The organism is Achromobacter sp. GW823-FHT04E03 (assembly GCF_058796095.1).
The window spans coordinates 391664-616264 of sequence record NZ_JBXAIJ010000001.1; the positions used below are offsets into that span (position 1 = coordinate 391664).

The following is a 224601-nucleotide window of genomic DNA, read 5'->3' on the forward strand; positions in this document are numbered from 1 at the left end:
ATTCGCGCAGCCATTCCACGCCTACCGTCGCGACCTGCTCGAAGCCGAGCTTGAACGGGACGTTGACCTCGCCTGCCGCGCGCAGGTTCTTCAAGCGCGAGGTGGACCAGCCCAGGTCCATCGGGCTGCCTTCGCCGCTGCCGGCCAGGCCTTCGTTCTGGCGCGCGTTGCGGGTGTAGTCATAGCCCATCGAGGCGCGCGAGGTACCCCAGTCCCAGGTGCCGCGATGCGTCAGGCTCAGGCTCTCGCGGTAGAGCACGTTGGTTTCTTTGCCGTACAGGCTGTCGGTGAACTTGGTGGTGGAGTTCAGCATCGTGTCGCCGGCATAGAGGTTGCCCTGGCGGCTGAAGGCGGCTTCCAGGTCCAGCGTGTTGCGGTTGTCGGGACGCCAGGAGAAGACCGTGTTCAGGTCCTGGTTGATCACGCCTTCGCGGCCGGCCGATTCCGCCTGGCCGTCGCCGTTGAGCAGCGAGCGGCCGGCGTTGATATTGCGGGCGTCGGGGTTGGTCTTGTTGTAGTTGCCATAGAGCCGGAAGCTGAGGGTGTCGCTGATGGGGCCGCTCAGGCGAATGCCGACCCGGTTGGTATTGCCTTCGTCGCTGTTCTCGGGCTGGTTCAGATAGTAGGTCAGCGAACCGCTGAGCTTGTCCGTGGGCCGCTTGGTGATGATGTTCACCACCCCGCCCATCGCGCCCGAGCCATAGCGCGCGGCGGCGGGGCCGCGCAATACTTCGATGCGCTCGACTTCCTCGGCGGGCACCCAGTTGGTGTCGCCGCGGGTGTCGCGGTCTCCGCTCCAGCCATAGCGGATGGCGTTGCGGGAGGTGGCGGGCTTGCCGTCGATCAAGATCAAGGTGTTTTCCGGCCCCATGCCGCGGATGTCGACCTGCCGGCTATTGCCGCGTGAGCCGCTGGCGCTGTTGCCGGTCAGGTTGACCCCAGGTTCGCGCCGGATGATGTCGGACAGGTCGTTGGTGGGAGGACGGCGGGCGATTTCCTCGGCCGTGATCACCGAGACGCCCAGCGCTTCCTTCACTTCCTCTTCGGCGGTGCCGAGCACCTGAACGGTGGGGAACTGCTGGATGTGATCATCCTGCGTCGAGGTCGTCTGCGCGGCGGCGCCGGCGGTATGAAGCGCGCAGAACAGCGCCGCTGCGGCGTAGTTCAGGCGTTGGTTGGACAGGGACAGCACGAAGTTCTACTCCACAGGCAACGCAGCATGCGGACCGGGCGGGCAGGGTGGGGTTTTCACAACGCCCGCCGCAGATGCTCAACCCAAAGCCGGATGTGCATGATTTAATTGAGAACGATTTCTATTTGAAGTGTTCAGAATTATGTCAGCGGGAGTGCACGCCGGGTTTTGCGCCGGCACCACAATGCTTTGCGGCATCGCCAATCCTCCGGAATCCGGCATGGACGAGCTTCGGCCCGTAGCCGTTGCGGAATCAGCACATCGGGTCGTCCATTACGGGATGGCGCCTGTGGTCCCTGCGCGCGCGCAGACCGTCATGGAAGGCTGGTCTGACCTGGCCGAACTGGACCCGGGCATGGTGTTGTGGCGGCTGGACGCGCGCGATCTGCAAGGTGCGCGCATGCGTGCGGCGGTGCGGCCAGGCCTGCACCTGGCCCTGGTGGTCGGCGGCCGCGTGAACGTGACGCTGGGGGAACACAGGCTCACCCTGGGGCCCGGCGCCGATGGTAGCGTTCAAGGGGTGATGCTTTCCGCGCTGCGGCCGGACGCCTTCCTGCGCGAGTCATGCCGTGGCCATATCGAGCGCACGGTGATGCTGACCTTGCAGCCGCAATGGCTGGATCGGCATCTTCCCGGCGAAGAGGGACTGGCGCTGCGCGCGTTCGCGCAGCGCCATCTGGCGTTGCAGACCTGGAAGGCATCGGACCAGGCCGTGGCCGCCGCGCAGCAGATGTTGCGTCCGCCCGTGCTGCCGCCGCCTTTGTGGCGCCTGTACCAGAAGTCGCGCGCGCTCGACATCGTGGTCGAGGCGCTGGCGCATGCGCACGGCACGGCCGCCGAGGAGGCCGCGCCGCTCAGCCCGCGCGACCGCCGCCGCATGGCCGCGTTGCGGGAATGGATAGACCAGGGCGGCGCCGATGCCTTGCCGCTGGCGGAAATTGCCGCGCGGGCGTGCGTCAGCGTGAACACGCTGCAGCGGCACTTTCGCGCCATGTGGGGCACCACGGTGGCGCAATACCTGCGCGAGGGCAGGCTGTCGCGCGCGCGGTTGGCGCTGGAGCGCGATGGCATCAGCGTCGCGCAAGCGGCTTGCATCGCCGGCTACGGCAGCGCAGCTAACTTCGCCACCGCATTCCGGCGCCGCTTCGGCGTGCCGCCGGGGCAGGTCCGCGCGCGGCGCTAAGGCGCGGCCGAGGCCGGGGTTTCAGGTCAGCCGTGCTTGCCGAAGCCGCCGCTGGCCCACTCCGAGGCGCGCTGCACGCTCAGCTTGTAGGTCGGCGCGACATGGGTCTGGGCCAGTTGTTCGCCGGATTCGTCGTAGGCGCTCAACACGGCATACGGCTCGTCTTCGTCGGGAACGATATCCAGCTTGACGGTCAGGCGGCCGGCGGCGGCGTCGATCTTCACGCTTTTGTGTAGCGTCGCGTGCAGTTGCTGCTCGTGGCGGCGCAGGACTTCCCGGGCGGTCTTGACCAGGGTGATGAAGGCCGGGGAGTCGAGCGGCTTGGGGTTTTTCTTGTCGCGGCCCATGGTCCATGGACCGACCAGGGCCGGCTCGGCCTCGCCGTCCATGGTCATTTCCACGGCCCAGCCGTCGTCTTCCTCGTTCTTGATGATCCGGGCGGTCCAGCCATCGTCGCGCCACAGCGTGGGCAGCTGTTCTTTGCGGTCTTCGGGGGTTTCCGTTTCCGGTATGTGGGTATCGTTCACTGCTGTACTTCTCCTGGACTCGTTTGCCGGCAGGCCCGCGATTGGCGGGCATCGCAGCTTCCGGCTGTTGCCGGAAACCGTTGCCGCAGCGCGAACGCCATCGCGATGGCGGCAATTCCGCCTGCCGACAATTGGGTGCCGGCAACGCCGGTCTTGGCCAGCATGATACCGCCCAGCGTCGCGCCGCGGCCGATGGCGCAGGATGCAGCATTGCTTTTCCGTTTTCGTCATTCACGCAAAGCGCCGGAACCTGGACACGCCCGCATCGGACAAGCCGATACCCCGATCGGACATTCCTGCTGGCGCCCGGCACTTCGTAGCGCCACCATCGCCTGCTCCAAACACGTGTTTCAAGGAAATGAGCATGGACAATGGTCTTGCAGGACAACGAGTGGTGGTGGTCGGCGGTAGCTCGGGCATGGGGTTGGCCGTCAGCGAGCGATTGCTGGGCATGCACTGCGAGGTACTGATCGTGGGCAGGTCCCGCGACAAGCTCGACGCGGCGCGCGAGCAGTTGCGCGCGTTTGGCGCGCCTCGCCTGCACCAGGCGGATGTGACGAGTGAAGCGCAAGTGCAGCGGCTGTTTGAAGAATCAGGCCCGGTGGATCATCTGGTCTGCACGGCTGCCGACATACGCGGCGCCTACGAGCTACTGCCGCAACTCTCGCTGGACGCGCTGGACCGAGCCATCCGCTCCAAGGTCGTCGCGCCCATCCTGCTGGCCAAACATGGCGCCCCGCGCATGCCGGCGCACGGTTCCATCACCCTGACGTCGGGCATTGCCGCCTACCGGCCCCGGCCGAAGGGCATCGCCGTGGCGGCGATCAATGCCGCGTTGGAGGGTGTCGTGCGCGCCATGGCGGTCGAGCTTGCGCCGCTGCGGATCAATGCCGTATCGCCGGGCTGGGTGGATACGCCCATCTGGAATGACGTAGCCGGCGCCGACAGCGGACCGCTTTTGGCATCGATGGCCGAGCGGCTACCGGTGGGCCGGGTCGGCGCCGGCAGCGATATCGCCGATGCCATCGGCTTCCTGATCGGCAATGGCTACACCACCGGCACCGTGCTTCATGTCGATGGCGGCCATCGGCTGGTCTGAGCCAGTCGCCGCGAGGCGGATCATCTCGATGAAGGCGGCCACCTGGCGCGTAGGCGTCCGGTGCAAGGTGAGCAGGCAGATGGGAAGACCTGCTCCCGCGGTCGACAACGGCCGCCACCGGACGCAAGCCGTTGTCGCTGCGGGATCCATGGCCATCCGCGGCAGGATCGATACCCCGAGGCCCGCGGACACCATCTGTATCAAGGCCGGTACGCTGTCGGCGACACCGCGGATACGCGGCTGCACCGGGGCTTCCTGCAACACGGCCTCCAGGTATTCCCGGTATCGGCAGCCGTCCATCGTGACGACCAGCGGGAATGCGGCAAGCGCGTCGGCCTTGATGTCTACAGCCTCGGATAGCGGATGCCCAGGGGGCATTACGACCACCGGCATGTCCCGCGCAATGGCTTGCGCCCGGAGCTTGGCGTCGCTTGCCGGCCATCCGTGCACCAGACCGAGGTCGGCCGTCCCATCGAGCACCGCCTGAGCCGTCGCCATGGAGTTTCTTTCTTGAACTGCAACCTGCGTTCCGGGGTGCATGCCGGCAAAGCGCAACAGTTGCGGAACCAGCACACTGGTGCACAAGGTCTGCGGCGCGGCGACCCGGATCGTGCCTCCTGAATCGTCGACGTTGTCGCGAACTTCCCGGAAGGCGTCATCGGCCCGGGCAAGCAATTCGCGTGCTCGAATGGCCAGTCTCTCTGCGGCCGGGGTGGGTTGCAGGCGATTGTTCTGGCGGATGAAGAGCGCCTGGCCGACGCTCTCTTCCAGCGCCCGTATCTGTTCCGTAACGCTGGGTTGCGACAGATGCACCTGTTTGGCGGCTTTCGTGAAGCTCAACGTTTCCATCGCCGCGACGAAGATCTTCAGCTGTCGTAGTTGGAACATGTGGGTACGCGGTTGTGCTGGGTGGGCCTGTGTGCAGGTGGCTGTCTGCTGCCGAGTGTACTTCCGGTCCAAGACGGGCGGTTCAGGCATAGCGGGCGCCCTTGGCCAGTTCAGGCCGCGGGCAGGCTGACACCCCGAAGGCATCGAACCGCATGCGCTGGTGCTGGGCTCGGCTGGCGCAGCAAGCAACGCAAATTGATGCCGACCGTCGTGGAACGGTTGATCTGGGGCTATGGCGACGGCTCCACCATGCCCGTGTTCGATACACCCCGCGGAAAACTGGGTGCCGTGATCTGCTGGGAAAACTACATGCCGCTACTGCGCATGGCGATGTACGGGACAGGCATGAGCCGCCGTGGCCGAACTGATACGGTCGCGGATACGTAGCAGTTTCCGGTGCAGCAAATTGCATGAAGTTCGACGGTAAACTCCGATTGTTTGCAGGGCGTATGGCGCTCGCTCTGCCCATTTCCAACCTCTTTTTGCGTTGCCATTTTTAAGCAAGCGTCAGAGGAAGGCATGGGGAAAAATCTCCGGTTCCTATTTGCGGTACCTGCTGATAGCGCTCGGCGGCGCTGAGGTCGTTTGTCGTTGCCTGGCCCGCGAGTCGTAAATGAAGCTGCTGAAGCAGCGTTTTGAGGAAATGATGAATTTTTGGGTCCCTGTAGTCTTCGGTACGTTCAAGCTTCTGGTGTTGGGCACGGGCATGTTTCTCGCCATCAAGTCCCATTACGATGGAGAAAAAAAGGAGAAAGCGGAGAAGAAGGAGATAAAGGCTCCGTAAGCGAGCCTTCGTTGCTACGCAAGGGTTTAGAGCGCGGCCGACTTTATTCAGCGCGGCCGGCTCCATTTATCGTCTTCAGTTCACCAGCACAGGCTTGTCCCGATACTGCTGCGGAAACGTCTTGGCCAGGTTTTCGACCTTGGGCACGTCGTTGACCATGATGTACATGCTGTACGGATGGCGCACGAGATAGTCCTGGTGGTAGTCCTCGGCAGGATAGAAGGCTTTCAGCGGTTCTATCGTCGTGGCAAGCGCCTTGGGGTACACACCTGTCTTGTTCAGCTGCGCGATGTAGGCTTCGGCGACCTTGCGCTGGCCGTCGTCCGCAGGAAAGACCGTTGAACGGTACTGGGTGCCGCTGTCCGGACCCTGGCGGTTGAGCTGGGTGGGATCGTGGGCCACCGAGAAATAGATCTGCAGCAGCTGGCCGTAGCTGACCTGGGCGGGGTCGTAGGTGATCTCGACCGCTTCGGCGTGGCCGCTGCGCCCGCCGCTGACGGTGTCGTAATTGGCGGTGGACGCCTGGCCGCCGGCGTAGCCGGAGACGGCGGAGCTGACCCCCTTGACGTGCTGGAACACGGCTTGCACGCCCCAGAAGCAGCCGCCGGCGATGACGGCTTTTTGCGGTGCGGCGGCCGCGGGCTGGTCCATGGCCGGGGGCGGAATGATGAAGGCGGTTTCCGCGGCGCTGGCCGAGGCGGCGCCCAGCAGGCCGCAGGCGACGGCCAGCGCGGCGCAAAGTTTGCGGGGCAGGTGGATGGCGGACATGGTGTCTCCTGATGGATGGGGCGGCCGGAGTTCAGGCCTGCGGGGTGAACGCCAGGGCCACGCCATTCATGCAGTAGCGTAGCCCGGTCGGACGCGGGCCGTCGTCGAAGACGTGGCCCAGATGGCCGCCGCAATTGGCGCAATGCACGGCGACGCGCGTCATGCCGAAGCTGCGGTCCTTGGTTTCGCCCACGGCGCCGTCCAGCGGCTGCCAGAAGCTGGGCCAGCCGGTGCCGCTGTCGAACTTGGTGGAAGAAGAGAACAGCGGATGGGCGCAGCCGGCGCAGGCGTAGGCGCCCTTGCGATACTCCTTGTCCAGCGGGCTGGAGTAGGGACGCTCGGTGCCTTCGCGGCGCAGCACTTCGTATTGTTCGCGCGTGAGCCGTTCGCGCCATTGCGCGTCGCTTAGCGTGTAGGGGAAGGCCTGGGCGGCGGCGGCCGGGCCGCCGCGCGCCGCCAGGACCGGGGCCAGGCCGGCGGCGATGGCCGCCGCGCTGCCCAGGCCCAGGAAATGCCTGCGGTCTAGTTTCATGACATGCTCCGGATCAGGGGCGGGCCGGGTGGGCGCTATTGCTTCATGCCATCCTTGGACATGCCGCCTTTCGACATGCCGTCCTTGGACATCGAATCCTTGGACATGCCATCCTTTGACATGCCATCCTTGGACATCGAGTCCTTCGACATGCTGTTCTTGGACATCGAATCCTTCGACATGCCTTCCTTCGACATGCCGTCCTTGGACATGGAATCCTTGGACATCCCGCTCTTGGCCATTCCGTCCTTGGCCATCGAGCCGCCGCCCATGGCGTCCTTGCTCATGCTGTCCGCGGCATGGACCGCCGCGGCGCCGAAAGCCAGGCACAGGGACAGCGCGGCGGTGGTAGCGATTTTCTTCATGATGCGTTCCTTTATGGAGAGTGAAAGCGTGAAAGATTCCACCTAGCTGCCGCCGAACCAGTTGTAGCCCTGGTCCTCCCAGTAACCGCCCGGGTAGGTGTTGGTGACGAAAATTGCCTGTATGTGCTTGGGGTTCTTGTAGCCAAGCTTGGTAGGCATGCGCAGCTTCATGGGGAAGCCGTACTCTGGTGGCAGCGTCTGGCCGTCATAGGTCAGCGCCAGGATGGTCTGGGGGTGCAATGCGGTGGGCATGTCGATGCTGGTGTAGTAGTCGTCGGCGCACTTGAAGCCCACGTACCTGGCGCTCAGGTCCGCGCCTACGCGCTTGAGGAAGGCGGAGAACGGCACGCCGCCCCATTTGCCGATGGCGCTCCAGCCTTCGACGCAGATGTGCCGCGTCACCTGGTCGATCTGCGCCATGGCGCGCAGTTCCTCCAGCCGCCAGCGGCGCTTGTCTGCGACCAGTCCGCTGACTTCCAGGCGGAACGATTCCTCGTCCACATGCCGCACCTCGTCAATGCCGTAGTAGGCATTGAAGGGGAAGGGCCGCGTGATCATCGATTCGGGATAGGTCGGCGCCAACTGGTCGGGGTCGAAGATCCAGCCCTGCACCCGGTCGTTGAAGCGCGAAACCGCGGTCAGCGCTTTCTCTACGCTTTCGTCGTCCGACAGCGAGCAGCCCGACAGCATGGCCAGTCCGCCCAGGGTCAGGCTGCTGCGCAGGAAGGCGCGGCGCGAGGGCTGTTCGACCCGCTTTTCCAGGATCCTGCCGGCTTCCTTGAGGATGGCCGGGCCGTCCAGGCCGGGCAGGGAGGGGCGCTTGTGCTTGTTCACGGATGGCTCCTTATTTGCCGCGGATCATGGCGATCAGGCTGCGCGGCACCAATGCAACCATCACCAGGTGGACCGCCACGAACGCCGTCAGCAAGGCCATGGCAATGAAGTGCACGCGGCGCGCGGTCTCGTAACCGCCCATCAGTTCGCGCAGCAGTTCGAACTGCACCGACTTCCACAGCACCAGTCCGGAAAGCACCAGCACCGCGATGTCGAGCATCACGAACAGATAAGCCAGCCGCTGCACCTGGTTGTAGCGGCGCGGATCGGCGTGGGCGAGCTTGCCGCGCAGCGCCGCGCCCAGGTCGGCGGCAATGCCGCGGATGCTCAAGGGGAAGAACTTGCGCCAGAGGCGGCCGGTGGCCAGATTCATGGCCAGGTACAGGATGCCGTTGAAGAACAGCAGCCACATGCCGGCGAAATGCCATTGCAGGGCGCCGCCCAGCCAGCCGCCCAGCGTGATCTCCCGTGGAAACACGAAGTCGAACAAGGGCGAGGCGTTGTAGATGCGCCAGCCGCTCATTACCATGACCACCACGGCCAGGGCGTTGAGCCAGTGCATGGCGCGCAGCCAGCCGGGATGGATGGGTACATTGGCCGGCGGGGCCGGAACGTCGTGGCTTGCGGGAGGGGCCAGCATGGCGGGACTCCGGGGGGGCTTGTTGTCGTTGGAGCCATTCTTCCCCGGGGCCGATACCGAAGTCCTCACGCAAACTTAAATTAATTGTGATAACTCGGCGGCGCGGATTGGCGACAATAGGCGCATAACCCCTTTAGAGTTTCCTGCCCATGGACACGCCCCGACGCGTACTCATCGTCGAAGACGACGCCCACATCGCCGAACTGCTGCGCCTGCATCTGCGGGACGAAGGCTACGCGGTCGAGCATGCCGCCGACGGCAACGAAGGCATGCGCAGGCTGGAGGAAGGCGGCTGGGACGCCCTGGTGCTGGACTTGATGTTGCCCGGCATCGATGGCCTTGAAATCTGCAAGCGCGCCCGTGCCATGGCGCGCTATACGCCCATCATCATCACCAGCGCGCGCTCCAGCGAAGTGCACCGCATCCTGGGCCTGGAACTGGGCGCGGACGACTACCTGGCCAAGCCGTTCTCGATGCTGGAACTGGTGGCGCGGGTGCGGGCGCTCCTGCGCCGCAGCGACGCGCTTGAGCGCAACGCGCGCATCGACGCCGGCAGCCTGGCCCTGCACGGCGTGGCCATCGACCCGGTGGCGCGCACGGCCGAGGTCGACGGCCGCCGGCTGGACCTGACCCCGCGCGAGTTCGATCTGCTGCATTTCTTCGCGCGGCACCCGGACAAGGTTTTTTCGCGGATGGATCTGCTGAACCAGGTATGGGGCTACCAGCACGAAGGCTATGAACACACGGTCAATACCCACATCAACCGGCTGCGGGTGAAGATCGAAGCGGACCCGTCGGATCCGCAGCGCATTCTGACGGTCTGGGGCAAGGGCTATAAATTCGCCGCGGGGCCGGGCGGCGCGGGAGGCGCATCATGAAGCGGTTCACGCTTACCCAACGGCTGTCCGCCGTGTTTGCGTTGCTGTTGCTCGCCAGTTGCGGCGCCTCGGCCTGGCTGCAGATCGCGGCCAATTCCCGCTACGAGCAGGAGGTGGTCCAGCGCCTGTCCAGCGGACTGGCGCAGCATATCGCCGGCGCCAACGAATTGATGGACACCAACGGCTGGAAGCCCGCTGCGGTGCGCTCGCTGTTCGACATGCTGATGGCGGTGAATCCGGCGGTCGAGGTCTACTTGCTGTCCAACGACGGCCACATCGTGGGCGATGCCGCGCCCGCCGGCCAGATCAAGCGCGAGCGTGTCGACCTGGGGCCGGTCAAGCGCCTGTTGGCCGGCGAGATGCTGCCCATCACCGGCGACGACCCGCGCAGCCTGGACGCGCAGAAAGTCTTCAGCGCCGCGCCGGTGCGCGTGGGCGGGCAGGACAAGGGCTACGTCTACGTGGTGTTGCAGGGGCAGGCGCACGACGCGCTGGCGATGGCCGTGTCGCGCAGCTCCGTGCTGCGCACGACCTTGTGGTCGATCGCGCTGGTCGCGCTGCTGGGCCTGGTGGCTGGCCTGGCGGCGTTCGCCTTGATCACGCGGCCGCTGCGCGGGCTGACGCGCGCGGTGCGCGCCTTCGACGGCGACGACGGGCAGGCCCTGGCCGCGCTGGAGCGTCCGGGCGACGCCTCGGAGCGCAATGGCGACGAGATCGCGGTGCTGCGGCGCAGCTTCGTGCAGATGGGCAAGCGCATATCCGACCAATGGCGCGAACTGACCCGGCAGGACCAGCAGCGGCGCGACCTGGTCGCCAACATCTCGCACGATCTGCGCACGCCGCTGACCTCGCTGCACGGCTATCTGGAAACCCTGAGGTTGAAGGACCAGACGCTGGACCCGGACGAGCGCCGCCGCTACCTGGACATTGCGCTGGCCCAGAGCCGCAAGGTCGGCCGCCTGGCGCAGGAACTCTTCGAACTGGCGCGGCTGGAGTCCGGGCTGGTGCGGCTGGAACCCGAGACCTTTTCGTTGCCGGAATTGGTGCAGGACGTGATCCAGAAGTTCGAGCTGGCGGCCGAGGCGCGCCAGCAACGCCTGACCACCGACATCCCGCGCGAACTGCCGCCGGTGCGCGCGGACCTTGGGCTGATCGAACGCGTGCTGACCAACCTGCTGGACAACGCCATCCGCCACAGCCCGCCCGGCGGCCTGATCGAACTGCGGCTGGGCAGCGCGCATGACCTGGTGCAGGTGCAGGTCAGCGACACGGGCGAGGGCATTCCGCAGGCGCTGCGCGCGGGACTATTCACGCGGGCCAGCGCCTTGAATCGAGGCCCTGGCGACGGCGGCGGGCTGGGGCTGGTGATCGTGCAGCGCATCCTGCAGCTGCACCACAGCGAGATCAGGCTTGTGGACCGCGCCGGATCGGGCACGGTGTTCCAGTTCGACCTGGCCGCGGTGCGCTAGCGGGCTTCTACGAGTCGGATGCGCCCAGGCTGGAAGCGGCTGCCAGCCGCCGCACCGTGCCGCGCGACGCGTCCACTTCCAGGACGTCGCCGGTTGCGACCTGCCGCATGATGCCTTGCACATTGACGATAGCCGGTATGCCGAACTCGCGCGCCACGATGGCGCCGTGCGACAGGTAGCCACCCGCCTCCATGACCAGGGCCCCGGCCCGCAGGAACAGCGGCGTCCAGGCCGGGTCGGTGGACGCGGCGACCAGGATGCCGCCGGCCGGCATGGCCAGTCCTTCGGAGGGCGAGCGGGCGACGAAAGCGACGGCCCGCGCATGGCCGCCCGCGGCAGGCGTGCCGCGCCAGGATCCGGCGGCGCCGGCATCGGCAGGCGCGGGGGGCGGCATGTCCGTGGCGGCGCCTGCGGCATCTTCGGCGATGACGTCCTGATCGGGGGTCGCGGTCCAGGACTCCAATTGAGCGCGGCGCAGGGCGGCGCGGCGGCCCGCGGCGGCGGGCGTCAGCCTGGCGTCGGCCAGAGCGAAGAGTTCGGCCGCATTCAGGTGGAAGATGTCGTCCGCGGCGGCCAGGCCGTCGGCGTGGACGTAGCGGCGCCCCAGCGCCAAGGCGTTCTGGCGCGCGGCGGCAAGATAGGCCACCAGTACGCTGCGCGCGGCCTCGCGCTGCCTGCCCTCGATGCGGGCAGCGGCCAGCAGACGGGCGATCAGCGGGCGCTGCCAGAAAGGTAGCGCCGCGCGCAGGCGCAACCGGGCCTGGCTTGCGGCGCTGTCCTGCCGGGCGCGCAGCGCCGCAGGGTCGGCGTCGGTCAACTGCCGCACGCTGTCCAGCAGATAGCCGGGGTCCTCGCGCCAGCGCGGGTTGCGCAGATAGGTTTCATAAACGGCGCGATGGCCGTATTGGCGCAGGAAGTCCGCGAAGGCTTGCTTGAAGGGAGCTCCATCCGGCAAGGCGCGCTGCCAGCCGGCGCTGTCGCGCAGGGGATCGCGCAGCCACTCCATCACGCTTGCGTCGCCGGCGGCCAGCTTGGCCAATGCCATGAGGGCATAGCTTTGCGCCGCGGTCACGCTGGGTTCGCCGCCGGCCATCAACGCGGCCGTGAGCGCATGGCCTTCGCCCGGGCAGGCTTTCTCCACCAGTTCCAGCAGCTTGTGCAGCGCGCCGCCGCCCGAGCCCTGCAGGAAGAACAATTGATCCGCCGCCAGCACCGTGTGGAACTGTTCCCGCAGGCGCGCGCCCAGCGCGGCGTTGGACGCGGGCGCGGGCTCGTCCAGCCAGGCCTGGGCGCGGGCGAACAGGCGCGGCAGGTCCTGTTCCGCCTGCTTGCGCAAGGGGGCTGCGCGGCGCAGGTAGCGCAGGATGCGCGCGCCATGCCGCAGGCGTTGCGCCAGCGTCAGGGGCGTCACTGCGATTTCGGGCTGGGGACCGCCCAGCAGCGCGTTCATGGCTTTCGGCGGCACGCCCAGCGCGTCGTAGCCCAGCCATTGGATGACCGAGGCGTCCAGATAGACCCGGCCCTGGAACAGCGCCGCCAGCCGCACGCCCGGCAGGGTGGAATAGCCGCTCAGTTCAAAGCCCGTGGTCAGCATGCGCTGCGCCATGACGCGCCCCGTATCCCATTCCAGCGCCGACATGGCCAGCGGCAGCACTTCGCGGGTGTTGCCGCGCGACCAATAGGCTGGCTGCGCGCGCAGCGCCGGATAGGTGTGGCGCGCCGCCGCGGTGATGGGACGGGCCTGCACGATACAGAAGCGCCGCCCATCCCAGACCCATTCGATGTCGTAGCCGCCGCCGGCATAGTCCAGCGCGCGCGCCGCGTCGCGCACGATATCGCCCAGGGTTTCGGCCTGCGCGTCGCTCAGCACGGCCTGGGCAGCGCGCGCGGCCGGCGTCGGAGCAAGCAAGGTGCCGGCGCCTTCCGCGGCCTGGCTGGCGTGGCGCTTGGCGCCGATGCGCCGGCCGGCCAGCGGCCAAGCCTGGCGCAGATAGTCTTCGCGCAGGCGGTACTCGTCGCCTTGCGCCGCGCCGTCGACCAGCGACTCGCCCAAGCCCCAGTTGGCGTGGATGACCATCTCGTCATGCCGCCCCGACACGGGATCGAGGGTGAAAGCGATGCCCGAGGCGACCGCGTCGATCAGCGGCATGACGACCACGGCCATTCCGGCCGGGTTCAAGCCGAGCTTCTGCCGGTAGGCGCAGGCCTGCGGCGTCCATTGCGAATCCCAGACCTGCCGGACCGCGTCGATCGCCGCATCCGCGCCGCGCACGTTCAGGCAGGAAAGATGGATCCCCGCGAACGAGGCGCCCGCGGAATCTTCCTGTGGCGCGGACGAGCGCAAGGCCAGCGGCCGTTCGAGCCAGCCGCGCGCGGCCAGTTCATCGCGCAGCGCCTGGGCGACAGCGGGCGGCAATGCCTGGCCCGGTTCGCGAGCCAGGCTCAACGCTGCCGGCAGCACGAAGCCGTCGGGCACCGGCACGCCCAGTTGCGACATGCGGCCCAGCTGCCAGCCCTTGCCGCCGGCCGCTTGCGGGCCGGCCAGGGCGGCGGCGGCCCAGTCCAGCGCGGCGGCGCTCATGCCGCCGCCTCGGGCGTCACGCCGCGCACGAAGAGGCTGATGGCGGCATCGAACTCTGCCTTCAGGCTGCTGCGGGGCTGGTCCAGCCAGCGCAGCATCGCGCCCAGGTACAGGAATTGCAGCTGATGGGCCAGTTGTCCGGCGTCCAGATCGGTCCGCGCCTGGCCTGCCGCCTGCGCCTCTTCGATCAGCGCGGTGTACAGCGCCTGCATGCCGCTGCGCGGGTAGCGGCCGTCGTCGCGCGCGCCGGGCTGCAGCGTGGATAGCCGGTAGCGCAAGTACGGCCCCAGATAGGTCCGATGCGATTCGGACCAATGTGCCGAAGCATGCAGTATCCGCGTCAGGCGCTGTGCGAGGGTGGGCAGGGCGCGCAGCGCGGGCTGCAGTTCCCGCAGGCTCGCCGCCAGTTCGCCATGGAAGCGGTGCGCAAGCAGGGCTTCCTTGACCGGAAAATGGTTGTACAGCGTGCCCTTGGAAACATCCGCCTGCGCGGCGATCTGTTCCATGGTGACCACGTCATAGCCCAGGGTCTCGAACAGGCGCCAGGCGGTTTGCGCCAAGTGGTCCAGGGTCTGCAAGCGCTTGCGTTCGCGGCGCCCGGCTTCGGGTGCGGCGGATTCGGATGGGGATAGGGCGGAGGTATCCATGGGCGGAAATAATTGAACGACGAATAATATTGTACGTCGTTCAATTATTTTAGGAAGCCCCCGCGTTTGGGCCGACCTGTCTCAGGCGGAGGCGGGCATCTCGCCGTGCAGCAGGTAGTCCATCAATTCACGCACCGAGCGCATGGCGCTGCCGAACGGCAGCTTGGACGCGCCGCGGAAGAACAGGCCGCGGCTGACCTCGCCGCGCATGGCGGCCGCCAGCTTCAGGTCGATGCAGAATTGTCCGAAGCGCGCCAGGCCGTCGCGCAATCCGCATTGCGTCAGGCAGTCCATGCGCTGGCTGCAGCGGCGCGCATCGCAGCGGGTGTTGGCTTGCAGGGTCTTTTCCTGCCGCAGATAGCGCGTCAGCCAGGGCGTTTCCACGGCGCGGGCGGGCAGGCCGGCCACGCTGGTGAATTCGGCCAGCTTGTCCGGATCGGCGTCAATCAGCACCCGCTTGAAGTTCTCATGCGCGTCGCCTTCGCTGGTGACGGCAAAGGCCGTGCCGACCTGCACGCCGTCGGCGCCGTTGGCCAGCCAATGGCGCACCTGCTCGTGGCTGCCCACGCCGCCCGCCACGATCAGGCGGGGCGCATCCGAACCCAGCGCCAGTTCCTGGAACAGCTTGTGGCAATCGGCCAGCACATGCTGGAAGTCGAAGCGCTCGCTGTGCACGTCATCCAGCCGGGCCGCGCCCAGATGGCCGCCGGCGTAGCCAGGGTGTTCGATCACCACGGCATCGGCCATGCGGCCCTTTTTCATCCATTTCTTCAGCACCACCGCCACGCCGCGCGCCTCGGACAGAATGGGCACCAGCGCTACCTTCGGGTAGTCGGCCGTCATCTCGGGCAGGTCCAGCGGCAGGCCCGCGCCCATCACGATGGCGTGGGCGCCGCTTTCGCAGGCCTGGCGCACCAGGGCGGGATGGTCGCGCACCGCCTTCATGACGTTCACGGCCACCAGGCCGCGGCCTTGCGCGGTGTCCAGCGCGGCGCGCACCTCGCGGTCCAGCGCGACCTGGTTGGCGCTGTCGATGACGTCGCGATCATGGCAGCGTTCGGTTTTTTCCAGCAGGTCGGGATGGTGGTGGCGCAAATCCACACTGGCGATGGTGCCCATGGCGTTCTGGCTGGCGACCGCGCCGGCCAGGCGATGGGCGGATACGCCGACGCCCATGCCGCCCTGGACAATGGGCAGCAATTCGCGTCCGGCGAGGGTGAGTGATTTGAACCACGTCATGATGAGTCTTTCCTCTTTTCAAGTGGAAAGAGGCTAGAGCAAGGGAGTTCGCGTCGCCTTGCGCAGGATCAAGCGGCGAACAATGGAGGGCCCGGCTTAGGCGCAGGCCCACCGCCGGGCCCCAAGGTGGGCCAGCCCCTTCGGGGGGCAGCTAGCCCCGCAGGGGCGCGGCGTGGGGGCCATTAGCCTAGCAGCTTGACGATTGCCGGCACCGACAGCACGGCGGTGTAATAGCCCATGAACTGCACGCCCGTATTGAAGCCGAACAGGCGCGACAGCAGGCCGCCGATCAAGCCCATGGTCAGGATCACCAGCAGGCCGAGGAACTGGCCTTCCCAGATGCTGATGACGATGATCAGGCCGACGAAGGTGGCGATGATGGCTTCATGGCTGACCTTGCGCGACACGAAGAGCGCGGCGCGGCGTGCGAAATTCATCGCGAACGGATAGGACACGACCGCGGCCAGCAGCACCGCCAGCATGCCGTAACCCAGGAATTCCCAGTGGTTGAGCAGATTGTGCAGGTTGTGGGTCTGGCCCGATGCGGCATCCACCGTGAAGCGCGGCGGCGCGTTGAAGAGCGGCGCGGCCGGGCCGGCGGCAACCGGGCTTAGCGGCAGGCCGAAGGCGATCAGCGGGATCAGCGCCTCGGCGATGTAGGTGGCCTCGGTCACGCCGTTGCGCGCGCTCAGCACCGTCGTCAGGCGGTGGTAGGCATGCTTGATGCGCGAGCCGACCAGTTCCCCCAGCACCACGGTCATGGCCACGGGGCTGAACACGAAAGTGGCGCTGGAGATCGCGGCCGTGGCCAGGGTCCAGCGCGTCTGCGTGCGGTCCATGACCTTCAGCGGGTTGGGAAAATAGCCCGACCAGCCCTTGACGTCGGGCGCCAGCGAGAACGTGCGCACCTTGTCGCGCATCATGCGCGAGCGGCCCTGGGGCGAGATCACCGTGAACAGATCCGCGATCAACGGGCCGATGGCGATGCCCAGGAAGTAACTGATGCTCAGCTTGACGCCGTACTTGGCCGTGAGGCTTTGCAGCGCGATGATGACCACCACGAAGGGCACCAGCAGCGCCACGGCGGCCCAGCGTCCGGCCGAGAAATAGGCGATCAGCACCGCGGCGGCCAGGAAGATCCAGGGCGCGGACTTGGTGATGGCGGCGCCGAACGGAGCCAGCAGCACCGCGAACAGCACGGCCAGGGGCACGGCCACGAAGGCCGCGACGATGGCGCCGGACACCATCTTGCGCAGAGCGATGTGCGGCACGCCCAGCTTGCGCAGCATGTTCGCGTCCTGCAGCAGCGGCGTGGCCAGCGTATCGCCCGGGATGCCGAGCAGGGCCGTGGGCACTGCGTGCGTCATGTGTTTGGCGACCGCGCCGGCCAGGAAGAAAGTGAATACGCCAGCGGGCGGCACGCCCAGCAGTACCACCAGCAGGGTCAGCGGCGCCAGCGTGGTGGTTTCGTCGGTGCCGGACACCAGGCCGATGGCCGCGAACACCACCGCGCCCAAAAGCCCCATCGCGGCGGCCACCATGATTTGTTCAAGCAGGATGGGGTCGCTCATGCCAGCGCCTCCTTGCTTGGGCCGGCCTGCGCTGCCGCGGCGGGTTGCGGTTGCGCGGGTTGGGCGGCGGCTTCGGCGAACAGTTCGTACAGACCCAGTTCCTTCAGTTCGCGCTTGGTGGGTTCAGGCAGGTCCGCCAGGGAGCCCAGGCCGCCCGGTTGCTCGGCCAGTTCAGCCAGGACTTCGGCGCGCCAGGCAGGATCATGGGCGGCGCTGTGTTCGATGACTTCGCGCTTGGGCGGAAACAGCCGGGCGCAGATCACGCCCGCCAGCACGCAGCCGGCCAGGCCGGCCAGCATGGCGTAGGCGTGAGCAAGTTCGGGTGATGCCACGATGCCGCGCAGCCAGCGGCTGGCGGCGTAGAAGCCCGCCACGCTGATGACGATGCCGAGGCCGATGGCCCAGGCCAACTGGCGCAGGTCCACCGTGTCGCTCCAGACTTCCGCCAGGCGCCAGGAGGGCGCCGGGGTGCTTGGTTTCATGTCTCTCTCCTCTGTGGTCGGGCGGCATCCGGGGAGTCCGTGCGCCGCCTCTGTCGTTGTCCAGGGCCCGCGAGGGGCGCCTGTCGCTGCATGCAAAGCCGCCTGACCTTGCGGGACAAACTCATCGCGGGTTGCGCAGTTCCTCCAGCAAGGCCAGCGCGCGGTCGGTGCGGACGTCTTTTTCCGCAGCCATGCGCTTGGCGACCGCATCGATCTCCGCGCCCGTCGCGCCGGCCACCAGCGCGATGTTGCGGGCGTGCAAGGCCATATGGCCGCGCTGTATGCCTTCGGTGGCCAGTGCGCGCAGCGCGCCCAGGTTCTGCGCCAGGCCCACAGCCACGGCGATTTCGCCCAATTCCTGGGCGGAGCGCAGGTCCATGATCTTCAGCGCCACCTGCGCCAGCGGATGCGTCTTGGTCGCGCCGCCCACCAGGCCCACCGGCATCGGCATTTCTATCGTGCCGACCAGCGCGCCCGAATTGTCTTTCTCCCATTGCGTCAGCGAGGTGTAGCGTCCCGAGCGGCTGGCATAGGCGTGGGCGCCGGCTTCGACCGCGCGCCAATCGTTGCCGGTGGCAACGATGACGGGGTCGATGCCGTTCATGATGCCCTTGTTGTGCGTGGCGGCGCGGTAGGGATCGACGGCGGCGAAGGTGTAGGCGTCCAGCACGCCCTCGATGATCTCGGCGCCGCTGCGCTCTTTGGTGTCCAGGACTTGCGGCGTGAGACGCACGCGGGCGCGGGCCAGGCGCAGGTCCGCCAGGTTGGACAGGATGCGCAGCCGCACCGAGCCGCCGGTGATTTGTTCGACCAGCGGCGCCACGGCCTCGGCCATGGTATTGACCGTATTGGCGCCCATGGCGTCGCGCACATCCACGATCAGATGCATCACGATCATGGGACCGCGCGGCGTGTCGGGGAATACATGGACCTCGATGTCCTGGCAGCCGCCGCCCAGCTCGATCAGCACCTTGTCGCGGCTGTTGGCCAGCGTGACGATGCGTTCGCGCTCGCGCAGCAACGCCAGGCGCGCCCCTTGCGGGTCGCCCAGTCCCAGCACCTGCACCTGCGCGCGCATCAGCGGGCGGGTACTGGAGGTTTCGAAGCCGCCGCATTCGCGCGCCAGCTTGGCCATGTAGGATGCGGCCGCCACCACCGAGGGCTCTTCGACCGCCATGGGCACCAGCACGTCGCGGCCATTGACCTGGAAATTGCCGGCTACGCCCAGCGGCAGCTCGAACGAACCGATGACGTTCTCGATCATGCCGTCGGCGCGGTCCAGACCAAGCGCGCCCGGTTGGGCAAGCAGCGCGCGCTCCGCGGGCGTGAGCGCGGCGGCGTCGGCGATGGCTGTCAGGCGTTGCGCGGGGGTCAGGGCGCGGAAGTTGGGCAGGCGTGAATCGGCCACGATGAGGTGTCTCCGTATAAGAATCAAGTGGCCTGATTCTAGGTAAACTGTACCGCTATTGAGAGGTACAGTTTTGGCAAACAGTACCATTGCACTGCACCAATTCTGATAGTCCAGCCAACAGGAATACGCGCGTGGAAGCAGCACACACCGGCGGCAGGCCCCAGCGCGCCGCGCCCATCGCCGAAAGCCTGGCCAAGTTGATCGGCCAGCAGATTGCCGATGGCCTCTACCGGCCGGGCGACAAGCTGCCGTCCCTGCGCGAACTGGCGCAGTTGCATCGCTATGCGAAGAACACGGTGGTGGTGGCGTTTGAAATGCTGGTGGCGCAAGGCTTGGTGGAACCGCGGCGGGGCTCGGGCTTTTTCGTGCTGGAGACGAAGTTCGCGCGCCAGGCTGCGGAAGAAGAGCCAGGGCAGTTGAGCCGCGCCATGGACATCGTGTGGCTGATGCGCGAACAGCTCAAGACCCAGCCCGACGCCGTGGCCGTGGGGGACGGCTTTCCGCCCGTGGAATGGCTGGCGGACATGCGCATGGACCGCTATCACCAGAAGGTGGTGCGCACCGGGTTGGGCGCCTTGTTCCGATACGGCAGCCGCTTCGGCTATGCGCCGCTACGCGAGAGCCTGGTGCGCAAACTGGGCGACGTGGGCATCAACGCGGCGCCGCCGCAATTGGTGCTGACACATGGGGCGAACGAAGCCATGGATCTGGTGATCCGCTATTTCGTGCCGCCGGGCGCCGCCGTGCTGGTGGACAACCCCGGCTACTACCCTCTGTTCGGCAAACTGAAGCTGGCCGGCGCGCGCATGCTGGGCGTGCCGCGCCTGGCGGACGGCCCCGACGTGGCTGCACTGGAAGCGCTGCTGCAACGCGAAAAGCCGCGCCTGTTCTTCACCCAGTCGCTGGCGCACAACCCCACTGGCTCGGACATCTCGCTCGCCAAGGCCTACAGGGTCCTGCAACTATCCGAACGCTACAACCTGACGGTGGTAGAGAACGATCCGCTGGCCGATTTCAAGCCCACCTCGGCCGTGCGCCTGTCGGCGCTGGATCAGCTGGAACGCACGATCTACATAGGCAGTTTTTCAAAGTCCTTTTCGGCTGCGCTGCGGGTGGGCTTTATCGCATGCAACGCGGCCCTGGCCAGCGATCTGGCCGACCTGAAGGCGCTGGTGCATGTCAGCAGCTCAGAGTATTGCGAACGCATGGTGGACGTGATGCTGCGCGAAGGGCACTACGAACGGCATCTGGTCAGGCTGCGCCAGCGGCTGGAGGCGGCGACCGGCCATGCCTTGCAGGTGCTGGACGCGCTCGGCGCCGGGGTATACACCCGGCCGACCAGTTCGCTGTACCTGTGGTCGACCTTTCCGGGTGTAGAGGACTCCCTCAAGCTGGCGGCCGATTTGATACCCGAGAAGGTCACCATGGCGCCGGGGCGCGTGTTCAGCGTGGATCCCACGGCGGTGTCGCCGTGGTCCCGCTGCAACGTGGGCGCGGTGGGATCGCCTCGTTTTCTGGCCACCATGCGGCAGCACCTGGCTCAGCGATAGGCGAACTCCTCGAACCATTGCATCAGCAGCGCCAGGGCCGGCGAGCTTAGCGCGCGTACCGGCGGCGCATCGGGCGAGCGGCGCGCGCCTTGCACGGCAAAGCGGCGCACGCCGCGACGCGCCAGCTCGCGGGCCAGGGTCAGCAGCCGGGTCTCGTCCAGCCAGTCCGGGTGCCAGGTGATGCGGCACTCGAAGTCGATGTCGGCCGCCAGCAGTTGCGTCAGGCAGGCCAGCGCGGGGCGCTGTGAATCGCGGCGGCCGGTGATGTCGTCATAGCCCTGGGCATCGGCCTTGATGTCCAGGCCGATCCAGTCCAGATGGCGCAGCACGTCGGCCAGGCGTAGCGGATAGATGCCGGCGGTATGCATGCCGACGCGGTAGCCCATGCGCCTGACGTCGCGGATCATCTGCGGCAGGCGCGGTTCGCTCAAGGGCTCGCCGCCGGAGAAAACAATGGCGTCGAGCAGGCCCTTGCGCGTCTCCAGGAAGGCGCGGACCTCGCGCCAGTCGTAGCGGGCGGCGCGGGTCTGGAGCTCGACGTTATGGCAATAGTGGCAGCGCCAGGGGCAGCCCGAAATGAATACGACCGCCGCCAGTTGCCCGGGCCAGTCCACGGTGGAAAACGGCACCAGCCCGCCGACGGCATGCGAATGCCGGGGCAAGGGCTGGGCCACCGGTTGCGGCGCGGCCGGGTAGGCCGGGCGCGCCGTCAGCCGCCGCGTGCCCGGGCCGCAGCCCGTGGCTGACGCGGCGGCTCGCGTGGCGCCCTCAGGCGCGGCGTTCGACGAAGAAGCGGCGTTCATTGAATTCGCCCTGTTTGCCGGTGTTGAAGGAAGTGACGGGGCGGTGGTAGCCCATGACGCGGGTCCAGATCTCGCAGCGCACGCGCTGGCTGTCGTCCAATTGCGCGGCGGGAGCGGTGGTGACTTCGGGAGCGATCAAGGTTTGCATGGCGGTTCCTTATGGAGTGGATGCCGGGCGGTTGCCCGGCGGTCCGGTCCGGGGCCTGTCGTTTACAGGTCCTAGGCCGGGGTGCAGCATGCCGCTTGCTTGGCCAGCAGTTCGGCATCGCATTTCGGGCAGAACTCATGGTGCCCCGCCAGATAGCCATGGTTGGGGCAGATGGAGAAGGTCGGCGTGACCGTGATGTAGGGCAGCCGGAAGTTCGACAGTGCGCGGCGCACCAGCTGCTTGCACGCGGCGGAAGAAGAAACCGCTTCGTTCATGTACAGATGCAGCACGGTGCCGCCGGTGTACTTGCCCTGCAGCGTTTCTTGCAGTTCCAGCGCATGGAAAGGATCGTCGGTGTGGCCGACCGGCAGCTGGCTGGAATTGGTGTAGTAGGGCTGCGTCTCGCTGCCCGCCTGCAGGATGGCGGGATAGCGCTTCCTGTCTTCGCGGGCGAAGCGGTAGGTGGTGCCTTCGGCGGGCGTGGCTTCCAGGTTGTACAGGTGGCCGGTCTCTTCCTGGAACGCGGTCATGCGGTCGCGCACGCGGTCCAGCAAGCGCACGGCCAGGGCATGGCCCGCGGCGGTGGTGATGTCCTCGGCGTCGGCCGTGAAGTTGCGGACCATCTCGTTGATGCCGTTCACGCCCAGCGTGCTGAAGTGATTGCGCAAGGTGCCCAGGTAGCGGCGGGTATAGGGGTAGAGGCCTTGATCGATATAGCGCTGCACCACCTTGCGCTTGGTTTCCAACACGTCGCGGCCCAGTTCCAGCAGGTGGTCCAGCCGCTGCATCAGCCGTGCTTCGTCGCCGCGGCAGATGTAGCCCAGGCGCGCGCAATTGACCGTCACCACGCCGACCGACCCCGTCTGCTCGGCCGATCCGAACAGGCCGTTGCCGCGCTTGAGCAGTTCGCGCAGGTCCAGCTGGAGGCGGCAGCACATCGAGCGCACCATGTGCGGCTCCAGGTCCGAGTTCAGGAAGTTCTGGAAATAGGGCAGGCCGTAGCGCGCTGTCATCTCGAATAGGCGCTCGGTGTTGGGGTGGTCCCAGTCGAAGTCGGGCGTGATGTTGTAGGTCGGGATGGGGAAAGTGAACACGCGGCCCTTGGCGTCGCCAGCCATCATGACTTCGATGTAGGCGCGGTTGATCATGTCCATCTCGGTCTGCAGGTCGCCGTAGGAGAAGGGCATTTCCTCGCCGCCGATATACGGGATCTGGTCCTTCAGGTCCGGCGGGCAGGTCCAGTCGAACGTGAGGTTGGTGAAGGGCGTCTGCGTGCCCCAGCGGCTGGGCACGTTCAGGTTGTAGATGAGTTCCTGCATGGACTGCTTCACGTCCGCGTACGTCATGGCGTCGCGGCGGATGAAGGGCGCCATGTAGGTGTCGAAGGAGCTGAAGGCCTGCGCGCCGGCCCATTCGTTTTGCAACGTACCCAGGAAGTTGACGATCTGGCCGATGGCCGCGGACATGTGGCGTGGCGGCGTGGCTTCGACCTTGCCGGGGATGCCGTTGAAGCCTTCCGTCAGCAATTGGCGTAGCGACCAGCCGGCGCAATAGCCGCTCAGCATGTCCAGGTCATGGATGTGGATGTCGCCTTCGCGATGGGCGCGGCCCGCCTCGGGCGCGAATACGTTGGACAGCCAGTAGTTGGCGGTGACCTTGCCGGCCACGTTCAGGATCAGGCCGCCCAGGCTGTAGCCCTGGTTGGCGTTGGCGTTGACGCGCCAGTCGCGCTGGTCCAGGTATTCCTCCATCGCGCTTTCCACGTCCACCAGCGTGTGGCGCAGCGCGCGCAGCCGGGCGTGCTGTTCGCGGTGCACGATGTAGGCGCGCGCAGTGCGCCAATGGCCGGCCTGCACCAGGGCTTCTTCCACGCGGTTCTGGATGGTCTCGACGCCCGGGCAGGGGTTGCCTTCCAGTGCGGCGATGACGGTGTCGGTCAAGGCCTGCGCGCCCGCCAGGTCCAGTTCTCCCGTGCTGTTGCCGGCCGCCGCCATGGCTTGGGCGATCTTGTCGCGGTCGAACTCCGCGACCCGGCCGTCGCGCTTGAGGATGTGCTGGATATGCATGACTGACACCATATGTAGTAGGGTGTGAAAACTCTACCACCACATATGGTGCGGACGCCGCCCGGCACCGCCTGGATATCAGGCTTGCTTGATGCGCGTCAAACCTGCGCTTCAGAAGCCGATGCCGACCCCGGCCAGGGATATCGCCACGGCCAGCGCCGCGGTGCGGGCTGCCGGACGCGGCGCCCACGACAGCATGCCGACCCAGAGCAGCGCGCCGGCCGACAGCCAGCCCAGCCAGGCCACTACGCCTACGGTGTTGCCCCAGAGTCCCACGCAGGGCAGTAGCGCCAGCGCCAGCAGCAGCACGCCGGCGCCGCGCAGCACGCGGGTATGGCCGGCGGAGGGATCGCGTCCCCAGACCTGGTCGTAATGGCGCGGCATGGCCAGGCTCAGGCAGGCCATGCCTGAATAGGTCAGCAGCAGCGCCATGGAAATCGCGTACAGGTCGTTGGTGTTCATGCGGCCGCCTCTGCGTCACTGCGGGGATTGCGCCGGATGGGCGCGGATGCGGGCCGTCGCCACAACAGCAGGGCCGCCCAGCCCGATAGTACGCCGAATGCGGCGGACGTCAGTTCGACGCCCGCGCTCTCCCAATCGCCGCGCGCGATCTGCGCTGCCGGATGGTCGCCCAATGTGACGAACGATAGCGCCGGCAGCAGCAGGCACAGCGCGGACAGCAGGACCAGTTGCGAGATCCAGGCGCGGCGCGGGCTGCACAGCCAGGCATGCGCCAGGGTCAGCGCCCACACCAGGAAGAAGCAGCGCAACTCCCATAGCGCGCGGTTTTCCAGCGCCACGGGCAGCAGGCGGTTGGCCCAGAGGTAGCCGATGCAGGCGATCGCCAGCCCGGCCAGCGCGGCCACGTTCAGGCCTTCTATCAGCCGGTACATGCGCGCCGTCGCGCTGCCGAATTCTCCGCCATGCTTGGCGCGGCGCTTGACCATGAATAGCAGCGCGCCGGTACCCATCATGGCCGCGCCCGCCAGGCCGCAGATGAAGTACAGCCAGCTGACGGCCAGTCCGCCGAACTTGGACATGTGCAGGTCGCTCATGACCTGGAACGCCAGGGCCGGCGCGCCGCCATGCACGCCGCCCGCGGGCCGCAGGCGCAGCAGTTCGCCGCTGGCGGAGAACTCCGCCATGCCCGTGGTGGCGCTGATATTGCGGAAGGTGTCGGCGTCTTCGTTCCAGCCGTAGACGCCGATGCGCATGGAGCTATCTTCGGGATTGTTGATGACGATGGCGCGCGCCGTCTGCCCGATCAGTTGTTCGCCGCGGGCCACGATGGGTTCGAGCGCCGGCATGGCCAGCGCCACACCCGTGCGCGAGGGACGCTCCTCGCCGGACAGTTCGGCCAGATAAAGGCGGCTGGCCTGGGGACCCGGGCCGTAGGTGGCCGTGACGGGGGCGGGCATCAGTATCGCGCTCGAAATCACGATGCCCGTGTAGGCGATCATGAATTGGAAAGGCAGGGTCAGCACCGCCACGGCGTTGTGCGCATCCAGCCAGGACCGTTGGCCCTTCCTGGCGCGGAAGGTGAAGAAGTCCTTGAAGATGCGCTTGTGCGTGACCACGCCGGAAATCAGCGCGACCAGCATCGCCATGCTGGCGAAGGCAACGATCCACAGCCCCAGGCCGGCGTTGTGCAGCGTGTAGTGGAAGTTCACGAAATGCGTGCCGCCCATCGTCGCGCGGCCTTCGGCGTCGTGGTGGTCCGCCAGTTCGGCGCCCGTGTCGGGGTCGAGTTCGGCATCCGCGTACTGGCCGTTCTGGTCGAACCAATAGGCCGTCAGGCCGTTGTCGTGAAAGCGGTCCACCGGCCAGATTTCCCACATGCCGGCGCCCGCATGGTTGCGCGCCATATAGTCCACCGCCAGTTCCAGCCGGCGCGCGCGGTCCACCGGAACGCTTTCCTTTTGCGCAGCCTGCGCTTCCGCCTCCTGGTGCTCGGGTGTCATCCAGTGCGTGATGGGTTCGGAGAAGACGGCCAGCGATCCCGTCAGGAAGATGGCGAACAGCAGCCAGGAAAACCACAGGCCGACCCAGGTATGGAGCCAGGCCATGGATAGGCGGAAACCGGATTTCAGGACGAGCCTCTTTCTTGTTGGCGCCGCCGCGAGCCGGGCGGTCTGATTTTATTGAGAATGGTTCCAATTCTAGTCTAAATGGGGACGAGGTTGTCCCTGCCGTCGGCCTTGTATTTTTTGCCGCGCAAGCGGCATCCGCTCCGAGCTGCCGCAGGCAATCGCCATCGCGCGGGCCGGGCACGGCGATTGCTGGGTAGGCGCTCCATCCGCATATCCGCCGCGGGCATGCGCGGATGCCCGCAAGACATGAAAGAGGAGCGCCACATGAAACGCAAAGCTGCAAACGCCTCGCAGATCGAGGAATTGCTGTACCAGGCCCTGGAAACCGAAATAGGCGGCCTGGCCGTGTATGAAACCGCCGTGTCCTGCGCGGTGAACGAGGACCTGAAAAAGGAATGGCTCGGCTACCTGGAAGAAACCCGCACGCATCGCCGGGTGCTATTGACCGTATTCGAGCAACTGCGGCTGGATCCGCAGGCGCAGCCGCCGGGCCGCCAGGTCGTGCGCCATATCGGCGAGGCATTGGTCAAGGCCATGAAGATGGCGATCAGCGCGGGCGATCCGGACGCGGCCCAACTGGTCGCCACCGAATGCGTGGTGCTGGCCGAGACCAAGGACCACGCGAACTGGTCCCTGATCGGCGTGATTGCCGAGCAGCACAGCGGCGACGAGGCCAAGGTATTGAAGCAGGCGTATGACGCCGTGGCCACCGACGAGGACCACCACCTTTATCACACGCAGGGCTGGTCGCGCGAATTGTGGATCCAGTCGCTGGGCTTGCCGGCGGTGCTGCCGCCGCCCGAAGAGGTCAAGCAGGTGGAGACCGCCATCGGCGCATCGCGGGCCGAGCAGGCGCGCGGCAAGATGTTGAGCCACTAGGAGATTGCGATGCCAGCCAAGAAAGCAGCAGGCAAGGGCGGCGCAGGCGCGGCCGTGGACACGGCCTACCTGAATACGGACAGCGGCCCCGCGTCCGGACCCGCGGGCAAGCCCAGCCATCCGGCGCTCAAGCGCGCCGCGGCCGTGGGTGATACGGCCGCCGCGATTCCCCACAATGCCGGCAAGGCGGCGGAGTACGGTGAAGCAGGGGCGCGGTGCCCCTATGCCGGCGCGCACGTCGCGGCAGCGGATCCTTCCGCGACGGCCAGTTCGCTGTCCGAAGCCGAGACCTCGGCCAAGACCGGGGGCGCGGCCGCGGCCGGCATCAACGCGGCCGACGGCCGGCTGGAACGCGTGCGCGCGGATTCAAGCGGACAGATGCTGACCACCAACCAGGGCGTGCGCGTCAGCGACAACCAGCACTCGCTGAAGGCGGGTTTGCGCGGGCCGGCGCTGCTCAAGGACTTCATCCTGCGCGAGAAGATCACGCATTTCGACCACGAGCGGATTCCCGAGCGCATCGTGCATGCGCGCGGTTCGGCGGCCCACGGCTACTTCGAATGCTACAAGCCGCTGACCGACCTGACCGCGGCCTCTTTGTTCGCCGAAGCCGGCAAGCGCACGCCGGTGTTCGTGCGTTTTTCGACGGTGGCAGGCGAGCGCGGCTCCAAGGACACGGCGCGGGACGTGCGCGGTTTCGCCGTGAAGTTCTATACCGACGAGGGCAACTGGGATCTGGTCGGCAACAACATGCCGGTCTTCTTCATCCAGGACGCGATGAAGTTCCCGGACCTGGTGCACGCCGTCAAGCCCGAGCCGCATCATGGCATGCCCCAGGCCGCGTCCGCGCACGACACCTTCTGGGACTTCGTGTCGCTGATGCCGGAGTCCACCCACATGCTGATGTGGCTGATGTCGGACCGCGCCATCCCGCGCAGCTACCGGATGATGCAGGGCTTTGGCGTGCACACCTTCCGCTTCGTCAACGCCGCGGGCGAGTCGCGGTTGGTGAAATTCCATTGGAATCCGCTACTTGGCACGCATTCGCAGGTCTGGAATGAAGCCGTGAAGGTATCCGGCGCGGACCCTGACTTCCACCGCCGCGATCTTTGGGAGGCGATCGACGCCGGCAATGGCCCGCAGTGGGAGCTGGGCGTGCAGGTATTCACCGAGGAGCAGGCCGAAGGCTTCAGCTTCGACGTGCTGGACGCCACCAAGATCGTGCCGGAGGAACTGGTGCCCGTCGTGCCGGTGGGGCGGATGGTGCTGGACCGCAATCCCGACAACTTCTTCGCCGAGACCGAGCAGGTCGCCTTTTGCGCTGCCCACATCGTGCCGGGCCTGGACTTCACCAATGACCCGCTATTGGCCGGGCGCATCCATTCCTACGTGGACACGCAGATTTCGCGGCTGGGCGGCCCCAACTTCCATGAAATCCCGATCAATGCGCCGCTTGCGCCCGTGCACAACAACCAGCGCGACGGCATGCATCGCCAGGCCATCCATCGCGGCCGCGTGGCCTACGAGCCCAACTCGCTTGCCGGCGGCTGTCCGTTCCAGGCCGGCATGGATGGCTTCGTGTCGTTTCCGGAGCCGGAGACGGGCGACGAACTGCGAGGGCATCCTGAAAAATTCGCCGAGCATTACAACCAGGCGACGCTGTTCTACGACAGTCAGGCAGACTGGGAAAAACGCCACATCGCCGACGCCTATGCCTTTGAATTGAGCAAGGTCACGGTGCCGGCGGTGCGCCAGCGCATGGTCGCGTCGCTGCGCAACGTGTCCGAAGAACTGGCGCAGGGCGTGGCCGACCAGTTGGGCATGGCCTTGCCCGCGCCCTTGCCGCGGGCGATCGAGCGTCCGCCCAAGCCGGAAGTCGAGGTGTCGCCGGCATTGTCATTGGCCGCGCGCCCTGGGGATGGCGGCATCGCCACGCGCAAGGTCGCAATCCTGGTGGCGGAGGGCGCGGATGGCAAGAGCGTGTCCGCCGTAGCCCAGGGGCTGATCGCGGCGGGCGCCATCGTGCGGCTCGTCGGGCAGCGCATCGGGCCCGTCCCGGCTGCCGGGGGCGGCACGCTGGATGCCGATGCTTCCCTGGACAACCATCCTTCGGCGCTGTTCGATGGCGTGGTTGCGGCGGGCGGCGAGGCTGCGGTGGCCCGCCTGGAATCGGACGGACGCGCGCTGGAGTTCCTGCGCGACGCCTATCGCCACGGGAAGACTTTGATGGGCATGGGCGAGGGCGTGCAGCTGCTTGCCGCGGCGGGCCTGTCCGCCGATACGGCGGATGGCGGACTGCTAAGGATGGACGCGGCGGCCGCCGCCAAGAGCGTGACCGCCTTCATCGAAGCCCTGGGCCGGCATCGCCACCCGGAAAGGGAAACCACGCCGCCCAGGGTTTGATGCCGCCGCTGCGGCCAGGTGCATGTGTATCTTGACAAGGCATCGGCGCCTGCCAATACTGATCCGGCAAGTCGGGGCGAGCGCGTCGGGCGCTTGCCGTCCTTTTCCTTTCGAGATCAGGGGGCTGTATGCGTCGCGCGTCCGTTTTGCCTATGAGTATCCGCGGCTGGCTTTGGGCCAGCCTTTTTTTGTGGGTCGCCTGTATCTGCCTGGCGCCGCAGGCCAGGGCGGAGTCCGCGGCCGAGCTCAGCCGTGAAGCGCAGAGTGCGCTGGATCGCCTGTACCAGCAGGAACCCAAGACGCGTGTACTGGGCAACAAGGCGGTGGGCGTGCTGGTGTTTCCCCGCATTCTGAAGGGCGGCCTGCTGGTCGGCGCGGAAACTGGCGACGGCGCGCTCATCCGTCGCGGCAAGGTCCAGGCCTACTACAACATATCGGCCGTATCGTTCGGTCTTCAGGCCGGCGCGCAGGAGTTCAGCTATGCGCTGTTCTTCATGAACGAGCCGGCGATGCGGTACCTGGACCAGAGCGACGGCTGGTCGCTTGGCGCCGGCCCCAGCCTGGTCGTGGTGGATGACAGCTATGCCGCCAGCATTACCACCACCACCCTGAGCCAGGATGTCTATGCCGTGCCATTCGGCGGACAGGGGCTGATGGCGGGCATGGGCCTGGAAGGGTCCAAGATCACCCGCACCCAACCGGACTGAGGCCAGGCGTCAAGCTGCCGCGGTTAGTCCAGCGTGATGCCGGCGCGGGCCGCTACTTCGGAAAAGGTGTGCAGTTCCTTCGTGATCTGCGCCTTGAATGCCGGCCCGGGCAGATAGACCGGATCCAGCGCCAGGTCCGCCACCGATTTGCGGACCTGCGGATCCTCCATGATTTCCGCCACGGCGCGGCTCAGGGTATCCACCACAGGGGCCGGCGTGCGCGCCGGCGCCACCAGCGCGTACCAACCCACGAAAGAAACGTCCGCCATGCCGGCTTCCGCGAAGGTCGGCACGTCGGGCAGTTGCGGCATGCGGCGTTCGCCCGTCACGGCCAGCGCGCGGATCTTGCCGGCGCGGACCTGCGGCGCGGCGGAAGACACGGTGTCCACGCCCAGGTCGACCTCGCCGCCTATCATGGCCGTGACCAGCTGCGCGCTGCCCTTGTAGGGCACCGGCAACATCTTGGCGCCCGCGGCCTCGGCGTACATCTCGCCCGCCAGGTGTGGCGCGGATCCGGGACCGAAGGTGCCGTACATCAGGCCGCCCTTGGCGCTTTGCTGCCGGGCCAGCGCCGCCGCTTCCTGCGCAGTGCTGGCCGCAAGGCCGTTCTTGGCCAGCAGCACCACGGGCGCCATGGCGACGATGGCGATGTGTTCATAGCTCTTTTGCGGGTCGTAGGGCAGCCCGGGCTTGAGCGCCGGCAGCACGGTATAGGTGGTGCTGCCCGACAGCATCAGGGTGTAGCCGTCAGGCTGCGCGCGCGCCGCCGCTTCCGCGCCGATCACGGTGGATGCGCCGGGGCGGTTCTCCACGATGACCGGCTGGCCGAACTTGCCGGACAGCTTGTTGGCCAGCAGACGCGCCACGGCGTCGGTCGCTCCGCCCGGCGTGAAGGGTACGACGATCTTGATTGCCTGTTCAGGATAGGCGGCTTGGACGCCGCCCGCATGCGCGGCGGCGGCAAGGCTTGCGGCGGCCAGGGCGGCGCGGAGTTTGACGTTCATGTCGGAGATTCCGGTCAGTTGGCGTTGGAAGACGGGCGCGCAGCCGCCTGGCGCAGGGCGCTGCCCTGATCGCCCAGGTCCCAGTACAGGCCAGCCATGATGGCCAGCCCCTCGCGGGCGACGCTGCCCAGCAGGTGTTCGTTGGGCGCGTGCTGGGCGCAAGCGGGATAGGAATGCGGCACCCACAATGTGGGCAGTCCCAATTGGTCGGCGAAGATGTCGTTGGGCAGCGAGCCGCCCAGGTTGGGCAGCAGCGCCGGCCGCTTGCCGGTGCTGCGTTCCAGCGAGGCCGCGGCCCAGCGCACCCAGGGATTGTCGGGCGACAGACGGGTGGCGCCGGCCTGCATGCCGATGCGCACCTGCACGTCCTCGAAGCCCGCCGCGCTCAGGTGTTCCCGCACGTGCGTTTCCAGCGCGCGCCAGTCCGTGCCGACCACGAAACGCAGCTGGCACCAGGCCACGGCCTCGGGCGGTATGGCGTTGACCGGCTTGGCCGGATCGCCGGCGCCAAAGGTCAGGACGTCCAGGCTGTTCCAGCCGAACACTTTTTCGGGCGCGCTCAGCCCGGGTTCGCCCCACCACGCGTTGATGTCGGGGTCGTCTTCGCCGCCGCCGACTTCCAGGTCGGCCAGCGCCCCGGCCACCGCCTCCGGGATGGGGGGCGGGCGCAGGCCGGGCACCGTGATTCGGCCGCACGCATCGACCAGCGTGGCGATGGCGTGCGCCAGCACGATGGCGGGGTTGGCCAGCAGGCCGCCCCAGTTGCCCGAGTGGTAGCCGCGTTCGCGCGCGCGCAGTTTCAGTTCGAAGTTCACCGCGCCGCGTGAGCCCATGAACAGGGTGGGACGCTGCGCGCTCAGCCGCGGGCCGTCGCTGGCAATGAAGACATCCGCCGCCAGCGCCTCGCGCTGTGCCTCGCAGAAGGCGGCCAGTCCGGGGGAGCCCGCTTCCTCGCCGGTCTCGATCAGCCAGGTCGTGTTGAAACCGAGCCTGCCGCCGCGCGCGGCGATGACCTGGCGCAAGGCTTCCAGATTGATGCTGTGCTGGCCCTTGTTGTCGGCGGTGCCGCGTCCGTACCAGCGGTCGCCTTCGACCTGCAGGAGCCAGGGATCGCGGCCGGCTTCCCACTTGGCGGCGTCGCCGCGCACCACGTCGCCGTGGCCGTACATCAGCACCGTGGGCAGACCGGCCTGCTCGATGCGGCGCGCCACCAGGATGGGCAGGTCGGCGCCCGAGGGGTTGGGGTGCACCTCACAGGCGAAGCCCAGTTGCTGGAGCAGCGGAACCAGTTCTTCGTTCAGGTAGGCATGCTGGGCCGGCGCCTGGTCGGGCACTTCGCTTTCCGTCGCGTAGGCGACGCGGCGGGCCAGCGCGGCATGCAGGTCGCCGTTGTCGTAGGCTTGAACGGCTTGGAGCAGGGCTTGTTCGCGTGTCACTTCGGTGCCTGGGATGGGATGCAGAGGGAGGCACAAAGTTATTACGCTTCACTACATGCCACAATTAGATAATTAGCATTCTTTCATTGCCATAAAGGCATGGATAAGAGGGGCCGCCATGATTTCGCTGGGCTTGAGGTATTTTCTGGAGGTCGCGCGCTGCGGTTCCATCGCGGGCGCCGCGGCGGCACAGCACGTGGCGGCTTCTGCCGTCAGCCGGCAGATCGCCAAGCTGGAGGACGGGCTGGGCATCGCGCTGTTCGAGCGGCAGGCGCGCGGCATGGAGCTGAGCGAAGCCGGCCGCCAATTGGCGGCCTACGCCAATGCCGCCGCCCTGGAAGCCGAGCGCGTCACCACCGAGATCCGCCAGCGCGGCCACCTGGGCGACGTGACCATACGCCTGGCCTGCACCGAGGGTTTCGCCCACCGCTTCCTGCCCATGTGCATGGCCGAGTTCAAGCGGGTCAGGCCCGAGGCCCGTTTCCATTTGCACGTGGAGCGCCCCGAGGAGGTCAGCCGCCAGATCCTGGAGGGCCTGTCGCAGTTGGCGCTGCGCTACACCACCGCGCAGGACGACCGGCTCAAGACCGAACTGCTGGTGCGCGCGCCGGTCTATGCGGTCATGTGCCGCAACCATCCGCTGGCCAGCCGCCGCAGCCTTGGCGTGCGCGACCTGACCAAGGTGCCGCTGTCGCTGGGCGACCATGGCACTACGGTGCGGCAGCTGTTTGACGCGGCCTGCGCCAACGCCGGACTGCACATCGAGCCGGCCTACGTGTCCAATCATTCCGCGGCCTTCCTGCCCATGCTGCCGGGCAGCGACATCGTGGCGCTGTCGGGCTACCTGACGGTGCTGGGACAACGCGACGGCGAAGGCCTGGTCGCGGTGCCGTTCAGCAATCCGGAAATGCGGCAGCGGAGCATCCAGGTCCTGACCTTGCAGGGGAGGACCTTGCCGGCCCTGGCGCGCGAGTTCCTGGAGTTCATGGCGCAGCGGCTGACGGCCACGCCCAAGGCGCCGGAAGGGTAGCGGGGCCGCCGCGGGCGGCCCCGGGACTGCGCTTCAGTCCAGCGAGATATTGGCCTCTTTGACCACGGCCGCGAAGCGCGCCGAATCCGCGTCGCGGGCCTGGGCCAGCGCGGCGGCATCCTGCGGCCAGGCGTCGAAGCCATAGGTCTCGAAGCGCTTGCGCACCGCGGGCGTGACCACGGCCTGGGCAATGGCGGCGTTGATGCGCTTGACCACGGCATCCGGCGTGCCTTTGGGCGCGAAGGCCGCGACCCAGGTCTTCAACTCGAAGTCCTTGGGGCCGCCGGCCTCGCTGACCGTGGGCACGTCGGCGTAGGAACCGAGGCGGGACGGCGCCGCCAGCGCCAGCAGCTTGACCCGCTTGGCCTGGTACAGGTTCTGCACGGTGGCGGCCGTGCCGAAAGCCCAGTCGACCTCGCCATTGGCCACCGCCGTGTAGAGCTGGGCCAGGTCCTTGAAAGGCACGTGCGTCATGCTGGTCTGCGTGGCGGTCTGGAACATGGAGGTGCCCACATGCGCCACGCTGCCCATGCCCCAGGTGCCGTAGGTCAGCTTGCCGGGCTGGGCCTTGGCCGCGGCGATCAGGTCGGTGACGTTGTTCCAGGGGGACGAGGCCGACACCACCATGAAGAAATGCGTGGTGTAGATCGGCGCCACAGGGACGAAATCCTTGACCGGATCGAAGGGCAGATTGCGGTAGAGCTGCGGCTGCAGCGTCATGTGGGTGTTGTCCACCACGGCTAGCGAGTAGCCGTCGGGCGTGGCGCGCTTGACCTCGCCGATCGCCAGCCAGCCGTTGGCGCCGGGCTTGTTCTCCACGATAAGCGGCTGCTTCCAGGCCGCCGTGAGCTGTTCGCCCAGCATGCGGGCGACGGCGTCGGGGCCGCTGCCCACCGAATACGGCAGCACGATGCGCACCGGCCGTTCGGGGTACTTGTCGGATTGGGCCTGTGCCGAGGCGCAGGCCAGGGCGCCGGTCAGCGCCATGCACCAGAGAGTATTTTTCATGTCTCCTCCACTTTCCATGGATGGTTTTTGCGGCGCTTCCCCGCGCCGCTTATCGTCGGGGCCGCATGCGCGGATGCGCCGCGGCCGGGTACTTACAGCAAAAGGGTGCGTGGCTCAGGACACCGCTGCCGCCTCCGGGTGCAGCGCCTCGTAGGCGGCGGCGAAGCCGGGGTCGCGCTGGCGCAGGTCGTCGTGGCTGACCTGGCCCGTGCGGCGCATGTAGTCGTAGGCGAAGGACACGGGGTCCAGGTGCATCTTGTCGGCCACGTTCTCGTACCAGTCCAGGCTGCGCGCGGCGGCAGTCTGGAAATTGGCCGATGCCGGACGGCGCTGCGCCTCGAAATGCGCGAAGGCGGCCTGCGTGTCTTCCGGATGCTGGGTGAGGCCCTGGTGCAGCGCGATCGCGTCCTGCATCGCCATGCGGGTGCCGGAGCCGAGCGAGAAATGCACGGTGCGCAGCGCATCGCCCAGCAGGACGATGTTGCGATGCGACCAGCGTTCGTTGCGCACGATGTTGGCCTCGAACCAGAGGGAACGGTTGCCCAGCAGTTCGTTGGCGCCCAGGTCGGCGCGGAACACCTCGGCGCAATATTGGCGGCTTGCGTCCTCGCTGGCCGTGTCCAGGCCGGCGCGCTGCCAGGTGTCCGGGTCCACTTCCACCAGGAAGGTGCTGAGGTCCTTGCTGTACTGGTAGCTGTGCGCGATGAAGATACCGTGGTCCGTTTCGCGGAAGATCAGCGATACCGGATGAAAGCGCTGGCGTGTGCCGTACCAGGCGAACTTGTTGCGGCGGCGTTCGAAGCTGGGCCGGAAGTGTTCGGCGTACTGCTTGCGCACGGCGCTGTTGCTGCCGTCCGCGGCCACGACCATGTCCACTTCCGCGGCCAGCCGCTCCACGTCGTCGATCTGCTGTTCGTGCAGGATCTGGACGCCGGCCTCCACGCAGGCTTTTTCCAGGACTTCCAGCATGTCGATGCGGGCCGTGCGCGAGAAATGGTTGCCCTGGACCTGGACGCGGGCGCCTTGGTGGATGATCTCCATGTAGTCGCAGCGTTCGTGGTGCGCGACGAAGGCCTTGAAGAATTCGGGGTCGGCTTCGCGCAGGAAGGCCAGGCCGATGTCCGAGAACACCACGCCCCAGCCGTAGGTGGCGCCGCGCGGGTTCCGTTCGTAAACGGTGATTTCATGCTGCGGCGCATGCTTCTTGGCAAGTAGCGAAAAGTACAGGCCGGCGGGGCCCGCTCCGATGACAGCGATCTTCATTTGGCTTCACTCCTGTTTGCTTCGGCCTGCGCGCAGGCTTGCCGATATGACTGCAGCGCGCCGCGCAGCGCGGCGGGTACTTCGATGGCGCGCCGTTCGCCGCGCGCCACGCAGATCGGGGTCAGCCTGGCGTCGAACGCGGGCTGGCCCCGCACGCTGCCGGCGACGTGCAGGGTGTAGGTGCGGGTGCGGATTTCCTCGACCCTGACGCACATGTCGAATTCCTCGTCCGGCCACAGCGAGGCCTGGAAGTCGAACGACAGCGCGCGCGTCGGCGTGCCGAAGCCGTGCTCATCCTTGATGCGCTGCGGCGTGCCATTGAACAGGTGGCCGTAGAACAGTTCGGCGGCCGATAGCACGTATTCGCCGAACGTGACGGTGTAGACCACGCCCGCGGGATCGCAGTCGCCCCATTTGACGCGGCGGCGCACGATGAAAGGCGTTTCGCTCAGGACGTATTCAGTGCTGGTCATTGCCGTTCTCCCGGGCCTTGGCGGCTTCCTGGTTGAGCATTTCCGCGACGCTATGGCGCAGGGCCGCCTTGTCGAGCTTGCCGACCTTGGTGACGGGGAAGGCTTCGATCTGCTCGATGCGTTCCGGACACTTGTATTTGGCGAGCCCCTGGCCGGTGAGGAAGTCCGCCAGCTCCGTCAGGCCGGGCGCCGTGTGGCCGGGCCGGACGATGATGAAGATGCAGCCTTTTTCGCCATAGAAGGGGTCGGGCATGGCCACCAGGCGCGCTTCGGAAATGGCCGGATGCGCGCCCACCAGCGCCTCGACTTCCTCGCAGCCGATCTTCTCGCCGCCGCGGTTGATGTTGTCGCGCAGGCGGCCTTCGAAGGCGTAGCAGGTTGCGCCATCGACCACGCGCGCCGTCATCATGTCTCCGGTGCGGTAATAGCCGTCCGAGGTGTACGCGGAGGCGTTGGCCGCGGGAGCGTCGAAGAACCCGGGCAGCGTGGCGGGGCCGCGGAAGCAGAGTTCGCCCATCTGGCCTTCGGCCACTGGTTCCTCGGTGCCGGGCGCGAGCAGGCGGATGTCGTCCTCGGGACAGCCCGAGCGGCCTTGCGTATGGTGCCGTTCGTACTCGGACGCGTCGGCGGGCGAGCCCAGCAGCAATCCTTCCGTGATGCCGAACAGGTTGGAGCAGGGCACGTTCAGGTGCGCTTCAAGCCGGTCCGCGGCGCTCATGGTGATGAACAGGCGCAGGGACGACAGGTCGTAGTTCGCCAGGTCGGCGAAGGCCATGATCTGCGGCGCTATCGGCCCGATGGACATGGCGCGGGTGACGCGGTGGCGCTCGATCAGTTCCAGCATGCGTGGCACGTCGACCCGCGGCATCAGCACCGCGGACACGCCCATGGCGATGACGGGAATCAGCACATAGACCTGGGCCGCGTTGTGCAGCAAGGGCAGGGCCCAGATGATGCGGTCGTCGTCCTGCATCTTGTAGCGCCGGGCGCAGGCCAGTGAATGGCCCAGGTACTCGGCATGGAAGCGCGGGATGATCTTGGGCATGCCGGTCGTGCCGCCCGACAGCTGGAAGCTCAGCACGTCCTCGCAGCCGGGTCCTTGCTCGGCGAGGATGAGGCGGGCCTCGGCCAGCGGCATCGCATCCAGCAGCGCGTGCAGGGACACGCCATGCGGCGAGTCGCCGCGCGCCACGACCAGGTGCTCCAGCGTGTCGCTTGCGGCCAGCATGCCCGCGGCGAAGGCGGGCAGATCGAACTTGCCGAAGTCGGCCTGCACGAAATAGCCGCGGGCGCGGGTCTGGCGCGACAACTGGCCGATCTCCAGTTCGCGGTGCTGCGGCAGGGAACAGACGGGGACGATCCCCGCCTTGTAGCAGGCAAGCAGGGCCAACGCCGTTTCCAGCGTGGTGCCCATCTGGAAGATGGCGCGGTCCGCGGGCGCGAGGCCCAGCTTCAGCAGCGCGGCGGCCAGCCGGTCGGTCTGTTCGTCCAGCTCGCGAAAGCTCAGGCTGCCTTCGTCGATGATCAGCGCGGTGCGCTCGGGGCAGCGCTGGGCGGTGGCGTGCAGCGCCGCGCCGACGGTTGAAGGTTCCCAGGCGCCGCTGGCGAAGTACTGGCGCGCCCGCTCGGGGTGGTGGTAGATCACGCCCTCTATGGGGTGGCGTATATCTCGCATGATGGTCTCCTCCAGGCCCGTGTCTCAGTGCCGCGCGGCCGAGATCCGCACGCGGTCCCGGTCCAGTACGTCGATCGTGCCGCTGACGCCGCCGGTGAACAAGCCATACCAGACGGCGGGCTTGAGTCCCAGGGCCTTGCGCTGGAATTCCACCGGGCCGTCGGAGACGATGCAGTCGAAATGCTCGCCCGGCACCACGGTGCAGTTTTCGCGACCCGAGGCGTCCTCGACCAGGGATGAAAACTCTTCGACGCGCGGCACGAAGATCCGCACGGACGGTTCGACGCGGCCATCCGCCAGCTCCAGCCGGTCTTCCAGCAGCGCCGCCTTGCGCGCCCAGACGTCGTCGATGTGCTGGATGCGCCCGCCGGCTGATTCCGCATCGGCTTCGGCCTGCATGGCCGCCTGCAGCGTCAGGGCGGCGTCGATCGAGTCGACTTCGCCCAGCGGCCGCAGCTTGCGCGTGAATTCGATGAAATAGCCGTTCGGATCGCGTACGTAGATGGATTCGATCACTTCATGGCGGGTTTCGACCGAGACTTCCAGCCCGGCATCCTGCAACTTCTGCTTCCAGGCCTTGAGCTCGTCCTCGCTTTCCACCAGCCAGGCCGTGTGGGTGGCGTCGAACACGTGGTCTTCCGGCAGCGGCCGCATGCGGCTGCGTCCGCGCAGCGCCTCGGGTTCGTCGGAGCCCAGGTAGTAGAAGAAGGCGATGGTGCTGCCCTGGCCGCTGTCGAAGAAGAAATGCAGGAAGTCCGGGTGCGTGGCGGGACCCCAGCCGCGCGCCGAGATCACATGCACCAGCGGCAGGCCGAGGATGTCGCGATAGAAGGCGACGGTTTCGCGCAGGCGCCAGGTGGGCCGCGCCGTATGGTCCACGCCGTGCAGGCGCAGGGGGGCGGGGGTCTTGGGAGTTGCAGTCATGACTTGCTCCGTCGGCATTCGGATTACAGGAAACGTTGGCGCAGCCAGGCGGCCAGTTCGCGGCCGGCCGCGTAGCGCCCGGGTTCTTCGCCTTCAACCAGCGCGCGGCCGTGGTGATCGCCGCGGATGCGCAGGTGGGTCTTGTCCGGCGCGGGGATGGCGTCGTGGATGGCGCGCACGTCGGAAGGGAAACAGGCCTGGTCGCCCGTGTATTCGACGATCAGGGTGGGCTGACTGATGCCGCCGGCGGTGCGCGCCATGCTGGCGTGGGAAGACAGGCCGGACCAGGTCGACAGCCAGCTCTCGGGCGTGCAGAAGCGGGCGAAGCCGACGGCGCCGTAGTTCGACGCGTACGGATCCTTGCCCCAGAGCGAGCCCGGGTGGCGGTCCGAAGGATCCAGGCTGAGGTCCAGGCAACGCAGGTCGGCGTCGGTGCGCCAGACCACCAGCACCGGCGTGTGCGCGGCCTGGCGCCGGCGTTCGGCCGAGGCGTCGGCGCCGCTCTTGACGTCGGCGCGGGCCGCGAGGCGGTCGGCGATCATCTGCCGCGCCTGCGCGTCCAGCCGCGCCACGCGGTCTCGCTGCGCCTGGCGGTAGCGGGCGACGAACTCCGGCGCATAGCGCGCCTGGCCCTTGGGCCGATAACCGTTCTCGGGCGCCAGCGGATCCAGGTCCGGCGTTACCGACAGCGCGTCGTTCTCGTCGGCGACGGACGGATCGATGCAGTTCAGCAGCAGCGAGCCCTGGCCCGGGTGCGGGCCCACCAGCACCAGGCCGTGCACTTCGGGCATGTCCAGTTCATCCAGCCCGCTGGACTTGCCGCCCGGTGTGCGGGCGACGCGCTCGCCAGCGGGCAGGCCGGCCTGCTGCGCATAGAACGCGTACAGGCCGGCGCCGCCGGAATTGCCCAGCAGCACGATTTTCTTGAAGCCCTGTTCGCGCAGGAAGCGCAGGCCGGCGGCCACGTCCTGCAGCGCCTGTTCGTGTTCCAGCCTGAGATCGTTGCCGACCGAGCGCGCCCCTTGCGACCACGCCGCAAGACCGGCGCCGACGATGTCGGGGATCAGGTAATGGCAGGCCATGAACTCGCGTGGATGCATCACGCAGACCACGGTGTCGGGACGGGGGCCGGCCGGCTGGTACAGCGATCCGGAAGTGGCGGCGCCGTCGGCGGTGCGCAGCACGACGTTGCGGGTCGAGGCGCCGGCGGGCAGGTCGCGCGGATTCCAATCGGTGTTGAGAAAGCCTGCGGTGATCTGGCTGGAGGGGGCGGCGGTAGTCACATTCGTCTCCTGTGGCGATGGTCCTGGGACCTCGGTTTGACGTATTAGACGAATATTTGACTTTAGTGTCAATTAAATTTAAAAAACTGACAGTAGCGTCAAAAATTGGGGACTCAGTCGCGGGAAAACGCCGGCCGGCGCGGCTTGGAGACGTAAACGCGCATGCCATAATTTCGGGACGGGGCCGTCCCGGACGGTCCATTCGAGGAACATCGCAACGTGAACGACGCAAGCACCAAGGGAGCGCTGAAGGGCGAAGCGCTGCGCACCGCCATACTCGACGCCGCGGCGACGCTATTCATCAAGCGCGGCAGCGGCGGCACCAGCATCCAGGACATCGCCGAATCCCTGGGACTGAGCCGCACCGCCGTCTACTACTACTTCAAGAGCAAGGACGAGATCCTGCGTTCGCTGACCGAGGACGTGCTGAGCGCGGCCAAGAAAATGGCCGGCGAGACCGCCACCCGCGAGGACCTGGATCCGGTCGAGGCGCTGCGCGCGCTGGTCACGCGGCATGCCGACCTGATCCTGTCGCGCACCGCCGAGTTCCGCGTGGCCGATCGTACCGAGGCCGACATGACGCCCAAGCAGCGCGCCGCCGTGCAGGCGTCGCGCCGCAACGTGCTGGAGAACTTCAGCCGCGTCATCGAAAACGGCATCCGCGACGGCCAGTTCCGCATGGTCGATCCGCACGTCGCCGCCTTCAGTCTCATCGGCATGTGCAACTGGTCTGCGTGGTGGTACAAGCCGGATGGCCGGCTGAGCCGCGCCGAAGTCGCGGCCATCATGGCCGATATGGCGGTGCAATCATTGCTGCGCGACGCGTCGCGGCGCCCCAGGTCGCCGGACGTGAGCGAGTCCTTGCGGCTGGTGCGCGAGGACCTGGACTACCTGGAAAAGCTGGTGCTGCCTGGCGGGCCGCAGTCTTGATCGCCGTGGCCGCTGCGGGCTGGGAGTTGCCTAATGCGTTGGTTTCAGCCCCCGTTCATAGGCAGATGCCGTGAGCCGGTGGCCGGGCGGAGGGATCCGAAGCGCAGCCCCACCGGGGTGAGCATCGGAATCCCGCAGTCCGGACTCCGGCGACTCAAGAACCCCGCCTCACTAAATCGAAGCGACCGGGCTTCGAGCTTGCGGATGTCGGGGTTCTTAAGCCGCCGAGGCAGCCCTGCGCCATTCCGATTCTCGCCCCAATGGGGCTGCGCTTCGGATGGCTCCGGGCCACCTCGGCTGGTAGTCGCCTAATGCGGTGGTTTCGAACCCCGTTCATGGGCAGATACTGTGAGCCGGTGGCCGGGCGGAGGGATCCGAAGCGCAGCCCCACCGGGGTGAGCATCGGAATCCCGCAGCCCGGACGCCGGTGGCTCAAGAACCCAGCCTCACAAAGTCGAAGCGACAGGGCTTCGAGCTTGCGGGTGTCAGGGTTCTTTCGCCGCCGAGGCAGCCCTGCGCCATTCCGATGCTCGCCCCGGTGGGGCTGCGCTTCGGATGGCTCCGGGCCAGCTCGGCTCGTAGTCGTCTAATGCGGTGGTTTCGAACCCCGTTCATGGGCAGATACTGTGAGCCGGTGTCCGGGCGGAGGGATCCGAAGCGCAGCCCCACCGGGGCGAGCATCGGAATCCCGCAGTCCGGACGCCGGCGACTCAAGAACCCTTCCTCAGTGGGGCCCCGGCTCCGGGTCCGCTAACCGACTTTCCCCGTCAGGCGCCGCGCCGCCTCCTGTACCGCTGCCAGATGGGCGGCAACGTAACGATGGACGGGCGCGGTCAGCGTCACTGCCGCCGCGATTTCGCCATTGAGCAGAAAGACGGGCGCGGAAATACCCGCCACTTCCGCCAGGCGATCGCCCATGGCTGCGAAATAACCGTCGGCGCGGATGCGCGCATGCAGTTCCTGGTCCGGTCCCGGCGCCCGCCCCAGCAGGGGATCGTAGGCCGTCAGGACGCGTCCGCCGCTGCCGCGGTCCAGCGGCAGCAGATCGCCCGCGCGGATGTGGTCTCTTACCGGATGCGGCGAATCCACGCGGTAAAGGCACAGGCGCGCATCGCCCTGGCGGACGTGATAGGCCGCGCTTTCGCCGGTTGCCGCGACCAGGTCGCGCAATACCGGCATGACCACCTCTTCCAATGAAAACGAGGCTGCGTAGATGCCGTGCAGACGGGCGATTTCTCCGCCCAGGGCATAGCGGCCATCGTCCAGGCGCTGGATCCATCCGGCATGCTCCAGCGACGCCAGCAGTCGCAGGACCGTGCTCTTGTACAGACGCGTGCGCTCGGCCAGTTCGCCCAGTGACAGAGCTTTGTCGCCGGCCGCATAAACCGACATCAGGCTGAGCGCGCGGTCTACCGCAGCCACGCCGCCTTGGGCGGCATCGGTATCGGCCAGTGATTCCGTGGCGGCTTTACGCGGCATGCGCGGCTCCGTGGGGTTGATTCCGGGGCGGGACCATATTCCATCCTTTAGAACGAATGACGGCATTGTAGGCGCTGCCTAATGCCCCGCTCGTGGTTTTCCTGTACGCCCCGGCGCTTGACAGCTACGGTCGGTGAATTCAATAATTCTATCTAAAGAAACATCGTTCTATTAGATAGAATTATTGGAGATTTCAAACATGGCCCAGCCCAACGACCGCAAACCCGACGTCCTGATCAGCGAGGTCGGTCCGCGCGATGGCTTGCAGTCCGTCAAGGCGACCATGCCCACCGCCGACAAGCTGCGCTGGATCGACGCGCTGGTCGCGGCTGGCGTGCGCGAAATCGAAGTGGCTTCCTTCGTGCCAGCGCGCCTGCTGCCGCAGATGGCGGACGCTGCCGAGGTGGTGCGCCATGCGGCGCGTCATCCGGCGCTTACCGTCATGGCGCTGGTGCCCAACCTGCGCGGCGCCGAGGCGGCGCTGCGGGCAGGCGTTCACAAATTGACGATGCCGGTCTCCGCCAGCCGCGAGCATTCGCTGGCCAATGTGCGCAAGACGCCCAAGGAAATGGTGGAGGAGGTCCGGGCGATCGCAAGGCTGCGTGATGAACTGGCTCCCGCGGTCAAGCTGGAGGCCGGCATTTCAACGGCCTTCGGCTGCACCTTGCAGGGCGTGGTGCCCGAAGACGAGGTCATCCGCCTGGCGGCGCTATGCGTGGCTGCGGGCGCCGACGAATCGGGGCTGTCGGACACCGTCGGCTATGCCAATCCCGCGCAAGTGCGGCGGCTGTTCCGCCGTCTGCGCGCGGAAATCGGCGAGAAGGCGGGCGCCGCCCACATGCACAACACGCGTGGCCTGGGCCTGGCCAACTGCCTGGCTGCCTGGGAGGAAGGCGTGCGCACCTTCGACAGTTCGCTGGGCGGCCTGGGCGGATGCCCCTATGCGCCGGGTGCGTCCGGCAACGTCGTCACCGAAGACCTGGTCTTCATGTTCGAGGCCATGGGCGTGCGCACCGGCATCGACCTGGATGGAATCGTTGCCGCGCGCGAGCCGCTCGCCGCCGGACTTCCGGGCGAGCCGCTGTACGGCATGACGCCGGACGCCGGATTGCCCAAGGGATTCGGCCAGGCCTGAGCGCCGGGGATCCCCACATCAGAAACATGCGGCCGCGCCGGTGCTGCGGCAGCCCCCCACACTTGCAGAAGATTCACGCACATGTCCAGTCCGCACCTGCCTTACGAACACATCCGCGTCGTCGAATTCACCCACATGGTCATGGGTCCTACCTGCGGCATGCTGCTGGCGGACCTTGGTGCCGAAGTCATCAAGGTCGAACCGGTAGGCGGCGACAGCACGCGCCGGCTGTTGGGTTCGGGCGCGGGCTTCTTCCCCATGTTCAACCGCAACAAGAAGAGCATCGCCCTGGACCTGAAGCAGCCCGAGGGCATAGAGGCCGCGTTGCGCCTGATCGACTCGGCCGACATCGTGAGCGAGAACTTCAAGGCCGGCGTCATGCAGAAGCTGGGCCTGGACTATGCCACGCTCAAGCAACGCAATCCCCGCCTGATCTACGTGAGCCACAAGGGCTTCCTGCCCGGACCCTACGAACACCGGACGGCGCTGGATGAAGTCGTGCAGATGATGGGCGGTCTGGCCTATATGACGGGGCGTCCCGGCGATCCGCTGCGTGCGGGCGCCAGCGTCAACGACATCATGGGCGGCATGTTCGGCGCCATCGGCGCCATGGCGGCCCTGGCGCAGCGCGAGCAGACGGGAGAGGGCACGGAAGTGCAGGCCTCGCTGTTCGAGAACAACGTCTTCCTGGTGGGGCAGCACATGATGCAGTACGCCGTCACCGGACGCGCTGCCGCGCCCATGCCCGGCCGCATCTCGGCCTGGGCCATCTATGACGTGTTCACCGTCAAGGGCGGCGAACAGATCTTCCTGGCCGTGGTCAGCGACAAGCAATGGGGCATCTTCTGTCGCGCCTTCGGCTTGGCCGAGCTGCTGGCCGATCCGCGCCTGGCCAGCAACAACGACCGCGTGCAGGCGCGCGACTGGCTGATGCCGCAGCTGCGCTCGCACTTGGCGGACCGCAGCGCGGCCGAGTTGGCGGCGGTGTTCGAGCATGAAGGGTTGCCCTTCGCGCCGATCACGCGGCCTGAGCAACTGTTCGACGATCCGCATCTGGCGGCTACCGGCGGCCTCGCGCCCATCACCCTGGAGGACGGGCGCGAGTCCCTGGCGCCGCTCGCGCCTTTCACGCTGGGCGGCGCCCAGCCCGGAATACGCCTGCAGCCGCCAGCGGTGGGCGAACACACCGACGCCCTGCTGCGCGGCGTCGGCTATCGCGACGACGAAATCGCAGCCTTGAAAGCAAGGCAAATCACACAAGGAGACTAACCATGATCACGCTATCCCGCCGCGCTTTCCTGGGCGCGGCGATGTGCGCTGCGGCCTTGCCGCTGCGCGCCCAGACCGCAGCCGCCTATCCGAACGGGCGGCCTGTGCGCCTTATCGTTCCCTATACGCCGGGCGGCGGCACGGATTCAGTGGCGCGCGCCATCGCGGCCAAGGTCACTGCGCTGGCCGGCTGGTCGGTGGTGGTGGAGAACCGTCCCGGGGCGGGCGGCAACATCGGCATGGATTTCGTCGCCAAGGCCAAGCCGGACGGCTACATGCTGGGCCTGGGCCAGACCGCCAACCTGGCCATCAATCCCGCCCTGATGCCGCAGATTCCCTTCGACGCGGAAAAGGACTTCGCGGCGGTCTCCCTGATCGCATCGCTGCCGGTCGTGCTGGTGGTCAAGGCCAACGCACGTTGGCAAACCTTGGCCGACTTGATCAAGGACGCGCGGGCCGAGCCTGGCGCCATCAAGCAGGCGCTGGCGGGTTCCGGCACGGTGGGCCATCTGGCGGGCGAACTGCTCGCCTATCAGGGCAAGTTCCAAGTGCTTAACGTGCCTTATCGCGGCGCGGCGCCTGCGCTCAACGACTTGTTGGGCGGCAATACCGACTACATGTTCGCCACGCCGCAGGCCGCGCAGGAAATGCTCAAGGGCAAGGTGCTGCGGCCGTTGGCCGTCAGCTCGCGCGCGCGGCTGGAGATCCTGCCCGATGTGCCCACCGTGGCCGAGTCCGGCTACGAGGGCTTCGAGGCGCTGGACTGGAAGGCGCTGGTCGCGCCGGCCGGCACCCCGCCCGAGGTGGTCCGGGCCGTCAATGCGGTAGTGGAGAAGGTGCTGGCGGATCCGGCCACAGTTGCCATGTTCACCGCTGAGGGCAGTACGGCCATGGGCGGATCTCCGGAGGCCGCGCAGCGCTACATCCAGGAAGAACAGAAGAAGTGGGCGCGCCTGATACGCGAAGCCGGCATCCAGACCGCCGCCTGACGCGCGCCGCAGACCATACCAGGAGACAAATCCGTGAAGCATCTTTTAGGAATTGCCGCGCTTGCCTGCGCTGTCGTGGCACAGCCCGCGCTGGGCAGTAGCGGGTCGCAATGGCCCGAACGTTCCATCCGTCTGGTCGTACCGTTTCCCGCAGGCGGTCCGACCGATATCGCCGCGCGCGTGGTCGGCAAGGCGCTCTCCGACCGCTTGGGCACGCCTTTCGTCATCGAGAACAAGGCCGGCGCGCATGGCTTCATCGGCGCAGGCGACGTCGCCCGCAGCAAGCCGGACGGATACACGCTGATGATGGCCAGCATCGGCACCATGGCGATCAATCCGGGGCTCTATCCCGACATTCCCTACGATGCGAACAAGGACTTCACGCCCCTGGCGCTGGTCCTTACGGTGCCCATCGCAGTCGTGATCAACCCGCAACAGATGCCGGCGCAGACCGTGGGCGAGCTCGTGGACTACCTGAAAGCCCACCCAGATCGCGTGAACTACGGCTCGGCGGGGAATGGCGGCTCTTCCCATCTGGTGCCGGAGTATTTCAAGTACAAGACCGGCACCTCCATGACCCACATTCCCTACAAGGGCTCAAGCCCGGCAGTGACCGATCTGGTGGCGGGTCAGGTCCAGGTCATGTTCGATACGCTGCTGACCAGCACGCCTTTCGTGAAGGCCGGCAAACTGCGCATGCTGGCTGTCACGACAGCGCAGCGGCTGCCGGACTATCCAGAAGTGCCAACCATGGCCGAGGCCTTGGGCGCGCCGGATTTCGAAGCCTCGTCCTGGTTTGCGATGTATGCGCCGGCAGGCACGCCGCAGGCGGTGCAGCAAAAGTTGTCCCTGGCCATCAACCAGGCCCTGGGCGACGCGGCGGTGAAGCAGCGCCTGGCTGAACTGGGCGCGATTCCGGCAGGCGGCACGCCGGGCGAACTGGCGGACTTCCAGCGGGCTGAGCAGCGCAAATGGGCGCAGGTCATCAAGGCGGCGGGAATACTCCCGGACTGACCCTGCAGGCTGGCCCCTGCTTCAGGCCTCGGGGCCAGGACGCAGCCGGCCAGCCTTCCACTTCAACCGCAGCCTCTCCAGCGCCAGATACACGATCGGCGTGGTGTACAGCGTCAAGAACTGGCTGATCATCAGCCCGCCGACGATGGCGATGCCCAGCGGGCGGCGCAGCTCGGAGCCTTCGCCCATACCCAGCACCAGGGGCAGGGCGCCCAGCAGCCCCGCCAGGTTGGTCATGACGATGGGCCGCAGCCGCAGCATGGCGGCGCGGTGGATGGCTTGTTCCGGCGTCAGCCCTTCGCGCCGTTCCAGGCTGAGCGCGAAGTCGATCATCAGGATGGCGTTCTTCATGACGATGCCCACCAGCAGGAACAGTCCCAAGAGCGCGATCAGCGTGAATTCGATGCCGGCCAGGCGCAGCGCCAGCAGCGCGCCCACGCCGGCGGACGGCAAGGTCGACAGGATGGTGAGCGGATGCAGCGGGCTTTCGTACAGGATGCCCAGCACCAGGTAGATCGCGACCAGCACCGCCAGGATCAGCCAGGGCTGGTCCTGAAGGCTTTGCTGGAAGTTGCGCGCATCGCCGCCCAGGCGGGTCTGGATGTACGAGGGCACCATCAGCTCGGCCATGGTCTTGTCGATGGCGGCCAGGGCCTGTTGCAGCGATACGCCCTCGGCCAGTGAAAAGCCCACGCCCACGGCGGCGAACAGGCCATCATGGAACACGCGGTCGTTCACCAGGCCGTAGTCATAGGTGGCGAAGGCCGTCAGCGGCACGCGCGTGCCGTCGGCGGCGACCACCTGCACCTGCTCCAGCACCTCGGGGTCCTCGGTGTAGCGCGGGTCCAGCTCCAGCACCACGCGGTACTGGTTCATGGCGTCGTACAGCGTGGCGACCTGGCGCTGGCTGAACGAGTTGCTGAGCACGCTGCTGATGGTGCCCAGGTCCACGCCCAGGCGCTGCGCGGCGGCGCGGTCTATGTCGATCACGACCTGCTGGGTGGCGCCGTCGCCTTCCGCGTCGACGTCGCGCAGTTCGGGGATCTCCTGCATGGCCTTGGAGATCTTGCGCGACCATTGCCGCAGCGCCGGCACGTCGCTGGCCATGATGGCCAGTTCATGGTCGCCCGAATTACCGAACCCGCCGGGCATGCGCAGGTCCTGGTCCACGTTCAGGAAGAACATGCCGCCCGGCACTGCCGGCGCATTGGTGCGCAGCCAGTTGATGACCTCGGTCGACGATTCCTGGCGTTCGGCGGCGGGCTTCAGGCGGATCAGGAACAGGGAATTGCTGATGCCCAGGCTGCCGCCGTTGTAGCCGATGACGTCCTGCACCGCCGGATGCTTGAGCACCAGTTGGCGGTACTGGTCGATCTTGGGCTGCATGACCTGGAACGAGAAGCCGTCGTCGCCGCGCACGAAGCCCACCAACTGGCCGGTGTCCTGCACCGGCAGGAAGCCCTTGGGCGCCTGCACGTACAGGTAGACATTCAGCCCCACCACGCCGGCCAGCAGCAATAGCGTCAGGCGGGCATGGCCCAGCACCCGCCACAGGGTGTTGCCGTACCAGGCATGCAGGCGTTCGAAGATCGCCTGCATGCGCGATGGACGCGCGTTCGCCATGTGCGCGGCGGGAACGGCGGGCCTGAGCCAGCGGGCGCACAGGCTGGGGATGATGGCGACCGAGACCACCAGCGAGATGACGGTGGCGGCGACCAGGGTGATGGAGAACTCGCGGAACAGCCGCTCGACCAGGCCGCCCATGAACAGGATGGAGACGAAAACCACGCTCAGCGCCACGGTCATGGCCACCAGCGTGAAGCCTACTTCGCGCACGCCGCGCAGCGCGGCCTTGCGCGGCGAGAGGCCGCGCTCGATATGGCGCGAGATGTTCTCCAGCACCACGATGGCATCGTCCACCACCAGGCCGGCCGCGACGATCAGCGCCATCAGCGACAGATTGTTCAGCGAAAAGCCCCACAGGTACATGACGGCGAAGGTGGCGATCAGGCACACCGGAATCGCCACGCTGGGGATGGCCGCCGCGCGTGCATTGCCCAGGAACGCCCACACCACCAGGATCACCAGCGCGGTGGCCAGCCCCAGCGTGATGTGCGCTTCGCGCAAGGTGGCGTTGATGCCAGGCGAGCGGTCCAGCGCCACGGTCAGGTCCACGTCGGCCGGCATCAGCGCGCGCAGGCCGGGCAGGGCCTGGTTGATGGCGCCTATGGTTTCGATGATGTTCGAACCGGGCTGGCGGCTGATTGTCAGGACCACGGCCGGGTTGCGGTTGTGAAAGCCGCTGCTGTAGCGGTTTTCGACGGAATCGCTGACGCGTGCGATCTGCGACAGCCGGATCACGGCGCCGTCCTGGTGGCGCACGATCAGGCTTTCGTAGTCCCCCGCGGCGCGGGGTTGTTCGGGCGTACCGACTTCCCAGCGCCGGCTGGCGGAATCCAGCTGGCCTTGCGGCCGCATGGGCGCGGCGTCGGCGATGGCCTGGCGCACTTCATCCAGCGCCACGCCATAGTGGGCCAGGGCGTTGGAATTGACCTGTACGCGCACCGCGGGCAGGGAGCTGCCGCCCATGGTCACTTCGCCCACGCCGTTGATCTGCGATATCTTCTGCGCCAGCACGGTCGAGCCCAGGTCGTAGAGTTCGCCCGCGGGACGGGTGGGCGAACTGAGCGCCAGCGCCATGATGGGCGCCTGGGACGGGTTGACCTTGCGATAGCTGGGATTGCCCGGCATGCCGGCGGGCAGCTCGGCGCGGGCCGCGTTGATGGCCGCCTGCACGTCGCGCGCGGCCTCGTTGATGTCGCGATCCAGGTCGAACTGCAGCTGTACGCGGGTCGCGCCCTGGTTGCTGGAGGACGTCATGGCGCTGACGCCCGCGATGCTGCCCAGCGCGCGCTCCAGCGGCGCGGCCACGGTGCTGGCCATGCTTTCTGGACTGGCGCCCGGCAGTTCGGCGCGCACCTCGATGGTGGGAAAGTCGACCTGGGGCAGGGGCGCAACCGGCAGCAGCCGCCACGCGACCGCGCCCAGCAGGGTCAGCGCGATCGCCAGGAAGATGCAGGCGGTCGGGCGGTGCAGCAAGGCGCGGATCATGGCGCGGGGCCTTCAACCCCGGGTTTGGCGGCTGCGGCGCCGCGGCGCAGGCCCAGGCGGTGGAAGAACAAGTACACGGCGGGCGTGGTGAACAGGGTCAGCACCTGGCTGACCAGCAGTCCGCCCACCATGACCCAGCCCAGCGGTTGGCGCAGTTCCGCGCCCGAGCCCGTGGCCAGCATCAGCGGCAGCGCGCCGAAAAGCGCGGCCAGCGTCGTCATCAGGATGGGACGCAGGCGCAGCAGCGCGGCTTCGCGGATGGCGGCCTGCGGCGCCAGGCCGCGCGAGCGTTCTGCCTCCAGGGCAAAGTCCACCATCATGATGCCGTTCTTCTTCACCAGCCCGATCAGCAGGATGATGCCGATGACGGCGATCAGGTCCAGCGGACGCCCGGTAAGCAGCAGCGCCAGGAAGGCGCCCACCGCGGCCGAGGGCAGGGTGGACAGGATGGTCACCGGGTGGATGGCGCTTTCATACAGCATGCCCAGCACCAGGTACATGGTGACCACCGCGGCCAGCATCAGCCACAGCGTGTTCGACAGCGAGGCCTGGAAGGCCGCGGCAGCCCCCTGCAAGCGCAGCTCCACGCTGACCGGCATGCCGATCTCCTGCCGCGCCGATTCGATGGCGGCGATGGCCTCTCCCAGGGAGCCGCCGGCGGGCAGGTTGAAGGACAGATTGACCGCGGGGAACTGCGACAGGTGGTTCACGGCCAGCGGCGCCGCGCGTTCGCTGACGGTGGCCAGCGCCGACAGCGGGATCGCCTGGCCGTCCTCGGTCTGCAGATGGATGCGTTCCAGCGCGTCCGCGTTCAGCGCCAGCTTGCGGTCCACTTCCAGCACGACCCGGTACTGGTTGGACTGCGTGAACAGGGTGGCCACCTGGCGCTGCCCAAAGGCGTTGTAGAGGGTCTGCGCCACGTCGTCCATCGTCACGCCCAGGCGGGCGGCGGCGTCGCGAGAGACCTGCAGGTAGGCCTGGCGGCCGTCGCCTTGCAGGTCGGTGGAAACGTCGGCCAGCGCGGGCGACTGCGCCAGGCGTTCGGCCAGGGCATGGGTCCAGCGCGCCAACAGCGCGCTGTCGGGGGAGGTCAGCGTGAACTGGTACTGGCCGCGGCTCACGCGGTCCTCGATATTGAGTTCCTGCACCGGCTGCAGATAGAGCGAGATGCCCTGGACCTCGCGGGCGAGCGCATCCAGCCGCGCCATGATGTCCGCCAGCGGCGCGCTGCGGTCCGACCAGGGTTTCAGGTTGATCAGCAAGCGGCCGGTATTCAAGGTGGTGTTCATGCCGTCGATGCCGATGAAGGACGACAGGCTGGCCACGTCGGGGTCGGCCAGCAGTGTCTCGGCCACCGCCTGCTGGCGCCGCGACATGGCGTCGAACGAGGTGCTCTGGGACGATTGCGTGACCCCTTGCAGCGTGCCGCCGTCCTGGGTCGGGAAGAAGCCCTTCGGCACGGCCAGGTACAGCAGCCCGGTCAGCGCCACCGTCGCCAGCATCACGGCCAGCGTCAGCCGTTGATGGCGCAAGGTCAGGTCCAGCCAACGGGCGTAGCCGGCCTGGATGCGGTCCAGCAGCCCCGGGCGCGTCGCTTCGTGCGCGGGCAGCAGCCGCGCGCACATCATCGGCGTCAGCGTCAGCGACACCGCCAGCGATATCAGGATGGCGACCGCCAGCGTCACCGCGAACTCGCGGAACAGACGGCCCACCACGTCTTCCATGAACAGCAGCGGAATCAGCACGGCGATCAGCGACAGCGTCAGGGACACCAGCGTGAAGCCGATCTGGCCGGCGCCCTTGAGCGCGGCCGACATGGGGCTGTGGCCTTGCTCGCGGTAGCGCGCAATGTTTTCCAGCATCACGATGGCGTCGTCCACCACGAAGCCCGCGCCTATCGTCAGGGCCATCAGCGTCAGGTTGTTGGTGGAGAAGCCCGCCAGATGCATGAAGCCGAAGGTGCCGATCAGCGACAAGGGGACCGCCAGGCTGGGGATCAGCGTGGCGGGCAGGTTGCGCAGGAACAGGAACGTCACCAGCACCACCAGGCCCACGGCGAAGGCCAGTTCCCATTGCACGCCGCGCACCGATGCGCGGATGCTCTCGGTGCGGTCCGTCAGCACGCGGACCTGCGCGGCGGCGGGCAGGCTGGCCGTCAGTTGCGGCAGCAGCGCCTTGACCTGGTCGGCCACGGCGATGACGTTGGCGCCCGGCTGGCGCTGGATATTGACCAGCACGGCCGGCTGCTTGTCGACCCAGGCGGCCAGATAGCGGTCTTCCGCCCCGTCCTCGACCGTGGCAATCTGGCCCAGCCGCACCGGCGCGCCGTTGCGCCAGGCCACGATCAGTTCGCGGTATTCCTCGGCGCTTTGCAGCTGGTCGTTGGCGTCCATGATGACCGAGCGCACCGGCCCGTCGAAGCTGCCCTTGGGCTGGTTCGAATTGGCCTTGCTGATGGCTTCCTGCACGTCGGCCAGCTGCAGGCCGCGCGCGGCCAGCGCCATGGGATTGACCTGCACCCGCACCGCCGGCCGCTGGCCGCCCGCCAGGCTGACCATGCCCACGCCGGACAACTGCGACAGGCGCTGCGTCATGCGGGTGTCGACCAGGTCGTAGACCTGGGGCAAGGGCAGGGAATCCGACGTGACCGCCAGCGTCAGGATAGGCACGTCGGCGGGGTTGACCTTGCGGTACACGGGCGGCGTCGGCAGGTCATTGGGCAGCAGCGCGCCGCTGGCGCTGATGGCCGCCTGGACTTCCTGCTCGGCCACGCCCAGCGACACGTCCAACGCGAATTGCAGCGTGATCACCGAGATGCCGCTGCCGCTGGTGGAGGACATCTGCTTCAGGCCCGGTATCTGCCCGAAGCGCCGTTCCAGCGGCGCGGTGACGGTGCGCGCCGTCACGTTCGGACTGGCGCCGGGGTACTGCGTGGTCACCTGGATGATGGGGTAATCCACCTGCGGCAGCGCCGCCACGGGCAACATGCGCCACGCCAGGATGCCCGACAGCAGCAGGGCGATCATCAGGAAGGACGTGGCGACGGGGCGCAGGATGAAGGGGCGCGACAGGCTCATGATTTCTGCGATTCGACAATTTGCACGTCGCGGCCGTCGTGCAGGCGGTCCACGCCTTCGACCACCACGCGTTCGCCTTCGGCCAGGCCGGCCTGCACCACGATGCGGCCAGCGTTGGCCGGGCCCAGCTCCAGCACGCGGCGCGTGGCGCGCGTGTCCTCGCCGATCACGAACACGAAGGCGCCCTCGGAGCCGTACTGCACCGCGGCCGTGGGAATGGAAATGACGTTGTCCTGCTGTACCACCGCCAGCCGGATGTTCACGAACTGGTTCGGAAACAGCGATTCGTCGGCGTTGGCGAAGCGCGCGCGTAGCCGGACGGTGCCGCTGGCGGCCTGGATGCGGTTGTCCAGCGCCTCCAAAGTGCCTTCGGCCAGCAGACGGCGGTCGTCCGCGTCCCAGGCCTGGACCCGCAGCGCGGCGTCGCGCGCCTGGGCCTGGCGCAGGATGTCCAGGCGCGTTTCGGAAATGCTGAAGAGCGCCGAGATCGGCCGGGTCTGGACCAGCGTGGTCAGGCCGTCGGCGTCGGCCGCGCGCACGTGATTGCCGGCGTCGATGCGGCGCAGCCCGATGCGGCCGTCGTGGGGCGCAACGATACGGGTGTGGTCCAGCAGGCGCTGCGCGTCGGCCACCTGGGCCTGGTTGCGTAGCCGCTGGGCCGCATAGGCGCGCACCTGGGCTTCGGCGGTATCCAATTGCTGACCCGACACCGCTTCCTGGCGCGCCAGCTTGCGGTAGCGCTGCAGATCGGCCTCGGCGTTCTCGAGCAGCGCCTGGGTGCGCGCCAGTTCGCCTTCGGCCGAGGCCAGCGCCGCAATGTAGGGGCGCGCATCGATCTCCGCCAGCAACTGGCCGCGCGTCACGGCCTGGCCTTCGGTGAAATGCAGTTTCAGCAATTCGCCGTCGACCTGGCTGCGCAGGGTCACCTGCGCCAGGGGCGTGATGGTGCCAAGCGCGTGCAGGTCGCGCTGCAGCGGACCGGCGCTGGCGGCCTCGACCGCGACGGCGACAGGGATCTGGCCATACTCGGGCGGACGCGCGGCGGGCGTGCCCTTGGACCCGACGTACCAGAGCGCCAGGGCAGCCAATATGACCAGCGCGGCGGCGATCAGGACCAGGCGTTTGCGTGGGAAATGAGGGCCCGTGGAAAGGGGCAGGGACATCGGGACTGCCAGGCTATGGGGTTACGGACAGTCCGGATTCTATATGAATAAAAACTATTCGCGTTTTTAAGTCAGTGAAATGTCAGCTTCGAGCGGCTTCGCGATCAGGGCCCGCAGCAGTTCCCCGGATAATCGGCTCGCGGCGCGCCGGCATAGGCGGCAAACACAAGCGGGTTCCGTTGCGCTACCGCAGTATGGGACAACACCAGATTCTCCAGCTTGGACCAGGGAAAGTTGATTCCGGGATCCGACCGGCGATTCGGGTCCAGCTTGGCATGCGAAATGACATGCTTCAGGTTCGGATACTTGCTCCAGGCATAGGTAATGATCCGGGCCGTCGCTTCGATTTGCCAAGCCGAATAGGGGTCCTTGTAATTCTGGACATCCTGGGTGTTGACGATCTCGATCCCCAGGCTGCGGTTGTTGACGTTCGGACCCTGGCCCAGATGCGGCGCGTAGTTGACGTCCCCGACATGGAATGCCGCCTTGGCTTCGGCGACCACGGACCAGACGAAGTGGCCATGCTGCGGCTCGTCTTCATCCGGGACGATCCAGTGGGCGCTCGCCTTTCTGACTTTCCAGTTGTCAATGGCGTGCTGCGTGGCATAACCCGCCGTGGCGTGGATCACGATCGTGTCGATGACCGCGAAGACGTCCGCTCCGCGCGAGCGAGCGCGATTCGCGGTCAGCCAGGGGAAGTCGGGGTGTACCTCCTCGTTCAGCGGGCTGAATGACGGGCGCTTGTCCGCTGGAAGCAGGAAATGAAAACTCTTGGGGTCCATGGCGACACCTCCTGATTCCTCGTGCTCACAAGTACTTGGGGGAGGGGCCTGCGGCATCATGATCGACGTCGCGGTGGCCCGGGAACCGCTGTCAGCGACTTTTGCAGTTCTGGCGTGGCCGGGCAATACTCCAAATCGAGTATCCGCGATCGTCGGGTCTGGACTAGGGCATGGGAGCAAAAGACGTGCTTCACGCCTCGTTGGACGGCCTGCGCTCGGGCTCAAGAACGGCTGGAGAGTGTCCGCGCAGCCGGTTCGCAGGAATCGCGATAGGCAACCGCATACATCGTTGCCACCACAAACACGAGCGGGACGCAGAGCAGTGCGCTCATCGCTGCCCGCGCCAGTCCAACGTCCGGGTAGCCGTACGCGAGCATGCCCAGGATGTAGCCGGCATGGCCGGCCGCCGCGATCAACATGAGCAGCGCCAGCATCAGCGGCCAGGGCTTGTACGGCATGGCGGCGCGCGCGGCGTGGAAACGGTACTCGCCGGCTACCGCCGCGCGCGGCAGGCTCAGTCCATACATTGCCAGCGCGTACAGCGTGGGCACCCAGATCAGCGCCAGCGCGGCGCACAAGACGCTCCAGAACACGGCGTCATTCGATCCCGCCAGCACCATGTAGATCACATAGGGCAGGTCCCCGGTGGCGCGGGCCATCGCAGTGCCTGCAATGACGAGCGCGCAGAGCAACGCCAGATGACGGGCCTGCGCCGCGCTGCCGCGGGTGGCGCCGACGTCCGTCAAGTCCGCCGGCTGGACGACGCGATGCCAGGCGCAGGTCATGCGCGCCAACGCAATCAGGTTGATCAGCGCCAGCGCCATGAACAGCCCATTCCCGTACGGAAACAGGTTGGTGATCAGCAAGGCGAAAGGCAGCGACAGGATGAATAGCGCCAGCGACAAGGGGGCCGCGGCCAGCATGGCGCGGCCCTGCTGGCGCATGGCGTCAGCCGTCGCCGCGAGGAAATGGCGGGCTCCGAGTTTGTTCGACAAGAGGGGGCGCTGCCTTAATTGCTGCGGTAGTTGTTGGCTTCACGCTCGCCCGCCCACTTGCGCAGCGCGGCGATGAATTCGGGGCAGACATTGCCGTCCACCTGGCTGTCGATGATGACGCTGTTCTGCATGCGCATCACCACGGTGCATTCGTAGACCTTGGTGCGGTTGTTGTAATAGCCGTGGTTGGTGTTCTGGAAGACGGGGGTCGCGGCGCTGGTCGAGGTGGCCGGAATCATGCCCACCACCTGCTGGGAGGTGCCGGTCGAGACCCATTCCGTATAGGGCGCGGTCTGGTAGTCCGACCAGATGAGCTCCATCGTGTTGCCCACGCCGCGCTTCTTCGACGGTTCGCCCAGCGCCGTGATGGCGTCGCCGACCGGACGGCCCTTCATGTTCTTGGCCACGTTCACGCTGGGGGAGAACGACAGCCCGGACGAAAAAATGTTGGTCAGCGAGGGCAGCGTGGAACTGCCGCCCGTGGGCATCGGCGCGCAGCCGGCCAAGGCGGCAAGGACCAGGGCCGCCGGCAGGGCGCGGCCCAGCAACCAGGTCGAACGGAGTCGCGATTTATTCATGCTGAGCCCTAGCTCCCTCAAAGATCCGGCGTGCCGGAACATAATTCAGCGGCCGCAAGATTTTGTCTTGTTTTAGTTTCGTTTCGTGACTAGTCGTATCGCGGCGCCCGAGCACTGGCAGTGCGGCGTACACCTGCAGGCGGTCGTCTGACGCTGCGCTGCGAGGGCAGAATGTTAACGAAAAAATAGTGGCGCATCGGCTTTCTCCCGCTGAAAAATTGGTTACGTAATACCTGGAAACGTGAGAAAGCGGGGAGAGGAAGACAAACTGTAACGTGCTACGATCCGCGCGTTCTGCGCCCCGGGGGCGCCTTGGCGATGGCAGATCGCGAGGCGCACGGCGCCACAACCACTGGATATTGCACACCCATGATGCTCGCGCGATTGCTCGTTCAGTTCCGTTCCACCATGGCCGCATTGGCCGGCGCAGGCGCGCTGGCGCTGGGCTTGGCTGCCCCAGCGGCGCACGCCGACACGCTGTACGGCGCCGTGGCCACCGACGAAGCGCACGCCAAGCTGTATTGGGTCATGCCCGAAACCTCCACCAAGGAAGCGCAGGACGCCGCGCTGGCCAAGTGCAACAAGGCCGGGGGCAAGGGCTGCAAGAGCGTCACCTCATTCTCCGACAGCTGCGTGGCGTTCTCGCGCAATTCGCGCGGCGACCTGTTCTGGGGCGCCAGCGTGTCGTCGGAGGTCGCCGCGAAGAAGGCCATCCGCACCTGCACCAACGACAGCGCCGACGGCAAGTGCAAGCTTGCTGTCATGCCCCTGTGCGTCGGCCCGGGCTACAGCGAAGCCGACCTGAAGGCGCCCGACACCGCCACGCCCGCCCAGCTCGAAGCCCTGTCGGCCAAGCTGGATTCGCGCGGCTACTGGGGCTCCGTGGCTGAAAAGGACTCGGGCCAGCTGACCTATGCCGATGGCTATCCGAGCGAGAAGGAAGCGGTCGACGCCTTGCTCAAGTGGGAAGACTGCGTGGGCTGCCGCACGGTGCTCACCTATACCGACACCTGCGTCGGCATGGCCTGGGGCAAGGGCAGCAAGGGCCGCGGCACCAGCTTTACCGCGAAGAATCCCGATCCGGTGGCCGCGCGCAACGAAGCGCGCGCCACCTGCGACGCCAAGAGCGGCGGCCTGACCTGCGTGGCCTTCGTGCGCTGCTCAGGGCGGGCTTATATCAGCGGTTACAAGGGCGAGGACGAGAAGGCGAATTAAGCCCCGGGGCCTGGAGGCCGTGGGGCGTCCAGGCATGTCATGCGGCGGCGCGTGGCGTCACTCTGCAAGACCGGCGAGCCGGTTGAACTCGGTGATGTGCGTGGTGCGCTCTTTGTCGGCCCGGTCTGCGGTGTGTTGCTTCAGGGCCTGCCCCAGCGGCATCAGCAATTTGTCGAGCGCATCCAGAGTCAGGCTCTCATCGCGGATCCGCTCCACGCGATCAAGATAGAGTTGATATCCCTCGGACGTGCTTGCGCCGCTGGCCGAGGCTTTCCATTTTCCATCCCTAGTGGCCAGGAGGCTGCGGCATAGTCCGATCTGGCCATGGGTCATGCCGCTGTCGATGGCCCAGAGCGCGCGCAGGGCGTGCTGGTCGTAGATGGGCCGGGATGAATTCGCAAGATGCTTTGCGAACGCGTAGAAAACAACGTCGGTGGTCTTTGGCGCGCTGTTGGCATCGGCGACATATCCGACGAACGATCTATAGACTTCCCACTTGCCCATTTTCCACAGCAGGGCCTCAGCCAGGGATTGCGGAGCGTCCTGCAAATCGGTGGGCCAGGCGTGGTTGGAAGGAAGCGCGGGAAACCGGGCCACGTCGTATTCGTATCCGGCAGCGGCAAGCATGCCAGTCATCGAAGTGACGATGCCGGCGCCGAGCCTGCCGGTGGTCAGCCGTTCGCGTAGCGAATGAATAATCTCTCGTAGATTGTTGCTTGTCACGGTCCGTGGGTGCCTGGAAATGGATGGCCAAAAGGAGCGGCGAAGCTGCGCTTGATCTATTGCTCACACTACTGAAGTGCTTACGTGCAGCAAGGCTGCCTGCTTCAATATTCCAATCCGCTCCAGGTCGCGCCCCGCATTGTTCCAGCTTGCCGGAATGCCAAATCCGTTCATCAATCAAGCGGTTTCAGCGTTAATCAGGCATTTGGCATAGGATTTCGCTGCGCAGTTCCTGGGCTGGCTTCGATGTGCGGCGCTAAACTCGAAGGTGGTGGGTTTCTTGTCTTCAATGGAGTTTTTCATGAAAAAGTCCATACACCCCTGTACCGCAACGCTTCTTTCCTTGTTCTGCCTGTGCGCCACCGCACAGACGGTAACGCCGCTCAAAGGGCAGTCGCCCCAAACCACCCAGCAGGACATCAGCGCATGCCAGGCTCTGGCAGGCAGCGGCGCCAGCGCCAGCACCAGCACGAACGATCCTAAATCCGGCGGACGGGTCCGTGGCGCCGCTGCGGGCGCGGCTGCGGGTGCGGCGGCAGCCAGCGTGCGCGGCAATCAGCACGAGGAGGTCTACGACCGGATGAGCGACGACGCCAAACAGCAGTACCGGCAGAACCAGGCGAAAGACGCGGCGGCGGCGGGGATGGTCGTGGGCGGTTCGCGGCAACGCCAGGACCGCCGCCAGGATCGCGCCGAAGCGTCGCAACAGAATGCGGCAGCGGCCTCTACATATAGCAATTGCATGCAGCAGCGCGGGTATCAAGTGGCGCCGTGAGGCGCGAGGGTTGACGGGTGAACGGGCTGGGGGTGCGCTGCATTGCGACTGAGAATAAATCTCAGTACAATCCGGCCACTTTCAACCGACCCGCGCCGCATGAGCCGCAACCCTTTGCTGGCGTCCGACACGACGCCCGCATCCGCCGACGACCAGAACGGAAATTCCAGCGCGATCGCCAAAGCCTATGCGCGCTGGCGCTTGCCGCTCATGCGCGGCCTGGCCCGCTTCAAGGGCAGCATCGGCAGCGCCGAGGACGCGCTGCACGATGGCGTCGTCAAATGGGTGGCGGCCAATCCCGCGCTGGATTCTTCCGATGAGCAGGGCGCATACCTGCGCAGGACGGTATTGAACGGCGTGGCGGACGAATTCCGCGAGCGCAAGGCGGGGCGGCGCCTGCAGACCGTGTCGCTCGATGAAGCAGAAGAGGGCGTGCGGGCCCTGGCGGCGGGCGATGCTTCATGTCCCATGCGCGCTGCCGCGCATCAGCAACGGTTGGCGCGCCTGGGCGAGGCCTTGCAGGAACTCCCCGAACGCCAGCGCGAAGCCTTTGTGCTGAGCCGTTTCGATGGATTGACACAGGACGAAGTCGCCGCCCGCATGCAGATATCGCGGCGCATGGTGGTCAAGCATCTGGCGCGGGCAATCGCTTACTGCGAGGTCCGCGTGCACTATGCTACGGTTGCCCAGATGCAGCAATTGCATCGGCCCGCTGGCGATGACGCCGGCCTGGACAAGAACAACAATAGCGACTCCGCCTCGTCATGACCGAACCGTCTTCCTCTGCCTCGCCGGACACGCTCGCCTTGCACGAAACGGCGGCTGAATGGCTGGTGCGTCGCCAGGACGCCAGCTGGTCGGACGCTGATGAGCAGGAATTGCATGCCTGGCTGGCCGCCCAGCCCGCGCATCGGCAGGCCTATTCGCGGGTATCGCGGACCTGGGATGACCTGTCGCAGGCGCCTCGCCCCGTCTTGGCCCGCGACGCGCAGGCGGCCAGCCGTCCATCCCCGCGCTTGCCGCGACGCGCCTCGCGGAAGGCCTCCACCCAGCCGCGTTTCTGGGGCGCGCTGCTGGGGCAACCCGTCTTTTCGAAGACCTTCGCCGCCGCCTGTGCGGCGCTGGTCGTGGGCGGCGGCTACGGTTGGTATCGCTGGGACAACACGCCCGGTTATGTGTTGAGCGTGAGCACGGCGGCGGGAGAGGTGCGTCAGCTGGACCTGCCCGACGGCTCCCATGTCGCGCTGAATTTCGGCAGTACGCTGGAGGTCCGGTACTACCCGCGGCGCCGCGAGCTGGTGTTGAACCAGGGCGAAGGGTTCTTCGACGTGGCGCCGGATACCAGCCGTCCGTTCACCGTCGATGCACGGCAAAGCCGGATCACCGTGGTGGGCACGGCCTTCAATGTGCGCAACACCCCGGATCAGGTCGTCGTCAAGGTGTCGCACGGCCGTGTGCGTGTGCAGCCCGATCGCGACAAGGCCACGCCGGAATTGTCGCTGAACGCCGAGCAAGGCGTGACCGTGGATGCGCGAAACGCCACCTATCAGGCAGTGGCAGCGGTGCCGGACGGCGTGGGCGGGTGGCGCAATGGCCGTCTGGTGTACCGGCGCACGCCGCTGGGCGAAGTGGTCCAGGAAGTCGCGCAGTACCTGGGCAAGCCGGTGGCGCTGGCCAGCCCGGGCCTGAAGTCCCTGCCGGTCTCGGGCTTTGCCGCGACCAATGCGCCCGCCGCATTCCTGGAAGCCTTGCCGGATCTGCTCCCGGTGCAGGTCAAGCGCGCGCCCGACGGCGGCTACCTGATCCTGGATCGCTGAGCGTCCAGGCGCCTGCCTGAAAATTATTTTTATTCGCATGTGGTGTGCGGGTTCCCAATCCCGCCCCGGAATCCGTTTACTCCCGCAAGGCCGGTAGCGGCCAACAACGATGGAGCGGGAATGGGACGGGGATTGTTGAAGGGCGCGCTTGTTGGCGGCGCGTTGACGACGGGCATGCAGCTCAGGGCGATGCCGGCAATGGTGGCGGGCGCGCTGGCTGCGCTGGCATGGCCCGCTGCGGTGCATGCGCAGCCGCAAGCGTCGCAGGTGGATTTCAGCATTCCGGCTCAGCCGCTGGAGCATGCCTTGAGGATGTTTTCGGAGCAGTCCCGGCATCAGGTGCTGTTCGACGAGGCCGTGGTGGCGGGCAAACGCTCGCCAGCGGTCAACGGCCGTTACACGCCGCGGGAAGCGCTGGACCAGTTGCTGTCCGGTAGCAACGTGCGTGTGAACAGCGCCAGGCCGAATGTGTACACCTTGACGGTGGTCGGGCAAGCCTCGGGCGACGCTGTCACGCTGCAGTCGGTGACAGTCACCGGCAGCGGCGTGGGCAATCCCACCACCGAAGGAACCGGCTCATACACGAGCGACGCCATCACGATCAGCAAGATGACACAGTCGGTCAAGGAGACGCCGCAATCGGTCAGCGTGCTCACGCGCCAGCTGCTGGACGACAAGAACCTGACCACGCTGGACGAGGCGCTGGCGCAGACCACCGGCGTGACCAAGACGGCAAGAAACTTCGGCAACCACAAGTTCTCGATCCGCGGCTTCACGGTGGACGACAGCAATTACCTGGTCGACGGCGTGGCCGGCGTGGTCTATGCCCCGGTGGGCTGGCTGCCCATCGACACCGCTGTCTTCGATCGTGTGGAAGTGCTGCGCGGCGCGGCCGGCTTGATGCTGGGCTCGGCGGATCCCAGCGGCGCGATCAACATGGTGCGCAAGCGTCCGCGCGGCGAAGGCCATTTCGAGGGCTCCACCACGGTGGGATCCTGGGACAACTACCGCATGGAACTCGATGGCGGCGGCCCGCTCAACGAGTCCGGCACGGTGCGCGGCCGCCTGGTGACTGCCTATCAGGATCGCCATTACTTCTACGATGGCACGAAGTCGAAATCGCCCCTGGTCTACGGCGTGATCGACGCCGATCTCGGGCGCGACACGACGCTGACGTTCGGGGCGCGCCACCAGGCCACCGATACGGACGGCTATTGGTTGTTCGGCCTGCCGCGCTATACCGACGGCGGCGCGCTGGACGTTTCGCGCTCGACCTCGCTGATCCAGGATTGGAACCGGCAGAAGGGCCAGGTGAACGAAGTGTTCGCCGAAGCCGAGCACCGGCTCGACAAGGACTGGAAAGTGCGCCTGTCGCTCAATCACACCGAGGTCGACCTGGACCAGCGCGTGGCCATTCCGGTCGGCGGCGTGGATCGGGCGACCGGCGTGGGTTCCAGCTTCTATACCATCTATTTCAACAATGCGAGCGTGAAAAGCGATGGCATCGATCTGAACACCACGGGCAGTTTCCAGGCGCTGGGCGGCACGCACCAGATTCTGCTTGGCACCAGCTGGTCGCGCCAGCGCGTCAACCAGAAGTCGGCGAATCTGGACAGCGACTCGCCCATCAACGTGTACGACCCGGACCATTCCTCCATTCCTGAGCCCACGCGTCCAGCGTGGGGCAGCAAGGAAACGTCGCGTTTGGAGCAGACCAGCCTGTACGGCAGCATGCGCCTGCAATTGGCGGACCCGTTGCATTTGCTGCTGGGAGGCAAGTTCAGCTGGCTGAAGTACCGGTCCGACGATGGTCTGACGGGCGCGAGAACCCGGGACTATGAGCAGAAGCACGAATTCACGCCCTATGCCGGCCTGGTCTACGACCTGGACCAGCAATGGTCGGTCTACACCAGTTATGCGGACACCTACCAGCCGCAGAGCACCTACGTAACGTCTTCGGGCAAGCCGCTGGACCCGTCCATCGGCGCCAACTACGAGGCGGGGGTGAAGGGCGAACTCTACGACGGACGCCTGAACGTATCCGCAGCGGTATTCACCGTGAAGAAGTCCGGCATCGCAGTGGAGGACTTGTCTGCCCCCGGAAACTGCCCGGGCTCGCTGGCCTCGCCCAATTGCTATCGCAACGGCGGGACGCTGCGCAGCAAGGGCTTTGAACTGGAAGCCAGCGGGGAACTGTCGCCGGGTTGGCAAGTGATGGCCGGCTACACCTACGTCACCAGCCGCGACGACGAAGGCGAGACGATCAGCGCGGAAACCCCGCGCCATCTGTTCCGCCTGTCCACCACGTACCAGCTGCCGGGGCGCTGGAACGCCTTCAGCGTCGGCGGCGGCGTGTCGGCGCAAAGCGGCTACTCGTACAAGGCCTATGACGACATGTCGGTGCGGATGGGCGCGCCCGGCCGCGCGGTGTGGGACCTGCGCGCGGGCTATCGCATCAACAAGCACTGGTCCGCCAGCCTGAACGTGGCGAACGTGTTCGACAAGGACTACTACGGCATGGTCAGCCAGATCCGGCGCGGCAACCACTACGGCGAGCCTCGCAACGTGATGCTGACCTTGCGGGGTACGCTGTGACCGGCCGCGTGTCGGCCGATGATCACGGCGGCCTGCGGACCCGGTTGTGAAAGGGGGATTTCGCCAAAGCATGTCATGGCTGCACACCTGGTGCGGCCTGACCTGCGGCTGGCTACTGTGCGCGATCTTCCTGACCGGCACGCTCAGCGTGTTCCGGGAACCCATCACGCGCTGGATGGAAGCAGGGCCGCCCGCCGATCCCGCTGCCGCGGCCGTGGACGCCCGGCAGTGGCTGCCGCGCGCCACGCAGGAGCTGTCGTCCCGCGCGGCGGCGGCTTCCGCCTGGGAGATCTCCCTGCCGGTCCGGCCCGGCTGGCCGGCGCAACTTTCCTGGCGCACCGACGACGGCGCCCGCCAAGAGATCTGGCTGGACTCGCGCACGGGCGCGGTGCAGCCGCCGCCCCAGATCCGCGAGACCGAGGGCGGCCGGCATTTCATGTCCTTCCACTACACCTTGCACGGCGGCTTGCCGGGCTACTGGCTGGTGGGCTGGATATCCATGTGCATGCTGGTTGCGCTGGTCTCCGGCGTGGTGGTGCACAAGCGCATCTTCAAGGACTTTTTCACTTTTCGTCCGGGCAAGGGACTGCGCAGCTGGCTGGACGCGCACAACGCCACGGCAGTGCTGACGCTGCCGTTCCTCTTCATGATCGGCTACACGGGCCTGGCGTTCTTCTACACCAGTTACATGCCCTGGCCGCTGCATGCGGCGTATGGCGGAGACGCCGGCGCCTATCGCCGCTACCAGGCCGAGCTTGCGCCAGCGCAGCCTGTGCCGCGCATCGCGGGGCCGGGTTTGGACGGGGTTCCGGATCTATACCCGTTGCTGTCGCGCGCGCGCGAACTGACCGGGCAGGAAGCGGCGCGCCTCACGATAGAGCGTCCCGGCGATGCGCGCGGCATCGTCCTGGTGTCCGGGCGCAAGCCCCTGGCCGGCGCCGCCCCGCGCCTGCTCACAGATGCCAGCCGCGTCGTGTTCGATGGCGCGAGCGGAGCGGTCTTGCAGGTCGTGCCCGCTCATCACGAGGGGTTTGAAGCAAAGCAGGTCCATGAGACGATCGAAACCCTGCACAAGGCAGACTTTGGCGGATGGACCATCAAGTGGCTGTATTTCTTCAGCGGCCTGATGGGAACCGCCATGATCGCCATCGGCACGCTGCTGTACTCCATCAAGCGGCGCAAGAAGAGCGAGCATGAATTCGGGAGGGGCACGGCGCGGGTCTACCGTTGCGTGGAGGCATTGAACGTGGCGGCGCTGGCGGGCGTCGCCGTGGCAAGCATCGCCTACTTTTACGGGAACCGCCTGATCCCCGCCGCCTGGCCGGAACGCAGCGCCTGGGAGATCCGCATTTTCTTCGCCGTGTGGGCCGCGACCCTGGTCCATGCGCTGTTGCGCGCGCCGCGCAGCGCATGGATCGAGCAACTGGCTGCGGCTGCCGTGCTCTGCCTGGGGCTGCCGCTATTGAACTGGGTGACGACGGGCCGGCATGCATGGACCTATGCAGCCCGGGGAGAATGGCCGCAGGCGGCAGTGGAGATCACTGCGCTCGGGTTTGGCCTGCTGCTGGCCTGCATGGCTCATGCGCTGGGGCGGCGCTGGAAGGCCGTGCCAGCGGTCGCCGCGCCGCCGTCGCGCAAAGCGCCTCCTGCCAGCCACGATGATGCAGTTTATCGCTGGGGAATCGCGAGCCGCGTGATGGCTGCGGCAGCGGGCGGCTACCTGTTATCCGCCCTGGCGATGTCGGTCCTGGCGCTGGCGTGGCCTGCCAGGGCCGGCGTCTCGCCGGCTGCCGGCGTGCTCGGCGGAACGCTTTTGAGCTTTGTCGTATACACGGCGATCGGCGTAGGCGTGTTCGGCGCCCGCAGCGCGCAACGTGCTTGGGCGCTGATCGCGGTGGCCAGCCTGGCGTCTGGCGCGTTGGTACTCGGTCTGCGCCCATAAGGGCGGGTTGCGCTATCCGTTGGCTACCGATGGGAAACGTCAGGAACGGCGGCCCATCGCACCCAGCCGCGCCTGCATCAATTCCAGCAGCGCCCGAACCCGCGCCGTGATCATCGGCGCCGATGGCCGCATGGATTCGGTGGCGCGCCGATTCGTCGCGGGAGACAACGCGCCGGTTTATCAGGGCTTCGTGAATTGGATAGGCGTGGCGCAGGCGGACGGTGTGCTGGTCGACGAAATCGCCATCCAGGACTATTGGGGCGCGGGCGAGCGCTTTGGCGCCGTGGCGGTGCGGCCGGGCCTGGTCTACTGGGCGGGCGCGCAGGCGCGGCCCTTGTCCGCGGCCGGGCCTGCGGCGGACCTGCGCCAGGAGGTCGAGGCGTTGTTCGGGATATGGCCCGACCCTGTCGCCCGCATCATCCGCGCGACGCCGGCGCACGCCATCCGCCTGATCGCCGTGCACGACCTCGATCCCCTGACAAGCTGGAGCCGGGGCAACGTGCTGTTGGTGGGCGACGCCGCGCACGCGCCCCTGCCGACCTCGGGGCAGGGCGCGTGCCAGGCGCTGGAGGATGCCTGGCACCTGGCCCGATGCCTGAACGGCCCGGACGCGGGCCTGGCGGCGGCTCTGAGTGAATTTGCGCAGATACGCATTCCCAAGACCACGCAGTTGATCGAACAGGCGCGGGTATCTGCGCGCGGCCTGTTCGCCATGGACCCGCAGACCTGCCGCATCCGCAACGAGCACGCCAGGACGGCAGATCCCGTGCATGTCGCGCAAGCCCTGGCGGCGGGTTGGGCCCAAGAATTGCCTATGCCCGGACTCGGGAGCGGCGCGCCTGTTCACGGCGCCGGATTCGGCCGCCTGGCCCGCATCTGAACGCCTGAGCCGGGTCAGAACGCTACAAGCCCAGTCCCAGCAGCATGAGGAAGGTGCCAAACAGGATGAAATGGGTCATGCCCTCGATCGCGTTGGTCTGGCCGTCATTGAGGTTGATTGCCGCCACCAGCAGGGTGACGAGCATCATCAATGTCTGCGCCGGCGTCATGGCCATGACGATGCGCTGACCTGTGATCAAGGCCAGGGCCTCCATCGCCGGCACGGTCAGTATCACCGTGGACAACGAAGCGCCAAGCGCGATATTGACCACCGATTGCATCCGGTTCGCGAGCGCCGCGCGCAATGCGGTCAGCATTTCCGGCGCGGCGGAAATGCCGGCCACGATCAGTGCCACCAAGCCAGGAGGCACTTCGATGCCTTCCAGGCTGCGATCGAGGGAATGGGACATCAGTTCGGCAAGCGCGCCCACGGCAATGATGCCGATCGCCATGACCGCCGCCGATTGGCCTCGGGTTGGGTAGCCTGAGGTTGGCAGGGGCCTGCGGGTTTTCTTGTCCGGATAGCTGTAGCTGAAGAAGTAGCTGTGCGGGCCAGTCTGCATGCGCAGGAACACGCCGTACAGGAGCAGCATGGCCGCAATCGTGAAACTGCTATACGCGCGCCAGCGCGACTGCGGAATGAACTCGGGAATGATCATCGAGACCGTAACCGCGGTCAGGATCATCACGCTGTAAGTTCGGGCGGAATCGTCGTTGTATGCCTGCTCGCCGTGCTTGAAACCGCCGATCAGGGCGGCTACGCCCAGGATGCCGTTGATGTCCAGCATGACGGCCGAATAGATACTGTCGCGCACCAGGGTGGGTGAGTGGGCCTTGGTGGACACGATTGCCAGCACGATGACTTCGACCAGCACGGCGGATAGCGTCAGGATCATGCTGCCGTAAGGGTCGCCAAGCTTCTGCGCGACACGCTCGGCGTGGCGGGCGACGCTCAGCGAAGCGGCCAGGATGGCGGTGATCAAAACGGCAGTCTCGACCAGGCTGGCAAGGCGGCCGTAACCGCTTGCGCCGGAATCGGCCAGGTAGCCGGCGGCGGCCAGCGCGCAGGCCAGCAACAGGAGCTTTTCGGACTGCAGAATGGATTTCATCTGGGCTCCGCCGGCCGCAATCCTGTCAGCCTAGCACGCCGCATGTCTTCTTTCCCTGGCCGGGGGCGGGCACGGAACTTGCTGAACAGGATGTCCCGTGGAGCAAGGGGGCCAGCATGCACAACACTCGCGTACCCAGGCGGCGTGCGGCGCCGAAGCGTTCGGCTGCACCCGACGCGGGCGGTGCTGACCATCCGGTAGCGCGCTTCTTTGATCATTTTGCCGCGCATGTGACCAAGTGGGTGGGGTCGCCCATCGCCTTCGGATTGGCGGTCATCACTGTTGTGCTGTGGGGGGCCTCCGGTCCTGCGTTCGGCTATTCCGAAGTGTGGCAATTGGTGATCAATACCGGCACGACCATAGTCACATTCCTGATGGTGTTCCTGATTCAACAAAGCCAGAACAAGGACAGCGAGGCGTTGCACCTCAAACTCGATGAATTGCTTATTGCGCTGGAGGGCGCGGACGAAGGGCTGGTCGACGCGGAGCGCCTGGACGAAGACAAGCTGCTCGCGCTGGCCGCGGCCTGTACCGCTCGCGCTAGGCAGGAACGCCGCCGCCGGGCCCGCAAAAGGAGGCAGCCATGATAGGAATCAAGCCCACGGTCCGCAAGGGCCAGTACGACGGCCCGCTAGCGCGGGAAGAATTCCGCCTGCGCTTCATGCGGCGCTTTTACGATCCAGCGTTCGAGGCCGAGCGCGACGCGCTGGAGCGCCTGGAAGCGATTGCCTGGGAAGGCTACGAAGCAGGGCGCAAGGCGCCTGTCACGGTGAAAGCCGGCCAGGGCTACGCCGATCCCGATTACGATCTTTCCCAGGAGTGGAAGGAAACGCGCGACCGCCTGGAGCGCGCGGAGGCAGTTCAGCGCGATCCGGACACCCCGTCTCGCGTCCTGGTGATCGTCGGCGCCGCGCGCAATGACGGCACCTGTCCCGGGGAGGTCTCCAAGAGCTGGCGGCTGGCGCGCCTCGTCCTGGATGAGCTGCAGACGGCCGGCGTGCAGACGGACCTGTTGGATCTCAGCCGCCTGGTTTCCGAATATGAGTACCGCATCCATCCCTGCAAGGGCTGCGTGTCGACCGCGATGCCCCTGTGCCATTGGCCATGCAGCTGCTATCCGAACCACTCGCTGGGGCAGTCCAACGACGCCATGGCCGGCATCTACGAGCAATGGGTCGCGGCCCATGGCGTGATCCTGGTGGCGCCCACGTACTGGTACCAATCGCCCAGCCCCTTGAAGCTGATGATAGACAGGCTGGTGTGCGCCGACGGCGGCAATCCCGATCCCACGCTGACTGGCGGCAAGGATCCGCTCAAAGCCAAACAGGTCGAGCTTGCCGGTTGGCCATACCCCAAGCATCTGGCCGGCCGCGCCTACGGCCTGGTGGTGCATGGAGACGTGGCCGGCGTCGAGGCGCAGCGGCGGGGGCTGGCCGATTGGCTGGACTGGATGGGGCTGATGGACGCGGGCGCGGCGTCGCGGCTGGACCGCTACATCAGCTATTACCGCCCGTATGCCACCAGCCACGACGACCTGGACCAGGACCAGGCGGTGCAGCAGGAAGTGCGCAACGTGGCGCAGGCCATGGCCAATTTCCTGCCGCGCCTGCGGCGCGGCGAATTCGAGGGACTGGATCAGGGCATCCGCGATCCCAGGCCGAAGTAAACCGCAGTAGCATGAAGGCAGGATTCGACAGGAGGCCCCTATGGAACACGCCAGTTGGGATTTCGAGCTCGAGCGTCCGGTTGAGCATCAGGGCAGCTGGAGCATCGCTTATGTGCTGGTGCCGCCGGCGGCGGGAGCGCCGCAGGAGCGGATAGCCGTCGAGGAGCGCTTCGCCTCGGCCCAGGTTGCGATAGACGAGGCGACGCGGCTGGCCCAGATCCACGTCGCGGACTTGAACGGGGATACCGCGTCGTTCGAGAAGCCGACAGACACGGAAGTGCCGTTCGGCAAGAATCCACGGTTCTGACGCCTCTTGCGCGGGCGTTGTGGCATGGCGCTTGCTGATACCGGGCTGCGGCGGATTTCGCCGCACTTCCTGATAGGTGCTGCGATGCCCCAGATCCAATTCGAGTTGGCTTTGCATCCGATAACGATGGCGTCCGTGCCGCCGCCCGGGACCCCAGCCCATCGGCCGCCGGCGCAGAATCCGGATGACGCCAACGACAGCGCTCAAGGCGATGAGGTGCCCGACGAGGACATCGAGCCCGCCGACACGACGTCCAAGGACAACGCCGCCGAGGGTTCGGCGGACAGGTAACCTAAAATGGCGCTCCGATCATTTCAAGGCGCCTATGGCGCCGCCTGCCCAGGTTCCCTCCATGCAAGAAAACACGTCCGCCGCGCAGCCGGCATCCGGAACGCCGCAACGTCAGAGATTCGAGTCGTTCGTGCGCACGCTCGAAGCGCAGCGCGCCCGCCTGCGCGGCTGGCAGGCCGTGCTGCCGGAATACCAGAAGAAATACGAAGACGTGCTGGCGCCGCTGGAGACGGTCGAGGTCGAACTGAAGGCCAAGCTGGTGGCCTGCTTCGACCATGCCTGCAAGCAGAAGGAACTGACCAAGGCGGAACGCGCCCTGGCGTCGGAGATCGCTGCGCAGCTGGCACAGGAAACGCTGGACGCCATCGTGCTGGATGGCACGCCGGCCGAGTGCGACACGGACAGGCTGAAGGCCTTGTATCTCAAGCATGCCGGCTCGGACTACGACGCCGGCGTGGAAGACGGACAGGACGAGGACGATGCCGCAGCGCTGCTGACCCAGGCGGCGGGCGATAGTCCCGCACCCGCGCCCGAAACGCTGGCGGAAATCGAAGCCTTGGCCGCTGCCGGTCCTGATCGTCTGGCTGGCGTCGATGAGGAACGCTACGCGCAGTACATCCAGGCGCTGGACGCGCAGCTCGCCAAGCTGGCCGGCGAAATCGCAGCCGCGGAAGACGGCTTCAAGGCCAAGTACCATTTCGATCCCGCGCAATCCATAGACCCTTCCGAACTGATGGAAGACCTGGACGCGGAGATCGCCGATGCCGAGGAATACATAGGCGAACTCGAATTCGAGCTGTCGCAGTTCGTCGACATGCAGCAGGTCAAGGCCTGGCTCAAGGCCATGAAGCAGCAGCTGGCGGCCACACGCCGGCGCGAGGGGCGCGGCTGAGGCTCAGGCGGCCGGACGCCGAGCGACCGGCACCACCTTCATCACCGGCGCGGCCGTCTTGCCCGCATCGGCCCGCGGCCGGATCATCATCGGGAAGAAGCGCCAAAGGTATAGCGCGAAGGCCAGCGCCCAGGCGGTCGCCGAGGCATGCAGGAAGCCGATGGTGGCGGCGGTCGGGAGCAGGGCGGCCAGGCGCAGCAGGGCCGCCAGAATCATCAGCGCATAGCTCAACACCATGCTGCGGTCGGTCTGCAGCGGCCGGCCCAGGTGGCCGAGCGCGGTGCGCGTGACCATGCCCAGGATCAGCACCGAGAATCCGGCCACGCCGATCACGTGGGCGGGCCAGGCGGGCCGCAGCACATAGCCGGCCAATTGCGCCGCGCCTGCCAGCAGGCCGATGCCCAGGCCGCAATACCCCGCATACAGGATCCACAACAGCGGCACCTTGCGCACCGCCCAGGGCTTCCAGGATATCCATTGCGCCAGGGCGATCAAGCCGGTCGCGGCCAGCGCCAGCGCCGCAGCTTGCGGCTGGCCGGCAAGCAGGCAGGCGATGGCGACGATGCCCGTACCCAGCTGCCAGTGGCCGCTGCGGGTGTGCGGCGGGATGTCCAGTCCCGCCACGGCGCGCTTGGCGAAGAAGGGGATGACCCGGCGCGCGATCAGCAGCGTCAGCACCGCCATGCACAGCAATCCGGCATTGAAGTAGCGCATCAGCGCAAAGTAGTCGCCCTGGACCGAGGCCCAGAGGTAGAGCGCGTTGGTGGCGGCCAGGCCCAGCAGCAGGAAGGGTATGCCGTAGTTGCGCTGGTTGCGCGTGACGGCGACGGCGCGGCCCAGCGCGCCCGCGGCCCACAGGAAGAACAGCAGGTCCGCCGCCGCAGCCACCACGAAGGCCGGACGTCCGGGTACGAGATAGCCCGCGCGCGCCACGATCCACACCGCGCACAAAATGGCCAGGGGCGTGCCGCGCAAGGGGTTCTTGCCGGTCCAATTGGCGCCCGCCGTCAGCAGGAAGCCCACCGCGATGGTGGCGACGAAGCCCCACAGCATCTCGTGCGCGTGCCAGAACATGCCGTTCAACACGCCCGTGAGGCGTGCCGGCGCATGCACCCATAGCAGCACGGACGCCAGCGCCCAGAAGCAGCCGGCCAGGTAGAGCGGCCGGAAGCCCATTTCCGTGAAGGCGCGCCATTGGGGACGCGGACGGGGAGGGGCAGCGGCGGGTTCTTCGATGCTAAGCAGCGTGCTCATGAGGGCAGTCGCGGCGCCGTTTCGGCTTCGCGTTTAAAGGTGTATTTGAAATGCATATTAATGCCTCCCGCGCGTTGCCGCCAGCGCGGCCGCTTGATCCAGCGCAAGCCGGGCCGCCAGGAAAGGGGTGACTAGTCACATCGGCAAGGGGCTTCTGGTCGGCTGGCGAATGGTCCGCAAGGCCCGCCATGCCTAGGCTAGCCACATGTCTTCGTGAGTAAAGCGAGAGTAACCATGGCAGCAAGTCAACCTTCCGCCGGCGCGCCGATGCGGGTCCTGATTTCAAGCACATTCGCCTTCACCATCTGTTTCGCGGTGTGGATGATCTTTGCGGTGCTGGGCATTCCCATCAAGCAGCAACTGGGCCTGTCCGAAACCGAGTTCGGCCTGCTGGCCGCCATGCCGGTGCTGACCGGTTCGCTGGTGCGGGTGCCGCTGGGCATCTGGACGGACCGCTACGGCGGCCGGCCGGTGTTCTTCATCCTGATGCTGCTGGCGGTGGTGCCGATCTGGCTGCTGTCCTATGCCACCGAGTACTGGCAGTTCCTGGTGCTGGCGCTGTTCGTCGGCCTGACTGGCGGCTCGTTCTCGGTCGGCACGCCCTACGTGGCGCGCTGGTTCCCGCGCAATAAGCAGGGCCTGGCGATGGGCGTGTTCGGCGCCGGCAACTCGGGCTCGGCCATCACCAAGTTCGTGGCCCCCGCCCTGATCGCGGCGGCGGGCGGCGCCTGGGTCATCGTGCCCCAGGTCTATGCCGTGGCGCTCCTGGTGACGGCCATCCTGTTCTGGCTGTTCTCTTCTTCCGACCCCGCGCACCGCGTCAAGAGCGGCGCCAGCCTGTCGGCCCAGATGGCCATGCTGAAGGACCCGCGCGTCTGGCGCTATTGCCAGTACTACTCGGTGGTGTTCGGCGGCTACGTGGCGCTGGCGCTGTGGATGACCAAGTACTACATCGGCGAATACGGCTTCGACATGAAGCTGGCGGCGCTGCTGGCAGCCTGCTTCTCCCTGCCCGGGGGCGTGCTGCGCGCCGTCGGCGGCTGGATCTCGGACCGCTACGGCGCCTACAAGACCACCTGGTGGGTGATGTGGGTGTGCTGGGTGGCGTTCTTCCTGCTGAGCTATCCGCAGACGGAATTCACCATCGTGACGGCCAACGGTCCGCGCAGCTTCGGCATCGCGCTGGGGCCGGTCACCTTCACCGTGCTGCTGTTCGTGGTCGGCATCGCCATGGCCATCGGCAAGGCCTCGGTCTTCAAGTTCATCTCGGACGAGTTCGGCGAAAACATCGGCGCCGTCTCCGGCATCGTCGGCCTGGCCGGCGGGCTGGGCGGCTTTGTGCTGCCGATCATGTTCGGGATCCTGCTCGACCTGACGGGCGTCCGCTCCAGCGCCTTCATGCTGCTGTACGGCACCGTTTGCGTCTCCCTCATCTTCATGCACTTCAGTTTCCGGCCGGAAAGCGCGGCCATTGCCCGGCAACACGCCGCCTCTCCCTCCACCACCTCCTGAGAGTATCCCTATGTCTTCCACTCAAGTCCTTGCGCGCTGGGAGCCGGATAATCCCGGTTTCTGGAAGCAGACCGGCGCCCGCGTCGCCAACCGCAATCTCTGGATCTCCATTCCGGCGCTGATGCTGGCGTTCAGCATCTGGATGCTGTGGAGCGTGGTGGTGGTCAATCTGGACCGCGCCGGCTTCATGCTGTCCAAGAACCAGATGTTCTGGCTGACGGCGCTGCCCGCGCTGTCGGGCGCGACCCTGCGCATCTTCTATTCCTTCCTGGTGCCTGTCTTCGGCGGGCGCAAGTGGACGGCCATTTCCACGGCTTCGCTGCTGATTCCCGCGCTGGGCATGGGCTTCGCCCTGCGCGACCCGACGACTTCGTTCCCGACGCTGCTGATCCTGGCGCTGCTGTGCGGCCTGGGCGGCGGCAACTTCAGTTCCAGCATGGCCAACATCAGCTTCTTCTTTCCGAAGGAGAAGAAGGGCCTGGCCACCGGGCTGAATGCCGGTATCGGCAACCTGGGCGTGTCCCTGGTGCAGTTCGTGGTGCCGGTGGTGATCTCCATCGGCGTGTTCGGCGTGGCGGGCGGCGAGCCCCAGGTCATCAACGCCAATGGCGCGCAGCAGAATCTGTGGCTGCAGAACGCCGGCTTCATCTGGGTGATTCCCATTGCGCTGGCCTCGATCGCCGCGTGGTTCGGCATGAACGACATCGCGGACGCCCGCGCCTCGTTCGCGGACCAGGCCGTCATCTTCAAGCGCAAGCACAACTGGCTGATGTGCTGGCTGTACGTGGGCACCTTCGGTTCCTTCATCGGCTTTTCGGCCGGCTTCGCCATGCTGACCAAGACGCTGTTCCCGCAGGTCGACCCCATGGCCTATGCCTTCCTCGGCCCGCTGGTGGGTTCGCTGACGCGGCCGTTCGGCGGCTGGGTGTCGGACAAGCTGGGCGGCGCGCGGGTCACGCTGTTCACCTTCGCGGCGATGATCGTCGCGGTGCTGGGCGTGGTGATGTTCCTGCCGGTCGCCGGACAGCCCGGCAACTTCAACGGCTTCCTGGCCATGTTCATCGTGCTGTTCGCGCTGACCGGCGTGGGCAACGGGTCGACCTTCCGCATGATTCCCGTGATCTTCCTGCGTGAACGCACGCAGGCGGCCGAAGGCAAGGGCGCCGCGGCGCAGAAGCAGGCCCAGGCGGACGCCGCCAAGGAGTCGGCCGCGGTGCTGGGCTTCTCGGGCGCGATCGGCGCATACGGCGGCTTCTTCATCCCGCGCAGCTTCGGCACCTCGCTCGAGATGACCGGCAGCGTGCAGGCGGCCCTGTATTGCTTCATCGGCTTCTACGCCACCTGCATGGTCATCACCTGGTGGTACTACGCCCGCCGCAATGCGCCGGTGCCTTGCTAGAGCGAAACGGACGCGGCCGGAGTGACTAGTCATTCTGCCGCGCCCGGCCTGTGCCACCGGCGAATGGTCCGGCAGGCGGGCCGCGCCCACAATGGATTCAACAGCATTGATCGCAGTACGCGCCGGCCGGACCGGCGCTCTTGGAGAATAGAGAATGAGCCATTTTCTGGACCGCTTGAAGTTCATGTCGCGGGTGAAGTCCACCTTCGCGGACGGTCACGGCGAAACGGTCAACGAGGACCGCAAGTGGGAAAACGCCTACCGCGCGCGCTGGCAGCATGACAAGGTGGTGCGTTCGACGCACGGCGTGAACTGCACGGGCTCCTGCTCCTGGAAGGTCTACGTCAAGAACGGCCTGATCACCTGGGAAACCCAGCAGACCGACTACCCGCGCACGCGGCCGGACCTGCCCAACCATGAGCCCCGCGGCTGTCCGCGAGGCGCTTCGTACAGCTGGTACGTGTATTCGGCGCAGCGCGTGAAGTACCCGATGATCCGCGGCCGCCTCATGGAAATGTGGCGCGAGGCCCGCAAGACCATGGACCCGATCGCGGCCTGGGAGTGGATCAGCCAGGATCCCAAGCGCGCCAAGCGCTACAAGGCCGTGCGCGGACTGGGCGGCTTTGTGCGCGCCGACTGGGATACGGCGATGGAAATCGTGGCCGCCGCCAACGCGCTGACGATCAAGAAGTTCGGCCCTGACCGCGTGATCGGCTTTTCGCCGATCCCGGCCATGTCCATGGTCAGCTACGCCGCTGGCGCGCGTTACCTCAGCCTGCTGGGCGGCGCCTGCCTGAGCTTTTACGACTGGTACTGCGACCTGCCGCCCGCCAGCCCGCAGATCTGGGGCGAACAGACCGACGTGCCGGAATCGGCCGATTGGTACAACTCGACCTACCTGATGGTGTGGGGTTCCAACGTGCCCCAGACCCGCACGCCGGACGCGCACTTCTACACCGAAGTCCGCTACAAGGGCACCAAGACGGTGGCCGTGTCCAGCGACTTCGGTGAAATGGTCAAATTCGGCGATATCTGGCTGGCGCCCAAGCAGGGCACCGACGCCGCGCTGGCGATGGCCATGGGCCATGTGATCCTGAAGGAATTCCACCTCTCCGGCGCGTCGGACTACTTCCGCGACTACGTGCGCCGCTACACCGACATGCCCATGCTGGTGCAGCTGAAGGAGCGCGACGGCTTCTACGCGCCGGACCACTTCCTGCGCGCCTCGCACCTGGACGGCGCGCTGGGCGAACAGAACAACCCCGATTGGAAGACGCTGGTGCTGGACGCCAAGAGCGGCGACCTGGTCGCGCCCAACGGCAGCATCGGCTTTCGCTGGGGCGAGGGCGCGGTCAACGGCGGCGAAAAGGTCGGCCGCTGGAACCTGGAGTCCAAGGACGGCGGCAGCGGCCGCGAGATCGAACCCACGCTGAGCCTGCTGGACCAATCCGACGCCGTGGTCGGCGTGGGCTTCCCGTATTTCGGCAGCGAGCATGGCGAGCTGCAGGTGCGCAATGTGCCGGCGCGCCGCATCCGCCTGGCCGACGGCAGCGAAGCCCTGGTGGCCACGGTGTACGACCTGCAGATGGCCAACTACGGCCTGGACCGCGGCCTGGGCGGCGGCAACGTCGCCAGTTCCTATGACGATGACGTGCCTTACACGCCCGCCTGGCAGGAAAAGCATACCGGCGTGCCGCGCGCGCAGGTCATCCAGGTGGCGCGCGAATTCGCGCAGAATGCCCACGACACCGAAGGCAAGTCCATGGTGATCGTCGGCGCCGGCCTGAACCACTGGTACCACATGGACATGATCTACCGCGGCATCATCAACATGCTGATGATGTGCGGCTGCGTGGGCAAGAGTGGCGGCGGCTGGGCGCACTACGTGGGCCAGGAAAAGCTGCGTCCGCAGTTCGGCTGGGCCCCGCTGGCCTTCGCCGCGGACTGGGTCCGTCCGCCGCGCCAGATGAACGGCACCTCGTTCTTCTATGCGCATACCAGCCAGTGGCGCCATGAAAAGCTGAACGTCCAGGAGATCCTGGGTCCGACGGCAGACCGGGGCCGCTACGGCGACCTCAGCATGATCGACCTGAACGCCCGCGCCGAGCGCATGGGCTGGCTGCCGTCGGCGCCGCAATTGCGCACCAATCCGCTGGACGTGGTGGCGCAGGCCGAAAGCCAGGGCAAGGATCCGGTGGCATTCGTCGCAGAGCAGCTCAAGTCGGGCGAACTGCGCATGTCCTGCGAGAACCCCGACGACCCGGCCAACTTCCCGCGCAACATGTTCGTGTGGCGCTCCAACATCCTGGGCTCCAGCGGCAAGGGCCATGAGTATTTCCTGAAGTACCTGCTGGGCACGCAGAACGCGGTGTTCGGCGACGAAGCCGAGGCGATCAAGCCCACCGAGGTGACCTACCAGGAAGACGCGGCCGAAGGCAAGCTGGACCTGCTGACGGTGCTGGACTTCCGCATGAGCACCACCTGCCTGTACGGCGACATCGTGCTGCCCACGGCCACCTGGTACGAAAAGGACGACCTCAATACCTCGGACATGCACCCGTTCATCCATCCGCTGAGCGAAGCCGTGCAGCCCTTGTGGGAAAGCAAGACCGACTGGGAGATCTACAAGCTGCTGGCCAAGAAGTTCAGCGAAATCGGCGGCCCCTACCTGGGCAAGCGCCGCGACGTAGTGCTGACTCCTCTGATGCACGACACCCCGGGAGAACTGGGCCAGGCCTTCGAACCCAAGGACTGGAAGCTGGGCGAATGCGACCTGGTTCCCGGCAAGACCGCGCCCAACATGACCGTGGTCGAGCGCGACTACAACGACATCTACCGCAAGTTCACGTCGGTGGGGCCGTTGCTGGACAAGCTGGGCAACGGCGGCAAGGGCATCAACTGGAACACCGAGCACGAGGTGCATGAGCTGGCCGGCATCAACGAGGCCGTGACCGAGCCGGGCGTGAGCCAGGGCCGGCCCAAGCTCGACACCGCCATCGATGCGGCCGAGATGATCCTGACCTTCGCGCCCGAGACCAACGGCCACGTGTCGGTCAAGGCCTGGGAAGCCCTGGGCAAGATCACCGGGCGTGACCACGCACACCTGGCCATCGGCCGCGAGCACGACAAGATCCGCTTCCGCGACATCCAGGCGCAACCGCGCAAGATCATCTCCGCACCCACCTGGTCGGGCCTGGAAAGCGAAGAGGTCAGCTACAACGCCGGCTATACCAACGTGCACGAGCTGATCCCGTGGCGCACGCTGACCGGCCGCCAGCAGTTCTACCAGGACCATCGCTGGATGCTGGACTTTGGCGAAGGCTCCTGCGTGTACAAGCCGGCCATCGACACCAAGACGGTCGCGCCCATGCTGGGCCGCTACCCGAATGGCGAGAAGGAACTGGTCCTGAACTGGCTGACGCCGCACCAGAAGTGGGGCATCCACAGCACGTACTCGGACAACCTGCGCATGCTGACGCTGAGCCGCGGCGGTCCTCACGTGTGGATTTCGGAAGCCGAGGCCAAGCAGGCCGGACTGGTCGACAACGACTGGGTCGAAGTCTTCAACGTGAACGGCACCCTGACGGCGCGGGTGGTGGTGAGCCAGCGCGTGCCGGTGGGCATGTGCCTGATGTACCACGCACAGGAAAAGATCGTGAACGTGCCGGGCGCCGAAACCAGCGGCAAGCGCGGCGGCATCCATAACTCGGTCACGCGCACGGTGCTCAAGCCCACGCACATGATCGGCGGCTATGCCCAGCAGGCCTACGGCTTCAACTACTACGGCACGGTGGGCGCCAACCGCGACGAATTCGTGGTGCTGCGCAAGATGAAGAAGGTGGACTGGCTGGAAGGTCCGCTGGTTGAAACGCAACAAGAAGAGAAGCAATCATGAGGATACGCGCCCAAATCGGCATGGTGCTGAACCTGGACAAGTGCATCGGCTGCCACACTTGCTCGGTCACCTGCAAGAACGTCTGGACCAGCCGCGACGGCGTCGAGTACGCCTGGTTCAACAACGTGGAAACCAAGCCCGGCATCGGCTATCCCAAGGAATGGGAGAACCAGGAAAAGTGGAAGGGCGGCTGGAAGCGCACCGCCGCCGGCAAGCTGGAACCGCGCCAGGGCGGCAAGCTGCGCATCCTGGCCAATCTCTTCGCCAACCCGAACCTGCCGCAGATCGACGACTACTACGAGCCGTTCACCTTCGACTACGAGCACCTGCAGAAGGCGCCGCTGTCGCAGACGCCGCCCACCGCGCGTCCGGTGTCGGTGCTGACGGGCAAGATGATGGACAAGATCCATTGGGGCCCGAACTGGGAAGACGACCTGGGCGGCGAATTCAGCGCGCGCAGCCGCGACGCGCTGTTCGAGGGCGTGCAGAAGGAGATGTACTCGACCTTCGAGAACACCTTCATGATGTACCTGCCGCGCCTGTGCGAACACTGCCTGAACCCGGCCTGTGTCGCCAGCTGCCCGTCCGGTTCCATCTACAAGCGTGAAGACGACGGCATCGTGCTGGTCGACCAGGACAAGTGCCGCGGCTGGCGCATGTGCATCTCCGGCTGCCCGTACAAGAAAATCTATTACAACTGGAGCAGCGGCAAGGCCGAGAAGTGCACCTTCTGCTATCCGCGCATCGAGGCCGGCCAGCCCACGGTGTGCTCGGAAACCTGCGTGGGCCGCATCCGCTACCTGGGCGTGATGCTGTACGACGCCGACCAGATCGAGCACGCCGCGTCCACCGCCAGCGAGCAAGACCTGTACCAGTCGCAACTGGACCTGTTCCTGGACCCGCATTCGCCCGAGGTGATTGCCGCCGCGCGCGAACAGGGCATCCCGGAATCGTGGCTCGAAGCCGCCCGCAAGTCGCCGGTCTACAAGATGGCGGTGGAGTGGCGCGTCGCCTTCCCGCTGCATCCGGAATACCGCACCTTGCCCATGGTCTGGTACATCCCGCCGCTGTCGCCCATCCAGACGGCTGCCGAGTCCGGCCAGATGCCGCGCCGCACGGTGGGCAAGAGCGGCATGATCCCCGACGTCTCCAGCCTGCGCATCCCGGTGCGCTACCTGGCCAATCTGCTGACCGCGGGCAAGGAAGCGCCGGTGGTGCAGGCGCTGGAACGCATGCTGGCCATGCGCGCCTACAAGCGCTCCGAGACCGTGCACGGCGAACGCGACACGGCCTTGCTGGACCAGGTCGGGTTGACGGAGGCCACCGTGCAGGACATGTACAAGATCATGGCCATCGCCGACTACGAAGACCGCTTCGTGGTGCCCAGCAGCCACAAGGAAGTGGTCGAGGACAGCTTCAACGAGAAGGGCAGCTGCGGCTTCACCTTTGGCAACGGCTGCTCGGGCGGGGTGTCGGAAGGCACCTTGTTCGGACGCAAGCCCCAGGGCAGCGAGATCTTCATCGAGATGCCGAAATCCCGCAAGAAGGCCGCCTCGGTCTAGGAAAGGAGAAAAACATGAGTCTGTACCGTCTGCTTTCCGCCTTGCTGTGCTACCCGGAACCCGAGCTGCTGGACGCGCTGGGCGAAGTCGAGACCGCCTTGGCCGACTATCCCGACGCGGAGGAAACCCTGCAGCCGCTGGTCGGCTACCTGGCCACCAACGACCTGATCGCGCTGCAGGAGAACTACGTCGCCACGTTCGACCGCAACCGCTCGCATTCGCTGCATCTGTTCGAGCATGTGCACGGCGAAAGCCGCGACCGCGGCCAGGCCATGGTGGACCTGCTGGATACCTACCGCGAGCACGGTTTCGAGCCGGTGGTGTCCGAATTGCCGGACCATGTGCCGCTGTTCCTGGAGTTCCTGGGCGTCATCGACCCGGCCCAGGCGCAGGATCTGCTGGACGACGCCATCCACGTGCTGGCCGCCATCGGTGCGCGCCTGGCCAAGGGCGAAAGCCCCTACGCCTGCATTTTCGCGGTGTTGCGCGCGCAATCCCGCGTGATTCCGCGCGAGCAGACCGAGGCGCCCGTGCGCGACATGGACGAGGCGATGGAAACGTTCGGCATAGGCGCGGACGGCGTGGAACCGCTACTGCGGCCGTTCTCGGGCGATGGCGCGCAGACCGTGCGCTTCTATCCCCGCGCGCCCGCGGCTCATTAAATCTTCAGGACGACGCATCATGAACTCCCTGAATCAGTTCTTCTTCGGCATCTATCCCTACATCGCGCTGACGATCTTCCTCTTGGGCAGCCTCGTGCGCTTCGAGCGCGAGCAATACACCTGGAAGACGGACAGTTCGCAGTTGCTGCATCGTGGGCAATTGCGGTTGGGCAACATCCTGTTCCACATCGGTATCCTGGGTCTGTTCTTCGGCCACTTGGCTGGCTTGCTGACGCCGGTGGTGGTGTGGGACACGCTGGGCGTATCGCACACGCTCAAGCAGACCGTGGCCATGGTGGCCGGCGGCGTCATGGGCGGCCTGTGCCTGATCGGCCTTCTGATCCTGATCCATCGCCGCCTGAGCGACCCGCGCATCCGCGCCACCACGCGGCCCGGCGACAAGCTGTTGCTGCTGTGGATCCTGGTCACGCTGTTGCTGGGCCTGTCCACCATCGCGCTGTCTGCAGGCCACATGGACGGCGAAATGATGGTGCGCCTGATGACCTGGGCGCAGCACATCGTCACCTTCCAGGGCGACGCGGCCAGCCATGTTGCCGACGTGCCGCTGCTGTTCAAGGCGCACCTCTTCATGGGCCTCACGCTGTTCGTGATCTTTCCGTTCACGCGCCTGGTCCACGTCTGGAGCGGCTTCGCGTCGGTGGGCTACCTGGGCCGCGCCTGGCAGCTGGTCCGCCCGCGCTGATTCCCTGTCCCAGGAGCCGAACATGCCTGTCATCGTCAATGGCGTCGAACTGAACGACGCGGATCTGGAACGCGAACTGCCGCTGCATGCAGAGGCCGGCAACCCCATGCGCGAGGCGATCACTGCCCTGGTGTTGCGCCGCGTGCTGCTGGACGAGGCTGGCCGCCTGGGCCTGGACGCCGCGGACGAGGAGGGCGCCATCGGCGCCTTGCTGGCCCGCGAGGCGCCCGCGCCCGTAGCCGACGAGGCCGCCTGCCGCCGCTTCTATCAGATGCATCCGCAGCGCTTCATGGTGGGCGAGCTGATCGAGGCGGATCACATCCTGTTCCAGGTCACGCCGGGCGTGAATCTGGACATGCTGCGGGCCCACGCCAACGTGGTGTTGGCCGAGCTGCTGGAAGATCCCTCGCGCTTTGCGGAGGTAGCGCGCGAGCAATCGAACTGTCCGTCCGCCGCGCTGGGCGGCAGCCTGGGACAACTGGGCCGGGGCGACACGGTGCCGGAGTTCGAGCGGGCGGTATTCGCGCTGCCCGCCGGCGGCCTGCTGCCGCAGCTGCTGGAAACCCGCCACGGCCTGCATATCGTGCGGGTGACGCGCCGTATCGAGGGCCGCATGCAACCCTACGAGCATGTGGACAAGCAGATCGCTGCCGCGCTGTCGTCCATGAGCCGAGATACTGCCTGGCGCCAGTATGCCAAGCTGCTGGTGGAGCGCGCCGATATCCAGGGCATAGATTTGCAGGGCGAGGAGCCCGAGCGCGTCTACGGCGGGAGCGCCGCATGATGGACGAGCCGGCAGCGGGACCTCTAACGGATGGCTACGGACGCCGCATCGACTATCTGCGCGTCTCTGTCACGGACCGCTGCGACCTGCGTTGCAGCTACTGCCTGCCCAAGGATTTCAAAGGTTTTGAAACTCCCGCGAACTGGCTGCGCCACGAGGAAATGGCGCGGCTGGTGGGGCTGTTTGTCGGGCTGGGCGTGCAGAAGGTCCGGCTGACCGGCGGCGAGCCCCTGCTGCGCCGGGGCGTGGCCGGACTGGCCGGCGTCATCGCCGCCATGCCAGGATTGCAGGACTTGTCCGTGTCCACCAACGGCACCCAATTGGTCCGCCATGCCCAGGAACTGCGCGCCGCCGGCGTGGACCGGCTGAACATCAGCCTGGACACGCTGGATGCTGCCGCCTTCAGCCAGATCACGGGCCGGGATTGCCTGGAATCGGTGCTGGCGGGGCTCGCTGCAGCCAAGGACGCGGGCTTTGCGCCGATCAAGCTCAACAGCGTGGTGCACGCAGCCACGCCGGAGGCCGAAGTGCGCAGGCTGCTGGACTACGCGATGGCACAGGGCTTCGTGCTGCGCCTGATCGAGCCCATGCCCATGGGCAGCTGCGGCCAGGGCTACGCCCACACCGACCTGAACGCCATGGGCGCGCGGCTGGCCGCCGAAACCGGCCTGGTTCCCGCGCTGAACGGGGCGGGCGCGGGACCGGCGCGCTACTGGAGCACGGGCCATGGCACGCCGGTGCTGGGTGTGATCACCCCCATGTCGCGCCACTTCTGCGCAAGCTGCAACCGCGTCCGGCTGGGCGTGGACGGCACCCTGTACCTCTGCCTGGGCCAGGAAGACCAGGTGCCGCTGGGTCGCCTGCTGCGCGCGGGCGCCAGCGACGCCGAACTGGTAGCGGCGATCCGGGCCGGTATCGCCGCCAAGCCGGAGCGCCATGATTTCGTGGCCCGTCCGGAACGTATCGTGCGCTTCATGGCGCAGACAGGAGGCTGACATGCGCGACATCGAACGGCTGGTCGACGGCTTCCAGCGCTTTCAGCAGCAGTACTACGAGGACGCGCCATCGCTTTACCGCAATCTGCGCGAAGGCCAGCACCCCAGCACCTTGCTGGTTGGCTGCTGCGATTCGCGGGTGGATCCGGCCATGCTGCTGGGCTGCGACCCCGGCGACATCTTCACCGTGCGCAACGTCGCCAATCTGGTGCCCCCGGCCAGCACCGACCGCGGCCTGCAAGGCGTGCTGGCCGCGATACAGTTCGCGGTGGAGCAGTTGCAGGTCAGCCGCATCATCGTGCTGGGCCACGCCCACTGCGGCGGCATACGGGCGCTGATGGACCGACGCACCCGGGGCGACGGCGAGACCGACTACCTGGAACGCTGGATGGACATCGCCGAACCGGCCCGCAGGCAGGTGCTGCAACAGATGCCGCAGGCAACCGCGGCCGAGCGCCGGCGCGCCTGCGAACAGGCCTCCATCCTGATTTCGCTGCGCAACCTGGAGGACCTGCCCTTTGTGCGGCGTGCGGTGGAGGCGGGCAGCCTGACGCTGCACGGCTGGTATTTCGACCTGGTGGCAGGCGCTTTGCTGGCATACTCGGCGCGGGCGGACGCATTCCTGCCCATCGTATGCCCATTGTTCACGGAGCTTGCATGACCCCAGTTTTCGGCATCGCCGGCCGTTCCGGCAGCGGCAAGACCACCCTGATCGAGGCGATGCTGCCGCTGCTGGCCGCGCGCGGCCTGCGGGTCAGCGTCATCAAGCACAGCCACCACGATTTCCAGATGGAGCCGCCTGGCAAGGACAGCGCGCGCTTCCGCCAGGCGGGGGCCCTGGAGGTGATGGTAGCCTCTCCGTTCCGCTACGCCATCGTCCACGAGCTGCGCGACGCGCCCGAACCCACGCTGGACGAGCAACTGGCGCGCCTGTCGCCGGCCGACCTGGTGCTGGTCGAAGGCTTCAAGCAGGCCGCGATCCCGCGCATCGAGGTGTACCGGCCCGCCGTGGGCAAGCCGCCGCTGCATGCGGAAGACAGCAGTTTCGTGGCGGTGGCCACCGACGCGCCGCTGGATACCGGTTTGCCCTGCCTGCCGATCAACGAGCCGGCGCAAGTCGCGGATTTCATTTGCCGTACCCTGGGGCTCGCTTGAGGGCCTGGCTCGGGAACGGGAGGCGCAGCGGCTACACTGGAAGCCGCAGCATTCCTACAGCAAGACCGCGTTGAAAGCCATGAAGCCCACCGATACCGCCGCCCCAGCCGACGGCCTGCCTTCGCCCTGGCATCGCCTGTCCACGCGCATCGTCATCAGCTCCCTGGTGGCGCTCGTGGTGGTGCTGTCCATGGTCAGCTGGACGCTGTGGCTGTCCTGGCAGCTGGAAGGCGCGGGCGCGGCCATCAACGATACGGGCAGCCTGCGCATGCGGGCCAACCGGGTGGCGGTGGAGCTGATGCGGCCGCAGGCCGGGCGCGAGTTCCGCACCAGCGAGCAGGTGCAGCTCATGGATGACACCATCGCCCGCCTGGCGCGCGGCAATCCTGCGCGCCCGCTGTTCATTCCCAACGACGAAGCCATCCGCAAGCAATGGCATGACGTGGCCGCCTACTGGTACGACGTCATGAAGCCGGCCGCCACGCGCGCCCTGGCGCAGCCGGATGCCGCCACCTATCTGGAGACCCTGCCGGAATTCGTGGCCCGGGCCGACACGCTGGTGCGCATGATCGAACAGGACAACGCCGGCAAGACCACCTCGCTGCGCCTGTCGCAGGGCGTGCTGGCGGCCATTGCCAGCGCCGGCACGCTGGCGATGATCTATCTGTTGTATCTCTGGATCATCTCGCCGGTGCTGCGCCTGCGCGACGGCCTGCAGCGCATGGCGGCCAGGGAATTCAGCACCCGGCTGCCGGTGGAAAGCCAGGACGAGTTCGGCGTGCTGGCGCGCGGCTACAACCGCATGGCCGATGAATTGCAGGACCTGTACACCGGCCTGGAGCGGCGCGTCGAAGAAAAGACCGCGCAACTGGCCGCGCAGAACCGCGACATCGGCGCGCTTTACGACATGGCTGCCTTCCTGAACCAGCCCAACGAGATCGAAGCGCTGTGCGACGGCTTCCTGCGGCGCGTGATGCTGCAGTTCGACGCCGAGGGCGGCAGCATCCGGGCGCTGGATCCCAACAACGAAAAACTCAACCTGATGGTGTCGGTGGGCTTGTCCGACGAACTGGTCGAGTCCGAGCATTGCATGCGCGTGAACGACTGCTATTGCGGCGTCGCCACGCGCCAGGCCGGGGTCATCGTCATCCAGGATTTCCGCGAGTCGCCGCCAGCCATGGAACTGAACTGCCAGCGCGACGGCTTTGCCAGCGTGGCCGTGTTCCGCATCGTCACGCGCGACGAGGTGCTGGGCTCGTATTCCTTGCATTTCCGCCAGCAACGCCGCCTGTCGCCCGCAGAATCGCAGCTGCTGGAAACGCTGGGCCAGCATCTGGGCGTGGCCCTGGACAACCGCCGCCTGAGCGCGCAGGCGCGCCAACTGGCGGTGGTGCGCGAACGCGGGCTGGTGGCGCAGGGGCTGCACGACAGCCTGGCGCAGGGCCTGAACTTCCTGAACCTGCAATTGCAGATGCTGGACGCTGCCGTCAAGCGCGGCGACCAGGCGGAGATCGACGAGATCCTGCCGCTCTTGCGTACTGGCGTCGACGAAAGCTACCAGGACGTGCGCGAACTGCTGACCAACTTCCGCACCAAGCTGTCACAGGGCGACCTGCAGGCCGGCATCGAAGACACGGTGGCGCGCTTCCGCCGCCAGACCGGCATCGAGACCGAACTGCGCTTCGGCCGGGGCGAGGGCGCGCCGCTGCCGCCTGACGAGCAGTTGCAGGTGCTCTTCATCCTGCAGGAAGCGCTGTCCAACGTGCGCAAGCACTCGGAAGCCAGCCACGTGCGCATCGACGTCTCCAATGACCGCGACTTCAGCCTGGTCATCGCCGACGATGGCCAGGGCTATGACCCCGCGGAGGTGGCCGAGCGCGGCGAATCGCATGTGGGCCTGCACATCATGCGCGAACGCGCCGCGCGCATGCGCGCCGTGATAAAACTTGAATCGCAGCCCGGCGCCGGCACGCGCGTCGCGCTGACCTTGCCCGGCAGCGAACGCCAGGCCGCTTGAACTTTCCCACCATGCCCATCCGTATCCTCCTCGTCGACGACCACACCCTGTTCCGCTCGGGCGTGCGCCTGCTGCTGCAACGCCAACCCGACTTCGAGGTCGTGGCCGAGGCCGGTGACGGCGTCGAAGGCCTGAAACGCGCCAAGGAACTCAAGCCCGACGTGGTGCTGCTGGACCTCAACCTGCCCGGCTTGTCCGGGCTGGAAACGCTGCAGCTGCTGACGCAGGAGTTGCCGTCTTGTGCGGTCATCATCCTGACGGTGTCGGAAGAGGCAGACGAACTGGGGCAGGCGTTGCGCGACGGCGCGCGCGGCTATCTGGTCAAGAACATCGATGCCGAGGCGCTGACCGCCGCGATCCGCCGCGCGGCGGGCGGCGAGCCGGTCATCGCCGAGAGCATGACCGCCAAGCTGGTCGAACAGTTCCGCGGACAGGCCAGCCTGGCCGCGCAAGCGCCGCAGCCGGGGGGCAGCGCCGAGCGCCATCGCCTCACCGCGCGCGAGACCCAGATCGTGCAATGGCTGGCGCGCGGCGCCAGCAACAAGGTCATTGCGCGCGAACTGGACGTCAGCGAAAGCACGGTCAAGATCCACGTGCAGAACGTGTTGAAGAAACTCAATCTCACCAGCCGGGTGCAGGTCGCGGTGTACGCGGTCGAACACGGCCTGTACACGGAAGAATAGGGCGGCATGCGGCGTTCGGCATAGGCCGTTTGATCTGCGACAAGGCCAGGGGCGTGACGGCCCCATAGACTGGCCGGCATGGAAACTCGAACCTCTCCCCTGGAGCTCGTGGCCCCCGCCGGCAGTCTGGCCGCGCTGAAGGCCGCCATCGATGCCGGCGCCGACACCGTCTACCTCGGGCTCAAGAACGCCACCAATGCGCGCAACTTCGCCGGGCTCAATTTCACCGAAAGCGATATCCGTGCGGGCGTGGAACTGGCCCACAGCTGCGGACGACAGGTGCTGTTCGCCATCAATACCTTCGTGCAGGCAGGACGGGCGCCCGAATGGCGCGCCGCCGTCGACGCCGCCTACGGGCTGGGCGCCGATGCGGTCATCATGGCCGATGCGGGGCTGCTGGCCTATGCCAGTGACCGCTATCCGGACTTGCGCCTGCACCTGTCGGTGCAGGGTTCCGCCACCCATACGGACGCCATCGAACTGATGAAGGAACAGTTCGGCATCCGCCGCGTGGTGCTGCCGCGCGTGCTGACGCTGGCGGAGATCGCGCGCATCTGCACCAACGTCAGCGTCGAGGTCGAGGTGTTCGGCTTTGGCAGCCTGTGCGTCATGGCCGAAGGCCGCTGCCTGTTGTCGTCCTACGCCACCGGCGATTCTCCCAACAACAAGGGCGTCTGTTCGCCCGCGCATGCGGTGCGCTGGTCGGAAGAGAACGGCCGCATGGACGCGCGCCTGAACGGCATCCTGATCGACCGTTACGAGCCGGGCGAACCCGCTGCCTATCCCACCTTGTGCAAGGGCCGCTTCGACGTCGACGGCCAGGCCGACCACGCGCTGGAGGAACCCACCAGCCTGAACGCCATCGGCCTGTTGCCGCGCCTGGCGGAAATGGGCGTGTCCGCCATCAAGATAGAAGGGCGGCAGCGCAGCCCGGCCTATGTCACCCAGGTGGTGTCGACCTTGCGCGCCGCGCTGGACAGCGCGCATGCGGACGCTTCCCGCTTTTCGCCCCGTCCCGAATGGAACGCCATGCTGGCGCGCCATTCCGAAGGTTCCCAAGTCACGCAAGGCGCATTCGAACGTCCATGGAAATGAAACCTAGCGCGTACCGGATATCGGTCGCACCGTTGCAGTATTACTGGCCGCGCCAGCACACGCTGGATTTCTACGCGTCGCTGGCCGACAGCCCCGCCGACATCATTTACGTGGGCGAAACCGTCTGTAGCCGCAGGCACGAGCTGCGCGCAGAGGACTGGATGGAGCTGGCGCGCGACCTGCGCGCCGCGGGCAAGGCGGTGGTGCTGTCGGGCCGCACGCTGATCGAGACCGGGGCCGAGGCCAGCGCGCTGAAGAAGCTCTGCGGGCAGGACGACTTCATGGTCGAAGCCGGCGAGCTGGGCGCGGTGCGTCACCTGAACGGCCGCGCCTTCGTGGCGGGGCCTCATGTCAACGCCTATCACGGCGGCACCCTGGAATGGCTGGCCGCACGCGGCGCCGCGCGTTTTGTCGCACCGCTGGAAATGGACAGCAAGACGCTGGCTCTTCTGATGGCGGAAAAGCCCGCCGGTCTGGAGACGGAAGTCATGGTCTGGGGCCGCATGGCGCTGGCGTTCTCCGCACGCTGTTTCACGGCGCGTCATTTCCGTTTGAAGAAGGACGACTGCGGCTTTCGCTGCATCGAACATCCGGACGGACTGGACATGCGTACACGGGAGTCGAGCGATTTCCTGGCGATCAACGGCATCCAGGTGCAGTCCGGAGCCTGCCTGGACCTGCTGTCGCAGGCGCCGGCGCTGGCCGCCCTGGGCGTGGAGGTGCTGCGGGTGAGTCCTCAATCGGCCGGCACGCTGGAAGCGATCGCCGCGCTGGATGCGATGCGGCGCGGCCTGGCGCCGATGGAGGCGCGGCCGCCTGCCGGCATGGCCCGCTGCAACGGCTACTTCCATGGCAAGCCGGGCATCGACCTGCTGGAGGCCGTGGCATGAGCGCGGCGATTCAAGTACCGGGCGTGCTCGCCAGGCTGGGGCGGCGTCTGCCTGCGCCGTTTGTCTCGCTGCACTTCACCGCCGGACTGGAACTGGCGCGGCGGCTGAAATGGCTCACACCGCCGGCCGAACTGGAGGGCCGCAGCTTCGGCATCACGGTCGAGGACCTGGGCCTGCGCAGCAGTTTCGCCGTGCGACAAGGCGCTTTTCGCCCGGTATGGAACGGCGCTGCCGCCGAACTGGAACTGGGCGCGAAGCTGGCCGATCTGCTGGCCCTGATGCGTTCGGAAACGGACGCCGATACCTTGTTCTTCCAACGCCGGCTGCGGATCTCCGGCGATACGGAGCTGGGGCTGATCGTCAAGAACTGGCTGGACGCGGCGCCACGGCCGGCGTGGCTGCAGGGCGCGGCGCGTTGACGGCGCAATGCCCGCCGTCGCTTGCGGGCATTGCTTGAATCCGCAAGGGATCGTGCTATACCGGGCGTCGTTGCCGCGGGGGAGCTTGGCGCTTTCCCGGGCGTGATCGGATGGAGACAGCAATGCGGATCATGGTGGTGGGCGCCAGCAAGGGGCTGGGCAGGGCGTTCGTGGAAGGACTGGGCCAGGATGCCACGCTGATCGTGGGCGTGGCGCGCCGCGCGCCGCAGGATATCGCCGTTGCGCCCGGCTGCGAACTGCGCTGGATCGAGGCCGATCTGTCGCAGCCAGTGGCCGCCGTCGAGCAGATCGCGGCGCAGGCCCCGGACGGTCTCGATGCCATCCTCTACAACCTGGGCGTGTGGGAAGAGCACGCATTCAGCGAACACTACGACTTCCTGGCGGACTCGCCCGCGGAGATCGCGCGCATGGTGGACATCAACGTCACCGCGACCATCCTGTTGCTCCAGCGCTTGATCCCGCGCGTCCTCGGTGCGCGCAAACCGCAAGTCATTCTCACTGGTTCGACCTCCGCGTTGGCCGGCAGCGGCCGTCCCGAGGTGACGTTCGGCGCGTCCAAGCACGCGCTGCGGGGTATCGCGGACGCCCTGCGCGAAAGCTTCAGAGCGCGAAGGCTGGCGGTGACCTGCCTGCAATTGGGCTACTTGAACACGGAAGACGGCTTGGGCGTGCCGCGCGACGCGGCCAGCCTGCGGGGAGAGGGCGGCCTGATACCCGTGCACGACGTGGTGACGATGACACGCGCGCTGCTGAATCTGTCCGATGCGTCGTTCGTGCGGGAAATCGTCATGCCGGCGCTGATGGACGAGCGCTTCTGAAGCGGGTCCACCGCGCCAACGGCGTCATGCCGGCCTCAACTGCGGCCGGGCTTGCCTTCCATGGCGCGGGCCACGCGCGATAGGGCCAGGCTGGCGGCGAAGTACAAGGCGGCCACGGCCAGGTAGACTTCGACGTGGTAGGGCCGCCAATCGGTGCCGGCCACCACCGCCTTTGCTGCGCCCAGCACGTCGAACACGCCGATGATGCTGACCAGCGAAGTGTCCTTGATCGCGCCCACGAATACGCCCAGGGCTGCAGGCGCGGCAATGCGGCGGGCCTGCGGCCAGATCACCGAACCGTAGGCCATGGCCGCAGGCATGCCCAGGGCGCGCGCCGCCATCATCTGGCCGGGCGGTATGGCTTGCAGCGCGCCGCGCAGCACCTCGGCCAGCAGGCAGGCGGTGTGCAGCGTCAGGGCGGCCAGCGCCATGGCGAACTTGGACACGCCGCCGCCCAGCAGCATGGGCAGCACGAAGGACGCGAACAACAGCTGTGTCACCAGCGGCACGCCGCGGACGGCCTCGATCAGGCCGGCGGCAGCCAGCGAGGCGGCGCGGTTGTGGCTACGGCGCAATAACGCAAGCGCGAAAGCCAGCGGCACGGCCGCCAGCAGGGCGGAGATGGCCAGAACCAATGTGACGAGGAACCCGCCCCAGCGTTGCGGACCGATGGCGGCGCCGCCCCAGGGCCAGCCGGACAGCGCGCTGATGGCCGCGCCCAGCAGGACGGCGAGCAGGGCCGAACGCGTCGCGAGACGGACACGCGGAGCAGTCAACGCCAGCGCAACTCCGGCGAGCAGGGCTGCGCAGGCCGCAAGCGCGGGCGCCCGGTCGGCCTGGGCCATGGTGCCGAAGAACAGCACTGGCAGGTTCTCGCCCACGGCGGCCCAGCATGCGCCCGCCGCGTTCGCGCATGCTGCGGGATCGCCGCGCCACACCGCGTCGAGCAAGGCCCATTCCAGCAGCCGCCATAGGATCAAGCCCAGGACAGCGGCCAACGCGGTCGATAACAGCCCGCCACGCCAACTGCGGCGTTCGCCCGCAGCGTTCCACGAAGGCCGCTCGCCCAGGCGCGCGCCATGCGTGTCGCCGGGGCCGTGGCGGGTATTGCGCGCGTTCCATGCCGACAATCCGCCGCCCAGCGCCAGCGCCAGGCCCAGATAGACCGTGACGGCCAGCGCGATGCCTTCAAGCGCCAGGCCGGTCTGCGTGATGGCGGTGTTGATCACCGCCATCAATTCCTGATAGCCGATGGCAATGGCCAGGGTGCTGTTCTTCACCAGCGCCAGGCACTGGTTGGCATACGGCGGCAGCGCCACGCGGGCGGCATAGGGTGCTATCACCAGCCGCAGCACGCTGCGGGGCTTCAAGCCTAGCGCCTGCCCGGCCTCCACAAGTCCAACCGGCACGGCGCGCACGGCCGCGCGTGCGATGTCGGCGATGTAGGCCGCATGGAACACCACCAAGCCTATCGTCAGCGCCGCGAATTCCATGCTGGGCTGCCAGCCGCCCTGCAGTCCCAGGCCGCGCCTGACCGGCATATCGATGCGCATGGGCGGCAACAGGACCCACGCGAGCAGCGCGCCGGCCAGCGCGGCATACAGCGCAGGATTGCCCCAGCGGCGTCGGACCAGGCCGCCCAGCGCCAGCGCGGTCACCGTTACGGCCGCGTAGGGCAGCCAACCGTGCACGGCTGGCAGAGCCAATCCGCGATTGGACAGCAGCATGTGCGGCAACGGCGACCACGCCTGGCGCAGATCGGGCAGGCGCAGCAGCAGCCCGTACCAGACGAAGAGTTGCAGCAGGACCGGCGTATTGCGCAAGGGCGCGATGATGGCGGCGGCGCAACGCGCGGCCAACGGGTTGCGCGACATGCGCAACAAGCCCAGTCCCAGGCCCAGCGCCGTCGCCAGCGGGATTGCCACGGCGGCGACGGTCAAGGTGTTGACCAGGCCGGCCGCTATCGACATCCAGTAGGGATCCTCCGGCGTGATATCGAGCAGGCTTTCGGAAATGCGGAAGCCTGCGGGCTGGAACAGGAATCCGAAGCCGCCTTGGATGCCGCGTGCAGTCTGCACCGATTCGATGTGCCAGAGCAGGACCGCGGCCATGCCGCCCAGCGCGAGCGTCCACGCCAACGCTGGCAGCCAGCGTCGCCACGGGCCGGTGGAGGGAAAACGGAGAGCGGTCGCTGCCATGGTCGAGAAAGAGTCGGGGCCAGGATCACTGGAACGGCGGCGAGTACAGCAGCCCGCCCTGGTTCCATTGCGCGTTCAGCCCCCGCTCCAGCTTCAGCGGCGTCGCGGCGCCCAGATTGCGGTTCCAGACTTCGCCATAGTTGCCCACGGCCTTGATGGCGTTGCGGGCCCAGCCTTCGTCCAGCCCGAAGCTCTTGCCTATGCCGGGGTCCACGCCCAGCAGCCGGCGTACCTGGGCATCGCTGCTTTGCGCCTGGTTGTCGGCGTTCTGCGCGGTGATGCCGAGTTCCTCGGCCGCCACCAGCGCGTTGATGGTCCACCGGACGATGGCAGCCCAGTTGGCGTCGTCTTGCCGCACGAAGGGACCTAGCGGCGATTTGTTGATGCGTTCAGGCAGGATGACGAAGTCGTCCGGCTGGCCGGCTCGCGCCGCGCGGCTGGCGGCCAGGGTGGACGCATCCGACAGGTAGACGTCGCAGCGTCCTGCGTAAAAGGCCTGTTCGAGCTCGACCAGATTCTCGATGACGACCGGACGATAGCTCAGCTTGTGCTTCTTGAAGTAGTCGACCAGGTTCTGCTCGTTGACCGTACCGGGCTGCACGCAGACCTGCGCGCCTTCGAGCTCTGTCGCGCTCTTGACACCCAGCTTGCGCGGCACCAGAAAGCCCTGGCCGTCATAGAACACGATGCCGGCGGACGCGATGCCCAAGCCGGCGTCGCGGCTGGAGGTAATCGTGGTGTTGCGGTTCAGCACATCGATCTCGCCCGACTGGAGCGCAGGAAAACGTTGCTGCGAACTCAACGGCACGAAGCGCGTCTTCTCCGGATCGCCGAGCACGGCGGCGGCCAGCGCGCGGCAGAGGTCCGCATCCAGGCCGGTCCAACGGCCTTGCTTGTCGGCGATGGACAAGCCGGCAGATCCCTGGCTCACGCCGCAGACCAGTTCGCCGCGTTTCTTGATGGTCTCGACCGTGCCCGCATGAGCCGCGCCGGCCAGCGCCAGCATCGCCGCCACGCCCGCGATCTTCAGTTGTTGAGTCAAACGCATGCCATTCCTTTGTTTGATGCAGTCCGGAAAGGCAGGAATTCTATGGGTGCTATGACGTTCGGCGAGCGACTATATGGTCATATGGATATAAAAACTAAGCCTTACTCAAATCCGCGTCATATACCTAGAATCGCTGCATACCAAGTTGAAATGACGGAGCGGTGGCGCATGAGCTGGCAGGACGAATTCAGGCAGTTGTTTCCGATCACGCAAGACCAGGCTTACGCCAACATTGCCTACACCAGCCCGCTGGCGCCCAAGGTGGCCGAGGCGGTCGGCGCATTTTTCCAAGGCATAACCCACGCACGCAGCGACAAGTCCCAGTGGCTGCGGGACGCAGATGCGTTGCGCTTGCGGCTGGCCCGCCTGATCGGCGGCGACGCCAAGCGCCTGGCTTTCACCAAGAACACCACCGAAGGGTTGAACATCGTTGCGCAGGGGCTGGCCTGGCAGGAAGGCGACAACCTGGTGGTGGACGACCAGGAGCATCCCACCAATGCCTTGCCCTGGTTGAACCTGCGGCGCCGTGGCGTCCAGGTGCGCGTGGCGCAGGCGAATTCGCATCGCTACACGGTGGATGACCTTTGGCAGCATGTGGATGCGCGCACGCGGCTGATTGCAGTGTCCTGGGTGCAGTACGGCACCGGCCTGCGCACCGATATCGCCGAACTGGGCCGGCGCTGCGCCGAACGCGGCATCTTTCTGGTCGTCGACGGGATTCAGGGCGCGGGGCTGTTGCGCGTCAACGTGGATGAATGGGGCGTGGATGCCTTTGCTTGCGGCGCGCATAAGGGCATGCTTGGACCGCTGGGCGTGGGCCTGCTGCATGTATCGCCCCGGCTGCTCGAAGCCCTGGATCCGCTGTATATCGGACCTTCCGGCGTCAACACGCTGGATAAATCCGGACTGCAATGGCAGGTGGGCATCGCCGACGCTACTGACGCCCGCAGGCTCGAATCGGGCAACCTGAATTATCCGGGCATCGCGGGCTGGGCCGGCGCGCTGGACCTGATCGAAGGCGCGCGGCCCGAACGTATCGAGCCCTGGGTGCTGGAGCTTTCCGAAGCGCTGAGCACGGGCTTGCGCGGAGTGGGCCTGCAGGTCGTGTCACCGGCCGGTCCGGAATTCCGCAGCACGACGACGGCGCTGCGCGTGCCGGATCCCGCGGCCGCGCTGGCGCATCTGACACAATCCGGGATCGTGGCCAGCATAGTGGAGTATGGTTACGTGCGCTTGTCCGTCGGCGCCTATAACAATCATGCGGACGTGGAACGCATACTGCGCGCAGCGCGGACGCTTCCCGTCTGAGAAGAATCATTGATAAGCAACACTTCAGGAGATACTGATGACCGAAGCGAAGAAGCCCCAGTGGCGGCTTGAAACCGTGGCCGTGCATGGCGGCTACCGCCCCGATCCGACCACGCGCGCCGTGGCCGTGCCCATCTACCAGACCGTGGCCTACGCGTTCGACGACACGCAGCACGGCGCCGACCTGTTCGACCTCAAGGTGCCGGGCAATATCTACACCCGCATCATGAACCCGACCACCGACGTGCTGGAGCAGCGCGTGGCGGCCCTGGAGGGCGGCATCGCCGCGCTGGCGCTGGCCTCGGGCCAGGCCGCGGTGACCTACGCCATCCTGACCATTGCCGAGGCGGGCGACAACATCGTGTCGTCCAGCACGCTGTACGGCGGCACCTACAACTTGTTCGCGCACACGTTGCCGCAATACGGCATCACCACGCGTTTCGCGAATCCTTCCGACCTGGCCGCCTTCGAGGCCCAGATCGACGACCGCACCAAGGCCATCTTCGCGGAATCCGTGGGCAATCCGCTGGGCAACATCACCGACATCGCCGCCTTGGCCGACCTGGCGCACCGCCACGGCCTGCCGCTGATCGTCGACAACACCGTGCCGTCGCCGTACCTGCTGCGTCCCATCGAGCACGGGGCCGACATCGTGGTGCAGTCGCTGACCAAGTACCTGGGCGGCCACGGCACCAGCCTGGGCGGCGCGATCATCGACTCGGGCAAGTTCCCGTGGGCCGAGCACAAAGAGCGCTTCAAGCGCCTGAATACGCCGGACGTCAGCTACCACGGCGTGGTCTACACCGAAGCCTTCGGTCCGGCCGCCTACATCGGCCGCGCCCGCGTGGTGCCGCTGCGCAATACCGGCGCGGCGATCTCGCCCTTCAACTCGTTCCAGATCCTGCAAGGCATCGAGACCCTGGCGCTGCGCGTGGACCGCATCGTCGAGAACACCGTCAAGATCGCCAAGTACCTGCGCGAACATCCGAAGGTCGAGTGGGTCAACTACGCCGGCCTGCCGGACCATCCCGACCACGCGCTGGCGCAGAAGTACCTGGGCGGCAAGGCGCCCGGGCTCTTCACCTTCGGCGTGAGGGGCGGCCGCGAGGCCGGCGCGCGCTTCCAGGACGCACTGCAGCTGTTCACCCGCCTGGTCAATATCGGCGACTCCAAGTCGCTGGCCACGCACCCCGCATCCACCACGCACCGCCAGCTCAATCCCGAAGAGCTGCAGAAAGCCGGCGTGCGCGAGGAAACCGTGCGCCTGTCGATCGGCATCGAGCATATCGACGACCTGCTGGCGGATCTGGATCAGGCGCTGGCGCAGGTGTAAGCCATGACGATGCTTCCCCGCAGAACCTTGTTGAAGCTGGCCGCGGGCTTGCCCGCGCTGGCAGCCGCGGGAGCGGCCGGGGCGGCAGCCCCGGCTGCCCCGGCCGCAAAGGCCCGCAACTACGTCCTGGCCCACGGCTCCTGGCATGGCGGCTGGTGCTGGCGTCCGGTGGCGGACCGCCTGCTGGCGGCCGGCCACCGCGTGTACGCGCCCAGCTACACCGGCATGGGCGACCGCGCCCATCTGCTGAGCAAGAACATCACCATCGACACCTTTGTCGAGGACCTGGTCCAGGTCATCGATACCCAGGAACTGAAGGACGTGATCCTGGTGGGCCATAGCTTCGGCGGCATCCCGATCACGGGTGTGGCCGACCGGATTCCGCAGCGGCTGGCGCATCTGGTGTACTTCGACGCCATCGTGCTGCAAAGCGGCCAGAATGCATTCTCGGTGTATCCGAAGGCGGATGCCGACGCGCGCATCGCCGCAGCCTCGAAGGCCACCGATGGACTGGCCGTGCCGATTCCCGATCCGCTGCCGGCGGCCTGGGGATTCACGCCGGGCAGCGCGGACCATGATTGGGTCAAGCGCCGCCTGACCGCCCATCCGCTGGCCAGCTACACCACGCCGCTGAACCTGAAGCACCCCATCGGCAATGGCGTGGCCCGCACCTACATCCATTGCACCCAGCCCGAGCTGGCCGTGCTGGATGAATCGCGCAAGCTGGTGCAGTCCCAAGCGGGCTGGAACTGGGTCGACATCGCCGCGCCGCACGAAGCCCACATCACGCATCCGGCCTTGCTGGCGGATCTGCTGCTGGGCCTGGCCTGAGCCGGCACGGCCAGGATGGGCGGCTGATACGGTCGCCCGGGCATCGCAGTTTGCGGGCATCATGCGGGATTGCGCCGGGCCGCCAGTGCCCGCGCGTCCGATGCCGACCCGCAGGAGACCTCCATGGCCCGTCCGACCGTCCACGCCGCGCTGCCCGCGGATCTGCAAGCCTGGCTGCGACAGCATGCCGATGCGCTGGACGACGGCAGCATGGATGCGGCGGTAGTGTTGCCGCAACTGGCTGCCGCCGACGTGTTGCGCCATGGCGTGCCCGTGGGGCAGGGCGGCTTGCCAGACACGGATATCGGCGACGCGATCGAAATGATCGCGCAATTGGCGGAGCTTTCCGTTGCCGGGGCCTTCGTGGCCTGGAGCCAGCGAGTCTTCATCGAGTATCTGCTGCGCAGCCCCAACAAGGCTCTTGCGGAAGCCTGGCTGGCGCCGCTGCTGAAGGGTGAGCAGGCCGGTGCGACCGCGCTGTCGAACGCCATGAAGTTCCTGAGCGGCATCGAGTCGCTGCAGATCGCCGCGCGCGAGGCGGACGGCGCGTGGGTGCTGGACGGTCGGATGCCCTGGGTCACCAATCTGCGGCCCCAGGGCTTCCTGGTGGCCGCCGCTGTTGCCGCGCCGGATGGAACGCCGGCGGTGGTCGCGCTGCCGCATGGCATCGCGGGACTTGCCCGCAGCCCGGACCTGCCTTTGTTGGCGCTGCTATCGACCCACACCGCGGCGCTGGACCTGCGCGGCGTGCGCATGGGTCCCGAATGGATCATCCATCCTGATGCGCGCGAGTATCTGCCCCAGGCCCGGCCGGCCTTTGCGGGCATGCAATGCGGCCTGTCCATTGGCCTGGCGCGGGGCGCTTTGCGCGCCGCGCAACAGGCAGGGCAGGGCCAGGACTCGCGCGGCATCCTGGGCCAGCCGCTGCAAGCGCTGGAGACGCAGTTGCACGCGCTGACGGCGGGTTTGATCGATGGGGTGCGCAGCGGGAGCTTCGTCTCGCAGCCCTGGCGGCTGTTCGAGCTCCGCATCGCCTTGGCCGAAGCGGCCCAGCAGGCGGTGCAGCTGGAACTGCAGGCCAGCGGCGGCGCGGCCTATCTGCGGCCGGCTGGCGCAGGCTTTGCGCGGCGCTGGCGGGAAGCGGCATTCCTGCCCATCGTCACGCCCAGCCTGGTGCAATTGAAGACGGAGCTGGCCAAGCGCCAGGCGCGGCTGGCGGCCGAAGCGGGTGGATAGCGGCGCGGCGAGGCCGCGACGGCCGGGTCTTATCGCCGTATGCCTTTGCCATTGACCGGGCAGACAATCTCGCGCAGCTTGCGCTGCACGGGGTCTTGCGCGATTGGCGCATTGCGGATGCCGGGCGGAGGCAGGGACTCGACGATGGGGCCGGTGGCGTTCTCGCCCGCATGGTGCACGACCTGGCTGACGGTATAGGTGCCGGCGGTGCAGTTCATGGTGACCGGCTGGATCACGGAGCGGTAGGGTTGCCCGTTGGCGGCGGAAATCTTGGGCTGGGCGTAGAACCAGGCTACGTTCACGGCCATCACGGCCGGGCGCTCCGATACCACCTTGATCGACGCGCTGTCGTAGAACACGCCAGGCATGGCTTGGGGGTCCAACGGCAGCCAGGCTGCTGCGGCGGACGGCATGTCGCCGGGCGGCGCGGCCTGCGCGGGGTGGACCCAGGCGGTCACGGCCAGGGCGATCAGGAATGCGTGCCTTGCGGTCATTGGTGTTTTCCGGTGGTGGCGCGGCGCGCCGGCGCCAGGCTTGTGGCCATGGCGTGTACCTGATCATACCGGGCAGGGCGCGTGCGCGCGGAGCGAATACGTCCGAGGGGCGGCGGGGCCTAAGCCGTCAACACATATTCCGGATAGCGCCTGCAGATCTCGGCTACTTGGCTGAGGGTGCCCGAAAGGTGTTCCCGCAGCACCTGCTGGGCGCGCTGCGGGTTCTGCGCGACGATGGCGTCCAGCAGGCGCTGGTGGTCGTCCAGGATGCGCTCGGCCTTGCCGGCCTCGGGCAGGTGCAGGCGGCGCAAGCGGTCCAGGTGGCCGCTGTAGCGTTGCGCCAGTTCCCACAGCCGGGTCACGCCGGCGGCTTCGTGCATGTCGCGGTGGAAGGCCTGGTCGGCGTCGATGAAGCGCTGGTACTGGCTGCTGGCGTGGCTGGCGCGCTGCAGGTCGATGCTGGCCTGCAGGCGCTGGAAGAGCTGCGGATCCGGGCGCTGCGCCAGCATCTGCACGATCTCGAGCTCCAGCGAGCGGCGCAGGAAATGCGCCTCGCGGGCGGCGTCCACATCGATGCGGCTGACCACCGTGGTGTGCTGCGGATAGATCTCGACCAGCGCTTCCTCGGCCAGCCGCATCAGCGCGTCGCGGATCGGGGTCTGGCTCAGGCCGTAGGTTTCCGCCAGCGTGATGCGCGACAGGGGCGTGCCCGGAGCCAGTTCCAGGGACACGATCTGTTCGCGTAGATGTTCGAAGACCTGGGGCGCGGCGTGGCGCGAACGGTCCAGTCTGAGCTTGGTGCTTTGCATCGGGTCGCGTGCGGAGTTGGGCCTGAAGAGTAACGGAGTTTAGCGGGTTTTTACCTAGCTGACGCACTAATGTATTAGTGTTTAAATGGCCCGGTCAACATTGCGAAAGACCGCCTCACCCCTATGAAACGCTCCTACGAAAGCCTGCGCAGCGCCGCCTGGATGGCCCGGGACGACCTGCGTTCCTTCGGCCACCGCTCCCGCATGATGCAGATGGGCTATGGCCCCGACGACTGGGCGGGCCGCCCGGTCATCGCCATCATCAACACCTGGTCGGACCTTAATCCCTGCCACAGCCACTTCAAGCAGCGCGTCGAGGACGTCAAGCGCGGCGTGTTCCAGGCGGGCGGGTTTCCGGTGGAGCTGCCCGCGATTTCGGTATCGGAATCCTTCGTCAAGCCGACCACCATGCTGTACCGCAACTTCCTGGCCATGGAGACCGAAGAGCTGCTGCGCAGCCATCCGGTCGACGGCGCGGTGCTCATGGGCGGCTGCGACAAGACCACGCCGGGTCTCATCATGGGCGCGGTCAGCGCCGGGCTGCCTTGCGTCTACGTGCCCGCCGGCCCCATGCTGCGCGGCAACTGGAAGGGCAAGATCCTCGGGTCCGGGTCGGATGCCTGGAAGCTCTGGGACGAGCGCCGCGCCGGCAAGATCACGCAGGAGCAATGGACCGAGGTCGAGGGCGGCATTGCCCGCAGCTACGGCACCTGCATGACCATGGGCACGGCCAGCACCATGACCGCCATCGCCGAAGCCATAGGCATGACGCTTCCGGGCGCCTCCTCGATCCCGGCGGCGGACGTCAACCATATGCGCATGTCGGCCGAATGCGGCCGGCGCGTGGTGGAGATGGTCTGGGAGGACCTGACGCCGCAGCGCATCCTGAGCCTGGCCTCCTTCAAGAACGCCATCAACGTGGCGATGGCCATGGGCTGCTCCACCAATGCCATCGTGCACCTGGTGGCCATGTCGCGCCGCGCCGGTTGCGCCGTGGGCCTGGACGACTTCGACGCCGCCAGCCGCAAGGTCCCGGTGATCGCCAACATCCGGCCCAGCGGTGACACCTATCTGATGGAAGACTTCTTCTACGCGGGCGGGCTGCCGGCGCTGATGTCGCGGCTGCAGGATCATCTGGATCCGTCCGCCATGACAGTCACCGGCAAGACCCTGGGCGAGAACATCGCCGGCGCCGAGGTCTACAACGACGACGTGATCCGCCCGCTGGACCAGGCCATCTACGACGAAGGCGCGCTGGCCGTGCTGCGCGGCAATATCGCGCCGGACGGCTGCGTCATCAAGCCCAGCGCCTGCGCGCCGCAGTACCTGCGCCACACCGGGCCGGCCCTGGTGTTCGACGACTACCCCAGCATGAAGGCCGCGGTGGACGACGAGAACCTGGACGTCACGGCCGACCACATCATGATCCTGCGCAATGCCGGCCCCCAGGGCGGTCCCGGCATGCCGGAGTGGGGCATGCTGCCCATTCCGACCAAGCTGGTGAAGCAGGGCGTGCGCGACATGCTGCGCCTGTCCGACGCCCGCATGAGCGGCACCAGCTACGGCGCCTGCATCCTGCACGTGGCGCCGGAAAGCTATATCGGGGGCCCGCTGGCCCTGGTGAAGACGGGCGACCTGATCACCGTCGACGTGCCCGCGCGCAGCATCCACCTGAACGTCAGCGACGAAGAACTGGCCGCGCGCCGCGCCGCCTGGACGCCGCCGCCCCGGCGCTACGAGCGCGGCTACGGCTGGATGTACTCGAAGCACATCCTGCAAGCCAACGACGGCTGCGATTTCGATTTCCTGGAAACCGCTTTCGGCGCGCCCGTGCCCGAACCCGAGATCTTTTAAAGCGTCATCCGCGCCCATCCCACCGTCTTCAGAATACGGAGCCATCGTGTCCCAAATGAATCCCGAAACCCGCGCCCGCCTGGCCGGCGTCAGCACCGCCACCCTGTGCACGGCCTTGTTCAAGCGCGGCCTGCGCAACCAGTTCATCCAGGACGTGCGTCCACTGAACGCCACGCTGCCCAATATGGTCGGCCCGGCGTTCACCCTGCGCTACATCCCCGCGCGCGAGGACCTGAACACCATCAAGGTGTTCGAGGACCGCGCCCATCCGCAGCGCGTTGCAGTCGAGACCTGCCCTGAAGGCGCGGTGCTGGTCATGGACAGCCGCAAGGACGCGCGCGCGGCTTCCGCCGGTTCCATCCTGGTGACGCGGCTGATGAAGCGCGGCGTGGCTGGCGTGGTGACGGACGGCGGCTTTCGCGATTCGCCCGAGATTGCCGAACTGGGCTTTGCCGCCTATCACCAGCGGCCTTCGGCGCCCACCAACCTGACCCTGCACCAGGCCTTGGATATCAACGCACCCATCGGCTGCGGCGACGTGGCGGTGTGGCCGGGCGACATCGTCGTGGGCGACCGCGAGGGCGTGGTGGTGATCCCCGCCCACCTGGCCGACGAGATCGCCATCGAGGCCGTGGAGATGACGGCCTTCGAGGACTTCGTGACCAGCGAGGTGCAGCTGGGCGCATCCATCCTGGGGTTGTATCCGCCCACGGATCCCGGCACCAAGGACAAGTTCGCCGCATGGCGCAAGCAACAGGGCCGCTGAGCCTTGCCGCCGGCTCAGCCGGCAACCCCATAAGCCAAACAAGAGGCAGGAGACAACCATGAACACGCAACGACGCGGCGCGCTGGCCGCGCTGCTGGCCGCCGCCATGCTGGGCACGTGGGCGGCGCCCGCGCAGGCCGCCGACTGGCCCGCGCAGAAGCCGATTTCCTATGTGGTGCCGTTCACCGTGGGCGGCTCGACCGACGTGGTGGGCCGGGTGCTGGCCCAGAAGCTGGGCGACCGCCTGCATCAGAGCGTCATCGTCGAGAACAAGCCCGGCGCCGCGGGCGGCATCGGCGCGACCTATGTGGCCAAGGCGCCGCCGGATGGCTACACCCTGTTCGGCGGCACCATCAGTACGCACGCCATCAACGCCAGCCTGTACAAAAACCTGAAGTACGACCCGGTCAAGGATTTCGAGCCGGTTTCGCTGATCGCCTACCTGCCCAACGTATTGCTGGTGGATCCGAACCTGGGCGTGAATTCCGTGGCCGACCTGATCGCGCTCCTGAAACGCGATCCTTCCAAGCGCACCTTCGCGTCCTCGGGCGCCGGCACCTCCACGCACCTGGCGGGTGAACTGTTCTCCAGCATGATAGGGGTGCCGCTCACGCACGTGCCGTACAAGGGCACGCCGCCCGCCATGGTCGACGTGTCCTCGGGCGCGGTGACCTTCATGTTCGACCAGATGACGGCGGCGTTGCCCCTGCTGCAGACCGGCAAGCTCAAGCTCCTGGCCGTGACCACCAAGGACCGCATCGCCTTGGCGCCGGAGGTGCCGACCATGCAGGAGGCCGGCGTGCCGGGCTTCCAGATGGCGTCCTGGCAGGCGGTGTACGCGCCCAAGGGCACGCCCAAGCCCATTCTCGACAAGCTGTCGCAGGAAATCGCGGTGATCCTGAAAGAGCCGGACGTGCAGGAGAAGCTGGGCAAGACCATGGGCATGGAACTGGTCGGCAGCACGCCCGAACAGCTGCGCGACCTGATGGCGACGGAGATCCCGCGCTGGGCGGAAGTGGTGAAGAAGTCGGGCGCGACGGTCGAGTAAGCGGATCTGGCAAGGGGGGGGACGGCATATCGGCGCCGTCCCCGCCGCCGCTCAGGATGTCACGATCAGGGCTTCAAGTTCAGCTTCGGCACCAGCGCCTTGAACGCCTCTTCCTGGCGCGCCACGTCGGCCGTGAATTGCGGCTGGTCGGCATAGGAGGGCGTCAGGTTCTGCTTGCGCATCAGCGCCTGGAAGTCCTGCGATTGCGCGACTTGGCGGGCCGCGGCGCGCCATTTTTCAACCGCGTCCGCGGGCGTGGCCTTGGGCAGGCCGATGCCGCGCCAGACGCTGAATTGCAGGTCCGCGCCTTTTTCCTTCATGGTCGGGACGGAGGGCAGGTTGTCCAGGCGCTTGGGCGCCATGACCGCCAGGGTGCGCAGCTTGCCGGTTTCCACGTGCTGCTGCAGTTCGGCGTAGGCAACCGTGGTGGCCTGCACGTCGCCCGCCAGGAGACCCATGATGGCCGGGGCCGAGCCCTGGTAGGGCACGTGCACGAACTTCACGCCAGCCTGTTCGCCCAGCGCCGCCGCCGCCATGTGCGGCACCGTGCCGATTCCGGCGTTGGACACGGCGACGCGTTCGGGATTCTTCTTGGCGTCCGCCAGGAATTCCTCCACCGTCTTCCAGGGCGCATCGGCGCGTACCGTGACCGACGAGGGATCGTCGGTGAAGCGGGCGATGGGCTGGAAGTCGCCGACCGTGGTCTTGCCTATGCCCATCAGGGGCACCACCAGCATTTCAGGCGTCATCAGCACCAGCCGGTAGCCGTCGGGCTGCGCGTTGGCCACGTAGGCCCAGCCGATGGAGCCGCTGGCGCCCGGCTTGTTGATCACCACCGTGGGCTGCGCCAGCATGGGCGGGCGCACCGCCTCGGCGATGGCGCGCGCGGTGTTGTCGCTGCCGCCGCCGGGCTGGTAGGCGACCACCAGTTCCATCGAGCGGGCGGGGTAGTCCGCGGCGTGCGCGGCGGACAGGACGGAAACTGCGGACAGGGCGCTGAAGGCCAGCGCGGACAGGCGGTATGGGCGCATGGTGGCGGCTCCGGTATCAGTAGCCCAGGGCGGAAAGATCCGCGAGCGTCTGTTTGGTGATGGCGATAGTGCGTTCGCGTTCGGTCCCGGCCAGGTCCAGGCGCGGCGGCTTGACGGTCTCGGCGCTGCCGGTGATCAGGTGCTCGGCCAGCTTGATGTGCTGCACCAGCTTGACCACCGTGTCCAGGTGGAACAGCGGCGTCAACGCGGCGTAAAGCTTGCGGGCCCGCACGAAATCGCCCTCGACGGCCAGTTTCAGCAGGTCGACCGAGGCGCGGGGCACGGCGTTGGCCATACCCGACACCCAGGCCGTCACGCCCAGCGCGGCGCTTTCCAGGATCAGGTCATCCACGCCGCAGACCACGGCAAGACGGTCGCCGAAGCGCGTGATCAGGTCGGTCACGCGGGTGGTGTCGTAGGACTCTTCCTTGATGGCGACGATGGTCGGCTCTTCCAGCAATTCGGCCACCAGGTCCGGCGTCAGGTCCACGCCGTAGCCGCGCGGATTGTTGTAGAGCAGGATGGGCAGGGCGCTGGCGCGCGCCACCTCGCGATAGAAGGCCACGGTCTCGCGGCCGTCGGACTTGTAGGTCAGGCCGGGGAACACCATCAGGCCATTCACGCCGATGCGCTCGGCTTCCTGCGCGAAGGCCGCGGCGCGGGCGGTGCCGGTTTCCGCCACGCCGGAAATCACCGGCACACGGCCGCGCACGGTGTCGACGGCGGTGCGCAGCACCTGCAGTTTTTCTTCGGGCGAGAGCTGGGCGTTTTCGCCCACCATGCCCATCATCACGACGCCGCCCACGCCGTTCTCGATCAGCCGTTCCAGTCCCTGGCGGATGGCCTCCAGATCCAGCGAAAAATCGGGTTTCAGCTTGGTGGTGACGGCGGGAAATACGCCTTGCCATTGAATGCTCATGCTGCGGCTCCTGATGCGTGATCCATCCGGTGCAATCCGGTTGGATAGTGGTTATTGGATATTGGATCCAAAAATATGGGGCTTAAAAAAACGAGGCTCGGGCCTCGGTCCGTCGCCCTTGGGGGCGCCGGCTTGAACTGGATCATGGATCCAATATACTCACATTAAAAGGGCTGCGGGTAGCGGCTGTCTCTCGGGGTTTTCCTGGGCATGGCGGCCCTGTTTTCCGCCCAGTCCTGCCGTGCCGCCCCCGCCGCACGGTGCAACCAGGCAGGTTTCATGTCCCAGAATTCGCCGCTTTCCGCTTCCAATCCGTCCCGTTCCCAGACCGCCAGCCCCGGCCGCCTCGTGCGCAAGACCGCCGTCGAACTGGTGGTCGACGAACTGCGCGACCGCATCCTGTCCGGCGCGATTCCCCCCGGTTCCGCGCTGCGCCAGGAACTGTTCGCCGAGGAACTGGGGGTGAGCCGCCTGCCTGTGCGCGAGGCCATCCGCCAGCTCAGCGCCGAAGGACTGATCGACATGATCCCGCATCGCGGCGCCTACGTTTCCATGCTGTCGCGCGCCGAGGTGCAGGAGTTCTTCGACATCCGCCTGCGGCTGGAGCCGTGGCTGTTGCGCCTGGCAGTGCAGCAGCATCAGACGCAGGATCTGGATCTGGCGAGCCAGGTGGTGGCGCAGATGGACACGGCCGAGCCTGAGCAATGGGGCCGCCTGAACTGGCAACTGCATGAACTGCTGTACCGCTCGGCGCAACGTCCCGCCGCGCTGGCCATGGTGCGCGCGCTGCATGAAAAATCCGAACGCTATTTCCGCTTCCAGATCGTCAACGCGCCGATCCGCCAGCAAGCCCACGACGAGCACAGCGAACTGATCGCGCTCGCCCGGCAGGGGCGGGCCGAAGACGCCGAGGCCGCGCTGGAGCGGCACATCGGCGAAGCCGCCGAGCAGATACTCGCCATCGTCGACCATCTGCTGGATGCGTCGGCGCTGCAGGAACCTGCCTAGACGTCCAGCTCCAGCGTGCCGCAGCCGCGCGATACGCAGACCATCATGCTGCGGTTGGCGGCGCGTTCCTCGTCGCTGAGCACGTAGTCGCGGTGGTCGACCTTGCCGGACAGCACGCCGGCTTCGCAGCTGCGGCACAGGCCTTCCCGGCAGGAGTACGGCCAGGCGACGCCGGCCGCTTCCAGCACATCCAGCACCGACTTGTCCGCGGGCACTTCGTGGCAGCCGCCGCTGCGCGCGAGCCGCACGGCAAAGCTTGAACCGGGCTCGGCCGCAGCAGGCGCGCTGGCGGAAAAGCGCTCGAAATGCACGCGCGCCGCGGCGATTCCGCCGCGTTCGCAGGCCGTGGCCACGGCATCCATCAACGGCCCGGGGCCGCAGCAATAGACATGCAAGCCTGGTTCCCCCAGCGCGCCCAGATAGGCGTCGAGGTCGCAGCGCGCGCCGCCTTGTTCGCTGTCGACATGCAGCGTCACTCGTTCGCCGTGCAAGGCCAGTTCAGACAGGTAGGCTGCCGCGTCGCGGTCGCGCACGCAGTACAGCAGCCGCCAGGGCTCGCCGCGCCTGACGCTTGCATGGATCATGCTGAGGATGGGCGTGATGCCTATGCCGCCCGCGATGAAGACATGGCCGGCGGCCTGCGCATGCAGCCCGAACAATTGCCTGGGCTCGCCGATATCCACCAGGTCGCCCTCGCGCAGCTGTTCATGGATGTAGCGCGAACCGCCGCGCGTCGCGGCCGCCAGGCCGATGCCCAGCCGGTACACGCCCAGTTCCGCCGGGTCGCCGCAAAGGGAATACTGCCTGACCAGGCCATTGCCCAACGCCACATCCACATGCGCGCCGGCCTCGAAGGCCGGCAGCATGGCGCCGTCAGGACTGCACAGCGTCAGGCCGAGCACGCCGCGCGCCTCGCGCACGATGCGGCTGATGACTAGCCGGCGCATTTCAGGCCACCGCCTGCGCCGGGCGCACGCCGGACGCGCCGGCTGCCTGCTGCTCTTCTTCGATGCGGCGCGCCACCACCCAGCGGAACTGGGACAGCGCGGCGTCGATGGACAGCGGCACCATCTTGAAGTCGGGCGCCAGGGACAGCGAGCGCTGCTGCGCGGTGATGATGTCGCGGTCTTCGTCGAAGGCATCCACCACGCTCTGGTGGATGGAGGCAGTGACCTCGGGCCGGTCGATCGAGAAGTTGTGTGGATGCGCGAAGAAGTAGTGCGTCGAGGTTTCGGTTTCGGGCGTCAGGGCCTGGCAGCCGCGGAATTCGATCGCGCCGGCGCGGTTTCCTTCTTGTGCGCCGTCTCCGGCCGGGGCCATGCCCGAGTCCATCAGCAGAATGCCGGGCAGGGTGAAGTTGTAGATGTTCCAGCGGTCCACCAGGCCTGGCCATTCGCGGACTTTCTTGGCAAAGGCCGGCGCTTCGGTATTGAGCGTCCAGCGCGTGATGCGCACGCCGTCGGGCAGCCGGTCGACCTTGGGCGAGACCGAGGCATAGTCCTCGCTGCCGCCCAGCGTGGTCGGGTGTACGAAGGGCAGGTGGGAGAAGTCCAGCAGGTTGTCTGCGATCAGCAGATAGTTGACGTCATAGTGGATATAGCCGTCCAGGCTGCGCCAATCGGGATGATCCAGCCATTGGGTGTCGGGGATGAGGGCCGGATCCGCGCGTTCCGGATCGCCCATCCAGATCCAGATCCAGCGGTGCCGCTCCACCACGGGAAAGGTCCGCACCCGGGCCTGAGGCGGAATGCGCGCCTGCGCCGGGGCCTCGACACAGGCGCCGCTGGGATCGAACTTCAGGCCGTGGTACATGCAGCGCACGCAGTCGCCTTCGCGCCGTCCCACTGACAAGGGCGCGCCGCGATGGCAGCAGCGGTCTTCCAGCGCCACCAGCCGGCCGGCGCCGTCGCGGTACATCAGCACGGGCACGCCGGTGATGGTACGAGAGAACAGGCCGTCGGCGCTGACTTCCTGGTCCCAGGCGGCGACGTACCAGGTGTTTTTGATGAACATGGATGAGCTCCTTGGTTTACTTGACGTAGCGCCAGGCGCCGTCCTTGATCTGCACCATGACAGCGGCGCGTTCGTCATAGCCCACGTGGTCGGAGGGCGACATGGTGGACACGCCTTGCGAAGTCACGGCGTCGCGGGTGGCTTCCAGCGCGTCGCGCAGGCCCGCCCTGAATTCCGGCGTGCCCGGCCTGGCCTTGGGCAAGGTGGTCTTCAGCGCCTGTTGCAGCACGATCCCGGCATCCCAGGCGTTGGCCGCGAACACCGACATGGAATCCTTGCCGTGGGCGGCTTCGTAGCGCTGCGTCAGGTCCATGGCGACCGCGCGTATCGGGTTGGCCTGGTCCAGCTGGCTGGCGACCACGACCGGGCCCACGGCGAACAAGGCGCCCTCGGCGTCCTTGCCGGCGATGCGCAGGAACTCGCGGTTGGCGATGCCGTAGGTCTGGTAGATGCGGCCGGCATAGCCGCGCTCGCGCAGGGACTTCTGCGGCAGCGCCCCGGGCGTGCCGGACGCCGCCACGATGACCGCGTCCGGCCTGGCGGCCAGCAGCTTCAGGGTCTGCGCCGTGACGCTGGTGTCCGTTTTCACGTAGCGCTCGGTGGCAACCAGCTTGATGCCGGCGCGCTGCGCCTGCGCGGAAACTTCGGCCAACCAGCTGTCGCCGTAGGCGTCCGCAAAGCCGATGTAGCCCAGCGTCTTCACGCCGGCGGCCTGCATGTGCGCGACGGTGCTGGCGACCATCAGGTTTTCGTTCTGCACCACCTTGAACACCCAGTGGCGCTGCGCGTCCATCGGCTCGACCAGCTTGGCCCCGGCCGCCAGGCTCATCAGCGGCACTTTCTTCTCCTGGGCGATAGGCAGCAGGGTCAGGGTGGCGGGGGTGACGGACGTACCCAGCACCACGTCCACGTTATGCTCGTCGACCAGCCTGCGGAAGGCGCGGGCGGCGCCGGTGGCGTCCGAGGCATCGTCCAGCACGATGTAGCGCACCGCCTCGCCCGCGATCTCGCGCGGCAGCAGGTCTATCGCGTTCTTGGCCGGGCCACCCAGCGATGCGGCCGGGCCGGTGAGCGACAGGATGACGCCGACGCCGACATCGGCCGAGGCGGCGTTACAGGACAGCAGGGCGCACGAAACCAGCACCGCGCGCACGGGGTGTAGAAGGGGCTTCAAGATGTTGTCTCCTTGTGGAAACGCCGGTCTGCGCGGCGTTTGACAAGACGATAGATAGCGGCGGAATATGCGTCAATGTCATGAGTATGATTCTGGAAATGCACGCTATGCATAACGAGAAACTGGACCTCAACCTGCTCGCCGTCTTCGACAGCCTGCTGCGCGAGCGCAGCGTGACCCGCGCCGGCGAGCAGCTCGGCCTGTCGCAAAGCGCCATGAGCCACGCCGTGAACCGCTTGCGCGCGTTCTTCGACGATCCGCTGTTCGTGAAGACCGGCCAGGGCATGCAGCCCACGCCCAAGTCCGAGAGCCTGGCGCCCACCATCCTGGCGCTGATGGCGACCATACGCGGCCAGGTGCTGTCGCAAGCGCAGTTCGATCCGGCCTCGGCGATGCGCGTGTTCACCCTGTGCATGACGGACATGGGCGAACTGGTGTTCCTGCCGCCGCTGATCAAGCGCTTGCGCGAACTGGCGCCGCATTGCACCCTGCGCACGCGCCAGGTGCCGCTGCAGCAGGTCGAGCCGCTGCTGGCGTCCGGCGAGGTGGATCTGGTGCTGGGATCGCTGCGGGCTGCGCCCCAGGGCCTGTTTCAGCAGCAGCTCTTCATGCACCGCTTCGTGACGCTGGTGAGCGTGAAGAACCAGGAGGTGGGCGACGAGCTGACCCTGGAACAATTCCAGCGCATGCCGCAGATCGTGGTGACCTTGGCCGGACGCTCGTCTGAAGCCTATGACAGCGCACTGGAGGAGCAGGGCGTCAAGCGCAACATTTTCCTGTCCACGCCGCACTTCCTGGTGGTGCCGCTATTGCTGGACCAGCACCCGGATCTCATCGCCACGGTGCCGCAGGAGTTGGGCAATGTGTTCGGCGGCTACGGCGTGGTCAAGGTGCTGGAGCCGCCGCTGCCGCTGCCGTCCTTCGCGCTGCGCCAGCATTGGCATCCGCGCTTTCACCAGGATCCGGCGATCATCTGGCTGCGGGAGTTGGTGAAGGACACGTTCGATGGATATCCGTGGGACGGGGCGAGGCTCAAGCGGGGTGGGCGCGACTAGAGATCCGCATAGCGCGGCAGCAGGTCCTGGTCCACCAGGCGCATCTCGATGCGGTTCGCCAATTCGACGTGGCTGGCGTTGTCCAGCGAAAACACTTCGTTCGCGACGCTGACGATGATGGTGCCGGTTTGCTTCTTTCCGGCAGCGGGAACGGGAATCAGAGCCTGGGCTTCCGGGACTTGCTCGGGAGTGATCACTTGGGGAAGGTAAAGCATCCAGCCGACGCCGGGTTTGTCGTCGAAAACCTGCTTTTCGTCGTAATAGCGTGGCGAGACGGCTATGTACTGCGCGACGAAGAGCTGGGCGATCGCGGCGACGATGTCCTTCACCGAGGCGGCGCCGCCAAAGCGGTCGTCGCGTCGCTTATGGTAAGAGACGGTCAGAGTGCACGGCCTGCCCCTGTCGTTGCCCTGCAGTTCAAGAACTACGCTGTTGCGCTGTTCTTCAGCGCCATTCCAAATAGAGATGGCAGTATATGACCGGTCAAGCCGATATTCGTTGTTCAACACGGCAAGAAACGCATTCGAGGGTTCGTCGCCCTCGAATGCAGGATACAACCTGGCTTCGTCAATTGACTCACCCTGCGAGAACCACTCCGTCAATCCGTCGGATTTGTCAGCCAGCAGCTTCGTGATCGCGTGCAGTCGACGAAGCATTTCGGGAAAATCGCCGGACTGATGTTTCGGGTCTTCAAATTGGCATGTGATAAGCATGTCTTTCTCGTCAGGGAACAACTACGGATTCTGCACCCAGGCTATTCAGCAACTGCCGCAGCAGCGCCTGCGTTCTAGGCGTTTGAAAATACCATCTCAATCTTGTTGGAGGGTTGATGCGAACCGCGCCTGCCTGGCGGCTGGCTTGTAAGCGCATGGTCTTGAAGCCGCCAAACCAACCTGCTTGCTCGCCGTCCTCATCGATGAAACTGTCGTAGTTTCCTTTGGTCTCCTGCAGCAGGCATTCCGTCGACACAAAGCCGTCGAAATCGATGTCGAACCCGCCGCCGTGAGCGCCTCCCTGCCAGTTCCATTCATCGCTCCACAAACAATACTCCGTGTCGTAGTCGAATCCGGTAATCCTGGCCTGGTATGCGTAGGCGTTCCAATTTGCCCCATGCCTGCGTCTGACTTTCATCCCCAGGTCCGGCGGGCATTTCTTGCACGGTTCTTCGGTCCTGGGCAAGGCGCGGTCGGTGGGTTTGGCTTCACTGTCTTCCCGAGGCGTATCGCCTGGTAAAGTGGTCACGCCTCCCAGCACGGCACCTGCCGCGGCGCTTGCTGCCGCCCGGGCGAGCGCTGCCGCTATGGCTTCCGCTACCCATCCCGCGATTGGTATTGCCAGAGGTCCGGGCATTCTTCCTTACTCCCTTTGCTCTTGTTGAAGCCGTTGGCGCGATTGCCATTTCATCACTTGCATGTAGTCATGGAATCGTTGATCGGCGGGGCGTCCGGGCTTACGGATCCAGGCAAGAAACCCGGGTTGTTCATAGAATCCAGGAACCAGCGCCTCGGTCCGGAGGAAGTCGACAAGATTCGCATCGTCGTCTATCCCCAAGGCCCGCGCCCGTGCAAGGGCCGTGGCTAGTCTTTCGCTCAAGCCTGCCTCGGCCAGCCCTGGGTAGTCGCGCAGGATGTCTTGCTCGACCCCGTGCAAAAAGCCCTTGGCGTCGATTGCACATAGACCTGCAACCTGTTGTGGAGTGAATTCAAGCACCATGGACGGAATGGATCCTGATGAGTTTGCCGTTGCGCTCCACAAGCCAGTCCTGGAAGGGGGCAAAGAACGCGGCCCGTTGCTCGGCGGTCAGCAGCGCTGCAATGTCGTCCGCAAGTCTTGCGTCGTAATAGCGCAGCAATGCAGTTGTCCCGTTGGGCATGCGCACGTCCAATCGCGCCCGCAGCGCTTCGGCCAGATCGTCCATTGCGTAGCCGCTGACGATCCAGGTGCATCCAAGCTCGCTTTCCGCCAGGCGTTGCAGCGCAGGGATGTGCGCGCTTCGATCGGCGGAGCAATCCAGCAGCCATGGGCCGGCATGAGCCAGCGCTTCATCAGGCGTGCCGTCGAACAGCGCCACGCAAGATGAGGAGCGGAATAAGGGCTGTGTAGCCGACACTTGTGCGTGCAGCAGCGCGTCAACCAGACCGTAAAGCCGCAAGGGAAAATTTGTTTGCTGCAGACGGGCCGCGAAGTGTTCCTCTGCCTGTATCGTCACCGTCCTACCCTCGCGCCACGGTGGTTGCGGCATTGCGGGCAGCGGCCTCCAGGCACTCCTGGCACAGCGTGTCGCTCTGCGCGGTTGCCATTGGAGCGGGATCGGACAATCCTTGGGCCATACCGATGCGCGCCACCATCTGTGACGCTATCAGTACGGCGCCGCAGGCGGTGCGCATCCCCTCCACGGCGGTGTCCTGGCCCATGAATGCATGATTGCGTCCCGGATCCGCCAGGATGGGAAAGGCGCCCTTGCATTTCGGGCATGTGACTTTATGCCCCACCAAGGCGATCTCGCGTCCAAGAAGCATCGAGGTGGGGTGGCCCTCGGCTACGGTCCCGCCGTGCGAAGTCCGATCTCCCTTTCTGATGATGGAACGTTCAGACATGCAGCCTCCGTCTTGGTCGAAGCCGAATTTAGCATTGTTCGACGGAGGGGCGCGTTGACGAGGATCACATGCGGGCAGACGGAGGTTGCGCAGTCTTCAATTGATCTTGATATTGCGTTCCTTCACCAGCGTCTTCCACTGCGCGGTCTCGCGCGCCAGGTGGTCGCGCAGTTCGTCCGGCGTGCCGCCAATGGGCTCGGCGCCGATGGAGTCCAGCGTGGCGCGCACCTTGGCGTCGTTCAATGCGGCGCGCATGGCGGCGTTCAGTTTCGCGACCACGTCGGGCGGCGTGCCGGCGGGGGCGAAGGCCGCGAACCAGGGCATCAGTTCATAGCCGGGCAGGCCGCTTTCGGCCACGGTAGGCACGTCGGGCAGGGCGGCCGAACGCTTGCTGGTCGTTACCGCCAGCGCGCGCAGCTTGCCGGCTTCGATGTGCGGCTTGGCGGAGGTGATGCTGTCGAACATGTAATCCACCTGTCCGCCCAGCAGGTCGGCGACGGCAGGGCCGCTGCCCTTGTAGGGCACGTGCAGCATGTCCACCTGGGCCATGGACAGGAACAGCTCGCCCGCCAGATGGATGGACGTGCCCACGCCGGCCGAGGCGTATGTGTAATGGTTGGGTTGCGCCTTGGCCTTGGCGATCACGTCCTGCACGCTGGTGGCGCCGGTGCGTGCGGGATTGGTGACCAGCACGTTGGGCACCACGGCCAGCAGCGAGATCGGGGCGAAGTCCTTGACCGGGTCGTAGTTCAGGTCCGTGTACAGCGCCGGGTTGACGGCCATGCCGTTGGCGACGATCAGGATGGTGTAGCCGTCCGGCTTGGCGCGGGCCACGCTGGCCGCGCCGATGTTGCCGCCCGCGCCTGCGCGGTTTTCCACGATGAAGGTGGTGTTGAGCTGCTTGCCCATGGATTCGCCCAGGGTGCGCGCGATGCTGTCCATCGCGCCGCCGGGCGGGAAGGGCACGATCCATTTGACCGGGTGATCCGGGTAGGTTTGCGCCAGGGCGGCGGACGAGCCCCCCAGCAGCGCCAGGCCCACACAGGCCCGGGCGAGTCGTTGGAATGCAGAGCGCAAGCGCATGATGGTCTCCGTATTGCTGGAATTATTGTGTCGCTGCGCGCCGGCGGTCCGCAGATCACGGGAAGATGTTCCCGCGATTCATACTTTCCATGATCAGGTTCGTGCGATAGCTCAGTATGGCTTGCGTTTTCCCTGCGAGTCCAAGACTATATGGGTTCCGATTAATACCTTTATGGTATGTATAAGACCACGCGATGCAATTGAGGCAACTGCGTTATTTCCAGGCCGTGGCAGAGGAAGGCAGCTTCACCCGCGCGGCAGCGCGGCTGCACATGGCCCAGCCCCCGCTCAGCCGCCAGATCCGTCTGTTCGAGGAAGAACTCGGCGTGCAGCTGTTCGAGCGCACCACGCGCGCGCTGCGCCTGACGGAAGCGGGCCGCTTCCTGCTGGAACAATCGCGCCTGCTGACTGCGCGCCTGGAAGAAGTGCTGGAAGGCACGCGGCGGCTGGGGCAGACCCAGCGGCGCTGGTTCGGCATAGGCTTCGTGCCGTCCTCTCTTTACGGTTTCGTGCCGGAGCTGATCCGGCAGCTGCGCAACGCGGACCCGCAGGTCGAAGTGGGGCTCACGGAAATGACCACCTTGCCGCAGCTGGAGGCGCTCAAGGCCGGCCGCATCGACCTGGGCATCGGCCGCATCCTGTTCGACGATCCCGCCATCGAGCGACGGGTGCTGATGACCGAAGCGCTGATGGCTGCGGTGCCGCTGGGCCATCCCATTGCGCGGCTGCGGCGGGTATCCGTCGAACGCCTGGCGCGCGAACCCTTCGTGCTGTATCCGGCGCGGCCAAGGCCGAATTTCTCCGACCATGTGCTGGGCCTGTTCCGCGCGGCGGGGCACGCGCCGCAGGTGGTGCAGGAAGCCAACGAACTGCAGACCGCCATTGGCCTGGTGGCGGCGGGGCTGGGCGTGACGGTGGTACCGGCGTCGGTGCAGCGCTTGCAGCGGCAGGACGTGGCGCATGTGGCGATAGACGCCGATACTTTTGTGTCGCCCGTGATCGTCAGCTATCGCAAGGACGACACGTCGGCGTTCCTGGCGCGGGCATTAGGGCTGGCGCAGGCGCTGGCCGGTTAGCACCTGAGGAAACATGACCATGCCGGATCAGGCCGCCAAATCCCTCTCCCTCAGGCAATTGGAACTGCTGCTGGCGCTGGCCTCCGCCGACAGCATCGCGGGCGCCGGCGCCCGGCTGGGGATGACGCCCTCGGCCACCAGCCACGCCCTGCGCACGCTGGAGGCCACGCTGGGAGCGCCCTTGCTCGACCGCAATGCATCGGGGGTGCATCTCACCTATGCGGGACAGCAGATTCTGCCGCATGTCAGGGACGTGTTCGCGTCCCTGCAGATCGTGCGCGCGACGGCGAACGCCAGCGCGGGCCTGCGCTCGGGCCTGCTGAATCTGGGTTCGCTGGGGGCGAGCTCCTCCTTGAACATCCTGCCGCAGCTGCTTGAGATGTTCAAAGCCCGCTATCCGGGCGTCGACGTGTTCGTTACCGAGAAGCCGGACCCGGAATTGGAGCGCGCGCTGGTCGAACGCCGCATCGAGATCGGCGTGGTGGCCTTGCCCAAGCCGGATTTCGACACGCTGCCGCTCGTTACCGATGAGCTGATGGTGGTGCTTCCGGCTGGCCACCCGCTGGCCGAGCGCAAGACCATCGCGGTGAAGGACCTGATCGACTATCCGCTGATCATGACGCGCGCCGGTTCGCAGCCTGTCATTACGCGCATGTTCGAGCGAGCCGGCGCCAAGCCGCACATCGCGCACGACCTCTCGCAGATCATGTCCATCCTGGAGTTCGTCAGGCGCGGGCAGGGCATCTCCGTGCTGGCGTCGCTGGTGCTGCCGCAGGCTTACGACGGGCTGGTCTACCGCAAGATCAGTCCCGCCTCCAAGCGCAGGATCGGCTTGGCCTGCCTCAATGAACGCAAGCTGTCGCCAGCTGCGCACGCCTTCTGGGCCATGGTCAGGGAGGCCGCGCCCAAGCTGAAGTTTCCGGTCAAGTAAAGCCGCGCGTCAGCCGTCCTGCTTGGCGCGAAGGCTGCCCTTCATATTGAAAAAAAACTCAATTGAAGGTGAAGATTGCGAATTTTAGACTGCATCGATCGACTCTGATGGAGAAGGCGTATGCAGTCAGTGGAAGCTTCCGCGCTCAGCGGCGTGCGTGTCGTGGACCTCTCTCGCATCCTGGCGGGCCCGAGCGCGACTCAGCTGCTGGGCGACCTGGGCGCGGACGTGGTCAAGGTGGAAAAGCCGGAGGAAGGCGATGACACCCGGAAATGGGGGCCGCCCTACATCAATGACCAGGACGGCCGCGCGACCGCCGAAAGCGCCTACTACCTGAGCGCCAACCGCAACAAGCGGTCGATCGCGCTGGATATCGCCACCGAGGCCGGCCGGGACGCGCTGCATCAGTTGCTGGACCATGCCGACGTGCTGGTCGAGAACTACAAGGTCGGCGGCCTGGCCAAGCATGGGCTGGATTATGAACAGCTCAAGAGCAGATACCCGCGCCTGGTCTATTGCTCCATCACCGGATTCGGGCAGACGGGTCCGTACGCCAAGCGCGCGGGCTACGACTTTTTGATCCAGGGCATGGGCGGCATCATGAGCCTTACCGGCGAGCCGCAGGGCACGCCCATGAAGGTGGGCGTGGGCATCGCCGACGTCATGACCGGCATGTATGCCGCCGTCGGCATCCTGGCTGCGCTGCGCCACCGCGACCTGACCGGTCAGGGGCAGCACATCGACATCTCGCTGCTGGACAGCCAGATCGCCTGGCTGGTAAACGCTGGAACCAACTACCTGGCACAGCAGGAGCTGCCCGCGCGCCTGGGCAACGGCCACCCGAACATCGTGCCTTACCAGGTATTCGACGCGGCGGACGGTCCCATGATTCTTGCCGTCGGCAACGATGCGCAGTTCCGGCGTTTCTGCGAGGTTGCAGGCCTGGCCGGGCTGGCGGACGACGAGCGCTACGCCTCCAATGCGGCCCGCGTCGCCCACCGCGCCGAACTTTGCCAACGGGTACAGGACGCTCTGGCCTTGCGCTCCAGGAAAACCTGGCTGGAACAGCTGGAAGCCGTGGGCGTGCCTTGCGGCCCCGTCAACGATTTGCGCGATGTGTTCAGCGACCCGCACGTCCAGGCCCGCGGCGCGCAGTTGCGCATGCCCTGCGCGTGGGCGCAAGGCGGCGAGCTCAACCTGTTGGCGAACCCGCTCAAGCTCTCCGCCACGCCGGTGTCGTATCGCAGGCCGCCGCCGCGCCTGAACGAGCATGCGCAGCAGATCCTGCGCGATTGGACGGCGGGCTGACATCACACACCTTAGACAACACCGCTGCGACGACGGCGGATACAAGAGGAGAGAGGCATGGATAGGAGACAGTTGTTGGCGCTGGCCGCATTGACACCGTTGAGCCGCGCATTCGCGCAGGGCAAGTACCCGTCGCAGAGCATCAGGCTGGTCGCGCCCTATGCACCGGGCGGAACCGTGGACATCCTGTCGCGGCAGCTGGCCGAGCCGATGCGCGCCAGCCTGGCCCAGTCGGTCATCGTGGAAAACCGCGGCGGCGCCGGCGGCACGCTGGGCGCTGACGCCGTGGCCAAGGCCCGACCCGACGGCTACGCAATCCTGTTCGGGGCGGTGCATCACGCGATCGCCCAGTCCGTGTATCCGAAGCTGGGATACGACATCCGCGAGATGACGGCGGTGGGCTTTCTGGGGCGCGTCAACCATGCGCTGATCGTCAACAAGGATCTGCCCGCGCAGAATGTGCAGGAGCTGGTGGCGCTGCTGAAGGCCAACCCGGACAAGTACAGCTATGCCACGCCGGGCGCGGGTACCATGCAGCACCTGATGGCCGAATACTTCAAGAACGTCACGGGCACCCAGATGATGCACGTGCCATATCGCGGTTCCGCGCCGGCGATCGTGGACATCATTGCCGGGAACGTCCACATGATGTTCGAAACCATGCCTTCGGCCATCCAGCACATCCGGGCGGGCAGCGTGCGCGCCATCGCGGTGACGTCGAAGGTCCGTTCACCCAGCTTGCCCGAGGTGCCCACGGCGGCGGAGAGCGGCGCGGCCAATTACGACGCGACCAGCTGGTATGGCATCTATGCGCCGCCGTCCACGCCCGCAGACGTGGTGCGCGTGCTCAATGCGGCGGTCAACGCGGCATTCGCCGACCCGGCTTTCGTGCAGCGGTGGATCGCACTGGGCGCGGATGCGGGCGGCGGCACGCCGCAGGAACTGGCCGCGCTCACGCGCAGCGAAGTCGAACGCTGGGCCGAGGTGGCGCGGCGCGCGGATATCAAGGTGGGTTGATGCCGGCGGGCCAAATGGCCCGGCCGGAGTTTTGCACGTAGCAAGGATGAACCATGACTGAACTTTCCCAAGAGCAATTGGCGCTGCAGCAGCGCGCGCGCGAACTGGCGCAGACCGTATTCAAACCGACAGCCGCAGCCACCGACCAATCCGAGCAGTATCCCTGGGACAACGTCCGTCAACTGCGCGAAAACGGCTTCATGGGCATGACGATCCCGCGCGAGTACGGTGGGCGGGGCCTAAGCTATCTGGATACAGTCCTGGTCGTGGAGGAAATGGCCAAGGCTTGCGCCACCATGGGGCGCATCACCGTCGAAGCCAACATGGGCGCGATCGGCGCCATCATGCAGTACGGCACCCATGAACAGAAGGCGCTGGCCGCCGAGTGTGTATTGGCTGGCGACAAGCCCGCCATCTGCATCTCGGAACCCCAGGCCGGCAGCGCGGCCAGCGAAATGGGCACTTGCGCAGTCCGTCAGGGCGACGATTACCTCATCAACGGCGAGAAATACTGGATCACCGGGGGCGGGGTGTCTCGCCTGCACCTGATCTTTGCGCGCGTGTTCGACGACGGCGCGGATCTGGGCATAGGCGCCTTCATCCACGTGCGCGAACCGGACGCCGCGGACGATGGCCTGGAGATCGCCAAGCGTTCCTACGCCATGGGCGTGCGGGGTATACCCGAGACCTACATCGCGTTCCGGGATCTCAAGGTGCACAAGTCCATGCTGGTGGTTCCGCCGGAGGGCTTGAAGCGCGGCTTTGCCGGGCTGATGCAAGCCTACAACGCCCAGCGCGTGGGCGCGGGCACCGTGGCGTTGGGCATCGCGCAGGGCGCCTTTGAAGAAGCCGTCGACTACGTCAAGCAGCGCCAGCAGTTCGGCCGGCCGATAGCGGAGTTCCAGGGCTTGCAGTGGATGGTCGCCGACATGGCCATCCAGTTGAATGCGGCGCGGCACATGCTGCATGCGGCCGCAAGCAGCGGCACGGCGCGGACCTTTGGCTTTCCGGACCTGTCGCTGGCCGCGCAGGCCAAGATCTACGCGGCCGAAACGGCGCAGCGCGTGACCAACGACGCCTTGCAGCTGCATGGATCGTCCGGCTATGGACGCGACCTGCCGATGGAACGCCATGTGCGCGATGCGCGCATGTTCACCATCGCGGGCGGCACCGCGCAGATCCTGCGCACCCAGGTCGCTTCCGCCGTGCTTGGGATGAAGCTGCCGCAGACGCGGGATGGGTATATCCGCGGGAAGTGATGCTTGACGACGAATTCCGCTGCGCGTAGCATCTTTTGAACCGATCGGTATAAAAGGAGCTCGGCGATGGAATTCCAAGGCAAGGTTGCGCTGGTCACCGGGGGCACGCGTGGCATCGGCGCCGCTATCGTTCGCAGGTTCGCGGAACGGGGCGCCGATGTCGCCTTCACCTATGCCAGGTCGGATCAGACCGCGAAAGACTACGCCCAGGAACTTGGCGCAATCGGCGCCAGGGTCCTGGCCATCAGGACGGACAGCCGCGATCCGGCCGCCGTCCGGACGGCGGTGGAGCAGACTGCCGGGAAACTGGGCAGGCTGGACATACTGGTCAATAGCGCCGGCGTGTTCCCCTTCGGGCCTGTCGAGGACGCCACGCTCGAGGAAATCGACGACACCCTGGCGATCCACGCCAAGGCGGTATTCGTGGCCTCGCAGGCCGCGCTGGCTCATATGGGGACCGGCGGACGCATCATTTCCATCGGCTCCTGCTTCGCGCAACGCGTGCCTTATGGGGGCGTGACGCTCTACGCGATGAGCAAGTCGGCGCTCATCGGATTCACCAAGGGCCTGGCTCGGGAGGTCGGCGGCCGCGGCATCACGGTCAACATCGTCGATCCGGGATCGACTGACACCGATATGAATCCTGCCGATGGTCCGGCGGTAGCCGCCGAGCTGGAACTCATGGCGGTCAAACGCTACGCCGAACCCGAGGAAATTGCCGCAGCCGTGGCTTATCTTGCGGGGGCCGAGAGCCAATTCATCACCGGCGCGTCGCTCGCCATCGATGGCGGCTTCACCGCCTAGGGCTGCGGGAAGTCCAACAGAAATGGGGATTCAGATGGCATGGGGTTTCCTGGTTCTGGCCGGCATGCTTGAAATCGTCTGGGCATTGGCACTGAAGCAGGCCGACGGATTGACGAGGTTCTGGCCGAGCCTGATCGGCATAAGCGTCGCCATGCTGAGTCTTGTCCTGCTGGCCTTGGCCCTGAAGCATCTGCCGGTGGGCACCGCTTACGCCATCTGGGTGGGCATAGGCGCTTTCGGCGTGGCGGTTTTCGGCACATTGGTGCTCGGCGAGCACATGTCATCGGCCAAGCTGTTGTTCCTGGGCTTGATAGGCATAGGCGTGGCGGGCCTGCGGATAATTGAAACGTGAATTCTGGCAATCAAGCTAAACCGGCCACCGCGCCGAAAATCGGGCGTCCGAAGGCGTTCGACAAGGACCGGGCCTTGCTGGCGGCCATGCGTACCTTCTGGGCGCAAGGTTATGAAGGCACCTCGATCCAGGATCTGGTCAGCGCCACGGGCGTCAACAAGCCCAGCCTCTATGCGACCTTTGGCTGCAAGGAGGAAATCTTCCGGCAGGCCGTCGAACTTTACGACCGCGTCGAAGGGCGAGCGACGTCGCAGAGCCTCAGCGCAGCTCGGACGGCCCGCGAGGCCGTCGAAACCATGCTGCGATCGAACGCGCGCGCCTATGCGGTCAACGAGGGCCCGCGTGGGTGCATGATCGTGTTGTCATCGCTGCTGGGCGCGCCTGAGAACGAGAGCGTGCGTGCGTTTCTTGCCGCAAATCGGGAGGAAGGAGAATCGACGCTGAGGGAACGGCTTGCGCAAGGCATTGCGGAGGGCGACCTTGCGCCGTCCGCCGATGTCCGGCAGCTTGCCGCCTTCTACACGACCGTGCTTGAAGGCCTGTCGATCCAGGCCCGCGATGGCGCGGGCGCGAAAAAGCTCAACATGATCATTGATGCCGCGATGCTTGCGTGGCCGGCCGGTTGACATTGCCGGCGCAGGTCGTCGCAGCGCTTGCGGGCCAGCTTAGGGCGGGACCACCATCCAGGCGACGATCCGCCGCACGACAGGCAGCAGCAGCAAGAGGCTGGGAAAAGCCACTATCCACGAGGCTCCCCAGGCGCTGGGCCAGTTGAGGACAAAGTCGGGACCCACGCCCACGCTCGCGGCGGTCGCCACCGCTGAAACGATGGCCGACATGAACACGGAAAGAACCAGCGGCATCAGAACGGGGGCATAGTGCCGCGGGAGCTTTTTCAGGGTGGGGCTTGATGAATGGTCAGCCATCTCAATACTCCTTGCCGCCGCGCGCCGCTTGTTTCTCGGCCACCAGGTCCTTGACGTACTCGCGCAGTGAACGCGGATCCCGTCCGAGTGCAGCCTTCAGCACAAGACTGTTTCCTCCAAGCCCGCAGGCCCGATAGTGATCGAAGACTTTGGACAGAAGAAGCAACTGCTGTTCGCCATATGGCAGGCGCGCGTCTTGCGCCCACGCGCTGAAGCCGGGCTCCAATGCAGTGACCGGAGATCCCAGCTCCTCGGCCAGGGCCATCACGATGTCCATGCGGCTGTACATGCCGGCGCATAGCTCCAAGGTCGCGTAGGCCAGCCTGTCCTCGGTCAGGGCGATCGCGGCAACCTCGGCCACATCGCGATAGTCCACGCGGGCGATTCTCGTGTCTTTGGGAAAGGGCTCACTGAAGCGGGAATGGTCGCGGATCGACGGCCAGGCCAAACCGATGTTCTGCATGAAGTTCGCGGGATGCAGGATTGTGTATTCCAGTCCCGACGAGTAGAGCGCGTCCTCCACCGGGATCTTGCTGGCGTGATTGGCCAGTCGCACGTTCGTTGGCTGGATGACCGATGAAAAGACGAACCTCCTCACGCCGCTGCGCTTGGCCGCGTCGACCAGGGCAACGCCCATGGGCGCTTCGTCTGCGGTGAACGCGGGGCCGATATGAAAGACGCCGTCCACACCTTGCGTTGCGGCTGCGAGGCTGTCGACGTCGCGGAGGTCACCGATGGCGGTCTCGGTCGCTCCCAGCGAGCGGGCCTGAGCGGCGCGTGTTTCGTCGCGGACGAGCGCCCGGATCGCGACCTTGCGCCGCTGCAATTCGGGAACGACCAGGCCGGCGAATTTGCCGGTGGTTCCAACGACCAAAACGATGGGCTGAGTGCCGTTCACAGGGTTTCTCCTTCGCATGCATGCGGGTACGAAGGCAGTGTATTTTCTACCGATTAGTGGAACAATGCTTGTTAAATATGAATGTGAATCACGTTATACGAGATAAATAATGAGCCGCCTCGAAGACCTGGAAGCGTTCATCCACATCGCTGAAACGGGAAGTCTGACGAAAGCCGCACGCCATCTCAACCGCTCGCTACAGGCCGTCAGCCGTTCTCTTGCCGCGCTGGAAGAGGACGTCGGCGTGCAACTGGTCCATCGCACCACGCGGCATTGCTCGCTCAGCGAAGCCGGCGAGGCGTTCTTCCGGCGGGTCAAACCGGCGATGGAGGAAATAGGCGAGGCCCGGCTGGAGGTTGCAGACCGCCGAGCCGCGCCGTCGGGCATATTGCGTGTCGGCGCGCCGGTACTGTTCGGGCCGGACTTCCTGGTTCCGATCATCGCGCAGTACATGCGCGCATACCCGCAGATGGAAGTCGATCTGCAATTGACGGATACCTTTGTCGACCTGTCCGCCGCAGGCCTCGATCTGGTCGTGCGCATCGCAGACCTGCCGGATTCCGGCTTGCAGGGAAGACGATTGGGAGCCTTGCGCAGAGTCGTATTCGGAGCGCCTTCCTATTTCGAACAGTATGGCCGTCCCGCGCATCCTTCGGACCTGCGGCAGCACGCCTGCATTGTCAGGACTCTCGATCAACGCTCGGGGCAGTGGGCCTTTGAGATAGACGGCAAGCGGCGCAGCGTCGGGGTGCGGGGTCCGTTCCGGACCAACACGATGGCGGCGATCTATTCCGCGGTCAGCGCCGGACTCGGCATCGGCTATTCGCCGCTATGGCAGATCAGGCACCTGCTGGATGCGGGGCAGGTGGAGGTCATACTCGAAGCGTTCGAGTCCAAGCCTGTGCCCATACACGTGCTTTGGCAGGAGCACAGGCTTCCGCCTGCCAAGGTGCGGGCTTTTATTGATTATCTGGCGGCTGGGCTGAAGCTCGATCGGTTCTAGGGGCGCCGCGGGAGTCTGCGGGCGAGGGCGCCGCTACTATCCCAAGCGCGGCACGGTAGACTAAGAATCCTCGTATCCTGATGCGCACTTTCGCTCCAAGGAGGATCATCATGCCGGTATTTCAGATCAAGCACTTGGACCATGTCGTGCTCAGGGTTCAGGACCTGACGCGTAGCGTGGACTTCTATACGAAAGTACTGGGCTGCGAGATCAAGAAGAAGAACGATGAGTACGCAATGATCCATCTGAGCGCCGGCGGTTCCATGATCGATCTGGTGGATGTGCAGGGGCCTCTGGGCGCCGCGGGCGGGGCAGCGCCAGGGAAAGACCGGCACAACCTGGACCACTTCTGTCTTCGCGTCGATCCATTCGATGAAACGGCCATCCTCGAGCATCTGCGAACTTTCGGCATTACGGCGGACAAGGCCGTGATGCGATATGGCGCGGAAGGCGAGGGACTTTCGATCTATTGCTTTGATCCCGACGGCAATCAGATCGAACTGAAGGGGCCTGCGATCTAGGGCTGGTGCAGGTTGGATCTCTGTATTAGGTCAACGCACCGGCAGCAGATATCTCAAGGCCTGCATAAAGCCACGCGGCGCCACGGTGAGATGGTCCTCGTCATTCAGGACCACGGACTTCAGTTTCAAACCTGGATATTTCCGGCTTTGCAGCGCCGCCTCCAGCGCCCGGTTGTCGGCGACCATGTCCACCGTCTGGTTGTAGCGCCGGTCGCCTTTGCGCAGGGCTTCGTAGGCGCCAACATAAAGAAAGACATTCGCCGTCAGGTCCCGATGCTGCTGGGCATAGCCCGCTTCCAGCTTCAAGGCATGCCTTTTGTCGTACCAGAGGGACGGGCTGCCGAGGACATAGCCGTTGAACATGCCGGGCTCGGTGAACAGGATCTGCGTCCCCAGCAGCGCCCCATAGGAGTGGCCGAGAAAGAGGGCTCTGGCCGGGTCGGTCCGGTAGCGGGCGGTGATGTAAGGCTTTACCTGATCGCGCAGATACGCTTGATAGGCCCGCGCCTGACCATGGACCGCATTGGCCGGCGCGGTGCTTGGGCCGTTCGGTGTAGGCGTGTAGTCGCGCTGGCGGCTGACTCCGCCATCCTCGCCTTTGCCATATGACAGGCCGACAAGAATGAACTCCTCGATCCGCGGTCCTTCCACGTTCAGGCGGCGCGCCAACTGCCGGATGATAGGGAAGGCATAGTCGGCGTCGGTAACATAAAGCACGGGGTAGCGCCGTTGCGGCTGCTTCGCATAGGACGGCGGCAAGGCGACGTAGACCTGATAGCCGCGGCCCGACACGGGATCGGGCACGTCCCAGACTTCGCTATCGGCGATTTCGTATGGGCGACCCTCGCCAGATTGCATCTTGGGCGTCGATTGGGCCTGGGCTTGCGTCGGGCCGCCATGTAGGCCGAAGCTGACGAGGAGGGCAATCAACAGGGCATTCAGAAGGCGTCGTTGCATGGGGGAAGGCTCGGCAGCCTGCAAGTTTGAGCACATGAAGTGGGCGGAATTGTAGACTGGCACCATAATCCCGGTCCGTTGCCGCCAGCAGACGTGACGAGTTCCTCAAACTTGCTGCCAGGAAGATCGCCCTGCAAATGCGCCGCGGCGACGGCGTTCGTACCTCAAGGAGCAAAATCATGGCCACAACCCTGCGCGCAATCCGTTCAGACATCACGAAGCTCGAGGTGGACGCCATCGTGAATGCCGCGAACTCCTCATTGCTGGGCGGCGGCGGCGTCGATGGCGCCATCCATCGCGCGGCGGGCCCGGATCTAGTGCACGAATGCAGATTGCTGGGCGGTTGCAAGACGGGGGACGCGAAGGTGACCAAGGCCTATCGCCTGTCCGCTCAATACATCATTCATACGGTGGGGCCGGTGTGGCGGGGCGGGGATGGCGGAGAACCGGCGCTGCTGGCCAGCTGTTATCGCGGATGCATCGAGCTGGCGCAAGAAAGAGCGGTCAAGTCGATTGCGTTCCCCAGCATCAGCACGGGGATATATGGGTATCCTATTGAGCGGGCGACAGAGGTGGCCGTCGCAAGCGTCCGCGAAAGCCTGGCTGAGGACTCATCCATACGGGAGGTGATCTTCTGCTGTTTCTCAGCGGAAGATCTCATTCAATATGAGCGCATCTTGAATGGGCCACATGCATGACTCTGCAAAGGCGCGGTCGCCAAGGCGCAACATGGCCCGCTGACCTAGTTCAGCGTTCGAATGAACCGGTGCAGCCGCCAAAGCGCCAGTCCAACGAAGAGGCTCAGGCAGGCCGAGATGAAGGCTGCCGCGAGCGCGGCCGGATTGACTTTTTCTAGTGTCCAGGCGAGAGCCGCTGCTGCGGACAATGGCAGGGCGGCGGCAGAAATCAGAGTCGCCGCCAGCATGCTGGCCGAAGGATGTAGTCCGAACCATGCTGCGTGATCCGGTTTTTGGTTTGACTTTTGAATACGCCTGAGCAAGTCATGGAGAAGAATCAGGAAGTACGCTTGCACGCAAGCCAAAATGACCATAGCCCCAAAAATCGCACCCTCACGGGGCAGCTTGAGGCCAAATAGATCTACTGCCTGGTCGCTTGCGGAGTGAAGAGCCTTCACGCGCTGAATTGCCTCGTCAATATCAAAATCCTGAAAGCCGTCGGAGACTTCCGCCAACTCATGAAACGCGGCGGCGTATGTGCCGCTGCGCCATGCCGGATACATTTTTTGGAGTGCGTATGGGTCGATGGGCGCCTGCACAAGCTCGAACGGAATGGTGATTTGCACGTCGCGCCTGGGCTCATAACGTGTAGGCCCGAGTTCCAGGATCAGGTCGATTACCTGATTCTTGTCAACCCCGGAAGGTGCATGAGGCTTGCTCAAGCGTGTCGATGCCGGCGGATAGTCATCGTCGGGTGGTTCCGATCGTGCCTTGAAGCACATGCTGTGGATGTAGGAATCGGCTTCAACACCAGAGAACGAGCGGCGAACCCGCACCTTACAGTTCCTTTCCTGGATGTTGCTTGGGAACTTTATGTTGGGGCCCGAGACGACCACGCCGCGTCGTAGTGCATCCCAAAGATCCTCGAAGCTTGCAAGCGAGCGGTTGGACAAAGACAAGTCGGCGTCAAATTGCCAAGCTGCGTATGCCCACAGCTGCTCGGGCTGCAGTTCCGCGTACCCCTGAAACCACAGCTCAATTGGGGGAGGATTGTTCATCTGCATCACTCCGATTGCACTAAGCGATGCAAAGTCGCCTGCCACTGGAATGATCGAGTCCAGGTAAATCTGCTGTCGTAGGGCAGGCCAGCGGCTCATGACCTCCCGGATCTGAAGGGCTTGTGTCAGCGCGGTGTTCAGCTTATGGAATTGGCTATTTACAACGCCGACGAAGATCGCGATCGAGAGCATGATCAAGCCGAATTGCATGCCGCGGAGCTGGCTAAGCAGCTCTGCCGGAAGGCTCGCGGGCACCACAGCGGCGGTTGGCGCCGACTTCTTTTTGCGCTTCATGCGTATTTTTCCGTACTCGTTCGGGTGCGTTGCACCGCTCGCCAACGGTTTTCGGAACAGCAAGTGTGACGCGGATCGCCGGCCTGAACGTCGTGGCGATGACGTTGACTTTAGCGCTGAACGTTCGAGTTCGTCGAGCTTTGGAAGCTGGCAAGGCAGTCGCCTATCTCGGGACGTGCACTAGCCGGTATTCAGTATGGCGATTGTCCACATGGCCGGCACCTTGGTGGCCGGGCCGGCGGGTATTCGCGTATTTCCGGATATGCGCTGCAGGTGCTCATGGAGGACACGTTGACAATGCGCCCATGATCGCGCAGGACGGGCAGGGCTTGCTGGATCAAGAAAGGGGATCTTCAGGTTGACTTGGAGTGCCCAATCGAACGCGTCCACCGGCAGGTGGCCGCGCAGGCCTACGCTTGCATTGTTGATCAGCATGTCCGGGCGCTGGGATAACGCCTCGGCGTTTCTTTGGGGGAAAAACGGGTCGACGCATAACGGCGATACTTCGACAGGCGTCGTACATCCACGGGCACCTATCGGAATATCGGAAGTAGATGAAACCTCATTTCAAGTTCCAGCCAGGCTTCAAATGCCTGTTCAAGGTGGCTGAATTCTCCGTGGATCGTCCTTCGGAGGCCTCGTTCCAGGTACAAGATTGCGTAGCCTGACGCAGCTTCCACTAGCCAATTGCCATCATCGTTTGGCTTCGTAGTGATAAAGCAGCCCAAGCCGCGCCGCCGAGCTTCCGCAGAAATTTCCGAAAACGAAACAGTCCAACTCGGTGGCAGACGGCTCCAGGCGCCACCACAGTAGCGATGGACCAAGTTCCACACGCGGCCCGATAATACGGCGTCGATTTGCTCAAGCTCTGGAATTTCCACCTCATTCCCTTACTCTGACTCCCGGAGAATTGGCGATTTTCAGGGATATCCCTGAGCATGTCTACGACCGTTTTTGGGTCGGTATTTGACTTGGGAATGCTTGGGCTTGCTTCGAGCGGAACATGCGCTGCCGATCAACGATGATGCGGCCAGCCAATCCTACAGCCGCTGCCCGCCCGTCGCATCAATACGCTGCCCCGTGATCCAGCGCCCCTCATGCGACGCCAGAAAGGCGACGATGTCCGCAATGTCCTCAGGCTGCCCCACGCGCCCCAATGCAATCGTCTGGGCGATGACCTTGCTCTGCTCCGGATCGCGTGCGCGGGCATTGAGGTCCGTGGCCGTGGCGCCGGGCAGGACAGCGTTCACGGTAATGCCGCGTGCGCCCAATTCGCTCGCCAGCAGCAGGGTCAGCGCTTCCAGCCCAGCCTTGGCCGGCGCGTAGACGCTCATTTCAGGATAGGCGGCGCGCGTGCCCATGGAGGACACGTTGACGATGCGGCCATGGTCGCGCAGGAAAGGCAGGGTCTGCTGGATCAGGAAGAAGGAGGTCTTCAGGTTGACCTGCAGCACCCGGTCGAACGCGTCAGGAGTGACTTCCGGCAGGCGGGCGCGCAGGCCCACGCCGGCGTTGTTGACCAGGATGTCCAGGCCGTCGTCGGCGTAGCGTTCCTTGAGCGAGGCGCGCAAGTCCCGCGCCAATGCTGCGGCGGCGTCCGCCAGCGCCAGGTCGGCCTGCAAGGCCCAGGCTTGGCCGCCAGCTGCCTGGATCTGGCGCACGACCTCGTCGGCGGCATCGCCAGCGCTGTTGTAGTGCACGGCGACGCGCGCGCCGCGCCGGCCCAGGGCCAGCGCGATGGCGCGGCCGATGCCGCGGCTGGCGCCGGTCACGAGCGCGGTTTTGCCCACGAGGCTGTCGGGGAATTCAGTCTGGCTCATGCCGTTTCCGTTTCGGGTTGGGTCCACGCATGCTGCGCTTCCAGTTCGCGCGCGGCAAGCAGCAGCGCGTTGCGGTCGATCTTGTTGGTGCCGGCCCAGGGCAGTTCATCCACGAAGCGGATGCGCCGCGGATGCTGGTAGGCGGGGCCGTGCTCGAGCGCGTGGCGCTTGAGCGCATCGGCATGCAGTCGGCTGTCGTCGCGGCGCACGACGAAGGCGACGGGGATATGGCCGCGTTCCTCGTCGGCCAAGGGCACCACGCAGCTCTGGCGCACGTCGGGGTGCGATTCCAGCAGTTTCTCGACCTCGACGGGATAGATGTTCTCGCCCGAGCAGACAAACATGTCGTCGGCGCGGCCCACGAAGTAATAGAAGCCGTCGGCGTCGCGCCGCAGCACGTCGCCGCTGTAGTACCAGCCGTCCTTGAGCACCTGTGCGCTCTTTTCCGGGAGGTTGTGATAGCCGGCGAGCACTGCGGGGTTCTTCATCAGCAGCACGCCCTGGTCCGGGCCAGGACCGTCAGCGAGCCGCACCTGGGCGGGATCGAGCGGGTAGCCCAGCGCCAGCGCGGGCGTGGGCAGCCCGTCGGGATGCGGGCCAAACACGGCGGGGCCGGCCTCGGTGGTGCCGTAGCCGTGGGTCACGCGCACGCCGGGCAGGGCGCGCTGGATGCGTTCCAGCAGCGCCACGGTCATGGGGGCCGAGCCCAGCATGACGCGGCTCAGCGCCGACAGGTCGCGTCCTTGCAGCAGCGCGGGGTCCTTGACCAGTCGCGCGAACATGGTGGGCACGGCGGTCAGGACGGAGATGCGGTAACGCTCCAGCGCGTCGGCATAGGCGGGGACGTCGAATGATGGCTGGATCACCAGCAGGCTGTTGCTGGCGAAGGCGCGCTTGGCCATGAACAGGCCGTTCATGTGGAATAGCGGCTGGGCCAGCAGGTATCGTTCCTGCACGCCGGCGCGGGCGACGACGGCGGCGGAGGTGGCAGCCAGCGCCCACAATTGGCCGCGATGCGTGAGCGGCACGCCCTTGGGCTTGCCGGTGGAGCCCGAGGTGTACAGCATCTGCGCGATGTCGTCGGCCTGCGGCGTGACGAAGCCGAAGTCCGTGGGCGCGATCTGCGCGGCAAAGCCTTGCGGACCGGCGTCGTCGAAGTCCAGCACCGGCACCTTGGCTTCGAAGGCGGCGCGGCGCGGGCCGTCCACCAGTGCGAGCGCGATGCCGGCGTCGCGCAGTACATAGTCGATGTTCTCTTGCGACTGCTTGATGTTGACGGGAACAGCCACGTAGCCCGCCCGCATGATGCCGAAATAGGCGATCAGGTACTCGGCCCGGTTCAGCGCGGCGATGGCGACGCGGCTGCCCGGCGCCAGGCCGCGCGCGGACAGCCAGGCGGCCACGCCGCCCGCCAGCAGGCGGACCTGGGCGTGGGTGTAATGCCGCGGCGTGTCGGACTGGCGCAGGTCGATGATGGCGGGCAGATCGGAAGACAGTTCCGGGTCGGCCAGATGGCCCAGATTGAGCAGGGAATGCGTCATGGAATTTTCCGGAAAGAATGCGGCTCAGCGCTTTTGCAGCTTGGGATTGAGCGCGTCGTTCAGGCCGTCGCCGACCAGGTTCAACGAGAGCACGGCCAGCATGATGGCCACGCCCGGCACGGCGCAGATGTACCAGGAAGAGCGGATCAGGCTGCGGCCTTCGCCGACCAGCCGGCCCCAGCTCGCGATGTTGGGGTCGCCCAGGCCCAGGAAGGACACCACCGATTCGTAGAGGATGGCGCCGGCCACGACCAGCGAGGACATCACGATGACGGGAGGCAGGGCGTTGGGCAGGATTTCCGCGGCGACGATGCGCAACGGACTCATGCCCAGCGCGCGGCAGGCCTGCACGAACTCGCGTTCCTTGAAGGACAGGAACTCGGCCCGGGTCAGGCGCGCGATGGGCGGCCAGGACACCAACCCTACGGCCAGTGTGATGTGTTCGATGCGCGGCCCCAGGATGGACACCACCGTCAGCACGAACACGACGTTGGGAATGATCTGGAACAGTTCGGCCACGCGCATCAGGCCCTCGTCGACCCAGCCGCCGGCCCAGGCCGCGGCCGCGCCCACGCTCACGCCGATCAGCGTGGCGGTGGCTGCGGCCACCAGGCCGATCAGCAGGGTGGCGCGCGCGCCGTGGGCGATCATGGCGGCGATGTCGCGTCCCATGGAATCGGTGCCCAGCGGATGACGCCAGGACTCGAACGGCCAGATCTCCGGCGCGCCGACGATGCGCAGCGGGTCTGTGGGATATAGCCAGCCGGCGCCCACCGCCAGGAAGGCGACCAGGACGAGCAGCGCGGCGCCCGCGACGGCGCCCCGGTTGCGCGCAAAGCGCGCGGCGAACGAGGCGCGGCCGTGGGGGGATGCCGCAGGCAGGGCAGTAGCGAGGGTAGGGGATGCGGACATGTCAGGCAGCCTTGATGCGCGGGTCCAGCCGCGTGTAGATCAGGTCGACGGCGATGTTGGCGATGATCACCACGAAAGAGCTGAGCACCAGGATGCCCAGGACGACGGGATAGTTGCGGCTCATGACGCTGTCGAACAGCACGGCGCCGATGCCGGGCCAGCTGAACACCGCCTCGACCACGATGCTGCCGCCCAGCACCGCGCCCAGCTGCAGGCCCAGCAGCGTCACGATGGGCAGGAAGGCGTTGCGCAGCACGTGGCGCAGGACCACGGCGCTGCGCGTCAGGCCCTTGGCGTACGCGGTGCGCACGAACTCCATGCGGCTGACTTCCAGCATCGAGGCGCGCATCACGCGGGCATAGGCGGCGGAATAGAACAGCCCCAGGGCCAGCGCCGGCAATGCCAGGTGGTGCAGCACATCCAGCGCCTGGCGCCAGGCGCCGCCGGACAGGCCGATGGTCACCATGCCGCCCACCGGAAACCAGCCCAGCTTGACCGAGAACAGCACGATCAGCATGATGCCCAGCCAGAAGCTGGGCGCGGCAAAGCACAGCACGGCGAACACCGACACCGCGCTGTCCCACCAGGTGTTGACCTTGACGGCCGACACGATGCCGGCCGCCATGCCCACCAGCACCGCGATGGCGAGGCTTGCGCCCATCAGCAGCAGCGTGGCTGGCAGGTGCGCCAGGATCACGTCCAGCACGGGCAGGTTGTGGCGGTAGGAATAGCCCAGATCGCCGCGCGCCACGGAGCCTATGTACTTCAGCAACTGCACGGCGGGCGGCTGGTCCATGCCGTAGGTCACGCGCAGGCGCTCGATGAGCGCCGGGTCGGTGACCTGCTGCTCGGCCGTCATCACGTCCAGGAAGGTGCCGGGCACGGATTGGATGAGCGCGAAGTTCAGCACCACCACGCCCAGCAGCAGCGGGACGGCCTGGGCCAGCCGGCGCAAGATCAGTCGGATCGGCATGCGTGCGCCTCAGGCCTGCAGCCAGACGTCGGCCAGGGTTTCGCCCTGGACGTTGGCGCCGGTGGTGAAGTTGCGCACGTTCTTGCCGGCCAGCGTGAACGACTGGATTTCCACCAGCGGCACGTGCGGCACGTCGGTCGAGGCCAGGCGGGCGAACTGGTGCGCAAGCGTTCGGCGCGCGTCCGGGGCGGTCTCCTGGGTCAGCTTGGCGACCAGCGCGTCCATTTCCGGGTTGGAGTAGCCGGTGGCGTTGCGGAAGGCGGCGCCCTTGACGATGCCGTCGGTGGTGTAGAACTGGGTGACAGTGGGCACCAGTTCCAGCGGCGAGGTGAAGTTGGAGACGGCGATGTCGTAGTCGTAGTCGCCATAGATGCGCTTGAGCGCCGTGGCGCGGTCCACGGAATCCAGCTTGACCTCGATGCCCACGTCCTGCAGCGCCTGCTTCAGGTACTGGCCGAGCTTGGCGTTCTCCTCGAACCAGGCGGCGGCGACCAGATTCACGGTGAAGCGCTTGCCGTCCTTCACCGGCAGGCCCGCGGCGTCCAGCAGCGCGGCGGCCTTCTTGGGGTCGAACGGATAGCGCGGCACGTCCTCGGTGTAGAACAGCGGGTTGCTGCTGAAGACCGGCGCGATGGCGGGCTTGCCGCGGCCGTAGTAGATGGTGTCGACGATGAACTGGCGGTCGATGGCGTGCAGGATGGCCTGGCGCACCTCGCGGCGGTTGACGATGTCGCGGCGCTGGTTGAATTCGGCGGTCACGGTCCAGGCCGAGTTCTGGTAGCCGCGCGTGTCCACCACCACCTTGCCGGTCTTGAGCAGGCGGTCGATGTCGCGGGCAGGCACCGGGTTGGAATAGGCCAGGCCCAGCTCGCCGGTCTCCAGCGCGGCGCCGCGCGTGGCGGGGTCGCCCCACCAGCGGATGATGAGGCGGTCCAGGTTGGGCTGGCCGGCATTCCAGTAGCTGTCGTTGCGCAGGTATTCGACGTGGCTGCCGCGCACCCACTTGCCGTACTTCCAGGGGCCGGTGCCGACCGGCGTGTTGTTCAGCGGGTTGGTGATGATGTCGCGGCCGTCGTACAGGTGTTTGGGTATCAAGAGCTGGAACTGGCCGGCCAGGGTGGATTTCAGGAAGAACTCCGGAACCGGTGCGTCGAAGTTCAGCACCACGGTCAGCGGATCGGTCGCGGTCGCGCCGGTCAGCGACTTCAGCGCGATGCCGGCGGAAATCGGCTTCCAGTGCTGCAGCACGTTGTAGACCACGTCGGCGGACGTGAACGGCGCGCCGTCGTGCCAGGTGACGCCTTCGCGCAGCTTGATGGTGTAGCTGCGGAAGTCTGCGGCGGGCGTCACGGACAGGGCCAGCGCGGGCTGGAACTTCAGGTCGGCATCCAGCTTGAGCAGGCGTTCCAGGATCTTGGTCGCGGTCTGGAACGGGCTGGACCCGCCGCCGCCGGGCACGAACAGGGCCTGGGGCTCCAGGCCGCCCCAGCTGGCGACCAGGGTGCCGCCTTTGCGGGCGGGGCCGGCGTCGGCGCCGGGCTGGGCAGTCGCGGCCAGCAACGCCTGGGGCGCGATGCCCAGGCCGGCGGCCAGGCCGCCCGCGGCGGTACGGGTAAGGAAGGCGCGCCGTCCGGGGCGCTGCGCGGTGGTCATGATGGTGTCCTTGAAGATGAGAGCCCGCTCAGCCCTGGGCGAGCGTGGCGTAGGTGGCGCGGCCGATGGCCACCAGCGCACCCTGGTCGTTGTAGAGGTCCACGTCGGCCACGCCCACGCTGCGGCCGTTGCGGCGCACTCGGGCCACGGCGGTCAGCGCGGTGTTGACGGCGGGACGCAGGTAGTCGACGCGGAAGTTGATGGTCGGCAGGCCGCGGCCCAGCAGCATGCCGACGGCGAAATCGCCGACGGTGTCGATCACCGCGGCCAGCGGGCCGCCATGCCATTGGCCGCTGGCCGCGCCGCGCTCGAATTCCGGGCGCATGGGGGCCAGCACGGTCAGTTCTCCCTGTTCATGGTTCACGTCGCGCACCGACAGGCCGAGCCAGGCGATGAACGGCGAATCGTCGAACCTGGCCTGGATGGCCGCGGCGTCGAGGGTGGCGGCAGGCGTCAGCGCCTTCGGGTTCGCGCTCATGCCGACACCAGCACTTTGCCGACGATCTTGCGATCTTCCAGCGAGGCCAGCGCCTGGGCGCCTTGTTCCAGAGGCCACTTGCGGTCCACGTGGACGCGCAGCCGGCCGTCGCGCACCAGCGCCAGCAGCTCGTGCAGGTCCTCGCGTTCCCAGCCGTTGGAGCCGCGGATCTGCAGCTCGAAGGTCCAGATATAGCGCAGGTCTTCCTTGGGATCGAAGCCCGCGGTGGCACCGCAGGTCAGCAGGCGGCCGCCCAGGCGCAGGCAGCGCAACGATTTGACCCAGGTGTCGCCGCCCGTGAAGTTGACCACCACGTCCACGCCGCCCGGCTTGCCGCTGCGGCGGCGCGACGGCTTGCCGAAGCGCTCCTGGACCGCCTTGAGGAAGTCTTCCTCGGTGTACAGAATGATGTGGTCGGCGCCCAGGGCGCGCAGCGTCTCGGCCTTTTCGGGGCTGCCGGCGCAGGCGATGACTTCGGCGCCAGCCAGCTTGGCCAATTGCACGGCGCACACGCCCACGCCGCCGCTGGCGCCCAGGATCAGCACCTTTTCGCCTGGCTGCACCTGGCCGATGCGGTTCATCATGCGCAGGGCGGTGCCGTAGGCCACGGGCAGCGCCGCCGCCTGATCGAAGCTGACCTCGTCGGGCAGACGCAGCAGCTGGTGCGCCGGTACGCGGCACAGTTCGGCCAGGCCGCCATGAATCGTCTCGCCCACCAGGCCGCCATCGACCCGGTCTATCGGGTCCACCAGCACGCGGTCGCCCGCCTTCCAGTCGCGCACGTTGGCGCCGGTCTGCACCACCACGCCGGCCACGTCCAGGCCGATGATGACGGGAAAGGGCAATTTGATACCGGGCATGCCGCGGCGAGTGAACACGTCGTGGTAGTTCAGGGACGAGGCCCCGACGCGGATGACCACGTCGTCGGGACCGGCAACGGGATCGGGAAATTCGGTTTCCAGGCGCAGCTTGTCGGTGCCGCCGTGTTCACGCAAAACAATGGCTTTCATGAGTCTCTTGATGTATGGGTAGGGAAAGAATCACCACGCGGCCAGGCCGGCGATGGCCTGGCGCGTGATCTGCAGGCCGTGGGCCACGACATTGCGGCGCCAGACGCTGGACACGGGTACGAAGGCATCGACCAGATCCGCCCGCAACTGCGCATCGCGCGCGGCGTCGGGCGCGGCCGGGGACTTGAAGCGCAGCCATTGGTCCAGCCTCAGGGCCGGCCGCATCTGCAGGCCGCGCGTGCCGAATTCGACGACTGCGCCGGCCAGCGGCCGCTGGCCCAACGCTTGCTGTACGCCACGGAACACCAGTCCCTGGTAGTCGGGACGGGCCAGGCCGTGCGGGCGCTGCCCCAGTACGCGATCCGCGCCCCACCAGGCCGCGGCTTGCGCCTGCTCGGCGCTGCCGTCGGGGTTGAAGCACAGGAAGAAGGGCTCGCCGAATTCGCCGATGCCGGTGTGCCAGTCGATGAAGGCCACCCGTTCGCTCGCGCCCAGGTGCTCGTCGACGATGCGGCGCAGCGTGCGGTTGGACCATTCGGGGCCGTTGCCGCCATAGACCAGGCCGTCCGGGTGCGTGTACTGGCCGCTGGCCGTGACGTTGAAGAGCGCGTCCGCGCCGTGCTCCTGGCGGAAGCGGTCCAGCGCCTCGGCGCCGGCGTCCAGCGCGGCCTCGGTCCAGTGCTGCGGGATCAGGTGCGGATGCAGGCTGGCATAGTGCGGGTTGGGCGGTGCGGCCCGGGTGTGGTCGATGAAATTGCGGTTCAGGTCGACATTGTTTTCGGTGGTGCGCGTGTCGTGCGCATAGCCGTAGGGATTCAACGCATGTACCAGCACCACGTTGACGCCGTCCGGCAAGGGCAGGCCGCCGTCCGCCTGCAGCCACGCGAGCTGCACCGCCGAGCCGGCCGCGCCTTCGAGGCCGTGGGTGCCGCTGATGGCCAGATGGGTGCGGGCGGCGCCGGGGCGGCCCAGCACCGCCACGTCTACGGTCAACGGCCGGCCCTGCGGGTCGCGCGCCGTGGGATGTTCGTGGCGCGAGAGCGCGGCGCCCCGCGCCGCGGCGGCGGCCACGAAGGCCTCGCGCGCTGTTGCGTAGTCGGCGGAAAAGCAGGTCCAGTAGTCGGGCAGGGGCTGGCCCATCATGCCTCCTGCACGAAGACTTGCAGTGCGCCGGCAGCATGCTCGGGCGCCACCGCCAGTTCGCCCTGCGCGTTGGTACGGTACGGGACCTCGTTGGCGTCGAGCCACGCGCGCGTCTGCCCGATATCGCGCACGCCGATGACCGATCCCGCGAACCAGCCGCCCTGGCTGCTGGCGGGCAGGCCAGCTGGCACGCGCACATGGGGGAAACGCTGCTCGAAGGCGGCGGGCGCGAGGAAGTCGATGCGCAGGCTGCCGCGCCGCACTTGCAGGCCCTGGTCAGGAAGCTCGCTGATGGCAATGGGGCCCAGCACGCGTTCATACGCGGCGCGCAGGGCGCGCGGCTCGGGATGCACGGCGATCAGCGACTCGATGCGGCGGGCGCCGTTGGCATGATCCTGCCATTCGGGCCGGTAGACCAGATGGCGCGTGAGATGGCCGCAGGTGAAGAAGTCCGGCACCGCGAAGAGGCCCGCCGGAAACTGGGTGTTGTTCCAGGCCGCGTCCTCGCTGCCGGCGGGCAGGTGCACCGGACGGCCGCCGCGCTGCGGCGCTTCGGCGTCTATGCCCAGGCGGGCAAGCTCGGCGTGCACGGCGCTGCTGTCGGTGGTCTGCAGCGCGACGGAGACCGGGCCTTCATAGGCGTCGTCAAAGCCCGCAAAGCGCGACTGCTCGCGCAGCTCCGGCGGGAATGCCAGCAGCTCCAGGTAATTGGCGTCCAGGATCAGGGTCTGGTTGCGCGTGCCGCGATGGTGGCGGCCTTGCGGCGCCAGGGCAAAGCCCAGCTTCTGGTATTGGGCGGTTGCGGCCTGCAGGTCATGCACCCGGATGATGTAGTGGTCCAGTCCGGTGACTGAGGGTATGGACATCGCGTTTCCTGAATTTGCTTGACGGAAGCGGGCAGTCTGGCCGAAGCGCAGGCGGGCCAGAACGATTGAATTCGCATGTGGATATTTGTTTTCTGGTCGCGCGGGGATGGGGGTGTGCGCATATCCATATCTGCAGGACGCAGCATGAAAGGATGTTGGATGCATGGGGCTTGAAATCGCCGCAACCCACCGCGCCCATCAGGGGACGCCGTGAGTTCCGCTTCGGACATATGCAAATGAGCGCCGCGCCTTAGGGTTTCAGGCTATGTAGAAGCAACGTATACCTCTTTGTCTGACCCTGTCCGCGGAAACTAGAATTTGCGCTGTTCCATGGTTGGCGGCAGGACATGTCCACTATTCTTTCTATCGGATCGGTGCAGCTTTCCTTTCTTGCCGGGCGGCAGGCTGAGGTCCGCGAGTTTTATCGGCACGTGATCGGTCTTGACGAAGTGTCCGGCATCGACGGACAGCGGCTGCTGTTCACGCTGGGCGATGCAACCCTCTCGTTGTCGCCGGTGGAAAAGGTCAGCCGCGGCGTCAGGCCGGACTATCTGGCGTTCAGGACGAGCGCCTATGACGAGGTGCTGGCGCGGCTGAGGCAGGCGGGTTTCGATCCCGTGTGTTCGCTGCCGCAGGCCGAACCCCGCGTGATGTACGTGAAAGATCCGTCCGGCAATCAGCTGGCTTTCCTGGGCTGAGGCGCGATGAACTTCCAGCAATTGCGTTCCGTGCGCGAGGCCGTGCGGCAGGACTTCAACCTGACCGACGTGTCCGAGAGCCTGCATACGTCCCAGCCCGGCGTCAGCCGCCAGATCCGCGAGCTCGAGGAAGAGGTGGGCGTCGACATCTTCGTACGTTCAGGCAAGCGGCTCATCGGTCTGACCCCGCCCGGCGAACTGATCCTGCCCCTGGTCGAACAGATCCTGCAATGCGCGGACAACATCCGCCATGCCGGTGCGGAGTACGCCGACAGCAGAACAGGCGTGCTATCGATCGCTGCCACCCATTCGCAGGCGCGCTACGCCTTGCCGCCCGTCATCAAGGAGTTCCGCGAACGCTATCCTGAGGTGGTGCTGCATATGCATCAGGGCTCGCCCAAGCAGGTATCGGAAATGCTGCTGGAGGGCGAGGCCGACATCGGTGTGGCGACGGAAGCGGTAGCCGACTATCCAGGACTCCTCAACCTGCCTTGCTATCGCTGGAGCCACAGCATCATCGTGCCCCGCGGGCATCCGCTGGAACGGCAACAGGACGGAGTCACGCTGTCGCAGCTGTCGCGCCATCCCCTCATCACGTACGGACGCGGCTACACCGGTCGCGCCCATATCGACGAGGCATTCGCACGCGCCGGCATCACCCCCGACATCGTCATGACGGCAATGGATGCGGACGTGATCAAGACCTATGTGGAGTTGGGACTGGGCCTGGGCATCGTGGCCTCGGTGGCCTGGGACGCCGAACGCGATACGCGCCTGTACGCCATCGACGCGCGGCACCTGTTCGAGATCAATCTGACGCGTCTGGCGATACGGCGCGGCGCCTGGCTGCGCGGCTACGCATTCGACTTCATCGAGATGTTCGTGCCGACGCTCACGCGCGCAATCGTGCAGCGAGAGCTCAAGGGTGAGGGGTGATCGCGGCCATCAGGTCATCCGGGTGCGTCATCAGTTCGCGCGCCTGGCATAGCGTCGGGTACTGCTGCAGCACGCCGGTCCATTGCGCCGATTGCAGCAGCTGTTGCCAGACCGGCTCCAAGGTATCGCGGGCTGCGTCCAGGCCCTGCGCCAGAAGACCGGCATATTCCAGGCTGGGCGTCGCGGACAGCAGCTGCATGCGGCTGGCGGCGCTGAGCAGGCGCGGGATCGCGTCTGCCGGGCCATCGCAGACATAGAGCACGGTGGTATCGAGCCGCGGGCCTTCGGCCGGCAACGCCCGCAGCGCCGCGCCGCGCAGGGGGAAGCGGCCCTGGCGCGTATTGAAGGCGTAGTCGGTCCGCGGATCGGCTTGCGCCAGCAGGCGCAGCCCGCGCAACAGGCGCGGGAAGTCGGTGGCGGCTGCGTCGGCCGAGGCCTTGGCTTCGAGAAGCAGGCACAGGTCCCAGGCCGGCGGCCCGCCATCGCCTTCCGCCTGGCGCAGCAGCGCGGCATCCCATTCGGTCTTGGCGCGGTCGGCGTTGGCGGGCATCGAAGGCGGTACGCGCATGGATGACACGGCCTGGTAGGCTGGGCTGCCATCGGCGTCGTTGAGGCGGCGTGCCAGGGCCTGGAGCGCTTGCAGCGCCTGCGCCTCGACGGCGTCGCCGCGCAACCGCGAGGCGTTGCCTTCGGCCAGGGCGCTGGCGCTGCCCGGGCGCGGGCCTTGCTGTTCCCACAAGGCGCGGTAGCGGCGCACATCGCTGTCGGCCGTCAGGACGTCCAGGCGTTGCAGATGATCCAGCGCGGGGCTGGCGAGCAGACGGTCGAGAGCGGCAGAGGCCGGCTGGGCTTCGGCGGACAAACCAAGAAGCCGGCGCGCGGCATCGGGCAGCGCCGGCCAGGAGTCGGATGCCGCCGCAGCCTGCAAGGCGGCCATGGCGTCGCGGGCGAGACCTGCCGGCATGCGTTCAAGCTTGGCGGGATGGGCGATTGCGTTGGCGGCGGCAATGATCTCGCGGCGGTCCTGGGCTGCGCGCGCGGCCAGGGAGGCATACTCGCGCACGAGCGGCAGGCGGTGCCGCAGCAGCATGGCCTGGAATGCCGGATCGCCGTCGGACTCGCGCATGGCGTCGCGGATCAGGCGCGCCAGGGCGTCGAGAAAGGCTCGCTCGACCGCGGCCGGCGGCGCGGCGCCATCTTCGACCGACTGGCGCGCCTGTTCGATGGCGACGGCCAGAGCGGTCGCGGGCGGGGCGTCTTCCGTGGGGATGCGGGAAATGGCCGGCACGCGATAGCGCCGGGTGGTGCGGCGCAGGATGGCGTCGAGCAGGGATAGGGAGGGCGGCTGGGGCATGGCGCCCCAAGCCTACCGCGATGCCGCAGGCGCGGCAAACGCACCGCGCCCAGGTTGGCAGCGGCTTATTTGAACAGCGCGGCGTTTTCCTGCAAGGCGGTGTCGGCGCATTGCGCGTCCAGGTTGCCGCCGGGTGCGCCCGCCACGCCGATGGCGCCGATCACGGCCGAGCCGGCCTTCACGGGCACGCCGCCGCCCAGCACCAGGAAGCCCGGAATGTCGGTCAGGGTGGCTGCGGCGGGATTCTTCTGGACGTTTTCCAGCATCGTCAGCGTCGGGGTCTTGGCGGACGCGGCGGTAAACGCTTTCGCACGGCTGGCTTCGATGGTGTGCGGGCCGGCATTATCGGCGCGGGCGAAGGCCTTGAGCAGGCCGGCGCGGTCCACGACCGAGGCGCTCACGTTGTAGCCCTTGGCCTGGCAGGCGGCGACGGTGGCCGTCGCCAGCTTCTGCGCGTCGGCCATGGACAGGTTGCTCTCGTTGAGCACGGCGGCGTTGGCGGCGCCGGCGCAGGCGAACAGGGCGGCGAAAGCGATGAATTTGGGCGACATGTCTGTGTCCTTAGTGGGTCGGTGACAGGAACAGGCAGATTAAAGATGACGGCCGATCGGCGGTATTCGGTCGGCTACGCTGGGGCCTCCGTAGGGCTACGGAGGGAGGCTGCGCAAGGCTGCCCGCCGCGTCGACAGCCTTCAGGCCAGCAGCCCTGCGTATTCGCGGATCAGTCCGGCCAGGTTGTCCGCTTCCAGCTTGGCGAAGACGTTGGCGCGGTAGGTCTCCACCGTGCGCGGCGACAGGTCGAATTCGCGCGCGATCTCCTTATTGCTCAGGCCTTGCACGACGCGTTCCAGCACATCGCGTTCGCGGCCGGAAAGCTTGTCCAGCCGTTCCTGCGCGGCCTGCGTCACGGCGAGTTTTTCGCGGCTGGCGATGTGGGTGCGCACGGCGGCCTGCACGGCGTCCAGGAAGACGTCGTCGTCCACGGGCTTTTGCAGGAACTCCATGGCGCCACCCTTGAACGCGCGGCGGCACAGGTCCACGTTGGCGTGGCCGGTCAGCATGACCACGGGCAGGTCCGATTGCTCGGCCAGCCGGCTCAGCACGTCCAGGCCGCTGATGCCGGGCATGCGGATGTCCAGGACCACGCAGCCGATGGGCTGCGGGTGCAACCGGGCCAGGAAGGCCTGCGGGTCGCCATGGCCCTCGCTGCGCAGGCCGACGCTGCGCAGCAGCAGCGCCAGGCCGTCGCGCACGGCGTCGTCGTCATCGACCAGGTAGACCAGCGGGGATTGTTCGAACATGGAAGATTCCTGCGTCGTCATGCGGCGGCGCGCGGCAGGCTGACCGTGAAGCAGGCGCCTGCCGGGCTGAGATTGCGCGCGGCGATACGGCCGTCCATGGAGCCGGCCAGCGTGTCGCACAGCGCCAGGCCCAGGCCCATGCCTTGCGGCCGCGTGGTGTAGAAGGGAGCGAACAGGCGCGGCAGCGCGTCGGCGGCGATGCCGGGGCCGGTGTCGCTGACGCTGAACAGGTAGGCGTCGCCATCGGCGCGGCCTTCCAGCAAGATCTGGCGCGGTCCGGGAACGTCGGCCAGCGCATCGGCGGCGTTCTGCACCAGATTGTGCAGGATCTGCTCCAGGGCCACGCGGTCGCCGAGCGGCCGCACGCCTGGGCTGGCGTTGTGCCAGCTCAGCCGTATGCCTAGCCGGGCCAGTTCCGTTTCGCGCAGAAAGCGCAGCGACGCCACCAAGGCGTCGGGGTCCAGCGCCTCGCGCCGGGCGGGCGAGCTGGGCTGCACCAGGGCGCGCATGCGGCTGATGATTTCGGCCGCGCGCTTGGCCTGTTCGGCGCTGGCCAATAGCGCGTGGCGCACGGCGGGGCGTTCCTCTTCGTCGTCCAGCAGCCGCTCGGCGGCGCGGGTCTGGGCCAGGATGGCGGTCAGCGGCTGGTTCAGTTCATGGGCGATGCCGGCGGCCATTTCGCCCAGCGTGCTCAGGCGCGCCATGGCGCCCAGGCGCAGTTGTTCCTGGTGGCGGCGGGCCTGGGCGCGCGAGCGCTGCCACGCCGCGGCGCCGGCCACCAGCAGCGCGCTGGCCAGGCCCCAGGCGAGCCAGGTGGCCCAGGGCCAGGCGCCGGGCGTCAGCGTGCGCGTGCTGCGCATCTGGAAGGGTTGGCTGGCCGCGCCCAGCGGCTTTTGCAGGGCCAGCGGCCAGCCGAGGCTGCCGGCGTCGGGCTGCTTGTCCAGCAGCCGCAGCGGGGTCTGGTCCACCGTCAGGGTGAGGTTGGCAAGGCCGGGAGGAAAGTCGGCCGCGGGTATCAGCTGGCTGGCGTCCAGCAGCAGGCTCCAGCCCGAGGGCGCCACCAGCCAGTAGCGGGCGCTATCCACTGGCAGCGTCACCGGCCGGCCCAGGCCGCGCGCGCGTTCGACGGCGGCCGCAAGGCCCGGAGGTTCCGCCACGCTGCCGCTCCAGGCGCCGCCAGGCAGGTAGCCCAGCCCCAGCAGTTGGGGCATGGCCGGCCGCAGGCTGGGATAAAGGCGTTCCGGAGCAGGGGGATGGGAAAGGGCGGCCAGCGTCGCCAGCACGGCTTCATGCTGCACCGTTTTTTGGCTCAGCATGCGCTGCGCCACGCTGGTGCTCTGGGTGAAGCGTTCGTACTGGTCCACATAGTCCTGCCGCCCGATCCAGAGGGCGCCGAAGGTGAACAGGACCAGCCAGCAGAAGAAGGCGCGAGCGCGCGATAGGGGATTCACGCCTGAAATTATGCCTTGCGGCCAACGCGGGCAGGAATCCGTAGGGCTACGGAGGGGTGGGCGCTCAGGCCGCCAGCCGCTGGGCGTCCGGGTCCGGCGCCTGCGAGCTGGCCGCGAGCGCGATCTGGTACAGCGCCGCCACCAGGTCAGATTGCGTCACCAGTCCGACCAGGTTGCGCGCTTCGTCCAGCACCGGCACGCAATGCAGGCTGTCCGACATGGGGCGGGCCAGTTCGATGACGGGCAGGCCCGGGGTGGCGAAGGGCACTTCGCTGCGCATGCAATCGGCCACCAGCAGGTCGGGCGCGGCATCCGCATCGACGGCGACGGCAGCCAGCCGGGTCCGGCGCGCCAGCACGTCGCCCTGGCTGACCATGCCGGCGTAGCGGCCGGCCGAATCCAGCACCGGCAATGCCTGCAGGCGATGCTTGTCGAACAGGCGCACGGTGTAGTCCAGCGGGTCCTGGGCCTGTACCGTGACTACGTCGCGCGACATGATGTCGGCGCAATGCACGTCGCCGAAGCGGCGCACGCTGGCGCGCATTTCCGCGGCCAGGACGATTTCTTCCAGGTCTTCCTTGCTGATGTCCAGCAGCTCGCCGCGCTGCGTGAGCGCGTCGTCCAGGTCGGCCAGGCTGAAGCCCAGGCGAGCGCTGGGCGCGAGGTCGCGGGTGTTGTGGCCAGCGGCCGGGTCGGCGTGGCGGCGCGGATAATTGCGCTTGAGCGCGCCATTGAAGACCACGGCGATGCACAGCAGGATGGCGGAGTTCAGCGCCACGGGCCAGAGCGCAAAGCCGTAGCCCAGGCTGGCGACCGCGGGGCCGCCCAGCACGGCGGTCAGCGCCACTGCGCCGCTGGGCGGATGCAGGCAGCGCAAAGAGAACATGGCGCCAATGGCCAGCGCCACCGCCACGGCGGCAGCCACGCCGGGCACAGGGATGAACTGGGCGCAGAAGACGCCGATCAGGGCCGATACCAGATTGCCGGCCATGATGGACCAGGGCTGGGCGAGCGGACTGGCTGGGGCGGCGAACAGCAGCACGGCGGACGCGCCCATGGGGGCGATGAACCAGGGGCTGGCGTCGCCCAGCGCGTGGCGGCCCACCCATTCCGTGCAGAACAGGCCAAGCAGCGCGCCCAGCACGCCGTAGAGCTTCTCGCGTCCGTTGACGCCCACCGGCGCTGGCGCGAACGAGCCCAGCCAGCGCTTGATTGCTACACCCAAAACGATCTCCTCGCGCATCGATATGTCGCGGGGCGACAATTTATCACGCGAGGCAAAGCTGCGCTGCATAAGCTTATGCAGCAGGGCGTGGATCAGGCGTTGCCGGAGTCGTCGCCGATGCGGGTCAGCAGGCGCGTCAGCAGCGGGCGCATGGCGCGTAGTTCTTCCAGGTGCGAGGCCGAGAGGTCTTCGAGCATGCGCTCGGCCTTCGCGGTCAGCACGACCTCTACGCGGCGGCCGTCCTCGGGGTCCGCCTCGCGGCTGACCAGATCCAGGCGCGCCAGCCGGCCCACCAGTTCGGCGGCGGTGTGGGGTCGGATCAGGAGGCGTTCGGCGATTTCGCCCACGTACAGGCCGCGGCGGCCAGGGACGTTCTTGCGCGTGCCCTTGATGGCGAGCAGGGCCTGGTGCTGCTGCGGCATCAGGTCCAGCCCGGCGGCGGCGTTTTCGCTGAAGGCGGCAAAGCGGCGCAGCGCATAGCGGAAGTCGGCCAGGAGCTCGTAGTCCGTGGCGGTCAGCTGGGGTGGGGGCGAGGGCGGTTTCACCTGGGCGATTCTAATATATGTCGTGATACGATATATATGACATTTCGCAAATCCCTGCGCAATTCTTCCCGTCTTCGAACATGCCTCCCACTTCTTCCTCCGCCCGGGCCGCGCTGCGCCTGGGCGACTTCACCACGGACAAACGCGTGGTCCTGCTCATGGGCCTGGCCATCCCGGTCGGCCTGGCCAGCGTAGCCGCGGCCTGGGCCCTGCTGCGGCTGATCGCGCTGTGCACCAATCTGGCGTACCACCAGCAGTTCTCCTTCAAGGACCAGCCCATCACGACAGGCCACCTGGGCCTGGCTTCGGTCGCCATTCCGGTGGTGGGCTGCCTCATCATCGGCTTCATGGCGCGCTACGGTTCGGAAAAGATCCGCGGCCACGGGATTCCGGAGGCGATGGAAGCCATCCTGATCGGCAAGAGTCGCATCCAGCCCAAGGTGGCGGTGTTGAAGCCCGTGTCTTCCGCCATCTCCATCGGCACGGGCGGTCCGTTCGGGGCCGAAGGCCCGATCATCATGACGGGCGGCGCCATCGGCTCGCTGCTGGCGCAGACTATCCACCTGGACGACGGCGAGCGCAAGACCCTGCTGGTGGCCGGCGCGGCCGCGGGCATGACGGCCATCTTTGCCACGCCCTTGGCGGCGGTGCTGCTGGCGGTTGAGCTGCTGCTGTTCGAATGGAAGCCGCGCAGCTTCCTGCCGGTGGCGATGGCGGCGCTGGTGGCGGCGGCCACGCGCGCCTTCGTGCTGGATGGCGGACCGATATTCGCGTATTCGGGTTCACTGGCGTTCACGCCCGCGCATCTGCTGGCCTGCGCCGCCGTGGGCGTGCTGGCCGGGCTGGGATCGGGCATGCTGACCTCCATGGTCTATGCGGCCGAGGACCTGTTCGAGAAACTGCCGCTGCACTGGATGTGGTGGCCGGCCTTCGGCGGCCTGGTGATCGGCCTGGGCGGCTTGATCGAGCCGGCGGCGCTGGGCGTGGGCTACGACAACATCCGCCATCTGTTGGCGGGCGACCTGGCATTCCAGGCCGTGTTGCTGCTTCTGGCGGTCAAGGTCATCATCTGGTCCGTCGCGCTGGGGTCGGGGACCTCGGGCGGGGTGCTGGCGCCGCTGCTGATATTCGGCGGCGCGTTGGGGGCATTGGCCACGCCGTTGCTGCCGCAGGCCGATCCGGGCTTCTGGGCGCTGCTGGGCATGGCCGCAATGATGGGCGGCACCATGCGCGCGCCGCTGACCGCGACCCTGTTCGCGGTGGAACTGACCGGCGACATGGGCGCGCTGCTGCCAGTATTGGCCGCCTGCGTGTTCGCGTATGGGATGACGGTGCTGCTGCTCAAGCGTTCCATCCTGACCGAGAAGATCGCGCGGCGCGGCCACCATATCAGCCGCGAATACCGCGTGGATCCCTTCGACCTGCTGCGAGTCAGCCAGGTGATGACCACGCCGGTCCAGACCCTGCCGGCCGACTGGACGGTGGCGCAGGCCATCGCGCATTTCACGACGGCGCAGCCGGTGCATACCAGCTATCCGGTGCTGGATGCCGAAGGCGCGGTGGTAGGCGAAGTCACGCGCGCCGATACGCTCGCCTGGGCCATCGACGACGAGCAGACCGGGCGCACCTTGGCCGAGGCCCTGCAAGGCCGCGACCTGGTGTACGGCCATCCCGAGGAACTGGCCAGCCAGATCGCCGACCGCATGGCGCTGACCGGCGCCGGCCGCATACCCATCCTGGACCGGGCCAACGGCCGGCTGGTCGGCATCGTGGGGCGCAAGGACCTGTTCCGCTCGCGCGCGCGGCGGCTGCGCGAAGAAAGCCAGCGCACCGCGTATTTCCGCCGCACGCCTTCAGCGGGCGGGTGAGGCGCGCAGCTCCCACAGCACATCCAGCACGTGCCGGGTGGCTTGCTCCACCTGCCCGGCGCGGTGCGCGATGCCCAGCGGACGCCAAAGGGCCGGCCGCAGCGCGCGCATCTCGATGCGCGGATCCGGCTGCGGCGCGGTGGCCTCGTGCGGCAGCAGCGTGGCGCCGTAGCCCGCGGCCACCAGGCTCTTGATGGCGTCGTTGTAATTCAGCTGGATGCGGGCGCGCGGGTTCAGGCCGGCGGCGGCGAACCATTCGCCCGTCAGGCGCGACAGCCTTGTGCTGGCGTCGTTCAGGATCAGCGGCCGTTCGGCCAGCCAGGCCGGCGTCAGGCGCGCGGGCGCTTTCCAGCTGGCGGGCAGGAAGGCCATGACCGGGTCGCGCCGCCAGGGGCGCAACACCAGGCCTTCCAGCGGCGGCTGGGGCAGGGCCACCAGGCCCACGTCCAGCGAACCGTCGGCCAGGCGCAGGAGCGTTTCCTGCGAAGTCAGCACAGCCACTTGCACGTCAATGCCGGGATGGTTGCGCCCCAGCGTTTCCAGGGCCTGCGGCAGCAAGTGGGCTATGGCGCCGGTGGAAGCGCCCAGCCGCACGCGCCCGGACAAGCCCTGCACCTGCCGCTGCACGTCGTCCAGCGCCTGGTCGGCATCGGCCAGCAGGCGGCGCGCGCGTTCCAGCAGGGTTTCGCCGATGGCGGTGGGGCGGACCTGGCCGCGCTTGCGCGTGAGCAGCGGCGCGCCAATGCGTTCCTCCAGGTCGGCCACATGCAGGCTGACGGTGGGCGGGGCCAGATGCAGCGCGCGCGCCGCGTCGGCGAACGAGCCCAGGTCGGCAATGGCAACCAGGGTGCGCAGGCGGTCCAGGCTGATTTCACGCATGGCGGTGTCGTTCAGGAAAGCTGAATTGGATAGTCATGATATTCGACTTTTGTTATCTGCCAGTCCAGCCGATGATGGAGTCCTGCGCCCGGAACCCCTTCCGGCGCGCCTTTGATCCAGGACGCAAGCGCCATGACCCAACCTCTAGTTTTCATCGACGGCGACCAGGGCACCACCGGCCTGCAGATCCATGAACGCCTGCATGGGCGCACGGACCTGCGGCTGCTGACGCTGCCCGAGGCGGAACGCAAGGACCCGCAACGCCGTGCGCAGGCGATCAACGGCTGCGACATCGCCATTCTCTGCCTGCCGGACGAACCGGCGCGTCAGGCCGCCGCGTCCATCGTCAATCCCGCGGTACGGGTGATAGACGCCAGTTCCGCCCACCGCACGACGCCGGGCTGGGTCTATGGCTTTCCGGAAATGAACGCGGAGCAGGCCGGACTGATCGCCCAGGCGCTGCGGGTCAGCAACCCGGGTTGTTATCCCACGGGCGCGGTCGCGTTGCTGGGTCCGCTGGTGCGGGCCGGGCTGGTGCCGGCCGACTATCCGGTGGTGGTGCACGCGGTATCAGGCTATTCGGGCGGCGGGCGCGCGGCGGTGGACGCCTACGAAGCCGCGGACGGCGCGCCGGGACCGGCGTTCCAGCTCTACGGCCTGGGCCTGGCGCACAAGCACACGCCCGAGATCGAGCGGCATGCGGGCCTGACGCAGCGGCCGGTGTTCGTGCCGGCCTACGGCGCGTATCGCCAGGGCATCGTCCTGACCGTGCCGCTGCAGCTGCGCCTGCTGCCGGCGGGCGTCGACATGGAACGCCTGCACGCCTGCCTGCAGCAGCATTACGAGGGCGCGCGCCACGTGCAGGTCGTGGCGCCGCAGGACGCGGCCGCCCATACGCACCTGGATCCGCAGGCGCTCAATGGCACCAACGACCTGCGCCTGGCCGTGTACGGCAATGCGCAGCACGGCCAGGTGCTGCTGACGGCGGTGTTCGACAACCTGGGCAAGGGCGCGTCGGGCGCGGCGGTGCAGAACCTGGACCTGATGCTGGCCGCGTTGCGATAAGCGCCACGCCTGCGCGGGCTCAGGCCGGGTCCGCCAGCGTCTCCACCACCAGGCGGCGCAGCCAGACGGTGCCCGGATCGCTTTCGAAGCGCGCGTGCCAATGCACCGTCACGGACAGCGGCGGCAGCGCGATGGGCAGCGGGCGTATCTGGAACGCGTCGTCGTGGTTGAACCAGATCGCGGCCCGCAGCGGCAGGGTCATGGTGAGATCGGTGCGCCGCACGATCTCGGCGGCCGCCGAGAAATGCGGCAAGGTCAGATATGGCCTGCGCGGCAGGCCGGCCTCGCTCAGCACATCGTCCAGCAAGCGGTGGGCGCTGGCTCGCGAGGCCACCAGGATGTGGTCCAGGCGCTTGTATTGGCTACGGGTGAGGCCCGCCGACAACACCGGATGGCCGCGCCTGCCCATGCAGGTGTAGCGTTCGCTGAACAGTTCCGCGTGGCAGGTCTCGCTGCCCAGCCCGGCCAGGTTGCCGATGGCGAGATCGACCTCGCCGTCTTTCAGCGCCTGCGGCAGCCGTTCCAGCGGGATCTCCAATACTTCCACCTGCAGGCGCGGCGCCAGGGCGTGCACGCGTTCCATCAATGACGGCAGGAACACCATTTCACCGATATCGGACATGGACAGGCGAAAGCGCCGGGTGCTGCTTGCGGGCTCGAAGCGCTGCCGCAGGTTGACCGCTTCCGCAAAGCTGTTCATGCCGCGCTCTATGGGGTCGGCCAGGGCAAACGCGACCGGCGTGGGCTGCATGCCGGACGCCGTGCGCGCGAACAGGGGGTCGTCGAATTTTTCGCGCAAGCGCGCCAGCGCGTAGCTCACGGCGGGCTGCGTCAGGTTCAGGCGCTGCGCCGCGCGCGTGACGCTGCGTTCCTGCAGCACGGTCAGGAAAACCCGCATGAGGTTCAGATCGAAGTCCACGCATGCCTCTCATATCAGCTTGATTTATAAGATAAATAATATCCATAAATTTGACATATAAATAGTTGATTCCTAGACTAATTTCATAAGGCTGGGGCAACGCTTGCCGATGGCCGCAACACAGGGGGAAGCACCGCCATGCATGCGTTGACACTGCCGTCGTTGTTGCTGGAGCAGGGCGCCCGATGGGGCGAGCGCACATGGGTGCAGGCGCCAGGCGGCGCACTGCGCTACGGCGATGCTCCCGGGCATGCAGCGGACTGGGCCGCGCGCCTGGCTTCGGCCGGCGTCGCCCGGGGCGACCGGGTCGGGCTGATGGCCGGCAACCGGCATGAATTCCTGTCCATCGTGCTGGGCTGCGGCTGGCTGGGGGCGGTGGTGGTGCCCATCAACACGGCGTCGCGCGGCATGCAGTTGCAGCACATCCTGGCCAACAGCGGTTGCCGCTTGCTGGTGGCCGATGCCGCGTCCTGTCCCGCGCTGGCTGCACTGGACATGCAGTCCCTGGCCTTGAACCGCATTTGGCTCCTGGACGGCAACGCCGACGCGCTGCCGGTGCACGCGTGTCCGCCGCCTCCTGTGCCGGATACGCCGCTGCCGCCGGCGGCCGACCTCGGTCCCGGAGATACGCTGGCCATCCTGTACACCTCGGGCACGTCCGGACTGTCCAAGGGCGTGTGCTGTCCGCACGCGCAGTTCTACTGGTGGGGCAGGATCGCCGCGCGCAACCTGGAAATCGCCGAGAGCGACGTGCTCTACACGAGCCTGCCGCTGTTCCATACCAATGCCCTGAACGCCTGCTTCCAGGCGCTGGTCACGGGCGCGACCATCATCTGCGACGAGCGCTTCTCGGCCAGCCGCTATTTCGACCGGCTGGAGGCCACGGGCGCCACGGTGACCTATCTGCTGGGCGCCATGGTGCCCATGCTGCTGGCGCAGCCGCCTGCCGCAGCCGAACGGCGTCAGCGCGCGCGGATTGCGCTGGCGCCCGGGGTGCCCGAACGCTTCCATGCGGCATTCGCCGAACGCACGGGCATCGCGCTGCTGGAAGGCTACGGCTCGACCGAAACCAACTTCGCGCTGGGCGGCACGCTGGACGAGCAGCGGCCGGGCACGATGGGGCGCGTCGCGCCCGAATTCGATGCGATGGCGGCTGACGAGCACGACGCGGCGGTGCCAGACGGCACGCCGGGCGAATTGCTGTTGCGCTCGCACATCCCATACGCCATCGCCACCGGTTATTTCGGCATGGACGACAAGACGGTGGAAGCCTGGCGCAATCTCTGGTTCCACACGGGCGACCGGGTGGTGCGCGATGCGGACGGCTATTTCCGCTTCCTGGACCGCACGAAGGACGCCATCCGCCGACGCGGCGAGAACATTTCCTCGTACGAGGTGGAGCAGGTGCTGCTGGCGCATCCGGCGGTTGCCGCCGTGGCGGTCTATGCGGTGCGTTCCGATCTGGCGGAAGACGAGGTCATGGCGGCGCTGGTCTACAAGACCGGGCAGGCCATCGCGCCCGAGACGCTGTTGGACTTCTGCCAGCCCCGTATGCCGTATTTCGCCGTACCGCGCTATCTGCGCGTACTGGACGATTTGCCGCGCACCGAGAACGGCAAGATCCGCAAGTTCCGCTTGCGGGATGAGGGCATTACCGGCGACGCCTGGGACCGCGACGCCGCCGGCTATCGCGTGGCGCGCTGAGCGTCATCAATCCATTCAAACAGACTAGGGGCGGCAATGACGATGGCATACAAGGGGGCGGCCGCGGCCGCCGGCGACGATGCGCGCAGAAAACGCACGCGGCGCGTGGTGATGGCGTCCGTCGCGGGCAACGCGATGGAATGGTATGACTTCTTCATCTACGGCACGGCGGCGGCGCTGGTGTTCGGCGAACTGTTCTTTCCCAAGGGCACCGACCCGCTGCTGGGCACCATGGGGGCGTTTGCCGGCTTTGCGGTCGGCTTCCTGGCGCGGCCGCTGGGCGGCGTGATCTTCGGCCATATCGGCGACCGCTACGGCCGCAAGCTGGCGCTGGAATGGACCCTGGGCTTGATGGGCGCCGCCACCTTCCTGATCGGGCTGTTGCCTACCTATGATCAGGTCGGCTTCTGGGCGCCGGTTGCCATGGTGGTGTTGCGCATCCTGCAAGGCGCGGCCGCGGGCGGCGAGTGGGGCGGGGGCGTGCTGCTGATCAGCGAGGCGGTCGGGGGCAAGCGCCGCGGCTACTTCTCGTCCTTCAGCCAATTGGGAGTGGCGGGGGGCTTCGTGCTGTCGTCGGGCGTCTTCATGCTGGCGCAGCAGCTGCCGCAGGAAGCCTTCATGAGCTGGGGCTGGCGCCTGCCGTTCCTCTTGAGCGTGCTGATCTTCGGCGTGGGCCTCTACATCCGCAAGCACATCCCGGAAAGCGATGAGTTCGTGCAGGCCGCCAAGACCGCCAAGCGCGGCATGCCGGCAGTCGAAGTGTTCCGCCGCTATCCGCGCCAGGTCTTTACCGCGATGGGATTGCGCGTGGCCGAGAACGGCGGGTCGTACATCTTCCTGGCGTTTGCGCTGGCCTACGGCAAATTCCTTGGCATACCCAACGACGTCATGCTGGGCGGCGTGCTGGTGTCGATGTTCATCGAGCTCGGCACGCTGGTCTGGTTCGGCCACCTGTCCGATCGCATCGGCCGGCGGACGGTGTACCTAATTGGTTCGGCCGGCCTGGTGCTGGTGGCATTCCCGTTCTTCTGGCTGGTGCAGACCAAGGAGCCGGTGTGGATATTCCTGGCCTTCTTCCTGGGCAACACGGTCTGCCATGCCGCGATGATCGGCACCCAGCCGGCGTATTTCGCCGAACTGTTTCCCGCAGAGGTCCGCTACACCGGATTGGCGCTGGGGCATGAACTGGCTTCTGTATTCGCCGGCGGCCTGTCGCCGCTGATCGCCATGGCGCTGCTGCGCAAATATGAATCGGCGACCCCGGTGGCGTGGTTCCTGGTGGGCATGGCCGCGGTCACCGTGATCACCTTGCTGCTGACGCGCGAACCCCCACGGCAGGAGTCGGCGTGAGCGCGGCGCGCGGCCCGGGCATCGTCGGCGTGGGCGAAACGCCTTCGCTGCGCCATCCCGGCCCGGGAACCAGCACGGCCGGCCTGATGGCCGAGGCGATCGCGCAGGCGCTGCGCGGCGCAGGGTTGAAGCCCGGCGATGTGGACGGCCTGGGCGTGGCTTCATTCACGCTGCGCCCCGACCGCGCGATCGATCTGGCGTGGCGCCTGGGACTGCGGCTGAACTGGTGCATGCAGGACGAAATGGGCGGCGCCAGCGCCATCAACCTGTTGCGCCAGGCCTGGCTCGCGTTGCAGGCCGGGCAGGCCGAGACGATCGTGCTGGTCGCGGGAGACCATTTCACGGGCGCCGATTTCGCAGGGCTGGTACGCGGCTACAACCGCAGCGCGCAGGACTATCTCAGTCCCCTGGGCTGCGAGGGGCCGAATCCCCTGTTCGCCATGCTCACGCAAAGGCAGATGGCGCGCGCCGGTCTTGCCCGCGAGGACTATGGCGCGCTATGCGTCGCGCAGCGGCTATGGGCAGCAGGCAACCCCAACGCCGCGTATCGCGATCCATTGAGCCTGGCGCAATACCTGGCCGCGCCCATGGTCGCGCCGCCGCTGGGACGCCTGGATTGCGTGCCGGTGGTCAGCGGCGCTTGCGCGCTGGTGCTGAGCGCGCGTCCGGCGGGAATCAGCGTGCGGCTGCTGGCCAGCGATGCGCGCTACAACGACGACCAGCAGGAAGGCGACGGATTGCAGACCGGCATCGCGGCGTTCGCGCCAGCGCTCTGGCAGCGCGCTGGCCTGGGACCGGAAGACATGGATGTGCTCAGCGTGTACGACGACTATCCCGCCATGGCGCTGGCGCAGCTGTGCGATCTGGGCTTCGCCAGCATCGATGACCTGCCTGGCTTCATCGCGCGCCGCCTGGCCACCCGGGACTTGCCGGTCAACACCGCAGGCGGCCAACTGTCCGCCGGGCAGGCGGGCACCGCCGGCGGCATGCATGGCCTGGTCGAAGTGGCGCGCCAATTGCTGGGGCAGGCAGGGGAACGACAGGTGCGCGGCGCGCGTCACGGCGTGGCTACCGGCTACGGCATGGTGCAGCTGCGTTACGGGATGTGCGCCAATGCGGCCGTGCTGGCGCGGGAGGAAGCATGAGCGTCGACGTCAGCCAATGTTGCAGCTGCGGCCATCTGGTCTATCCCATGCGGCTGTGGTGCCCGGCTTGCGGCCATGGACAGGCGCGCGCGGCGGCGGTGGAACAGGCCGAGTTGCAGGCCTGGACCGAATTGCCCTCGCGGAATGGTGCGCCTGCCGCAGTCATCGCCACGGTCCGGGCGCTGCCCGCGGGACCGGTCCTGGTCGTGCGGCTGGAAGAACCGCCCGCCCATGCGGGCCAGCGTCTGTGGCTATTCGAACGCGATACGGACGGGCAGCCTTTGCCTTGGGCCCGCGTCGCGGCCGAACCGCAGATCTGAAGCGCCAACGCGTCAATCGCCGCTGGCCGGCGCCTGGATCGCCTCCAGGCGCTGGGCCAGCGAAGCCGCGGACAACTCGCCCACGCGCAGGTCCACCAGCCGTCCCTGGGCGTCCAGGAACAGCGTGGCGGGCAGGCCGCGATTGCTCATCTGGCGCGAGGCCGCGCCTGCGGGATCGAGCAGCACGTTGCGCAGCGACGGCGCGTGCTGCGCCAGGAACGCCGTCACGTCCGGCGGCGCTTCGGCCTGGTTCAGGAAGACGAAATTCACATCGGGATGCGCCGCTTGCGCCGCGGTGAATGCGGGCATTTCGCGGCGGCAAGGCGGGCACCAGCTTGCCCATAGATTGATGACGGTAGGTTTGCCCTGGTAGGCCGCGAGCGCTGCGGGCGTGCCGTCCAGCTGACGCAAGGCGAGCGCGGACAGTTCGGGCAGGGCCTGCGGCGCGGGCGCCAGCCACCGCCCGCCGCCTATCCAGACCGCGCTGGCCAGCGCCAGCGCGCCCAGCAGCGCGGGCCGCGACGCCTGGCGGCGCAAGGCGGCGTACAGCGTGTAGAGCCATGCCGCGGCAAGCCCGGCCATACCGGCCCAGCCGCCATCGCGCAGGTCCAGGATCCGGAGCGGATTCTCGATGAAGTGGGCCTGGAACTGCCAGACAAAGCCGAGCCGGGCGACGACCAGGCCGATGACGAGCGCGCGCCACAACACCGTACTGGTGTCGGGCCGGGACTCCTGCCCGCGGGTCAGCAGCCTGGCGGCCAGCAGTCCGATAGCGGCGGCAACGATGAAAACCAGCAGGTCCGAGGGAAAGACGAGGGGACCGATACGGATGGCGGGCGTCATGCGTGAATCTGGAACTGGCGCGGCGGGGATCAGGCTGCCTGCTGCAGCTTGGCCGGCGCCTGCGCGATGCGGCGGGTGATTTCGGTGGCGGCGCGGCAGGTCAGGCCGGCGAGGTAGTCCTCGCGGAAGGCCGCGAAGGCGTCCTGCATGCCGATGAGCGTGATGCTGCCCAGCACATGGTTCTCTTCATCGAAGATCGGCGCGGCGATGCCGGTCTTGCCGGAATCCAGTTCGCCCGACGAGATGCAATAGCCGGCCTTGCGCACTTGCAGCATGGCCCGGGAAAAGGACTTCCAGTCCTGGCCCAGCCGCTGCATGTCGGGGGCATCGGCGTGTTCGTCGTAGACGCGGCGCAACTGGCGCGGCCCCAGATTGGCCAGGATCACGCGGGCGGTCGCGCTGCGCAAAAGCGGCATGTGCCGGCCGCGGCCGAAGTTCAGGGCCTGGGTATTGCGCCCGGCCTGCTGGTGCACGTTGATGACCTTGTCGTCGTAGCGCGCGCTGAGCAGCACGTCCAGGCCGGTCTGGCTGGATAGTTCCTCGATCAGGTCGCGGCTGACCGTCAGCATGGGGTCGTACTCCCGCATCTGCAGATCCAGCGCGATGATGCGCGGACCCAGCGCGTAGCCGGCTGGCAGGCGCACCAGCAGGCCGCAGGCGCACAGTTCGCGCACGTAGCGGTAGGCGGTGGCGGGCGCGTAGCCGCGCAGCTGGCAGATGGCATCGACGTCCAGGACCGGCCGGTCGGGCTGAAAGAGGTCCAGGACATCGAGCATGCGGCGAAGACTGTTCATGTGCGTGAGGTGTTGTAAGGCTGACGTGCTGCGAGGGTGCACCAAGGGGCGCGTATTGGCAAATCGTCCCGCCGCGCGCGCAGCGTGCACGCGCGTATAGGAGATCCGCGCAGAACTATCAAATAGATAATTCTAATAAATTATCCAGCATCAATCCGCCAAAAGAAATTGCACATTTATCAAATTACGATAAAGTAGCGAAAAAAGGAGGCGGTAATCATGACCGGAGCTAGTGCCTTGCTGGAGGCTCTGCGCAAGCAGGGCGTGGAAGTCTGTTTCGCCAATCCCGGCACGACCGAGCTGGACCTGGTGCGTGCGATGGAGGAGGTGCGCGGCATGCGCTGCGTGGTCGGCCTGCAGGAGAACGTCTGCACCGGCGCGGCCGACGGTTATGGCCGGCTGGCTGGAAAGCCGGCCGCGACCCTGCTGCATCTGGGGCCGGGCTTCGCCAATGGCATCGCCAATCTGCACAATGCGCGGCGCGCCCGCACCCCCATCGTCAACATCATCGGCGACCACGCCAGCTGGCACCTGGAATGCGACGCGCCCCTGACTTCGGACATCGAGTCGCTGGCGCGCCCAGTCTCCGGCTGGGTGGAGCGCATCGCGTCCGCCCAGGACGCCGCTGGCGCCGCCCGCGGCGCCGTGCAGGCCAGCCTGGCCGATGGCGGCCAGGGCGCGACGCTGATCTTTCCCGCCGACTTCCAGGCGGAAAGCGTGACGCCGGATTCCGCGGATGCTGCCGCCGAGGCCGCTGCGCAGCCCGAGACCTTCGACGCCGCCGCCGCATGGCAGCGCCTGAGCCGCGCGCAAAAGCCGCTGTTCCTGCTGGGCGGGGGCGGTCCCGCCAGCGGCCTGGGACGCCGCGCGCAGATTGCGGCCGCGCGCCTGTGCGCAGCCCTGAGCGGCAAGGCTTACGCCGAGACCTTTCCCGCCAGATCGGAACGCGGCCGGGGCTTGCCGGACTTCGACCGCCTGCCGTATTTCCCGGAACCCGCTCGCGCTGCCCTGGACGCTGCCGACCTGGTGGTGCTGGTGGGGGCGCTGCCGCCCGTGACCTACTTCGGCTATGCCGGTCACCCCAGCCGGTTGGTGCCGGCGGAACGCCTGCTGGAACTGGCCGCTCCCGGCCAGGATGCGGCCTCGCGCCTGGAGGCGCTGGCCGAATTGGCGGGCGCGCCGGCTTTCGAACCCGCCGCCGCGCTACTGCCCGAGCCTGCGCCGGGCGCCTTGACGCCGCAATCCATTGCCGCAGTGGTGGCGCGGGCCTTGCCCGAAGACGCCATCGTTTCGGTCGAAGGCGGCACCTGCGGCTATCCGCTGTATGCCGCGTCCGCCGGCGCCGCGCCGCACACGGTGCTGACCAATACCGGCGGCGCCATCGGCCAGGGCTTGCCGGTCGCCATGGGCGCCGCCATCGCCTGCCCGCAGCGCCGAGTGGTGGCCGTGCTGTCCGACGGCAGCACCCAATACACGATCCAGGCATTGTGGTCGCTGGCGCATGAAAACCTGCCGGTCACGGTGCTGATCGCCGCCAACCACCAGTACGCCATCCTGCGCAACGAGCTGCGCCGCGGCAACGCCGTGCTGGGCGAACGCGCGGCCGAACTGACCGCGCTGGACCGCCCGCGCATCGACTGGGTGGGGCTGGCCTCCAGCTACGGGGTGCAGGCCAGCCGCGCCGCGACCTCGGAAGAATTGGCCACGCAGCTGGAATCGGCGCTGCGCCAGCCGGGCCCGGTCCTGATCGAGATGGCGCTGTAGGCGCCGCCATATATATAAGGAGCATCAAAGCATGGACTTGCAACTCAAGGGGAAAGTCGCGGTGGTCACGGGCGGCAGCCTGGGCATCGGGCGCGCGGTGACCGAAGCGCTGGCCGCCGAGGGCGTGCGTGTGGCCATCGTGGCGCGCCGCCAGGCGCAGCTGGACGAAGTGGCGGCTGAAATCACCCGGGCCACGGGCGTGGAAGTGCTGGGCGTGGCGGCCGACGTGTCGGACACCGCCCAGGTCAACGCGATGATGCAGCGCGTGGCCGAACACTTTGGCCGCATCGACATCCTGGTCAATGGCGCGGCCCATCCCGGCGGCCTGGTGCGCAGCGAGATCGACGAGGCCGATCCCGAAGGCCTGCTGGAAGACATCAACATCAAGGTGGTGGGCTACATGCGCTGCGCCAAGGCTGCGGCGCCGCACATGCGCCAGGGCGGCTTTGGCCGCATCGTCAACATCGGCGGCCTGACCGGGCGCGGCAGCAAGCAGCTTTCGGGCATGCGCAACGTGGCCATCTGCCACATGACCAAGACCCTGTCGGACCAGCTGGGTCCGCATGGCATCACGGTCAACGTGATCCATCCGGGCGTGGTCGAGACGCCCCACATCCATGAACTGTACGAAAAGGAAGCCGCCAAGCAGGGGCTGACCCCCGCCCAGGTCGAGGCCAACTATGCCAAGGCCACGCCCATACGCCGGGTGCTGCAGCCGGCGGAGATCGCCGACGCGGTGCTGTTCCTGGCATCGCCGCGGGCAGGGGCCATCACCGGCGAATCGCTGGGGGTGGATGGCGGCATCACGCGCGGCATCTTTCTTTGAACCGCTGAACCTCATTCGGGGAGTCTGGATATGCAAGGCACGATACTGGTCGGCACCGCCGGCCAAGGAATACTGCGCAGCGTGGACGATGGCGCCACCTGGCACCGCCTGGGGCTGAAGGAAGCCATCGAGTTCGACGGCACGGTGCGCAGCCTGGCCGTGGATCCGGCCGACCCGCGCCGCGTCTTTGCCGGGGCCGACGCCGGCATGTGTGTCAGCACCGACGGCGGCGCGCATTTCACGCGGGTGGACAGCCCCATGAACGGCATGACCGTCTGGGCCATGGCCATCGATCCCACGGATCCGCGGCGCATGTACGCGGGCACCGGCGCGCCGTCGCGCGCAGCGATGTTCCGTTCGGTGGACGGCGGCGCCAGCTGGCAGCGCCTGTCGCCCGAACTGCCGGAGTTCTGCCGCGGCGTGAACCGCCCGCGCATCCTGTCGGTCTGCGTGGATCCGGACGACGGCCGCGAGGTCTGGTTCGGCGTCGAAGAAGGGGGCTTGTGGCGCAGCCGCGACGGCGGCGATACCTGGTCGCGCGAGGACGATGAAGGCAATGCCGATGCCATCGCCAACCCCGACATCCATTGCGTAGCTGTCCTGCCGGCCACGGCCGCCGCGCCCAAGACCGCCATGGTGCTGACGGTGAACTCCGTCTATCTCAGCGAGGACGACGCCCGGCGCTGGAATGGCGTGGCTTCCAAGTCGCGCTTTGACGGCATGTACTACACCCGCACGGTGCAGGCGCTGCCGGACGATCCCGACACGCTGCTGCTGGCCATCGGCGACGGCACGCCAGGCACGCGCAGCAGGATCTACCGTTCGTCCGACCGCGGCCGCAACTGGCAGCCGGCGCTGTTGCACACGCCGCCAAATTCCACCTTCTGGGCCTTCGGCGTGCACGCAGCCGACCCGCGGCTGGCGTTCGCCGGCACCAAGTACGGCCATCTGTTCCGCTCCACCGACGGCGGCCGCAGCTGGTTCAAGGAATGGCGCGATTTCAGCGAAATCACCGCCGTGGCCTGGACGCCGTACGCCGCGCCCGTGACCGCGCACCCCCAGTCCATCAACTGACACCCGCCCGAGACCGCCATGTCCACCAACACCACGCTTGCGCCGGCAGACCGCCGGCCGCGCATCGCGCGCACCCACCTGGCCCTGTTCGTGCGCGACCCGTTCGCGTCGGCGCCCTGGTACGAATCCGTGCTCGGCATGCAGGAGACCGCGCGCGGCGAGCAATGGGTGTTCCTGTCCTTTGGGCGCAAGCACCACGACATCGCCCTGATCCGCGCGGCCGAAGGCGAGCCCGCCCGCGGCCCCGTCAACATGCAGCACTACGGGCTGGAGATCGAGGGCGACGTGGACGAGCTGCGCCGCCTCTACGGCATGTTGCTGGCCAAGGGCGTGGACGTCGTGAAAATCACCGATCACAAAGTCGGCTACGGGCTGTACTTCACCGACCCCGACGGCCACCGCTTCGAGTTCTTCTGCGAAACCGTGCACGGCGACGAAGAGGGCAAGCAGGTCCTGCACGACCACAACGCGCCCAGCGTCCCCATGACCCTGGACCCGCTTTGACCGCCCGCACGGCGCACTCCTTCCTGATCCCACATTTTCTGGAGCATCCATGAGCAGCACCAACTTCGGTCCCTACCGCATCCGCAAGTGGTATTTGCAGATCGACGACACCCTCACTACTGAAACCGGCGAACCGGCCGACGGCGAGCCGCTGCGCAAGATCGTCATCGCGGCCGCGCTGCACAACCCCTATGCCGGGCGCTTCGAACGCGACCTGTCGGGCTATGTCGAACCCTCGGGCAGGCTGGGCGAGGAGTTCGGCCGGCGCATCATCGCCGCGGCCGGCGGCCAGCCGCTGGAAAGCTACGGCAAGGCCTGCGTGGTGGGCACGGACGGCGAATACGAGCACGGCAACGCGTTGTTGACCACCATCTTCGCCGAACCCGTGCGCGCGGCGCTCGGCGGCGGCAAGGCCTGGGTGCCTTCCACCGGCAAGCGCGGCGGTCCCGGCACCGTCATCGACATTCCGCTTGCCCACAAGGACGCGCTCTATGTCCGTTCGCACTACGACAGCGTGACCGCGCTGTTCGGCGACGCGCCCAACCGCGACGAAGTGCTGATCGCCTTCGCGTTTGCCACGCGCGGGCGCCTGCATGCGCGGCTGGGCGGCATCCCCGCCAGCGAAATCCAGGGCAAAGACGGACTCTGCTGAAAGGAAGCCGATATGCAACGCCGCGACACCGCTATCGCCGTCAACGGCATGACTTTGCACCTGACCGAGTGGGGCCCCCAGGCGGGGCGTCCGCTATTCATGCTGCACGGCATCCGCGGCTATGCCGAGACCTTCGCCGGCATTGCGCAGGCGTTGCAGCCGGATTTCCGCGTCCTGGCCTATGACCAGCGCGGCCGCGGCGCCAGCAGTTGGGATCCGCAGCGCAATTACTACACCGACGCCTACGTGGATGACCTGGCGGGCGTGGCCGACGCGCTGGGCCTGGACCGCTTCGATCTGCTCGGCCATTCGATGGGCGGCATCGCCGCCATCGTCTTTGCCGCCCGCCATCCGCAGCGCGTGCGGCGCCTGATCGTCGAGGATGCCGGACCCGCCGCTTTCGAAGGCAGCGCGGGCGCGGCGCGCATCCAGCGCGAATTGCGCGAAACGCCCGAGTTCTTTCCCGACATCGCCGCGGCCCGCGAGTACCTGCGCGCGCTGCGGCCCAGCGTGACCGAAGCCGCCCGCGAGGAACGGCTGCGCCACATGCTGAAGGAAGACGGAGCAGGCGGCTGGACCTGGCGCCACGACCATGCGGGCATCGCCGCGACCCGGCTGGACCCCGATCCGGCGCGCGTGGTGGACCTGTGGCCGCAGGTCCAGGCGCTGGGCTGTCCGACCCTGGTCGTGCGCGGCGGGCGTTCGGACTACCTGCAGGCCCAGACCGCCCGCGACATGGCGGCGCGCAATCCGAACGTGGAATGGGTCGAGATAGAAGGCGCCGGCCATTACATCCATGACGATCAGCCGGCCGCCTTCGAGCAGGCCGTCGGCGGGTTCCTGCGGCGCGCCTGAGGCGTCTGAGCGCAACCCGCCAGGCAAAAGACAAGAATCCAAGGGAGAGCCGAGATGGCGCATATCGTAGAAGTGCCGGTGCTGGTGGTGGGCGCCGGGCCGGTCGGCGTGACGCTGGCCAATCTGCTGGGCAGTTATGGCGTGGAAACGCTGGTGCTGGAACGCAACCGGGACGTGCTGGACTATCCGCGCGCGGTGGGCCTGGACGACGAAGCCATGCGCACCTTTCAGAGCGCGGGCCTGGCCGATGAAATGCTGCGCGACATGATCCAGAACGTGCCCATGCGCATGTACACGCGGACCAAGCGCTGCTTTGCCGAGATCCTGCCGGCCACGCGCGAGTTCGGCTGGTATCGCCGCAACCTGTTTTCGCAGCCGCTGGGCGAACGCACCCTGCGCGCCGGTCTGCGGCGCTTTCCCCATGTGACGCTGGAACTGGGCAGCGAGCTGCTGTCGCTGGCGCAGGACGAGCGCGGCGTCACGGTGCGGGTGCGCGATGCCGAGGGCGCCGAGCGCGAGATCCGCACGCAATACCTGCTGGCCGCCGACGGCGGGCGCAGCACAGTGCGCGAACGCCTTCTGCAATTGCCCTTCGACGGCAATACGCATCCGCGCAAATGGGTGGTCATCGAATGCGACCAGGACCCGCTGGACGCTCCTTATACCGCGCTGCATTGCGAGCCGCGCCGCCCCTATGTCTGCCTGCGCCTGCCTTACGGCCTGCGGCGCTGGGAGTTCATGCTGTTTCCGGGCGAGGACGGCGAGCAGATGCTGCAGCCGGAAAAGGTGCAGGAACTGCTGCGCCACCACGTGGCCGACCCGGCCAGGTTGAACGTCATCCGCGCCCGCGTCTATACCCACAATTCCCGCGTGGCGCGTACTTTCGTCTCGGGCCGCGTCTGTCTGGCGGGCGACGCCGCGCACCTGACCCCGCCCTGGATCGGCCAGGGCCTGAACGCCGGCCTGCGCGACGCTTTCAACCTGGCCTGGAAGGTGGCCTGGATCGTGCAGGGCCGCCTGGACCCGGCCGCCTTGCAGAGCTACCACGACGAACGCCACAGCCATGCCCGCGCCATGATTTCGCTGGCCGACATGTTCGGCGCCATGCTGTCGCAGACCAACCCGGTACTGGCGGCGCTGCGCGACACGTTCTTCCTGTCGATCCGGAATATTCCGAAGATCCGCGACTATGTGCTGCAAATGAAGTTCAAGCCCATGCCGCGCTATAGCCGCGGCGTGGTGGGCAACAGCGCCGACAAGACGCAGCGCGAGTGCATCGGCCGCATGTTCATCCAGCCGCTGGTGGAATGCGAGAACGGCGCCACGCTGCGCCTGGACGAAGCGCTGGGCGCGGGCTTCGCGCTGATAGGCTGGCGCCGCGATCCGCGCGCAGGGCTGCCGCCGGCCCTGCGGGCGCAGCTGGACAAGCTGGGCTGCCGCTACGTGGCGGCGCAGCGCGCGCGCAGCGGCTGCGATCCCGACGAACTGCAAGCCGGCGCCTTGCCCGTGTTGCAGGATACGGAGAACGCGCTGCATTTCTGGTTCCAGCGCACCCGCGCGGACTGGGTGCTGGTGCGGCCGGACCGCTACGTCGCGGCGCTGGGCCGCAGCGCGGACGCCGCCGACGCCCTGGGTCGCTTCGCCGCCCGCTTCGTACCCGGGGCAACCCAGATGGCCGCGCAGCCGACAGGCAAGCCGTCGCACGCGCCCGGGGCGATCCTGAACGGAGCGCAGCCATGAACGCACCGGTCCAGCCCGCGGGCAACCCGGTCCGCAACGTGCTGTTCATCATGTGCGACCAACTGCGCGCGGATCACCTTTCCTGTTATGGCGGAGCCGGCGCCTTGCGCACGCCCCACATCGACCGGCTGGCAAGCATGGGCGTTCAGTACGACCGCGCCTACGTGACGTCCGCGGTCTGCGGCCCGTCGCGCGCGTCCTACTACACCGGCCGCTATCCGCTGTCGCACCGCGTCACCTGGAACCGGGTGCCGCATCCGGTGGACGAATGGTGCCTGGGCGAATACCTGGCCCAGGCCGGACTGCCGCTGCACCTGCTGGGCAAGACGCACTTCGTGCCCGACCGCGCCGGATTGCGGGGCAAAGGCTATGCGGCCGAGGACGAGCAACGTTTCCTGCAAGGCGGCTTCCTGCCGATCGAGCGTTACGACGGCCATTTCGAACTGGCCAAGGACAGCCCATACCGCCGCTACCTGCGCGAACGCGGCTACGACAGCGAACGCCCCTGGGAAGACTACGTGGTGGGCAGCCAGGCGGCCGACGGCAGCATCGCCAGCGGCTGGCTGATGCGCAACGCGCCGCTGCCCGCCCGCGTGGACGCGGCGGATTCCGAGACGGCCTATCTTACGGACCGCGCACTGGACTTCATGCAGGGGCAGGGCGACAAGCCCTGGGCGCTGCATCTTTCCTACATCAAGCCGCACTGGCCGTACAAGGCGCCGGCGCCATACCACGCCATGTACGGCGCGGAAGACTGCGCGGCGCCCGTGCGCTCGCAGGCGGAGCGGGAGCGCCCCCATCCTGTGCATGGCGCCTACCAGCGGCTGGAAGAGTCGCAGTCCTTCGCCCGCGACGAAGTCTGGCGCAGCGTACGGCCGGTCTACATGGGGCTGGTCAAGCAGATCGACGACCAGATCGGCCGGGTGCTGGACTTCCTGGAGCGCAGCGGCCGGCTCAAGGACACGCTGATCCTCTTCACCTCCGACCACGGCGACCACCTGGGCGACCACTGGCTGGGCGAAAAGGAATACTTCTACGACAGCGCGATGCGCGTGCCTTGCCTGGTCTATGACCCGGCGCCGGCCGCCGACGCGACCCGCGGCAGCCGCAGCGACGCATTCGTCGAATGCATAGACGTCGTCCCCACGGTGCTGGAGGCGCTGGCGCTGCCGGGGCAAGAACACCGCATCGAGGGCCGTTCGCTGCTGCCGGGGATCCGCGGCGTGTCGGAGTCCGCGCCGTCCACGCGCGAGTACGTGGTGGGCAGCCTGGACTACGCCTACCGCGAGGCGCGCCTGTTCCTGGGACGCGGCGAGCGCGAGTGCACCGGCCTGATGGTGCGCGACGAGCGCTACAAGTACCTGCATTGGCAGGGCTATCCCGCGCAATTGTTCGACCTGCGCGACGACCCGGGCGAGCTGCATGACCTGGGCGCCGATCCGGGCATGGCGCCGGTGGCGGCACGGATGCGCTCGGCGCTGCTGGACTGGCATGAAGGCCTCAAGCGCCGCGCCACCGAGACCGACGAGGAAGTACGCGAGCGCACGCATGCGCACGAACGGATGATGGGCATTCTGATCGGCCGCTGGTGAAGCGGACCGGTCCTGATCTGGATTTCCAGCCGCCCGGGTCCGTCCTGGCCCGGAGCGGCAACTCAGTCGCCGGACTATTCCGGGAAACGACATATACAAGGGGAAGTACCATGGGATCGCCGTACCGTTGTTGTTTGCAACCCGTCTTGTGGGCCGCGCTGGCGCTAGTGCCGGCCGGCCAGGCCGCGGCCCAGTCCTGGCCGTCGGACACCGTGAAGATCGTGGTGCCGTATCCGCCCGGCACCGAACCCGACGTGCTGGCGCGCGACCTGGGCAACCGCCTCTTCAAGGAGAGCGGCAAGACCGTGGTGGTGGAAAACCGCCCCGGCGCCAACGCCATCATCGGCAGCGATTACGTCGCCAAGGCGGCGGGTGACGGCAATACGCTGCTGATGGTCGACCGCCTGGCGCTCGAGACCAATCCCTTCCTGTACGCCAAGGTGCCGTACCGGTGGCAGGAGGATTTCAAGCCCGTCACCGACCTGGGCCAGGTGCAGCTTTACGTGGCGGTCAGCAATGCCTTTCCGGCCAAGACCTACAAGGAGTTCATCGACTACGCCCGGGCCAATCCGCAACGCATCAACGTCGGCACCGGCGGCCAGGGCCACGTGAACCATCTGGGCATGGCCATGCTGGCCGGCGCCGAAGGCGTGCAGTTCACCTATGTGCCGTTCAAGGGCGTGGCGCCGGCCATGACCGCGACCATGGCTGGCGACGTGGACAGCGTCATGGCTGGCGGCCTGGCGGTGTCGGAACAGTACAAGGCCGGCAAGATCCGCGTGCTGGTCGCCGGCGCTTCGCAGCGGGCGGCGATGATGCCCGACGTGCCGACGCTGCAGGAGGCGGGCGGCAAGGCCGGCAGCATCCCGTCCACGGTCTTTACCCTGTTCGCTCCCGGCAAGACGCCGGACGAGCTGGTGGCGCGGATCAACCAGGCGGTGACGGCGGTCACGGCGGATCCGGCGTTTCGCCAGACCTACGAAGCGCGTGGCCTGCTGGTGCGCGGCTCCACGCCCCAGGCCACGCTGGCTGCCATGAAGGAAGAGGCCGGCCGCTATGAAACCCTGATCAAGTCCGCTGGCATCAAGCCGGATTGAGCACGCGTCCCGGCGCTATAGCGCCGCCAACAGCCGTTCCAGGAATGCATCGCACTCGGCGAGTTGCGCGCGCGAGATGAATTCGTCGGGCTTGTGGGCTTGCGTGATGGATCCCGGACCGCACACCACCACGGGGACGTCCAGGTGCCGGGTGAACAGCCCGCCCTCGGTGCCGAAAGCCACCTTGGTCTTGCCGGTCCCGGCGGGCAGCAGGGATTCCACGAAACGCACGGCCTCGCTGGCCGGATGCGTGTCCAGCCCCGGATAGGCGTTGATCTGCTCTATCCGGATATCCGCGGCGGGCGCACGCAGGCGCGCCTGATCGCGGATGTCCTCGGCCGCCTGGCGCAAGGGCGCAAGCAGCGCGTCGGGATCGTCCTGGGCCAGATGCCGGATCTCGAAGTCGACCGCGCATTCGTTGGGCACGATGTTCAAGGCGCGTCCGCCGTGGATGCAGCCCGCGTGGACGGTTGCATAGGGCACCTCATAGGCCGGGTCGCGCGCGCCATGGGCTTGCAGCTCGTCCTGCAGGGCGCGCATGGCGCCGACCATGTCGCACGCCAGATGGATGGCGTTCAGCGCCCGCGGCGCCAGCGCGGAATGGCCTTCGAGTCCCTGGCAGACGGCGCGCAAGGCCATCTTGCCCTTATGGCCGGTGGCGATCTGCATGGAGGTCGGTTCGCCCACGATGCACAGCGCGGGCCGGGTGGGCGCCATTTCCATGACGTCCAGCAGCCGGCGCACGCCGACGCAGCCGATCTCCTCGTCGTAGGACAGCGCCAGTTGCAGCGGCCGCCGCAACGGACGGTTGCTGGCCAGCAGCATCGCGTTGACGGCACAGGCCACGAAGCCCTTCATGTCCGCTGCGCCGCGGCCATACAAGAGCCCGTTGCGCTCGGTCAGCGCGAAGGGCGGCACGGTCCAGGCCTGTCCGGCGGCGGGCACCACGTCGGTATGTCCCGACAGCAGCACGCCCGGAACATCGGCGGGGCCGACGGACGCGTGCAGGTTGGCGCGGGTGCCGTCGTCGCTGCGCACCAGCGTGCAGGCAATGCCGTGCGCCGCCAGCAGTTCGCGCACGGCCTCGATCAGCGCCAGGTTGGGCGTGAGGGTCACCGTGTCGAAGGCGATCAGGCGCGCCAGCAGCGCCTCGGAAGCGGTAGGCATGGCGTTGCCGCCTCAGCCCGGAATGACCGCGGTCACGTCGATTTCCACCAGCCATTCGGGCCGTGCCAGGGCCGAGACCACGATACCGGTGGAGACGGGGAACACGCCCTTGAGCCAGCGGCCAACCACGTTGTAGACCTCTTCGCGGTAGCGCACGTCGACCAGATAGACGGTGAGCTTGCATATGTGCGAGAGTTCGCTGCCGCATTCCTGCAGCAGCATGGCGACGTTGGCCATGGCTTTTTCGGCCTGGGCGGCCACGTCGCCGACGCCCACCGATTCCCGGGTGTCCAGGTCCTGGCCGATCTGGCCGCGCAGGAACACGGTGTTGCCGGCGACCACGGCCTGGCACAGGTCGTTGTCCAGGCGTTGTTCGGGGTAGGTTTGGCGAGTATTGAATTTGCGGATGCGGGTGTGGGCCATATTGAGTCCTGATGCGGGCGGATGGATCTGGCGGCTATCCGGCCGTCAGTGGGGAAGGATCTTGGAAAGAAAACGGCGCGCCTGGGGGCTGGCCGCGTCGCGGAAGAAGCTGTCCGTGGGGCAGTCCTCGATGATGGCGCCGTCTTCCATGAAGACCACGCGATTGGCCACGCGGCGCGCAAAGCCCATCTCATGGGTGACGACCATCATGGTCATGCCTTCCTCGGCCAGCTCCACCATCACGTCCAGCACTTCATTGACCATCTCGGGGTCCAGCGCGGAGGTCGGTTCGTCAAACAGCATGGCCATCGGATCCATCGAGAGCGCGCGGGCGATGGCTACGCGCTGCTGCTGGCCGCCGGACAGCTGGCCCGGATGCTTGCCGGCATGGGCGGACAGGCCCACGCGTTCCAGCAGCGCGCCGGCCTTGGCGCGGGCCGAGCCGATATCCCGCCCCAGCACGATCTGCTGCGCCAGGGTCAGGTTGCGCATGATGTCCAGGTGCGGAAACAGCTCGAAGTGCTGGAACACCATGCCGACCTTGGTGCGCAGCTTGGGCAGGTCGGTGGCGCCCGTCACCGAGGCGCCGTCGATCAGGATGTCGCCTGCCTGGATCGGTTCGAGCGCGTTGACGGTCTTGATGAGGGTGGATTTGCCGGAGCCGGACGGCCCGCAGACCACCACGATCTCGCCCCGGTTCACGCGCGTCGAGCATTGCTTGAGCACCTGGTGGCTGCCGTAGAACTTGTCCACGCCGCGGATTTCGATGATGGGGGCGGGCGCGTTCATTTGTCGTAATGCCCTGCGCGGATGGACGCGCCGATGAGATTGAGGATCAGCCGGCCGGCCGTGATGCAGGAAATCTGGTTCAGGTCCTTTTCGGGCTGGATTTCGACGATGTCCATGCCCACCACGCGGCCCTTGCGCACCAGGCCGTGGATCAGCTTGCGGGCCTGGACGAAGGTGACGCCGCCCGGGGCCGGGCCGGCGACCGCCGGCATGGTGGCGGGATCCATGCCGTCGGCGTCGATGGTCAGGTAGTAATTGCCGCCGTCCGGAATGCGCTCGAGCACCGCGTCCATGCCGATGTCATGCAGTTCGTAGGCGGTGACCAGTTCGGCGCCATAGGCGCGCGCCGCTTCCAGCTCTTCGGGGCGGCCGCTGCCCTGGGCGCGCAGGCCGATCTGGATGATGCGGTCCACGTGCGCCATTTCGGAGGCGCGCCGGATAGGGCTGGACAACCCGTCGCGCACGCCGTTGACGTCGTCGCGCCAGTCCAGGTGGGCGTCGATGTGCACCAGCGTGATCGGACCCTGCTGGTCCAGGCCGCGCAGGACGGGCGTGGTGATGCCGTGGTCGCCGCCCAGCACGATGGGCACGGCGCCCGCGGCGGCGATGCGCCGCACCGCGGCCTCGGCGCGTTCATAGTGTTCGCCGCGGGGCTTGGACAGGTCGGGGATGATGTCGCCGCAATCCACGAAGCGGATGTCGTCGCGGCCTTGCAGCAGCGGCCCGTCGATGTCGAAATCGTAGTGGCCGGGGCGGCGCACCACGCGGTCGGTCGCCTGGCGGATCGCCGTGGGCGCATTGGTCTGGTCGTTGCTGAAGTCCGCGGCCGAATAGGGCGAGCCGTAGGGCATGCCCAGCACGGCGACATCGGCCTGCAGGTTTTCCAGGTCCAGCGCCAGCGTGGAGTACAGCAGGGTGGGGTGGCCGGTGCGGGGAGGGACCGTATAGGTGCTCATGTTCTCGTTTCCTTGATGGTGGGAGGATCAGGCCTGGCGCGTCTTGCGGCGGACCAGGGTTTCCAGGCGGCGGCCCGTGCCGGCCATCAGCACGCTGCACACCCAGTAGATGAGGGCGGTGGTGCCCAGCACTTCCAGGTAGGCGAAGGTGTTGGCCGTGAGCAGATTGCTCTGGTAAGTCATTTCCGGCAGGCTCATCACCGAGAAGATCGCCGAGTCCTTGAACATCATGATGACCAGGCTGGTGGTGGGCGGGATGAGAAAGCCGAACAGCTGGGGCACGACGATGTGGCGCTGCGTCTGCCAGTAGGTCATGCCCAGCGACAGGGCGGCGCTGGTCTGGCCGCGCGGCACGCTCTTCAACGCGGCGCGCAGCACCTCGCAGAAGTAGCCGCCGGTGTAGAAGGCGGTGCAGCCGATGGCGACCGACATCGCCGAGGCCGGCACCCCCAGCTTGGGCAGGCCAAAGAACGACAGGTACACGAGGATCAGGTACGGGATGTTGCGCACCAGTTCGACGTAGGCCAGGGCCACTGGCCGCAGCAGGCTGCGCGACTGCGCGGCATAGGCCGCGATCGTGCCGATCAGGATGCCCAGCGGAATCCCGATGAGGCTGACCAGGGCGGTGATCCGCAGGCCCTTGAGCAGGACCGGGATGGACTGCCCGACGATGGAGAGATCAATGGGCATTGGGCAGCATCCTGGACACGCGGCGCTCGCACAGGCGCGAGGCGGCCGACAGGCAGAAAAGAATGATGAAGTACACCGCGGCCGTCACGGTGAACACCTGCAGCGGCAGGTCGCTTTGCAGCGTGGCGTTGCGCGCCACGGTGGCCAGCTCCGGAACGGCGATGATGGACATCAGCGACGAGGCCTTCAGCAGTATGGTGAGTTCGCTGGTCAGGGGCGGGATGGCGCGGTAGAACACCTGCGGCAGCAGCACGTGGCGCCAGATCTGCCGGCTGCGCATGCCCAGCGCGCGCGCGGCCGCCACCTGGCCGGGCGACAGCGTGCCCAGCGCCCCGCGCAGGATCTCGACGATGTAGGCGCTGGTGTTGCAGGCCAGCGCGCCGATCCCGGCCGCCAGCGGCGACACGGAGATGCCCAGCAGGGGCGGCACCACGTAGTAGGCGATCAGCATATGGATGAGCGCGGGCGTGCCGCGTATGGCGCTGACCCAGAACATGACCAGCCCGCGCAGGGGCGCGTAGGGGGACAGGCGCGCCAGCAGCAGCGCGACCCCCAGGCAGATGCCGATGGCGAACGCCGCCACCGATGCCGCCAGGGTGATCGCCGTGCCCGAGACGACGCCGTGCAGGAACGGCGCCAGGGCGCCGTTCTGATTCAACCAATCCAGCATGGGAGGTCCGCCTAGATCGCGCCGTCAGGCAGGTAGTTGGCGCGCGGCGTGTCCATGGGGGCGCCGAACCACTTCTTCTGCAGCTCCAGCAGTTGGTTGCTGGCGCGCAGTTCGTCGAAGGTGTCGTTGATGAACTGGCGGATCTCCAGGTCCTTGGGGTTGGCGACCCATGCCAGCAGCTTGGCCTGGCCGATCTCGCCGGCGATGCGGAACGCTCCCGGCTGCTTGCGCATCTGCACGGCCGCGATGTTCGAGGGCATCAGCGCCACGTCCACGGTCTTGTTGGCCAAGGCGTTGGAGACGTCCGGGTAGGCCTGGAACAGCTTGGTGTCGGCATAGCCCTTGCCGTTCTTTTCCTTCAGCCGCTTTTCGAATTCTTCGGCCACCGGCTGGGAAGACGAGCCCATCTGGGTCCCGATGATCTTGCCGGCGATATCCATGTCCTGCTTGATGGACGCATCGTCCACCCGCACCATCAGCACCGAACGCACCACGCCCACGGGCTGGGTGAAGGCGAAGCGGCGGGCGCGTTCGGGGGTGATGCCCACGCTGGTCGCGACAAAATCGAACTTGCGCGACATCAGGCCCGGCAACAGACCCTGGAACGGCAGGTTCATCTGTTCCAGCTGCACGCCGAGCTTGGCCGCCATCAGCTGGAGCACGTCGTGCCCATAGCCCACGACCTTGCCGTTCTCGACGAATTCGAACGGTTCGTAGGCGGCTTCTGTGCCCACGGTCAGCTTGCCGCGCTTCTTGATGTCGGCCAGCGATCCGCCCTCGGCGTAGGACAGCGAGGGCAGGGCCAGCGCGGCCCCGGCTGCGAGCGTAGTCGCGACAAAACGCCTTCTGGACAGGTTCTGCATGATTTTTCCCTTGTATGTCGTCATGGTTCCGGCACTGGGCCGGCGGATATCCCTTGCGGAATGTGCCGGGGTCTGCGCCCCTGGACGCCAGTGCTGGACCCACTGTATCTGCCGGGTTGGGTTGTGAAAAATGATTTTTTTAGTGGTATGGTTTCGAAAACCGATACCTTTTCAGAGCCGCCGCCTTGTCCCGTCCCGAGTTCACCGAACGCGACCTGCGTTCCCTGCGGATCTTCTGCGCCGTGGCCCAGGCCAACGGCTTCGCGGCGGCGGAAAAACAGCTGCACATGTCCAAGGCGTCCATCAGCCGGCACGTGCGCGAGGTCGAGGAAACCCTGGGCGTGCGGCTGTGCGACCGCGGCCCCTCGGGCTTTGAACTCACGCAAGCTGGCAAGGTCGCCCTGGAGCTGGCCCGCGATGCCCTGAAATCGCTGGAGCGGATCCGTCCCGAAATCGACGCGGTGCGCGGCGTGCTGTCGGGCACCCTGTCCATCGGCATGGTCGAGCACGTCATCACCGACGCCGACTGCCATATCCCGGAAGCCCTGGCGGCCATGCGCGTCGAGGCGCCCGACGTCAAGGTCGAACTCACCGTCATGACCTTCAACGAGCTGGACCAGGCGCTGCGCGAGCGGCGGGTGCAGGTCGCCATCCGCGGCATGTACCGGCGGGAAAGCGGCTTCAACTATCAGCGGCTGTTCATCGAGCGCCACCAGATCTTCGTGGCGCGCGGCAGCGTGCGCCAGGCCCGCGACCTGCCGCTGGTCTACCGTTCGCACCCATTCGTGCACGACGCGCTGGGCGTTTACGGCTTTGCCCGCGGGCCGGAGGCCACCGGGCTGGAGGCCATCGCCATGCTGGTGTCGTCCGGTCACTGCGTGGGCCTGCTACCCGCCCACTACGCAGATTCGGTCTCGCGCCGCCACGCCCTGACCCGCCTGCCGGGCGGACCCACCTACGAAAACACCCTCTGCGCGATCACCGAGGTGTCGCGCCCGGGCTCGCGCGCCGTGGAGCTGTTCCTGCGCCTGCTGGAGCGTTTCCACCCGGCGCAATAGCGCACGCCAGCCCGGGTCCGCGCCCGCGGTCGCGGGGGAGGCTAAAATACCGGCTCGCGGCTTTTTGACTGGCCATTCCGGCATTCTTCATTCTTGCGCCCGGCGCATCCATAACGATGAAAAAACTGACAGCTGTACTCCTCGCTTCCGCAACCGCGCTGCTGACCGCTTGCGGTCCCAGCGACAATGCGCCCGCCGCCAGCGCGCAGGCGCCTGCCGCCGCCAAGAAGGTCGTGGTTGGCCTGGATGACAACTTCCCGCCGATGGGTTTCCGCGATTCGAACAACCAGATCGTCGGTTTTGACATCGACATGGCCAAGGAAGCCAGCAAGCGCCTGGGCCTGGAAGTGGAGTTCAAGCCCATCGACTGGAGCGCCAAGGAAGCCGAACTCAACGGCAAGCGCGTCGACGTGCTGTGGAACGGCCTGACCATCACCGAAGAGCGCAAGAAGAACATCAGCTTCACCGCGCCCTACATGGCCAACCACCAGATCATCATCGTCGGCAACGCCTCGCCCGTGAAGCTCAAGGCTGACCTGGCAGGCAAGGTCGTGGGCGCCCAGGACGGCAGCAGCGCCACCGACGCCATCGCCAAGGACCCGGTCGCCGCCCAGATCAAGGAAGTCAAGAAGTTTGGCGACAACGTCACCGCGCTGATGGACCTGGCCGCCGGCCGCCTGGACGCCATCGTGGTGGACGAAGTGGTGGGCCGCTACCTGATCAGCAAGCGCGCCGGCGAATACCGCGTCCTGGACGAGAACTTCGGCACCGAAGACTACGGCGTCGGCGTGCGCAAGGACGACACCGAGCTGCTGGGCAAGCTGGACAAGACCCTGGACTCGATGAAGCAGGACGGCACCGCCGGCCGCATCGCCACCCAGTGGTTCGGCGCCAACATCATCAAGTAAGGGGCGGGCGGCGTCCGGGGCCATTGGGCCCGGGCGTCCCGGCCTGTATTTCGCAGCCCGCCGCGGCGCCATGCGCCAGGCGGGCTTACTCATGAAACGATCTTGCCCTGGCGTCCGCGGACGCTGACGGCGTGAACCCAAGCATGGACTACGTACTCTCCCTATTGGGGCCACTGGCGCAAGGCGCGAAAGTCACCTTGACGCTGTTTTTCATCACGCTGGCGCTGGCCGTCCCGCTGGGCCTGGTGCTGGCGCTGGTGCGGATTTCCAAATGGCGGCTGGCCAGCAGCCTGGTCAACGGCTACATCTGGCTCATGCGCGGCACGCCGCTGATGCTGCAGATGCTGTTCATCTACTTCGCGCTGCCGTTCGTGCCTGTGATCGGCATCCGTCTGCCGGACTTTCCCGCCGCCGTGGTGGCCTTCGCGCTGAACTACGCGGCCTATTTCGCCGAGATCTTCCGCGCCGGCATCCAGTCGGTGGACCGCGGCCAGTACGAGGGCAGCAAGGTCCTGGGCATGACTTATCTGCAGACCCTGCGCCGCATCGTGCTGCCGCAGATGGTGCAACGGGTGCTGCCGCCCATGAGCAACGAGACCATCACGCTGGTCAAGGACACCTCGCTCATCTACGTGCTGGCGCTCAACGACATCCTGCGCACGGCGCGCGGCATCGTGCAGCGCGACTTCACGACCACGCCGTTCCTGGTTGCCGCCGCCTTCTATCTCATCATGACGCTGATCCTGACGTGGTTCTTCCAGCACATGGAAAAGCGCTATGCCAAATATGACCAGTAATTCTCCGTCCGCGCGTCCCGTCATGATCGAGGCCCGCGAAATCATCAAGTCGTTCGGCTCCAACCGCGTGCTGGACCGGGTGTCGCTGACCCTGGGCCAGGGCGAAGTGGTGGCGGTGATCGGACCGTCCGGCTCCGGCAAGAGCACCTTCCTGCGCTGCCTGAACCACCTGGAAACCATCGACGAGGGCAGCATCGAGGTCGAAGGCGAGGCCATGGCCCGCGCCGTGCCGGGCGGACGCAGCCAGTACGCCAGCGACGCCGACGTGCGCCGTATCTGCCGCAAGATGGGCATGGTGTTCCAGTCGTTCAACCTGTTCCCGCACATGACCGTGCTGCAGAACATCATCGAGGCGCCCATTACCGTCAAGGGGATGAGCCGCGCCCAGATCGTTCCCAAGGCGGAAGAGCTGCTGCGCAAGGTCGGCCTGCTGAACAAGCGCGACAACTATCCGACGCGCCTGTCCGGCGGCCAGAAGCAGCGCGTGGCGATCGCCCGCGCGCTGGCCATGGAGCCGGACATCATGTTGTTCGACGAGCCCACCTCGGCGCTGGACCCGGAACTGACCGGCGAAGTGCTGCGCACCATGAAGCAGCTGGCCGACGAACGCATGACCATGCTGGTCGTCACTCATGAAATGGGCTTTGCGCGCGAAGTCGCGCACCGGGTCATCTTCATGGACGAAGGCCGCATCATCGAGGAAGCGCCTTCGGCGGATTTCTTCCGCGCCCCGCAAGAGGCGCGCAGCCGCGAGTTCCTGGCGCATATGCTCTGAGGCGTCTGCGTTGCAGGACAAGGCCCGCTCAGGCGGGCTTTTTCATTTCTCAGCGGTGCTTGTCATTGCCGGGAGGTGCCCAGGGAAGAGCAGACCGTCTCTGCGATGAGCGCAAAGGGCAGCTTCTGGGCGCTGCGCGGGAGCTGGGCGGAACGGAAGCCGTCGGCCAGCCAGTCCTCCACGGTATGTTCCGGCCGCTCTTGCGGGGAGGCCGCCGCCACCGTCTTGGGTACGGAGATGGCAAGCAACAAGGACTCCTTTTTCGCGTAGTACCTGGCGGTGGAGGAAAAGCCTTCTGGTCCGTAGTCGGTGATGCTGCCGCCGATCCACAACTGGATGTCGATGGTTCCCAGGCCGTTGACGGACAGGTCCGCCAACGCGGACTTCAGCTTCGGCCGAAGCTGGACGATGCTGGCGAGCCAGGCGGCTCCGGCCTCGGGACCGCCCATTCTGCAACTCAAGGAAACTTCCATCGATACTCCTGAAAAGGCAGACAGGCTGCAATGCGCGGCGCGCCATCGCCGCATGTTACGCGGCAGCCCAGGGGTACTTGAGAGTAACGCATCGCCGATGTGGCTCCAGGAGCAGGGCGGCGCCAGGCGCTAAGATCTCTATCCATGCCGAACACCACCATCGACGCCCACCCGCTGCTCAGGCTGCGCGGTATTTACAGCGAACGCCTCTCTCCCGTCAGCCTGGATCTCGCCGCGGGCGAGTGCGCAGCCATCATGGGTCCTTCGGGCTCAGGCAAATCCCTGTTGCTGCGCCAGGCCGCCGACCTGGACCCCGGGCATGGCGAGGCCTTGCTGGATGGCCGGCCGCGCTCGGGCATGCGGGGCTACGAATGGCGCCGGCAGGTCATGTACTGCCAGGCCGAGGCCGGCTGGTGGGACGACCTGGTCGCGCGGCATTTCACGGACCGCGCCCGGGCCTTGGCCATCATGCAACGCCTGGGGCTGTCCGCGGACAAGCTGGACGCCTTGGTGCATGAACTGTCCACGGGCGAACGCCAGCGCCTGGGCCTGGTGCGCGCATTGGCGCTGGCGCCGCGCGTGCTGCTGCTGGACGAGCCGACCGCGGCGCTGGACCTGGCGGCCACGGACCAGGTCGAAGCGGAGCTGCGGCGCTACCTGGAGGGCGGGGCGGGGATCCTGATGGTGACCCATAGTCCAGCCCAGGCCGAACGGCTTGCGCGGCGTTCCTGGCACATGGAACAAGGCAGGTTGGAGCCGCTATGGACGTGATCAAGCTGCAGGCCTCGGACCTGGCCATAGCCTCGCTGCTGGTGCTGCTCAGCGCCGGCATTTCCTTCGCCTTGCGCCTGAACCTGCAGCGACAGGTACTGTGGGCCGCGCTGCGCACCGTGGTGCAGCTGCTGCTGGTCGGCCACATTCTGCGCATCGTGTTCGCGCACGCCGCCCCGTGGCTGACGGCGCTGGTGGTGGCGGTGATGATGGCGCTGGCGGCCAGGGAGGTCGCCGCGCGCCCGAAGGCCAGGCTGACGCAACGCGGAAACGGCTGGGTCGGCGCGATGGCGGTGGCGGGGACCACGGTCATCACGGTGCTGTTCATCCTGAACACGGCGCTGCGTCCGGACCCCTGGTACGACCCGCGCTACACCATCGCGCTGATCGGCATCGTGTTGGGCAGCGTGCTCAACGCCGCCAGCCTGGCGCTGGACGGGGTGCTGTCCGGCGCTCGCCGGGAAAAGCTGGCGATCGAGGCGAGGCTGGCGCTGGGCGCGACCGTGCACGAGGCATTTTCGTCCTTGCTGCGCGAATCCGTGCGGCGCGGCATCGTGCCCAGCATCAACCAGATGTCGGCCGCCGGCATCATCACGCTGCCGGGCATCATGACCGGGCAGATCATCGCCGGCATGGATCCGATCGAGGCCGCCAAGTACCAGATCCTGCTGATGTTCCTGCTGTGCGGCGCCAGCGGCATGGCGGCGATCGCCGCAGCCTACGGCGCCATGCGCCGCCTGACCGACGAGCGCGGGCGGCTCAGGCTGGACAGGCTGCATCCGTCCTAGGAAGCGGCGGCTTTTCCGGAAATTTCATGAAAGCTTGACGCGCGCTTGGCGATACTGCGCGAAATCTTGCATTTTCCTGAACCTTTCCCGGATCCCCATGCCTTTTGCTTCCCATTCCGCGGCGCCCCCGCAGCAGCTTGCTTCCGCTCAGCGCAGCCTCTCTGAGCGCGCCTTGCCGGAGCGCCGGGCATGAGCGTTTCCATGACCGCATCGATGGCGCCTGCGGCGCGCCGCGCTGCCTTTCCAGGCTGGCTGGTGCTGGCGTGCCTGGCTCTCTGGCTGGGCGCGCTGGCCTGGGCCCGCTGGCTGACCTTGCCCGACGAAGGCCGTTACGCCGGAGTGGCCTGGGAGATGCTGCGCAGCGGCTCGCCCATGGTGCCGCTGCTTGACGGCATGCCGTACTTCCACAAGCCGCCGCTGTATTACTGGCTGGCCCAGATCAGCTATGTGCTGTTCGGCGTGCACGAATTCAGTGCGCGGCTGCCGTCGCTGCTGGGCGCCTGGAGCGCGGGCGCCGGGCTCTATGCCTTCGTGGCGCGCTACCGCAATGCCGCGCAAGCGCGTTGGGCCGTGGTGATCCTGGGCATGATGCCGCTGTTCTTCGGCGCCGCCCAGTTCGCCAATATGGACATGCTGGTGGCCAGCATGATCACGCTGTGCGTGCTGGCAGCCGCCGACGCCGTCTTGCGCCGCGCCGCAGGGCGGCCGTTCCGCGCGATGTCGGTGGCCACGGGCGTGCTGGCTGCGCTGGCGGTGCTGGCCAAGGGGCTGATCGGAGTGGCGCTGCCCGGCGCCATCGTGCTGGCCTGGCTGCTGCTGCGCCGCGACTGGCCCGGCGTGCGCGCCTTGCTGTGGGTGCCAGCCTTGCTGGCGTTCGCGGCAGTGGCGGTGCCGTGGTTCTGGCTGATGGAGCTGCGCTATCCCGGCTTCTACCAGTACTTCTTCGTCTACCAGCAGTTCGAGCGTTTTTCGCAGGGAGGCTTCAACAACGCGCAGCCGTTCTGGTTCTACCTGCCCATCGTGGCGGGGTTGGCGCTGCCGTGGTCGATTTGGGGCGCGTCGGTCTTCAGGCCGTCTTACTGGCGCGAGACCGATCCGCAGGGCCTGCGCCGCCTGGCGGCGATCTGGATGGCGGTCGTGATCGTGTTCTTTTCCATCCCGCATTCCAAGCTGATCGGCTATGTGCTGCCGGTGTTTCCGCCGCTGGCGTTCCTGGTCAGCGAGCGTATCGCGCCTGCCTGGGCGGCGGGCAAGCGCAGGGGCGTCTGGATCGCCGCCGGGGTGTCGGCCGTGATCTGCCTGGCCGCGGTCATCGTCGGGGCATCGAATCCGCGCGGCAGCGCGGGGCCGCAGGCGCGGGAACTGCGCCGCGAAATGCAGCCGCAAGACATACAGGTCGCGCTGCATGCGTTGCCCTTCGACCTGGGTTTCTATACCCAGGCCCGCGAGCCCGCCTGGATCGTCGACGACTGGCGGAACCCCGATATCCCCAAGCGGGACAACTGGCGCAAGGAGCTGTACGACGCGGCGCAATTCGATCCGGCCACGGGCAAGCGCGTGCTGATCGACGACCAGGACTTGCGTCTGCGCATGTGCGAGGCCGCCGACGGGGCGCGTTTCTGGATCTGGGGCCAGAAGGAGGACGGCGGACGATATCCCGTACTCAACGGCGTGGCCGCGCGGCTTGCAAGCGAGAAGCGGAGTATTTGGCGCATCGACGTGGACGCGGCGTTCCGCCAGCGTGCGTGCGCCGGTCTGCCGTCCGCCAATCCGACCCCAATGCCGCAGCCCGGGCCCTGAACCCGAGCGCATGAAAAAAGGCCGGCAGCCCGAGGGCTGCCGGCCTTTTCCTTGCCGCTATGCGCGGCAGGCGCTTAGCCGATCGAGGCCAGGGCCTGGTTCAGCGTGGCGCTGGGGCGCATGGCCTGGCTGGCGAGGGCTTCGTTGGGCTGGTAGTAGCCGCCGATGTCGACGGGCTTGCCCTGGGCAGCCTTCAGTTCGGCCAGGATCTTGTCCTCGCCGTCGGCCAGCGCGCGGGCCGGCGCCGCGAACAGGGCAGCCAGTTCGCGGTCGTCAGTCTGCGCGGCCACGGCCTGGGCCCAGTACATGGCCAGGTAGTAGTGGCTGCCGCGGTTGTCCAGGCCGCCGACCTTGCGCTCGGGCGACTTGTTCTCGTCCAGGAACTTGGCGGTCGCCAGGTCCAGGGTCTTGGCCAGGACCTGTGCGCGGGCGTTGCCGTAGCTGCGGCCCAGGTGGTCCAGCGATTCTGCCAGGGCCATGAACTCGCCCAGCGAATCCCAGCGCAGGAAGCCTTCTTCCAGGAACTGTTGCACGTGCTTGGGCGCGGAACCGCCCGCGCCAGTTTCAAACAGGCCGCCGCCGGCGACCAGCGGCACGATCGACAGCATCTTGGCGCTGGTGCCCAGTTCCATGATGGGGAACAGGTCGGTCAGGTAGTCGCGCAGCACGTTGCCGGTCACCGAGATGGTGTCCAGGCCTTCGCGGATGCGCTTGACCGAGAACTTGGTGGCTTCCACCGGGCTCAGGATGCGCAGATCCAGGCCGCTGGTGTCGTGGTCCTTCAGGTAGTGCTTGACCTTGGCGATGATCTGCGCGTCGTGGGCGCGGTTTTCGTCCAGCCAGAACACGGCGGGCGTCTTGGTGGCGCGGGCGCGCGTGACGGCCAGCTTGACCCAGTCCTGCACGGCGGCGTCCTTGGTCTGGCACATGCGCCAGAGGTCGCCGGCTTCGACGGCCTGTTCCAGCAGCACCTTGCCCGAAGCGTCGGTGACGCGCACGGTGCCGGCAGCCGGGATGACGAAGGTCTTGTTGTGCGAGCCGTATTCCTCGGCGGCCTGGGCCATCAGGCCGACGTTGGGCACGCTGCCCATCGTGACCGGGTTGTAGGCGCCATTGCGCTTGCAGTCTTCGATGACGGCCTGGTAGACGCCGGCGTAGCTGCGGTCGGGGATCACGGCCTTGGCGTCCTGCAGGTTGCCTTCGGCGTTCCACATCTTGCCCGAGTCGCGGATCATGGCGGGCATGGACGCGTCGACGATGACGTCGCTGGGCACGTGCAGGTTGGTGATGCCGCGGTCGGAGTTCACCATGGCCAGCTGCGGCAGGGTCTTGTAGCCGGCGTCGATGTCAGCGGTGATCTCGGCCTGCTTGTCAGCGGGCAGGGACTGGATCTTGGCGTACAGGTCGCCGATGCCGTTGTTGGGATCGAAGCCCGCTTGCTTGAGCGCGTCGGCGTGCTTGGCCAGCACGTCCTTGTAGAACACGGACACGACGTGGCCGAAGATGACCGGGTCGGAGACCTTCATCATCGTGGCTTTCAGGTGCACCGAGAACAGCACGCCGGTGGCGCGGGCATCGTCGATCTGGGCTTGCAGGAAGGACTTCAGCTTGGCCGTGGACAGCACGGCGGCGTCGATGATCTCGCCGGCCTTGACCGGGGTCTTTTCCTTCAGGACGGTCTTCGCGCCGTCGGCGGCGGTCAGTTCGATCTTGACGTCGCCGGCTTCCGAAATCAGCGCCGACTTTTCGGTGCCGTAGAAGTCGCCTTCGCTCATGTGGGCGACGTGCGACTTGGAGTCAGCCGACCAGGCGCCCATCTTGTGCGGGTGCTTGCGGGCGTAGTTCTTGACGGACAGCGGGGCGCGGCGGTCGGAGTTGCCTTCGCGCAGGACCGGGTTCACGGCGCTGCCCTTGACCTTGTCGTAGCGGGCCTTGACGTCGCGCTCGGTGTCGTTGGCGGGGGCGTCCGGGTAGTCGGGCAGCTTGTAGCCCTGGTCCTGGAGTTCCTTGATGGCGGCCTTCAACTGCGGCATGGACGCGCTGATGTTGGGCAGCTTGATGATGTTGGCTTCGGGCTGCACGGCGAGGGCGCCGAGTTCCGACAGGGCATCGCCCAGTTTCTGGCTGTCTTCGAGGTAGTCGGGGAAGACCGAGATGATGCGGCCGGCCAGCGAGATGTCGCGGGTCTCGACCGTGATGCCTGCGGGCTTTGCGAAAGCCTGGACGATGGGCAGCAGCGAACGGGTTGCAAGCGCCGGAGCTTCATCGGTGAGGGTATAGATAATCTTCGGAGTAAGAGACATGATCCTTGAATCTGTTCGGCAGGCGCTAGGCGCAAACCCGAACATGCTATGCGGCCAGAAGCCGGTAGATGTTGTCGGAGAGTGGGTTCGTATGGGCAAGCACGCGGACGCGTCCAGGACCTGGTCGGAAGGCGTATACCCAACATGGCTGGCGCCTGCCCTTTTTTGATTTGGGGAAGTGCGACTGCCACGAACCTTCCATTGTAATACCGCGCTACGCCTGCTGCGCAGCAAAAACCCGCGGATTCGGCCGGGATGTGGCCATAATGGCGCCAAATTAAACGGGGACATATCAAATCAGGCGCGCCATGGCCGATTGCCCGTTTGACAAAGCGCCGCACAAGGAGGAAGCTACGTCCCCATGAATTTCCGCGCCGTCCGCATTTCGCTGATTATTACCATCATTCCTGGAATGGTGGGTTAGCGCGCGACCGCAACAGTCACAGCCACCCGCCCCACGAGGCGGATTTTTTGTGGCCGCCTCTGCCGGGCAAGCACACCGAAGCAGAGAGCCAGATGCACCACACCCCGCAAGCAAGCCAGCAAACCGCCACGCCGACCGCATTCCAGGACGGCCGGGCTACGCCGATGGAATACCTGAGGCAGATCCTGACCGCCCGCATTTACGACATCGCCCGCGAAACCGAGCTGGACCGCGCCCGCGGCCTGTCGGCCCGGCTGGGCAATCCGGTCTACTTCAAACGCGAGGACAATCAACCGGTCTTCTCCTTCAAGGTGCGCGGCGCCTACAACAAGATGCGCAATACGCCGCAGGCCGCGCTGGATCGCGGCGTGATCACGGCGTCCGCCGGCAACCATGCGCAGGGCGTGGCGATCTCGGCGGCCAGGATGGGTGTGCGCGCCATCATCGTGGTGCCGCAGACCACGCCGCAGGTGAAGGTGGATGCGGTCAAGGCGCATGGCGGCCCCACGGTGACGGTGGTGCAGGCGGGCGATTCGTATAGCGATGCCTACGGCCACGCCCAGAAGCTGGCCAGCGCGCAGGACCTGACCTTCATCCCGGCCTTTGACGATCCCTATGTGATCGCCGGCCAGGGCACGGTGGGCATGGAGATCCTGCGCCAGCACGCGGGCCCCTTGCATGCTGTCTTCGTGCCGATCGGCGGCGGCGGGCTGGCCGCGGGCGTGGCGACCTACATCAAGGCGGTGGATCCGGGCGTCAAGGTCATCGGCGTGCAGACCGAGGATTCCTGCGCCATGTCGCTGTCCATGCAGGTGGGCGAACGGGTCAACCTGCCCGAGGTGGGCCTGTTCTCGGACGGCACGGCGGTCAAGCTGGTGGGCGAGGAGACCTTCCGCCTGTGCCGTGAACACCTGGACGAGATCATCCTGGTGGATACGGACGCGGTCTGCGCGGCGATCAAGGACGTATTCCTGGACACGCGCAGCGTGTTGGAGCCGGCCGGCGCGCTGGCGGTGGCCGGGCTGAAGAAGTACGTGGAACGCGAAGGCGTGCAAGGCCTGCCCATGGTGGCGGTGACCTCGGGCGCGAACATGAACTTCGACCGCCTGCGCTTCGTGGCGGACCGCGCCGAGGTCGGCGAAGCCCGCGAGGCGGTCTTTGCCGTGACGGTGCCGGAAGAGCGCGGCAGCTTCCGCCGCTTCTGCAGCGTGATCGGCCAGCGCAGCGTGACGGAATTCAACTACCGCATCGCCGATGCGCGTACCGCTCACATCTTCGTCAGCATGCAGATCTCGCGGCGCGGCGACGCCGCGGAAATCATGACGGCGCTGCAGGAGCAGGGTTTCTCCGTCGGCGACCTGAGCAACAACGAAGTGTCCAAGCAGCACATCCGCTACATGGTGGGCGGCCGCTCGCCGCTGGCAGCCGGCGAGCGCCTGTTCCGCTTCGAGTTTCCTGAGCGTCCCGGCGCCCTGATGAAGTTCCTGTCCGAGATGGCGCCCAACTGGAACATCAGCCTGTTCCACTACCGCAACCAGGGCACGGAGTTCAGCTCGGCGCTGGTCGGCATCCAGGCTCCCTTGGCGGACAGCGCCGCGCTGGACGCATTCCTGCGGCAGTTGGGCTACGCCCATACCGAAGAAACCGCCAACGAGGCCTATCGCCAGTTCCTGATCTGAGCGGGCGAGATCAACCCGGCGCGCAGCCAGGCTTGCGCGGCAGGGCCACGCCCGGCTGCAGGCGCAGCGCGGTGCGCCCCTGCGCCGCCTGCGTCAGCTGCAGGGTGGCGGCGCGCCAGGCCGGCACGTCGTCGAAGGCCACGTCGGGCGCTGCCGACGTCTTGGATAGCGCGTCCGGCCGGTCGAACTGGATCGCGGGCAGGCGCAGGCAAGGGTCCTTGAAATCCAGGCGGGCCAGTTCGCGCCCGTCGCTCATGCGCACCGCGCGGAACGCCACCGGAGTGTCCACGAACTTGGTGATGGCCGGCACGATCTGCAGATAGCCATCGGCATCCTTGACCCGCTTGGTGGGCTCGATCTCGATCACGTCCCTGCCTGGCGGCACGGCCAGGTAGGCCACGCCGTCGGCCACGTCCAGCAGCTTGCCCGGGCCCAGGTTCAGGGCGGCAAGCGGCGCGTGGCGGATCATCACGGTTTCGTTCCAGGAAGTCTGGACGCGTGTCCAGCCGGGCAGGCGCGCGTCTTCGAAGCGGGTCGTGGAGATGCGGTCGCGCTCGGGCTTGGCGGACAAGGCCAGGCGCTCGACCCGCAGCGCGCCGTTGGCCACGCGCAGTTGCGCCAGCACGGTATTGGCGCTGGAACTGGTGAAGTAGGCCAGCACGGCATCCGTTTCCAAGGCCTTGGCGGTGGACGCGCAGAAGAAGGCGCGGGCCTCGATGCGCTGGCCATCGGGATAGAGCAGGGCGCCGACGTCCTTGCCGCAAAGCGGCTGGCCCCGGTAGGTGATGGTGGTGGCGCGGGTGGTCTGCCGCTGGCCGGTGTTCCAGTCGCTGCGGCTGCCGGTGGCGGCTTCGACCACCAGTCCATGGTTGTCGTAGACCACGTCTGCGCCCGCGGGCGCGGCAAGCATGCTGAGCAGAAACGCGAGGCTGCGTCGACGCGCCATGATCGGACTCCCTGGTGTGGCTGGACGGGTCTATATATACCACCGCCAGGGAGCGTCCCTTACTGCGGGCCGAGCTTGCGGATCAAGGCGTCCAGCATCTCCAGTTCTTCAGTCCGCAAGTCTGTCAGAGGCGCGCGTACGGGACCCGCATCGTGACCGACCAATTTGGCGCCGGCCTTGACGATGCTGACGGCATATCCCGGCACGCGGTTGCGGATGTCGAGGTACGGCAGGAAAAAATCGTCCAGCAGGCGGTTGGTGGTGTCATGGTCGCCCGCGGCGATCGCGCGGTAGAAGTCCATGGCCATACGCGGCACGAAATTGAACACGGCCGACGAATAGACCGGCACGCCCAGCGCGCGGTAGGCGGCGGCATAGACCTCGGCCGTGGGCAGGCCGCCCAGGTAGGAAAAGCGGTCGCCCAGCTTGCGGCGGATGCGCACCATGGCTTCGATATCGCCCACGCCGTCCTTGAAACCCACCAGGTTGGGGCAGCGTTCGGCCAGTTGCGCCAGGCTGTCGGCCGACAGGCGCGACTGTGCGCGGTTGTAGACGATGACGCCGATGTTCACGGATTTGCAGACCTGCTCGACGTGCGCCGCGATGCCCTGTTGCGAAGCCTCGGTCAGGTAGTGGGGCAGTAGCAGTATGCCCTTGGCGCCCAGGCGCTCGGCTTCTTGCGCGTAGGCGATGGCAGTGCGGGTCGGACCGCCCGCGCCGGCCAGGATGGGAACCTTGCCCGCGCAGGTTTGCACCGCGGTGCGGATGACGTCGGCGTATTCCTCTGGCGCCAGCGAAAAGAACTCGCCCGTGCCGCCGGCGGCGAACAGGGCGGTCGCGCCGTAGGGCGCCAGCCATTCCAGGCGCTGCGCATAGTTCCTGGCGTTGAAGTCGCCGTTCTGGTCGAAATCGGTGACGGGGAAAGACAGCAAGCCTTCCGAAACGATGTGCTTGAGTTCCTGCGGGGTGGTCATGTCGCGTTGATCCGTATGGGGCGCCATCGAACGGCAAAGTCTGCCGGCAGCCTGGTTAAGTGGTAAGTCATCGTACAACATGAAGTATCTCCATTCAAGGAAAATGCACTACTGTAGGCGCCGGGATAGGTGCATACCCGATAGGGATATATTTTGCTTTCCAATAATAATTTCGTAGTTGTACGATGACTATGGTCTAGCCGGACGAAGCTGGCGCAGGTGCGCGCGGCGGCCGTTCCCAAAAGGCTGCGGCAGTGCGCCGGGGACGGCGTCCGCGCGCAAGATAATTCCAGAGGAGACTGCATGAACCCGAGCAAGAGACAATTCCTGGGCGGCGCTGCGGCGCTATGCCTGTCGCCGTGGTTGCCGGCATGGGCGCAGCCGGGCGACTGGCCGACTCGCGCGGTCCGCATCATCGTGCCTTACCCGCCCGGCGGCTCGTCGGACATCATCGCGCGCATCCTGGCGCCGCGCCTGGCCGACGCCCTGAAGCAGACCGTGGTGGTCGAGAACAAGCCTGGAGCCAATGGCAACCTGGGCGCCGGCCTGGTGGTGCAGGCGGCGCAAGAGGGCCATACCGTGCTCTTGTGCGACGTGGGGGCGCTGGCGATCAGCCCGTCCGTGTACACCAAGCTGTCTTTCGATCCGTCCAAGGACTTGCGCGCGGTCGGCATGCTGGCCTATTCGCCGCACGTGCTGGCCGTGCATCCCGACGTGCCGGCCAAGACGGTGCCCGAACTGGTGGCCCTGTCGAAGAAGCAGCGCCTGAACTTCGCGGTCACGGCGATCGGCAGCGCGCCGCATCTGGCCGCGGTCGCCGTGCAGCAGGCGACGGGCGCGCAATGGGAGTATGTGCCCTACAAGGGCGGTTCGCAGGCGGTGACGGACACCATAGGCGGGCAGACCCAGGTCATCATGAATGGGTTGCTGGCCACGTTGCCCCACATCAAGGCCGGCAAGCTGCGGCCGATCGCGATCTCCAAGCGCGAACGCATGCAACTGGTGCCTGACATCCCCACCATTTCCGAACAGGGCGTGGCGGGCTTCGAGTCCGGCACCTGGCAAGGGGTGATGGCGCCCGTGACCACGACCGATCCCGTCGCCATCCGCTTGTCGGAACTGATGGCGCAGATCGTCAACCAGCCGGACGTGAAGGCGCAGTTGAACGAACAGGGCGCTGAAATCGTCACCCGCAATCCCGCCGAACTGGCGCAGTTCTTCAACAGCGAACGCGCGCGCTGGGCGTCGGTGGTGAAAAGCGCGGATATCCGGCTGGATTGACGGCGGGGCTGCCTGGACAGGCATTCAGGCGCGGGAGCACACTGGAATCATCCCGCGTCCGTCCAGGCCCCGGCGCGACGCGGGCCCGGGCTGCGCAGGCAACATCGCGCGCGGCCGCAGACCAGGGGCAGAGGGGCTGCAGCCATGAAAATTCTTTGCGCCGCCGCGCTGCTGGCGGCGGCCTGCGGGCCAGCCGTCGCGCAAGGCGCCGGACCCGCGGTTCCCCAACCCCCGCCTTCGGCCCGCGTCATACCCGATGCCTGCGTCGGCGCATCATGTCCCCGGCTGGTCAATCCGGGCGCTACCCAGGAACCCTGCCTGGGCACCGGTTGCGCCACCGCGGGCAGGCCGCCTGGCCCGCCCGCGCCACCCTCCAGCGGACCGAGCCGGCAGCCCGGCTGGATGAGCCCCGCGCCATCCCGCCTGCCGCCGATGCCGGCGCAGCGCGGCGTGCCGACGGGGCCGCTGACGCCTGCGCCGCCGTTGCCGGTGCCGAGGTGATGCGGGGGGATGGAAGGCGGCAAAACCTCATGGCGGTGCCGACCGCGCATCCGCCATCCGCATGTACGACCGATAAGGCTCCGCCTCAACCATGTCCCGCAGCAATTCACGCAGGATGTCCTGCACTATCTTCACCGCCTGCGTCAGCGGCCGGTTCGATGCGGTGGCCAGCATCAGGCGGGTGGACAGGGCGGGATTGACGATCCTGCGGGCGACGAGCTGGCCGCTGTTCAATTCGCCTACCACCGCAGGCAGGGCCAGCACCGTGTGGGCCAGTCCGTTCAAGACGATTTCCTTCATCAGTTCCAGCGCGTCCATTTCGAACACGACATTCAGGGGCGCATCGGCCTGCGCTGCCGCCTGTTCCAGCGTGCGGCGCAGACCATGGCTGCGCGTGGGCAGCGCCAGGGGCAGATCGCCCAGCTGAGCGAAGTCGATGGAGGGCAAGGCCCGCGCGGCGGGGGACAGGTTCTGTGCGGGCGATACCAGCGCCAGGTCCAGCTCGGCCAGGGGATCGACCACCACGTGCTGGGAACGCCGCGCGTCGTGCAGCACCGCGATGTCGACGCGGGCGTTGGCCAGCCATTCGTGCACATAGCCGCTGTAGCCGGTGATGACGTTGAGCTGGATGCGCGGATGGCGCTTCCAGACTGCCGCCACCAGCGGCATGCCGACCATGTGGGACAGCGTGGGCGTCAGGCCCAGCGTGACCTGGCCGGAGGGCGATTTCTGCTCGTCATGGAATTCGGTCACCACCCGCGCCATTTGCGCCAGCAAGGGGCGCAGGCTATCCAGCAGTTTCTCGCCTTCCGGGGTCAAGGACACGCCGCGGCCGTTGCGATAGAGCAGGGCGCAGCCGCATTCGTCTTCCAGCTTTCTGACCTGGCGGCCCAGCGCCGATTGCGCGATGCCCAGCACCGAGGCGGCCTTGGAGAAGCTGCCCGAGTCGGCCACGTGGATCAGGTTTTCGATCTTGCGCAGGTCCATCGCGATGTCTCGCCGCCAGCGCTTGCGGGCGGCTCCTCCTTGTGTGCGTTTTTTGTATATCTGATAGGCACAGTATGCCTACATGGCCTGCCGCCAGCCACCCTAGAATTCCTGCGTATCAGACCCGCGCCTGCGCGCTTGCCCTTGGTTTCCTGCCCTCCATGACACCTGCTGCCGAACTGAACACGTCTTCCCACGCCTTGCTCGGGGTCTTCGCCCGCAACGGCATCGACCGGGTCTTCCTGGTCCCTGGCGAAAGCTATCTGGGCGTGCTCGACGCCTTGCACGATTTCGCCGGCATCGACGTGGTGACCTGCAGGCACGAAGGGGGCGCGGCATTCATGGCGTGCGCCGATGGCCGGTTGACGGGCCGCCCGGGCGTGGCCATGGTGTCCAGGGGACCGGGCGCGGCGAATGCAGCCATCGGCGTGCATGCCGCGCAGCAGGACGGCGTGCCGCTGATCCTGCTGATCGGGCAAGTGCCGCGCAAGGACCTGCGCAAGGAGGCCTTCCAGGAGATCGATTACCAGAAGATGTTCGGTTCGATCGCCAAATGGGTGCATGAGGTGGCGGCGCCCGAGGACGTGGCCTGGGCCGCTTTCAAGGCTTTGCGCGTGGCCGCGTCGGGTACGCCAGGGCCAGTGGTGCTGGTGGTGCCGGAAGACGTCCAGCAGGCCTGCGTGCCGCAACCGGACTGGGTGGCCGAGCCGGCCAGTCCCGCGCAGCCGGCGCCCGCCGCGCTGGCGCGACTGCAAGCCTTGCTGGACGCCGCCTGCAAGCCGCTGATCATTGCCGGGGGCGCCTTCAACGCGCCGGGCGGCCGCGAGGCGCTGCGGCAGCTGGCGGAGCGGCACGGCATACCGGTGGCAGTATCGTTCCGCCAGCATGACTTGTTCCCCAACACGCATCCGCTGTACGCCGGCGACCTGGACCTGGCGACGCAGCCCGCGCAGGTGGAGGCGTTCGATTCCAGCGATCTGATCCTGGCCCTGGGCACGCGCCTGGGCGACATCACCACCCAGGGCTACACGTTTCCGGCCTATCCCAGGCCGTCGCAGACGCTGGTGCATTGCCATGCCGACGCGCATTTCGTGAACCAGCACTTTGCGGCGGACGTGGGCATCATCGCGGATCCGGTGGCTACGGCGCAGGCGCTGGCCGCGCTGCCGGCGGCGGACCGTGGCGGGCGCGAGGACTGGGCGGAATCCTTGCGCGCGATCCGCGAGCGCTCCGCCGCCTGGCCCGATCCAAAGGCCGACGATGGCGTGCCCTTCGTGTCGGTGGTGCGAGCGCTGGCCGAACAGGCGCCGCCGGACCTCATGGTTTGCCTGGACGCGGGCACCTTCGCGGCGCCGGTGTATCGCCACTTTCCCTTCGTCTACCCGCAACGGCTGATGGCCTCGCAATCGGGCGCCATGGGCTACGGCACGCCGGCGGCGATTGCCTCGCAGCTGCGCAATCCGCATGGCAAGGTGGTGTGCCTGGTTGGCGATGGCGGCTTCATGATGACGGGCAACGAGATGATGGCCGCGGCCGAGCGCGGACTGCCGGTGTTCTTCATCGTCTCCAACAACAATTGCTATGGCTCCATCCGCCTGCATCAGGCGCGCACCTATCCCGGGCGCTACGCGGGCACCAATCTGGCAAGTCCCGATTTCGCGATGATGGCGCGCGCCTTCGGCATGCAGACCGAGTATGTCACCCATCCGGACCAGGTGGCCGCGGCCATCGCCCGCGGGCTGGCCTCGGCCGCGCCGTACTTCGTGGAGGTCAAGACCAGCCTCGCCGCGATCCTGCCGGACGGCGCGGACAGCGCGGCCGGCATCGACCTTCTGGGGCGAGACCAGGCAGGGACTCAATCGCGGTAGCCAGGATCCTTCCTGTCCATCAGACGCAGCATGGCCGGCCATTCCAGTTCGCCGAAGGGGCGGCGCGTTGTCGGCTGATACAGGTGCCAGGTCTTCTCGACGACCTCTGGCGGCGGCACGCATAGTTCGCGGTTGGCGGCCAAGGCGTCGACCTGCGCCTTGCAGGCCATCTCCAGCCAATACAGTGTGTTGAATGCCTGCGCGATGCTCGGGCCGGCGGCTAGCAGGCCGTGGTTGCGCAGGATCATCGCCTCGGACTGGCCCAGGTCCGCCACCAGGCGCGCGCGCTCGTCCAGGTCGATGGCCACGCTCTCATAGTCGTGGTAGGGAATCTTGGCGAAGCGCATGGCGGTCTGGGTCAGCGGCAGCAGGCCGCATTGCAGCGCCGATACCGCCATGCCGGCCCGCGTGTGGGTATGGATGACGCATTGCACGTCGTGGCGCGCGCCGTGCACGGCGCTGTGGATCACGTAGCCCGCAGCGTTGATGCCGTACTCGCCGGGATTGTCCAGCACGTTCCCGTCCAGGTCTATCCTGATCAGGCTGGAAGCGGTGATTTCGTCGTACATCATGCCGTAGGGATTGATCAGCAGATGGCCCTCGGGCCCGGGTATGCGCGCGGTGATGTGGTTGTAGATGAGATCGCTCATGCCAAAGTGGGACACCAGCCGGTAGCAGGCGGCCAGTTGAATGCGGGTGTCGCGTTCCGCGGGGCTCATGGCTTTTTGCATGGTTCGGGTCTCCGGTTCAGTCGCTGGCCTTGACGTTGAAATCGCGGACCACCTTGCCCCACGATTCGTATTCGGATTTCATCAGCGCGCCGAACTCGGCGGGCGTGGCGGTGGTGCGGACCTGGGCGCCCAGGTCCGCCAGCTTGTCGCGCACGGCGGGGTCTGCCAGCACGGCGTTGACCTCGACGGCCAGCTTCTGCTGGATCTCGGGCGGGATGCCGGCGGGCGCGATCAGGCCCAGCCAGGCGCCCATGTCGAAACCGGGGTAGCCCTGTTCGGCGACGGTGGGCACCTCCGGCAGGCTCGCGACCCGCTCAGGGGTGCTGACGGCGATCGCCTTCAGGCGTCCCGCTTTAACCAGGGCCAGCGAGGACACCATGGTGTCGAAGGTGGCGTAGGTCCGCCCGCCCACGATATCGGTCTGCGCCTGGCTGCTGCCTTTGTAGGGCACGTGGATCATGCTGGCGCCGGCCTTGGCCAGCAGCACCGAGGTCACCAGATGGCTGGTGGTGCCGACGCCGGTGGTGGCGTAGGTGTACTGGTTCGGTTTGGCCTTCACGGCAGCGAGGAAGTCCTGCAGGTTGTTGGCCGGATTGTCGGGGCTGACGACGAACAGGTAGGGCAGCCAGGTCAGCAGGCCGATGGGCGCGAAATCCTTGCGCGCGTCGTAGTTCAGGTTGGGATAGACATGCGGGTTGATGGCTTGCGGCGCGGACGCGCCGATCATGAGCGTATAGCCGTCGGGCTTGGCGCGCGCGCCCAGGCCGGCGGCGATGGAGCCGCCCGCGCCAGGCTTGTTCTCGACGATGAACTGCTGGCCCAGACGCTGCGCCAAGCGGTCGCCGACCATGCGGGCGACGGTGTCGGTGGCCGTGCCGGGCGGGAATCCGACCAGGATCGTGACGGGCTTGGAGGGATAGGGGGCTTGCGCCCAAGCCGGCCCGGCTGCGGCCCAGGCTGTGGCGGCCAGCATGGCGGCCAGCGCGGCTCGCCTTGTCGCATTGCGCATCGTAGTCTCCAGTCATTGTTCTGATGGCGGGAGAGCGCCTGCGCCTGCCCGCAACGGAACCGCGGTGGGCAGCCCGTCGCCGTTCAAGGTCGCACAAGGGCCCACCGCCTTCAATGGCGCTGGCGGCCAAGCAGATAACGCGAAATGGCAAGGATGGCGGACGCCGCGCGGGCGTCCGCCCAGGGGATCAAGCCGTCAGGCTGATCCAGGTCGTCTTCAGGTCGCTGTACTTGTCCAGCGCGTGCAGCGACTTGTCGCGGCCGAAGCCCGACTGTTTGACCCCGCCGAAAGGCACGGTGATGTCGCCGTCGGCGTAGCAGTTGACCCACACCAGGCCCGCGCGCAGGCGGCGCGAGAGACGGTGCGCGCGCGACAGGTTGGCAGTCCAGAGCCCAGCGCCCAGGCCGTAGATCGAGTCGTTGGCCAGCCGCACCGCGTCGTCCTCGGTGGCGAAGCGCTGCGCGGCCAGCACCGGGCCGAAGATCTCCTCGCGCACCAGGCTGCTGTCCTGGCTGGCGCAATCGAAAATCGTCGGTTCGATGTAGTAGCCCCCGGTGGCGCCCAGGGCCTGGCGCCCACCCATGCGCAACTGCGCGCCTTCGGCCGAGCCCGCTTCGATGCGGGCCAGCACGCCGCGCATCTGGCGTTCGTCGACCATGGCGCCCATGGCGGTGGCGGGATCCAGCGGATCGCCCGGTTGCAGGGCGGCGGCGTAGTCCGCGACCTTGGACATGAAGGCGTCGTAGATGCCGTCCTGCACATACAGGCGCGAGCCCGCGATGCAGACTTCGCCCTGGTTGGAGAAGATGGCCAGGGCCGCAGCCTGAGCGGCGCGGTCCAGGTCGGGGCAGTCCTCGAACACGATGTGCGGCGACTTGCCGCCGCACTCCAGCCACACGCGCTTCAGGTTCGATTGTCCCGAATACTCCATGAAGCGCTTGCCGGTGGCGGTCGACCCGGTGAAGGCGATGCAGTCCACATCGGGATGCAGGCCCAGCGCCTGGCCGGCCTGCGCGCCCAGGCCGGGCACCACGCTGAAGACGCCGGCGGGGATGCCTGCTTCCCCGGCCAGCGCCGCCAGCCGGATGGCCGACAGCGAGGCTTGTTCGGCCGGTTTGAGGATGACGCTGTTGCCGGCGGCCAAGGCTGGCGCGACTTTCCAGGCGGCCATCATCAGCGGGTAGTTCCACGGCACCACCGCCGCGACCACGCCCAGCGCTTCGCGCGTGATGGTGGCCAGCGCGTCCGGGCCGGTGGGGGCGATCTCGTCGTAGATCTTGTCGATCGCCTCGGCGTACCAGGCGTAGCAGCGCGCCGTCTCGGGTACGTCGAAGGCCAGCGCGTCGCGGATGGGCTTGCCCATGTCCAGCGTTTCCAGCAGCGCGAGTTCCTCGCGGTGCTCGTCGATCAGCGCGGCCAGGCGCAGCAGATGCTGCTTGCGCTGGCGCGGCGCCAAGGCGCTCCAGACGCCGGCTTCGAAGGCGCGGCGGGCGGCCTGCACGGCGCGGTCCACGTCGGCCGCGCCGCAAGACGCCACGTCGGCCAGCTTGCGCCCGTCTATCGGGCTGGTGGCGGGGAAGGTGGCGCCATCGGCCGCGTCGCAATAGGCGCCGTCGATGTAGGCCTGGCCATTGAAGGCGAGCGCGGCGGCGCGGGCGCGCCAGTAGGCGGCGTCCTGGGTCATGAGCGGACCTCCTGGGCGTTGGCGCGCGCCACCATGGCGTCGAGCAGCACGTTGCACCCGGCTTCCAGGTCAGCGGGCTTGGCGTCCTCGATCTCGTTGTGGCTGACGCCGTCCTTGCACGGCACGAAGATCATGGCGGTTGGGGTGACGGCGGCCATGTAGACCGCGTCGTGGCCCGCGCCGGTGACGATGTCCATGGCGGCCAGGCCGCGGCGCGCGGCGCCGTCGCGCACCTTGCCGACCAGGTCCGGGTCGAACGGGGTGGGCGGGAAGTACTGCACGTGCTTCACGTCCACTTCCACGTTGTGGCGCTGGGCGATTTCGGCGCAGATTTCGTGCCAGCGCTGGTCCATGCGGGTGAGCGTGGCCTCGTCCTCGTGGCGCAGGTCCACCGTGAAACGCACCTGGCCCGGGATGACGTTGCGCGAACCGGGGTGCGCGTGGATTTCACCCACGGTGCCGCGGCCATGCGGCTGGTTATCGTTGGCAATGTCGACCACCGCCTGCAGCAGGAAGCTGGAGGCGTACAGCGCGTCGCGCCGGATCGGCATGGGGGTGGGGCCGGCATGCATTTCCATGCCGGTCACTGTCACGTCGTACCAGCGCAGGCCGAGCGACCCGGTCACCACGCCAACCACTTTTTCTTCATGCTCCAGGATCGGGCCTTGTTCGATGTGGGCCTCGAAATAGGCGCCCACCGGGCGGCCGCCCACGGGGTCCGTGCCGGCATAGCCGATGGCCGCCAGCTCGTCGGCCACCGACTTGCCGTCGCGGTCGGTCGCGGTCAGCGCCACTTCCAGCGGGAATTTGCCGGCGAATACGCCCGAACCCATCATCACGGGCACGAAGCGCGAGCCTTCCTCGTTGGTCCAGATGGCGACTTCCAGCGGCGCCTCCGTGACCACGCCGTGGTCGTTCAGGCTGCGCATGACCTCCAGGCCCGCCAGCACGCCATAGCAGCCGTCGAACTTGCCGCCGGTGGGCTGGGTGTCGATATGGCTGCCGGTCATGACCGGCGGCAGGTCATTGTTGCGGCCGGCGCGGCGGGCGAAGATGTTGCCCACCTGGTCCACGCGCAGCGTCATGCCGGCATCGCGCATCCAGCCGGTGACCAGGTCGCGGCCCTGGCCATCCAGCGCGGTCAGCGCCAGGCGGCAGTTGCCGCCCTTGGCCGTGGCGCCGATCTGCGCCAGGTCCATCAGCGACTGCCACAGCCGCTGTCCGTTGATCGATATCGTCGTCATGTTGGAGTTCCTCTGTGTCAGTGGCTGGCGGCGGCATTGCGGGCCAGTGCGGCTTCGCGGATGCCCATCAGGGTTTCGCCCGGCGAAATGCCATTGGCGTCGTAGCGGATTTCCAGAAGGGCCGGCATGTTTTCGCGTTCGGCAAAGGCCAGCGCGCGCTCGAATGCGGGACCGAAGCTGGCGGTGTCTTCCACGGCTTCGCCGTAGCCGCCGTAGCCGCGGATGATCTGCGTGAAGTCCGGGTTCTCGAAGGACAGGGCGATGGTGCGCGCCGGGAACTCGCGTTCCTGGTGCGCGCGGATGGTGCCCCAGATGCCATTGTTGAACACCAGCACCACCACGCCCAGGCGGTATTGCAGCGCCACGCCCAGTTCCTGCATGTTCATCTGGAAGCAGCCGTCGCCGGCATAGCAGACCACCGTGCGCTTGCGGTCTTCCAGCTTCGCCGAGATCGCCGCCGGCAGGCCGTAGCCCATGGAGCCCACGGTGGGCGTGAGGCTGGTGCCGGGGCCGGCATAGCGGCGGTAGCGGTGGGGATACAGCGCATAGTTGCCCGCGCCCACGGTGATGCAGGCGTCGGCCGGCACGTGCGCGTCGACGTAGGCGGCGGCCTGGTCCAGGCTCATCGGCCCGGGCGAAGGCAGCGGCTTGAGGCTGTCAACCAGTTCCTGGTGCGCGGCGCGCACCGCCTCGCCGCGCGCCGTCTTGTGGCCGGGGACCAGGCCCGCCACGCTGGCGGCGAAGCTGGCCACGTCCGCCACGATGGCCTGGGTGGGCGAGAACACGCGGCCCAGTTCGGCGGCGTCCGGATACACGTGGATCAGTTGCTGGCGCGGCAGCGGGCTTTCGATGACGGTATAGCCTTCGGTCGTGGCCTCGCCCATGCGCGTGCCCACGGCCAGCACCAGGTCGGCGTCGTGCAGGCGCTGGCGCAGCTCGGGCGTCATGGCCCAGCCGACGTGGCCGGCGGCGTTGGGGTGGCGCTGGTCGAAGCACTCCAGGCGGCGCCAGGCCGTGCCTACCGGCAGCTCGAAGCGTTCAGCGAAGCCGGCGATCTGGTCGATGGCGGTCTGGTGCCAGCCATTGCCACCCAGCAGCAGGAAGGGACGTTCGGCAGCGTCCAGCAATTGGGTCATGCGGGCCAGGTCGGCGGCGCCGGGGTGGCTGTGCACGCGCGGGTAGCGCGGCAGGTCGGCCACGCGGGCGCGGCCCCACAGCGTGTCCTCGGGCAGCGCCAGCACCACGGGGCCGGGACGGCCGCTGGTGGCAATTGCGAAGGCGCGCGAGATGTACTCGGGGATGCGGTCGGTGCGGTCGATCTGGGCCACCCATTTGGCCATCTGGCCGAACATGCGGCGGTAGTCGATTTCCTGGAAGGCTTCGCGCTCCATGAAGTCGTTGCCCACCTGGCCCACGAACAGGATCATCGGGGTGGAGTCCTGGAAGGCGGTATGCACGCCGATGCTGGCGTTGGTGGCGCCCGGGCCCCGCGTGACGAAGCAGATGCCGGGTTCGCCGGTCAGCTTGCCATAGGCTTCGGCCATGTAGGCCGCGCCGCTTTCCTGGCGGCAGACGATGGCCTCGATGGCATCGGTGTGGTCGTTCAGCGCGTCGATGCAGGGCAGATAGCTTTCGCCGGGGATCATGAACACGCGGCGCGCGCCATGGATGCGCAGCTGCTGCATCAGGATCTGACCGCCATTGCGTTCGGGAATTGCTGCTGACGTCATGCGGAGTCTCCTTGTTGCGGGACGGCCTGCGCGCGGCGCTCGGCGGCCCATCGTTCGAATTGGTGATGGCGCGCCAACAGGCGGCGCGCGGTGTTGTAGACAGGCGGATCGATGCGCTCGGCGTCGTGGCGGCCGGCGCGCTGGGCTTCATAGCGGGCGACGCAATCATGGGCCGCCATGACTTCGTCCGGGGCGGGCGTGAACACCGCGTGGATCAGCTTGACCTGGTCGGCCACGGTGGCGCACTTGGACTTCAGGCCCATGCGGCGGGCCCAGCGCACATCGGCTTCCAGCGCCGGCATGTCGCGGTAGTTGAAGGGGCAGTCGATGGGCAGGCAGCCGGCCGCCGTGCAATCCAGCAGGAAGCGGGCGCGCAGGTGATGCAGTTCGATGCCGTCCTTGCCGCGTTCGGCGCCCAGGCTGGCGGTCAGGTCCTCGGCGGCCAGCAGGCAGGCGGACACGCGCGGGCTGGCGGTCAGGATGTCATAGGCGCGGTGCACGCCCAGCGCGGACTCCAGCGTGGGCACGATCTCGGTGCTGCCCGCGGGCAGGCCCAGTTCGGCTTCCAGCGCGGTGATCGCCTGGTCCAGCGCGGCGATCTGCGCCGCGCTTTCGGCGTGGGGCAGGAACACCGCGTCCGGCGCGCCCGGCATCACGCCGCGCAGGTCCGCCAGGCCGTCGTCTTCGAGCTTGTTGATGCGCACCGCGGCCACCACGCCCAGGGCGCGGCAGCGGCCGAACAGTTCGGCGATGATGGGGCGCGCGGCTGGCCGGTCCGCCGGGGCGGTGAACTCTTCCAGGTCCGCGACCAGCGCATCGGCGCCGCTGGCCAGGCCGTCGGCCTGGGCGTTGGGGTCGAATCCGGGCACGAACATCCAGCTGCGGCGCAGGAAGGGGGGACGGCGGGAGGGGGTAATAGGGGTCATTGCACGTGCCTCGGCAGGAACAGCACCAGTTCAGGTACGAAAGTCAGCAGCAGCATGACCGCGGTCATGGCCAGCATCATCCAGGACAGAGGACGCAGGGTCTGCATCATGTTGATGCCGCCGATCTTGCACGCGGCCATCAGGTCGACCCCGACGGGCGGCGTGTTGGCGCCAATGGCCATGTTGATCGACAGCAGGATGCCGAAGTGCACCGGATCGATGTTGTAGTGCGCCAGCACCGGCATCACGACCGGGGCCACGATGATGATGACCGGGATCGCTTCCATGAAGGTGCCCAGGAGCAGCAGCACCACGGTCAGCACCAGCAGCACGGCGGTCTTGCTGTCGGTCCATTCGACCAGCAGCGTGGACAGCGCCTGCGGCACCTGCTCGGCCACCAGCACCCAGGCGAACAGGCCCGACGCGCCGATGATGAGCAGGATGGACGCGCTGCTTTCGCCGGTGGACTTCAGGTTGTCCCACAGCGACTTCAGGCTCAGCGTGCGATACCAGAAGAAGCCGATCAGCAAGGCGTAGATGATGGCGCTGGAGGCGGCCTCGGTAGCGGTGAAGATCCCGAAGCGGATGCCGCCGATGATCAGCACCGGCACCATCAGGGCAGGCAGCGCGTCGATGGCGGCGGCGCGCAGTTCCGGCCAGCTGAATGGCTGGCCGCCGGCCCAGTTGTGCTTGCGCGACTGCCAGACGGCCACGCCGATCAGCGACAGCCCCAGCAGGATGCCCGGAATGATCCCGGCCACGAACAGCTTGCCCACCGAGGTGTCGGTGATGGTGCCGTAGACGATCAGCACGATGCTGGGCGGGATGATGGTGGAAGTGGCGCCGGCGCTGCCGACCAGGGCGCAGGAAAAGCCCTTGTCGTAGCCGCTGCGGGCCATGGCGGGCAGCAGCAGGCTGCCGATGGCGACCACGTCGGCCACGCCGGAACCGGATAGCGCGCCGAACATCAGGCAGGCCAGCACGGCCACCACCGCCAGGCCACCCTTGATGTCGCCGACGATGGCGGCGCACAGGCGCACGATGCGCTGGGTCAGGCCGGCGCCGTTCATCAGCTGCGCGGCCAGGATGAACAGCGGAATCGCCAGCAGCGTGAAGCTGTCCAGCCCCACCACATACTGTTGCGCCGCCACCATCATGGGCGCGGAGTCGAAGACCGCCAGATAGGCCAGGCAGGACAGCACCAGGCCGAAAGCGATGGGCATGTCGATCAGCACCGTGATCGTGAACACGCCCATCAGGAAGAGAGCACCCGTAGACATCTTGTTAATCCTTTGCAGCGGCGGGAGCGGAAGAGAACAGCTGCGCCAGGTGCACCACGATGGTGATGGCGCAGGCGAAAGGCAGCGCCAGGTAGACGGTGCCGGCGGACACGTCCAGCGCGGGCAGGGTCTGGTCCATGGTCAGCTCGGCCAGCTGCCAGCCGGCATAACCCAGCGCCGCCAGGCCGACGATGATGAGCGCCTGGTTGATGCGTTCAAAGGCGTTGAGGATCCGGGGATTGCGCACCACGAACGGCAGCAGCCCGGCCATCAGGTGCGAACGCTCATGGCTGCAGACGACGCCGCCGATGAAGGCCGACCACACCAGCACCAGCCGCGGCAGTTCCTCGGCCCAGTGCGGCGTGGTGTGGGTGACGAAGCGGGCGAACACCACGTAGGAGATCAGGATCGCCAGCAAGGCCACCGCCAGGGCGGCGAAGGCCTTGCTGATGCCCGACAGGATCGCGGACAGTCGGTTGAGCATTACTTGGCCTCGCGGTACTTCTGCACCAGCGCCATCAGCTCGGGGCCGTAGGTGACCGAGTAGGTCTTCCACACCGGCTCCACCGCGGCGGCGAAGGCGGCCTTGTCGACCTCGTTGACCTGCATGCCCTTGTCCTTCAGCTGGGCGATGTATTGCTGGTCGCCGTCGGTGATCATCTGGCGCTGGGCGTCGCGCCACTTGTCGGCGGCGGCCTGCACGATCTTCTTGTCCTCGGCCGAGAGGCGGTTCCACACCGGCTTGGAGATGATCAGGTTGGCCGGACCCCAGACGTGGCCGGTCAGCGACAGGTACTTCTGCACCTCGAAGAAGGACGAGGTGTAGATGATGGACAGCGGGTTCTCCTGGGCGTCGAACACCTTCTGCTGCAGGGCCGAATACAGTTCGCCGAAGGCCAGCGGCGCGGGGTTGGCGCCCAGCGCGGTAAAGGTGTCCAGGCGCATCTTGTCGGGCGTGACGCGGGTCTTCAGGCCGGCCAGGTCGGCGGGCTTGGCCACCGCGCCGCGGTTGTTGGTGACGTGGCGAAAGCCGTTTTCCCACCACGAGATGATGGTCAGGTTCTTCTTGTCGGCCAGCTTGGCCAACGCCTCGCCCAGTTCGCCGTCGAAGGCCTTGTAGGCCTGTTGCGAGGTCGACCAGGTATAGGGCAGCTCGACCACGCCGAACTTGGGTTCGATGGGCTGCAGCGAGCCCGAGCCGATGATGGCCGCGCCCTGGCTGCCGATCTGCAGGCCTTCGAGCATGGTCTTTTCATTGCCCAGCTGGCCGCTGGGGAACAGCACGAAATTGACGCGGCCGGCGGTCTTTTCCTTGACCTCGGCGGCAAAGCCTTCGGCGGCCTTGTTCCAGCTGTGGCTGGGCGCCAGCACGTGGCCGAGCTTGATATCCAGGGCGTGGGCCGACAACGGCGCGAGGCCGGCGAGGGCGAGCAGGGCGGCGGCCAGCAGGGCCGGTTTCTTTTGAGGAGCGGTGGTCATGGCGGAACTCCGGGAGCAGTGGGGATGGGTAGGGTCAGTAGGATTGGGCGCGCATCGAAGCGGGCCGTCCGGGCAGGGCGATGCGGGTGCCGGTGTCGCTCAGGCCGTGGTCGCCCACGGCCAGAACCTGCATTTCGGCATCGAGGAAATTGCCGACATAGAGGTAGCGGCTGTCGGGGCTGAAGGCCAGGCCCTCGGGCAGCGCGCCGACTTCGATGGCGCCGGCGCGGGTCACGGACTGTCCGTCGATGCGCAGCAATACGATCTGTCCGCGCGGGTGGTGGAACCAGACGCTGGACGGGTTGTTGGAACCTTGCACGATGGCGACCGCGGCATGGCGGCCGTCGGGACTGATGGCGATGCCTTCGGGGCCGTCCTCGACCATGACGCGGTCGATCACGCGCGGCGGATCGGCGCGCAGGTCCACCACGCTGACCGAATCCGCGTGGCCGTCCGACGCGGTCGGGCTGCCCATGTCCACCACCAGCGCCAGCGCGCCGTCGGGCGACACCACCAGGTTGAACGGCACCAGGCCGGTGGTCAGGTCCTCGGCCGGATCGTGGGTCACGATGGGGGCCGCGCCGCTCTCGTCGATGCGCAGCACGCCCAGGCGATGGGTGTCGGTCTTGACCACGAAGGCGCGGCGGCCGTCCGCGGAAAATGAAACGGCCACCACAGGGGTGCCTACGTCCACTTCGCCGCAGACCTCGGCGCGCTTGCCCGCGATGCGCAGCACCGACACCGAGCGGCCGGCCTTGTTGGCCACCAGCGCCAGCGTGCCGGCGCGGTTGATGGACAGGCCGGAGGGCTGCAACCCGACCTCCAGCCGCTGCACAATGGCGGGCGGGCTGGCTTGCAGGTCGATCACGTACAGGCCGCGGCCCGGCTTGGGCTGCCAGCCGGCGCCGTCGGCGCGCGCGGGCCAATCCATCGAATCCGCGATCAGGCCCAGGCGCTGGTCGGGCGTGACGGCCAGGTTGACTGGCGGGCCGAACAGGGAGTTGGGCAGGGACAAGGTGGCGACCAATTCCGGCGCGGCGGGATTCGCGCCGGCGTCGTAGACGCACAGGCTGTCATTGCCCGGGGCCAGGAAACGGATCTGGCCGTCGTCCCAGGTGACTTTCTGGTCGTTGCCGACCAGCAGCAGGTGGCGGGTGGCGGGTGTGGTCATGCCGCGAGCTCCTGCGCCTGCGGTACCGCCAGGGTGGCGCCGATGAGCTGCCGCGTGTACGGGTGGACCGGCTCGAAGTAAACCTGGCTGGCAGGACCGCGTTCGACCACGCGGCCGCCTTGCAGCACCACGATCTCGTCGGCAATGTGCTGCACCACGGCCAGGTTGTGGCTGATGAACAGATAGCCCAGGCCGCGTTCGCGCTGCAGTTCCATCAAAAGGTTCAGGATCTGCGCCTGCACCGATACGTCCAGCGCCGAAGTGGGTTCGTCGCAGATCAGCAACTGCGGCTCCAGCATCAAGGCGCGCGCGATGGCCACGCGCTGACGCTGGCCGCCGGACAGCTCGCGCGGATAGCGCGCGGCGAAGGCCGGCACCAGGCCCACGGCGTCCATCATGCGGCGCACCGACGCGGCCTGGGAGGCCGCATTGCCGATGCCATGCGTGCGCAGCGGCGCGGTCAGGATCTCGCTGATGGTGCGGCGCGGGTTGAGCGAGGAATACGGATCCTGAAACACCATCTGGATGCGGCGGGCGCGGTCGCGGGCCGGCATCGCGGCCAGCGGCTTGCCGTCCAGCAGCGCCTGGCCCTGGGTCGGCGCCAACAGGCCCAGCATCAGCTTGGCGATGGTGGACTTGCCGCTGCCGGATTCGCCCACCAGGCCGATGGTCTGGCCGGCGGGCACGTGCAAGTCGATGTCATGCAGGATGCGCGGCGCGGGCCGGCGCGAGAACAGGCCGGCGCGGCCATACTGGAAGCACAGCGCGTTCAGGCTGATGCTGGCGGAAGTGGCGGTCGGGCTGCTCATGCCGTGGCTCCTAGGCGCAAGGCGCCGGGTTTGATGCACAGGCAGCGGTGTCCGCCCTGCACGCGCGCGGGGAAGGGCTGGGCACAGCGGGCTTCGGCCGCCGGGCAGCGCTCGCGGAAGGCGCAGCCGCGGATGGCGGTGTCCAGCGAGGGGACGGCGCCGGCGATGGTGGGCAGGTCGGCGCGCGGCGCGGTGCGCCCGGGCTGGGGGATGCAGTTCAGCAGCATCGCGGTATAGGGATGGCTGGGTTGCTCCAGCACTTCGCGCACGCTGCCGCCTTCGACGATGTCGCCCGCGTACATGACGATGACATGGTCGGCGATGCGCGCCACCAGGCCCATGTCATGGGAGATGAACACCATGCCCAGACCGAACTCGGCCTGGATGTCGCGCAGCAGGTCCAGCAGCTCGGCCTGCACGGTGACGTCCAGCGCGGTGGTGGGTTCGTCGGCGATCAGCAGCTCGGGACCGCACATGAGCGCCATTGCGATCATGACGCGCTGGCGCAGTCCGCCCGAAAGTTCAAAGGGATACTGCCGCATGCGGTCGCGGGGATTGGCGATGCCGACGCGGCGCAGCAGGTACTCCGCGCGTTCTTCAGCCGCGCGCCGGCTGACACGCTTGTGCCGGCGCAGCACGTCGACCAGCTGGGTGCCGATGGGGAACACCGGGTTCAGCGAGGTCATCGGATCCTGGAAGATCATGGCGATGCGCGCGCCGCGCAGCTGCGCCAGTTCGGCGGGCGTGAGCGCCGCCAAGTCCTGGCCGGCGAATTCCAGCTTCGCTACGCGGCGGCGCGCGGCCGCCGGCAGCAGGTCCAGCAGCGCCAGCGCGGTCAACGATTTGCCGCAACCCGATTCGCCCACGATGCACAGTGTCTTGCCGCGCTCCAGGCTGAAGTCCACCGCGCGCACCACGTGCTTGACGTGGGTGGGCGTCTGGATGTCGATGTGCAGATCCTGGACCCGCAGCAGGGGATGGCTGGTATCGGTCATGGGGTCAGCCCTTCTTCATTTGCACGGCGCGCAGCGATTCGCCCGCGCGGTTCACGCACAGCACCAGCACGAACAGCACCACGCTGGGGATCACCACCAGCGAGGGCTGGAACAGCATGTTTTCCTTGCCTTCGGCGATCATCAGGCCCAGCGACGGCATCGGCGCCGGCACGCCCAGGCCCAGGAACGACAGCGACGCTTCCAGCGTGATCGCCATGGCGGCGTCCACGGTGCCGATGATGAGCAGGTTGCCCACCAGGTTGGGCAGGATGTCGCGCCAGATGATCTGCAGATGGGTGCAGCCCTGCAGGCGCGAGGCCGTGACGAACTCGGCGTTGCGCAGGCCGGCCGCCATGGTGCGGGCCACCAGCGCATAGCGTTCCCACAGCAACAGGCCCAGCACCAGCACCACCACGGTGAGCGAGGCGCCCACCACCGACACCACCGCCAGCGCCACCAGGATGATGGGCAGCGCCAGGCGCGCGGTGATCAGGAAGGACACGGCGCGATCCACCGCGCCGCCGAAGTAGCCGGCGGCCACGCCCAGCGTGGTGCCGATCAGCCCGCCCATCAGCGCGACCGACAGGCCGATCAGCGCCGACACGCGCACGCCGTACAGCGCGCGCGCCAGCACGTCGCGGCCCAGCTGGTCGGTGCCGAGGATGTGGTTCCAGCTGCCGTCTTCGCCCCAGACGGGCTCTTGCAGCCGCGCCAGCAGGTCCTGCGTGTACGGGTCGTGCGGGACGAGGTAGGGGCCCAGCAGTCCGGCCAGCACCAGCAGCGCCAGCACGGCCAGGCCCAGGTTGCGGCCCAGGCGGGCCGCGCGTGCGCCGCGCGAGCGGACGGGAAAGGAGGAGGCGATGACGCTGCTCATGAGGAAACTCGCACGCGGGGGTCGAGCCAACCGTTGATCAGGTCGGCGACCAGGGTCAGGACGATGTAGATCAGGGCGAAGATCAGGATCAGCGCCTGCATCGTGGGAAAGTCGCCGCGCAGGATCGAGGTCCAGGCCAGGAGGCCCGCGCCGTTGATGGCGAACACGGTCTCGATGACGACGGAACCGGCCAGCAGCGTGCCCATCTGGGCCGCGGCCAGCGACACCAGCGGCCGCAAGGCGTTGCGCAGCGCGTACTTGAGCACCACGCTCGGGCCGCCCAGGCCCATGGCCCGCGCAGTCCGGATGTAGTCGGTGGCCAGCACGGTTTCCATTTCGGACTTCATCAGGCGCAGCATTGCCGGCATGGCGAACAGGCCCAGCGCGGTCACCGGCATCACGTAGTGCTTCCAGCTGTCGAAACCCGAGGCCGGCAGCCATTGGTTGCGCACGCTGAAAAGGATGATGAGCAGGAAGGCCAGGCAGAACGGCGGCATGGCTTGGGCGCAGGCCGACAGCAGCATGGTGGCGCGGTCGATCAGCGAGCCGCGGCGCAGTCCGGCGATCACGCCCAGCGGTATCGCCAGCAGCAGCGCGAACAGCATGGCGGCCAGGCCCAGCTTGGCGGTGGCGGGGAAATGCTGGGTCAGCAGTTCGGCCACCGGGCGGCTGAAGTACAGGCTGTCGCCGAAGTCGCCGCGGGCGACGCCGGCCAGCCAGCGGCCGTACTGCACCAGGATGGGGTCGTTGAAGCCGTGCAGCTGCGCCAGGCGGGCCGCGTCGGCGGCGCTGCCTTCACCGGCCAGGCGCGCCGCCGGGTTGCCGGAAGCGAACACCAGCGAGAAGCTGATCAGCGAGACGAACACCACCAGCAGCGCGGACACAATCAGGCGGCGGAACAGGAATGCAATCATGGGGCTACCTATGACGGAATGCGCCGGAGAGGCCGCCGCTCCCGCCCGGCCGGGCGTGGGAACGGGGCCGCGCCGGCGGCGCCGGTCAGTTCCAGCGGGCCTTGTAGAAACGCGGGAACTCGTCGCCGTCGACCGAGAAGTTCAGGTCCTTGGACTGCACGGCGTTGAGCGAGTGGTTCCACAGCGGCACCCAGTAGGCCTGTTCGGCCACGATCTTCTGGGCGGCGGCGTAGTTCTTGGCGCGCAGCTCGCGGTCCACGGAGGTGTCGGCGGTTTCCAGGTACTTGATGACTTCCGGGTTGCGCGCCTGGTCGTCCGGACCGCCGCGGAAGAAGTTGCTGGTCGACAGCGCCGCGTCGGCGATGCCGTAGGAGCCCCAGTTGGACGACAGCATGGCGATCTTGCCTTCGCGCCAGTTGGTCATGGCGGTGCCGTACTGCTGTTCGACCAGGTTCAGCTTGATGCCGGCCTGCGCCATCTGCGCGGCGGCGGCGTCCAGGATGGCGCGCGGCGGGGCAGAGATCACCAGGTCCAGCGTCACGCCGTTGGGGTAGCCGGCCTGGGCCAGCAGCTGCTTGGCGCGGGCGGGGTCGAACTTGTAGGACTGCACGTCAGCGGCGCAGCCGAACTGCGCCGGGTTGCAGGCCGCGTTGATCACCTTGGAGGCGCCGCCTACCAGGGCCTTGCGGATGGCTTCGCGGTCGATGGCGTAGTTGATGGCCTGGCGCACTTCCTGCTTGGCCAGCGGCGACTTGCCGTCGTCAGCGCGCGGGTTCAGCGAGATGTAGCTGATGCGCATGATGCTGCTGCTCTTGACTGTGACGGCCGGCTGCTTTTCCATGCGCTTGGCCACGTCCGGCGGTACGCGCCAGATCCAGTCCAGGCCGCCGGACAACATCTCGGCGTATTGGGTATTGGCGTCCGGCAGCACGCGCACCACGAGCTTCTGCACGGCGGGCTTGGGGCCGAAGTAGTCCTCGAAGCGCTCGTACACGTAGCGGCTGCCGGGCTGGCTTTCCACCAGGCGGTAGGGGCCGGTGCCGATGGGCTTGGCGCCCATGTCGGACTGGTTGGCCTCGTAGTACTTGCGCGGATAGATCGGCAGGTTTTCCGAAAGCATTTCCAGCGCCAGCGGGTACGGCGTCTTCATCTTGATGCGGACGGTATCGTCGGAAGCCTTTTCGGCCTTGGCGATCCAGGCCACCTGGTTCTGGAAGCGCGCCTTGTACCCTTCGGATGACACCAGGTTCAGGGTGTACAGCACGTCGTCGATGGTGAGCAACGAGCCGTCATGGAACTTCACGTCCTTGCGGATGGGCAGTTCGATCGTGGTGTCGTCCACGAACTTGTAGCCGGTGGCGATGGCCGGGCCGAATTCGCCCGTGTCCTGGTTCTTCTGCAGCAGTCCCGAGAACACCATGCGCGCCAGCGCCAGGCCGGGACGGTCCGATTCCTTGTAGGCGTCCAGCGTGGCGGGCGCCGCGTCGAACGCGATGTTGAGGGAGTTGTCAGCCTTGTTGGCCTGGGCGGCATGGGCGCCAAGCGCCAATAGCGCCGCGCTCAAAAGCTTCACGGTACGGGTCAGCTGCATGTTTTCACCTTGATGTGTTTTAGGTATGGGACTTACGGGTACTGCGGAACTGCTGTTTGCGTATCGGCGGGCAAGCCGCTCCCCTTGCCGCAGGCGGCGCGTTCTGCGCCGGCGGTGCTTGTTCCGTCGGTAAGGGGAGCGGCCTGGCGTTCAGGCCGAGGTTCAGGCGTTCATCAAATCATCGGATCCCAGCGCTGCCGAAGTCTTCCCGCAGGCGGGCCAGGATGCCGACCAGGTGGTCGTGCATGGCGTGGCGCGCGCGGATGGGATCGCGGTCGGAAATGGCCGCGAGGATGCGTTCGTGTTCCTGCTGGGCTTCGCTCCACACCTTGGTGGTCACGAAGTGCTCTTCAAGACGGTTGAATACGGGACTCAGCGTGCTGAGGTGCCAGATATGGGAAATTGCCGCCGCCAGGGCGGCGTTGCCGCAGGCCGCGCCGATCGCGCTGTGGAAGGCGCGGTCGTGCACGCTGGGCGATTCGGTCAGGGACATGCCTTCGTGCGCGGCGCGGATCGCCGCGATCTGGGCGGGCGATGCCTTCTGCGCCGCCAGGGCCGCGCACTCGGGTTCCAGCAGCAAACGGGTTTCCAGCAGGTCGAAGGGGCCGATGTCGGTGGCTTCGACGCCGTTGGCGGCAACCGGCGCCTGCTGCGGCGACAGGTACTGGCCGTCTTCGCGCGCCGGGTTCACGAACACGCCCGTGCCTACGCGCACTTCCACATAGCCTTCGATTTCCAGCGCGATCAGCGCCTCGCGCACCGAGGCGCGGCTGACCTGCAACTGTTCAGCCAGTTCGCGCTCTGCCGGCAGCCGCCCGCCCGCGGGGAAGTCGCCCGCCTTGATGCGCGCGGCGATCTGGTCGGCAATCATGCGGTAGAGGCGGGTGGAGGCGACGGCCTGGAGAGAGGTCATTGTTGCGTCTAGATGAATGGTCGGGATGTAGAGGGTAATGGGTCTGCCCGGGCTTTGTCTTGCATGCCCCCCGGGCGATCACCGAGGGTGCCTGGATATCTGGTGGCCCAGTGGTCAGGCCACTGGACGAAATGTACCGGAGGCGCCCCGGCTTGTGAACCGGGCTTTTCCATTTCTAGGGAAAACCACTAGCGCGGCTTTTGCGCCACGGCAGCGGACTTGCGGCCGGCGTCCGCGGCGGGACGCCGGCGGCGCGCGCGGTCAGCCCGAAGCCAGTCCGCCGAAGAAGCGCGAGGCGTTCGATTCCAGGCCTTCGATGTAATAGCCGCCCTCTTGCACGATCAGGGTGGGCAGCGCCAGGCCGCCGACTTCCCGGCCCAGGCGTTCGAAGCCGTTTTCGCTGACGGCGACCATGGCCTGCGGGTCCTTCTCGAAGATGTCGAAGCCCAGCGACAGCACCAGGGCGTCGGGTTGGAACAGTTCGATGGCGCGGCGCGCCTCTCCCAGCTTGTCGAAGAACACCGATTCCGGCGAGCCATGGGGCATGGGCAGGTTGATGTTGTAGCCGTAGCCCGGGCCGGCGCCGCGCTCGTCCTCGTAGCCCGCGACGACGGGATAGAAGTTCTCGGGATCGCCGTGGATGGACACGTACAGGACGTCGTTGCGTTCGTAGAAGATCTCCTGGATCCCCTGGCCGTGGTGCATGTCGGTGTCCAGGATCGCCACGCGCGGAAAGCGCGAGGTCAGGCGCTGCGCGGCGATCGCGGCGTTGTTCAGGTAGCAGAAGCCGCCGGCCGCGTCGCGCCGCGCGTGATGTCCGGGCGGACGGCAGATGGCGTAGGCGTGGCGCTCGCCCGCCAACAGCGCATCGGCGCCGGCGATGGCGCATTGCGCCGACCAGTAGGCAGAGTGCCAGGTGTGCTGGCCGACCGGGCAGCTGCCGTCGGCCAGGTAACGCGCGGCCTGGGCCAGCACGCCGCGCAAGGCGTTGGGTTGGCGCACGAAGACGTTGGAGACGACCTCGTCGCCCCAATCGTCGGGCAATTGCTTCCAGGCGGAGTGCGCCCCTTGCAGGAAACGCAGGTAGTCCAGCGTGTGGACCGCCGAGATCGCGCCCGCGCCCTGGTCGGGCGGCGCCTGCACGTCAAAGCCCAGCTTGCGCGCGGCCTCGGCCAACGCGTCCAGGCGCGATGGCACTTCCTGGGGCGTGCGCATCTTGCCGCGCGAGAAATAGGTCTGCGGATGGTGCAGTTTCTGGTCGTCGTGGAAGTATGCCTTCATGCGGGGTGACACCTGGTTGCGGGTTGACGCGACGCCGGCCGGGTCTGTCGTCCCGGGCAGGCGGCCAAGACGACGTTATACGTGGCCGCGCTGCGAAGGACAATTGGCAACACCCAGGATTCAGCGCAAGGCGGCGCGCGCGGCGGTCTCCAGACTTACCAGGCGCTCATGGAGCTTGCCGCGGTCCTGGGCTGCCGCATACTGCCCCATCTGCATGCAGAGGTCGGCCACGGCGGTCTTTCCTATCATGGCGAACGCGCCGCGGATCGAATGGCATTGTTCGCGCACGCCTTGAAAGTCCGCTCGCGCCAGCGCGTCGCGGATGGCCGCCAGCGAGAAGCCCAGGCTGGAGTCCAGCGCCGCCAGGACGGCGGGATCCGGCGGCAACGCCGCCGGTTCGGCAAGCCCCGCGGGCTCTTCATTCAGCCGCGCCTGCGGAATGTGCTCGCTTATGACGCGCCGTAGCGTACGCAGCGACATGGGCTTGAGCAGCACCGCGTCGAAGTTCGCCTGACTGTTGTGCAGTTCGTCCGGCTCCACGTGCGCCGTGACCGCGACGACCGGCAGCCTGGGGCCGCGTTCGCGCAGGAACTGCGCCAGCGCATAACCGTTGATCTCGGGCATGGAGATGTCCGTCAGCACCATGTCGTAGCGGCGCATCTTCACGCAGCGCATCGCCGCCGCCGCTCCTTCCGCCGCGTCTGCCGCGACGCCCAGGGCGGCCAGCTGGTCCAGGATCAGTTCGCGGTTGGCCGGATGGTCGTCGACCACTAGCACGCGGATGTCCTGAGGCAGGGCGTCGGGCGCAGGCGTTGCGGGGTCGTCCGCGGACGGCGCAGCGTTCAGCGTTTGCGCGCAGGGATGCAAGGGCAGCGTCACCGTGAATGTGGCGCCCCCGTCGTCGGGGCAGGCGACGGCGATCGTGCCGTCCATCATTTCCACCAGCTTCTTGCTGATCGGCAGGCCCAGTCCGGAGCCGCCGTAGCGGCGGTTTATCGAGCTGTCGGTCTGCGCGTACAGCGTGAACACGCGATCCGCCTGTTCGGGCGTCATCCCGATGCCTGTGTCGCGCACGCGCATGAGCATGGAATCCGCCAGCGCAGGGTCGCGCGCAGGCTCGACCGTGATTTCCACTGCGCCCGCGTCGGTGAACTTGAGGGCATTGCCGACCAGATTGACCAGAACCTGGCGTATCCGCGTCGGGTCGCCGGCATAGATCTGGGCCACCTCGCTGCCGACAGTGGCGGACAGTTGCACTCCCTTGGCGAGCGCGGCGGGCTTGAACATCGCGACGACCTGGGCGACAAGCTGCGGCAGGTCGAACGGTATGCGCTCGACCGTCATCTGCCCCGACTCCATGCGCGACACGTCCAGAATGTCGTTGATGAGATCGACCAGTGCGCGCGAAGCGTTGCGGACGGTGCGCAGACGCCCGCCCTGGCCGGCGGCGGCCGGATCCCGGTCCAGCAGTTCCAGGTGGCCCAGGACCAGGCTCAGGGGAGTGCGGATCTCGTGGCTCATGCTGGCCAGGAAGACGGACTTTGCCCGCGCGGCATCGATCGCGGCGATGCGCGCGTCCTCGCGCTTCTTTTCGATGTCCTTGCGGGCCGTGGCGTCCGAGAAGCTGCACAGCAGCACGTCATCGCCGTGATAGCGGGTCTTGACGATGTTGACCAGCAGTTCGCATTCGCGGCCATCGTCCAGCGTCAGGGTAAGTTCGCGGTCGCGCTGCAGCCAGGCCTCGCGGTCGCCGCGGGCGTGGCAGTCGCGCAGCAAGGCATGCAGCGACACGCCTGGCGCGGCGCGGGCAGCGTAACGCTGCATCATCGCGTTTTGCAGCAGCGCCTCGCCGCTTGCGCAGGACACCAGTCCCACGCCGAACTGCGCCGATGCGATGATGGAGCGGTTCATGTGCTCGCTTTCAAACACATGCTGCGAACGGCGGTACACGGGGGCCAGCGCCTTGCGGCTGAACCACAGCAAGAGCGCCCAGAGCGTCCCGAGCAGCAGCACGGTTACGGTCAGGTATAGCGTGAGGCTGGGCAGAAGCGCGGCGGCGACGGTGCGCCAGGAATAGGCATACACCAGGGTCCAACCGGTATCGAGCAACCGCGCGCCGACGCTGAACACGCCGTCCTGATAGCGCGTCAGGGGTTCTTGCGCCGCTTGCTTCCACGGATGCGACGCCAGCGCGATCCGGCTGGGCGTATCCAGGCCTGCGGCGGATTGCGCGCGGTCGGACTCGAGCAGGATGCCGCCATTGCCGTCGACCAGCGCCACGGCGGTGCCCGCGGGGATGTCATCCAGGCGGGCTGCCAGGGCGCTGACGGGGTAGTCGCTGACGAAGATCATGAACGGCTGGGGCCCGTCGAACGCGGGTTCGACCAGCTTGATCACGTTTTGGCCCGTCAGCGGATTGATTGCGGGCGGCTGCCAGAGGATGCGCCGGCTGGTCTCCCATTGTTTGGCCACGGCGGGATCGGACAGCATGCCGAGGTCATAGGACAGTTGGCCGATGAGACCGGCGGTGTCCGCTGCGCCCAGGTGCTCGAGCAACTGCGCATAGGGCGTGGAGGGCGCGGGCATCAGGGCCAGGAAACTCAGGTCCGGACTGTAGCCGTAAGCCGTCAGCGGCAGCTTTCTTTCGCGCTCGCTGGCCGTCGCGGTGAACGCCTGCAGTTCCGTCATGCCCAGGTAGCGGGCGTAGCTGGCCGGGGGTGAGGCGGCCGTGACGCTGCCGGCCGCCAGAATGGATGGCAGGCCCGCGCCGACCTGCAGCCGCGCGTGGCCGCCGCCAGCGCGGAAAGCCGCCTCGGTTTCGGGCGTGGGCGCGGGGCGCGCCTGCCAGAGCAGCTCCGCATGGATGACGCCGCGCCGCATGGCCGTCTGCTTGCCTTCTAGGTCCAGCGCCACCTGGGACTGGTGCGCGACGAGTTCCGTGTGCAGCCTGGAGATGGCGGCATGCGCGGAGTGATAAAGCACCAGGCACGCCGCGACCACGATCAGGACGGACAGCACGATGCCGCCTCCGAACAGCATCACGGAGTGATAGCGGGCGAGGAGGCTGAGTTCCCTGGCATGTCGCGCACCAGCGCTGAGCAGGTTTTGAGGATCGCCAAGGCTGGCCGTGGCGGTGGTATTCGGCATATCGGTGTATCGGTTGGGACTGCGCGCGCGGATGTGTGGCGCGCGCGATGCAGAAGCGAAGAATCCCATGAAATTCCCGCTTGCTATCCATTTTCAGGGCTATATTTGCATTTGTTTTCCAGTATTCGGATTCGTCCTATATCAATGGCTTACGAACTAGGACACGGCTGATGAATTCGCCCCTGGACAGGACTGCGGGCAGGGCGCGGACGGCTACGCCGGCTCAGGCTCGGAGCTCGCAACGCAACTCCATCGCACCGCAGCGAACCGCCTGTTCCGCTCAAGCCCGCACCGCCTGTTTGCCCGGCGTCAAGGCCGGCTTCGAGGCGGCCTGCAGGCCACGCTTCGCGCTTCCAGACTTGCCGCCGCGCAAGAGACTGTTGTGCCACGTCCGGGGCGGCGGCTCCGCGCTCTCAATTCCGAGACCTGGCAGTCGTTATCCGGTCATGAATGAAGAATATGCGGCGCCCTTGCCGCATTTGTTGAGGAGTTGACATGAGGCATCCTGCGAGGATTTCTGTTCGTATGGTCATGGCAAGCGTGTTGGCGGCGGGCGTGATGCCCTTGGCGGCGCATGCCGCCGGAGGGACGGTCTCGTTTACCGGCGGCATTTCCGCAGCTTCATATACGCGCACGCTGGCGCCGACGGCGGCAGGCGCCGCCATGCAGTTCCAGGGCGCGCGCGTCGAGCGCAGCAGCGCGACCGTCAGCCTCGTCAATCTGGACGCATCGTCATATGCCCTGGCTTGCGCAGGCATGGGCAAGCAGCAGGCCACGACCTGCCATTTGCCCGCGGGCGGCGGCGCGCTGGCCTTGACCGCAAGCCGGACGCATCCGCCGGCCGGGCCCGCCAAGGCGGTCGTCATGCTGGCCTACGACTAGCCGGCGGCTGGCGGAGCCCGCCGTGGTCGGGCGGGCTCCGCCTTTCAATATTCGCTGACGCCATTAGGGCGAATACAATGCAGCGCCCCGGCAGCGCGCCGGACCAGAGGGTCGGACATGGACGAATTCAAGATCAAGGTGATGCTGGCGGATGACCATCCCGGCATGGTCGCGGGCGTACAGCACGCGCTGGCCGAAGTGCCCACGATTGCGCTGGTGGGCGCGGCCGCCAACTCCACCGAGCTGGTCGCATTGCTGGACCGTACTCCCTGCGACGTGGTGGTATCCGACTACTCCATGCCCGCGGGCGATTTCGGCGATGGAGCATCGCTGTTCGGCTTGTTGCAACGGCGCTATCCGCAACTGAAGCTGGTGGTCCTGACCATGCTGGACAACGCGGCGGTCCTGCACACGCTGGTCACGCTGGGCATAGGCGGCATCGTCAGCAAGTCTGACGCGCTGGCGCACCTGATACCCGCCATCCACGCCGCGCATACCGGCGGCAAGTACTATTCGCCCAGCGCCAACAAGGTAATCCAGGGCATAGACTGGAACCGGCGTGGACGCAATCCGGAAAGCGTGTTGAGCCAGCGCGAATCCGAGGTCGTGCGGCTGTATGCCTCGGGCCTGACGATCAATGAAATCGCCGAGCGCCTGCATCGCAGCAAGAAGACCATCAGCACCCAGAAGGCCAAGGCCATGGAAAAGCTCGGCATCGAACGTGAGGTCGACCTGTTCCGGTATGCGATGGAGAACGGCCTGACAGCCACGCTGGCCGCGGACTCCGCGTCCCCAGTGCAGGAGCCGGCGGAAGGCGCGCAGGGTTGAGGCCGGTCGCTTGCCGCGGCTTATGACGATGCAGGCGCTTGGTCCATTGCGCCTGCCGGGCTTCCCGACGGATTGGCGCTGACCAGTCCCGATTCGATGCCGTAGCGCAGCAGTTCAATGTCGCGCTCCAACCCCAGCTTTAGCATGGCGGTGCCTTTCTGCGTACTGATGGTCTTCTTGCTGCGATGCAGGCGCTCGGCGATTTCGTTGATTGTCAGGCCGGATACGAACAGGCGCACCACTTCCAGCTCGCGCCGGGTCAGCATGTGGATCCCATAGTCGCCGCGGTCCAGCGCATTGGCCAGATCGGCGATCCGCGGCGAAAGATAGCGGCCGTTGGCATGGGCGCCATGTATCGCGGGCAACAGATGATTCAACGAATCGGACTTGCTGAGGACGGCGGGAATGCCCAGGTTCAATAGCGAATGCACGATGCCGGGGCTTTCCAGCATGGTCAGCACGACGATCTTCAGGCCGGGGTAGCGCTGGCGGATCAGGCCGAACAGGGTGATGCCGTCGCCGAAATGGCCGCCCGGCATGGAATAGTCGGAGATCAGCACCTCGCACGGATGCCGGCTCAGCATCTCCATCAGCTCGGTGGAGTCGCGGGCCGCGCCGATCACGGATACGGTGCTGCTGGATGCGAGCGTGTGTTGCACGCCGGCGCGCACGGCGGGATGGTCGTCGGCGACCACGACGCGTAGATTCAGAGGCTTCATGATGGAACAGGGTGGGACCAGGCTGGCGAGGCGGCCAGGCGCGGCGAGGCGGCGCAGGACAGACTGTAGAGGCGCGTGGTCTGGCGGATAAGCAGCCGAGTCCGATTGCAGGCCCGGTTCGGATAGGACTAAGCCTATTTTTCGGCGTCGCGGGGGTGGCGCCCTGCGAGGGCTGCCAGCGCCATGGGTTCGAACACGTCCAAGGCCTCAGCCAAGGCATCGGTGCGCCGGTTGCGCGCCAGGTCTTCCATCTGTGCGCACCGGTCTGCCAGCGCCGTTTCGTGAATCATGGCGTAGGCCCCGCGCAGCGAGTGCAGATGCGCTCCCGCCTCGGGCTCGGCGGGCGCATTGCCGGTCCGGATCGCCGCGAGTTCCTTGCGGATGGCTGCGAGCGACTGGTGCAGCGACCGCGTCAGTGCCTCATGGACTCGCGCAGGCAGCGGGCCTTGTGCGATCTCGTCCCGGGCGCGCGGGCGCGGGGCAGGCGCCGGGGCGCCGCGCAGCAGGCGCCGGATGGCGGCATCCAGCTTGTCCAGCAGCAGGGGTTTGACCAGCACCGTGTCGATGCCGGCGTCGCGGCATTGCTGGTGCTCCTGCGCGCCGACGTGGGCGGTGTAGGCGATGATGGGCACTTGCGCGCCTTGCGCGTGCAGGCAGCGGGCCAAGGCATAGCCGTCCATGCCGGGCATGTTCACGTCGGTGATGACCAGGCCGTAGGCCTGTTCCATGAAGCGCGCCAAGGCCGCGCTGCCATCCGCCGCCAGGTCCGCCTGATAGCCCAGGGTCTCCAGCTGTATTTTCATGAGCTCGCGGTTGGCGGGGTTGTCATCGATCACCAGGATGCGGGCGGCAAGCGGCTGCTCCGGTTCCAGCGGCGCCGTGCTCGCCGGAACTGCGGCATCCGGGGCCTCGGCGGGTGCGGGGGGCAAGGGGAGCGTGACGAGGAAGGTGCTGCCTTCCTGCGGCTTGCTGGTGACGGCTATGCTGCCGTGCATGAGCGTGGCCAGCCGGCCGCATAGCGCCAGGCCCAGCCCCGTGCCGCCGTAGCGCCGGGCGATGGAGGAATCCGCCTGGGTGAACGGCCGGAACAGCACGGCTTGCTGCGCCGGGGTCATGCCGATGCCCGTGTCGCTGACGCCGATCACGATAGGGGTGTCGGGCGCATCGTCGTCCTGGCGGTAGACCTCAAGAAGCACATCGCCGTGGGATGTGAATTTGATGGCGTTGCCGACCAGGTTGAACATGATCTGGCGGATGCGCGTGGGGTCGCCCAGATAGCGGGGCGCCAAGCGGTCGTCTATGCTGCAATCCAGCTCCAGGCCCTTGGCCTGCGCGGCGGGCGTGAAAACGGCGACGACTTGCCGGGCGGCTTCCGCGAGGTCGAAAGGAATCGACTCGACGCTCATCTGGCCGGATTCGACCTTGGAGAAATCCAGAATGTCGTTGATGATCTCCAGCAGCGTGGCCGAGGAGGACGTCACCGCCCGCAGGCGCTCGCTCTGGGCGGGCTGCAGGCCAGAGCGCTCGAGCAGTTCGAGATTGCCCAGGATGGCGTTCAGCGGCGTGCGGATTTCGTGGCTCATGGTGGCCAGGAAGGCGGATTTGGCCTGATTCGCCGTGTCGGCGGCGACGCGGGCTTCGTCCAGTTTCTGTTCAAGTTGCTTGCGGGCCGTGATGTCGGTGAAGTTGCACAGCAGCACGTCCACGCCCTGGTACTTGGTCCGCACCGCGTTCACCAGCAGATCGCTGTGGCTGCCGCCGATGCGCGGATGGGCCAGTTCCAGCTCGGCGTGCCAGCCGGCGGCGTCCGAAGCGCCGCCATACAGGGCGAGCAGACGCGCATGCAAGGGCGGGCTGCCGGGCGCTGCGCTGGCGGCATAATCCTGCATGACCTCGTTCTGCAACAGCACTTCGCCCGTGTTCAGCGACAGCAGCGCAAGGCCCGAGGGCGCGGTGGCGACCATGGTGCGGTTCAGGTTCTCGCTTTCGAATATGCGCTGTGAGCGGGCATAGCCGGGCTTGAAGACCTTGCGGTCGAGCAGCAGCAGTACCGCCCAGACGAACGTCACCATCAGCAGCGTCGCGAGCGCGTAGCCGGCCAGCCTGGGCCATAGGTCGGCGACTATGGTGCGCCAGGAAAAGGCGTAGGTCAGGCGCCAGCCGGATTCGGAAACCTGGTCGCCGAGGATGAACAGGCCGTCGCGGTAACGCACCTCCGGCGGCGCGACCGGATCCGATCTCGTTGCGTCCAGCATCCTGGCAGCGATCTTCGCGTCTTGCTCTTCCATGGCCATAGGCAGGAGCTGGCGCCCGTCCTGGTCGACGATCAGGGCTGCCTCTTCGTAGCGCGTTGTCCTCAGATAGGCGTTCAGCGTATCGGCAGGATAGATGGCAACAAAGATGGCGAATATGCGGCCCTGGCTGCTTGCGGCCTGGTACAGCCGCAGGGACAGCTTGCGCGTCAAGGGATCGACGGCGGGCGGCAGCCAGCGCGGTCCGCCTGCCGCCATCAGGCGCTGCTGGATCTCGGGCGATTCCAGGTCGCCCAGGTCGGGGGCGATCGTCCGGATCAGTTCCGCGACGTCTTTCGCGCCCACCAGCGCCAGCGGATCCACGGTGTCGGACATGGGACCCACGCCGAGGAAGCCGCGGTCGGGGCTGTAGAAGAAGCCGCTGACCGAAAGCGCCTTGGCGTAGGCCGCAGCGGAATAGCTGATCTCGTCGGTCAGATGCAGATAGGGCAGGTAGGCGGCGGCGGGCCGGCCGGGTTCGATGTCGGCCAGGGCCACCACCGGAGGAAAGTTTGGGTTGCGCTGGAATTCCATGCGCCCTTGCAGGCGCGCGAAAGTCTGCACCAGGTCGGGGGCCGCGGACGACACGCGTGCGGGCCAGGCGTACTCCTCGTGCGAAAGACCGATGCGGAATGCGCCCTCGCGCACGCCCAGCGCCGTCTGCAACAGCGCTTTGCGCACCACGAAGCCGGCATAGCGTTCCGCGACGTAATCCTTGGCTTGCGCGAACAGCATGACGCCAGCGACTGTCAGCAGGACCAAGGTTGTGACGGCGCCGCCCACATATAGCAGCGCCCTTTGATAGCGGTTCAGGATGCTGATGGCGCTGCGCGACGGCCGGCCGGCGGTCTCGGGCTCAGGGGCGTCTTGGATCTGCGCGGCCATGCTGGGTTCGGCTCCGCCGGAATGGGTGACGCCATGATAGAGCCAAACAGGCCGGAACCGGCAATATAGGACTCGGCTGATTTCCGTTCCCGGCGGCGGGTGGAACAATGAATTCGTCGGCAGTTCGCTGCCTGGCCTTCCGCCCGCAGGCGCCTCGCCGCCGCGCCATGGGCGCTTCGTTCTCCGGGACCATCATGCTCAAATCCGCCCTAGTTGTCGACCAAGACGAATTCCAACGTGCCGCGCTGGCGCGGATGCTGGGCAAGATCGGCGTGCCTGAAGTGGCGACGGCGCACGACGGCGCGTCGGCCGTGGCGGCGATCCAGCAGCAGCAATGGGATCTGGTCATTGTCGATCTGGACATGGCGGACCGCACCGGGCTGCAGATGATCGATGCGCTGGCCGATGCCGGCGGTTGCGGCGGCATCGCGATCGCCAGCAGCCATCCGACCCGGATCCTGCAGGCGGCGGCGACCTACGCCCGGAATCGCGGCCTGCCCATCATCGCCGCGCTGGGCAAGCCGCTGGAGGCGGCCTGCCTGATTTCGATGATCGAATCCCTGGCCCGGACCGCGCTGGCCGATGGCGAGGCGACGTTGCGCGCCGCGGCGCAGAGCAGCGGCGTCGCGCTGGCCGGCCTGGACACCGAACGTCTGCGCCGCGCCCTGGCGCAGCGCGAGATTGCTGCGTACTTCCAGCCACAGCATTGCGTGTCGACGGGCGAACTGCGCGGCGCTGAAATGCTGGCGCGCTGGGTCGCGGATGACGGCGCGATGATTCCTCCGGCCGCTTTCCTGCCGGCTTTCGAGGCGGCGGGCTTGCTGGGATCGCTGACCGACTACATGTTGGCGCGCGCCTTCGAGGCGCAGCGCGAACTGGGCGGCCGGCCCGATTGCGTCATCAGCATCAACGTGCCCGCGGCCGTCGCAAGTTCCATCTGCTGGGCCCAGGACGTGGCCGACCGGGCCGAATTCGCCGGCGTGGATCCGAGCCGCATCGTCATCGAGATCACCGAGGACGGTGGCGCGCGCTCCAACGGGGCGCTGGCGGGCGCCATCACGCAACTGCGCTTGCGCGGCTTCAGCTGCGCGATCGACGACTTCGGCACCGGCGACTCCTCGCTCGACCGGTTGCTGTGCGCGCCTTTCGACGAATTGAAGATCGATCGCGACATGATCGCCCGGGCGCGCCGCCATCGCCATGCCCAGGATGTCCTGGCCTGCACCGTCGAGATGGCGCGGTCGCTGGACATGACGGTGGTGGCCGAAGGCATCGAGAGCCAGGAGGACTACGACATGGTGCGCGCCTTGGGCGCGCAGGTCACGCAAGGGTACTTCCATGGCAGGCCGATGCCGCTAGGGGCATTCAGCCAGTACGCGCTCAGCCAGGGAGTCATCGGGCATGGGATCCTGCGGATGTACGCGAACGCCTGAAGCGGGCCGTGTACCGTATCGCAGGCTGGTCGCAGATAGCGATCAGGCCCCCGCCAGCACCACCAGCACCGCCAGGCACAGCAGCAGTCCGAACGCCGCCAGCGCGTAGGGCAGCAACTGCACATACACGCCGCGCTCTTCGCCGCGGCCATGCGCCAGGCCAGCCGCGATCGACATCCGCACCGGTGAAAAAATTCCCATCGACGTGCCCGACACATGCAGCAGCGCGGCCGCAGCCGGCACGCTCAGGCCCGCATTCAAGGCCAGCGACAGTTGCGCAGGCATGAAGAGGCTGTTGGGCGCGTTGCCGCTGTTGGCCAGGATGCCGAATACGCCGGCCAGCAGCGGCGTGATCAATATGGTCCAGTCCTTCAGGCTGGCGAACAGGCCGTCGGCATACGCTTGCGAGATGCCGGCGCCGGCCAGGACTTCGGCCATCATGGCGAACAGGAACACGGAGTACACCGCGTGCCGTCCCGTGGTCCAGGCCGCGCGCGCCTGCGTCGCGAGCAGGTCGCGCTGGCGGCAAATGGCGGCCATGAGCACGGCGCCCACGATCAGCCAACTGCCGGCATGCAGCAGCGGCATCCAGCCGGGCAGGTCCGGGAACGGCTTGAACGCAGCCAGTCCGGCCAGGCCGCCGTTCAAGCCTGGCAGCAAGCGCGTGGCCACCAGCCAAGCAATCATCAGGATATAGGGCAGCGCCTTGCGCGCCGCCGCCATCATCCGGGGCCGGTCGGGCCGGCGGTCCAGCAGGAAGCGCAGCACGATGAGCGGGCCGTAGGCCGACAGCAGCGCGGTTTCCGGTCCCAATAGCGCTGTCGCGGCGCTCAGGGCGGCCAGGCTCGCGATCATCCAGACGGCTTCGCGCACATGCTCCGCGGATTCAGCGCGCAAGCCTGCGCGCCTGGCGGTGCGCCAGTACAGCAGCATCCACAATACCGTCAGCAAGGCGACCGGCGCCATGCCGTACAGCGCCAGCTCCGTGGCCGGGACGCGCGCATAGGCCGACGCCAGCAGCGTGCCGCTGCCCATGGCGCCCCAAGGGATCAGGGTCTGGCTCAGCAGCGCAAACACCATGGTTTCGCGCGGCTTCAAATTCAAAGGCCGGATCAGCAGCACCGTTCCCAGCATGCCCACGCCGAAGCCAGTGGCCGCTTCGGCGAAAGGGCCGACCAGGAAACAGGCAAAGAACAGCAGCCGGCGGCGCGCCAGCGGATGGGCCAGTGCGGTGTTTGCGCCGTCCGCCGCCGCGTGCGGCGCGCGTCCTTGTGCCGCCATGTTCCAGAACAGCAGCCCGCCCAGGATGTACGGCGTGATGATCCCGCCTATCCAGAGGCCGCGTTCCAGCGCCACCCCGAGCTGGCCGGTGGTGAAGGAGGCGGGCGCCGCATACAGGGCGATGGGCACGGCGGCCAGCAGGCCCAGCAAGGCGGCGGCCGTGGTGTTCAGGCGTCCGCTGGCGATGGCGCCGATGACGGCCAGGGCGGGTAGCGACCACAGTAGGTACATCATGGATTGAGCGTGTGCATGGCGGGGTCCGGGACAGGCTTGGCGCGTAGCAGTGTATGCCGAGAGCCGCGCCGCGGCGGTTCATGCCTGCCCGATCGCGGGGTCTTTTGGAAGGCGCGGCAACCGTACGCTGCGTCCCGCGTCTGGAACGCGGGACGATGATAAAAATGCCGCAACCTGCGGGGGCGGGTTCAGAAGTCCAGCGTGGCGTGGGGCCAGCGCTTCGTCGCCACCAGCTCGCGCGCTACTTGGCGCAGGATCTCGACCGCCGCCTTGGTGGCGCGCGAGGCCGGCCGATCCGAAGGGTGGGCCAGGATGCGGCGCAGGCTGAGGCCGTCGATGGGCTGGGCGGACAGGCGGCCTGCCTCGATGTCTTCCAGCACGGTTGCGGCGAAGTGCACGGTCACGCCGACCTTTTCCTTTATGAGGCGCTTGGCGACTTCCATGGTTTCGACTTCCACCACCGGATTCAGATGCACCCCGGCGTGCGCCGCCTGGGCCTCGAGCTCGAGCCGCACGCCGGACTTGGCCAGGCCGGTCATCACCAGCGGCAGCTCGGCCAGGTCGCGCACGCCGATCCGCGCGGGCCGGGCCTTGCGATGCGAGGGCGGTCCGATGAGGCACATGCCTTCGGTCAGGAAGGGATAGGTGAGCAGGTTGGCGACGGGGACCGGACCGTTGAGCATGGCCAGGTCCACCTGGCCCTTGAGCAGCATTTCGTGCAGCGTGGGAGAGAAGGCTTGAACGAAGCGCAGCCGGACTTCGGGGAGCTGTTCCTGCACGGCGCGAGTCAGGGGCACGGCCAGCGTCATTGCGAGTCCGGGAGAAAGACCGATGACGACGGGGCCGCTGGGATGGCGTTGCAGGGCAGACATGTCCTGCTTGAGCTGTTCGGCGTAGCGCAGCAGGAAAGAAGCGCGTTCCAGCAGGAAGGCGGCTTCTTCGGTGGGCGACGCGCCGCGCGAATGGCGCACGAAGAGCTGGACGCCGAGCTCTTCTTCCAGCAGCTGGATCTGGCGCGTAAGCGCGGGCTGCGCCACATGCAGGACGCTTGCGGCGCGGCCGAAATGCCCCTGGTTGGCCAGAACGACAAAGTAGCGAAGTTGCCGCAGATCCATTTCCGTAGCAGCCCTATGTGGCGGATTGAGTCATAACAAAATTATATGGGAGCGGTAAGAAAATGGTAGTGGACGCTGCATCCGGGTGAGCTTTAACTTGCATCAGCCGCGAGAAAAGCCGCAGCACCTCTCTCTTTAAAGATCATCAGAAAAAGGAATGACATGGATATCAATGCTCAGGAAATGGAAGCCACCCGCATCGCGCGCTGGGGCAAGGTCGAGCCCTACCGCGAGACCTTCATCGAAAGCCGGCTGCCCGGCATGAAGAAGAACATCTACAAGATCATGAACCGCGGCGTGCTGGAGAACAAAGGCGTGGAGCCAGCCATCCCCGGCAACCACCGCTTTGGCGTGACCTTCATCGAAATTCCCGTGGGGCAGGGCGCCAGCCTGCATGCGCACAAGACCGAGGAAGTCTTCTGCCCTCTGAACGGCCAGATGGAAGTGATCTGGGGCGAGAAGGGCGAGCACTCGGTGATGCTGAACCAGTGGGACGTGATTTCCTGCCCCATCGGCGTGATGCGCGGATTCCGCAATCCCAACCCGCATGCCCTGGTCGTCTATTCCGTCGTCGGCGGCACCGACGAGGAATGCGGGCGCATTGCCTGGCATCCCGACGTGGTGCGCGCCGCCGAGAACACCGGCCTGGTCTACGGCACCGACGGCTTCCTTAAAGAGAAAGCGGAAAGCTGATGCCGGACGGTGGCCTGCGCCGGCCAGGTGCGGCGCCATCGATAACAAAGAGAACAATAGAGGAGACATGGAATGAGCGATGACTATGGCGTATCCCGGCTGATTGCAAGAAGACGCGTGCTGCGGGCCGTCGCCTGTACGGGCGCGCTTTGCGCGGTGCCTGCGATGGGCCAGGCCAAGCAGCTCGTTCCGTTCTTCGGCAGGAGTTCGCGCACGCCGGTGCGCCTGGTGGTGCCGTTCGCCCCCGGAGGCTCCACGGACATCGTCGCGCGCCTGCTGGCCGCGCAGCTGCCGGCCTATCTAGGGCAGAGCGTGATCGTGGAGAACCGCCCAGGCGCAGGCGGCAATATCGGCGTGGCCTCGGTCGCCCGGGCGCAGGCGGACGGCGGCACGCTGCTGCTGGTGTCGTCCTCGTTCGTCACGAATCCTGCGATCGCCGCAGAACGGCCCGCCTACGATCCGGTGCGCGACTTCGCGCCGGTTAGCCTGGCGGTGAGTTCCCCGGACGTCATCGTGGTCCGCGCCGAAAGCCGGCTTGCCACGCTCAAGGATCTGCTGGACGCTGCCGCCCGGGATCCCGGCACGCTCACGTACGCCACGCCGGGCAACGGCAACAGCGTGCATCTGGCGGCCGAACTGCTGTGGCGGCGCGCGGGTGTCAAGGCTTTGCACGTCCCGTACTCGGGCGCGGCGCCCGCAGTGCTGGCGGCGCTGGGAGGCCAGGTCGACTGCGCCTTTGCCGCGCTGCCCGCGGCGCAGGCGTTTCTCGCCGACGGCCGGCTCAGGGCCTTGGCCGTGGGCGGGGAAGAGCGCTGGCCGGCGCTTTCCGGCGTGCCGACGATCGCGCAAGCCGGCTTCGCCGATTTCCGCTCGGAAACCATGCAGGCGCTGTTCGCGCCGGCGGGCACGCCGGCCGCCACGGTCGAACGCATCAACAAAGCGGTGGCCGAAGCGCTGGGCAAAGAGCCGGTGCGCAGGCAGCTCGACGGGCTCGGATTTCGCGTCATCGCTAGTTCTTCAGCGGCGCTGAAGGCCAGGGTGGCGCAGGAGGTCCCGCAATGGGCTGCCGTGGCGGCCCAGGCGGGAATAAGCGCCGACTGAAGCGCGGCACGCAAATTTCATTAGTCAGACTACAGGGTTGAATGTTTATGAGTCATGCCAATTCCTGCGCGGACACGCGCGCCGCCGACGAACAGCGCGCCATACCCGCAACGCCGCAAGCATTGCTGCAAGCCGTTCTTGCGGCCAACCAGGCCACGGACCCGCGCACCCGCGAGGTTCTTGATTCCCTGATCCGCCACCTGCACGCGTTTGCGGCGGACGTGAAACTGAGCTACGAGGAACTGCACCGGGGCCTGGATTTCATGGTGCGAGTGGGCCAGGCCACCAATCCGCTGCGGCACGAAGGCATCCTGCTGGCCGACATCCTGGGCGTGGCCACGCTGGTCCTGTTGATGGACGCCGAGGGCGTGCTGGAGGCCGGCGGCACGGAGCCCGCGCTGATCGGGCCGTTCTGGCGCGCCAACCAGCCCGTACTAAAAAACGGTTCCAAGATCGCCACCGAGGATACGACCGGCGATCGGCTGCTGGTGACGGGGCGCATCTGCACGCTGGATGGCCAGCCGCTGGCCGGCGCGCGCCTGGAAACCTGGCAGGCCGCGCCCAGCGGCCTGTACGAAAACCAGGATCCCGAGCAGGAAGACATGAACCTGCGGGCCGTGTTCATGACTGACGCGGACGGCCGCTTCTGGTTCGACAGCGTCAAGCCCGCCGGCTACGGCGTGCCCATCGACGGCCCCTGCGGCGACCTGCTGGCGCTGCAGCAGCGCAACCACATGCGGCCCGCGCACCTGCACTTCATCGCCTCGGCGCCCGGCCACAAGGTGTTGACCACCCAGATCTTCGACGCCAACGACGCCTACGCGTATAGCGATGCGGCATTCGGCGCGGTGGGGTCGCTGCTGCGGAAGTTCGAAGCGACGGGCGACGGCACCTACCGCCTGGACGTGGAGCTCAAGCTCGAGCCGGGCGAAACGCGCATGCCCAAGCCGCCGCTTTCCTGATCCGGCTTTCCCCGCTTTCGACCTCAATCCCGGCGCGGCCTGCCGCGCCTTGGGCAGCCTTTGCCCGCAACAACCAGAACCAGAGACAGACATGAGCAAGAAAACCCAAGCCCTGCGCGTGATCGAACGCGTTTCCACCGTCGCCGAGCTGCGGCCGGCCCTGGTCGACATCTCCGTGCCGCAGGCGCCGGAAGGCCATGCCGTGGTCGAAGTCAGCGCGGCCGGGATCAATCCCAGCGACGTCAAGGCGGCGATGGGCATGATGCCTTACGCGATCTGGCCGCGCACGCCCGGAC

At 67.0% G+C, this 224601-nt stretch carries 208 protein-coding genes and 2 pseudogenes (2 of these 210 only partly in view); 99 read left to right on the forward strand and 111 right to left on the reverse strand.

Annotation, left to right across the window (positions count from 1 at the left end):
- Nucleotides 1–1183, reverse strand: the 5' portion of a protein-coding gene (locus tag AC1RHV_RS01835) for a TonB-dependent siderophore receptor (RefSeq protein ID WP_492300776.1). The gene continues 1022 nt to the left of window position 1, outside the view; 1183 of the gene's 2205 nt are visible here — the first part of the coding sequence; its start codon is at nt 1181–1183; its stop codon lies off the left edge, out of view.
- Nucleotides 1184–1508: 325 nt separating this feature from the next.
- On the opposite strand from AC1RHV_RS01835, the gene AC1RHV_RS01840 reads away from it, so the two are divergent.
- Nucleotides 1509–2375 carry a helix-turn-helix domain-containing protein gene (locus AC1RHV_RS01840; RefSeq protein WP_119451188.1) on the forward strand — a complete coding sequence of 289 codons (867 nt, stop codon included), beginning with the start codon at nt 1509–1511 and terminating at the stop codon, nt 2373–2375.
- 26 nt (nt 2376–2401) lie between these two features.
- On the opposite strand, the gene AC1RHV_RS01845 is transcribed toward AC1RHV_RS01840, so the two are convergent.
- Both AC1RHV_RS01845 and AC1RHV_RS01850 read right to left on the reverse strand, forming a co-directional pair.
- On the reverse strand, nt 2402–2902 hold the full coding sequence (locus AC1RHV_RS01845; RefSeq protein WP_054456804.1) for a hypothetical protein: 501 nt from the start codon (nt 2900–2902) through the stop codon (nt 2402–2404).
- The gene (locus AC1RHV_RS01850) at nt 2899–3066 is read right to left on the reverse strand and encodes a hypothetical protein (protein WP_156337416.1); all 168 of its coding nucleotides are present in this window, start codon (nt 3064–3066) and stop codon (nt 2899–2901) included. Before AC1RHV_RS01850 ends, AC1RHV_RS01845 begins: the two co-directional genes overlap by 4 nt.
- Nucleotides 3067–3266: 200 nt before the next feature.
- Between AC1RHV_RS01850 and AC1RHV_RS01855 the strand changes: the two genes are divergently transcribed.
- A complete protein-coding gene (locus AC1RHV_RS01855; RefSeq protein WP_175163744.1) occupies nt 3267–4001 on the forward strand; it encodes an SDR family oxidoreductase in 735 nt (244 codons plus the stop codon).
- Here the strand turns inward: AC1RHV_RS01855 and AC1RHV_RS01860 are convergent.
- Nucleotides 3882–4889 (reverse strand): LysR family transcriptional regulator, encoded by a 1008-nt coding sequence (locus AC1RHV_RS01860; RefSeq protein ID WP_492299634.1) that lies wholly within the window; start codon nt 4887–4889, stop codon nt 3882–3884. The two genes, AC1RHV_RS01855 and AC1RHV_RS01860, sit on opposite strands and share 120 nt — an antisense overlap.
- 183 nt (nt 4890–5072) lie before the next feature.
- Here AC1RHV_RS01860 and AC1RHV_RS01865 point away from each other — a divergent pair.
- Nucleotides 5073–5228: pseudogene (locus AC1RHV_RS01865) on the forward strand (nitrilase-related carbon-nitrogen hydrolase); the annotation flags it as partial.
- A gap of 274 nt (nt 5229–5502) precedes the next feature.
- Nucleotides 5503–5673 (forward strand): hypothetical protein, encoded by a 171-nt coding sequence (locus AC1RHV_RS01870; RefSeq protein WP_175163740.1) that lies wholly within the window; start codon nt 5503–5505, stop codon nt 5671–5673.
- 75 nt (nt 5674–5748) lie between these two features.
- Here the strand turns inward: AC1RHV_RS01870 and msrA are convergent, their stop codons facing one another.
- The 5 genes from msrA to AC1RHV_RS01895 are packed head-to-tail and all read right to left on the reverse strand — an operon-like array spanning nt 5749 to nt 8812.
- Nucleotides 5749–6441: a peptide-methionine (S)-S-oxide reductase MsrA gene (gene msrA / locus AC1RHV_RS01875; RefSeq protein ID WP_175163738.1), complete on the reverse strand. Its 693-nt coding sequence runs from the start codon at nt 6439–6441 to the stop codon at nt 5749–5751.
- A gap of 31 nt (nt 6442–6472) precedes the next feature.
- Nucleotides 6473–6973: a peptide-methionine (R)-S-oxide reductase MsrB gene (msrB, locus tag AC1RHV_RS01880; RefSeq protein WP_119451117.1), complete on the reverse strand. Its 501-nt coding sequence runs from the start codon at nt 6971–6973 to the stop codon at nt 6473–6475.
- Between the two features lie 35 nt (nt 6974–7008).
- On the reverse strand, nt 7009–7338 hold the full coding sequence (locus tag AC1RHV_RS01885; RefSeq protein WP_119451118.1) for a pentapeptide MXKDX repeat protein: 330 nt from the start codon (nt 7336–7338) through the stop codon (nt 7009–7011).
- A 42-nt stretch (nt 7339–7380) separates the two neighbouring features.
- Entirely contained in the window at nt 7381–8172 is a 792-nt protein-coding gene (locus tag AC1RHV_RS01890) for a molybdopterin-binding protein (RefSeq protein WP_119451119.1), read from the reverse strand.
- Nucleotides 8173–8182: 10 nt separating this feature from the next.
- Nucleotides 8183–8812 carry a cytochrome b/b6 domain-containing protein gene (locus AC1RHV_RS01895; protein ID WP_175164558.1) on the reverse strand — a complete coding sequence of 210 codons (630 nt, stop codon included), beginning with the start codon at nt 8810–8812 and terminating at the stop codon, nt 8183–8185.
- Between the two features lie 149 nt (nt 8813–8961).
- Here AC1RHV_RS01895 and AC1RHV_RS01900 point away from each other — a divergent pair, with 149 nt between their 5' ends.
- Together AC1RHV_RS01900 and AC1RHV_RS01905 are read left to right on the forward strand one after the other, a co-directional pair.
- Nucleotides 8962–9690, forward strand: coding sequence for a response regulator transcription factor (locus AC1RHV_RS01900; RefSeq protein WP_054456812.1), 729 nt, complete (start codon nt 8962–8964; stop codon nt 9688–9690).
- Nucleotides 9687–11159, forward strand: coding sequence for a sensor histidine kinase (locus tag AC1RHV_RS01905; RefSeq protein WP_492299635.1), 1473 nt, complete (start codon nt 9687–9689; stop codon nt 11157–11159). The genes AC1RHV_RS01900 and AC1RHV_RS01905 overlap by 4 nt, the downstream gene beginning before the upstream one ends.
- A 7-nt stretch (nt 11160–11166) precedes the next feature.
- Here the strand turns inward: AC1RHV_RS01905 and AC1RHV_RS01910 are convergent, their stop codons facing one another.
- The 6 genes from AC1RHV_RS01910 to AC1RHV_RS01935 all read right to left on the reverse strand — a co-directional run bounded on the left by AC1RHV_RS01910 (nt 11167) and on the right by AC1RHV_RS01935 (nt 19090).
- A complete protein-coding gene (locus AC1RHV_RS01910; protein WP_492299636.1) occupies nt 11167–13740 on the reverse strand; it encodes a PEP/pyruvate-binding domain-containing protein in 2574 nt (857 codons plus the stop codon).
- Nucleotides 13737–14387 (reverse strand): TetR/AcrR family transcriptional regulator, encoded by a 651-nt coding sequence (locus AC1RHV_RS01915; RefSeq protein WP_492299637.1) that lies wholly within the window; start codon nt 14385–14387, stop codon nt 13737–13739. Before AC1RHV_RS01915 ends, AC1RHV_RS01910 begins: the two co-directional genes overlap by 4 nt.
- Nucleotides 14388–14468: 81 nt before the next feature.
- Complete coding sequence (locus AC1RHV_RS01920) at nt 14469–15626, reverse strand: NAD(P)H-dependent flavin oxidoreductase (RefSeq protein WP_054456816.1); 1158 nt, start codon at nt 15624–15626, stop codon at nt 14469–14471.
- Between the two features lie 182 nt (nt 15627–15808).
- Nucleotides 15809–17197, reverse strand: coding sequence for a tripartite tricarboxylate transporter permease (locus AC1RHV_RS01925; protein ID WP_119451124.1), 1389 nt, complete (start codon nt 17195–17197; stop codon nt 15809–15811).
- Nucleotides 17194–17679: a hypothetical protein gene (locus tag AC1RHV_RS01930; protein ID WP_054456818.1), complete on the reverse strand. Its 486-nt coding sequence runs from the start codon at nt 17677–17679 to the stop codon at nt 17194–17196. The genes AC1RHV_RS01925 and AC1RHV_RS01930 overlap by 4 nt, the downstream gene beginning before the upstream one ends.
- A 121-nt stretch (nt 17680–17800) precedes the next feature.
- Nucleotides 17801–19090 (reverse strand): hydroxymethylglutaryl-CoA reductase, degradative, encoded by a 1290-nt coding sequence (locus tag AC1RHV_RS01935; RefSeq protein ID WP_175160763.1) that lies wholly within the window; start codon nt 19088–19090, stop codon nt 17801–17803.
- A 131-nt stretch (nt 19091–19221) separates the two neighbouring features.
- On the opposite strand from AC1RHV_RS01935, the gene AC1RHV_RS01940 reads away from it, so the two are divergent.
- Nucleotides 19222–20640 (forward strand): aminotransferase-like domain-containing protein, encoded by a 1419-nt coding sequence (locus tag AC1RHV_RS01940; RefSeq protein WP_175180836.1) that lies wholly within the window; start codon nt 19222–19224, stop codon nt 20638–20640.
- Here AC1RHV_RS01940 and AC1RHV_RS01945 read toward each other — a convergent pair.
- The 5 genes from AC1RHV_RS01945 to AC1RHV_RS01965 all read right to left on the reverse strand — a co-directional run bounded on the left by AC1RHV_RS01945 (nt 20631) and on the right by AC1RHV_RS01965 (nt 25723).
- Complete coding sequence (locus AC1RHV_RS01945) at nt 20631–21443, reverse strand: anaerobic ribonucleoside-triphosphate reductase activating protein (RefSeq protein ID WP_175180837.1); 813 nt, start codon at nt 21441–21443, stop codon at nt 20631–20633. The two genes, AC1RHV_RS01940 and AC1RHV_RS01945, sit on opposite strands and share 10 nt — an antisense overlap.
- Nucleotides 21409–21591: an anaerobic ribonucleoside-triphosphate reductase gene (nrdD, locus tag AC1RHV_RS01950; RefSeq protein WP_054456820.1), complete on the reverse strand. Its 183-nt coding sequence runs from the start codon at nt 21589–21591 to the stop codon at nt 21409–21411. Before nrdD ends, AC1RHV_RS01945 begins: the two co-directional genes overlap by 35 nt.
- Nucleotides 21592–21662: 71 nt before the next feature.
- Nucleotides 21663–23657, reverse strand: a complete 1995-nt coding sequence (locus AC1RHV_RS01955; RefSeq protein WP_492299638.1) for a ribonucleoside triphosphate reductase — start codon at nt 23655–23657, stop codon at nt 21663–21665.
- A gap of 111 nt (nt 23658–23768) precedes the next feature.
- Complete coding sequence (locus AC1RHV_RS01960; protein WP_042793406.1) at nt 23769–24119, reverse strand: DUF3325 domain-containing protein; 351 nt, start codon at nt 24117–24119, stop codon at nt 23769–23771.
- Nucleotides 24116–25723: a PepSY-associated TM helix domain-containing protein gene (locus tag AC1RHV_RS01965; RefSeq protein WP_492299639.1), complete on the reverse strand. Its 1608-nt coding sequence runs from the start codon at nt 25721–25723 to the stop codon at nt 24116–24118. Before AC1RHV_RS01965 ends, AC1RHV_RS01960 begins: the two co-directional genes overlap by 4 nt.
- Nucleotides 25724–26011: 288 nt before the next feature.
- Here AC1RHV_RS01965 and AC1RHV_RS01970 point away from each other — a divergent pair, with 288 nt between their 5' ends.
- The 3 genes from AC1RHV_RS01970 to AC1RHV_RS01980 all read left to right on the forward strand — a co-directional run bounded on the left by AC1RHV_RS01970 (nt 26012) and on the right by AC1RHV_RS01980 (nt 29736).
- A complete protein-coding gene (locus AC1RHV_RS01970; protein ID WP_054456822.1) occupies nt 26012–26626 on the forward strand; it encodes a hypothetical protein in 615 nt (204 codons plus the stop codon).
- A 9-nt stretch (nt 26627–26635) separates the two neighbouring features.
- A complete protein-coding gene (locus AC1RHV_RS01975; protein ID WP_119451127.1) occupies nt 26636–29029 on the forward strand; it encodes a catalase in 2394 nt (797 codons plus the stop codon).
- Nucleotides 29030–29181: 152 nt separating this feature from the next.
- Nucleotides 29182–29736 (forward strand): lipid-binding SYLF domain-containing protein, encoded by a 555-nt coding sequence (locus tag AC1RHV_RS01980; protein WP_233564586.1) that lies wholly within the window; start codon nt 29182–29184, stop codon nt 29734–29736.
- 23 nt (nt 29737–29759) lie between these two features.
- Here the strand turns inward: AC1RHV_RS01980 and AC1RHV_RS01985 are convergent, their stop codons facing one another.
- A complete protein-coding gene (locus AC1RHV_RS01985) occupies nt 29760–30740 on the reverse strand; it encodes a Bug family tripartite tricarboxylate transporter substrate binding protein (RefSeq protein ID WP_119451129.1) in 981 nt (326 codons plus the stop codon).
- 14 nt (nt 30741–30754) lie between these two features.
- A complete protein-coding gene (locus AC1RHV_RS01990) occupies nt 30755–32176 on the reverse strand; it encodes a M20 family metallopeptidase (RefSeq protein ID WP_492299640.1) in 1422 nt (473 codons plus the stop codon).
- Nucleotides 32177–32294: 118 nt separating this feature from the next.
- Here AC1RHV_RS01990 and AC1RHV_RS01995 point away from each other — a divergent pair, with 118 nt between their 5' ends.
- Nucleotides 32295–33206: a LysR family transcriptional regulator gene (locus AC1RHV_RS01995; RefSeq protein ID WP_054456827.1), complete on the forward strand. Its 912-nt coding sequence runs from the start codon at nt 32295–32297 to the stop codon at nt 33204–33206.
- A 33-nt stretch (nt 33207–33239) separates the two neighbouring features.
- On the opposite strand, the gene AC1RHV_RS02000 is transcribed toward AC1RHV_RS01995, so the two are convergent.
- The 6 genes from AC1RHV_RS02000 to AC1RHV_RS02025 all read right to left on the reverse strand — a co-directional run bounded on the left by AC1RHV_RS02000 (nt 33240) and on the right by AC1RHV_RS02025 (nt 39832).
- Nucleotides 33240–34214, reverse strand: a complete 975-nt coding sequence (locus AC1RHV_RS02000) for a Bug family tripartite tricarboxylate transporter substrate binding protein (RefSeq protein ID WP_119451131.1) — start codon at nt 34212–34214, stop codon at nt 33240–33242.
- Nucleotides 34215–34328: 114 nt separating this feature from the next.
- Complete coding sequence (locus AC1RHV_RS02005; protein WP_492299641.1) at nt 34329–35477, reverse strand: FAD-dependent monooxygenase; 1149 nt, start codon at nt 35475–35477, stop codon at nt 34329–34331.
- On the reverse strand, nt 35474–35950 hold the full coding sequence (locus AC1RHV_RS02010) for an acyl-CoA thioesterase (RefSeq protein ID WP_054456830.1): 477 nt from the start codon (nt 35948–35950) through the stop codon (nt 35474–35476). Before AC1RHV_RS02010 ends, AC1RHV_RS02005 begins: the two co-directional genes overlap by 4 nt.
- Nucleotides 35937–37625 carry an AMP-binding protein gene (locus AC1RHV_RS02015; RefSeq protein ID WP_054456831.1) on the reverse strand — a complete coding sequence of 563 codons (1689 nt, stop codon included), beginning with the start codon at nt 37623–37625 and terminating at the stop codon, nt 35937–35939. The genes AC1RHV_RS02010 and AC1RHV_RS02015 overlap by 14 nt, the downstream gene beginning before the upstream one ends.
- A gap of 24 nt (nt 37626–37649) precedes the next feature.
- On the reverse strand, nt 37650–38549 hold the full coding sequence (locus AC1RHV_RS02020) for a VOC family protein (RefSeq protein WP_492299642.1): 900 nt from the start codon (nt 38547–38549) through the stop codon (nt 37650–37652).
- A gap of 23 nt (nt 38550–38572) precedes the next feature.
- On the reverse strand, nt 38573–39832 hold the full coding sequence (locus AC1RHV_RS02025) for an alpha/beta fold hydrolase (protein WP_119451134.1): 1260 nt from the start codon (nt 39830–39832) through the stop codon (nt 38573–38575).
- A 219-nt stretch (nt 39833–40051) separates the two neighbouring features.
- Between AC1RHV_RS02025 and AC1RHV_RS02030 the strand changes: the two genes are divergently transcribed.
- Nucleotides 40052–40762, forward strand: coding sequence for a TetR/AcrR family transcriptional regulator (locus tag AC1RHV_RS02030; protein ID WP_492299643.1), 711 nt, complete (start codon nt 40052–40054; stop codon nt 40760–40762).
- Between the two features lie 750 nt (nt 40763–41512).
- Here AC1RHV_RS02030 and AC1RHV_RS02035 read toward each other — a convergent pair.
- A complete protein-coding gene (locus AC1RHV_RS02035) occupies nt 41513–42241 on the reverse strand; it encodes an IclR family transcriptional regulator (RefSeq protein WP_119451136.1) in 729 nt (242 codons plus the stop codon).
- A 199-nt stretch (nt 42242–42440) separates the two neighbouring features.
- Here AC1RHV_RS02035 and AC1RHV_RS02040 point away from each other — a divergent pair, with 199 nt between their 5' ends.
- The 4 genes from AC1RHV_RS02040 to AC1RHV_RS02055 all read left to right on the forward strand — a co-directional run bounded on the left by AC1RHV_RS02040 (nt 42441) and on the right by AC1RHV_RS02055 (nt 46648).
- Complete coding sequence (locus tag AC1RHV_RS02040; RefSeq protein WP_460359926.1) at nt 42441–43376, forward strand: hydroxymethylglutaryl-CoA lyase; 936 nt, start codon at nt 42441–42443, stop codon at nt 43374–43376.
- Between the two features lie 81 nt (nt 43377–43457).
- Nucleotides 43458–44645, forward strand: a complete 1188-nt coding sequence (locus AC1RHV_RS02045; RefSeq protein WP_492299644.1) for a CaiB/BaiF CoA transferase family protein — start codon at nt 43458–43460, stop codon at nt 44643–44645.
- A 2-nt stretch (nt 44646–44647) separates the two neighbouring features.
- A complete protein-coding gene (locus tag AC1RHV_RS02050) occupies nt 44648–45634 on the forward strand; it encodes a Bug family tripartite tricarboxylate transporter substrate binding protein (RefSeq protein ID WP_054454785.1) in 987 nt (328 codons plus the stop codon).
- A 33-nt stretch (nt 45635–45667) separates the two neighbouring features.
- Complete coding sequence (locus AC1RHV_RS02055) at nt 45668–46648, forward strand: Bug family tripartite tricarboxylate transporter substrate binding protein (RefSeq protein WP_244300399.1); 981 nt, start codon at nt 45668–45670, stop codon at nt 46646–46648.
- 21 nt (nt 46649–46669) lie between these two features.
- Here AC1RHV_RS02055 and AC1RHV_RS02060 read toward each other — a convergent pair whose 3' ends face one another.
- From AC1RHV_RS02060 to AC1RHV_RS02085, 6 genes are all read right to left on the reverse strand, one after another.
- Nucleotides 46670–49759: an efflux RND transporter permease subunit gene (locus AC1RHV_RS02060; protein WP_492299645.1), complete on the reverse strand. Its 3090-nt coding sequence runs from the start codon at nt 49757–49759 to the stop codon at nt 46670–46672.
- Nucleotides 49756–52836, reverse strand: coding sequence for a multidrug efflux RND transporter permease subunit (locus tag AC1RHV_RS02065; RefSeq protein WP_492299646.1), 3081 nt, complete (start codon nt 52834–52836; stop codon nt 49756–49758). Before AC1RHV_RS02065 ends, AC1RHV_RS02060 begins: the two co-directional genes overlap by 4 nt.
- Entirely contained in the window at nt 52833–53999 is a 1167-nt protein-coding gene (locus AC1RHV_RS02070) for an efflux RND transporter periplasmic adaptor subunit (protein ID WP_054454777.1), read from the reverse strand. Before AC1RHV_RS02070 ends, AC1RHV_RS02065 begins: the two co-directional genes overlap by 4 nt.
- 104 nt (nt 54000–54103) lie before the next feature.
- Nucleotides 54104–54781: an N-acetylmuramoyl-L-alanine amidase gene (locus AC1RHV_RS02075; RefSeq protein ID WP_054454776.1), complete on the reverse strand. Its 678-nt coding sequence runs from the start codon at nt 54779–54781 to the stop codon at nt 54104–54106.
- 221 nt (nt 54782–55002) lie between these two features.
- A complete protein-coding gene (locus AC1RHV_RS02080; RefSeq protein ID WP_175180849.1) occupies nt 55003–55776 on the reverse strand; it encodes a hypothetical protein in 774 nt (257 codons plus the stop codon).
- Nucleotides 55777–55790: 14 nt separating this feature from the next.
- Nucleotides 55791–56354 (reverse strand): hypothetical protein, encoded by a 564-nt coding sequence (locus tag AC1RHV_RS02085; protein ID WP_054454773.1) that lies wholly within the window; start codon nt 56352–56354, stop codon nt 55791–55793.
- A gap of 369 nt (nt 56355–56723) precedes the next feature.
- Between AC1RHV_RS02085 and AC1RHV_RS02090 the strand changes: the two genes are divergently transcribed.
- Nucleotides 56724–57569: a DUF4189 domain-containing protein gene (locus AC1RHV_RS02090; protein WP_492299647.1), complete on the forward strand. Its 846-nt coding sequence runs from the start codon at nt 56724–56726 to the stop codon at nt 57567–57569.
- 57 nt (nt 57570–57626) lie between these two features.
- Here AC1RHV_RS02090 and AC1RHV_RS02095 read toward each other — a convergent pair whose 3' ends face one another.
- Nucleotides 57627–58292 (reverse strand): hypothetical protein, encoded by a 666-nt coding sequence (locus tag AC1RHV_RS02095; protein ID WP_156337385.1) that lies wholly within the window; start codon nt 58290–58292, stop codon nt 57627–57629.
- A gap of 301 nt (nt 58293–58593) precedes the next feature.
- On the opposite strand from AC1RHV_RS02095, the gene AC1RHV_RS02100 reads away from it, so the two are divergent.
- The 6 genes and pseudogenes from AC1RHV_RS02100 to AC1RHV_RS02125 all read left to right on the forward strand — a co-directional run.
- Complete coding sequence (locus AC1RHV_RS02100; protein ID WP_460359923.1) at nt 58594–59067, forward strand: hypothetical protein; 474 nt, start codon at nt 58594–58596, stop codon at nt 59065–59067.
- A gap of 99 nt (nt 59068–59166) precedes the next feature.
- A complete protein-coding gene (locus tag AC1RHV_RS02105) occupies nt 59167–59835 on the forward strand; it encodes an RNA polymerase sigma factor (RefSeq protein ID WP_054454765.1) in 669 nt (222 codons plus the stop codon).
- Nucleotides 59832–60884: a FecR family protein gene (locus AC1RHV_RS02110; RefSeq protein WP_492299648.1), complete on the forward strand. Its 1053-nt coding sequence runs from the start codon at nt 59832–59834 to the stop codon at nt 60882–60884. The genes AC1RHV_RS02105 and AC1RHV_RS02110 overlap by 4 nt, the downstream gene beginning before the upstream one ends.
- A 120-nt stretch (nt 60885–61004) precedes the next feature.
- Nucleotides 61005–63479 (forward strand): TonB-dependent siderophore receptor, encoded by a 2475-nt coding sequence (locus AC1RHV_RS02115; RefSeq protein WP_492299649.1) that lies wholly within the window; start codon nt 61005–61007, stop codon nt 63477–63479.
- 70 nt (nt 63480–63549) lie between these two features.
- Nucleotides 63550–65421 (forward strand): PepSY-associated TM helix domain-containing protein, encoded by a 1872-nt coding sequence (locus AC1RHV_RS02120; protein ID WP_492299650.1) that lies wholly within the window; start codon nt 63550–63552, stop codon nt 65419–65421.
- 106 nt (nt 65422–65527) lie between these two features.
- Nucleotides 65528–66301 (forward strand): annotated as a pseudogene (locus AC1RHV_RS02125) (FAD-dependent monooxygenase); the annotation flags it as partial.
- Nucleotides 66302–66323: 22 nt separating this feature from the next.
- On the opposite strand, the gene AC1RHV_RS02130 reads toward AC1RHV_RS02125, so the two are convergent.
- Nucleotides 66324–67409, reverse strand: a complete 1086-nt coding sequence (locus tag AC1RHV_RS02130; protein ID WP_054454757.1) for a calcium:cation antiporter — start codon at nt 67407–67409, stop codon at nt 66324–66326.
- Between the two features lie 116 nt (nt 67410–67525).
- On the opposite strand from AC1RHV_RS02130, the gene AC1RHV_RS02135 reads away from it, so the two are divergent.
- From AC1RHV_RS02135 to AC1RHV_RS02155, 5 genes are all read left to right on the forward strand, one after another.
- The gene (locus tag AC1RHV_RS02135; protein ID WP_175213286.1) at nt 67526–67996 is read left to right on the forward strand and encodes a low affinity iron permease family protein; all 471 of its coding nucleotides are present in this window, start codon (nt 67526–67528) and stop codon (nt 67994–67996) included.
- Complete coding sequence (locus tag AC1RHV_RS02140) at nt 67993–69075, forward strand: flavodoxin family protein (protein WP_054454755.1); 1083 nt, start codon at nt 67993–67995, stop codon at nt 69073–69075. The genes AC1RHV_RS02135 and AC1RHV_RS02140 overlap by 4 nt, the downstream gene beginning before the upstream one ends.
- A gap of 40 nt (nt 69076–69115) precedes the next feature.
- Nucleotides 69116–69382, forward strand: a complete 267-nt coding sequence (locus AC1RHV_RS02145) for a hypothetical protein (RefSeq protein WP_119451151.1) — start codon at nt 69116–69118, stop codon at nt 69380–69382.
- Nucleotides 69383–69466: 84 nt separating this feature from the next.
- Nucleotides 69467–69673, forward strand: coding sequence for a hypothetical protein (locus AC1RHV_RS02150; RefSeq protein ID WP_125470364.1), 207 nt, complete (start codon nt 69467–69469; stop codon nt 69671–69673).
- A 61-nt stretch (nt 69674–69734) separates the two neighbouring features.
- Nucleotides 69735–70565: a hypothetical protein gene (locus tag AC1RHV_RS02155; protein WP_492299651.1), complete on the forward strand. Its 831-nt coding sequence runs from the start codon at nt 69735–69737 to the stop codon at nt 70563–70565.
- A gap of 3 nt (nt 70566–70568) precedes the next feature.
- On the opposite strand, the gene AC1RHV_RS02160 is transcribed toward AC1RHV_RS02155, so the two are convergent.
- Nucleotides 70569–71819, reverse strand: coding sequence for an NnrS family protein (locus AC1RHV_RS02160; RefSeq protein ID WP_175213288.1), 1251 nt, complete (start codon nt 71817–71819; stop codon nt 70569–70571).
- A gap of 234 nt (nt 71820–72053) precedes the next feature.
- On the opposite strand from AC1RHV_RS02160, the gene AC1RHV_RS02165 reads away from it, so the two are divergent.
- The 16 genes from AC1RHV_RS02165 to AC1RHV_RS02240 all read left to right on the forward strand — a co-directional run bounded on the left by AC1RHV_RS02165 (nt 72054) and on the right by AC1RHV_RS02240 (nt 90429).
- Nucleotides 72054–73331, forward strand: a complete 1278-nt coding sequence (locus AC1RHV_RS02165; protein ID WP_054454748.1) for an MFS transporter — start codon at nt 72054–72056, stop codon at nt 73329–73331.
- A 10-nt stretch (nt 73332–73341) separates the two neighbouring features.
- Nucleotides 73342–74730 (forward strand): NarK family nitrate/nitrite MFS transporter, encoded by a 1389-nt coding sequence (locus AC1RHV_RS02170; RefSeq protein ID WP_054454746.1) that lies wholly within the window; start codon nt 73342–73344, stop codon nt 74728–74730.
- Between the two features lie 154 nt (nt 74731–74884).
- Nucleotides 74885–78625, forward strand: coding sequence for a nitrate reductase subunit alpha (locus AC1RHV_RS02175; RefSeq protein ID WP_175213289.1), 3741 nt, complete (start codon nt 74885–74887; stop codon nt 78623–78625).
- A complete protein-coding gene (gene narH / locus AC1RHV_RS02180; RefSeq protein WP_492299652.1) occupies nt 78622–80187 on the forward strand; it encodes a nitrate reductase subunit beta in 1566 nt (521 codons plus the stop codon). The genes AC1RHV_RS02175 and narH overlap by 4 nt, the downstream gene beginning before the upstream one ends.
- A gap of 14 nt (nt 80188–80201) precedes the next feature.
- Entirely contained in the window at nt 80202–80849 is a 648-nt protein-coding gene (gene narJ / locus AC1RHV_RS02185) for a nitrate reductase molybdenum cofactor assembly chaperone (RefSeq protein WP_054454743.1), read from the forward strand.
- Nucleotides 80850–80868: 19 nt separating this feature from the next.
- The gene (gene narI / locus AC1RHV_RS02190; RefSeq protein WP_054454742.1) at nt 80869–81552 is read left to right on the forward strand and encodes a respiratory nitrate reductase subunit gamma; all 684 of its coding nucleotides are present in this window, start codon (nt 80869–80871) and stop codon (nt 81550–81552) included.
- 22 nt (nt 81553–81574) lie between these two features.
- A complete protein-coding gene (locus AC1RHV_RS02195) occupies nt 81575–82336 on the forward strand; it encodes a peptidylprolyl isomerase (RefSeq protein WP_054454740.1) in 762 nt (253 codons plus the stop codon).
- Nucleotides 82333–83331, forward strand: a complete 999-nt coding sequence (moaA, locus tag AC1RHV_RS02200; protein ID WP_175160665.1) for a GTP 3',8-cyclase MoaA — start codon at nt 82333–82335, stop codon at nt 83329–83331. Before AC1RHV_RS02195 ends, moaA begins: the two co-directional genes overlap by 4 nt.
- A gap of 1 nt (nt 83332) precedes the next feature.
- Nucleotides 83333–83992 carry a carbonic anhydrase gene (locus AC1RHV_RS02205; protein WP_054454736.1) on the forward strand — a complete coding sequence of 220 codons (660 nt, stop codon included), beginning with the start codon at nt 83333–83335 and terminating at the stop codon, nt 83990–83992.
- Nucleotides 83989–84486, forward strand: coding sequence for a molybdopterin-guanine dinucleotide biosynthesis protein B (gene mobB / locus AC1RHV_RS02210; RefSeq protein ID WP_175160667.1), 498 nt, complete (start codon nt 83989–83991; stop codon nt 84484–84486). The genes AC1RHV_RS02205 and mobB overlap by 4 nt, the downstream gene beginning before the upstream one ends.
- A gap of 79 nt (nt 84487–84565) precedes the next feature.
- On the forward strand, nt 84566–86503 hold the full coding sequence (locus AC1RHV_RS02215; protein ID WP_175213292.1) for a type IV pili methyl-accepting chemotaxis transducer N-terminal domain-containing protein: 1938 nt from the start codon (nt 84566–84568) through the stop codon (nt 86501–86503).
- An 11-nt stretch (nt 86504–86514) separates the two neighbouring features.
- Complete coding sequence (locus AC1RHV_RS02220; RefSeq protein ID WP_054454724.1) at nt 86515–87186, forward strand: response regulator; 672 nt, start codon at nt 86515–86517, stop codon at nt 87184–87186.
- Between the two features lie 78 nt (nt 87187–87264).
- The gene (ubiU, locus tag AC1RHV_RS02225; protein ID WP_492299653.1) at nt 87265–88281 is read left to right on the forward strand and encodes a ubiquinone anaerobic biosynthesis protein UbiU; all 1017 of its coding nucleotides are present in this window, start codon (nt 87265–87267) and stop codon (nt 88279–88281) included.
- On the forward strand, nt 88278–89171 hold the full coding sequence (locus tag AC1RHV_RS02230) for a U32 family peptidase (RefSeq protein ID WP_175181062.1): 894 nt from the start codon (nt 88278–88280) through the stop codon (nt 89169–89171). Before ubiU ends, AC1RHV_RS02230 begins: the two co-directional genes overlap by 4 nt.
- Nucleotides 89168–89590: a ubiquinone anaerobic biosynthesis accessory factor UbiT gene (ubiT, locus tag AC1RHV_RS02235; RefSeq protein WP_054454721.1), complete on the forward strand. Its 423-nt coding sequence runs from the start codon at nt 89168–89170 to the stop codon at nt 89588–89590. The genes AC1RHV_RS02230 and ubiT overlap by 4 nt, the downstream gene beginning before the upstream one ends.
- A 122-nt stretch (nt 89591–89712) precedes the next feature.
- Nucleotides 89713–90429, forward strand: coding sequence for an SDR family oxidoreductase (locus tag AC1RHV_RS02240; RefSeq protein ID WP_175160673.1), 717 nt, complete (start codon nt 89713–89715; stop codon nt 90427–90429).
- A 35-nt stretch (nt 90430–90464) separates the two neighbouring features.
- Here the strand turns inward: AC1RHV_RS02240 and AC1RHV_RS02245 are convergent, their stop codons facing one another.
- Entirely contained in the window at nt 90465–92627 is a 2163-nt protein-coding gene (locus tag AC1RHV_RS02245; RefSeq protein ID WP_492299654.1) for an ABC transporter permease subunit, read from the reverse strand.
- 25 nt (nt 92628–92652) lie between these two features.
- Entirely contained in the window at nt 92653–93675 is a 1023-nt protein-coding gene (locus AC1RHV_RS02250; RefSeq protein WP_119451162.1) for an amino acid ABC transporter substrate-binding protein, read from the reverse strand.
- A gap of 168 nt (nt 93676–93843) precedes the next feature.
- On the opposite strand from AC1RHV_RS02250, the gene AC1RHV_RS02255 reads away from it, so the two are divergent.
- The 4 genes from AC1RHV_RS02255 to AC1RHV_RS02270 all read left to right on the forward strand — a co-directional run bounded on the left by AC1RHV_RS02255 (nt 93844) and on the right by AC1RHV_RS02270 (nt 98383).
- Nucleotides 93844–94983, forward strand: coding sequence for an aminotransferase class V-fold PLP-dependent enzyme (locus AC1RHV_RS02255; RefSeq protein WP_492299655.1), 1140 nt, complete (start codon nt 93844–93846; stop codon nt 94981–94983).
- 37 nt (nt 94984–95020) lie between these two features.
- Complete coding sequence (locus AC1RHV_RS02260) at nt 95021–96316, forward strand: O-acetylhomoserine aminocarboxypropyltransferase/cysteine synthase family protein (RefSeq protein WP_192491811.1); 1296 nt, start codon at nt 95021–95023, stop codon at nt 96314–96316.
- Nucleotides 96317–96319: 3 nt separating this feature from the next.
- Complete coding sequence (locus AC1RHV_RS02265) at nt 96320–97147, forward strand: alpha/beta fold hydrolase (protein ID WP_254593285.1); 828 nt, start codon at nt 96320–96322, stop codon at nt 97145–97147.
- Between the two features lie 123 nt (nt 97148–97270).
- Nucleotides 97271–98383, forward strand: coding sequence for an acyl-CoA dehydrogenase family protein (locus AC1RHV_RS02270; protein ID WP_492299656.1), 1113 nt, complete (start codon nt 97271–97273; stop codon nt 98381–98383).
- Between the two features lie 29 nt (nt 98384–98412).
- On the opposite strand, the gene AC1RHV_RS02275 is transcribed toward AC1RHV_RS02270, so the two are convergent.
- Together AC1RHV_RS02275 and AC1RHV_RS02280 are read right to left on the reverse strand one after the other, a co-directional pair.
- Nucleotides 98413–98877, reverse strand: a complete 465-nt coding sequence (locus AC1RHV_RS02275) for a surface-adhesin E family protein (RefSeq protein ID WP_054454705.1) — start codon at nt 98875–98877, stop codon at nt 98413–98415.
- A 119-nt stretch (nt 98878–98996) separates the two neighbouring features.
- On the reverse strand, nt 98997–99686 hold the full coding sequence (locus AC1RHV_RS02280; protein ID WP_054454703.1) for a GntR family transcriptional regulator: 690 nt from the start codon (nt 99684–99686) through the stop codon (nt 98997–98999).
- A gap of 123 nt (nt 99687–99809) precedes the next feature.
- On the opposite strand from AC1RHV_RS02280, the gene araD reads away from it, so the two are divergent.
- The 3 genes from araD to AC1RHV_RS02295 are packed head-to-tail and all read left to right on the forward strand — an operon-like array spanning nt 99810 to nt 103354.
- A complete protein-coding gene (araD, locus tag AC1RHV_RS02285; RefSeq protein ID WP_175160679.1) occupies nt 99810–101540 on the forward strand; it encodes an L-arabinonate dehydratase in 1731 nt (576 codons plus the stop codon).
- A gap of 55 nt (nt 101541–101595) precedes the next feature.
- Nucleotides 101596–102306, forward strand: a complete 711-nt coding sequence (locus AC1RHV_RS02290; RefSeq protein ID WP_054454693.1) for a ribonuclease activity regulator RraA — start codon at nt 101596–101598, stop codon at nt 102304–102306.
- Nucleotides 102307–102364: 58 nt separating this feature from the next.
- Nucleotides 102365–103354 carry a Bug family tripartite tricarboxylate transporter substrate binding protein gene (locus tag AC1RHV_RS02295; protein WP_492299657.1) on the forward strand — a complete coding sequence of 330 codons (990 nt, stop codon included), beginning with the start codon at nt 102365–102367 and terminating at the stop codon, nt 103352–103354.
- Between the two features lie 65 nt (nt 103355–103419).
- On the opposite strand, the gene AC1RHV_RS02300 is transcribed toward AC1RHV_RS02295, so the two are convergent.
- The gene (locus tag AC1RHV_RS02300) at nt 103420–104385 is read right to left on the reverse strand and encodes a Bug family tripartite tricarboxylate transporter substrate binding protein (RefSeq protein WP_054454686.1); all 966 of its coding nucleotides are present in this window, start codon (nt 104383–104385) and stop codon (nt 103420–103422) included.
- Between the two features lie 16 nt (nt 104386–104401).
- Nucleotides 104402–105304 (reverse strand): dihydrodipicolinate synthase family protein, encoded by a 903-nt coding sequence (locus tag AC1RHV_RS02305; protein ID WP_492299658.1) that lies wholly within the window; start codon nt 105302–105304, stop codon nt 104402–104404.
- A gap of 279 nt (nt 105305–105583) precedes the next feature.
- Between AC1RHV_RS02305 and AC1RHV_RS02310 the strand changes: the two genes are divergently transcribed.
- Nucleotides 105584–106312 (forward strand): GntR family transcriptional regulator, encoded by a 729-nt coding sequence (locus AC1RHV_RS02310; RefSeq protein WP_225596773.1) that lies wholly within the window; start codon nt 105584–105586, stop codon nt 106310–106312.
- Here AC1RHV_RS02310 and AC1RHV_RS02315 read toward each other — a convergent pair.
- From AC1RHV_RS02315 to AC1RHV_RS02325, 3 genes are read right to left on the reverse strand one after another with little or no spacing between them, the layout of a single operon-like run.
- Entirely contained in the window at nt 106309–107259 is a 951-nt protein-coding gene (locus AC1RHV_RS02315) for a PDR/VanB family oxidoreductase (RefSeq protein WP_492299659.1), read from the reverse strand. The genes AC1RHV_RS02310 and AC1RHV_RS02315 overlap by 4 nt on opposite strands.
- A 1-nt stretch (nt 107260) precedes the next feature.
- Nucleotides 107261–108325: an aromatic ring-hydroxylating dioxygenase subunit alpha gene (locus AC1RHV_RS02320; protein ID WP_125470383.1), complete on the reverse strand. Its 1065-nt coding sequence runs from the start codon at nt 108323–108325 to the stop codon at nt 107261–107263.
- 16 nt (nt 108326–108341) lie between these two features.
- Nucleotides 108342–109499, reverse strand: a complete 1158-nt coding sequence (locus AC1RHV_RS02325; RefSeq protein ID WP_225590243.1) for an ABC transporter substrate-binding protein — start codon at nt 109497–109499, stop codon at nt 108342–108344.
- A 107-nt stretch (nt 109500–109606) separates the two neighbouring features.
- Here AC1RHV_RS02325 and AC1RHV_RS02330 point away from each other — a divergent pair, with 107 nt between their 5' ends.
- Entirely contained in the window at nt 109607–110554 is a 948-nt protein-coding gene (locus AC1RHV_RS02330; RefSeq protein WP_460359913.1) for a LysR family transcriptional regulator, read from the forward strand.
- Here AC1RHV_RS02330 and AC1RHV_RS02335 read toward each other — a convergent pair.
- The 6 genes from AC1RHV_RS02335 to AC1RHV_RS02360 all read right to left on the reverse strand — a co-directional run bounded on the left by AC1RHV_RS02335 (nt 110551) and on the right by AC1RHV_RS02360 (nt 114234).
- On the reverse strand, nt 110551–111267 hold the full coding sequence (locus AC1RHV_RS02335) for an immunity 52 family protein (protein WP_492299660.1): 717 nt from the start codon (nt 111265–111267) through the stop codon (nt 110551–110553). The genes AC1RHV_RS02330 and AC1RHV_RS02335 overlap by 4 nt on opposite strands.
- Nucleotides 111268–111277: 10 nt before the next feature.
- Complete coding sequence (locus AC1RHV_RS02340; protein ID WP_166738269.1) at nt 111278–111904, reverse strand: restriction endonuclease fold toxin 5 domain-containing protein; 627 nt, start codon at nt 111902–111904, stop codon at nt 111278–111280.
- A 6-nt stretch (nt 111905–111910) separates the two neighbouring features.
- Nucleotides 111911–112267, reverse strand: a complete 357-nt coding sequence (locus tag AC1RHV_RS02345; RefSeq protein ID WP_054454673.1) for a hypothetical protein — start codon at nt 112265–112267, stop codon at nt 111911–111913.
- Nucleotides 112257–112763, reverse strand: coding sequence for a DUF4123 domain-containing protein (locus tag AC1RHV_RS02350; RefSeq protein WP_244300406.1), 507 nt, complete (start codon nt 112761–112763; stop codon nt 112257–112259). The genes AC1RHV_RS02345 and AC1RHV_RS02350 overlap by 11 nt, the downstream gene beginning before the upstream one ends.
- Nucleotides 112764–112767: 4 nt before the next feature.
- Nucleotides 112768–113151 carry a PAAR domain-containing protein gene (locus AC1RHV_RS02355; protein ID WP_119451176.1) on the reverse strand — a complete coding sequence of 128 codons (384 nt, stop codon included), beginning with the start codon at nt 113149–113151 and terminating at the stop codon, nt 112768–112770.
- A 96-nt stretch (nt 113152–113247) separates the two neighbouring features.
- Complete coding sequence (locus tag AC1RHV_RS02360; protein ID WP_492299661.1) at nt 113248–114234, reverse strand: Bug family tripartite tricarboxylate transporter substrate binding protein; 987 nt, start codon at nt 114232–114234, stop codon at nt 113248–113250.
- A 194-nt stretch (nt 114235–114428) separates the two neighbouring features.
- Here AC1RHV_RS02360 and AC1RHV_RS02365 point away from each other — a divergent pair, with 194 nt between their 5' ends.
- From AC1RHV_RS02365 to AC1RHV_RS02400, 8 genes are all read left to right on the forward strand, one after another.
- Complete coding sequence (locus AC1RHV_RS02365) at nt 114429–115310, forward strand: LysR family transcriptional regulator (RefSeq protein ID WP_059379704.1); 882 nt, start codon at nt 114429–114431, stop codon at nt 115308–115310.
- Between the two features lie 19 nt (nt 115311–115329).
- Nucleotides 115330–116241, forward strand: a complete 912-nt coding sequence (locus tag AC1RHV_RS02370) for a LysR family transcriptional regulator (RefSeq protein ID WP_175160773.1) — start codon at nt 115330–115332, stop codon at nt 116239–116241.
- 120 nt (nt 116242–116361) lie between these two features.
- Nucleotides 116362–117549 (forward strand): CaiB/BaiF CoA transferase family protein, encoded by a 1188-nt coding sequence (locus AC1RHV_RS02375; RefSeq protein WP_192491819.1) that lies wholly within the window; start codon nt 116362–116364, stop codon nt 117547–117549.
- Between the two features lie 57 nt (nt 117550–117606).
- Nucleotides 117607–118566: a Bug family tripartite tricarboxylate transporter substrate binding protein gene (locus tag AC1RHV_RS02380; RefSeq protein WP_492299662.1), complete on the forward strand. Its 960-nt coding sequence runs from the start codon at nt 117607–117609 to the stop codon at nt 118564–118566.
- A 53-nt stretch (nt 118567–118619) separates the two neighbouring features.
- Nucleotides 118620–119825: a 3-sulfinopropanoyl-CoA desulfinase gene (gene acdA / locus AC1RHV_RS02385; protein WP_492299663.1), complete on the forward strand. Its 1206-nt coding sequence runs from the start codon at nt 118620–118622 to the stop codon at nt 119823–119825.
- A gap of 66 nt (nt 119826–119891) precedes the next feature.
- Nucleotides 119892–120629, forward strand: coding sequence for an SDR family oxidoreductase (locus tag AC1RHV_RS02390; protein ID WP_492299664.1), 738 nt, complete (start codon nt 119892–119894; stop codon nt 120627–120629).
- Nucleotides 120630–120663: 34 nt separating this feature from the next.
- A complete protein-coding gene (locus AC1RHV_RS02395; protein ID WP_054454653.1) occupies nt 120664–120981 on the forward strand; it encodes a DMT family transporter in 318 nt (105 codons plus the stop codon).
- Nucleotides 120978–121607 carry a TetR/AcrR family transcriptional regulator gene (locus tag AC1RHV_RS02400; RefSeq protein ID WP_054454649.1) on the forward strand — a complete coding sequence of 210 codons (630 nt, stop codon included), beginning with the start codon at nt 120978–120980 and terminating at the stop codon, nt 121605–121607. Before AC1RHV_RS02395 ends, AC1RHV_RS02400 begins: the two co-directional genes overlap by 4 nt.
- A 39-nt stretch (nt 121608–121646) precedes the next feature.
- Here AC1RHV_RS02400 and AC1RHV_RS02405 read toward each other — a convergent pair whose 3' ends face one another.
- Nucleotides 121647–121907: a DUF2798 domain-containing protein gene (locus AC1RHV_RS02405; RefSeq protein WP_054454647.1), complete on the reverse strand. Its 261-nt coding sequence runs from the start codon at nt 121905–121907 to the stop codon at nt 121647–121649.
- A 1-nt stretch (nt 121908) separates the two neighbouring features.
- A complete protein-coding gene (locus AC1RHV_RS02410) occupies nt 121909–122805 on the reverse strand; it encodes an NmrA/HSCARG family protein (RefSeq protein ID WP_492299665.1) in 897 nt (298 codons plus the stop codon).
- 109 nt (nt 122806–122914) lie between these two features.
- On the opposite strand from AC1RHV_RS02410, the gene AC1RHV_RS02415 reads away from it, so the two are divergent.
- Both AC1RHV_RS02415 and AC1RHV_RS02420 read left to right on the forward strand, forming a co-directional pair.
- Nucleotides 122915–123808: a LysR family transcriptional regulator gene (locus AC1RHV_RS02415; protein WP_310535618.1), complete on the forward strand. Its 894-nt coding sequence runs from the start codon at nt 122915–122917 to the stop codon at nt 123806–123808.
- Nucleotides 123809–123918: 110 nt separating this feature from the next.
- Nucleotides 123919–124329 (forward strand): VOC family protein, encoded by a 411-nt coding sequence (locus tag AC1RHV_RS02420; protein WP_175180878.1) that lies wholly within the window; start codon nt 123919–123921, stop codon nt 124327–124329.
- 30 nt (nt 124330–124359) lie between these two features.
- On the opposite strand, the gene AC1RHV_RS02425 is transcribed toward AC1RHV_RS02420, so the two are convergent.
- Complete coding sequence (locus AC1RHV_RS02425; protein ID WP_225588723.1) at nt 124360–125286, reverse strand: alpha/beta hydrolase; 927 nt, start codon at nt 125284–125286, stop codon at nt 124360–124362.
- 179 nt (nt 125287–125465) lie between these two features.
- On the opposite strand from AC1RHV_RS02425, the gene AC1RHV_RS02430 reads away from it, so the two are divergent.
- Nucleotides 125466–125984, forward strand: a complete 519-nt coding sequence (locus tag AC1RHV_RS02430) for an O-acetyl-ADP-ribose deacetylase (RefSeq protein WP_492299666.1) — start codon at nt 125466–125468, stop codon at nt 125982–125984.
- A 44-nt stretch (nt 125985–126028) separates the two neighbouring features.
- On the opposite strand, the gene AC1RHV_RS02435 is transcribed toward AC1RHV_RS02430, so the two are convergent.
- The 11 genes from AC1RHV_RS02435 to AC1RHV_RS02485 form a co-directional block, all read right to left on the reverse strand.
- Nucleotides 126029–127315 (reverse strand): hypothetical protein, encoded by a 1287-nt coding sequence (locus AC1RHV_RS02435; RefSeq protein WP_192352061.1) that lies wholly within the window; start codon nt 127313–127315, stop codon nt 126029–126031.
- A 180-nt stretch (nt 127316–127495) separates the two neighbouring features.
- The gene (locus tag AC1RHV_RS02440; protein ID WP_175213306.1) at nt 127496–127750 is read right to left on the reverse strand and encodes a hypothetical protein; all 255 of its coding nucleotides are present in this window, start codon (nt 127748–127750) and stop codon (nt 127496–127498) included.
- 605 nt (nt 127751–128355) lie between these two features.
- Entirely contained in the window at nt 128356–129135 is a 780-nt protein-coding gene (locus AC1RHV_RS02445; protein WP_492299667.1) for an SDR family oxidoreductase, read from the reverse strand.
- On the reverse strand, nt 129132–130676 hold the full coding sequence (locus tag AC1RHV_RS02450; protein WP_306651107.1) for a class I adenylate-forming enzyme family protein: 1545 nt from the start codon (nt 130674–130676) through the stop codon (nt 129132–129134). The genes AC1RHV_RS02445 and AC1RHV_RS02450 overlap by 4 nt, the downstream gene beginning before the upstream one ends.
- 24 nt (nt 130677–130700) lie before the next feature.
- Nucleotides 130701–131588: an ABC transporter permease gene (locus tag AC1RHV_RS02455; RefSeq protein ID WP_054454630.1), complete on the reverse strand. Its 888-nt coding sequence runs from the start codon at nt 131586–131588 to the stop codon at nt 130701–130703.
- Between the two features lies 1 nt (nt 131589).
- Nucleotides 131590–132561 carry an ABC transporter permease gene (locus tag AC1RHV_RS02460; RefSeq protein ID WP_192352063.1) on the reverse strand — a complete coding sequence of 324 codons (972 nt, stop codon included), beginning with the start codon at nt 132559–132561 and terminating at the stop codon, nt 131590–131592.
- Between the two features lie 9 nt (nt 132562–132570).
- Nucleotides 132571–134214 (reverse strand): ABC transporter substrate-binding protein, encoded by a 1644-nt coding sequence (locus AC1RHV_RS02465; RefSeq protein ID WP_175213310.1) that lies wholly within the window; start codon nt 134212–134214, stop codon nt 132571–132573.
- A 28-nt stretch (nt 134215–134242) separates the two neighbouring features.
- Nucleotides 134243–134692, reverse strand: coding sequence for a PaaI family thioesterase (locus tag AC1RHV_RS02470; RefSeq protein ID WP_125470403.1), 450 nt, complete (start codon nt 134690–134692; stop codon nt 134243–134245).
- A complete protein-coding gene (locus AC1RHV_RS02475; protein ID WP_346546633.1) occupies nt 134689–135702 on the reverse strand; it encodes a quinone oxidoreductase family protein in 1014 nt (337 codons plus the stop codon). Before AC1RHV_RS02475 ends, AC1RHV_RS02470 begins: the two co-directional genes overlap by 4 nt.
- 30 nt (nt 135703–135732) lie before the next feature.
- A complete protein-coding gene (locus AC1RHV_RS02480) occupies nt 135733–136842 on the reverse strand; it encodes a DUF2817 domain-containing protein (RefSeq protein ID WP_492300778.1) in 1110 nt (369 codons plus the stop codon).
- Complete coding sequence (locus AC1RHV_RS02485; RefSeq protein WP_175180885.1) at nt 136842–137711, reverse strand: VOC family protein; 870 nt, start codon at nt 137709–137711, stop codon at nt 136842–136844. Before AC1RHV_RS02485 ends, AC1RHV_RS02480 begins: the two co-directional genes overlap by 1 nt.
- A 347-nt stretch (nt 137712–138058) precedes the next feature.
- On the opposite strand from AC1RHV_RS02485, the gene AC1RHV_RS02490 reads away from it, so the two are divergent.
- Nucleotides 138059–138409 carry a VOC family protein gene (locus AC1RHV_RS02490; RefSeq protein WP_175180886.1) on the forward strand — a complete coding sequence of 117 codons (351 nt, stop codon included), beginning with the start codon at nt 138059–138061 and terminating at the stop codon, nt 138407–138409.
- A gap of 6 nt (nt 138410–138415) precedes the next feature.
- Nucleotides 138416–139345: a CysB family HTH-type transcriptional regulator gene (locus AC1RHV_RS02495; RefSeq protein ID WP_125470407.1), complete on the forward strand. Its 930-nt coding sequence runs from the start codon at nt 138416–138418 to the stop codon at nt 139343–139345.
- On the opposite strand, the gene AC1RHV_RS02500 is transcribed toward AC1RHV_RS02495, so the two are convergent.
- The 6 genes from AC1RHV_RS02500 to AC1RHV_RS02525 all read right to left on the reverse strand — a co-directional run bounded on the left by AC1RHV_RS02500 (nt 139329) and on the right by AC1RHV_RS02525 (nt 145221).
- Nucleotides 139329–140699 carry a 3-deoxy-D-arabino-heptulosonate 7-phosphate synthase gene (locus tag AC1RHV_RS02500; protein ID WP_492299668.1) on the reverse strand — a complete coding sequence of 457 codons (1371 nt, stop codon included), beginning with the start codon at nt 140697–140699 and terminating at the stop codon, nt 139329–139331. The genes AC1RHV_RS02495 and AC1RHV_RS02500 overlap by 17 nt on opposite strands.
- Nucleotides 140700–140764: 65 nt before the next feature.
- The gene (locus AC1RHV_RS02505; protein WP_054454605.1) at nt 140765–141250 is read right to left on the reverse strand and encodes a GlcG/HbpS family heme-binding protein; all 486 of its coding nucleotides are present in this window, start codon (nt 141248–141250) and stop codon (nt 140765–140767) included.
- A gap of 141 nt (nt 141251–141391) precedes the next feature.
- Complete coding sequence (locus AC1RHV_RS02510; protein WP_492299669.1) at nt 141392–142000, reverse strand: response regulator transcription factor; 609 nt, start codon at nt 141998–142000, stop codon at nt 141392–141394.
- A gap of 17 nt (nt 142001–142017) precedes the next feature.
- A complete protein-coding gene (locus tag AC1RHV_RS02515; protein WP_119451526.1) occupies nt 142018–143451 on the reverse strand; it encodes a sensor histidine kinase in 1434 nt (477 codons plus the stop codon).
- Between the two features lie 64 nt (nt 143452–143515).
- Nucleotides 143516–144676 (reverse strand): HPP family protein, encoded by a 1161-nt coding sequence (locus tag AC1RHV_RS02520; RefSeq protein ID WP_492299670.1) that lies wholly within the window; start codon nt 144674–144676, stop codon nt 143516–143518.
- A gap of 92 nt (nt 144677–144768) precedes the next feature.
- Complete coding sequence (locus AC1RHV_RS02525) at nt 144769–145221, reverse strand: MarR family winged helix-turn-helix transcriptional regulator (RefSeq protein ID WP_054454602.1); 453 nt, start codon at nt 145219–145221, stop codon at nt 144769–144771.
- 80 nt (nt 145222–145301) lie between these two features.
- On the opposite strand from AC1RHV_RS02525, the gene AC1RHV_RS02530 reads away from it, so the two are divergent.
- Nucleotides 145302–147089: a chloride channel protein gene (locus AC1RHV_RS02530; protein WP_492299671.1), complete on the forward strand. Its 1788-nt coding sequence runs from the start codon at nt 145302–145304 to the stop codon at nt 147087–147089.
- On the opposite strand, the gene AC1RHV_RS02535 is transcribed toward AC1RHV_RS02530, so the two are convergent.
- Complete coding sequence (locus AC1RHV_RS02535; protein ID WP_119451524.1) at nt 147075–147968, reverse strand: LysR family transcriptional regulator; 894 nt, start codon at nt 147966–147968, stop codon at nt 147075–147077. The genes AC1RHV_RS02530 and AC1RHV_RS02535 overlap by 15 nt on opposite strands.
- 132 nt (nt 147969–148100) lie before the next feature.
- Here AC1RHV_RS02535 and argC point away from each other — a divergent pair, with 132 nt between their 5' ends.
- Complete coding sequence (argC, locus tag AC1RHV_RS02540) at nt 148101–149033, forward strand: N-acetyl-gamma-glutamyl-phosphate reductase (protein ID WP_175213320.1); 933 nt, start codon at nt 148101–148103, stop codon at nt 149031–149033.
- 19 nt (nt 149034–149052) lie between these two features.
- Here argC and AC1RHV_RS02545 read toward each other — a convergent pair whose 3' ends face one another.
- Entirely contained in the window at nt 149053–149952 is a 900-nt protein-coding gene (locus AC1RHV_RS02545; RefSeq protein WP_233564613.1) for a LysR family transcriptional regulator, read from the reverse strand.
- A 138-nt stretch (nt 149953–150090) separates the two neighbouring features.
- On the opposite strand from AC1RHV_RS02545, the gene AC1RHV_RS02550 reads away from it, so the two are divergent.
- The 4 genes from AC1RHV_RS02550 to AC1RHV_RS02565 are packed head-to-tail and all read left to right on the forward strand — an operon-like array spanning nt 150091 to nt 154471.
- A complete protein-coding gene (locus AC1RHV_RS02550) occupies nt 150091–151656 on the forward strand; it encodes an ATP-dependent acyl-CoA ligase (RefSeq protein ID WP_119451523.1) in 1566 nt (521 codons plus the stop codon).
- Between the two features lie 36 nt (nt 151657–151692).
- Nucleotides 151693–153006 (forward strand): MFS transporter, encoded by a 1314-nt coding sequence (locus AC1RHV_RS02555; RefSeq protein ID WP_054454595.1) that lies wholly within the window; start codon nt 151693–151695, stop codon nt 153004–153006.
- Entirely contained in the window at nt 153003–154151 is a 1149-nt protein-coding gene (locus tag AC1RHV_RS02560; protein ID WP_054454592.1) for a thiolase family protein, read from the forward strand. Before AC1RHV_RS02555 ends, AC1RHV_RS02560 begins: the two co-directional genes overlap by 4 nt.
- Nucleotides 154148–154471: a PhlB family protein gene (locus AC1RHV_RS02565; protein ID WP_054454590.1), complete on the forward strand. Its 324-nt coding sequence runs from the start codon at nt 154148–154150 to the stop codon at nt 154469–154471. The genes AC1RHV_RS02560 and AC1RHV_RS02565 overlap by 4 nt, the downstream gene beginning before the upstream one ends.
- 12 nt (nt 154472–154483) lie before the next feature.
- Here the strand turns inward: AC1RHV_RS02565 and AC1RHV_RS02570 are convergent, their stop codons facing one another.
- Together AC1RHV_RS02570 and AC1RHV_RS02575 are read right to left on the reverse strand one after the other, a co-directional pair.
- A complete protein-coding gene (locus tag AC1RHV_RS02570; RefSeq protein WP_492299672.1) occupies nt 154484–155314 on the reverse strand; it encodes a prolipoprotein diacylglyceryl transferase family protein in 831 nt (276 codons plus the stop codon).
- A gap of 29 nt (nt 155315–155343) precedes the next feature.
- Nucleotides 155344–156108 (reverse strand): IclR family transcriptional regulator, encoded by a 765-nt coding sequence (locus tag AC1RHV_RS02575; protein ID WP_054454586.1) that lies wholly within the window; start codon nt 156106–156108, stop codon nt 155344–155346.
- A gap of 219 nt (nt 156109–156327) precedes the next feature.
- Here AC1RHV_RS02575 and AC1RHV_RS02580 point away from each other — a divergent pair, with 219 nt between their 5' ends.
- The 9 genes from AC1RHV_RS02580 to AC1RHV_RS02620 all read left to right on the forward strand — a co-directional run bounded on the left by AC1RHV_RS02580 (nt 156328) and on the right by AC1RHV_RS02620 (nt 166212).
- On the forward strand, nt 156328–157872 hold the full coding sequence (locus AC1RHV_RS02580) for an acetolactate synthase large subunit (RefSeq protein WP_492299673.1): 1545 nt from the start codon (nt 156328–156330) through the stop codon (nt 157870–157872).
- A 31-nt stretch (nt 157873–157903) separates the two neighbouring features.
- Nucleotides 157904–158698 (forward strand): SDR family NAD(P)-dependent oxidoreductase, encoded by a 795-nt coding sequence (locus tag AC1RHV_RS02585; RefSeq protein WP_054454582.1) that lies wholly within the window; start codon nt 157904–157906, stop codon nt 158696–158698.
- 30 nt (nt 158699–158728) lie between these two features.
- Nucleotides 158729–159772 (forward strand): WD40/YVTN/BNR-like repeat-containing protein, encoded by a 1044-nt coding sequence (locus AC1RHV_RS02590; RefSeq protein WP_054454580.1) that lies wholly within the window; start codon nt 158729–158731, stop codon nt 159770–159772.
- Nucleotides 159773–159790: 18 nt separating this feature from the next.
- Nucleotides 159791–160276, forward strand: a complete 486-nt coding sequence (locus AC1RHV_RS02595) for a VOC family protein (RefSeq protein WP_054454578.1) — start codon at nt 159791–159793, stop codon at nt 160274–160276.
- 49 nt (nt 160277–160325) lie between these two features.
- The gene (locus tag AC1RHV_RS02600; RefSeq protein WP_192491833.1) at nt 160326–160928 is read left to right on the forward strand and encodes an amino acid synthesis family protein; all 603 of its coding nucleotides are present in this window, start codon (nt 160326–160328) and stop codon (nt 160926–160928) included.
- A gap of 12 nt (nt 160929–160940) precedes the next feature.
- Entirely contained in the window at nt 160941–161783 is an 843-nt protein-coding gene (locus tag AC1RHV_RS02605) for an alpha/beta fold hydrolase (RefSeq protein ID WP_054454573.1), read from the forward strand.
- A 54-nt stretch (nt 161784–161837) separates the two neighbouring features.
- Nucleotides 161838–163523 (forward strand): bifunctional 3-(3-hydroxy-phenyl)propionate/3-hydroxycinnamic acid hydroxylase, encoded by a 1686-nt coding sequence (locus AC1RHV_RS02610; RefSeq protein ID WP_492299674.1) that lies wholly within the window; start codon nt 161838–161840, stop codon nt 163521–163523.
- Nucleotides 163520–165115 (forward strand): sulfatase-like hydrolase/transferase, encoded by a 1596-nt coding sequence (locus AC1RHV_RS02615; RefSeq protein ID WP_492299675.1) that lies wholly within the window; start codon nt 163520–163522, stop codon nt 165113–165115. The genes AC1RHV_RS02610 and AC1RHV_RS02615 overlap by 4 nt, the downstream gene beginning before the upstream one ends.
- A gap of 110 nt (nt 165116–165225) precedes the next feature.
- Nucleotides 165226–166212 carry a tripartite tricarboxylate transporter substrate binding protein gene (locus tag AC1RHV_RS02620; RefSeq protein WP_192327733.1) on the forward strand — a complete coding sequence of 329 codons (987 nt, stop codon included), beginning with the start codon at nt 165226–165228 and terminating at the stop codon, nt 166210–166212.
- A gap of 15 nt (nt 166213–166227) precedes the next feature.
- On the opposite strand, the gene argE is transcribed toward AC1RHV_RS02620, so the two are convergent.
- From argE to AC1RHV_RS02655, 7 genes are read right to left on the reverse strand one after another with little or no spacing between them, the layout of a single operon-like run.
- Nucleotides 166228–167379 carry an acetylornithine deacetylase gene (gene argE, locus AC1RHV_RS02625; RefSeq protein WP_119451513.1) on the reverse strand — a complete coding sequence of 384 codons (1152 nt, stop codon included), beginning with the start codon at nt 167377–167379 and terminating at the stop codon, nt 166228–166230.
- 12 nt (nt 167380–167391) lie between these two features.
- Nucleotides 167392–167802 carry a RidA family protein gene (locus AC1RHV_RS02630; RefSeq protein WP_088140320.1) on the reverse strand — a complete coding sequence of 137 codons (411 nt, stop codon included), beginning with the start codon at nt 167800–167802 and terminating at the stop codon, nt 167392–167394.
- 45 nt (nt 167803–167847) lie between these two features.
- A complete protein-coding gene (locus AC1RHV_RS02635; RefSeq protein ID WP_054454887.1) occupies nt 167848–168573 on the reverse strand; it encodes an amino acid ABC transporter ATP-binding protein in 726 nt (241 codons plus the stop codon).
- Nucleotides 168574–168587: 14 nt separating this feature from the next.
- On the reverse strand, nt 168588–169547 hold the full coding sequence (locus AC1RHV_RS02640; protein WP_054454560.1) for an agmatinase: 960 nt from the start codon (nt 169545–169547) through the stop codon (nt 168588–168590).
- 27 nt (nt 169548–169574) lie between these two features.
- Nucleotides 169575–170237, reverse strand: coding sequence for an amino acid ABC transporter permease (locus tag AC1RHV_RS02645; protein ID WP_175213332.1), 663 nt, complete (start codon nt 170235–170237; stop codon nt 169575–169577).
- Complete coding sequence (locus AC1RHV_RS02650; RefSeq protein ID WP_054454554.1) at nt 170227–170907, reverse strand: amino acid ABC transporter permease; 681 nt, start codon at nt 170905–170907, stop codon at nt 170227–170229. The genes AC1RHV_RS02645 and AC1RHV_RS02650 overlap by 11 nt, the downstream gene beginning before the upstream one ends.
- A gap of 11 nt (nt 170908–170918) precedes the next feature.
- Nucleotides 170919–171770, reverse strand: a complete 852-nt coding sequence (locus AC1RHV_RS02655; protein WP_119451510.1) for a transporter substrate-binding domain-containing protein — start codon at nt 171768–171770, stop codon at nt 170919–170921.
- A gap of 185 nt (nt 171771–171955) precedes the next feature.
- Between AC1RHV_RS02655 and AC1RHV_RS02660 the strand changes: the two genes are divergently transcribed.
- The 4 genes from AC1RHV_RS02660 to AC1RHV_RS02675 all read left to right on the forward strand — a co-directional run bounded on the left by AC1RHV_RS02660 (nt 171956) and on the right by AC1RHV_RS02675 (nt 175308).
- Nucleotides 171956–172828 (forward strand): LysR family transcriptional regulator, encoded by an 873-nt coding sequence (locus tag AC1RHV_RS02660; RefSeq protein ID WP_054454549.1) that lies wholly within the window; start codon nt 171956–171958, stop codon nt 172826–172828.
- 116 nt (nt 172829–172944) lie between these two features.
- On the forward strand, nt 172945–173736 hold the full coding sequence (locus tag AC1RHV_RS02665; RefSeq protein WP_054454547.1) for an amino acid ABC transporter substrate-binding protein: 792 nt from the start codon (nt 172945–172947) through the stop codon (nt 173734–173736).
- Nucleotides 173737–173879: 143 nt separating this feature from the next.
- Entirely contained in the window at nt 173880–174533 is a 654-nt protein-coding gene (locus AC1RHV_RS02670) for an amino acid ABC transporter permease (RefSeq protein ID WP_054454544.1), read from the forward strand.
- Between the two features lie 22 nt (nt 174534–174555).
- Nucleotides 174556–175308, forward strand: a complete 753-nt coding sequence (locus AC1RHV_RS02675; RefSeq protein WP_054454542.1) for an amino acid ABC transporter ATP-binding protein — start codon at nt 174556–174558, stop codon at nt 175306–175308.
- A 62-nt stretch (nt 175309–175370) separates the two neighbouring features.
- On the opposite strand, the gene AC1RHV_RS02680 is transcribed toward AC1RHV_RS02675, so the two are convergent.
- Nucleotides 175371–175781 carry a hypothetical protein gene (locus tag AC1RHV_RS02680; protein ID WP_192491836.1) on the reverse strand — a complete coding sequence of 137 codons (411 nt, stop codon included), beginning with the start codon at nt 175779–175781 and terminating at the stop codon, nt 175371–175373.
- Between the two features lie 144 nt (nt 175782–175925).
- Here AC1RHV_RS02680 and AC1RHV_RS02685 point away from each other — a divergent pair, with 144 nt between their 5' ends.
- From AC1RHV_RS02685 to AC1RHV_RS02695, 3 genes are all read left to right on the forward strand, one after another.
- A complete protein-coding gene (locus tag AC1RHV_RS02685) occupies nt 175926–176552 on the forward strand; it encodes an ABC transporter ATP-binding protein (RefSeq protein WP_492299676.1) in 627 nt (208 codons plus the stop codon).
- Nucleotides 176543–177340 (forward strand): ABC transporter permease, encoded by a 798-nt coding sequence (locus tag AC1RHV_RS02690; protein WP_054454515.1) that lies wholly within the window; start codon nt 176543–176545, stop codon nt 177338–177340. Before AC1RHV_RS02685 ends, AC1RHV_RS02690 begins: the two co-directional genes overlap by 10 nt.
- Nucleotides 177341–177529: 189 nt before the next feature.
- Nucleotides 177530–179140 (forward strand): ArnT family glycosyltransferase, encoded by a 1611-nt coding sequence (locus AC1RHV_RS02695; RefSeq protein WP_492299677.1) that lies wholly within the window; start codon nt 177530–177532, stop codon nt 179138–179140.
- Nucleotides 179141–179214: 74 nt separating this feature from the next.
- On the opposite strand, the gene AC1RHV_RS02700 is transcribed toward AC1RHV_RS02695, so the two are convergent.
- A complete protein-coding gene (locus tag AC1RHV_RS02700) occupies nt 179215–181443 on the reverse strand; it encodes an NADP-dependent isocitrate dehydrogenase (RefSeq protein WP_054454512.1) in 2229 nt (742 codons plus the stop codon).
- 516 nt (nt 181444–181959) lie between these two features.
- Between AC1RHV_RS02700 and ilvA the strand changes: the two genes are divergently transcribed.
- Nucleotides 181960–183546, forward strand: coding sequence for a threonine ammonia-lyase, biosynthetic (gene ilvA, locus AC1RHV_RS02705; protein ID WP_119451545.1), 1587 nt, complete (start codon nt 181960–181962; stop codon nt 183544–183546).
- Between the two features lie 10 nt (nt 183547–183556).
- Here the strand turns inward: ilvA and AC1RHV_RS02710 are convergent, their stop codons facing one another.
- Nucleotides 183557–184492, reverse strand: a complete 936-nt coding sequence (locus AC1RHV_RS02710) for a hypothetical protein (protein ID WP_192352091.1) — start codon at nt 184490–184492, stop codon at nt 183557–183559.
- A gap of 59 nt (nt 184493–184551) precedes the next feature.
- Nucleotides 184552–185466: a 5-dehydro-4-deoxyglucarate dehydratase gene (gene kdgD / locus AC1RHV_RS02715; protein ID WP_054454508.1), complete on the reverse strand. Its 915-nt coding sequence runs from the start codon at nt 185464–185466 to the stop codon at nt 184552–184554.
- Between the two features lie 303 nt (nt 185467–185769).
- Between kdgD and AC1RHV_RS02720 the strand changes: the two genes are divergently transcribed.
- Nucleotides 185770–186747 carry a Bug family tripartite tricarboxylate transporter substrate binding protein gene (locus AC1RHV_RS02720; RefSeq protein ID WP_054454507.1) on the forward strand — a complete coding sequence of 326 codons (978 nt, stop codon included), beginning with the start codon at nt 185770–185772 and terminating at the stop codon, nt 186745–186747.
- A 144-nt stretch (nt 186748–186891) separates the two neighbouring features.
- Complete coding sequence (locus AC1RHV_RS02725; protein ID WP_082401004.1) at nt 186892–187248, forward strand: hypothetical protein; 357 nt, start codon at nt 186892–186894, stop codon at nt 187246–187248.
- Nucleotides 187249–187275: 27 nt separating this feature from the next.
- Here AC1RHV_RS02725 and AC1RHV_RS02730 read toward each other — a convergent pair whose 3' ends face one another.
- Nucleotides 187276–188235 (reverse strand): LysR family transcriptional regulator, encoded by a 960-nt coding sequence (locus tag AC1RHV_RS02730; RefSeq protein ID WP_054454505.1) that lies wholly within the window; start codon nt 188233–188235, stop codon nt 187276–187278.
- A 161-nt stretch (nt 188236–188396) separates the two neighbouring features.
- Between AC1RHV_RS02730 and AC1RHV_RS02735 the strand changes: the two genes are divergently transcribed.
- The gene (locus tag AC1RHV_RS02735; RefSeq protein ID WP_492299678.1) at nt 188397–190103 is read left to right on the forward strand and encodes a thiamine pyrophosphate-dependent enzyme; all 1707 of its coding nucleotides are present in this window, start codon (nt 188397–188399) and stop codon (nt 190101–190103) included.
- Here the strand turns inward: AC1RHV_RS02735 and AC1RHV_RS02740 are convergent.
- The 18 genes from AC1RHV_RS02740 to AC1RHV_RS02825 form a co-directional block, all read right to left on the reverse strand.
- Entirely contained in the window at nt 190091–190834 is a 744-nt protein-coding gene (locus tag AC1RHV_RS02740; RefSeq protein WP_175162810.1) for a class II aldolase/adducin family protein, read from the reverse strand. The two genes, AC1RHV_RS02735 and AC1RHV_RS02740, sit on opposite strands and share 13 nt — an antisense overlap.
- Before the next feature lie 16 nt (nt 190835–190850).
- On the reverse strand, nt 190851–191843 hold the full coding sequence (locus AC1RHV_RS02745; RefSeq protein ID WP_119451503.1) for a Bug family tripartite tricarboxylate transporter substrate binding protein: 993 nt from the start codon (nt 191841–191843) through the stop codon (nt 190851–190853).
- A 187-nt stretch (nt 191844–192030) separates the two neighbouring features.
- Nucleotides 192031–193527: an aldehyde dehydrogenase gene (locus AC1RHV_RS02750; protein WP_175180917.1), complete on the reverse strand. Its 1497-nt coding sequence runs from the start codon at nt 193525–193527 to the stop codon at nt 192031–192033.
- Nucleotides 193524–194771: a Zn-dependent hydrolase gene (locus tag AC1RHV_RS02755; protein ID WP_119451501.1), complete on the reverse strand. Its 1248-nt coding sequence runs from the start codon at nt 194769–194771 to the stop codon at nt 193524–193526. The genes AC1RHV_RS02750 and AC1RHV_RS02755 overlap by 4 nt, the downstream gene beginning before the upstream one ends.
- Before the next feature lie 17 nt (nt 194772–194788).
- Complete coding sequence (locus AC1RHV_RS02760) at nt 194789–196501, reverse strand: thiamine pyrophosphate-binding protein (protein ID WP_175162802.1); 1713 nt, start codon at nt 196499–196501, stop codon at nt 194789–194791.
- On the reverse strand, nt 196498–197427 hold the full coding sequence (locus tag AC1RHV_RS02765; protein WP_054454493.1) for an HpcH/HpaI aldolase/citrate lyase family protein: 930 nt from the start codon (nt 197425–197427) through the stop codon (nt 196498–196500). Before AC1RHV_RS02765 ends, AC1RHV_RS02760 begins: the two co-directional genes overlap by 4 nt.
- Nucleotides 197424–198707: a TRAP transporter large permease gene (locus tag AC1RHV_RS02770; protein ID WP_054454491.1), complete on the reverse strand. Its 1284-nt coding sequence runs from the start codon at nt 198705–198707 to the stop codon at nt 197424–197426. Before AC1RHV_RS02770 ends, AC1RHV_RS02765 begins: the two co-directional genes overlap by 4 nt.
- Nucleotides 198708–198711: 4 nt before the next feature.
- Complete coding sequence (locus AC1RHV_RS02775; RefSeq protein WP_054454489.1) at nt 198712–199191, reverse strand: TRAP transporter small permease; 480 nt, start codon at nt 199189–199191, stop codon at nt 198712–198714.
- The gene (locus AC1RHV_RS02780; RefSeq protein ID WP_054454487.1) at nt 199191–200186 is read right to left on the reverse strand and encodes a TRAP transporter substrate-binding protein; all 996 of its coding nucleotides are present in this window, start codon (nt 200184–200186) and stop codon (nt 199191–199193) included. The genes AC1RHV_RS02775 and AC1RHV_RS02780 overlap by 1 nt, the downstream gene beginning before the upstream one ends.
- A gap of 34 nt (nt 200187–200220) precedes the next feature.
- Entirely contained in the window at nt 200221–201357 is a 1137-nt protein-coding gene (locus tag AC1RHV_RS02785) for a YncE family protein (RefSeq protein WP_313389756.1), read from the reverse strand.
- Nucleotides 201354–202166 carry an ATP-binding cassette domain-containing protein gene (locus AC1RHV_RS02790; RefSeq protein ID WP_492299679.1) on the reverse strand — a complete coding sequence of 271 codons (813 nt, stop codon included), beginning with the start codon at nt 202164–202166 and terminating at the stop codon, nt 201354–201356. Before AC1RHV_RS02790 ends, AC1RHV_RS02785 begins: the two co-directional genes overlap by 4 nt.
- On the reverse strand, nt 202163–203161 hold the full coding sequence (locus tag AC1RHV_RS02795; protein WP_175180920.1) for an ABC transporter ATP-binding protein: 999 nt from the start codon (nt 203159–203161) through the stop codon (nt 202163–202165). The genes AC1RHV_RS02790 and AC1RHV_RS02795 overlap by 4 nt, the downstream gene beginning before the upstream one ends.
- A 4-nt stretch (nt 203162–203165) precedes the next feature.
- Nucleotides 203166–204035 carry an ABC transporter permease gene (locus tag AC1RHV_RS02800; protein ID WP_054454479.1) on the reverse strand — a complete coding sequence of 290 codons (870 nt, stop codon included), beginning with the start codon at nt 204033–204035 and terminating at the stop codon, nt 203166–203168.
- Nucleotides 204032–204949: an ABC transporter permease gene (locus AC1RHV_RS02805; protein WP_175213352.1), complete on the reverse strand. Its 918-nt coding sequence runs from the start codon at nt 204947–204949 to the stop codon at nt 204032–204034. The genes AC1RHV_RS02800 and AC1RHV_RS02805 overlap by 4 nt, the downstream gene beginning before the upstream one ends.
- Nucleotides 204950–205034: 85 nt before the next feature.
- A complete protein-coding gene (locus tag AC1RHV_RS02810) occupies nt 205035–206540 on the reverse strand; it encodes an ABC transporter substrate-binding protein (protein WP_054454475.1) in 1506 nt (501 codons plus the stop codon).
- 178 nt (nt 206541–206718) lie between these two features.
- Complete coding sequence (locus AC1RHV_RS02815; RefSeq protein ID WP_054454472.1) at nt 206719–207453, reverse strand: FadR/GntR family transcriptional regulator; 735 nt, start codon at nt 207451–207453, stop codon at nt 206719–206721.
- Between the two features lie 261 nt (nt 207454–207714).
- Nucleotides 207715–208734: a histone deacetylase family protein gene (locus tag AC1RHV_RS02820; RefSeq protein WP_175213353.1), complete on the reverse strand. Its 1020-nt coding sequence runs from the start codon at nt 208732–208734 to the stop codon at nt 207715–207717.
- 120 nt (nt 208735–208854) lie between these two features.
- Nucleotides 208855–211881, reverse strand: coding sequence for a sensor histidine kinase (locus AC1RHV_RS02825; RefSeq protein ID WP_492299680.1), 3027 nt, complete (start codon nt 211879–211881; stop codon nt 208855–208857).
- A 525-nt stretch (nt 211882–212406) separates the two neighbouring features.
- On the opposite strand from AC1RHV_RS02825, the gene AC1RHV_RS02830 reads away from it, so the two are divergent.
- Nucleotides 212407–212763: a hypothetical protein gene (locus AC1RHV_RS02830; protein ID WP_192352100.1), complete on the forward strand. Its 357-nt coding sequence runs from the start codon at nt 212407–212409 to the stop codon at nt 212761–212763.
- Nucleotides 212764–212880: 117 nt separating this feature from the next.
- Entirely contained in the window at nt 212881–213591 is a 711-nt protein-coding gene (locus tag AC1RHV_RS02835) for a response regulator (RefSeq protein ID WP_175180924.1), read from the forward strand.
- A 20-nt stretch (nt 213592–213611) separates the two neighbouring features.
- On the opposite strand, the gene AC1RHV_RS02840 is transcribed toward AC1RHV_RS02835, so the two are convergent.
- Both AC1RHV_RS02840 and AC1RHV_RS02845 read right to left on the reverse strand, forming a co-directional pair.
- Nucleotides 213612–214310: a response regulator gene (locus AC1RHV_RS02840; RefSeq protein WP_175162782.1), complete on the reverse strand. Its 699-nt coding sequence runs from the start codon at nt 214308–214310 to the stop codon at nt 213612–213614.
- 134 nt (nt 214311–214444) lie between these two features.
- The gene (locus tag AC1RHV_RS02845) at nt 214445–217486 is read right to left on the reverse strand and encodes a hybrid sensor histidine kinase/response regulator (RefSeq protein WP_492299681.1); all 3042 of its coding nucleotides are present in this window, start codon (nt 217484–217486) and stop codon (nt 214445–214447) included.
- 194 nt (nt 217487–217680) lie between these two features.
- Here AC1RHV_RS02845 and AC1RHV_RS02850 point away from each other — a divergent pair, with 194 nt between their 5' ends.
- Nucleotides 217681–218919, forward strand: a complete 1239-nt coding sequence (locus tag AC1RHV_RS02850) for an EAL domain-containing response regulator (protein WP_175162780.1) — start codon at nt 217681–217683, stop codon at nt 218917–218919.
- Between the two features lie 42 nt (nt 218920–218961).
- Here AC1RHV_RS02850 and AC1RHV_RS02855 read toward each other — a convergent pair whose 3' ends face one another.
- A complete protein-coding gene (locus tag AC1RHV_RS02855; protein WP_492299682.1) occupies nt 218962–220434 on the reverse strand; it encodes a hypothetical protein in 1473 nt (490 codons plus the stop codon).
- A gap of 188 nt (nt 220435–220622) precedes the next feature.
- A complete protein-coding gene (locus AC1RHV_RS02860) occupies nt 220623–221549 on the reverse strand; it encodes a LysR family transcriptional regulator (RefSeq protein ID WP_054454464.1) in 927 nt (308 codons plus the stop codon).
- 162 nt (nt 221550–221711) lie between these two features.
- Here AC1RHV_RS02860 and AC1RHV_RS02865 point away from each other — a divergent pair, with 162 nt between their 5' ends.
- The 4 genes from AC1RHV_RS02865 to AC1RHV_RS02880 form a co-directional block, all read left to right on the forward strand.
- Complete coding sequence (locus tag AC1RHV_RS02865; protein WP_054454462.1) at nt 221712–222242, forward strand: cupin domain-containing protein; 531 nt, start codon at nt 221712–221714, stop codon at nt 222240–222242.
- Between the two features lie 72 nt (nt 222243–222314).
- Nucleotides 222315–223343 carry a tripartite tricarboxylate transporter substrate-binding protein gene (locus AC1RHV_RS02870; protein WP_175162776.1) on the forward strand — a complete coding sequence of 343 codons (1029 nt, stop codon included), beginning with the start codon at nt 222315–222317 and terminating at the stop codon, nt 223341–223343.
- Nucleotides 223344–223390: 47 nt separating this feature from the next.
- Nucleotides 223391–224305 (forward strand): dioxygenase family protein, encoded by a 915-nt coding sequence (locus AC1RHV_RS02875; protein WP_492299683.1) that lies wholly within the window; start codon nt 223391–223393, stop codon nt 224303–224305.
- A 91-nt stretch (nt 224306–224396) separates the two neighbouring features.
- Nucleotides 224397–224601, forward strand: the start of a protein-coding gene (locus AC1RHV_RS02880; RefSeq protein WP_492299684.1) for a quinone oxidoreductase family protein. The gene runs 785 nt beyond the window's last position; 205 of the gene's 990 nt are visible here — the first part of the coding sequence; the start codon lies at nt 224397–224399; the stop codon falls past the right edge of the window.

Coding starts and splice junctions, on each gene's coding strand:
- AC1RHV_RS02420 (WP_175180878.1), top strand. CDS start 123,919: ATGCCGGTATTTCAGATCAAGCACTTGGACCATGTCGTGCTCAGGGTT.
- AC1RHV_RS02145 (WP_119451151.1), top strand. CDS start 69,116: ATGGAACACGCCAGTTGGGATTTCGAGCTCGAGCGTCCGGTTGAGCAT.
- AC1RHV_RS02475 (WP_346546633.1), bottom strand. CDS start 135,702: ATGAAAGCCATTGTTTTGCGTGAACACGGCGGCACCGACAAGCTGCGC.
- AC1RHV_RS01995 (WP_054456827.1), top strand. CDS start 32,295: ATGATTTCGCTGGGCTTGAGGTATTTTCTGGAGGTCGCGCGCTGCGGT.
- AC1RHV_RS02045 (WP_492299644.1), top strand. CDS start 43,458: ATGTCCAGTCCGCACCTGCCTTACGAACACATCCGCGTCGTCGAATTC.
- AC1RHV_RS01840 (WP_119451188.1), top strand. CDS start 1,509: ATGGAAGGCTGGTCTGACCTGGCCGAACTGGACCCGGGCATGGTGTTG.
- AC1RHV_RS02075 (WP_054454776.1), bottom strand. CDS start 54,781: ATGGACCCCAAGAGTTTTCATTTCCTGCTTCCAGCGGACAAGCGCCCG.
- AC1RHV_RS02595 (WP_054454578.1), top strand. CDS start 159,791: ATGTCCACCAACACCACGCTTGCGCCGGCAGACCGCCGGCCGCGCATC.
- AC1RHV_RS02165 (WP_054454748.1), top strand. CDS start 72,054: ATGGCAGCAAGTCAACCTTCCGCCGGCGCGCCGATGCGGGTCCTGATT.
- AC1RHV_RS02155 (WP_492299651.1), top strand. CDS start 69,735: ATGCAAGAAAACACGTCCGCCGCGCAGCCGGCATCCGGAACGCCGCAA.
- AC1RHV_RS02130 (WP_054454757.1), bottom strand. CDS start 67,409: ATGAAATCCATTCTGCAGTCCGAAAAGCTCCTGTTGCTGGCCTGCGCG.
- kdgD (WP_054454508.1), bottom strand. CDS start 185,466: ATGACCACCCCGCAGGAACTCAAGCACATCGTTTCGGAAGGCTTGCTG.
- AC1RHV_RS02760 (WP_175162802.1), bottom strand. CDS start 196,501: ATGACGTCAGCAGCAATTCCCGAACGCAATGGCGGTCAGATCCTGATG.
- AC1RHV_RS02585 (WP_054454582.1), top strand. CDS start 157,904: ATGGACTTGCAACTCAAGGGGAAAGTCGCGGTGGTCACGGGCGGCAGC.
- AC1RHV_RS02780 (WP_054454487.1), bottom strand. CDS start 200,186: ATGACCACCGCTCCTCAAAAGAAACCGGCCCTGCTGGCCGCCGCCCTG.
- AC1RHV_RS02175 (WP_175213289.1), top strand. CDS start 74,885: ATGAGCCATTTTCTGGACCGCTTGAAGTTCATGTCGCGGGTGAAGTCC.
- AC1RHV_RS02160 (WP_175213288.1), bottom strand. CDS start 71,819: ATGAGCACGCTGCTTAGCATCGAAGAACCCGCCGCTGCCCCTCCCCGT.
- AC1RHV_RS02355 (WP_119451176.1), bottom strand. CDS start 113,151: ATGTCTGAACGTTCCATCATCAGAAAGGGAGATCGGACTTCGCACGGC.
- AC1RHV_RS02375 (WP_192491819.1), top strand. CDS start 116,362: ATGCAGTCAGTGGAAGCTTCCGCGCTCAGCGGCGTGCGTGTCGTGGAC.
- AC1RHV_RS01965 (WP_492299639.1), bottom strand. CDS start 25,723: ATGGCCTGGCTCCATACCTGGGTCGGCCTGTGGTTTTCCTGGCTGCTG.
- AC1RHV_RS02725 (WP_082401004.1), top strand. CDS start 186,892: ATGAAAATTCTTTGCGCCGCCGCGCTGCTGGCGGCGGCCTGCGGGCCA.
- AC1RHV_RS02010 (WP_054456830.1), bottom strand. CDS start 35,950: ATGACCAGCACTGAATACGTCCTGAGCGAAACGCCTTTCATCGTGCGC.
- AC1RHV_RS02460 (WP_192352063.1), bottom strand. CDS start 132,561: ATGCCGATCCGACTGATCTTGCGCCGGCTGGCCCAGGCCGTCCCGCTG.
- AC1RHV_RS02680 (WP_192491836.1), bottom strand. CDS start 175,781: ATGGAAGTTTCCTTGAGTTGCAGAATGGGCGGTCCCGAGGCCGGAGCC.
- argC (WP_175213320.1), top strand. CDS start 148,101: ATGACCCAACCTCTAGTTTTCATCGACGGCGACCAGGGCACCACCGGC.
- AC1RHV_RS02825 (WP_492299680.1), bottom strand. CDS start 211,881: ATGCCGAATACCACCGCCACGGCCAGCCTTGGCGATCCTCAAAACCTG.
- AC1RHV_RS02450 (WP_306651107.1), bottom strand. CDS start 130,676: ATGACGCATTCCCTGCTCAATCTGGGCCATCTGGCCGACCCGGAACTG.
- AC1RHV_RS02230 (WP_175181062.1), top strand. CDS start 88,278: ATGAAACCTAGCGCGTACCGGATATCGGTCGCACCGTTGCAGTATTAC.
- AC1RHV_RS02270 (WP_492299656.1), top strand. CDS start 97,271: ATGGCCCGTCCGACCGTCCACGCCGCGCTGCCCGCGGATCTGCAAGCC.
- AC1RHV_RS01900 (WP_054456812.1), top strand. CDS start 8,962: ATGGACACGCCCCGACGCGTACTCATCGTCGAAGACGACGCCCACATC.
- AC1RHV_RS02730 (WP_054454505.1), bottom strand. CDS start 188,235: ATGGACCTGCGCAAGATCGAAAACCTGATCCACGTGGCCGACTCGGGC.
- AC1RHV_RS02740 (WP_175162810.1), bottom strand. CDS start 190,834: ATGCAAAAAGCCATGAGCCCCGCGGAACGCGACACCCGCATTCAACTG.
- AC1RHV_RS02365 (WP_059379704.1), top strand. CDS start 114,429: ATGCAATTGAGGCAACTGCGTTATTTCCAGGCCGTGGCAGAGGAAGGC.
- nrdD (WP_054456820.1), bottom strand. CDS start 21,591: ATGCAAACCTTGATCGCTCCCGAAGTCACCACCGCTCCCGCCGCGCAA.
- AC1RHV_RS02600 (WP_192491833.1), top strand. CDS start 160,326: ATGAGCAGCACCAACTTCGGTCCCTACCGCATCCGCAAGTGGTATTTG.
- AC1RHV_RS02455 (WP_054454630.1), bottom strand. CDS start 131,588: ATGTCCGCATCCCCTACCCTCGCTACTGCCCTGCCTGCGGCATCCCCC.
- AC1RHV_RS01910 (WP_492299636.1), bottom strand. CDS start 13,740: ATGAGCGCCGCCGCGCTGGACTGGGCCGCCGCCGCCCTGGCCGGCCCG.
- AC1RHV_RS02435 (WP_192352061.1), bottom strand. CDS start 127,315: ATGAAGCGCAAAAAGAAGTCGGCGCCAACCGCCGCTGTGGTGCCCGCG.
- AC1RHV_RS01920 (WP_054456816.1), bottom strand. CDS start 15,626: ATGACGTGGTTCAAATCACTCACCCTCGCCGGACGCGAATTGCTGCCC.
- AC1RHV_RS02630 (WP_088140320.1), bottom strand. CDS start 167,802: ATGGCCCACACCCGCATCCGCAAATTCAATACTCGCCAAACCTACCCC.
- AC1RHV_RS02855 (WP_492299682.1), bottom strand. CDS start 220,434: ATGATGTACCTACTGTGGTCGCTACCCGCCCTGGCCGTCATCGGCGCC.
- AC1RHV_RS02870 (WP_175162776.1), top strand. CDS start 222,315: ATGAGCGATGACTATGGCGTATCCCGGCTGATTGCAAGAAGACGCGTG.
- AC1RHV_RS02395 (WP_054454653.1), top strand. CDS start 120,664: ATGGCATGGGGTTTCCTGGTTCTGGCCGGCATGCTTGAAATCGTCTGG.
- AC1RHV_RS02790 (WP_492299679.1), bottom strand. CDS start 202,166: ATGAGCAGCCCGACCGCCACTTCCGCCAGCATCAGCCTGAACGCGCTG.
- AC1RHV_RS01980 (WP_233564586.1), top strand. CDS start 29,182: ATGAGTATCCGCGGCTGGCTTTGGGCCAGCCTTTTTTTGTGGGTCGCC.
- AC1RHV_RS02290 (WP_054454693.1), top strand. CDS start 101,596: ATGAATCCCGAAACCCGCGCCCGCCTGGCCGGCGTCAGCACCGCCACC.
- AC1RHV_RS02245 (WP_492299654.1), bottom strand. CDS start 92,627: ATGGCAGCGACCGCTCTCCGTTTTCCCTCCACCGGCCCGTGGCGACGC.
- AC1RHV_RS02100 (WP_460359923.1), top strand. CDS start 58,594: ATGAAAAAGTCCATACACCCCTGTACCGCAACGCTTCTTTCCTTGTTC.
- AC1RHV_RS02050 (WP_054454785.1), top strand. CDS start 44,648: ATGATCACGCTATCCCGCCGCGCTTTCCTGGGCGCGGCGATGTGCGCT.
- narI (WP_054454742.1), top strand. CDS start 80,869: ATGAACTCCCTGAATCAGTTCTTCTTCGGCATCTATCCCTACATCGCG.
- AC1RHV_RS02205 (WP_054454736.1), top strand. CDS start 83,333: ATGCGCGACATCGAACGGCTGGTCGACGGCTTCCAGCGCTTTCAGCAG.
- AC1RHV_RS02655 (WP_119451510.1), bottom strand. CDS start 171,770: ATGCAGAACCTGTCCAGAAGGCGTTTTGTCGCGACTACGCTCGCAGCC.
- AC1RHV_RS02750 (WP_175180917.1), bottom strand. CDS start 193,527: ATGACCCAGGACGCCGCCTACTGGCGCGCCCGCGCCGCCGCGCTCGCC.
- AC1RHV_RS01930 (WP_054456818.1), bottom strand. CDS start 17,679: ATGAAACCAAGCACCCCGGCGCCCTCCTGGCGCCTGGCGGAAGTCTGG.
- acdA (WP_492299663.1), top strand. CDS start 118,620: ATGACTGAACTTTCCCAAGAGCAATTGGCGCTGCAGCAGCGCGCGCGC.
- AC1RHV_RS02035 (WP_119451136.1), bottom strand. CDS start 42,241: ATGCCGCGTAAAGCCGCCACGGAATCACTGGCCGATACCGATGCCGCC.
- AC1RHV_RS02685 (WP_492299676.1), top strand. CDS start 175,926: ATGCCGAACACCACCATCGACGCCCACCCGCTGCTCAGGCTGCGCGGT.
- AC1RHV_RS01885 (WP_119451118.1), bottom strand. CDS start 7,338: ATGAAGAAAATCGCTACCACCGCCGCGCTGTCCCTGTGCCTGGCTTTC.
- narJ (WP_054454743.1), top strand. CDS start 80,202: ATGAGTCTGTACCGTCTGCTTTCCGCCTTGCTGTGCTACCCGGAACCC.
- AC1RHV_RS02650 (WP_054454554.1), bottom strand. CDS start 170,907: ATGCTGGATTGGTTGAATCAGAACGGCGCCCTGGCGCCGTTCCTGCAC.
- AC1RHV_RS02465 (WP_175213310.1), bottom strand. CDS start 134,214: ATGACCACCGCGCAGCGCCCCGGACGGCGCGCCTTCCTTACCCGTACC.
- AC1RHV_RS02445 (WP_492299667.1), bottom strand. CDS start 129,135: ATGAGCCAGACTGAATTCCCCGACAGCCTCGTGGGCAAAACCGCGCTC.
- AC1RHV_RS02850 (WP_175162780.1), top strand. CDS start 217,681: ATGCTCAAATCCGCCCTAGTTGTCGACCAAGACGAATTCCAACGTGCC.
- AC1RHV_RS02495 (WP_125470407.1), top strand. CDS start 138,416: ATGAACTTCCAGCAATTGCGTTCCGTGCGCGAGGCCGTGCGGCAGGAC.
- AC1RHV_RS02830 (WP_192352100.1), top strand. CDS start 212,407: ATGGTCATGGCAAGCGTGTTGGCGGCGGGCGTGATGCCCTTGGCGGCG.
- AC1RHV_RS02340 (WP_166738269.1), bottom strand. CDS start 111,904: ATGCCCGGACCTCTGGCAATACCAATCGCGGGATGGGTAGCGGAAGCC.
- AC1RHV_RS02415 (WP_310535618.1), top strand. CDS start 122,915: ATGAGCCGCCTCGAAGACCTGGAAGCGTTCATCCACATCGCTGAAACG.
- AC1RHV_RS02580 (WP_492299673.1), top strand. CDS start 156,328: ATGACCGGAGCTAGTGCCTTGCTGGAGGCTCTGCGCAAGCAGGGCGTG.
- AC1RHV_RS02605 (WP_054454573.1), top strand. CDS start 160,941: ATGCAACGCCGCGACACCGCTATCGCCGTCAACGGCATGACTTTGCAC.
- AC1RHV_RS02345 (WP_054454673.1), bottom strand. CDS start 112,267: ATGGTGCTTGAATTCACTCCACAACAGGTTGCAGGTCTATGTGCAATC.
- AC1RHV_RS02785 (WP_313389756.1), bottom strand. CDS start 201,357: ATGACCACACCCGCCACCCGCCACCTGCTGCTGGTCGGCAACGACCAG.
- AC1RHV_RS02015 (WP_054456831.1), bottom strand. CDS start 37,625: ATGCGAGATATACGCCACCCCATAGAGGGCGTGATCTACCACCACCCC.
- AC1RHV_RS02565 (WP_054454590.1), top strand. CDS start 154,148: ATGAGCGTCGACGTCAGCCAATGTTGCAGCTGCGGCCATCTGGTCTAT.
- AC1RHV_RS02295 (WP_492299657.1), top strand. CDS start 102,365: ATGAACACGCAACGACGCGGCGCGCTGGCCGCGCTGCTGGCCGCCGCC.
- araD (WP_175160679.1), top strand. CDS start 99,810: ATGAAACGCTCCTACGAAAGCCTGCGCAGCGCCGCCTGGATGGCCCGG.
- AC1RHV_RS02575 (WP_054454586.1), bottom strand. CDS start 156,108: ATGAACAGTCTTCGCCGCATGCTCGATGTCCTGGACCTCTTTCAGCCC.
- AC1RHV_RS02500 (WP_492299668.1), bottom strand. CDS start 140,699: ATGCCCCAGCCGCCCTCCCTATCCCTGCTCGACGCCATCCTGCGCCGC.
- AC1RHV_RS02330 (WP_460359913.1), top strand. CDS start 109,607: ATGCATAACGAGAAACTGGACCTCAACCTGCTCGCCGTCTTCGACAGC.
- AC1RHV_RS02280 (WP_054454703.1), bottom strand. CDS start 99,686: ATGCAAAGCACCAAGCTCAGACTGGACCGTTCGCGCCACGCCGCGCCC.
- AC1RHV_RS02300 (WP_054454686.1), bottom strand. CDS start 104,385: ATGCGCCCATACCGCCTGTCCGCGCTGGCCTTCAGCGCCCTGTCCGCA.
- AC1RHV_RS02380 (WP_492299662.1), top strand. CDS start 117,607: ATGGATAGGAGACAGTTGTTGGCGCTGGCCGCATTGACACCGTTGAGC.
- ubiT (WP_054454721.1), top strand. CDS start 89,168: ATGAGCGCGGCGATTCAAGTACCGGGCGTGCTCGCCAGGCTGGGGCGG.
- AC1RHV_RS02020 (WP_492299642.1), bottom strand. CDS start 38,549: ATGACTGCAACTCCCAAGACCCCCGCCCCCCTGCGCCTGCACGGCGTG.
- AC1RHV_RS02315 (WP_492299659.1), bottom strand. CDS start 107,259: ATGCGCCGGCTAGTCATCAGCCGCATCGTGCGCGAGGCGCGCGGCGTG.
- AC1RHV_RS02810 (WP_054454475.1), bottom strand. CDS start 206,540: ATGCAGCTGACCCGTACCGTGAAGCTTTTGAGCGCGGCGCTATTGGCG.
- AC1RHV_RS02615 (WP_492299675.1), top strand. CDS start 163,520: ATGAACGCACCGGTCCAGCCCGCGGGCAACCCGGTCCGCAACGTGCTG.
- AC1RHV_RS02800 (WP_054454479.1), bottom strand. CDS start 204,035: ATGAGCAGCGTCATCGCCTCCTCCTTTCCCGTCCGCTCGCGCGGCGCA.
- AC1RHV_RS01925 (WP_119451124.1), bottom strand. CDS start 17,197: ATGAGCGACCCCATCCTGCTTGAACAAATCATGGTGGCCGCCGCGATG.
- AC1RHV_RS02700 (WP_054454512.1), bottom strand. CDS start 181,443: ATGTCTCTTACTCCGAAGATTATCTATACCCTCACCGATGAAGCTCCG.
- AC1RHV_RS02195 (WP_054454740.1), top strand. CDS start 81,575: ATGCCTGTCATCGTCAATGGCGTCGAACTGAACGACGCGGATCTGGAA.
- argE (WP_119451513.1), bottom strand. CDS start 167,379: ATGCCTACCGCTTCCGAGGCGCTGCTGGCGCGCCTGATCGCCTTCGAC.
- AC1RHV_RS01895 (WP_175164558.1), bottom strand. CDS start 8,812: ATGCTGGCCCCTCCCGCAAGCCACGACGTTCCGGCCCCGCCGGCCAAT.
- AC1RHV_RS02480 (WP_492300778.1), bottom strand. CDS start 136,842: ATGGGCCAGCCCCTGCCCGACTACTGGACCTGCTTTTCCGCCGACTAC.
- AC1RHV_RS02220 (WP_054454724.1), top strand. CDS start 86,515: ATGCCCATCCGTATCCTCCTCGTCGACGACCACACCCTGTTCCGCTCG.
- AC1RHV_RS02370 (WP_175160773.1), top strand. CDS start 115,330: ATGCCGGATCAGGCCGCCAAATCCCTCTCCCTCAGGCAATTGGAACTG.
- AC1RHV_RS01955 (WP_492299638.1), bottom strand. CDS start 23,657: ATGCATATCCAGCACATCCTCAAGCGCGACGGCCGGGTCGCGGAGTTC.
- msrA (WP_175163738.1), bottom strand. CDS start 6,441: ATGTCCGCCATCCACCTGCCCCGCAAACTTTGCGCCGCGCTGGCCGTC.
- AC1RHV_RS02005 (WP_492299641.1), bottom strand. CDS start 35,477: ATGAAGATCGCTGTCATCGGAGCGGGCCCCGCCGGCCTGTACTTTTCG.
- AC1RHV_RS02265 (WP_254593285.1), top strand. CDS start 96,320: ATGACGATGCTTCCCCGCAGAACCTTGTTGAAGCTGGCCGCGGGCTTG.
- AC1RHV_RS02065 (WP_492299646.1), bottom strand. CDS start 52,836: ATGAGCCTGTCGCGCCCCTTCATCCTGCGCCCCGTCGCCACGTCCTTC.
- AC1RHV_RS02150 (WP_125470364.1), top strand. CDS start 69,467: ATGCCCCAGATCCAATTCGAGTTGGCTTTGCATCCGATAACGATGGCG.
- AC1RHV_RS01905 (WP_492299635.1), top strand. CDS start 9,687: ATGAAGCGGTTCACGCTTACCCAACGGCTGTCCGCCGTGTTTGCGTTG.
- AC1RHV_RS02240 (WP_175160673.1), top strand. CDS start 89,713: ATGCGGATCATGGTGGTGGGCGCCAGCAAGGGGCTGGGCAGGGCGTTC.
- AC1RHV_RS02000 (WP_119451131.1), bottom strand. CDS start 34,214: ATGAAAAATACTCTCTGGTGCATGGCGCTGACCGGCGCCCTGGCCTGC.
- AC1RHV_RS02620 (WP_192327733.1), top strand. CDS start 165,226: ATGGGATCGCCGTACCGTTGTTGTTTGCAACCCGTCTTGTGGGCCGCG.
- AC1RHV_RS02440 (WP_175213306.1), bottom strand. CDS start 127,750: ATGCTGATCAACAATGCAAGCGTAGGCCTGCGCGGCCACCTGCCGGTG.
- AC1RHV_RS02335 (WP_492299660.1), bottom strand. CDS start 111,267: ATGCTTATCACATGCCAATTTGAAGACCCGAAACATCAGTCCGGCGAT.
- AC1RHV_RS02860 (WP_054454464.1), bottom strand. CDS start 221,549: ATGGATCTGCGGCAACTTCGCTACTTTGTCGTTCTGGCCAACCAGGGG.
- AC1RHV_RS02865 (WP_054454462.1), top strand. CDS start 221,712: ATGGATATCAATGCTCAGGAAATGGAAGCCACCCGCATCGCGCGCTGG.
- AC1RHV_RS02795 (WP_175180920.1), bottom strand. CDS start 203,161: ATGACCGATACCAGCCATCCCCTGCTGCGGGTCCAGGATCTGCACATC.
- AC1RHV_RS02275 (WP_054454705.1), bottom strand. CDS start 98,877: ATGACCGCAAGGCACGCATTCCTGATCGCCCTGGCCGTGACCGCCTGG.
- AC1RHV_RS02505 (WP_054454605.1), bottom strand. CDS start 141,250: ATGTCGCCCAAATTCATCGCTTTCGCCGCCCTGTTCGCCTGCGCCGGC.
- AC1RHV_RS02695 (WP_492299677.1), top strand. CDS start 177,530: ATGAGCGTTTCCATGACCGCATCGATGGCGCCTGCGGCGCGCCGCGCT.
- AC1RHV_RS02305 (WP_492299658.1), bottom strand. CDS start 105,304: ATGAGCATTCAATGGCAAGGCGTATTTCCCGCCGTCACCACCAAGCTG.
- moaA (WP_175160665.1), top strand. CDS start 82,333: ATGATGGACGAGCCGGCAGCGGGACCTCTAACGGATGGCTACGGACGC.
- AC1RHV_RS02550 (WP_119451523.1), top strand. CDS start 150,091: ATGCATGCGTTGACACTGCCGTCGTTGTTGCTGGAGCAGGGCGCCCGA.
- AC1RHV_RS02570 (WP_492299672.1), bottom strand. CDS start 155,314: ATGACGCCCGCCATCCGTATCGGTCCCCTCGTCTTTCCCTCGGACCTG.
- AC1RHV_RS02250 (WP_119451162.1), bottom strand. CDS start 93,675: ATGCGTTTGACTCAACAACTGAAGATCGCGGGCGTGGCGGCGATGCTG.
- AC1RHV_RS02510 (WP_492299669.1), bottom strand. CDS start 142,000: ATGTTCGAACAATCCCCGCTGGTCTACCTGGTCGATGACGACGACGCC.
- AC1RHV_RS01975 (WP_119451127.1), top strand. CDS start 26,636: ATGCCAGCCAAGAAAGCAGCAGGCAAGGGCGGCGCAGGCGCGGCCGTG.
- AC1RHV_RS02590 (WP_054454580.1), top strand. CDS start 158,729: ATGCAAGGCACGATACTGGTCGGCACCGCCGGCCAAGGAATACTGCGC.
- AC1RHV_RS01945 (WP_175180837.1), bottom strand. CDS start 21,443: ATGAACGCCGCTTCTTCGTCGAACGCCGCGCCTGAGGGCGCCACGCGA.
- AC1RHV_RS02090 (WP_492299647.1), top strand. CDS start 56,724: ATGATGCTCGCGCGATTGCTCGTTCAGTTCCGTTCCACCATGGCCGCA.
- AC1RHV_RS02845 (WP_492299681.1), bottom strand. CDS start 217,486: ATGGCCGCGCAGATCCAAGACGCCCCTGAGCCCGAGACCGCCGGCCGG.
- AC1RHV_RS02755 (WP_119451501.1), bottom strand. CDS start 194,771: ATGACGACGATATCGATCAACGGACAGCGGCTGTGGCAGTCGCTGATG.
- AC1RHV_RS01915 (WP_492299637.1), bottom strand. CDS start 14,387: ATGGATACCTCCGCCCTATCCCCATCCGAATCCGCCGCACCCGAAGCC.
- AC1RHV_RS02555 (WP_054454595.1), top strand. CDS start 151,693: ATGACGATGGCATACAAGGGGGCGGCCGCGGCCGCCGGCGACGATGCG.
- AC1RHV_RS01970 (WP_054456822.1), top strand. CDS start 26,012: ATGAAACGCAAAGCTGCAAACGCCTCGCAGATCGAGGAATTGCTGTAC.
- AC1RHV_RS02115 (WP_492299649.1), top strand. CDS start 61,005: ATGGGACGGGGATTGTTGAAGGGCGCGCTTGTTGGCGGCGCGTTGACG.
- AC1RHV_RS02815 (WP_054454472.1), bottom strand. CDS start 207,453: ATGACCTCTCTCCAGGCCGTCGCCTCCACCCGCCTCTACCGCATGATT.
- AC1RHV_RS02530 (WP_492299671.1), top strand. CDS start 145,302: ATGCCTCCCACTTCTTCCTCCGCCCGGGCCGCGCTGCGCCTGGGCGAC.
- AC1RHV_RS02820 (WP_175213353.1), bottom strand. CDS start 208,734: ATGAAGGCATACTTCCACGACGACCAGAAACTGCACCATCCGCAGACC.
- AC1RHV_RS02120 (WP_492299650.1), top strand. CDS start 63,550: ATGTCATGGCTGCACACCTGGTGCGGCCTGACCTGCGGCTGGCTACTG.
- AC1RHV_RS01985 (WP_119451129.1), bottom strand. CDS start 30,740: ATGAACGTCAAACTCCGCGCCGCCCTGGCCGCCGCAAGCCTTGCCGCC.
- AC1RHV_RS02535 (WP_119451524.1), bottom strand. CDS start 147,968: ATGCGTGAAATCAGCCTGGACCGCCTGCGCACCCTGGTTGCCATTGCC.
- AC1RHV_RS02875 (WP_492299683.1), top strand. CDS start 223,391: ATGAGTCATGCCAATTCCTGCGCGGACACGCGCGCCGCCGACGAACAG.
- AC1RHV_RS02320 (WP_125470383.1), bottom strand. CDS start 108,325: ATGTTCATCAAAAACACCTGGTACGTCGCCGCCTGGGACCAGGAAGTC.
- AC1RHV_RS02745 (WP_119451503.1), bottom strand. CDS start 191,843: ATGCGCAATGCGACAAGGCGAGCCGCGCTGGCCGCCATGCTGGCCGCC.
- AC1RHV_RS02360 (WP_492299661.1), bottom strand. CDS start 114,234: ATGCGCTTGCGCTCTGCATTCCAACGACTCGCCCGGGCCTGTGTGGGC.
- narH (WP_492299652.1), top strand. CDS start 78,622: ATGAGGATACGCGCCCAAATCGGCATGGTGCTGAACCTGGACAAGTGC.
- AC1RHV_RS02640 (WP_054454560.1), bottom strand. CDS start 169,547: ATGAGCACCTATACGGTCCCTCCCCGCACCGGCCACCCCACCCTGCTG.
- AC1RHV_RS02310 (WP_225596773.1), top strand. CDS start 105,584: ATGTCCCAGAATTCGCCGCTTTCCGCTTCCAATCCGTCCCGTTCCCAG.
- AC1RHV_RS02255 (WP_492299655.1), top strand. CDS start 93,844: ATGAGCTGGCAGGACGAATTCAGGCAGTTGTTTCCGATCACGCAAGAC.
- AC1RHV_RS02710 (WP_192352091.1), bottom strand. CDS start 184,492: ATGGCGCGTCGACGCAGCCTCGCGTTTCTGCTCAGCATGCTTGCCGCG.
- AC1RHV_RS02770 (WP_054454491.1), bottom strand. CDS start 198,707: ATGTCTACGGGTGCTCTCTTCCTGATGGGCGTGTTCACGATCACGGTG.
- AC1RHV_RS02665 (WP_054454547.1), top strand. CDS start 172,945: ATGAAAAAACTGACAGCTGTACTCCTCGCTTCCGCAACCGCGCTGCTG.
- AC1RHV_RS02485 (WP_175180885.1), bottom strand. CDS start 137,711: ATGTCCATACCCTCAGTCACCGGACTGGACCACTACATCATCCGGGTG.
- AC1RHV_RS02135 (WP_175213286.1), top strand. CDS start 67,526: ATGCACAACACTCGCGTACCCAGGCGGCGTGCGGCGCCGAAGCGTTCG.
- AC1RHV_RS02040 (WP_460359926.1), top strand. CDS start 42,441: ATGGCCCAGCCCAACGACCGCAAACCCGACGTCCTGATCAGCGAGGTC.
- AC1RHV_RS02260 (WP_192491811.1), top strand. CDS start 95,021: ATGACCGAAGCGAAGAAGCCCCAGTGGCGGCTTGAAACCGTGGCCGTG.
- AC1RHV_RS02110 (WP_492299648.1), top strand. CDS start 59,832: ATGACCGAACCGTCTTCCTCTGCCTCGCCGGACACGCTCGCCTTGCAC.
- AC1RHV_RS02470 (WP_125470403.1), bottom strand. CDS start 134,692: ATGAGCGCGAACCCGAAGGCGCTGACGCCTGCCGCCACCCTCGACGCC.
- AC1RHV_RS02720 (WP_054454507.1), top strand. CDS start 185,770: ATGAACCCGAGCAAGAGACAATTCCTGGGCGGCGCTGCGGCGCTATGC.
- ubiU (WP_492299653.1), top strand. CDS start 87,265: ATGGAAACTCGAACCTCTCCCCTGGAGCTCGTGGCCCCCGCCGGCAGT.
- AC1RHV_RS02735 (WP_492299678.1), top strand. CDS start 188,397: ATGACACCTGCTGCCGAACTGAACACGTCTTCCCACGCCTTGCTCGGG.
- AC1RHV_RS02675 (WP_054454542.1), top strand. CDS start 174,556: ATGATCGAGGCCCGCGAAATCATCAAGTCGTTCGGCTCCAACCGCGTG.
- AC1RHV_RS01870 (WP_175163740.1), top strand. CDS start 5,503: ATGAAGCTGCTGAAGCAGCGTTTTGAGGAAATGATGAATTTTTGGGTC.
- AC1RHV_RS01855 (WP_175163744.1), top strand. CDS start 3,267: ATGGACAATGGTCTTGCAGGACAACGAGTGGTGGTGGTCGGCGGTAGC.
- AC1RHV_RS02070 (WP_054454777.1), bottom strand. CDS start 53,999: ATGTCCCTGCCCCTTTCCACGGGCCCTCATTTCCCACGCAAACGCCTG.
- ilvA (WP_119451545.1), top strand. CDS start 181,960: ATGCACCACACCCCGCAAGCAAGCCAGCAAACCGCCACGCCGACCGCA.
- AC1RHV_RS02670 (WP_054454544.1), top strand. CDS start 173,880: ATGGACTACGTACTCTCCCTATTGGGGCCACTGGCGCAAGGCGCGAAA.
- AC1RHV_RS01850 (WP_156337416.1), bottom strand. CDS start 3,066: ATGCTGGCCAAGACCGGCGTTGCCGGCACCCAATTGTCGGCAGGCGGA.
- AC1RHV_RS02170 (WP_054454746.1), top strand. CDS start 73,342: ATGTCTTCCACTCAAGTCCTTGCGCGCTGGGAGCCGGATAATCCCGGT.
- AC1RHV_RS02835 (WP_175180924.1), top strand. CDS start 212,881: ATGGACGAATTCAAGATCAAGGTGATGCTGGCGGATGACCATCCCGGC.
- AC1RHV_RS02215 (WP_175213292.1), top strand. CDS start 84,566: ATGAAGCCCACCGATACCGCCGCCCCAGCCGACGGCCTGCCTTCGCCC.
- mobB (WP_175160667.1), top strand. CDS start 83,989: ATGACCCCAGTTTTCGGCATCGCCGGCCGTTCCGGCAGCGGCAAGACC.
- AC1RHV_RS02140 (WP_054454755.1), top strand. CDS start 67,993: ATGATAGGAATCAAGCCCACGGTCCGCAAGGGCCAGTACGACGGCCCG.
- AC1RHV_RS02840 (WP_175162782.1), bottom strand. CDS start 214,310: ATGAAGCCTCTGAATCTACGCGTCGTGGTCGCCGACGACCATCCCGCC.
- AC1RHV_RS02610 (WP_492299674.1), top strand. CDS start 161,838: ATGGCGCATATCGTAGAAGTGCCGGTGCTGGTGGTGGGCGCCGGGCCG.
- msrB (WP_119451117.1), bottom strand. CDS start 6,973: ATGAAACTAGACCGCAGGCATTTCCTGGGCCTGGGCAGCGCGGCGGCC.
- AC1RHV_RS02105 (WP_054454765.1), top strand. CDS start 59,167: ATGAGCCGCAACCCTTTGCTGGCGTCCGACACGACGCCCGCATCCGCC.
- AC1RHV_RS01960 (WP_042793406.1), bottom strand. CDS start 24,119: ATGAACACCAACGACCTGTACGCGATTTCCATGGCGCTGCTGCTGACC.
- AC1RHV_RS02085 (WP_054454773.1), bottom strand. CDS start 56,354: ATGAATAAATCGCGACTCCGTTCGACCTGGTTGCTGGGCCGCGCCCTG.
- AC1RHV_RS02690 (WP_054454515.1), top strand. CDS start 176,543: ATGGACGTGATCAAGCTGCAGGCCTCGGACCTGGCCATAGCCTCGCTG.
- AC1RHV_RS02765 (WP_054454493.1), bottom strand. CDS start 197,427: ATGACCCCTATTACCCCCTCCCGCCGTCCCCCCTTCCTGCGCCGCAGC.
- AC1RHV_RS01860 (WP_492299634.1), bottom strand. CDS start 4,889: ATGTTCCAACTACGACAGCTGAAGATCTTCGTCGCGGCGATGGAAACG.
- AC1RHV_RS02390 (WP_492299664.1), top strand. CDS start 119,892: ATGGAATTCCAAGGCAAGGTTGCGCTGGTCACCGGGGGCACGCGTGGC.
- AC1RHV_RS02805 (WP_175213352.1), bottom strand. CDS start 204,949: ATGATTGCATTCCTGTTCCGCCGCCTGATTGTGTCCGCGCTGCTGGTG.
- AC1RHV_RS02775 (WP_054454489.1), bottom strand. CDS start 199,191: ATGCTCAACCGACTGTCCGCGATCCTGTCGGGCATCAGCAAGGCCTTC.
- AC1RHV_RS02060 (WP_492299645.1), bottom strand. CDS start 49,759: ATGATCCGCGCCTTGCTGCACCGCCCGACCGCCTGCATCTTCCTGGCG.
- AC1RHV_RS02490 (WP_175180886.1), top strand. CDS start 138,059: ATGTCCACTATTCTTTCTATCGGATCGGTGCAGCTTTCCTTTCTTGCC.
- AC1RHV_RS02425 (WP_225588723.1), bottom strand. CDS start 125,286: ATGCAACGACGCCTTCTGAATGCCCTGTTGATTGCCCTCCTCGTCAGC.
- AC1RHV_RS02405 (WP_054454647.1), bottom strand. CDS start 121,907: ATGGCTGACCATTCATCAAGCCCCACCCTGAAAAAGCTCCCGCGGCAC.
- AC1RHV_RS02645 (WP_175213332.1), bottom strand. CDS start 170,237: ATGCCCATTGATCTCTCCATCGTCGGGCAGTCCATCCCGGTCCTGCTC.
- AC1RHV_RS02430 (WP_492299666.1), top strand. CDS start 125,466: ATGGCCACAACCCTGCGCGCAATCCGTTCAGACATCACGAAGCTCGAG.